This window comes from Streptomyces tsukubensis (assembly GCF_003932715.1).
Taxonomy (GTDB): Bacteria; Actinomycetota; Actinomycetes; order Streptomycetales; family Streptomycetaceae; genus Streptomyces; species Streptomyces tsukubensis.
Window position 1 is genome coordinate 6899402 of the sequence record NZ_CP020700.1, and the last position, 230686, is coordinate 7130087.

Consider the following 230686-nt stretch of genomic DNA (forward strand, 5'->3'; position numbering starts at 1 on the left):
CCAGCGGGTAGACATGGACGGGTCCGGCGGAGAACTCGCCGGTGGCGATGCGGTCGAGATAGTGCTGGAGCACTTCGGGCGGCAGTTCGGCCGTCGCTCCGCCGTACGCGGACAGCCGCACCCCGCGGGGCAGATACTCGATGGGGTAGAAGTCCCGGACGGTCCACTGGTTGGAAAGCATGCCGGTGAAGCAGACGGTGCCCTGGTCGCGGGTGGCGGCCAGAGTGTCGGGGAGGGTGGGTGTGCCGACCAGTTCGAGCCCGGCGTCCACCCCTTCCGGGTAGATCTCGCGCACCAGCGGGGCGACTTCCCCGTTGTCGACCAGAGGATGGTCCACCCCGTGGTCTGCCAGTACCCGGACCCGGTCCGGGTTGCGGGTGGTCGCGGCGACGGTCGCCCCGATATCGCGGGCGAGCGCGGCCGTCGCCAGCCCGAGTGCGGAGGTCCCGCCGCGGATCAGCAGTGACTGACCCGCGCTCAGGGCGAGGCCGGTGGTCAGGGACCCGTAGGCGGTCTGCAGGGTCTCGGGCAGTGCACCCAGCGTCTCCCAGGGGAGCCGGGAGGTGAAGGGAATGACCTGGGAGCGGGGCACGACCGTGTACTCCGCATAGCCCCCGTCGAAGGTACGGCCCATGCCGCCCACCATGGTCATCACCTGCTGTCCCGGTGCCAGCACACCGTCCGGGTCGGCGTCGATCGTCCCGGTCGCCTCGATGCCCAGGACCCGGGGGAAGGTCACTCCCTCGGCGAGACCGAGACGGGTGTGCAGTTCGGACCGGTTGAGGCCGAACGCCTCCACTTTGATCCGGACCCAGCCCGGCTCCGCTTCGGGAACCGGGAGCGTCTTCAGTTTCAGATGGTCCACCGGCCCCGGCTCCTCCAGGACGACGGCACGCATGGTCTGGTCCACAGGGCCTCCTCACGAACGTCTGCCGGGGGCATCGTGGCCCGGCGCCGGGTGAACCGGCCGAAGCGACGTCACCACCGGCCCGGACAGGGCACCAATGGCGGAGCCGGCCACCGCTCCCGGCGGTCGGCGGCGGCTCGTACGCGGTACGGCCCGGGGGCGGGCGCGGCCCGCGCCGGAGCAGGCCTCCGACGAGAGCCCGTCCGGCGCGGTGACCGGCACCCCGGGGGCCCCGCCGGTCGGCAGGAGCCCCCGGGTCCGGCGGCGACGGCTGTCGCTGCGGTACGTCCCCGAGGCAGCGCGCGGCGGTCAGCGCCCGGCCCGCTCCGGGGTGCGGGCGGCGGCCCGTAACCTCAGCCCCGACGGGCCCAGGATCGCGCCCGACGTCGGGCGGACCGCCGCGGGGTCCACGGCCAGCAGGCGCCAGCGGGCCGCGATGTTCGTCAGGGCCAGGGTGATCTCGTTGATCGCGAAGGTCTCGCCCATGCAGCCACGGGCGCCGCCGCCGAAGGGGAGGATCTCGGGGAGGACGCCCCTGCGCACCGGCTCCAGGCCCTTGGTCTCCCAGCGCGACGGGTCGAAGCGCTCGGGGTCGGGGTGGAGTTCTCCGGAGCGGTGGACGAGATAGGGGCTGATCACCACATTCGTGCCGGCCGGAACGCGGTGGCCGCCCAGCTCGGTATCCGTGCTGACCTTGCGGGTGAACAGCCAGATCGGCGGATACAGGCGCAGGGTCTCGGTGATGATCCGCCGGGTGAGCACCAGACGTTCCAGATCGTCGTAGCCGGCCGCGGTCCGGCCGTCCAGGACGGTGTCCACCTCCGTATGGAAGGCCTCTTCGATCCGCCGGTCCGTGGAAATGCGGTGCAGGGCCCAGGAGATGGTGATGGCGATCGTGTCCGTGGCCCCGAAGAAGAAGGTGATCGCGGCGTCGTTGAGTTCCGTGTCGGTGAGACCCTCGCCGGTGGTGGCCAGCAGCATCGACAGCAGGTCGCCGTGGTCCTCCCCGGTGCGCCGGTACTCGGCTATGACGCCGCCGATGGTGCTGCGCAGCCGCGCTCTGCTGCGGTCGTAGCGTCTCTTGCCCGGGGTGGGTATCCGGTCGAGCGGTGCGGGGAGGAGCATGCGGCGGTAGACGCCGCGGCTGACGGTGGCCAGATCTTTCGGGGTTTTCGCGAGCGACGGCGAGGACAGATGCCCGGCGAAGAAGGCGGCCACACCGGTGCGGGCGGCGACGGTCGTCATATCGGCCAGGATGTCGATCTCCCGGCCGTCGGACCAGGTGTCCGTCACCCGGGCGGTCTGTTCGCACATGATCCGGGCGTAGGCCGCGTGCCGGGCCGGGCTGAAGGCCGGCTGGGCGACTCTCCGCAGACGGCGGTGTTCGCTGTACGGACAGGTGACCACTCCGTCGCCGAGGACCTCGCGGGTCCGCTCGTAGACCGGGCCGCCCTTGTCGAAGGTCCGGTCGTCCATCAGCACCTGATGGATGAGTTCGGGCGTGGTGACCACGACGGCCTTGAACGGGCCCATCCTGATGTCGACGAGGTCGCCGTGGGCGGGCAGTGCGGCGAAGAATCCGAGCGGGTCCTTGAGCATGCTCGCCGTGTGCCCGAGGAGCGGGAGCGCTCCGGGGGCCGGATTCCTTCCGGGCGTACGGGGGATTGCCGTGGACATGGTGCCTCCTGGAGGGTGATCGGCCACGCCGGGCCCGGGGACGCATCCGGATGCCCCGAGGGGGCCGGAGATCCCTGAGTACGGCGGGCGGGAAAGGGCGGCCGGGGTCGGCTGAGAAGAGCCGGTGCGGGCGGGGAAGAGCCGGTGGGCCGGTGGCAAGGAACCGGGGCCGGCGGGGAAGAGCCTGGGGCGGGCGCGGAGCCGTCGCGGTGCGGCGGCCGTCGGGCCGGGGGCGGAACGGGCTGCAGCCATGCCACCCCCAAGGGGTTTCAGGGTTCAGCGGAATCGAGCGCACGGTCCTGGCGCGTCGCGCCCCGGACAGCTCTTTCTCAGGGCGCGGGGCAACACCATAAGGACGCGCAGTTACCCGGTGGTATGGCGTGAACCTCACGTTTTTCACGGTGTATTCGGTGCGAACTGCCGCATCCATCGGCCGGTCGGCCACGGCGGACGGTTCTCCGTGGGGCTGGTGAGGCAACCGTTGACGGTGTGTCACGCATCTTTCTCATCGGCGCCCCGGAGCCCCCGGGGCGCCGACGCAGGAACGACGACGAGGAGACACCATCGTGAGACTGGTCTCACGCGCGCTGACGGCCACCGCCGTGGCCGTGGCGCTGGCGGCGGGTGCGCCGGGATGGGCGCAGGCGCAGCCGACCGGCGAATCCATACCCGGGGCGCCGCCGGGCGCCGCTCAGGACCGGCTGCCGGAAGGGTGGCGTATCTCGGCCGGGGAACTGGTCTGGAGTTCGCCCGTGCCCGTGGGCATGGGCGGTGCCCTGGTCGAGTTCCGCTCCGGGGAGCGGACTCTCGGCGTTCCGGAGGCCTCCCCCGATCACCGGACCTTCCGGCTCCGCGTCGATACGTCGGCCATCGGACCGGTGAACGAGCTCCAGGTGGTCGCCGGTTCGCGGCGGCTGGACGCCGCCGGGAAGGAACGATCCTCCGCCCGGCGGAGCGCGCCGGACGCCGTCAAGCCTCCCGCTCCGCTGCCCGTCAACTCGGTCGATCCGGGTGTTGCGGGCAAGTACCGCACCACCAGCGGCGAGTACACCCTGAAGTCGGTCAAGCTGCCGGGCTACGAGAAGCCCGTGGAGATGCGCGCCACGGTCGTCGGCCCGGCGAACGCGCCGGGCAAGCGCCCGCTGGCGCTCTTCCTCCACGGCCGGCACGCGTCCTGCTACGAGCCCGGTTCGGACTGGCCGAACCTCCAGTGGCCGTGCCCGCCGGGACAGAAGGAGATACCGAGCTACCGCGGCTATCAGCACGACCAGAAGCTCCTGGCGTCCCAGGGCTATGTGACGGTCTCCATTTCCGCGAACGGCATCAACGCGCAGGACGGCCCCAAGCCCGACAGCGGGGCCCAGGCCCGCTCCTCCCTGGTCCGGCAGCATCTGGCCCGCTGGGCCGAGTGGGGCGCGAATCCCGCGAAGGCGCCCGCTGCGGTCCGCGCGACCAAGGCCGCCGATCTTTCGAAGGTGCTCCTCGTCGGCCACTCCCGGGGCGGCGAGGGCGTCAACCGGGCGGCCTACGACAGCGTCTCCCCGCCGCCGCGCGCCGAGGACGGCTACCGGGGACCGGTGAGCTGGCGGATCCGCGGCACCGTGCTGATCGGCCCCACGATCTTCGGCCACAACCCGGCGCCCGATGTGCCCTCCATGACGATCCTGCCGGGCTGTGACGGCGATGTGTCCGATCTCCAGGGGCAGATGTACCTGGACGCCGCCCGTGGCATCGGCCGCGGTACGGCGCTGCACAGCGCGGTGTACATGGTCGGCGCCAACCACAACTACTTCAACACCGAGTGGACGCCCGGCCAGACCGAGGCACCGGCCAACGACGACTGGTTCGAGGACGAGGACCGGGTCTGCGGGCCGGGGGCGAAGACCCGGCTGAGCGCCGGGCAGCAGCAGACGGCGGGTACCACCTACATCGCCGCCGCAGCGCGGCTGTTCCTCGCCGGAGACGACCGGGTCCGCCCGCTCCTCGACGGGTCCGGCCGCCGCGCGCCCTCCGCCGGGCCCGCCCGGGTGCTGAGCCACGCCGTCGGCGGCAACCGCACCGCGGCGATCCTGCCCGACGCCCCGCTGTCGGTGGCCAACGGACGCGTATGCGACCAGATCACCTCGGACACCGCCCGAGCCTGTATGCAGCAGTCCGAGATCGGGGTGTCGCCGCACTTCGCACAGTGGGGGTTCGCCGCTGACGAGCCGGGCCGGAACGCGGTCAGGGCCGACTGGACCAAGCCGGGCACCCCGGTGAAGCTGACGCCGGGGCGCGTCTTCTCGCTGGCGGGCTCCGAAGCGCTCGCGCTGCGGGCCGCGGTGCCGCCGAACAGCTCGGGCACCCGGCTCGACGTCGCCGTCACCGATACCTCGGGGAAGCGCGTGCGCCTCGGCCGGGTCACCGTCGACGGCCTTCCCGGTAGCGGCGTCACCTCCTCGCACTGGGCGCGTGAGCTCCGTGTTCCGCTGAGGGCGGCCACCGCCGCCGGTGTCGACCTGAAGCGGATCCGGTCGGTGGAGCTCACTCCGCGCAGCACCTCCGGCAGCCTGTGGCTGGTGGACGCCTGGGGCTGGCGCCCCGGCACGCCCGCGGTGAACCCGGTACCGCTCCCGCGGCTGGACGTCAGCACGCAGACGGTCAAGGAAGGGGACTCCGGCACCCGTACCCACCAGGTGAACGTCCGGGCCACCGGCAAGGGCACCGGCGTGGTCAAGCTCGGCGTTCTCGACCCGAAGACCTACGAGACCGCGGTCCGCACCGTGAAGGTGAAAGCCGGCGCCCCCGTGACCGTGCCGGTCACGGTCAACGGCAACACCCGCTTCTCCGAGGACATCCACTACGAAGTCACCGCCAAGGCCGTGCGCGGCGCGGCGGTCGGCGGCGCCTTCGGCGGCCTCCTCGTCGAGAACGACGACGCCGAGCCGGAGGTCAGCGTGGCTCCGGTCGCCGACTCGGTCACCGAGGGCGGGAAGCTCACCTGGAAGGTCCAGCTGTCCGCGCCCGCCGACAGCGTTTTCTATGCCCGGTTCGTCTTCCTGCCGACGGGCGGCGGACCCGAGCTGTCCACGAAGGACGTCGACCCGCAGTGGCTGTCCGAACAGGGCCTGCTCCCCGACCCGGAGCAGTCCATGTCGGAGGCCGCCCCCTGGATCTGGGTCACCATTCCCGCGGGTGAGACCAGCGTCGAGATGTCCGTGCCCACGATCACCGACGCGCTGACCGAGCCGGAGGAGTCGGTACGGATGCAGCTGGGCCGCTACCGGATGAACGACGGCACCTGGACGGACGGCCCGATCGTCACGGGCAAGGTCACGGACGCGCGGCAGCGCTGACACCTCAGGCCTGTGCCGTAGCGGCACCGCCCGGACCGATGGCACCGTCCCCCGCCCGGGGGCCGGTGCCATCGGCATGAGGAGCGGCCGTACCCCTCCCCAGCAGCGCGAATATCATGATGTCATCGCACCATTTGTGAAGGGACGGATCACCCCATGGCGACCAGGAGCACCCCTCCCGTCGTACTCCTCCACGATGTCGACGCCGTCCGCGCCGACCTTGTCACCGCGCTGGAATCGGCCGATCCGTCGTTGCGGCCCGGGCTGGAGGAAGCGCTGCGCATCGCCGAACGCCACGGGGCGCTGACGGACGAGCAGCGGACGGGGGAGTGGGTACGGCGGACCCTGCGCGCCGCGGACACCGATCCGGCCGCCGACCATGTCCGCGCCGTCAAGGCACTGCGCGAAGCCGTGCCCGGACTCGGTCTCATCGCCGCGAACGGCCTCGTCAAGGCGGCGGGGCGGAGCTGAGGCACCCCGAGGGCCGTGACCGCCGCCCGGCCCGGGCTTCCGGGCGGCGCCGGAAAACCGGTGGAGCCGTGCCGCCGCGCTCCGTTACCGTGCTGCCGCACCAGTCATCCAGGTAAGGACGTGCCGTTGTACACCGTGTGAGACCTCCCGAGCGCTGATCGGTCGCGCGTCGCGCCCTGCGTGCCGCGCTGCTTTTTGCTGCGGAATTCTCACTGAAACCGGTGTACCTCTGTGCTCACCCATTGGGCCGTCGTGCCCACCTGCCTGCCGCTCGTCCGCCGCCGCTGCCACGTCTGCGCCTCCGAGCGCTTCCGGGCCGACGGCAAATTTCGCGTCAACGCCAACCACAAGCTCCTCGACGCCTGGCTCCTCGTGCTCTGCACCAGGTGCGGGGAGACCGCGAAACTCACGGTCCTGGAGCGGAAGAACGTCCGCTCCGTCCCGCCCGAGCTGCTGGACCGGCTCCACGCCAACGACCTCGGTCTGACGGCCGAACTGCTCCGGGATCCGGTCCTCCAGCGCCGTAACCGCATCGCCCTCGACTGGGACCGTGCCTGGCGCCTCGACACCGGCGGATCGGCACACCTGGACCGCGAGGTGATCGACGTCTCGGTCCGCTTCGCGGCCCGGATCCCGGTCCGGCCGGTGCGGCTGATCGCCGAAGGCTGCGGGCTGCCGCGGGCCGAGGTCGAGAGACTGATCACGGAAGGGAAAGCCGTTTCGTCGGTCCGGCTGACCGGCAAACGCTCCGGCGACTTCACCTTCCTGCTCAAACGCTGAGCCCTGACCCGGGGCCGGGGCCTGTCCGGCACGATCCGCCGGACAGGCCCCGGCCGTTCAGTCGCCGCCGCACGAGTACGCACCGGCATCATCGGCCCAGCTGCTCCCACCGTCCCCGGGAGCGCCGCGTTCCGCCGAGGGCGAGCCGCCCGGCCGGCGCGGGCTCGGTGGCGTCGGCCGGTACGCCCCCTTGTCCACCGCGGCACGGACGGGGTACGGCGGGCCCTCGCCCAGAGCGTCGGCCACCCGCTGCTCGCAGTACCGGTTGAAGCTCCGCCAGCGCCGGGAGAATTCGCTCGGCCACGCCGCGGCACAGAGCGACAGCACCGCCCAGATGGGAAACCACAGCAGGATCCACCAGCCGGGATCATTGCCCAGCGGCGGGAACGGCGTCTGTGAAACCACCCCGTGCAGGTTGATACCCACGCTCAGCACAAACGCGGCGGAGAGCGCGATCGCCCGGGTGCGTTCTGCATAGCGGCGCACATCCGGCACGTGCGATTCCAGTCGGTTCCGGTACGGGGCGAAATCGTCGTCGTCCAGGAACTCGTAGAGCCGAGCGCCCTCCGCGTCCCGCCGCCGGATGCCCTCGAAGAGCGCGGACAGCACCGGATCGGCCGGTTCCGGAGCGTCAGGTACGGCGGTGAGCACGCCCTCCTCCGAAACCTCCACCGCCCCCCGCAGATACAGCAGGTACACGGCCGTCCGCGCGGTCTGCCGCTCGTCACCCACCTGTCGGGCCGCCTCCACCGGCCCGATGCCCTCCCGCCTGATCCGGCGGATGGTGGCACGGTCGGCGCGCCCCCTGGCCCGGCTCCAGACGCCCAGCGCGATGTTGACCGCGACAAAGCCCAGCAGCCACCAGACCGCGAAGAACCTCTCGTCGATCACCCAGCCCATCGCGTTGTCCCCCTCACTCCCGACCGGCGTCCGGGCGTCCGCGGCATCAGTCGCCGCCCCCGCAGCCACCGCCCCCGCAGGTGTCCGCGCCGATCTCGTCGGCCCAGCCGCCCCCACCGGATTCCCGGGTCCGCGGCTTCGGCCGGGCCGGCTTCCGCTCCCGCCGCGGCCGGGGCGGGGTCGGCCGGAACGCCTTCTTCCCCAGCGCCTTCCGGGTCCGGGACGGAAGTCCTTCCAGTACGGCGTCGGCCTCTCGCCGGCAGTAGCGGTTGAAGCTCCGCCAGCGCCGGGTGTTCTCGTCCGGCCACGCCAGCGTGCAGAGCCAGAGCAGACCCCAGATCGGCCACCACAACACGACCCACAGCGCGGGGTCCCCGCCGAGGAAGGGGAGGCGCACCCCGGCACCCAGACCGTGCGCGGTCATACCGAAACTGATACCGCACGCGGCGAAGGCGACGACGGTCCGACCGGGCTCCGCATACCGCCGCACATCCGGGACGCGCGATTCCAGCCGGTCCCGGTACGTCGCGAAGCCGTCCACGTCCAGGATCTCGTACAGCCGAGCCCCCCTGGCGCCCTGCCGCCGGATGCCTTCGAAGAGCGCGGACAGCACCGGGTCGGCCGGTTCCGGAACATCGGGTACGGCCCTGACCACGCCCCCGTCCGAAACCTCCACCGCCCCCTGTTGTACGAGGAGCCCCACGGCGGTCCGCGCGGCCTTCCGCTCCTGGCCCACCTGCCACGCCGCCTCCACCGGCCCGATGCCCTCGCGCCTGATGCGCCGGATGGTCATCCGGTCGCCCCACCCCCGGATCAGGCACCAAAGGCCCAGCCCCGCATTGACCGCCGCAAACCCCACCAGCCACCAGACCGCAAAACGCCCCTCATCGGTCACCCACCCCATCACTGCGCCCCCGCTCTCGACTGGCGGCTATGTGCCCCGTACGGGACCGTCTCATGCCGCGTTGTGACACCGGGCTTCCCATGCCCGGGAGGCGCTGATTCTCGGCCGTCCCGGGCCCGGACGGGTGGGAACGGCAGTTTCCCTGGCGAGTGGCGAGGCGCCTTCCCTAGGCTGCCTCGGCATAGAGGGGCGGTCATCGGGGCCCGGCCCTGTGGTGATGGGTGCGGAGGAATGGCCGATGGACCGCAACAGCGGGTACGGCAAGTTGGTGCGGGACCGGATTCCGCAGATCATCCGTGAGGACGGGGCCGTGCCGGTCACCTGTACCGCGGGTCCGGAGGAGTACCGCGACCGGTTGCGGGACAAGCTTGGCGAGGAGGTCGCCGAGTTCCTGGAGGCCGACGATGCCAAGGCGCCGGAGGAACTCGCGGACATCCTGGAAGTCGTGCACGCGCTCGCCGCGGACCTGGGGATCGACGCGGATCAACTGAAGAAGATCCGTGAGGTCAAGGCGAGTGAGCGCGGCGGCTTCACCGAGCGGATCATCTGGTTCGGCAACCGCTGACAGCTCGGTTGCCCGGCCGCCCTAGGCGGTCGGCTTGGTCAGGACGGCATGGCATCCCCCGGGCAGCGGGAGCACCGGGACTCCCCGGGCGGGCACGAGTCCGGCCTGGCGGGCGATGGCGGTGATCTCGCAGGGGGCGATGCCGCGCTGGAAGGTTCCCTTGGACCGGCTGGACCAGAACCCGTCGTGGTGGACGCTCCAGTTGCCGTCGGCGGCGGCCTTGGCGATCTCCTCCGGGGAGCGGGTGACGACCACGACGTAACCGCCTGGGCGGGCGAAGGAGGCCGCGTCTTTGAGGGCCTGGATCCGCTGCCAGGGATCGGGCAGGACGTTGAGCACGAACACCGAGGTGACCAGGTCGAATCCGGTCTGCCGGGGGCGGGGCCAGCCGAAGCCGTCGTGCGGATCGAAGCCCTCGGCCCTCAGGCCCGCCGAACGATAGTGGGCGATGTCGGTGCCTCGGCCGCAGCCGTGGTCCAGGACGCTGCCGATGCCGAGTGGGCCGGTCAGATGTTCCGTCACCTCGCGGGAGGCCGGAGAGGGCGCCTGGCGGCTCATCGCCGTCTTATGAGGCTGATGTTCGTGCTGGGTCCGGACGGCGGGGGTACTGCCGTTCAGCTCGCTGAGTGCGAAGAGTACGTCGTCCGGCTCGGCAGGCCGCATGGAGAGAGGGAGGTCGATCAGCAGCGCGGAGTGGTCGGTGAACGCAGTTGGACCGCTTCGCACCGAGGAATCCGCAGTGATGGCGGTCACCGGTGTCAGATGGCTGCTGAGCAGGGCGAGATCACAGCGGAAACGGCTGGGTTTGCCGTGGGAGACCCGCTCGAAGGTGAAGACGGGCGCGTCGTCGGCGGTGGTGTCGGTCAGATCGGCGATCCGAGTCAACTGCTGCAGAGCCTGTCGTTCCGCTTTGGTGGTGAAGGCGCTGATCTCTTTGCCGAACAGGCCGTCTTCGGGGCGGGGCGCGAGATTGAAGTCCCCGCAGACCAGCAGAGGGCGGCCCTTCTCGGCGGCGGCCAGCGCGGCGAGTTCGACCAGCTGGGCGACCCGGAGGGAACCGGCTCCGGCGTCGAGATGTACCTGGAGGACCAGAAGCCACTCCAGCTCGATTCGTTGAACCCATGGGGTCGGTGCGGACACGGTCGGCGGGGCGAGGTCCTCGCTGACCCAGACAGCCAGATACCCGTCTCCGCCGGCGCATTGGAAGCCTCCCAAGGTTGGTGGCGTCCGGTCGGCGGGCTTGAACGGCTCCTGCGCAAGCAGAATCTGCACACCGCGCTCACGGAGCCAGGCGGCGAGCCGCGAGCGGGCGCCGGTGGCACCCAGACGCTTGTTGAGGTTGACCGAGGCCAGCAGCACAGGGCTCCTCCGGAGCAGGGAGTCACAGGGGCAGGGGCCTGCCGGAAGCGGCCTCGTCGCGGAATGCCTCCCACAGAATGTTCAGTGGATGAGAGGCATCATAGGTTTCGCGTTCTCCCTTGCGGGCGAAGACGCCGGAGACCAGCTGCAACATGGGGTCGAAGTCGTCGGCGAAGTCGATGAGCCGGAAGTCGTCGCTGGTGGGGAGGCGCCCGTCGACGGCGGCCTCGCCGAGGGAGCGGGCACACAGCATGCATCCGTAGGTCATACCGGACCGCAGCAGGGCGAGTCCGTAGTAGATGTCGTCGATCTCGGCGGCGATCCGGAGCCGCGAGCGGAAGTCGGGCCCGTACCAACGCTCGACGAAGTCGGTGATCACCCCGCGTGAGGGGACCACCAGCGGCAGGCTCCGCAGCCGTTCGAAACCGACGGACCTGGTGGCGAGTTCGCGCACCGGCAGGTTCGTCAGCAGGGCCAGGCCCTCGCGATGCCACTCCAGGAAGTCGTACTCGGAGGTGACCCGCTCGGCGGCGGCGTCGGCCGCGAGTCCGCCGCACAGCAGATCCACCTGGTTGGAGTCCAGTCGCTGCCAGAAGTCACGGGTCCGGACATGGACGACCTTCAGTTCCACCTCCCGCTCCAGTAGCTGCGGGGCCACCTGCTCCCACACCCGCCCCAGAAAGCCGAGGGTGAACTCCGTGGTCCCTACCGTCAGCGTCGAACCGAGGCGGCGACGCGAGTCCGCGATGCCCTGTAACCAGTAGGCGAAGGTCGCCTTCGCCCGCTCGACGACCTCCAGTCCGGTCGGAGTGAAAAGGAAGTCCCGGCCCCGGCCCTGCTTGACCACCAGCAACTCTCCTGTCAACGACTGAAAGTTGCGGTTGAGGATGTCGAGCTGCTTCTGCACGCTGGACTGTTCGCGGCCCAGGACCTTGGCCGCCGCCAGCGCTGTTCTCGACTCCCGGACGATGATCAGCGTCCGCAACTGATCCCAGGTGAGGTCCAGAAGGTCCGGAGAACACGAGATCAGATCGGCCCGGAACCCCTCCGGCCCCGGAACCCTCAACGGCCCGGAAGGCAACGACGGCGCCATCAAGCCTCCTCTCCGACGCGGCTTCGCTCAGCTCGTATTGTCCGTACGGTCAGCAGAACTGAACCTCTCCGCATCTCATCCCGAGAAAACCTGCAAATGTCCAATCGGACAGGAGGATATCGAAGGATATTCGGGGGAACATTTCAGCAGCCGCCTTCGATTCGAAAGGTGAGGGGTGTGGCGCGGTCCGAGCCCGGGGTGAGCCGTGCTCCCAGCCGAGTCGGCGGCCCGAGTTCTCCACCGACCTGATTCAGAGGTGACCGTGATGGACTGCCAGTTCTGCACCGAGTTCGCCGCGCGCGAGAACACGACCCTGATCATCACCGAGACCGCCGGCGGCTGGGTACTTCTGCCGACCATCGGAGCCTTCACCCCGGGCTACTGCCTGTTCATGCCGTTGCAGCACCTGGACGCCGCCGCCGATGCCGGCTCCGCCTGCCTCAGGCAGGTCGCTGAAGAGACCGAGGCCATGCGCACACTGGTCCAGGCCCGCTACGGGCCGACCATCGTCGCCGAACACGGCCCACGTGCATGCGACTCGGGTGCATCCTGCTGCAGCCACTGCCACCTGCACCTGATTCCTGTTCCCGAGCCGGACGCGATTACTGCCGCCTACGAGACGACCGGCGGGCCGGGCCTGCGGCTCCCTTCCCTGACCGGCCTTGCGGGAGTGGTGGACGGTTCCTACCTCTACCTCTCCCCGCGGCCCGGCGAGCACTACTACTGGCCCTCGGCGGGCTTCGCCCGGCAATTCGTCCGCCGGGTGTGTGCGGACCAGCTCGGTATCGGCGAATTCTACGACTGGCGCGATCATCCTTTCACCGCCCACCGCCGGCGCACCTTCGCCGAGCTGACCACCGACTTGCACCTCGCGGACGCTGCCTGAGCAGAGAGAAGGGGAACAGTGTGATGACCACGGCTCTGCCCCGACCGCTCCACATGCTTTCCGCCACCGAGCTGGCGGCCGCAGCCGGTGACCGCCGCTGGCCGAAGTGGCAGAGCATGGCACTGATGCACTCACTGAAACTGCCTGTACTCAACGCCTGCCTCATCCCACCCGGCCACAGCGCTGCCGCCGGCCTTCTGGCCGCCGCTACCGGAACTCGGACGCTGATGATCCGCTCGGACGGTGGGGTGGAGAAGAAGCAGTACTACCGAGGTGGTAATACCTTCGGAATCGAGGAGATCGGGCCAAGGGCCACCGGGCTGCTGGCGGACGGGCGAGCGGTGATACTCGCGGAGCCCACCAACCGCTTCACCAACCGCCTGACCGTCCTGCTCCGTATGGACCGGCCCGGCCTCGGCCGTCCCGGTTCACTGACCCTGGAAGCCCTGGGGCCCGGCTACGACGTCGCGGATCTGACCCGCGGGCAGATCCCGCCACAGGTCACCGCGCACTTGGATGATGTCGACTTCACCCGCTACGAGTCGCCCCGCTGGCAAGAGTGGAAGTTCACCGGGGATCAGTGCATCGGCGGTGAGGACGCCCGCCGCCTGCGCCGCCTTGAGCGGCTCGCCACCCAGACCCTCACCGATGGCGGCCACCTCGACGGCGAGGCAGGCGCCGAGCACGCCGAGGCCTGGCTCCGGCAGCGCGGCTACCTGCAGCTGTTCGGACCGCAGCCGACCCGCGAGGCCCTTGCCAAACGCGCCCGTGGACTCTTCGACGACGCCTTCGTCCTCGCCCTCGCACAACCGAACCGGAACTGGCACTGCCTGGCCACCGCGTTCTCCGTCTTCGCAGAACCCCGCGCCCTCTACTGGGACCTGGTCGACGGTGAACGCAAGTACGCCGCGACAACACCGGCCGCCGCCCGATACACGGGGCGGACCGCATGAGCACCACACCGATCTACCTGGACCACCAGGCCACCACCCCGCTCGACGGGCGCGTTCTGGAGGCCATGCTGCCGTTCCTCAGCCATGAGTACGGCAACCCCTCCAGCCCGCACGCTTTCGGGCACACCGCCGCCGAGGCCGTTCGCACCGCCCGCCGTCAGGTCGCCGCACTGGTTCGCGCGGAGAACGAACGGGAGGTCGTCTTCACCTCCGGCGCCACCGAGGCCAACCATCTCGCCATCGTCGGCGCTGCCCTGGCCGTCCGCCCCTCGGGCGGGCACCTCGTCACCACCGCAATCGAGCACAAGGCCGTACTCGCCGCTTGCCGACGGCTGGTCGACCACCACGGCTACACCCTCACCCGCGTCGCCGTCGACGGGTACGGCCGCGTCTGCCCGGCCGACATCGCCGCCGTACTCACCCGGAACACGGTGCTCGTCTCGGTGATGCACGGCAACAACGAGATCGGTACCCTGCAGCGGCTCGCGGACATCGCCGAGATCACCGCCTCGCGCCGAATCGTCCTGCACACCGATGCCGCCCAGAGCGCCGGCTACGACCTTCTGGACGTCGCCGAACTCGGTGTCGACCTGGCTTCTTTGTCCGGCCATAAAATCCATGGACCCAAGGGCATCGGCGCCCTCTACATACGCGGCGGCACCCCGGTCATCGGCCAGCAGACCGGCGGGGGACAGGAACGCGGACTACGGGCCGGTACCCCCAACGTTCCCGCCATTGTGGGCTTCGGTGCCGCCGCTCACCTCGTGACCACCGAGACCGTTCCGGCCCCGTCCCGCATCCGAGCCCTGCGCGACCGGCTCCAGGGCCGTCTCCTGGCTGCGATCCCCGGCGCCGCGGTCGATGGGCACCCGCACCGGCGGCTGCCCGGGAACCTCAGCCTCACCCTTCCGGGGGTGGAGGCCATCGACCTCCTCGACCGCCTCCCCGGAATCGCTGCCTCCACCGGATCGGCCTGCAACACCGGAAGCGCCGAACCCTCCCACGTACTCACCGCGATCGGCCTCACCCGCGGCCAGGCTCGCGCGACTCTCCGGCTCAGCGTAGGCCGCACCACCACGGACGCCGATATCAACCGGGCCGCCGATCTCATCATCCGCACCGCACACACCTTGATGCCGCCCTCCGGCAGGGCTTGCACAACAACGGTGACGTGAGTTGAAGCATGCACGGGCCGTTGTGCGCCGGGCGCGCGTGGGGCAGCGTGTGCCGTATGCCGAAGCAGCCGTGGACCGCGGACCGGGTCGCCGATCAGACCGGGCGGACAGCCGTCGTGACCGGGGCCAACAGCGGCCTGGGCCTGGAGACGGCGAGGGCGCTCGCCCACAAGGGCGCGGAGGTCGTCATCGCCGTACGGAACAAGGAGAAGGGGGAGCGCGCCCGCGCGGAGATCGCCGCCGGATTCTCCGCCGGACACCTGGACGGCCGGCTCCGCGTCCGTACGGTCGACCTCGCCGACCTCGACTCCGTCCGCGCCTTCGCGGACGGCCTGCACGGCGAATGCGACCGGATCGACCTGCTGATCAACAACGCGGGCGTGCTGGCACCACCCCGGACCCTCAGCCCCCAGGGCCACGAAACCCAGTTCGCCGTCAACTACCTCGGCCACTTCGCCCTGACCGGCCTGCTGTTCCCCCTGCTGACCGGCGACAACGCCCGGATCGTCACCGTCACGTCGATCGCGCACCGCGTCGGCCGCATCCACTGGAACGACCTCCACGGCCGGCGCTCCTACTCCGCCGCGGGCTTCTACTGCCAGTCGAAGCTGGCCAACGCGGTCTTCGGTACGGAGCTCCACCGCCGACTGGACAGCGCCGGGAGCCCGGTCCGGAGCGTCCTCGCCCACCCCGGCTACACGGCAACCAACCTGCTGATCGGAGGCCCGATCGGCCTGGCGAAGCTCGTCGGCAGGGTCGGGGCGCTCAGCCGGATCGGCCAGACCCCGGCGCAGGGCGCACTGCCCCAGCTGTACGCGGCCACCGAGCCCGGCATCCGCGGCGGCGAGTACATCGGCCCCGACGGCCTCCTCGAACTCCGCGGCACCCCCACCCGCGTCCGCCTGAAGAAGGCCGCGACGGCCCCGGAGACCGGCCGCCGCCTGTGGGAGCTGTCGGAGCGGCTGACGGAGGTACGGTTCCGGATCCCGGCCCGGGAGGAGAAACCGGACGCCCCCGGGGCATGACCCCGGGGGCGGGCGGAGAGCGGGTGGATCAGCCGCGCGAGGCGTAGCCGATGAACTGCGTCCAGGCGGCGTTGCCGACGGTGAAGTGCGGGCGGGTGATGTCCTTGGAGTCCCGGACATGCACGGCGGCGGTGGAGGCGCAGACTTCCACGCAGTTGTCGCCCTGCGCACTGCTGTGGCTGGACTTGGTCCATCCGACCTCGACGCAGCTATCGCCCTGCGCGCTGCTGTAGCTGGACTTGGACCAGGCAACCTCGACGCAGTCGTCGCCTTGTGCGCTGCTGTAGCTGGACTTGAACCAGGTCAGCTGGATGCTGTCGCTCATAGTGCTCCTCGGATGCGCTCCAGCAGGCCCACGGATTCGAGGGGGCTGAGGGCCTGTGAGCGGAGTCTTGCATACCGCTGGTACAGGATGGCGACCTGTTTCAGCTCTGAGATCAGCCGTCCGCTTTCCTGTCCCTCGCAGTAAGCAAGGCGTTTTCCTCCTGGGGTTTCCGCCAGACGAATGGGCCCGGCAAGACAGGCATGATGTTCGCTGTTGGCAGGCATGATCTGGATAGTGACGTTCCTGAGCTTGGACAATCGCAGGATGTGATCGAACAGGTCCCGGGTCACTTCCAGGCCACCCAGGCGGCGTATCAGCACCGACTCCTCGATGATGAAATCGAAAGTGGTGTTGGGGCGATCGGTCAGCAATCGTTGGCGTTCCAGACGTCGTTGAACCCGGGCTTCCAGCGCATCATCGGTCAAGGGCGGCATGTCGTTCTCGCAGAGAGCGCGCATGTAGCCCTCGGACTGGAGCATGCCCGGGATCAGCCTGCACTCATAGGTGCACAGGCTCGGGGCTGTACGCTCCAACCGCGCCCACTGGCGGAACCACGCCGCCAACCCCGGATCCCGCCTCGTCAGATGCTTCGCCCCCTCCCTCAGCGCCCCCGTGTTCCCCGTCGCGCCCTCCCCCCGCTCCACATACGCCTCGTCCGGCATCCTGCGGCCCCGTTCCACCGATTCCACCGTGTGTTTCGAGAAGCGCACGATCTCCGCGAACTCCGCCCGACTGAGGCCCGCGTGTTCCCTCAGGGCCTGGACCATCGCCCCGAAAGTGCGCAGACTGTCCGACGGGTCGGGTTCCCGCTCCCAGTCGTCGTCGTCCTCGTTCGCCGGAGTCTCGGCGGTGTTGGTCATTCGCGGCCACCTCCGTGGTGCGTGACGGCGCGGGACGGAATGAGCCGCGCTGAACTCACCCAGCGTGACCAGGAGTGCACCGTACCGTCCATCGAACAGCTCCGTACGGGGAATCGGCGTACGGAGGTAACCGCTGGTGGACACGCGCATATGCCCGTCACCGTAGCCACCATGAGCACTTCTGCCACTGAATTCCCGCTTACCGTACGTGTGTTCTCCCAGCGGCTGATCTGCTCGCCGCGCGGGGCGCGGCGGGCGCGGGTACTCACCCGGGACCATCTCCTCGGCTGGGAGGTTCCGTACGACCCGGCCGAGCGGGCGGAGCACGTTGTTGCCGAGCTGGCGTCCAACGCCGTGCGGCATGCCCGGGTGCCGGGGCGGGGATTCAAGCTGGGGCTGAGGCTGGACCGGGTGGCGGGGGTGGTACGGGTCGAGGTCACCGATGCGCGGGGGGAGCGGCTGCCGGAGGTGCCGCCCCCGCTTGTGGACGGTGAGGGGGAGAGCGGGCGCGGGCTGCTGCTGGTGATCGCGCTCGCCGACCGCTGGGGGTGGGAGCCGTACGCGCCCAGCGGCAAGACCGTCTGGGCCGAGATCGACCTGAAGGCGCCGCCAACAAGGGCATGACCGGCAATTTCGCCAGTCGTATGAAATCTCGGTACTGACCCTTTACCAGCATGCCCATGACAATCTACGGTGCTCCGCGTACCACCCCACCTCCGTTCAAAGGAGTCGGCGATGGCCGGACTGCTCAATGTCCTGACGGCGACGCAGAAACCGCGAGTCCACCCGTACATCCGGCAGCTCCTCGCCAAGGCGGAGGCGCTGCACGGGGTGGATTCGGGGGCGTACCGAGGCATTCACAACCAGTACTTCCGGATGCCCGCACAAGTGCCGGGTGCCGCGCTGAGTGAGCGGCACTACGACGCGCTGGGGGACTTACCCGTGGGGCTGGAGCGGTTATACCGGCGGGTCGTCGTGGTCGACCTGCTCTCCGCCTGCTCCAGCGAGTGCGTCTTCTGCATCCGCGGACTGTACGACCCGCACACCCGCAGCGGATCCGAACTCTCCGCCATCGTCGACTACCTGGCCGGTGACCCGCATCTCCGCGAGGTGCTGATCACCGGCGGTGACCCGCTGATCTCGCCGAAGAAGCTCGGTGAGCTGGTGGACGCGATCGCCGCCGAGGCGCCCGGTATCCAGGTGATCCGGATCGGCACCCGGCTGCCCGTCCAGCAGCCGGCCGCCTTCCGTGAGAACACCTACGACATCTTCCGCCGCCACGCGGACCGCTTCTCCTTCGATATCGCCGTCCAGATCAACCACCCCTTCGAGCTCCAGCCCGAGGCGGTCGACGTCCTGCGGAACCTGAGACGCTGCGGGGTCCGGCTCTACAGTCAGAACGTCCTGCTGAAGGGCGTCAACGATGACCTGGACACCCTGACGGAGCTGTACGACCAGCTCAGGACGCTCCGGGTGATACCGCACTACCTCTTCCACGCGGTGCCCATGGTGGGAACCGACGAATTCCGGACCTCCGTCGCCCGGGGGCTGGACCTGGCCCGGCAGCTCACCGCCAACGGCCGGGTCAGCGGGCTCGGAAAGCCGATGTTCGCGCTGATGACGGCGGTGGGGAAGGTCGTCCTCTACGAGGGCAGCATCCTCGACGACCGGGACGGCCTGCTGACCGTCCGCACCGAGTACCGGCTGGACGAGCGGCAGCGCTGGAATCCGGGCTACCGGCTGCCGGATGCGGCGACCGTCGGTCCCGGGGGGACGCTCGACGTGCGCTACGTCGACGGTGTCGGCTGAGTGCCCCCGTACCCGCAGGTGACGGGCTATCGGACCCTGCTGACGAACAGCCGGGTGGGCTGGTGGCTGGTCGCCACCGTCGGCACCCGGCTCGCCGTCTGCACGATTCCCCTCGGAGTCGTCTTCGCCGCCGAGGAGCACACCGGCTCCTACGCCTGGGGCGCCGTCATCGCCTGCGCCTTCGCGGGCGGTGAGGCGATCGGCGCGCCCCGGATGGGCGCGCGCTTCCAGCACCGGCCGCTCCGCAGGGAACTGGCGGGCGTCTCGGTGATCCATGCCGTCGCGCTGGCCTCCATGGTCGTCACGCTGTCCCTCGGGATGCCCCTCGCCGCCGCGGCCCTCGCGGCCGTCGGCGGCGCCGCGGCGAGCGGGACCTTCGGCGGACTGCGGACCCTGATCGTCCGTCTCGTCCCCGGCTCCCGGGAGAAGGCGCTGGCACTCGATGTGATCGTCAATCAGCTGTGCCAGATCGCGGGTCCCGCGCTGGCCGCCGCCGTGGCCGTGGCCTGGACCGCCGACGTACCGCTGCTGATCGTCTGCGGCGGTCTGCTGATCGCCGCCGCCTCGGCCGTCAAACTCCCCGACTCCCTCAGTGCAGGGGAGCACGGCGCCGGAGGGTCCGGGGGGCGGGCCCGGCCGCCGACCTCGGCCGTCATCCGGGCGATCTGGCCGTCCCTGGTCGTCGCCACGCTGGTGCTGATGCTCCAAGCCGTACTGGAGGTCGCCCTGCCCGGCATCATCGGGGATCGCGACGGACCGCCCGCCTGGGCCGGACTCGCCCTCTCCGGCCTCGCGGTCACCAGCATCGTCGGCAGTTTCCTCTACGGCCTCCGGCGCTGGCGCGGCCGCCCGCACCACCACACCCTGGTGCTGTCCGGGGTGTTCGCCCTGATCGTCACCGCCGTGGGGCTGACCGCCTCCCCGGTCATGACCGTCGTCCTGGTCACCGGCTGCGGGTTCTTCCACGCCGCCGCGACCACGTCACGGAGCCTCACGGTCACCGAGGTACTCCCCGCCGAGGACTGGCCCGTGGGCTTCTCCCTGCTCTACTCGTGGGGCGCGGTCGGCTTCACGGTGGCCAGCGGCATCAGCGCCCTGTTCCTCGCGGCAGGCAACGCGGACGTCCTGCTGATCGCCTTCGGCGTCATCGTTCTGGTGGGCTCCGCACTGACCTGGTGGTTCGAGCGCATCACCCTCACGGCCGGAGCCGGGCGGGAGAGTGCCGCCGAAGTCAGAACCTGATCCTGGCCAGCACCGGGAGATGGTCGCTGCCGGTCCGGTCCAGGGCGCGGATATGGGCGACCTTCGCGTTCCTGGCCAGGACCTGGTCGATCCGGGCCAGGGGCAGGGACGCCGGCCAGCTGAACGCCAGGGTGCCCGCCGGGGCGTTCAGCTGGGAGGTCACGGGTGCCAGACCGCGGTCCGCGACCGTGGAGTTCAGATCGCCCATCAGAAGGACGCGCTCCGTCTCCTCCGCTTCGATGGCCCGGCCCAGATAGCGGGCGCTCTCGTCCCGGCGGGCCGTGCCGAAGCCGGAGGCGGGGGACATCCGGACGGACGGGAGGTGGGCGACGTACACCGCGATCTCGCCCTTCGGGGTGTGCGCGGTGGCGCGCAGGCCGCGCCGCCAGTCCCGGGGGACGTCCTGGGGGCGGATGTCGACCGGGCGGATATCGGTGAGGGGGTGGCGGGACCAGAGGGCGACGGTGCCTTCGACGGCGAGATGCGGATAGCCGGGGGAGAGGATCTCGCGATAGGCGGGCAGGGCGGCGGGCACCACCTCCTCCAGGGCGATCAGATCCGCGCCCGCCCCGGCGAGTTGCCGGGCCGTGCCCGCCGGGTCCGGATTGACGTCGCTGACGTTGTGCTGGAGGGCGGTGAGGTCGTACGGGGTGTCCTCGTCCGCGAGCAGGGCGCCGCCGTGGGCGATCAGCCAGGCGGCGCCCGGCAGGGCGCAGGCGGCCAGGGCGAGTGCCGAACGGCGCCACAGGGCCACGGCGGCGAGCGGGAGGGCCGCGAGCGGCAGCCACGGCTGGAAGGTCTCCAGCAGACTGCCGAGGCGCGGACCGGCGTTGGGGACCGGGTCGGGATAGAGGGAGACCAGGGCCAGCAGGGGGGCGAGGACCAGGACGGCCCGGGCCCGGAGCCGCCGGCCGGAGTGGCGGGACCTGCGCTGCCGGGCGGCGGCTTCCGGGGCCGTACCGTCGGGTGTCATGCGCCGCTCCTGTCGGGGGACTGCGGAATCCCCGGGGACGACGTCATCGTACGAACGTGCGGTTCCCGGCGGTGCGGCCGGGGGCGGCGGTGGGCGGCGGGGTGCGGTGAGCGGCAGGCGGCGCGCGACGAGCGGCCCGCCTCGTCCGCTGAACGGACCCGGAGGCGCAGGGGTGCGGGGTCAGCCCACCCGGCCCCGGACCGCGGCGGCGTTCAGCCGACGTGGACCCGGGGGCGGCGGGCCGGGTCCGGTTCCGCGCGGCGCAGGACCTCGCGGACCACCGGGGCCGTCTCGCCCTCGCCGAAGACCAGGAACTTCAGCAGATGGCTCACCGGATGGCCCTCGGTCCAGGTGAAGTAGGCGTGGGGGATCCCCCCGGTCTCGTCCCGCAGCCGCATCAGGACCGCCGCGATCGTGTTCGGTACGGTCGGGCCCGCGACCCGCAGCCGCCGCACCCCGAACCGCTCCGAGCCGTGGACCACCAGATCCTCGGTGAAGTCCGACGAATCCCTGATGACGACCTCCAGGAAGAGCAGCGGCCGTTTGCCGGGGATATGGGTCTCCTCGCGTTTGCGGTACTCCTTCGCCCGGTACTCCGCCTTGGTGTGCTCGGTCGGATCGCTGGCGACGACCAGCAGCGGGCCCTTCGCCGCCGCCTCGTGGACCAGCCGCTCCGCCGTGCTGTCGAAGACGACGTCCGCCGCCCGCAGCTCGAACGCCCGGTGCACCCGGGAGGCGAAGGACGTCACCAGGATGGCGAGGATGAACAGCGCGGCGATCTTGATGCCGTCGGGGCGTTCGATGACATTGGTGACCGTGGTGTAGAGGAAGACGGCGGTGATGGTGCCGAAGCCGATCGCCGCCCGCCGGTCCCCGGCCTGATGGGCGAAGACGGTGACCGCCAGGGCGGCCGACAGCATCAGGACCAGCACCCCCGTGGCGTACGCCCCGCTCTGCTTGTCGACGTTCGCGTCGAAGTAGACCGTGATGCCGGTGGCGATCGCCATGAAGACCAGGACCAGCGGACGGACCGCCCTGGTCCATTCGGGTGCCATGCCGTAGCGGGGGAGGAAACGGGGCACCAGGTTCAGCAGCCCGGCGAGCGCCGAGGCACCGGCGAACCACAGGATGCAGATCGTCGAGACGTCGTACACCGTCCCGAAGACCTCGCCCAGCTCTTGGTGGGCGAGGTAGGCGAGGGCGCGGCCGTTCGCCGGGCCGCCGGACTCGAAGGCCGACTCGGGGATGAGCATCACCGTGCTCAGGCTGGACAGCAGCAGAAAGCTGCTCATGATCAGCGCGGCGGTGGTGAGCAGCTTGCGGGTGTCGCGGATCCGTCCGGCCGGATTCTCGTACGTATCGCCGGGAGCGCCTTTGATCTGCGGCATCACCGCGACCCCGGTCTCGAAGCCGGACATCCCGAGTGCCAGCTTCGGGAAGACGATCAGTGCCACCCCGACGGCGGCCAGGGGCGACGAGTGCTCGGCGAGCATCGCGTGCCACCAGTCGCCGACGACGACGGGCTCGGTCAGGATCCGGGCCGCCGATGCGACGACCACCACCAGATTGAGCAGCAGATAGACGGCCACCAGGGGGACGGCGACCCCGATGGCCTCGCGGAAGCCCTTCAGGAAGACGACGCCGAGGAGACCGATGAGGCCCAGGGTGATCCAGAGGTTCTCGCCGTGGAGGAAGGACGGGGCGTACGGGTTCTCCACGATATGCGCCGAGGCGTCGGCCGCCGACAGGGTGATGGTGATGATGAAGTCGGTGGCCGCGAACCCCAGCAGGACCAGGACCAGCAGCTTCCCCGTCCACCAGGGCAGCAGCCGCTCCAGCATGGCGATGGAGCCCTCGCCGTGCGGTGAGCGGCGGGCCACCCGGCGGTAGACGGGGAGGGCGCCGAAGAGGGTCAGGGCGATCAGCACCAGGGTCGCCAGCGGGGAGACCAGACCGGCGGCGAGGACCGCGATACCGGGGGCGTAGCCGAGGCTGGAGAAGTAGTCGACACCGGTCAGACACATCACCCGGTACCAGCGGTGGCCCCCGCCGTCGGGGCGCGGAGTGCCGTGCGGTCCCGGATGGCGGGCGGTCTGCTCGCTGAGCCCGCTGAGCAGCCAGGCACGGCAGCGGGCGGCAGCCGTTCCGCCTTCGCCGGGCGCCCCCGCGGGGGCGGAGGCCTCCGGTCCGCTCGTACCTGCTCCGCTCATCCGCGCTCCAGGATTCTCCGGCCGGATTGCGACGTTCCGCAGTCCGCCGTGTCGTTCCTGTCATCCTCGCCCGGCCCTGTGTTCCCGGCAGCCCGTACGGACTCCGTACAGGACGCGTCAAGAGCGGTCACCGCGCCGTAAGGGACGTGTCAACGAAGACCGCGAACCGTCCGAAACGGGGTTTCCTCGAACAGTCCGAAACCGAGCAGTTCGAGCAGAAAACAGGAGCTCACGATGGCCGACATGGCCTTCGTCACCACCACGATCGCGGTGTTCGCGCTGGTGGCCGTCATCGCCAAGGGGGTGGCGAAGCTATGACCACCGAGAACGTCGTCGGCCTGATCGTCGCCGTCGCCCTTCTGGGCTATCTCGTCCTCGCCCTCCTGTACCCGGAGAGGTTCTAGCCCCGACATGAGTTCCGTACTTGCCGGCGTGCTCCAGCTGCTGGCGCTGATCGCCGCGCTCGCGCTGGTGCACCGTCCCCTCGGCGACTACATGGCCCGGGTCTACTCCTCCGACAAGCATCTGCGGGTCGAGAAGTGGATCTACAAGGGCATAGGGGCCGACCCGAACACGGAGATGCGCTGGACCGCCTACCTCCGCGGGATCCTGGCCTTCTCCGCCGTATCGGTCCTCTTCCTCTACCTGCTCCAGCGGGTGCAGGGTTCGCTGCCCGGGTCCCTCGGCTTCCAGTCGATCGACCCGGACCAGGCGTTCAACACGGCCGCCTCCTTCGTCGCCAACACCAACTGGCAGTCCTACTACGGCGAGCAGGCCATGGGCCATGTCGTCCAGACGGGCGGCCTCGCGGTCCAGAACTTCGTCTCCGCAGCCGTCGGCATGGCGGTCGCGGTCGCCCTGGTCCGCGGCTTCGTCCGCAGCCGCACCGGTGAACTGGGCAACTTCTGGTCCGACCTGGTGCGCGGGGTGACCCGTATCCTGCTGCCGATCTCCGTGATCGGCGCGATCGTCCTGGTGGCCCTGGGCGCCATCCAGAACTTCTCCGGAATCCACGACGTCGGCCAGTTCATGGGCGGCAGCCAGCAGTGGAACGGCGGAGCGGTCGCCTCCCAGGAGGCCATCAAGGAGCTGGGCACCAACGGCGGCGGCTACTTCAACGCCAACTCCGCCCACCCCTTCGAGAACCCCAACCCGCTCTCCAACCTGCTGGAGATCTTCCTCATCCTGCTGATCCCGTTCTCCCTGACCCGGACCTTCGGGCGGATGACCGGAAGCGTCAAGCAGGGGTACGCGATCCTCGGCACGATGGCGCTGATCTGGGTCGGCTTCACCGCCCTGATGATGTGGACCGAGTTCGCCCACCCCGGCCCGGCATTCCAGGAGGCGGGCGGTGCCTTCGAGGGCAAGGAGGTCCGCTTCGGCGTCGGCGGCTCGGCGATCTTCGCCGTGGCCACCACCCTCACCTCCACCGGAGCGGTCAACAGCTTCCACTCCTCCTACACCGGCTTCGGCGGCGGCATCACGATGCTGGGCATGCAGCTCGGCGAGATCGCCCCCGGCGGCGTCGGCTCCGGACTCTACGGAATGCTGATCATGGCGATCATCGCGGTCTTCATCGCCGGACTGATGGTCGGCCGGACCCCCGAATACCTGGGCAAGAAGATCGGCACCCGCGAGATCAAATTCGCCGCCTGCTACATCCTCGTCACCCCGGTCCTGGTCCTCGGCTTCACCGCTCTCGCGATCGCCCTGCCGACCCCGCCGGACTCGATGACCAACACCGCCGCCAACGCGGTCGCGGGCTCGGGCGCCCACGGATTCTCCGAGATCCTGTACGCCTACACCTCGGGCGCCAACAACAACGGCTCGGCCTTCGCCGGACTCAACGCCGACACCGAATGGTTCAACACCACCATCGGCATCGCGATGCTGCTGGGCCGGTTCCTGCCGATGGTCCTCGTCCTCGCCCTGGCCGGCTCACTGGCCGAGCAGCGGCCCGTACCCGCCACCGCGGGCACCCTCCGCACCGAGAAGCCGCTCTTCACCGGGCTGCTGGTCGGCACGATCCTCATCCTCACCGGACTCACCTACTTCCCGGCCCTCGCGCTGGGCCCGCTCGCCGAAGGGCTTGCGTCATGAGCACGATAACTCCCTCCAGGGCGCCCCACTCGGACGTGCCCACCGGCCACCAGCCGCCCGCCGGCCGGGTCGGCGGCGGCCTCTTCGACCCCCGGCAGCTCCTCGTCTCCCTCCCCGTCGCGCTGCGCAAGCTCGACCCGCGGACCATGGTCAAGGCCCCGGTCATGTTCGTGGTGCTGATCGGCTCCGTACTGACCACCGGGCTCTCCCTGGCCGACCCCGGCGACTGGTTCGGCTGGGCGATCACCATCTGGCTCTGGCTCACGGTGATCTTCGCCAATCTCGCCGAGGCCGTCGCCGAAGGCCGCGGCAAGGCCCAGGCCGACACCCTGCGCAAGGCGAAGACCGACACCGTCGCGCGCCGGATCACCGGTACGGCGGAGGAGCAGGTGCCCGGCACCGAACTCCGCATCGGGGACCTGGTCGTCTGCGAGGCCGGGGACGTCATCCCCGGTGACGGCGATGTCGTCGAAGGCGTCGCCTCGGTCGACGAGTCCGCCATCACCGGCGAGTCCGCGCCCGTCATCCGGGAGTCCGGCGGCGACCGCAGCGCGGTCACCGGCGGCACCAAGGTCCTCTCCGACCGGATCGTCGTCAGGATCACCACCAAGCCGGGCGAGACCTTCATCGACCGGATGATCGGTCTCGTCGAAGGCGCCTCCCGGCAGAAGACGCCCAACGAGATCGCACTCAACATCCTGCTGGCCTCGCTGACCGTCGTCTTCCTGCTGGCCGTCGTCACCCTCAAGCCCTTCGCGGTCCACGCGGGCGCCGACGAGCAGACGTCGATGATCGTGCTCAGCGCGCTGCTGGTCTGCCTCATCCCGACCACCATCGGCGCCCTGCTCTCCGCCATCGGCATCGCGGGCATGGACCGGCTCGTCCAGCGGAACGTCCTCGCCATGTCCGGACGGGCCGTCGAGGCCGCGGGCGACGTATCGACCCTGCTCCTCGACAAGACCGGCACCATCACCCTGGGCAACCGGCAGGCCGCCGAATTCGTCCCGGTCCGCGGCTGCACCGCCGCCGAACTCGCCGACGCAGCCCAGCTCTCGTCCCTCGCCGACGAGACCCCCGAGGGCCGGTCGATCGTTGTCCTCGCCAAGGAGAAGTACGGACTGCGCGAGCGCCACCGCGGCGAACTCGACCACGCCGAGTGGATCGCCTTCACCGCACAGACCCGGATGTCCGGCGTCGACGTCGACGGCCGCAAGATCCGCAAGGGTGCCACCGGATCGGTGGTGAAGTGGGTGCAGGAACAGGGCGGCGAGGTCGCGGAGGACGCCGAACGGCTCACCGACGAGATCGCCGGCGCGGGCGGTACGCCGCTGCTGGTCGCCGTCGAGGACCGGGAAGGCGCCCGGATCCTGGGCGTCATCCACCTCAAGGACGTCGTCAAGGAAGGCATGCGCGACCGGTTCGAGGAACTGCGCCGCATGGGCATCAAAACCGTCATGATCACGGGCGACAACCCGCTGACGGCCAGGGCCATCGCCGAGGAGGCGGGCGTCGACGACTTCCTCGCCGAGGCCACCCCCGAGGACAAGATGGCCCTCATCAAACGGGAGCAGGCGGGCGGCAAGCTCGTCGCCATGACCGGCGACGGCACCAACGACGCCCCGGCACTCGCCCAGGCCGACGTCGGCGTCGCGATGAACACCGGAACCTCGGCCGCCAAGGAGGCCGGGAACATGGTGGACCTCGACTCCAACCCCACCAAACTCATCGAGATCGTCGAGATCGGCAAACAACTGCTGATCACCCGGGGCGCGCTGACCACCTTCTCCATCGCCAACGACGTCGCCAAGTACTTCGCGATCATCCCGGCGATCTTCACCGCCGCCTACCCCGGCCTCGACACCCTCAACATCATGCGGCTCGACTCGCCGGAGTCCGCGATCCTGGCGGCCGTCGTCTTCAACGCGCTGATCATCATCGCCCTGGTGCCCCTCGCCCTGCGCGGGGTGCGCTACCGGCCCACCAGCGCCGACAAGATGCTCCGCCGCAACCTCGGGATCTACGGGCTCGGCGGACTGATCGCCCCCTTCATCGGCATCAAACTCCTCGACCTCATCATCTCCGCTATCCCTGGCATCGGGTGACGACCATGAACACCTCCGTACGGAACACGGGACGGCTCCTCGCGGCCGGCCTGCGGGCCCTCCTCGTCCTGACCGTCGTCTGCGGCGTCCTCTACCCGCTCGCCGTCACCGGGGTCGCCCAGACCCTCTTCAAGGACCAGGCCAACGGCTCCGAAATCAAGGCCGACGGCAAGGTCGTCGGCTCCTCCCTGATCGGCCAGCAGTACCACCTGCCGAAGCAGAACCCCGACGACCCCGACGAGGCACCCCGCCCCGACCTGCGCTGGTTCCAGCCCCGCCCGGCCAACGGCCTCGGCAGCAACACCGTCAACACCCAGTACTCGCTGATCCTTTCGGGTGCCACCAACCGGGCCGGGAACAACACCGAGCTGCTCCAGTGGGTGAAGGACGCGAAGGCGGCGGTCATCGCGGACAACACCACGCCCGGCTACCGTCCGAAGCCCTCGGACATCCCGCCGGACGCCGTCACCTCCTCCGGCTCGGGACTCGACCCGCACATCTCTCCCGAGTACGCGGAACTCCAGGTCCAGCGGGTCGCGGAACGCAACAAGCTCGACGCCGGCCGGGTGGAGAAGCTGGTGAAGAAGCACACCGACGGCCGGATCCTCGGGTTCGTCGGGGAACCGAGGGTCAACGTCCTCGAACTCAACACGGCCCTGAAGGAGCTGACCGGGAAGGGCTGACAGCAGCCCCCGGCATGGTTGCGGGTGCTGCCCGGCAGCACCCGCAAGCTGTTTTGACGGGTTCTTGACAGCTGTGAAAACGAGTCGTGGCGAATCTCCCCGCCTCCTACTGTGCCCCCATGCGCATGCTCCGAGGAAAACGGTCCGGGGACGGCAGACGGAAGCCCGTGGCGGGGCTCGGTACGGGCGGGAGCCCGGGCCCCCGCGACCGCGAAGGACCCGTACGCTATCTGCGCTGGACCGCGGCCCGGCAGCCGCGGCGCATCGCCTCCGGAACCCTCTTCGCCACCCTCTGGCTCGGCGGACTGATCCTGATGCCGTATCTGATGTCCCGCGCCGTCGACGACGGACTGGAGAACGGTGACCGCGCCACCGCCGCCGCCTGGGTCGCCGCCCTCCTCGCCGCCGCCGCGCTCACCGCCCTCTTCGGCACCCTGCGCCACCGCACCATGTGCCGGGTCCGCCTCGACGCCGCCTTCCGGACCGTACGCGTCGTCGTCCGCCACTCCACCGCGCTCGGTGCGGCCCTGCAACGCCGCGTCGGCGCCGGGGAGATCGTCACCGTCGGCCTCGGCGACGCGGCCACCATCGGCAACACCCTCACCTTCCTCGGCCCCGGCATCGGCTGCCTCATCGCCCTGGGCATCGTCGCCTTCCTGCTGTTCGCCGCCTCCCCGCTGCTCGCCGCCGTCGTCCTGCTCGGCGTCCCGGTCATAGCGCTCTGCGTCGGCCCCCTCCTCGGCCGCCTCCAGAGCACCGAGGCCGTCTACCGCACCCGGCAGGGCGAACTCGCCTCCCGCTTCGGCGACATCGCGGGCGGGCTGCACGTCCTCAACGCCATCGGCGGCAAGGACGAATACGCCGCCCGCTACCGGCACGGCTCCCGGGCCCTGCGCGACGAGGGCTACCGCGTCGGAGCCGTCACCAGCTGGATCGGGGCCCTCGCGGTCGGGCTGCCCACCCTCTTCCTCGCCGTCATCACCTGGATCGCCGCCCGGATGACGGCCCAGGGCCAGCTCACCGTCGGTGAACTCGTCGCCGTCTACGGCTACACCGCCGTCCTCAACATCGCCGTCTCGTACCTCATCGAATGCGGCGACGACATCATCCGCGGGCTCGTCGCGGCCCGCCGCGTCCTCGGCTTCCTCGCACTCGAACCCGACACCCTCCACGGCGAACCCGGTCCCGCGCTGCCGCCGCCCGACGCGCCCGCGGCCCTCCACGATCCGGACTCCGGGGTCACCGTCACCCCCGGCGCCCTCACCGCACTCGTCTCGGACCGGCCCGCCGAAACGGCCCTGGTCGCGGACCGCATCGCCGGATTCACCGGCTCCGCCACCACCTGGGGCGGCACCCGGCTCGACCGGATCGGCATCGGCGCCGTACGCGAGCGGATCCTCGTCGCCGACAACGACGCGGCACTCTTCGCCGGACCCCTGCGCAAGGTGCTCTCCGGCCGCCACGACCGCGCCGAAGACCCGATCAGCCGGGCGCTGGAGGCCGCCTTCGCCCACGACATCGTCCGCGGGCTGCCCGGCGGACTGGACGCCCCGGTCCGGGCCGGCGGCCGGAACCTCTCGGGCGGCCAGCGCCAGCGCGTCCGCCTCGCCCGCGCCCTCCTCGCCGAACCCGACGTCCTGGTCGCCGTCGAACCCACCTCCGCGCTGGACGCCCACACCGAAGCCGCCGTGGCCACCGGCCTCGCCGCCGCCCGGCAGGGCCGTACCACCGTGGTCACCACCACCTCCCCGCTCGTCCTCGACCGGGCCGACACCGTGCACTACCTGGTCGACGGCACGGTCGCCGCCACCGGCAGCCACCGCGAACTCCTCACCCGCCACGCCGGATACCGGGCGCTCGTGGCCCGGGGAGCGGAAGAACCCGGCACAACCGGCCCGGGCCCCCGCGCGGCTACGGAGCGGACGGGGGCCGCCCGATGAGCACCCCCCTCCGGACCGCCGCCCCCGGGGGCTCGACCGCACTGCCCGTCGCCACCGGCGCCCAGGTCCTCCGCGCCGGGCTGCGCCTGATCCGGGCCGACCGGCGCGCCTTCGGCGTGGTGATGCTCCTGAACTTCCTGGCCGCCGCGACCGGACTCGCCGCCCCCTGGCTGGTCGGCCGGATCGTCGACGAGGTACGCGGCGGAGCCGGGGTCGCCACCGTCGACCGGCTGGCCTTCGCCATCGTCGCCTTCGCCGCCGCCCAGCTGCTGCTGGTCCGCTGGGCCCGGCTGGCCGGCCACCGCTTCGGCGAACGGAGCCTCGCCCGGGTCCGGGAGGAGTACGCGGAACGCGCCCTCGCCGCCCCCGCGTCCGTCGTCGAACGCGCCGGTACGGGCGATCTCACCAACCGCGGCACCACCGATATCGCGATCGTCGGCACCACCCTGCGCGACGCCGTCCCCGACGCCCTCGTCAACAGCGTCCAGTCGCTGTTCGTCATCGGCGCCGTCTTCGCCCTCGACCCCCTGCTGGGCGCCGTCGGACTGCTGAGCCTGCTCGGGGTCTGGACGGCCACCCGCTGGTATCTGCGCCGCGCCGGGACCGCCTACCACGAGGAGGGCACCGCGAACTCGGCACTCGCCGAGGAACTCGCCGTGACCGCGGCCGGATCCCGGACCGTCGAAGCCCTCGGGCTCCAGCGGGAACGCACCGAAGCCGCCGAGACCGCGGTCCGGCACTGTCTGCGCACCCGCTTCCGGACCCTCTACCTCCGCTGCGTCTTCTTCCCCGCCATCGACATCGCGTACCTCCTCCCGGTCGCGGTCGTCCTGCTGCTCGGCACCGTCCTCGTCGACGCGGGCACCGTCACCCTCGGCGCCGCCGTCGCCGCCACCCTCTATCTCCACCGGCTGGCCCAGCCACTGGACGCCGTCCTCATGAGGGTCGAACAGCTCCAGGGCGGCGGAGTGGCCTTCGCCCGGGTCGAAGGCCTCGGCCTGATCCCCCGGACCGACCGCGACGACGCGGCACCGGACCCAGAAGGGCAGCGGATCGTGGTGGCCGGAGCCCACTTCGCGTACGACGGCGGGGAAGACGTCGTACGGGGCGTCGAACTGACCGTACGGCCCGGTGAACACCTGGCCGTCGTCGGCCCGTCCGGCGCGGGGAAGACCACACTCGGACGGCTGCTCGCGGGCCTGGACGCCCCGCACCGCGGCTCGGTCACGGTCGGCGGGGTGCCGGTCTCCGCACTCGGCCCCGCACAGCTCCGCCGCCATATCGCGCTCGTCACCCAGGAACACCACATCTTCCTCGGCACCGTCCGCGACAATCTGCAGATCGCCGCCCCCGGCGCCGGGGACGACGAACTGCGGGCCGCCCTCGCCGCCGTGGGCGCGGCGGGCTGGGCCGACGCACTGCCCGAAGGCCTCGACACCGAACTCGGCCCCGGTGGACACACCCTCGACGGCGCCCGGTCCCAGCAACTGTCCCTGGCCCGGGTGGTGCTCGCCGACCCCCACACCCTGGTACTCGACGAGGCCACCGCCCTCCTCGACCCGCGGACCGCCCGCCATACCGAACGGGCGCTGGCCGCCGTCCTCGGCGGCCGTACCGTCATCGCCGTCGCCCACCGCCTGCAGACCGCCCACGACGCCGACCGGGTCGCGGTGATGGAGGACGGCCGGCTCACCGAACTCGGCACCCACGACGAACTCGTCGCGGCGGGCGGCGCCTACGCGGCCCTCTGGGAGACCTGGCACGGCGGCCCGGAGCAGTAGCCCCCGGTCCCGGACAGCCGAAGACCGCCGTCTCCGGCCGGAGACGGCGGTCTTCACCGGGGCACCGGCGGCTACGCCGGTTCGGTCGCTGACTTCGGGTCGGGACCGGACGCCGGGCCCGTCACCGGGTCCTCCGCGGCCACCGGGTGCGCATGCGGCTCCGCCACCGCGACCGGGACCTCCTTCACCACGGGCGGCGGGGTACCGGCGTCGGTGAACCGCAGCAGCAGCGGCTCGGTCCAGCGCGCGGCCAGCGGCCCGAGGATCACCAGGATCAGGACGTACGCCGTGGCGATCGGCCCGATCCTCGGCTCCGACGCCACCGCCAGCCCCGCGATCACGATGGAGAACTCCCCGCGCGCCACCAGAGCGCCGCCCGCCCGCAGCCGGCCCTTGGGGCCGATGCCCGCGCGCCGGGCCGCGTACCAGCCGGTCCCGATCTTGGTCGCCGCGGTGACGACCGCCAGCAGCAGGGCGGGCAGCAGCACCGGCGGGATCTCGGTCGGATCCGTCGACAGCCCGAAGAAGACGAAGAACACGGCCGCGAACAGGTCCCGCAGCGGCGTCAGCAGCTTGCGGGCGCCCTCCGCGACCTCCCCGGAGAGCGCGATACCGACCAGGAACGCGCCGACGGCCGCCGACACCTGCAGCTCCTGGGCGACACCCGCGACCAGCAGGGTCAGCCCGAGGACCACCAGCAGCAGCATCTCCGGATTGTCGGAGTTCACGGCCTTGCTGATGACCCGTCCGTGGCGCAGCGCCAGATACAGGACGATGCCGACCGTGCCCAGCGCGATGAGGAGGGTGACGCTGCCGCCCGCGAGACCGACGCCCGCCAGCAGCGCCGTCAGCAGCGGCAGATACACCGCCATCGCGAGATCCTCCATCACCAGGATCCCGAGGACGACCGGGGTCTCCCGATTGCCGAGGCGCTCCAGATCCGTGAGGACCTTCGCGATCACACCGGACGACGAGATCCAGGTGACACCTGCCAGCGCGACCGCCGCGACCGGGCCCCAGCCCAGCAGCAGCGCGGCCGCCGCGCCCGGCAGCGCGTTGAGGACGAAGTCCACCAGACCGGACGGGTACTGCGTTTTGAGGCTGCCGACCAGCTCGGAGGCGCTGTACTCCAGACCGAGCAGAAGCAGCAGCAGGATGACGCCGATCTCCGCGCCCACGGCGACGAAGTCCTCACTCGCGCTCATCGGCAGCAGTCCGCCGGTGCCGAAGGCGAGCCCCACCAGCAGATACAGCGGGATGGGGGAGAGGCCTATCCGGCCCGCGAAGCGGCCTATCAGCCCCAGCCCGAGGATGATCGCGCCGAGTTCGATCAGCAGGGTCGTGGTCTCGTGCACGATCAGCCTTCCGTGATGAGCTCGGCGAGGGCGTCCACGCCTTCACGGGTGCCGACGGCCACGAGCGTGTCCCCGAGCGCGAGCCGGAAGTCCGGCGCGGGCGACGGGTGGGCGCCGGTCCGCCGCAGCACGGCGACGACCGAAGCACCGGTCCGCGAGCGCGCCCGGGTCTCCCCGAGCAGACTTCCGATGTACGGGGAGCGGGTGCCGATCTGGATGTGCTCCGTCACCAGGTCGATGCCGTCGGTCCGGACGGCGTCGATCGGCTCGGGGTCGATGAGGTGGGCCAGCGCGGTGGCCTCCTCGGAGGAGAGGGGGACTTCCACCACACAGGCGTCGGGATCGTCCGACTTGTAGAAGCCCAGGAACCGGCGGCCGTCGTGGTGGACGACGACGGAGATGTGCCGACCCGCCTCGGTGGTGAAGTCGAATTGCGTACCGACTCCCGGCAATGGGGTCCGACGGGTGCCCATGGTCGCCTCCCGGGGCGTGACCGAGCCGCCCAACGGCCGGGGTGCCGATGAGCGGCGGAAAATTGTGCTGTACACCGGCATTTTACGGTGTACGTGACAAGCCACCACGGGCGCGGTGCGGCACGGGCCCCGGGAGGGCCCGCCCGCAGCCGCGTTGCGGAGGCCTTGGCCGTCAACTCCCCGTCGTCGTATGATGATCAATTCGGGTGTGCGCTGCACATTGTCGTAAGGTATGTCGCCGGTACGGCCGATGGCACCGGCCCGGGCGGCGAGCCCCGTCGTGCGCACCGGCCGTACGCAACCCTCCTTCACGCACCGGGCGCCGGATCACGCGCGCGTGAGGAGGCATCCATGGGGCGGCCGGTGACGGCCGGAGCTGAAGAAGGACTGGACACCGTGACCGCGTCGCCGCTCGTTCCCGTACCGATTCCCGACCGTGTCGCGGCGCTGATCGGTTCCTGTATGCCCGAACGGGTGCTGGTGGCCGAGATGGAGGCGGACAGCGCGGCCCGGGAGATGGGGATGCTGCTCAGCCCGCTCCGGGGCGAACAGGCGGCGGACCGGGAGCGGCTGCTGTCGGAGGTGGCCCGGGCGAACAAGGTGCTGGCGGCGTACAACCCCCGGCTGATGGTCCTGCCGGGCAGCGGCTACTGATCCCGGGCCGCCCCGCCACTACTCGATGAAGGTCCCGTCGACATAGACCCAGGCACCGTCCACCCGCCCGAAGGTGCTGCGCTCGTGCAGTTCGCCCCGCTGGCCCCGGTGGCGGTAGCGGGCCCGGAAGGTGACCGTGCCGCCGGTGTGGAAGGGGCTGCCGTCGGTGGTCGCGGTGATCTCCAGACCCTCCCAGACCATCAGCGGGTCGAGTTCCAGCTCCGGCGGCCGGGTGTCCGGATGCCAGGTCCGCAGCAGATACCCGGTGTCCCCGGCGACGAACGCGCTGTAGCGGGAGCGCATCAGCAGCTCCGCCGTGGGCGCCTGGGCCTCTCCGGAGTGGAACCGTCCGCAGCACGCGCCGTAGGCGGCGGGCAGCCCGCAGGGACAGGGCGTGTCGGCGGTGAGCGCGCCGGGGGCGGGGGCGCGCCGGGGGCGCGCGGGTCGTGGAGCCATGGGTCCATTGTCGGACGGAGGCGGGCGGGGGACTAATCGGTGGGGGAGGTCAGCAGGCGGTTCTCTTCGATGAAGCGTTCCGCGCGGATCCTGGCGGAGTCGGTATCGCCGTCCTCTGCCGGGGGCAGACGGTCGTCCAGCTTCTCGATCAGCACGTCGCGGAGCAGAGCACGGGCTCCCGGAGCATGGGGCTCCTCGCAGAAGTCCATCACGTACTCCCAGGGCAGGTGCAGCAGGCGCAGAAGAGCCTCGACCACTGCCGCCCGGTACCGGCGGTGTCGGCCATGGGCCTCCAGCCCGCGCAGCAGCACCCGTCGTTCCCTTTCCTCGCCCATGCCGATGTCGACGAGCCGGAGCACCGTCGACGCCGGTATCCGGGCCACGTCCTGCTCCAACTGGCGCAGGACAAGGATCCGGGCCGCTGTCCAGCTACCGCTCGTGAAGGAGAGCCCGGGGGCGGGTTCCAGGTATCGGGCGATCCGCCCGTACTCCTCCGCCAGCTCCTCGTCGCGTCCCTCCAGGCCACCGAGCAGCACCAGCCGGGTCAGCCGGTGGGCCAGCGAGGTCGCGGGTCCGTCGTCGGCGCCGATGAACGTGGTCACCGCCGCCGGGAGGATCTCGAAGTACGGATCGGCGGCATGGAGCACGATGGCGTCACTGGCGCCACCCGAGACCACCATCTTGTGCCGTATCTGACCGGGGCGGGAGCGGATGAACCCGAGGGCCTCCCCTTCCGCTTCGCGGGCGCTCCGGTTGAACAGCCAGTTCACGTCCACCGCCGACTGCTCCGGGCCGTCTCCGTACGCCGGTTCGATCTCCAGGTCCTGCCGGCCGTCGTGCCAGGTCTGCCGCAGCCGGAGCGCCATCGCGAAGTCCGTCCACTCGCCCTCCCGGAACGCGGCCCGCCAGAGCAGGGCCCTGCGGTGCCAGAGCGCCTCGGGCTTGTCCGCGCCGGGGAACAGTTCGTGGCCCTTCAGCCGGCCGGTGACATGGACCGTCAGCAGGACGATGTTCGCGGAGTAGAGGCCGTGCCGGGAGGAGGTGGCGCGGACCTCGGGACGGTAGTCGGCATAGCGGTGCTCGGTGCGGGTGCGGTGGTCGCTGAGGACGGTCAGCAGCAGTTCACCGAGGCGCTCCCGGTCCGGGCCCGGGATCAGGGCGATTCGGGAGGCGGCGAAGCGGACGACCTGGCGGGAGGCGAGGGTGGCGTACGAGAGGAGGACGTACACCAGGTCGTCGTCGACGCGGGTACGGCCGACGGCGAGCGCCGGGCGGTGGCCGAGGAGCCCCTCCAGGAGCTGTACGGCGAGCCGGGCGACGAGGTACTCGCCGAAGGTGGCGTGGAGGAATTCGTACGTTGCGAGCCGTTCCGCGTCGCGGTACGCCTGGGCGCGCTGGACGAAGAAGAACCGGCCGAGGGCGATCTCGCCCTGGTTCAGCGGCGCCTGGAAGTCGTCGCCCGCGGGCGCGATCCGGCCGAGGAGGGCGGCGAGATCGGCCTCCGCCTCCTGGGCCGTGAGCCACTGGCGGCGGCGGTTGAGCATGCCGAAGGAGATCAGGGAGAGCCGCTGCAGCTCCTGTTCGACCCGGTCCTCCAGGGCGCGCCCGCCGATCCCGGGGGCGGACTTGAGCACCTCGCGGGTGGCGAAGGAGGTCAGCAGCTCCTCGTAGAGCGCTGCCTCGTCGAAGGGGGCCGTTCCGTCGGTCGCCCGCTGGAGGGCGTTGTCGGTGCCGTCGTACAGCGCGAGCATCAGCAGGAGCAGCGGCTGGGAGGCCAGCTCCCCGTGCCGGACGGCGACCTCCGCGGGCAGCGGGCTCAGCCCCCGGGCCGCGAGATAGGCGGCGTTGATCCGGTTCCACCAGCCGAGCCAGAGTTCGACCTGTCCCGCGCTGAAGGGTTCGAGGCGGAGGGCGAGGGTGTTCTCCGGGTAGCGGGGGCGGTCGGCGACGGCGGTGCGGCTGGTGACCACCGCGTAGACCGGGCGGCCCTGATCGGCCTCGCGCTGCTGGAAGCGGGTGACGCGGGTGAGGAAGTCGGACTGGCTGACGCCGGTGGCCTGGAGGAGTTCGTCGTAGCCGTCGAAGAGGAGGACCGGCATGGCGTCCCCGGCGGCGCGCACCAGCTCCGGCCAGGTGACGCGTTCACCGGTGGCGGCGCGGATCGCGTATTCGATCTGGTCCTGGACGTCGACGTCGGTGGGCACCTCGCGCAGCAGGATCCTGACCGGCAGATATCCGGCGGACGGCAGCCGGGCGGCGAGGATCTTGACGAGGACGGATTTGCCCGCGCCGGGCTGTCCGAGGACCACCAGGGGGGTGCGGGTGTAGTCGGGCTGGGTGAGCAGCGCGGCCAGGCATTCGGTGAGATCGGAACGGACCGCGGTCCCGGACCACCAGTCCTCGTCCGCGGGTCCTGAGGGGCCGGGGGCGACCTCGCGGAGCCGGAACAGCGGGTCGATATAGCCCTCGGCCAGGCTGGGCAGGGTCACCCCGGCGGGGGCGTTGCCCTCGGAGAGGATGGGCCGGTCGAGGGCGGCCCGGTAGCCCGTGGTGAGGGCGGCGGCGGCATGGCGGGGAGCCGCGGCGGCGCTGAGCCCGGTGAGCGCGGACTCGATGCCGCTCAGCGACCGGCGGAGGGTGTCGCGGGTGGCCTGGTGGTCGATCTGTCCGGACCAGAAGCCGAATTCGGGTACGTCCTGGGCGAGCCGGGCGTACAACTCCTCGTAGCGGTCGGCGGCGCGGTCGACCAGCGATGCGTCGACCCTGGTCACCCGGTTTCTGGCGCCCTCGTCGAGGGCTTCGTAGAGCGCGAGGCCGCGGACGAAGTCACCGAGGGCGTTCGAGAACGCGGCGTAGCGGGCGCGGACCCGGAAGAGGTTCTCCTCGTACGGCAGATGGGGCGCGGGCGGGCGGACCGGGTAGTCCACCAGGGCACCGAAGAAGTCGAGGCCGGGGGTGCCGCCGTCGCCGGTGATCGCCACCTGCTCCCGTCCCGTCAGCTCCAGATCCTGGAGCCGGTACGGCAGTTCGGTCTCGCCCAGCGCCTCGAACCAGGCGGTGATGGTGATCACGGTGTGGGCGGCGATGATCCGGTCCGAACGGGTAGCCCGGTCGGCCTCGGTGAGTCCGCCGCGCAGACCGGTCGTAAGATCGCGGCCGAGCCGCAGGACGCGCCCCTGGGCGTCGAGGAGATTGAGCACGGCGTCACTGACGCCGCCCGTGGCGACCGAGAGCACGCCCCCGAGCGCCCGGTCCGCGGCGGCGAGACCGGCACTGTCCCCGGTCAGAATCGCCACCGCGTCACGGTAGTTGAGCTGCCGTCGTCCCCGCACGGATCCCCCGTTGATCTACCCGCCCCGTTGTCCGGGTCCGGTCTACCACGAGCCCGCGCGCTCCGCCGAACGTCTGCCCGGATTCGGCGCGGTCGCGTCACTGACGACCGGTGATAGCGGTGACGCGGGCGCGGGGTGGTCGGCGGGGCCTGCTGCCGGAGGTTCTCGGGTGGTCGTTCAGCCGGTCGACCAGGTCCTGAGGGCCGCGGTGGTCGGGAAGTTCGCCACATCGCGGTCGAGGCCGCCGGAGATGCTGTACTGGTGGAACACCCAGGAGTGCTGGATACGCGGCCGTCCGGCCGTGGTGACGTCCGCGATCCACAGCCCGTCGCCGCACCGGGACGTGGTGTCGCGGTGCAGCCAGAAATCGGTGTTGCAGTACAGCACGGTGCGGTGCCCCGGCCGCAGCCGCTCCACCTCGGCGAGGAAGGCGTCCTTCTCCGCACAGCTCGCCGCGGTGCCGTCGGCGGTCGTCTCCCAGTCGCACGCGAGGACGTCCCCGGGCCGGCTGTCGGCCTGTGCGACGAAGTACGCCGCCTGGGCGGCGATCTGCCCCGGCCACAGGAAGTGGTAGAAGCCGACGACGGCACCGGCGTCACGGGCCGTGGCGGCCTGCTTGGCCTGCACCGGACTGGTCCAGGTACGCCCCTCGGTGGCCTTGACGAACACAAAGCCCAGCCCGCTCGCGTCGTACGTCGGCTGATACGCCGACACGTCCACGCCCCTGACGGTCATGACCGCTCCTCTGCCCTGATCCGGTGTCCTGGTCCGCTGGGGAGTCCACGAAACCCGTACAGGGAAACGAGGGGACGGCCCGGCCGGTTCGGCCTGCCGCCCGGCGCACGGAGACCGGCGGAATCGTACGGACCGGTCCGCCCGGCACTCCGCGCCACCGGCGTACGCCACCGGGGGGCGCCGGGACGCCGGGCCCCGGTCATACCGCCTGCTACCGGCCGCCTCCGGGGGCGCCGAAGGCCACCGTGGCCGCCGATGCCACGAACTCGGGGTCCGAGCCCAGGGCGTGTTCCGCGACCTTCGACACCACGGCCGGGGGCAGCTCGTCGAGGCCGTAGGTCGTATGGGTGTCATGGGGCAGCACGACGCGCAGGCCGTGGTCCAGCGCGCCGCGGGCCGTCGCGGCGACACACATCTCGGACAGCACCCCGGCGATGACCACACTGCGCACCCCGTGCCCGTCCAGCAGCGCGCCCAGGCCGGTGCCGTCGAAGCCGTCGTCGCTCTCCTTCGACACCACCACCTCCCGGGCGGATGCGCGCACCGGGAGACGGAGCTCCCAGCCGGGCTTGCCCGGTTCGTCGGGCGCGCCCGTCTCACCGTCGTTCCGCAGATGGACCACGACGGCGCCCGCCGCCCGCGCCCGCTCCAGCAGCAGGCCCAGTCTCGCGGCCAGCCCCGGTGCGTCCGGCACGGCGTCCGGGCCGGTGAGGAAAGCGGTCTGCACGTCGACGAGGAGCAGGGCCTCGGCGGGGGCGGTCGGCACATCCCGCCGCGGAACGGAGTGCCACACCCCGTCCCGGACGAAGCCGCCCCCGGACGGCCCGGGTTGCGAGGGTCCCACCATGTCCGACACCACCTCGTGTTCGACGATCACCCCACCGTACGTGAACCCCCCGAGGGCGGTGCGGGCCTGTGGACAACCCCGGACCGGCCGCTCAGGCCCACTGGTCGAACGCCAGCCGCGCGACGAGCAGCAGCACCACCGTCAGCAGCACCCCGCGGACGAAGCCGTTGCCCTTGCTGAGGGCCATCCGGGCACCGACCGTGGCACCGAGGAGGTTGAACACCGCCAGGACCGCAGCGAGCTGCCAGATCACCGCGCCCTGGTAGGCGAACATCGCCAGCGCGCCCGCGTTGGTGCAGACGTTGACTACCTTGGCGGTCGCGGAGGCGCCCACCAGGTCGAGATGGAGCACGGCGGTCAGGGCCAGCACCAGGAAGGTTCCGGTGCCGGGCCCGATCAGACCGTCGTAGAATCCGATCCCGCCGCCGACCAGGACGATCGCGGCCACCGTCCGGGCCCGGGTCACCTCGGGCCGCGGCGCATCGGGAGCGCTGCCGAAGCGGGGGCGGAGCAGGACGAACGCGGCGACACCGAGCAGGACCACCATGATGACCGGGCGCAGCACGTCACTGCTGATCCCGGCGGCGAAGAAGGCCCCGGCCATCGACCCGGCGAGGGCGGCGATACCGATCCGTACGGCCGTCCGGACGTCGATCGTGGCCCGCCGCAGATAGGTCACGGCCGCGCCGGTCGTCCCCACGATGGCCACGGCCTTGTTGGTTCCGAGGACATGGGCGGCCGGGGTCTGCGGCAGTCCGAGGAGCAGCGCGGGCAGCAGCAGGAGTCCGCCGCCGCCCACCACCGCGTCGATCCAGCCGGCCGCGGCGGCGGCGAGAGCGAGCAGCACCAGTGTGGTCAGTGATATGTCGGGCACGGAGTGACCCTAAGAGATGCCTGCACCGGCCATCCGCTCCGCCCGGGGAGTGGACGTGCGTCCGGGGTGTTCATGCCCGGGACGACGAACGGCGTGCGGGGCTCTCGCCCGCACGCCGTTGTTCTGCCCCGTTCCGCAGGGGACTGTCTGTACTCTTCCGCTGCCGTCGCCGACGGCCCGCACCCGCTCAGGTCAGCAGGAAGTCCGCCTTCCCGGACTTGGCGCCCTGGATGAACGCGGCGATCTCCCCGGGTGTGTAGATCAACGCCGGACCGTCGGGATCCGCGGACTGCCGCACGGCCACCCGGCCGTCGGCCAGCTTCATCGTCTCGAAGCAGTTGCCGCCGTTCCCGCCGCTCCACGGCTTGTGCCAGCCCGCTTCGCCCAGCTCGGTGGCCGGCATGCCGTTGTATATGTGATCCATTCACAGCTCCTTGCGGAGATCGTTGAGGATCTCCTTCGTGCGTTGTGCAGTCGCGGCCTGGGCCGCCATGCGGTCCAGGACCTCAAGGTGCGAGGCGACCTCGGGGCGGGCGTCGAGATAGACGGCGCCGCTGAGGTACTCGCTGTACACCATGTCCGGGAGCTCGGGGACTGCGAACCGGAACAGCACGAACGGCCCGTAGGTGCCGGGGTGGTGTCCGGACGCGAACTCCGCAATCTGCAGGGTCACATGGGGCAGCTCGGCGCCTTCGAGCAGTTTGTCGATCTGCTCGCGCATGACACCGGGGCCGCCGACGGGCCTGCGGAACACCGTCTCGTCCATGATCACCCAGAGCCGGGGAGCATCGGGCTGCAGCAGCAGGGACTGCCGCTCCATCCGCAGCGCCACATGGCGCTCGATGTCCTCGGGGTCGGTCTGCCCGATGGCACCGCTGAGCATGATCGCCCGGGCGTAGTCCTCGGTCTGGAGCAGACCGGGGACGAAATGCGGCTCGTAGGCCCGGATGAGGCTGGCTGCCCCCTCCAGGCTCACGTACATGCTGAACCAGCCGGGCAGGACGTCGTGGAAGCGCTGCCACCAGCCGGGCTTGTTCGCCTCCTCGGCCAGTTCGATGAACCCGCGCGCCTCCTCCTCGCTGATGCCGTAGGCGTCCAGGAGCAGCTGGACGTACGGGATCTTCAGCGCGACCTCGGCGGTCTCCATGCGGCGAATGGTGCCCGCGGCGACGCGAAGGACCTTGGCGGCCTCCTCGCGCTTGAGCCCGGCGCGCTCGCGCAGATCCTGCAGGCGCTTGCCGAGAACGACCTGCCCCACCGTGGGGGCGGACCGCGGTTCACTCACTTCGAAGACCTCCCCACGTGCTGGTGCGAGCAGTGTGCCACGCACTCAGTGTCGCTGAATATGCCCACTCTGAAAAGTTCACAGTGACCCTTGCCAAAATGTCGATTGCAGCGCGACAGTGTTGGTGTGAACCACGACACGCGCCATGTCCCCCTCCTGGATCCGTGCTCGGAAGCCGACCACCATCGGTACGGCTTCGAGTTGCCGGCGCGCGTCGAGTACGTCTCCAGAGCCCGCAGGCTCACCCGTGACCGGCTCCGCTGCTGGGGTATCGGCGGCGATACGCACGACACCGCCATGCTGGTGATATCCGAGCTGGTGACCAACGCCGTGGTGCACAGCGGCAGCCATCTCGTCGCCTGCGAGCTGCTCAACGACGTCGAACATCTGCGGATCAGCGTGCGGGACCAGGGCTGCGCGCCCTCGGGCCCGCACGTCTGCCATGCCCGGGACGCGGAGGAGCGGGGGCGGGGACTGCTGCTCGTGGAGGCGGTCTCCCGCGCCTGGGGCGCGCACTCCGCACTGTACGGCTCGGGCCGGACCGTCTGGGCCGAGCTGGCGCATTCGAGCATCCCGTACGGGGTCTCCTTCCCGCGGGGTTCGGAGGCGCAGTGCTGAGGCATTCCGCGGCCTTCCGCACGGACGGCCACGGGAGCCTGCGCAGCAGGATCGTCGATCATGGCCACCATGATCCCCACGGCCCGGGACCGGCCCCGAGCCGGGGCACCGGCGGCCCGCGGACGCCCCGCCGGGGCGGCCCGGCCGGGCCGGTCGAGGGGGTGCGGGTCCGTCCCGTGGCCGCGTCCGCCATCACGCCGGTGATCGCCGCGGATCCGGCGACCGAGCCCCCGGCCGGGAGCCGGACGGATAGGCTTCCGCGCATGTCGGAAGCCAATTCGGCCCCGGAACGACAGGGGCTCACACCACGCCAGGCGCGCCGGGTCCGGATCGTCCTCTCCACCGTGATCATGGCCCTGGTGGGAGCGGTTCTGGCCCTGCGTCTCGGCAGCACGCACTCGGTACTGACGATGGGCTTCTACGGGGTCGCGCTGATCATGTCGGGCAGCGCGCTGGTACTCAGCAAGGCCGGACGGACCAGAGTCGCCACGGCTGTCCTCGGCGCCGGGGTTGCCCTGGTGCTCGCCGCGGAATGGGCCGTGGCTTCGCTGCGATGAACCGTCCCGGGCGACGACGGCGCCCGGGGGCACACGGTCATCCGCAGCGGACGGGGGGAACGGGGGAAATGGGGAAGGGGGAGAGGTCCAGGCCCCTGCTTGGGGAAGACGGGGGCCTGGACCTCGGAAATACGGCGGGAACCAAGCGCCCTGTCCACGCGGCGGACGCCGGACGGCACAGGGCCCCGGCGAGCACCGAAGGGTCCGCGTACGGGGCGAGCGCCCGGTGGACTCCGGTCCGGACCGCCCCGCCCGGCGGGCGCGCACCACTGCGGCGGGGGGCTGCTGAGGCATGCGGGTCATGTTCGCGGCAGGGCCCGGCCGTGACAAGGCCCGGACCCTGCGGAACGTCCAATTCCGGTTCGCCCCGGGCCGGGAGACGCCCCGTCAGGGCCGTAACCGCTCCCGTACACCTCGCGGAACATCCGGTCCGGCCGCTTCACCCGTTCCGGTGCACGCGCCCCTCCGCCGCCGGATCGGGGGGCGCGCCGGGCTCACCGGCGCGCCCCCCGATCCGGTCAAGCGCCCCCGACGGCCCGCAGATGGGGCCTGGTCGCCCTGCGCCGGGCCTCCGGAGCGCCGGGCGTCGGCGCCCGCTCCCCGCGCAGCACCATCGTCATCCGGGTGAAGCCGCAGTCCTCCAGCGTCGCCGGGGTCTCGTCCACGATCCGGCATTCGGCCCGTCCCCAGCGGGGGTCGGGGTGGTACACCGTCCGTACGGCACCGTCGTGGTGGACCGCGGCGGCACCGGTCGCCCGGACCCAGTGCGGCAGCCCGCACCGGTAGGCGGCGTCCATGATCGGGTCGTCCTCGATCTCCTGGCGAATGGCCTGAAGCACACTGTCGTCGGCGTACCGCTCCAGCGCCGTCTCCAACTGCGCGAGCAGCGGCAGGCACCAGCCGGTCTCCCGGTCGCCGAGGACGGCGCCCGCATCGGGGTGGAAGAGCACGAACCGCAGGAAGTTCTGGTCCGGCATGGCCGTCGGGTGGAGGCTCACATCGCGGAAGAGTTCCTGGTACGCCGGGTTGGCATGGGCCACGTCCCAGCGCCGGTCGAAGAGCACCGACGGCAGCGGCACCGCGTCCATCATGACCGCGTAATCCCGCAGATAGGCCTGGGTGGCGGGGTCGCTGGGCGGGGCGGGCGCCGCGGCCTTCGGCAGCGAGGTGGTGGACGGCGGGAAGGGCAGCAGCGGCCCGACCGGGGTCCGGCGCGGGAAGGCCGCACCCGAGGGCCGCGCGGGACCCAGCGGAAGGACGTCCTTCTTACGGGCCGGCGGTGCGTGCACCGGCGCCGGCATCTCACGGTCGACCGCGAGCCGGAACAGCCAGCCGCCCTGCTGGTCCGTCATCTCCAGCGCCTTCACCAGGGCATGGAGCCGCTCCTCGGACCATTCGTGGGCCGGGGTGCGCTCCCAGGAGCCGTACGTCCGGGTGCTGATCTCCAGCCGCGCCGCCACGTCGGCCACGCTGAGCCCGAGCTCCTCACGGCGTCCCCGCACCAGATCGGCGAATCTCCTCGCGCGGAGCGTGCCGCGGCCTCCGGCCGCCGTGCACCCCCGACGCCCGTGGACACCAGGACGGTCGGCTCCCGTCTCATGTGTCATCGAGAACGCCACCCTTCTCGAATTTCCCGCTGCGGCGGCGTCTGCTGATCTTCACCCCGCCCCGCGATCCTGCTCCTGCACGGCAGAGCATGTCAACTATCGTGGCATTCCGCGCCCCCGACCGCAGGATTCTCGCCACAGATGTGGCAAAAGCTGGTTGCCCGGCTCCGGAACCGTTAATCTCCGGGCAGCCAACTGTGTGCGGAGCCCTCTCGCGTGATCTAGGAGACCTACTGGTGACAGACGGCTTCTCGGTTCCGGGTCCGGCAGCCGCTGACACTCTGGCGGCGTCCGTGGCCCGGGTCGCCGAACTCGCGGACCGCCTGGGACTGAGCCACGGCGGGGTCTTCGACGTCCAGCAGCTCTCGGAGGCCTCCGGTGTCCCCGCCGAGGTGGTCGCCGCACTCCTCGACGGGCGCCCGGCCGGGGAGCCCGATCTCCAGGCGCGCTTTCTGCAACGCCTCGACCTGCTCCGCTCCACCCGGCTGAAGCCCAACGGCCGCCGCTACACCCAGCAGGAGATCGCGGACGGCGCCGGGATGTCACGGCAGCAGGCGGGCGCCCTCATCAACGGCGACCGCCGCCCGACGATGGAGCACTGCGACGCGATCCAGCGGTTCTTCGGCGTCCACGCGGGCTTTCTGACGGCCGAGGACGCCGAGGCGCTCAACGGCGCCCTGCTCCGCACCGAACAGAAGCTCCTCAAGGACTGGTCGGGCGACGGCGATCCGCTGGAACGGCTCCTTCTCGACCACGGTGTCCGCGGTATCGCCTGGCGCGCCGCCCAGTTGCCCACCGACAAGCACCGCGACAAGGTCACCGAATGGCTCGACATGCTCCTGGAGAGCGTCAAGCCCACCCGCGCGAGCGAATCGGCCGATTCCGGCGCTCCCGGCGGCGCGAACCAGACGGAAACGTGACTTCAGTCCCGGCCCCCTTCCGCGCGACGATAGGGAGTACGGAGCCGGTGGCGCGGCCGTGCGAAGACGGCCGTCGGCGACGGGAGCCGTCCGGGAGCGGAGGAGAACGGTGAGCATTGGCAAGCGGATGCGTCGGCTCTGCGGCGAGCTGGTCGGTGCGATCGACCTGCCCGCCCCCGCCGCCCGGCCCGACGACCTCTACGCCGCCCTCTGCAAGGCGATGAGCGCCCACCGCGGCCGCCCGGTCCGCTACCGTACGGCAGCCTTCCCCGCGGGTACGGCCAGCGGGCTCTGGCTCGACATGACCGACCAGGATCTGGTCGTGATCGAAGAGCGCACCGCCCCGGCGCACCAACTCGTCATCCTCGGCCACGAGCTGTGGCACATGGAAGCGGGCCACTGTACGCACCATGTCGACGGTGTCGGCGTCGGCGCCGCGGTCGCCGCACGTCTGCTGTCGGACGATGCGGACCTGCGGGACGCGGTCCTCGGGGTCGCCGCGCGCACCCGCTTCGACCAGGCCGAGGAGAACGAGGCGGAGAGCTTCGGCGTCCTCCTCGGCAGCCGCTGCCGCACCTGGCTGGCCGGTTCCGGGGCCGCGGGCCGCGGGCCGCAGCCGCGCGACGGTCTGGCCGGCCGCATCGAGGCGTCCCTCGGCTACCGCGGACCCCAGGGCTGACGCCGCATGGACGAAACCGCGCGCGCCGCGCGGGCCGATCGCGCCGAGCGTCCGGAGGAGCGTCCGGCGACCCCTCGGATCCCCGAGGCCGCTCAGACCGCTCCGGCCTCTCAGGCTGTTCCGACCGCTCAGGCCGCACCGGCGGCCCCGGGCACGGCCGGATGCTGCGGCGATCCCCTGTCCGCCGGGCCGCTCCGCCCGGCGGCGGTCACGGCGCCGCGCTCCGCCCCGGACCGCACCCATGCCGTCGACCCCTTCGAGGCGCCTCCCCGCCCCAGACCTCCCGCGGGGCGTCCGGCGGCCCGGCCCGGCCGCGATCCGCTGGAGCCGAAGGCGGGCCGTGACACCGTACGGCGCCACAATCTGAGCCTTGTGCTGCGCGCGGTGCGCGACGCAGGGGAGACGACCCGGGCCGGGATCTCCGCCCGGGTCGGCCTGACCCGGGCCGCCATCTCCTCCCTGGTCGAGCAGTTGCTGGAGGCCGGATTCCTCTCCGAGTCCGGGAAGACCTTCAGCGGTCACGCGGGCCGGCCGGGCACGGTCCTCAAGATGGCCAGGACCGGGGTCGCCGGACTCGGCGTCGAGATCAACGTCGACTATGTGTCCGTCTGCGTCGTCGACCTGGCCGGCACCGACCGCGTCCGGCTCGTGGAGCACCTCGACAACCGCGGTGGCGCGCCCTCCCGGGTGCTGGCCCGGGCCGCCCGGATCGCCGCCCGCGCGCTGGCCTCCGCCGACGAGCAGGAGCTGCGCCCGGTCGGCGCGGCGCTCGCCCTGCCCGGTCTGGTCTCCTCCGGTACGGTCCGCTCCGCCCCCAACCTCGGCTGGAGCCGGGTGCTCGCCGAGAGCCTGTTCGCCGAGGCCCTCACCGCCCAGCGCCCGCAGCGGCCCGCGCTCCCGGTGCGCGCCGAGAACGAGGCGAACCTCGCCGCCCTGGCCGAGCTGTGGTTCGGCGGTCTCGGGGACGCCCGGACGTTCCTCTACATCAGCGGGGAGATCGGGGTCGGCGGCGCGCTGGTGCTCGGCGGCGAACTGCTGCGCGGGGCACACGGTTTCGCCGGTGAGATCGGGCATGCCGTGGTGGCGCCGGACGGCCCCGAATGCCGTTGCGGCTCCCGGGGCTGTCTCGAACAGTACGCGGGCCAGGCAGCGCTGCTGCGGGCGGCGGGCCTCGACGAGTCCGACGGCGCGAACGCCGTGTCCGAACTGGCCCACCGGGCCCGGACGGGCGACGAAAGGTCCCTGCTGGCCCTGGCCAGGGGCGGCACGATGCTGGGCCGGGTGCTGTCAGGCGCGGTCAACCTCTTCGATCCGGACGCGGTCGTCCTCGGCGGGATCTACCGCCCGCTGAGCCCGTGGCTCGCGCCGCCCGCCTCGCGGGAACTGTCGGCCCGGGTCGTGTCCGGTCTCTGGCCCGCAGCGGCGTCCCGGCTGCGGGCGGCGTCCCCGGCGACGGACGCGGTCCGCGGCGCGGCGGCGATGGTCGTCCAGGACGTCCTGACGGATCCACTCGCCTACGGCACGCGGACATCTGCGGGCTGAGACGGGCGGAGGCGGCGGAGGCGGGCTGCGACGGGCGGAGGCGGGCCGAGGAGGGCGGAGGCGGGCCGGCGCGGGATCCGGAACCGCTCTTCCGGTTCGCCGGGCGGCGGGTCCCGGCGGCGGAGACCGGTCCGCCCGCCGCCCGGGTGCGGCCGTACGGTCGCCTACGCCGTGCCGAGGAGATGGTCCAGCGCCAGCTGGTCCAGCGCTTCGAAGGCCATACCGCGTTCCGCCGCCGCCTCCGCGTCGAACTCCTCGTACGCGGCCCGGTCCGCCAGCAGCCCGGCGAGGCCGTCCGGTGCCGTGGGGACGGCCAGTTCGTCGAGGCGGGCGGCGCGCAGCGCGTCCCGTACCCGCGGATCGGCGCGGAATGCCGCGGCCCGGGCCTTGAGGACGAGATAGTTCCGCATGCAGCCCGCGGCGGAGGCCCAGACCCCGGCCGGGTCCTCGGTGCGCGGCGGTTTGAAGTCGAAGTGGCGCGGGCCCTCGTAGCCCGCCGACTCCAGCAGGTCGACCAGCCAGAAGGCCGAGCGCAGATCGCCCGCGCCGAACCGGAGGTCCTGGTCGTACTTGATGCCGTTCTGCCCGTTGAGGTCGATGTGGAACAGCTTCTCCGCCCAGAGCGCCTGGGCGATTCCGTGCGGGAAGTTCAGCCCGGCCATCTGCTCGTGACCGACCTCGGGGTTGAGCCCGAACAGCTCCGGGCGTTCGAGGCGTTCGACGAAGGCGAGGGCGTGCCCGACGGTGGGCAGCAGCAGATCGCCGCGGGGCTCGTTGGGCTTGGGCTCGACGGCGAACCGCAGGGGATAGCCCTGTTCGGTGACGTAATCGCCGAGCAGGTCGAAGGCCTCCTTCAGCCGGTCGAGCGCGGTCCGGACGTCCTTGGCCGCGCCGGACTCGGCCCCCTCGCGCCCGCCCCAGGCGACATAGACCGTGGCGCCGAGGCGGGCCGCCAGGTCGATATTGCGGATCGTCTTGCGGAGCGCGTACCGCCGTATGTCCCGGTCGTTGGCGGTGAAGGCGCCGTCCTTGAACACGGGATGGGTGAAGAGGTTGGTGGTGGCCATGGGGACGACGAGTCCGGTCTCGTCCAGGGCGGTACGGAAGCGTTCGATCCGGCGCTCGCGCTCGGACTCGGGCGCGCCGAAGGGGATCAGATCGTCGTCGTGGAAGGTGACGCCGTACGCGCCGAGTCCGGCGAGGCGGTGCACGGTCTCGACCGGGTCGAGGGGCTGCCGGGTCGCGTCCCCGAAGGGATCGCGGCCCTGCCAGCCGACCGTCCAGAGGCCGAAGCTGAACCGGTCGTCGGGGGTGGGAGTGAACTCGGTCATGGCGCTGACCACCTCGGATCGCGGGCTGCCGGGTTTTGTTTGCACTGCTGACTAATGATGCCCATGACCATGAATTTGTTGAAGACCCTCAACATCTGTTGGTCGAACCGGGGTTGCCGTATTTTGTTTGCCGCAACTCCAAATCAGAAGCTGAGAGGTGGGGCGATGCCCGCTCAGGCCGTTGTCATCGGCGTGGACAGCTCGACCCAGTCGACGAAGGCGGTGCTGGCCGACGCCGCCACGGGCCGCACCCTCGCGGTCGGCCGGGCCGCCCACGAGGTCTCCGGCGAGGCCGGGGCCCGGGAGACCGATCCGGAACTCTGGTGGCGGGCGCTGTGCGACGCGGTCGCGCAGGCGCTGAAGGAGTCGGGGGTACGGCCATCGGCGGTCACCGGCATCGCGGTCGCAGGCCAGCAGCACGGGCTGGTCGTCCTCGATGCGCAAGGACGCCCGGTCCGGCCCGCGCTGCTGTGGAACGACACCCGCTCCGCTCCGCAGGCCGCAGCCCTGGCCCGGGAGCTGCCCGGCGGGGCGCGGGAGTGGGCGGAACGGACCGGTTCGGCGCCGGTCGCCGCGCTGACCGCGGCCAAGTGGCGGCTGCTGACCGAGCGCGAGCCGCGCGCCGCGGCGGCCGTGGCCGCGGTTCGCCTTCCCCACGACTACCTCACGGAGAAGCTGTCCGGGGTCGCGGCGACGGATCCGGGCGACGCCTCGGGCACCGGCTGGTACGCGACGGCGACCGGCGGCTACGACCCGGAGCTCCTCGGACTCCTCGGTCTCGACGCCCGCCTCCTGCCCGAGGTCGCGCCCACCGGCGGCACCCGGATCGGCTCCCTGCGCCCCGCCGCGGCCGAGGCCCTCGGCCTTCCCGCAGGGATCGCGGTCGCCGCGGGCACCGGCGACAACATGGCGGCGGCGGTGGGACTCGGACTCGGCGGTACGGGCCTGCTGGACCATCCCGTACTGAGCCTCGGCACCTCCGGCACGGTGTACGCGGCGACCCGCGCCCGGCCGGTGACCCCGGCGCTGTCCGGCTTCGCGGCCACGGACGGTACCTACCTCCCGCTGGCCTGCACCCTCAACTGCACACTCGCCGTGGACCGGATTGCGGCCCTGCTGGGCCTCGGCCGGGACGCCGCCGAGTCGGGCCGGGGCGTCGTGCTCCTTCCGTACCTCGACGGCGAACGCACCCCCGATCTGCCGGGTGCGGCCGGGCTGCTGACGGGCCTGCGGCATACGACGACCCGGCAGCAGATCCTGGGCGCCGCGTACGAGGGTGCGGTGGTGACCGTGCTGCGCGCCCTCGACGAGGTCCTCACCGCCTGCGGCCTCGACCCGGCCGCCCCGGGCCCGGCGTCCCTTCCGCTGCGTCTGATCGGCGGCGGCGCGCGGGGCCGCTACTGGGTGGAGACGGTACGCCGCCTCTCCGGCCGCCCCCTGGTGATCCCCGCCGACGCGGATCTGACGGCCCTGGGCGCGGCGGCCCTCGCGGCGGCGGCCGCCACCGGGGCGGACCCGGTCACGGTGGCCCGCACCTGGTCGACCGGATCCCCGCCCCCGGCGGAGCTGCCCGCACTGGACCGCGATACGGAGACCTGGGCCCGGGTCTCGTCGGAGATCGACACCCTGACCCGGGACGAGGGCACCACGGCCACGGGGTGACGCCCACCCCGCCCACCCACTTGCTCCGGAAGCGCTTCAGCCGGATCCCCCTTCCGACAGCACCTCCGACAGGTCGTAGCCGACCGGCTCCTCCAGCTGCGTGTAGGTGCAGTCGGAGGGGGAGCGGTCCGGCCGCCAGCGGCGGAACTGGGCCGTGTGCCGGAACCGGGTGCCCTCCATATGGTCGTACGCCACCTCCAGCACCCGCTCCGGGCGCAGCGCGGTCCACGACAGGTCCTTCTTCCCCGTCCAGCGGCTGACCGCCCCCGGCAGCCGGGACGACTCATGGGCGCTCGCGTCCGACCATGCGGCCCACGGATGGGCGTCGGCCGGGTCCATCCGCAGCGGTTCCAGCTCCCCGACCAGCTCCTCCCGCCGTTTCATCGGGAACGCGGCGCAGACGCCCACATGCTGGAGCGCCCCGGAGCCGTCGTACAGTCCGAGCAGCAGGGAACCCACCACGGGACCGCTCTTGTGGAAGCGGTAGCCCGCGACGACCACATCGGCCGTCCGCTCGTGTTTGATTTTGAACATCAGCCGGGCGTCGGGCCGGTACGGCAGGTCGAGGGGTTTGGCGACGATACCGTCGAGCCCGGCGCCCTCGTAGCGGTCGAACCAGACCTCCGCGAGCTCCCGGTCGGTGGTGGCGGGCGCCAGATGCACCGGCGGCCGGGCCGTCCGCAGCGCGTCGGCGAGCAGCGCCCGCCGCTCCGCGAGCGGGGTGTCCAGATGGGAATCGTCCCCGAGGGCGAGCAGGTCGAAGGCGACGAAACTCGCCGGGGTGCGCTCGGCCAGGGTCCGGACCCGGGATGCGGCGGGATGGATGCGTTCGCTGAGCAGGTCGAAGTCGAGCCTGCCGCCGTGCACGATCACGATCTCGCCGTCCACCACGCACCGCGGCGGCAGATTCTCCGCGAGCGCGGCCACCAGCTCCGGAAAGTAGCGGGTGAGCGGTTTGCCGGTGCGGGAGCCGATGACGATCTCGTCGCCGTCGCGGTGGACCACGGCCCGGAAACCGTCCCATTTGGCCTCGTACTGCATATCGGGCGGGATGGTCTTCACGGACTTGGCCAGCATCGGTTTCACGGGCGGCATCACCGGGAGGTCCATAGAGGGATTGTCCGGTATGCGGGGAAAGTCGGCTCGGCATACGCTGACGCACATGGCCGGCCGAGCGTTGGAACTGGAAGTGGGGGAGCGGACCGTCAAGGTCTCCAACCCCGACAAGGTCTACTTTCCCGAGCACGGGTACACCAAGCTGGACATGGTCCGCTACTACCTGGCCGTCGGCGACGGCATCACCCGCGCGCTGCGGGACCGGCCGACCACCCTGGAGCGTTACCCCGACGGAGTGACCGGCGAGTCCTTCTTCCAGAAGCGCGCACCCAAGTATCTGCCCGACTGGATTCCCACGGCGCACATCACCTTCCCCAGCGGCCGGTCCGCCGACGAACTGTGCCCCACCGAACCCGCCGCCGTGGTCTGGGCCGCCAATCTGGGCGCGGTCACCTTCCACCCGTGGCCGGTACGCCGGGCCGACACCGAGCACCCCGACGAACTCCGCATCGACCTCGACCCCCAGCCCGGCACCGACTACCAGGACGCGGTGCGCGCCGCCCACGAGCTGCGGGACGTCCTCGAAGGCGTCGGACTGCGGGGCTGGCCCAAGACCTCCGGCGGACGCGGGCTGCACGTCTTCGTCCCCATCACGCCCGACTGGACCTTCGTCCAGGTCCGGCGGGCCGCCATCGCCTGCGGCCGGCTGCTGGAGCGCAGGATGCCGGACCGGGTCACCATCAAATGGTGGAAGGAGGAGCGCGGGCAGCGGATCTTCGTCGACTACAACCAGACGGCCCGCGACCGGACCATCGCCTCCGCCTACTCCGTCCGGCCCCGGCCCCATGCACCGGTCTCCGCACCGCTGCGCTGGGAGGAGATCGACGATGCCCGGCCGGAGGACTTCGACATCATGACCATGCCCGGGCGGTACGCGGAAGTGGGCGACGTCCACGCCGATATGGACGACCACCGGTTCGGTCTGGAGGCGCTGCTGGAAGCGGCCCGGAAGGACGAGGCCGACCACGGGCTGGGAGATCTGCCGTATCCGCCGGAGTATCCGAAGATGCCAGGGGAACCGAAACGGGTCCAGCCGAGCCGGGCCAGGAAGAAGACGGCGGCGGACGGGACGGCGGGGGAGTAGCAGGAGCGCCGCTCCGGTGCGGGGAGCCCGCCCGGAACGGGCCGTGGGCCCCTCCCGGCGGGAGGGGCCCACGGCGGACGGAGCCGGGTGTCACAGCTCCTGGATCCGGATGTTGCGGTAGGAGACCACATCGGTCGTGCCATGGACCTGGAGCCCGAGATGGCCGATCGCATAGCGGCGCCCGTCGGTGCCGACGTCACCCGCGCGCGGCGGGGCGAAGCTCTGCCCTGCCGTGTTCTCGAACCGGTTGACCAGCGCGCCGTTGCGGTAGACCGAGTACGACTGCCCGACCACCCGGATCTCGTAGTCGTTCCAGGTGCCCTTCGGCGTCACACCCGCCCCGGCCAGCCCGACGCGGTCGAAGCCGTACACCGACCCGGTCTTGTACATATCGCCGTCCGGCCGGTCCAGGACCTGCACCTCGTGGCCGTACTTGATGGCGACCCACTCCGGGCGCGGCTCCTCCGGATTGTCGTGGACGTACGGGAAGCGGACGAAGACCCCGCTGTTGGCGTTGCCCGTGCCCGGGGCGTCGTCGCGCCACTGGAGCTTCAGCGAGAAGTCCCCGAACTGGGCCGCCGGGAACCAGAGCATGCCCAGACCGCCCCTGGTGGTGCCGCTGGTCATCGACCCGTCGTCGTTGAGGGCGAAGGAGCCGCCGCCCACGTGCTGCCAGCGGTCGAAGGACTTCTTCGTCCCGTCGAAGAGGTCGCGGTAGCCGGTGTTCTGGCCGGGCTTCCCGATCCCGGACTGTTTGGCGGCCGCATAGACCTTCCGGTGCTCGCGGACGTCGATCACCCCGTCCTCCAGCAGCCCGTCGAGCACCTTGTCGACGTGCTTGAGGAAGAGCGCCTGCGAGGACCACGCCTTCTCGTCCTCGATCAGTTCGTTGACGGTGCAGCGGGATCGGGTCATCCGGTTGGGCACCCCGGTGTCGACCGTGCCGACGATCACGGTGAGCCGCTCGTCCCACTCGGGGCAGTTCGGGGCCGGAACCCCGCCGCCCTCCGCGAGCGTGAACGTCACCTTCAGCGCGGCCGAGGTGTTGCCCGCCTTGTCCGTCGCCCGGTAGTGGACGGTGTGGTAGCCGGTCCGGTCGACGACGACCGGTGCGGTGTAGGCGAGATAGGGGCCGCCGTCGAGGGAGTACTCGACGCGCTCCACGCCCGAGCCGCCGTGGTCGGTGGCGCTCACGGTCACCGTGGCCCGGTTCAGATACGCACCGTCGGAGTTCCGCTGCCCCGTGACCTCCGCGCCCGTCACGGGCGGTGTGGTGTCCGGGGACGGCGGGGTGACGACGGTGAACTCGACCGACTTCACGGCGGCCGCGTTGCCCGCCCGGTCGGTGGCCCGGTAGCGGACGGTGTGCGTGCCGACCCGGTGGACCATCACGGGGGCGGTGTACGGCTGCCAGGCGCCGTCCGCGCCGAGCGCGTACTCGACGGTGTTGACGCCGGAGCCGGTGTCGGACGCGGTGACGGTCACGGTCGCCATATCGAGATAGCGGCCCTGTCCGTCCTGTTCACCGGAGACCGTCGCCGAGGTCTCCGGCGGGGTCCGGTCGTCCGTCGGCGGGGCCACGACCTTGAAGGAGACGGACTTCTCGGCGGCCGTGTTCCCCGCCCGGTCGGTGGCCCGGTAGCGGATCCGGTGCTCGCCGACCGTGTTCACCACGACGGGCGCGGTGTACGCCTGCCAGGGGCCGTCGGCGCCGGTCGCGTACTCGATGCGCTCCACACCGGAAGCGTCGTCCGTCGCCGTCACCGCGACCGTGGCGACTCCGACGTACGCGCCGTCGGCGTTCCGGTCGCCCGTCACCTTCGCCTCGGTGACCGGTGCGGTGGTGTCCTCCCCGGCGGGGTCGGAGACGGTGAGGATGCCCTGCATCGTGCCGTGGCCCGGGATCGTACAGAAGAAGCGGTAGCGGCCGGGGGTCAGGGTGACCTCGGTGGTGTGCTTGCCGCCCCGGTCGTCGTTGGGATTGGCCAGGATGTTCAGCGGGACGTCGTTGTTGTACTCGGGGTCCGATACGTCGAACGTGAGGGTGTGCGGCATCCCGGTGGTGTTGCCCGAGGCCCGGCTGTTCTCGAAGACGATCGTCGTCCGGCCCGCCACCGCGGTGGTGGGGAAGCTGAGATAGCGGTCGATCGGATCGCCCGCCGTCCAGGTCAGGGTCTGCGCCGCGGCGGGCGCCTCGGCCGCCTTCGCCGCGCCGCCGGCCGGGGTGCCGTCCGCGGTCCGTACCGCCGCAGTGCCGCTGCCGGCCGCCGCGCCGGCACGGGCCGGTCCGCCCTGGCCGTACGCGACCGCCGACAGCAGTCCGACGACCATCGCGAACGAGGCCACCAGGGCCGTCCACAACCCGGCCGTGCCGCGTCTTCCCTTGGTGTTCCGCAGGATTCTCACCGTGCCGCCTTCCGTGCCAGCCGGTCCGCGGGCGGGGTCGCCTCGCCGCCCTTGTAGGTGATCTGCCAGAGCGCCGAGCGCGCGTCGGAGGTGAAGAAGCCGCGCCCGTAGTCGAGGACGTACAGCGAACCGTCCGGTGCGAACTTCCAGTCCATGAGGTTGCGGATGCCGTTCGCCCCGACCGGGACGATCTTCTTCAGGGATTCGGCGTGCACCGGGATCCCGCCCCGGCCCACGGTCTTCGGGTCGGTCAGAACGGCGTGCCGCGGCTGGTCGCCGTCGTAGAAGTCGCCGACGAACCACTTGCCGTCCCAGTACGAAGGCCACTTCACCGCGGAGCCGCTCGCCGCGTCGTAGCGGTAGACCGGGCCCGTCATGGTCGCCTGGGCGCCGCCCTTGAGCCACGGCATCAGCAGCTTCTGCTCTTCGAGCTTGTAGCTGGGCACCCCGTTCGCGTCCCTCGGGAAGTCCGGTCCGCCGCCCTGCGGCGCGTACCAGATGGTGTTCGGGGTGACCGGCGGCAGATTCACCAGACCGTCGTTGTTCGGGGACTCGTTCTTCGGGGCCGCACAGTCGTACCAGCCGAGCGGTTTCGCCGGATCGACGGGCCCGCGGTCGCGGTAGGGCTGGTTGTTGCCCATGCAGAACGGCCAGCCGTGGTTGCCCGCCTTGGTGATCGCGGCGAAGGTGTCGTACTTCGCCGGGCCCCAGGTCGTGGACGGCGCTCCGGCGTCCGGGCCGACCCAGCCCGCGTACAGGACGTCCGTCTTCCGGTCGACGAAGATCCGCGACGGGTTGCGGACGCCCATCACATAGATCTCGCCGCGGGTCTTTCCGCCGCCCTCGGCCGTCTCGTCACCGGTGAAGAGATTGCCCGCGGGGACCGTGTACGTGCCGTCGGGCTTCGGTTTGATCCGCAGGATCTTGCCGTTGAGGTTGTTGGTGTTGCCGGAGGTGCGGCGCGCGTCCGCGAAGGAGACGCCCTTGTAGTTCGGCTGCGGGTTGTTCCCCGAGTAGCCGTCGCTGAACCGCGAGGAGTTGTTGTCCCCGGTGGCGATGTAGAGGTTGCCCTTCGAGTCCCAGGCCATCCCGCCGCCCGAGTGGCAGCAGCTGTGGATCTGGACGGGCCACTCCAGCAGCACCTTCTCACTGGCGAGGTCCAGTCGGCGGGTGGTGGAGTCGTAGACGAAGCGGGAGACCCGGCGGTCCGCCATCCGCGTTTCGCGGTTGATGTCGGAGTGGGGCGTGTAGTGCAGATACACCCAGCCGTTGGACGAGAACCGCGGGTCCAGCTCGATACCGAGCAGCCCCTCCTCGTTCTTGATCAGCTCGTCGCCGCCGCCCTTGTTGCCGAAGACGCTCAGCGCACCGGCCAGGGTGGTCTGCCGGGTCCTCGGGTCGTAGACGTGGATCTCGCCGTTGCCCTTGCCGATGTCCGGGTTGTTCCAGTCGGTCACCACCGGCCGGGTGCTGTCGGCGCCGCCGCGGCCGATGTAGAACACCGTGCCGTCGGGGGCGGTGACCAGGCCGTGGGGCTCGCCGATCTGGTCGTTCTGCCCGGGCTGGTTGGGCTTGGTGACCCGCTCGGCCGTGTAGTTGGCAGTGATGGTGGCCTTGCAGTCGGCGCGGGAGAGGCGGGACGTCCAGGCCAGGGCGCCGCGCAGATGGTCGCGGAAGTCGGTCTCGGAGAAGCTGTCGACCGTACCGCCCATCCCGGTGTAGAAGGACCGGCCGCCGTCGTAGTCGCGGCACCAGGAGACCGGATGGTCCCAGCCGTTGGGCTTCGCGGCCGGGGTGATCGAACTCTCCTTGAGCCGGGCCACGGTGTGCACACTGCCCGAGGGGTTGACCGACCAGTTGAACCACTTGTCCGGCCGCTTCCACTCCAGCGGCAGGGACGCGGTCGCCGGATGCTGCCGGTCGCCCACCTCGACCACGGCCCGCTGCACGGAGCTGGGCGCACCGGTGGGCCGGGCCCCGATCAGCCCGGTGAACCAGTCGGAGTACGGTTCCGTACGCGCCGCGTCATGGACGCCGAGGAAACCGCCCCCGGCCTCCATGAACGTCTCCAGGCCCGCTTCCTGCTCCGGGTCCAGGACATCGCCGCCGCCGGTCAGGAACACGACCGCGTTGAACTTCCCGAGCCGGGCGGCATCGGTGAACACGGCGGGTTCGTCGGTGGCCTCGGTGGCGAACCGGCCCGCCGCCGGACCGGTGAGACCGATCGTCTCCACCGCCCGGATGCCGGCGTCGACGAGCGGGGACTCCGCGGACGCCGAACCGTGGAAGACCAGGACCCGGACGTTCTTGCCGCCCGGTGGTGAAGGGAGGGACATCGTTGTCGCCCGGGGTTCCGGCGGAGTGCCGGCGGAGGCGGTGTCCACCCCGGTGAGCAGGGACGCGGTGAGGGCGCCGACCCCGAGGGCCGCCGCGAGGGCGCCCCGGAAGGCGCCGGTTCGGGATCTTGACCGGTGATGTGGTGCGCGCTGCATGGGGTCACCCACTCCTCTGTGGTCATGACAACAGCCGACAGCAGCCGACGACAGCAAAGGAAGCTAGACCTCTTTTCGCGGTTCGCCAATAGGTATGACCGCGAAAGAACGAACTTTGTCCTGAGTGTGGATAAACAAAGATCCTCGGGCTACCGTATGGCCGTCCCCCGGCGATGCCGTGCGCCCCGTTCGGGCATCCCACCGGTCCCCTCACGGCGTTTCCCGGCTGTTCCCGGTGTTCCCGGGCGTCCTGGGTGTCCCAGGCGCCCCGGCGTCCCCAGTGTTCCCAGGCGTTCCCCGGCAGAGCGGAGAGTGCGGCATGGACAGACGGAGCTTCAACCGACGAGTACTGGCCGGCAGTGCGGCCGCGGCCGGGGTCACCGCGGTCCCCCTCGCCACGGGCGGCACCCCGGCCCAGGCCCGGCCGCTGGCCGCGCTCCCGCCCCGGACCGCCCCCGCCGGGGGCAAGGTGCGCCATATGAAGCTCTACGCCGAGAAACTGGCAGACGGTCAGCTGGGGTACGGCCTGGAGAAGGGCAAGGCCACCATCCCCGGTCCGATGATCGAACTGAACGAGGGCGACACCCTCCACATCGAGTTCGAGAACCTCATGGACATCCCCGTCAGCCTCCATGTCCACGGCGTCGACTACGACATCAACAACGACGGCACCCGGCTCAGCCGCAGCCATGTGGAGCCCGGTGCCACCCGCACGTACACCTGGCGCACCCATGCCCCGGGCCGCCGCGCCGACGGCACCTGGCGCGAGGGCAGCGCCGGCTACTGGCACTACCACGACCACGTCGTCGGTACGGACCACGGCACCGGCGGCATCCGCAAGGGGCTCTACGGGCCCGTCGTCGTCCGGCGCAAGGGCGACATCCTGCCCGACAAGCAGTTCACCGTGGTCTTCAACGATATGACCATCAACAACAAGCCGGGCCACACCGGCCCGGACTTCCGGGCGACCGTGGGCGACCGGGTGGAGATCGTCATGATCACCCACGGCGAGTACTACCACACGTTCCATATCCACGGTCATCGCTGGGCGGACAACCGCACCGGCCTGCTGACCGGGGCGAACGACCCCAGCCGGATCGTCGACAACAAGATCACCGGCCCCGCGGACTCCTTCGGCCTCCAGATCATCGCGGGGGAGGGAGTGGGCGCGGGCGCCTGGATGTACCACTGCCATGTCCAGAGCCACTCGGACATGGGCATGGCGGGCCTGCTGCTCATCGCCAAACCCGACGGCACGATCCCCGGCTACGACCCACCGCACCACTGATCCTCCCGCCCGCCGGTGTGCTCCGGAGGCGGGCGGCACCGGATGCGGGGGCCCGGGAGCGGCGGGAGACTGGGGACGTGGGGGACCGTCCGACGCGCGGAAGGCGGAGCACCATGCTCAGCACGGATTACGTCCCCGGTTCACCCGTGTGGCTGGACCTCGGCACCCCCGATATCGACGCCGCCGCCCGGTTCTACGGCACCGTCTTCGGCTGGGCCTTCCAGCCGGGCGGACCGGAGGTCGGCGGTTACGGGCTCTTCCAGTCCGGCGGGAAGACCGTCGCCGGAGGCATGACCATCGCGCCCGAACAGGGCCCCACCGCCTGGAACATCTACTTCCAGACCCCCGACGCCAATGCCACGGCCGCCGTGGTCCGCGACGGCGGCGGCACCGTGCTCGCGGAGCCGATGGACGTGATGGAGCTGGGCCGGATGGCGCTCTTCACCGATCCGCAGGACGCCCCCTTCGCCGTCTGGCAGCCCGGCACCAACAAGGGACTGGACACGGTCAACGCCCCCAACACCCTGTTCTGGGTGGAGCTGAACACCTCGGACGTGCCCGGCGCGCTCGGCTTCTACTCGGAGGTCTTCGGCTGGGGAACCACGTCGATGCCGATGCCCGGCGGCGACGGCGCCGCGTACACGATGATCCATCCCGCCCGGAAGACGCCCGACGACATGTTCGGCGGGATCGCCCCGCTCGGCGACGAAGGGGTCCTGGACCGGCCGTGCTGGCAGCCGTACTTCTTCACCGAGGACTGCGATGCCACCGCGGCCAAGGCGACCGAAGCGGGCGGTACGGTACGGCTGGCGCCCGCCGATATGGAGGGCATCGGGCGCTTCGCCAATATCGCCGACCCGGCGGGCGCACAGTTCTTCGTGATGACGCCGTCGCCCCGGGAGTGACCGCCCTCCCCGGGCCGACCCCTCCGACCAGGCACTTTGCCGCCGGTGGCGCCTGTTGATGCGTCGTTGATCAGGCGTTTATCGCGATACGCGACGGTGGTCGGCATGCAGAACACCACCATCGCCGTCGTCGAGGACCTCTCCTGGCAGGAGACGGCCCTCTGCGCCCAGACCGGCCCCGAGTTCTTCTTCCCGGCCCCCGGCTCCTCGACCCGTGAGGCCAAGCAGCTCTGCCGCGCGTGCCCCGGGCGGGTCGCCTGTCTGGAGTACGCGCTGGAGCACGACGAGAAGTTCGGGGTCTGGGGCGGGCTCTCCGAGCAGGAGCGGCACCGGCTGAAGTCGGGGCGGGCGGCCTGATCCGCAAGAAACTCCCTCGCCGCCCGCCCCGGGTGTCCGGCGGGGCGGGTCAGCCGGCGGCGCGGGCCGCCAGCCGGGCGCGGCGCGCGGCGAGCTTCTCGTCGAACTTCGTCGCCTCCGCGTTCAGCCCGCCCATGTAGAGACCCAGCTCCTCCTGGGCCTTCAGCCCGTCCGGACCCAGGTCGCCGATCTCCAGCACCCTCAGGAAGCGCAGCACCGGCGCCAGTACGTCGTCGTGGTGGATCCGCAGGTTGTAGATCCCGCCGATCGCCATCTGGGCGGCGGCCCGCTCGAAGCCGGGGATGCCGTGGCCGGGCATCCGGAAGTCGACCACCACGTCGCGTACGGCCTGCATGGTCAGGTCCGGCGCCAGCTCGAACGCCGCGCTGAGCAGATTCCGGTAGAAGACCATGTGGAGGTTCTCGTCGGTGGCGATCCGGGCGAGCATCCGGTCGCAGACGGGGTCGCCCGACTGATGGCCGGTATTGCGGTGGGAGACCCGGGTGGCCAGCTCCTGGAAGGCGACGTACGCCACGGAGTGCAGCATCGAGTGGCGGTTGTCGGACTCGAAGCCCTCCGACATATGCGACATCCGGAAGGCTTCCAGCTTGTCCGGGTCGACGGCGCGGGACGTGAGCAGGTAGTCGCGCATCACGATGCCGTGCCGGCCCTCCTCCGCGGTCCAGCGGTGCACCCAGGTGCCCCAGGCGCCGTCGCGGCCGAAGAGGCTGGCGATCTCATGGTGGTAGCTGGGGAGGTTGTCCTCGGTGAGCAGGTTCACCACCAGCGCGATCCGGCCTATGTCGGTGACCTTCGACTGCTCGGGCTCCCAGGCCACACCGTCCTCGAAGAGGCCCGGGAAGTTGCGGCCGTCGCCGAACGGCACATACTCGTGGGGCATCCAGTCCTTGGCGGCCTTCAGATGGCGGTTCAGCTCCTTCTCGACCACCTCTTCGAGCGCGAACAGCAGCCGGGCGTCGGTCCACGCTTCCGAACTGCCGAGGTGGGGAGAGGTGATGGTCACGGGTGCTCCAGGGGACGGGAGAGAAGCCTGTGCGGGCAGACGATACCTACGGATTCGTAGGTTACGAGACCGTAGGTTAAGGGTGGGGTAAGCCTTCCACCAAGCCCGCTCCGGACCAAGCCGCTCACGTTCGGTGATATCCGCAGGTAAAAGGGGTTGTAACAGGGTTTCTCCGGGGGAACCGGAGAGCCATGTCACGTATCTCACGGGCGTGGCGGACCCTCCGGAAGGGCCGGGAGGCCCTCCGGACAGGCCCCGCCGCCACCCCGCCCGGGGGGCTGGCCGATCCCCGGATCCCGGCGGAGGAACTCGGCCGTGAACGACTTCGGATGGGCCAGCAGTTGGGCCGGGGTCCCCTCGAAGACCAGCTCCCCGCCGTGCTTCCCGCCGTCCGGCCCGAGGTCCACGACCCAGTCCGCCCGCTTGACCACATCGGTGTTGTGCTCCACGCAGATCACCGTGTTCCCGGCGTCGACCAGCCGGTCCAGCAGGGTGACGAGGGTGCCGACATCCGCCATGTGCAGTCCCGTCGTCGGCTCGTCCAGGACGTACACACTGCCCGTCCGGTGCAGTTGAGTGGCGAGTTTCAGCCGCTGCCGCTCGCCGCCGGAGAGCGTGCTCAGCGGCTGTCCCAGGGCGAGGTAGCCCAGCCCCACCTCGTCGAGCGCGGCGAGCCTGGGCAGCATCTGCGCCTCGCCCTCGAAGAACGCCGAGGCCTCCGCCGCCGTCATCCCGAGGACGTCGACGATCGACCGGCCGCGCACCCGGTGGGCCAGGACGTGGTTCTGGAACCGCCTGCCGCCGCACGTCCGGCATACGGTGGTCACCGGGTCCATGAACGCCAGATCGGTCTGGATGACGCCCCGGCCCGAACACTCCCGGCACGCGCCCGACGAGTTGAAGCTGAACAGGCCGGGATCCACCCCGTTCTCCCGGGCGAAGATCCTGCGGACGCTGTCCATGAGCCCCAGGTAGGACGCGGGTGTGGAGCGTACGGAAGCGGTGATCGCCCCCTGGTCGATCACGACGGCCTCGGGGTGGGCGGCGGTGAACACCTCCGACACCAGGGTCGACTTGCCCGAACCGGCGACGCCGGTGACGGCCGTCAGCACCCCGGCCGGGAACCCTACGTCGATGCCCTTGAGGTTGTGGCGGTCGGCCGCCGTCACCGCAAGCCGGCCCGTGGGCGTCCGGAACGTCTCCTTCAGGGGGGTGCGGCGGCGCAGACAACGCCCGGTGAGGGTGTCGGCCCGCCGCAGCCCATCGAACGGGCCTTCGTAGACCACCCGCCCGCCCTCGGTGCCCGCACCCGGGCCCATATCGACGATATGGTCCGCGATCGCCATCACATCGGGGTCGTGCTCCACCACCAGGACCGTGTTGCCGCGGTCGCGCAGCCGGACGAGCAGATCGTTGAGCCGGCCCACGTCACGGGGGTGCAGTCCCACGCTCGGTTCGTCGAAGACGAAGGTCAGCCCGGTGAGGGAGCTGCCGAGATGGCGCACCATCTTCAGCCGCTGGCCCTCCCCGCCGGAGAGGGTGGTGGTCTCGCGGTCCAGGGAGAGATAGCCGAGGCCGATCCCCACCAGCCGCTCCAGCTTCTCCCGGGCCGCGGCCGCCACCGGCGCGGCCACCGGATCGTCGATCCGGCGCAGCACCCCGATCAGATCGGCCACCTCCATCCGGGTCCAGTCGGTGATGGTCAGACCGTCGATCCGGGACGCCCGCGCCGCCGCGTTCAGCCGGGCGCCCCCGCATTCCGGGCAGGGCCGCTTGACGGTGAACCGGTCGGCCGCCTCCCGCCGCTTCTCGGACAGGGTCCCCGTATCGCGTTTGAGGAAGAGCCGGGTGAAGCGGTTGACGATCCCCTCGAACTTCATGTCGGCGGAGCCCGTCTTCAACTCCAGCCGCACGGAGAAACCGCTGCCGTGGAGGAGCAGCTCGCGCTCTTCGGGGGTGTACGCGTCCAGGGGTTTCGCGGTGTCGAAGCGGCCGGACTCCGCATACAGCTTCCACTCCCAGGAACCCACGGAGAGCCCGGGCAGCAGCAGGGCGCCCTCGTCCAGCGACTTCGTCCAGTCGACCGCCCGCTCGACGTCCAGCGCGACCGTCCGGCCGAGCCCGTCGCAGACCGGGCACATTCCGGTGGGGTCGTTGAAGGAGTACGCGGTCGCCGGACCGGCGGCCGGGGTGCTGTGGCGGGAGAACAGCACCCGGAGGACGGAGTAGATGTCCGTCATCGTGCCGACGGTGGAACGGGCGTTGCCGCCCAGCGGTTTCTGGTCCACCACGATCGCCACGGACAGCTCGTCCATCCCGTCGGCGAGCGGCCGCTCGTACTTGGGCAGCCGGTTGCGGACGAAGGAGCTGAACGTCTCGTTGAGCTGGCGCTGCGACTCCACCGCGATGGTGTCGAAGACGACCGAGGACTTTCCGGAGCCCGAGACGCCGGTGAAGACGGTGATCTTGTTCTTGGGCAGGGTGAGGGAGACGTCGCGGAGGTTGTTCTCGCGGGCGCCGGTGATGACGATCGCGCCGCCGCCGGACCCGGGGGACGCGGGCGTACGGGTTTCGGGCGCAGGGAACTCAGGCGTACGGATCTCAGGCATACGGCCGACGCTAGACACCAATCCGGACAGTTTCCGTCGGGATTTCCGTCGGGATTTCCGGCGCGGCTCCCGGGCAGTGCCGTCCCACCGGCGCGCGAGAAACCCGGGCGGGCAGCCGGAAGGCCGCCCGCCCGGAAGCCGCGCCGGGCGCCCTACTCCCGGGGCTGCGGTGCCCGCAGCTCGCCGCTGCGCACATCCTCCGGATCGACGTCGTACAGCCCGCCGTCCAGCAGCAGCCAGCGGGTGATCCCGATCGACTCCAGGAACGGTACGTCGTGACCGGCGACGATCAGCGCCCCCTCGTACGCCTCCAGCGCCGCCGTCAGCTTCCGGACGCTCACCATGTCCAGATTGTTCGTCGGCTCGTCGAGCAGCAGCAACTGCGGTGCCGGCTCGGCCAGCAGCAGCGAGGCCAGCGCCGCCCGGAACCGCTCCCCGCCCGACAGGGTCCCCACCGGCTGGTCCGCCCGCGCCCCCTTGAAGAGGAAGCGGGCGAGCCGGGCCCTGATCCGGTTGACGGTCGCGGAGGGCGCCACCCGGGCCACGTTCTCGACGATGCTCAGCCCGTCGTCGAGCACATCCAGCGTCTGCGGCAGGAACCGCAGCGGAACCAGGGTCTCCGCCTCGCCTTCGACCGGGGCCAGTTCGCCCGCGATCGTCCGCAGCAGGGTCGTCTTTCCCGCACCGTTCCGCCCCACCAGGGCGATCCGCTCCGGCCCCCGGATGTCGAACTCGCCGCGCACCTCGGCGCCGTACCGCAGCCGCAGCTCCTTCAGCCGCAGCACCTCACGGCCCGGATGGACCGTGGTGTACGGCAGCTCGATGCGGATCTCGTCGTCGTCGCGGACCGCCTCCAGTGCCTCGTCCAGCCGCTCCCTGGCCCCGGCGAGCCGTTCGGCGTGCACCGCCCGGTGCTTTCCGGCGGACTGCTGGGCCGCGCCCTTGAGCGTGTTCGCCACGACCTTCGGCACCCGCTTCTCCACCTGCGCCTTGTGCGCGTACCGGCGCCGCTTCGCCAGCTTCGACTGCGCGTCGATCAGCTCGCGCTTCTGCCGCCGGACATCCGCCTCGGCGACCCGGACCATCCGCTCGGCCGCCTCCTGCTCGGCGGCGACGGCCTCCTCGTACGCCGTGTAGTTCCCGCCGTACCAGGCGACCTCGCCGTCGCGCAGATCCGCGATTTGGTCGACCAGCTCCAGCAGCTCCCGGTCATGGCTGACCACGACCATCACCCCGGACCAGCCGGCGACCGCGTCGTACAGCCGCCGTCTGGCGTACCGGTCGAGGTTGTTCGTCGGCTCGTCGAGCAGCAGGACGTCGGGCCCGGCCAGCAGCAGGGCGGCGAGCTTCAGCAGGACGCCCTCGCCGCCGGAGACCTCACCGATCGTGCGGTCGAGCCCGATCCGGCCCAGTCCGAGCCGGTCCAGCGCCGCCCGGGCCCGCTCCTCGACGTCCCAGTCGTCGCCGACCGCGGCGAAGTGCCGTTCGTCGGTGTCGCCGCTTTCGATGGCGTGCAGCGCGGCACGGGGGGCGGCGATGCCCAGCACCTCGTCCACCCGCAGCCCGGTGTCGAGGGTCAGATTCTGCGGCAGCCGGCCGATTTCACCGACCGCGCGGACGGTGCCGCTCGCGGGGGTCAGCTCGCCGGACAGCAGCTTCAGCAGGGTGGACTTCCCGGAGCCGTTGAGCCCGATCAGCCCGGTGCGGCCGGGGCCGACCGCGAGCTGGAAGCCGTCGAACACCGGAGTGCCGTCCGGCCAGGAGAACGCGAGGTCGGTGCAGCTGAGATGGGTGGAAGCAGTAGTCATGGGGTCTCCTGTCGCAGAGGGTGCAAGCGGGCAACGGGAGAGACACCGGGTACGACGAAGGGGGAACGCGCCGGAAGAAAGGGCGGGATCATCCGCGGGCGCGCCGCAGCAGCGGTCGCGGAAGGCCCGCAGGAGGGAGGGAGAAGGGTCCCGGCCCGGAAGAACGGCTCGAACGCCGAGGTCGCACGCGGAACGCCCGGCGTCGTGGACGACGGGGGCGGACGGTGTCTCGGACCTCAGACCTTCAACGTTCTACTCCGATCGGTGGCGACAGGGACAGTACGACCGTAGCTCCGGGCGCGGCGGTCGGTCAACGGATTAAAACGGCGGGCGGGAAGCCCGCGGCCGGCCGCGCCGGGTCAGCGGGCGTCGCGCAGCAGCCGGACCAGATCGTCGTCCAGGTCCAGATAGCGGGACTCCTGCCCGGACGGCACCACCCCCTGGACCCGGTCGAGGAACCGCCGCACCTCCGCGGTGCGGACATGGACGACGGCCACGCCCTCGGGCGCATGGAACTCGACGACCGTGCGGTCGTAGCCGTACGGCCGGATCCGGACGTCACCGTCCCCCGCGGGCCGGTCCAGACCCGCGGTCAGCAGCTCCCGCGCGAACGCCCAGGCCAGATCGGTCCCCTCCAGCGTCGCATCGGCCGGGAACGCCATCCGTACGGCGTACGGATCGCCGGTCTCGTAGCGCAGCAGCGCCCGCACGGGCTCCGCCCGGGGCGCCGACGCCACGATCCTGGCGTCGACGGGCTGCTCGATGACGGTGGCTGTGGACATGGTCCCCCCTGCTCCTGCACGCGCGGCCCGCGGACGCCCTCTGACACCCGGAAGGACGTGGGGACCGGTGCTCCGGGTGCACTGCCGGGGTGCGTGACCTGCATCACTGCCGACGGGGGGAGGCGGGAGGGAAGCGGAACCGGAGCCGGACCGTCAGTTCAGCGGCTGCTGCCGGTAGGGCGCCAGTTCCGGAGCCGTACGCGTGGCGGTGAACTCGGTGATCCGGTACGCGCACACGCCACCGGCCGTGAACGGATCGGCCGCCACCAGCTCCTCCATCCGGGCCCGGTCGTCGCCCACGGCCAGGATGATCCCGCCGTCCCGGGGGTTCTTCCGCCCGGACGCGATGAACACGCCCTCATCGAAGAGCCGGTCCACCCAGGCGATATGGGCGTCCATCAGCGCGTCGGCCCGCTCCAGCGGTGCGGTGTAGGTCAGCTCCAGTACGAACATGGCCGCCAGGCTACGACACCCGCGGCACGCCTCCCCGGGCGGCGGGAGCCGGTCGCCCGTGGACGACGTGTTCCGCCCGGCCCGATCCGGCCGCGGGGACGCGAAAGGTCCACTGCGCCGGGCGCGCGGTACCGGATCCGGCCGTCCCGGCCGCCGTCCGGCGGCCGGGACGAGCCGCCGGGGCCTCGGATACGGATGTGGTGTGCGCGGGCCACCGGTTACGGCCGATGCCGCCCGGAGTCCGGGGGCGGTCCTCCGGACGACCCGTCCTCCCGCAGGCGTCCCGCTGCGTAGGGTGGGCCGGCATGATGCTGATCGACATCCCCGACGGCTGGCCGCGCGACGAAGCGGGGGCCCGCGCCGTGCAGGACGGGCTCCGCGGCCGTGTGATCGCCGGTGAACCCGGCCCGCCCGTCGGCACGGGCCGGGTGACCGGGGTGGACGTGGCCTACGACGACGAGCGCGACCTCGTCGCCGCCGCGGCCGTCACCCTCGACGCCGCCACGCTCGACGTCGTGGCCCGGGCGACCGCAGTGGGGCGCGTCGCCTTCCCGTACGTCCCCGGGCTGCTCGCCTTCCGTGAACTCCCCGCGGTCCTCGCCGCGCTGGAGGATCTGGGCACCCCGCCCGGCCTCGTCGTCTGCGACGGCTACGGACTGGCCCATCCGCGGCGCTTCGGGCTCGCCAGCCATCTGGGCGTCCTCACCGGACTCCGGACGATCGGCGTCGCCAAGAACCCGTTCGTGTTCCGCCACGACGACCCCGGACCGCAGCGGGGCGCGACCGCGCCGCTGACGGACGGCGACGGCGAGGAGGTCGGCCGCGCCCTGCGGACCCGGACGGACGTGAAACCCGTGTACGTCTCCGTGGGCCACCGCACCGGGCTCGACGCGGCCTGCGCCCACACCCTCCACCTCACCCCGCGCTACCGCGTCCCCGAGACGACCCGCCTCGCGGACCGCCTCTGCCGCGACGCCCTGGCGGCGGCCGTACGGTCCCTCTGACACTGCCGGACCGCGTACCCCGCACCGGCTCCGCGCGCGGGCGCGTCGACCGGCCCGGTGAATCCTCCCGGCCGCTCCGGACAAACCCTTGTCCGGGGTGGAACACGTTCTTACCATCACTGGTGTTACATCAGTTGTGTCACATCAATGCTGGGAGTCCGATGACACCGCCGCCGATTCCGACGCCGACACCGGACACCGGCCCGGAAACCGGCCCGCACACCGGTCCGTCCACCGGGCCGCTCGCCGGGGTACGCGTCGTCGAACTCGCCGGTATCGGCCCCGGCCCGTTCGCCGCCATGGTCCTCGCGGACCTCGGCGCCGACGTCGTCAGGGTCGACCGGCCCGGCGGTGCCGGGCTCGCCATCGACCCCGCGTACGACCTCACCAACCGCAACAAGCGCTCCGTGCTGATCGACCTCAAGGCGGACGGCGGCGCCGGGGCCGTACTCGACCTGGTCGAACGGGCCGACGTGCTCATCGAGGGCTACCGGCCCGGAGTCGCCGAGCGGCTCGGGGTCGGCCCCGACGCCTGTCTGGCCCGCAACCCCCGGCTGGTGTACGGGCGGATGACCGGCTGGGGCCAGGACGGGCCGCTTGCCGACCGGGCGGGCCACGACATCGGCTACATCGCCGTCACCGGCACCCTCGGCATGATCGGCCGCGCCGAGGAGGCGCCCGCCGTCCCGGCCAACCTCGTCGGTGACTACGCGGGCGGTTCCCTCTACCTCGTCATCGGCGTCCTCGCGGCCCTCCAGCACGCCCGCGCCGAGGGCGGCCGCGGCCAAGTCGTCGACGCGGCCGTCGTCGACGGCGCGGCCCATCTGGCCACGATGATCCACGGCATGATGGCCGCGGGCGGCTGGCAGGACCGCCGCGGCGCCAACCTCCTCGACGGCGGCTGCCCCTTCTACGGCTGCTACGAGACCGCCGACGGGCAGTACATGGCCGTCGGCGCCCTGGAACAGCGTTTCTACAACGAGTTCGTCCGGCTCCTCGGACTCCCCGACGACGCCCCCGCCCGGAAGGAGTTCGACCGCTGGGACGAGCTGCGGGCCGCCGTCGCCGCCCGCTTCAAACAGCGGACCCGCGCCGAATGGACGGAGGTCTTCGAAGGCAGCGACGCCTGCGTCGCCCCGGTGCTCTCGCTGCGCGAGGCCCCCGCGCACCCCCAGCTCGCCGCCCGCGGCACCTTCGTGGAGCATGCCGGGATCACCCAGCCGGCCCCCGCGCCCCGTTTCTCCGCGACCCCCGGCGCGGTACGGAGCGGACCGGCGCTGCCGGGCGCCGACACGGAGTCCGTGGCCCGGGACTGGGGCCTGCCCGCCCACTCCGTACCGGCAGCCGGGCCGGAAGCACCCGAAGCGCCAGGACCCACCACGGGCTGAGCACCCCGCAGCCGTACGGTACGACCGTCCCCGCCCGCCCCACCGGCGCGAGAGCGCGCCGACCGCCCGGGACACCGGCCACCGGCGTCCCGCCGCTTCCGAAAGGCAGTCGTCTTGAGCACCGAAGCGTATGTGTACGACGCGATCCGCACCCCGCGCGGGCGCGGCAAGGCCAACGGCGCCCTGCACGGCACCAAGCCGATCGACCTCGTCACCGGCCTGATCGGGGCCCTGCGCGACCGCCATCCGGAGCTCGACCCGGCCGCCGTCGACGACATCGTGCTCGGCGTCGTCGGCCCGGTCGGTGACCAGGGCTCCGACATCGCCCGGATCGCGGCGATCGCGGCCGGGCTGCCGGACACCGTCGCCGGGGTCCAGGAGAACCGCTTCTGCGCCTCCGGTCTGGAAGCCGTCAACATGGCCGCGGCGAAGATCCGTTCGGGCTGGGAGGATCTGGTGCTCGCCGGGGGCGTCGAGTCCATGTCCCGGGTCCCGATGGCCTCCGACGGCGGCGCCTGGTTCGCCGACCCGATGACCAACCACACCGTCGGCTTCGTCCCGCAGGGCATCGGCGCCGATCTCATCGCCACCATCGAGGGCTTCTCCCGCCGCGACGTCGACGAGTACGCGGCGCTCTCCCAGGAGCGGGCCGCCGCCGCGTGGAAGGACGGCCGCTTCGACCGCTCCGTGGTCCCCGTCCGCGACCGCAACGGACTGCTCGTCCTCGACCGGGACGAGCACATGCGCCCCGGCACCACCGCCGACTCCCTCGCCGCCCTCAAACCCGCCTTCGCGGGCATCGGAGACCTCGGCGGCTTCGACGCCGTCGCCCTCCAGAAGTACCACTGGGTCGAGAAGATCGACCATGTGCACCACGCGGGCAACTCCTCCGGCATCGTCGACGGCGCGGCACTCGTCGCCATCGGCACCCGGGAGATCGGTGAGCGGTACGGGCTGACGCCCCGCGCCCGGATCGTCTCCGCCGCGGTCTCCGGCTCCGAGCCGACCATCATGCTCACCGGACCCGCGCCCGCCACCCGCAAGGCCCTCGCCCGCGCCGGACTGACCATCGACGACATCGACCTCGTCGAGATCAACGAGGCCTTCGCGGGCGTCGTCCTGCGCTTCGCCCGGGACATGGACCTCTCCCTCGACCGGATCAACGTCAACGGCGGGGCGATCGCCATGGGGCATCCGCTGGGCGCCACCGGTGCGATGATCCTCGGCACCCTCGTCGACGAGCTGGAACGCCAGGACAAGCGGTACGGCCTGGTGACGCTCTGCGTCGGCGGCGGGATGGGCATCGCCACCGTCGTCGAACGCGTCACCGCCTGATCCGCCGCCCCTTCCGACTTCCGCCACCCGGAGACCGCAGCCATGACCACGAGCACATCCACCACCGGCCAGCCCCCGCTCCCCGACCCCCACCCGGCCCGGCCGTCGTCCGCCGTCATCCGCTGGGAGGCCGACGACACCGGCGTCGTCACCCTCGTCCTCGACGACCCCGGCCAGTCCGCCAACACCATGAACCAGGCGTTCCGCACGGCGATCACCGCGGTCGCCGAACGCGCCGAGGCCGAGCGGGACTCCATCCGCGGCATCATCGTCACCTCCGCGAAGAAGACCTTCTTCGCGGGCGGCGACCTCAAGGACATGATCCGGATCGGCCCCGGCGACGCCCGGCAGGCCTTCGACGCGGGCATGGCCGTCAAACACGCCCTCCGCCGGATCGAGACCCTCGGCAAACCCGTCGTCGCCGCGATCAACGGCACGGCGCTCGGCGGGGGGTACGAGATCGCCCTCGCCTGCCACCACCGCATCGCCCTCGACGCCCCCGGATCCCGGATCGGACTCCCCGAGGTCACCCTCGGGCTGCTGCCCGCGGCGGGCGGGGTGACCCGGACCGTACGCCTCCTCGGCATCGCCGACGCCCTGCTGAAGGTGCTCCTCCAGGGCACCCGCCACACACCGCGGCGGGCCCTGGAGAACGGCCTGGTCCACGAACTCGCCGCAACCCCCGAGGACATGCTCGCCAAGGCGCGGGCCTTCATCGACGCCCACCCGGAGTCGCGCCAGCCGTGGGACGAGAAGGGCTACCGCATCCCCGGCGGCACCCCCGCCACCCCCCGGTTCGCCGCCGATCTGCCCGCGTACCCGGCGAACCTGAAGAAGCAGACCGGCGGCGCGCCCTATCCGGCGCCCCGCAATATCCTCGCCGCGGCCGTCGAGGGCTCCCAGGTCGACTTCGAGACCGCGCAGACCATCGAGGCGCGCTACTTCACCGAACTGGTGACGGGGCAGACCGCGAAGAACATGATCCAGGCCTTCTTCTTCGACCTCCAGGCCGTGAACACGGGCGCGGGCAGGCCGCCGGAGTTCGAACGGCGCACGGTGGCGAAGGTCGCCGTGCTGGGCGCCGGGATGATGGGCGCGGGCATCGCGTACGCCTGTGCCCGGGCCGGAATCGACGTCGTCCTCAAGGACGTCTCGGCGGAGGCTGCCGGACGGGGCCGGGCGTACTCGGTGAAACTGCTCGACAAGGCGGTCGCCCGGGGCCGTACCACCGAGGCCGAACGGGACGCGGTCCTGGCCCGGATCACCCCCACCGCGGACCTCGACGACCTCGCGGGCTGCGATGCCGTCATCGAGGCGGTCTTCGAGGACACCGGGCTCAAGCACCGGGTGTTCCAGGAGGTCCAGGACGTCGTCGCCCCCGACGCCCTGCTCTGCTCCAACACCTCGACCCTGCCCATCGGCGCCCTCGCCGAGGGCGTCGCGCGCCCGGCCGACTTCATCGGGCTCCACTTCTTCTCACCGGTCGACAAGATGCCGCTGGTGGAGATCATCAGGGGGCGGGAGACCGGGGACGAGGCCTTGGCCCGCGCCTTCGACCTGGTCCGGCAGCTCAACAAGACGCCGATCGTGGTCAACGACTCCCGTGGCTTCTTCACCTCCCGGGTCATCGGCCGCTTCATCAACGAGGGCGTGGCGATGGTCGGGGAAGGCATCGACCCGGCGTCCGTCGAACAGGCCGCGGCACAGGCCGGCTATCCGGCGAAGGTGCTCTCCCTGATGGACGAGCTGACGCTCACCCTGCCGCGCCGGATCCGCGGCGAGGCGCGGCGCGCGACCGAGGAGGCGGGCGGCATCTGGGTGCCGCACCCGGCGGACGCCGTCGTCGACCGGATGGTGGACGAGTTCGGCCGCACCGGCCGCGCCGGAGGGGCGGGCTTCTACGACTACGGGGACGACGGGGCGCGCACCGGGCTGTGGCCGGGGCTGCGGGAGCACTTCACCCGGCCGGACGCGGACGTCCCGTTCGTGGACCTGCAGGAGCGGATGCTGTTCTCCGAGGCGCTGGACTCGGTGCGCTGTCTGGAGGAGAACGTGCTGACGTCGGTGGCCGAGGCGAACATCGGCTCCGTGATGGGCATCGGCTTCCCGGCCTGGACCGGGGGTGTGCTCCAGTACATCAACGGGTACGAGGGCGGGCTGCCGGGCTTCACGGCGCGGGCCCGGGAGCTGGCCGCACGGTACGGGGAGCGGTTCGAGCCCCCGGCGCTGCTGGTGGCGAAGGCGGAGCGCGGCGATCGCTTCACGGACGGGGAGGGGTAGCGGGACGGGCGGGGCCGGGGCGGGGAACCCGGCCCCGGCCGGTGTCCGGCCGGTCAGGGGCCGGAGTCCCCGGTCGCCGTACCGGCGGATCCGGCCGCTTCGGGGCCGAACGCGGCCCGCAACTCCTCCTTCAGCGACCGCTGGAAGGCGGTGACCAGGGCCTGGACGACCAGCGGCCGGATCGGCGCGGACAGGGTCCGCATCGCCTCGGCCCGCCCGTCCTGCCCGCCCCGCCCGGCACCGGCCGGTCCCGGACCGGCGGCCTGCGCTTCTTCCGCCGCTTCGGCCCCTTTCACCTCCCGGTCCCGGTACGGCTGCCACACCTCGTCCCGGAACAGCCGGGTCAGTTCGTGCGCCACGGAGCGGGTGTGCTCCAGCAGGACGGTGCGGGCCGCGAGGATGGTCTCGTACGCGATCGGAACGTCCAGCAACTGCGCGGCGAGCCGGAGCAGGCCCGGATCGACGCGGTACGTCCCCGGTTCGGGGCCGCGCCCCACGGCGCCCATGGCGTCCAGCCTGTCGATGTCGTCGTCCCCGAGCGCCCGGCCCAGCCTGCGCTCCAACTCCTCCCGCGCGACCACTTCGGCGGAGTCCGGCACCCAGGACGCGACCAGCGCACGGTGGATCGCCAGATCCTGCGCGCCGATGTCCGGCGGAAGCTGCTCCAGATAGCGTTCGACGGCCGCCAGGGTCATGCCCTGGCGCTGCAGCTCCTCGATGAGGGCGAGCCGGGACAGATGCGCCGGGCCGTAGTGGCCGACCCGGCGGGGGCCGATCACCGGCGGCGGCAGCAGTCCGCGGGTGCCGTAGAAACGGATCGTCCGGACCGTCACGCCCGCCCGGGCGGCCAGCTGGTCCACCGTCAGCGGCGGTTCGTCCGTGCCGCCGGGCCCGGGGACGGCGGTGGTGCCGGTAACCATGCTGTGCCTCACTCTCCCGGTCGTCGTCCACAGCCCGGGTGGAACAGTATTGCTGTCTCACCGCCGCTGTTGAAAGACGCTGACGGATGCAGAGATACACAGAAAGACACAGAAAGACACGAGAGAGGCACAGAAAGACACAGAAAGGGGCGGAGCCCCGCCCCCCTCGCGGTGGGGGCGGGGCTCCGCCGGGCGCGGCTCCGCGCGGCCGGGGTGGGCGCACACCCCGGCGGTGCGGTGCGGGGCCCTGGAGGAAGGTCCGTGGGGGGAAGAGGCTCCTCGGCCGGGCATCGGGGGTGATGCGTCCGTGTGTTCCATCGGGGAATTGCGGAGATTCTTCGAGCGGAAGTGCTTCGAGCGGAGGTGTATCCGGTGGAGGTGTTCCGAGCGGAGGTGATCGTCCGAGAAGGTTGTTCGTGCGGGAGGTTCCGGCCCGCCCGTGGGGTGGTGAGCCGAGTACGATCCTGTCCCCGTTCGTCGGCCGAAGACATCCCCTTTTGCTGGGAGAGCGGCCGACGGGCTCGTATGGTAGTCCGATGGCTTCGTTCCGTGAGATCGAGCGCCGGACCCTCGCGGCCATCGCCGAAATGGGCCGTGCCGGACTGCCCTTGGACGAGTTTTTCCTCCGGGTCCATGCCCTGCTGCGGCCCGTCCTCGGCTACGACGCCGGCTGCTGGCACGACGCCGACCCGGTCACGGGCTTTCTCACTTCGACGTGCTCCCAGGACCTGCCGCCCGTGGGCTTCGAGCACGCGGTCCATCTGGAGGCGTGGTCCGACGATCCCACCCGGTTCGCCAGCATCCGGGAGGCTGGCCGGCTGGCCGATTCGGTCCACCGGGCCACCGGAGGGCATCCCGAGCAGAGCATCCGCTACCGGGAACTCCTCCAGGACCTCGGCTTCACGGACGAGCTGCGGCTGAACCTGGACGCCCAGGGCGGGCGGTGGGGTGCGGCGGCGCTGATGCGGGGCCGGGGAGCCCGACCGTTCGGACCGCGGGAGATCCGCTTCGCGGAACGCGTCGCACGTACCGTGGCCGTGGTGCTGCGGGACGCCGCGACCGCAGCGCCGGGGCCCGAAGGACCGCCTTCCGTACCCGCCGTACTGCTCATCGGGCCCGGCGGGAAGCTGGTCAGCGCCGATCCGGGGGCGCAGAAGCTGCTCGCCGCCCTCGACGAGGAGATGACCCGCCCGGTCGGGGTGCCCACCGCCGTGGTGATGGTGGCCCAGTGGGCCCGGGCCGATGCGGGCGGGGGAGGCACCGCCCCCGGCGCCTGCGCCCGGCTCCGCGGACCGAAGGGCGAGTGGCTCTCGCTGCACGCCTCCCTGCTGGACGGCCGTGCCGACGGCCATGTGGCGGTGGTCGCCCAGCCCGCGTCCCCCACCGACGTCATGCCGCTGGCCCTGCTCGCCCACCGGCTGAGCGACCGGGAACAGCAGGTCGCGCTGCAAGCCGTCCGGGGCTGCAGCACGCGGGAGATCGCCCTGAACCTCTTCCTCACGCCCGCGACCGTGCAGGACCATCTGAAGTCGGTCTTCACCAAGACCGGGGTACGGAGCCGGCGCGAGCTGGTCGCCCTGCTGACGGCCCCGCACGCGGCCTCGCTGCGCCGCCCGCCGGAGGGCGCGACCCTCGGGGACCGGGCGCCCGCGGGATCTCCCTGATCCCGTCCGGTCCGCGCCGCGGTGACCGCTCGTCCGGCCCTGTGCACCAGCGGCGTGCCGCGCTCCGGGCCCGCGGTGCCGGGTTCGCCGGAGGCCGCCCCGGGGGCGGCGCGCGGACCCGCCGCCGGGCCGCGCGCCGCCCCCGGCGCCGATCAGTAGACGGTCACGCCGTAGACCGACAGGGCCTCCCGCACCGGCTGGTGGATCGCGGAGCCGGCGGTCCCGGAGCAGCCCGAGCTGCCCGAGTGGATGCCGAGCGCGGTGGAGCCCGAGAAGTGGGCGCCGCCGCTGTCGCCGCCCGCGGAGCAGGCGGTCGTCCGGACCATGTTGTAGACGGGCCCGTCGCTGTAGTTGACGGTCACGTTCACGGCCGTGACCGTGCCGCCGGTGACCTTCGTGGTCGAGCCGCTCTTCTGGATCGACTGGCCGACGATGGCATCGGCGGCCGACACGATGTCCTGGGATCCGCCGTTGTAGAGGTTGACCGTGCCGGGCGGTACGTCCGTACCGTCGTAACGGACGATCCCGTAGTCGTTCGTCGGGAAGCTGGTTCCCTCGCGCAGCCCGATCCGCGGACCGCCCGACACCGCCGACCAACTGCTCGCCACATTGGTGCAGTGGCCCGCGGTGAGGAAGTAGCGGACGTTGTTCCTGACCACGTTGAACGCGGCCGAGCAGCGGTAGCCGCCGCCGTAGATCGCGTCCCCGCCGTTCACCTCCTTGGTGAAGACACCGGGCACGCGCTCGATGCGGACGGCATCGCCCAGCGTGGCGGCCACGGTCCGCAGCCGCGCCAGGGAACGGACGCCCAGGGACTGGTCCGCCTCGACGACGACCTGGTTGGCCGAGGGGTCGATGCCCCACGACGTCCCCGGGATCTTCGCCCGGGTCTCCAGGACGCCCATCACGTCCTCCAGTTGCGCCGTGGACCGCTCGACCACCCGGGCCCGGGCGCCGGAGGCGCGGACCTCGTCGGCGGCCGCCGCGTCGGTGACGGCAACGGTCAGCTCTCCCGTACGGGTGTCGAGGTAGGAGCCCGCGCCGCGGTCGCCGAGCGTCCGCTCCAACTCGGCGTCGAGCGCGTAGGCGGTGGCGGACGCGGCGACGCCGGGCCCCGGCGCGGGGGCCGGGCCCGGTCCGGGAGCGGCGCCGGCGGTGCCCGCGCCGATGCCCGCCGCGGGCAGGGTCAGCAGAACGGAAAGGGCGATGCGCACACCGAACGTGCGTCTCATGGGGGTGGTCTCCTTCGCAGCGATCCTCGGGTGGATTGTGGGGGTTTGCGAAGAGCAGTGTGGACCGGACCCGGCCCGGGTCGCCGCATCAATGTGGCATGACCCTGTCAGTTCGACAAGGGCGTGTGGTGGTGCGCCCGGGGCTCGCGGGAGCCCCGGGCGCCGGGCGCCTGACGGCCCGTCGGAACCGGTCGGCGGCGGTCCGGCGGCGGGCGGCCGCGGTCAGGGCCCGGTGGAACCCCGGCCGCGGACCGCTCCCCGGCGGCCCGCCGGGGAGCCCGGGAGCGCGTTCCCGCCGTCGTCAGCGCCCGGAAGCGACCACCGGATGGTGGTCCGACAGATGGGTGTACGTGTACGTCCGCCCCCAGCTCGTCACGGTCCACGGCGCGCTCCGCGCCGCCATGGTCTCGTTCGTCCAGCCGGCCGGCCGGGCGTGTCCGGCCCGGTGGAGGACGTGGTCGAGATCCTCACTCGGCTCGTCCGGATAGCGTTCGGCCGCGATGGAGTTGCCCGTGGTGTCGAAGGAGTACGGATGCCCGGCCCGCCCGTCCGCGTCCACCAGCCCCGCACCGGCGAGCATCGCCGCGTACTCGGGCGCATGCCGGTCCACGTTCAGATCGCCCGCCACGATCACCTGCTCCGACGCCGGAATGCGCTTGGCGTCCAGGAACGCGTCCAGCTCACGGAACTGCCGGGCCCGGACGTCCGCGGCCGCCCCGGCCGCGCAGCCCGGGTCCGTCGACTGCGCGTGGGTGCCGACGATGTGCACCCGGGCCCCGTTCACATCCAGCACCGCGTACACGAAGCCCTTGTTGGACCACCAGTCGGAGCCGCAGGCGTCCGCGTAGACGTACTGCTCCTTGCGGACCACCGGCCACTTGCTGAGCACGGTCACCCCGCCGTCCTCGGGAGTGGCCGCGGAGTACGCCCCGCCGGTCGCGTCCCAGCCGGACCGGCTGCGGCCCAGGACCGGCGTCCGGTGCGGATACTCGCCCTCCGCCCGCCGCATCAGCAGCTCCGAAGAGGAGTTGTCGAACGCCTCCTGGAGTACGACCACGTCCTGGCCGCGGAAGAAGGGCGCGGCGGGTATCTCCCGGGCCCGGTGGTCCTGCCCCCAGTTGGGATAGAGGCTCTTGCTGAACAGGAAGGTGTTGTACGTCAGCACCCTCAGGGCCGGGGCGGTGCTCTCCGGCGCGGCGGCGGCCGGGGGAGCGGCGGCCGTCAGCGCGGCGGCGGCGAGCACCGCCGACACGGCCGCGGCGGCGGCCCGGCGGGGCAGGGGCAGGGGGGAACGAGGCACGGTGACTCCTGGACTCATCGGTCGGGGCTCACGGGCGAAGATCGTCAGGACCATCCAACCAGCTCCGGTTACCACCGGGTAATGACCGGGTGCCGGGTTGATTGCGGGCAACGGTAGGATTGACCCAGCCCGCCGTCGCGTCCCGCGCCCGCGCGGCCGCGCGGCATACTTCCACGGACACGGGAGGAATGGCGCGCCCCCGGCAGGCGACTGACCGGACAGCGACGGAACACCCCGGACACCTACGGACAAGGCAGGACGAGCCCTTGAACGACAAGCTTCTTCCCCTCGACATCGGTCCGCTCAACCCCACGGGCTGGGGCCTTGTCATCGGACTCGTGGCCTTCGCGCTCGTCTACGCCGTGCTCGCGGGCCGGCTGCTGCCGCGCGCCGCCGCCGTGATCGCCGAGCGCGAGGCGAAGACGCAGGGCGTCATGGACGCGGCCGACGAGGTTCGTGCCGAGGCCGAGGACATCCGCGCCCAGCGCGAGGCCATCCTGGCCGAGGCCCGCCACGAGGCGGCCCACACCCGCCAGCGCGCCCACGAGGAGGGCACCGCCCTGATCGCCGCGGCCCGTGAGGAGGGTCTGCGCGAGAAGGAGCGCATCGTCGCCGAGGGCGCCGCCGCCATCGAGGCCGAGCGGGTCGTCGCCGAGGCCGCGCTCCGCTCCGACGTGGACGCCTGGGCGCACTCCCTCGCCGAGCGCATCGTCGGCGAGCCGGTCCCGGGCCCCGAGGGCCGCGGCACCAAGAGCTGACACCCGGCCCCCCGGGCCGCCTCATCTCTCAACGCACGCCCGTGCGGGAACATCACGTTCCCCGCACGGGCGTCGTGCTTTCCCGGCCCGTCCACCGCGACCGCCCGCCCCGCCCGCCCGGTCCCGTCCGCCCCGCCCGCCCGGTCCCGTCCACCGCGCCCGCCCACCCTGACCGCCCGCCCCCGTCCGCCCGGTCCCGTCCGTCCCCCGAATCCCCGGCATCTCCCCCGGAATTCCCCCCGAACTCCACCCGAATCCCTCTCCAAACCACCCCGGAACCGCCACAGGAACCCCTTTCCGTCCCACCCACCCCCCTGACCTCATCGTCGCCCTCTGTTGCTCCGCGGTTCCCGGGAGTACGGTCCGCCCATGTCGACATATGCGCGGGGCACCCGCTTGACGACGTACAGATCACTCCTCGCGGCCTCGGTCGCCGCCCTGATGGCCATGACCCTCTCCCCGGCGGGCGCCGCCGCCGCGACCGGGCCTGCGACGGCCGCGACCGCGGCCCGGGAGAGCCGGCCCGTCTACTCCTACTCCGACGCCGTCCGGGAGTCCGTCTGGGTCGACACCCGGCTCGACGGCGACGGCGACGGCCGCACCGACCGGGTCGCCGTTGACATCATCCGGCCCCGGGAGGCCGCCGCCCAGGGCCGCCGCGTTCCGGTGATCATGGACGCCAGCCCTTACTACGCCTGCTGCGGCCGCGGCAACGAGGGCCAGCGCAAGACCTACGACGCCGACGGCAACCCGGTCCAGTTCCCCCTCTACTACGACAACTACTTCGTCCCCCGCGGCTACGCCTTCGTCGCCGTCGACCTCGCCGGGACCAGCCGCTCCGACGGCTGTGTGGACGTCGGCGGGCGCTCCGACGTCCTGTCCGCCAAGGCCGTGGTCGACTGGCTGAACGGCCGGGCCCGCGGCTACACCAGCCGTACCGGCACCGACCGCGCCCGAGCCGACTGGTCCACGGGCCGTACCGGAATGATCGGCAAGAGCTACGACGGCACCGTCGCCAACGGGGTCGCCGCCACCGGCGTCGAGGGGCTGGAGACCATCGTCCCCATCGGCGCCATCTCCTCCTGGTACGACTACTACTTCGCCCAGGGCGCCCCGCTCTTCGACTCCGGCCCCGACTGGCTGTCGAACTACGTCGAGAGCCCCGAGGCCCGTACCCGCTGCGGCGCCGTCCAGCAGCGCACCGTCGACGGAGCCCCGCGCTCCGGCGATCGGACCCGGTTCTGGGCCGAGCGGGACTACGTTTCCGCCGCGGACCGGGTGAAGGCCAGCGTCTTCGCCGTCCACGGCATGCAGGACCTGAACGTCCGCGGCAAGCACTTCGGGCAGTGGTGGGACGCCCTGGCGAAGGCCGGGGTCGAGCGGAAGGTGTGGCTCTCCCAGGTCGGCCACGTCGACCCCTTCGACTTCCGGCGGGCCGACTGGGTGCGGACCCTGCACCGCTGGTTCGACCACTACCTCCTCGGCTACGACAACGGCATCGACGACGAGCCCATGGCCGATGTCGAACGCGCCCCCGACCAGTGGTCCACGGACCGGGTCTGGCCCCCGTCCGGCACCCGCGCCACCACCCTGCGGCCCGGCAACGGCACCGAGCCCGGCGTCGGCACGCTCTCCCTGCGGCCCGCCCGCCCCGGTGCCGTCGAGACCTTCACCGACGCCCCGCAGCTCGACGAGATCGACTGGGCCACCGCGATCGACAGCTCCACCACCGCCAAGACCGGCTTCATCAGCAAGCCCCTCAGCCGCGACCTGCGGCTCTCCGGCTCCGGCAAGGTCACCGTGACCGCGACGCCCACCACCACGAGCGCCCATCTCTCGGCCGTCCTGGTCGATCTCGGCCCCGGCACCATCCGGGACTACGCGGGCGCGGGCGAAGGCATCACCACCCTCACCGACCGCACCTGCTGGGGCACGAGCGCCCCCGGCGACAGCGCCTGCTACAAGGAGACCAGGGCCGCCACCACCGACGTCGGTTTCACCGTCTTCAGCCGCGGCTGGGCCGACCTCGGCAACTACGCGTCCGACGCCGTCGGCCGCCCCCTGACCCCCGGCAAGAAGCACACCATCACCCTCGACCTGCACGCCACCGACCACGTCGTCCCGGCCGGCCACCGGCTCGCGCTGATCGTCGCCGGAACCGACCGCTATTTGATCGAACCCCCCGCGAGCACCCCCGGTCTCACCCTCGACCTGGCCCGCACCCGTGCCGATCTGCCCCTGGTGGGCGGCGCCGCCGCCTTCGCCCGGGCCACGTCCGGCACCCCCGCCGGCGACGCCGCCACGACGATCCCGCGCAAGACGGGCCCGGCCGACTCCGTCACCGGCCCGCGCCCGATCGACCCGATCCCCGGAGACCACCGCCGATGAACCCGCGTACCCGCGCCCTCGTGATCGGGGCGGCCGCCGCCGCACTCGCCGCCCCGCTGCTCACCACCCCCGCCCAGGCCACCCAGGCCGCCTACGACACAGCACCCCGCCCGCCGCGCACCGGCTTCGAGACCAGTGACGGCGCCCGCTGGACCGGCCAGCCGGAGGAACAGTCCTTCCTCGCCGCCGTCGACCGGGGCAGCGACCGGGTCTCGGTCGCCCGGATCGGCACGACGAAGCAGAACCGGCCCCTCCAGCTCGTCACGGTCGGAAACCGGTACGCCGACAGCACGGTGCTGCTGATCTGCTCCCAGCACGGCGACGAACCGGCGGGCCGGGAGGCCTGTCTCTCCACCGTCCGCGACCTCGGCTACGCCCGGGACCGCGAGACCCGGCGGCTGCTCGACCGCACCCGGATCCTGGTCGTCCCCACGGCCAACCCGGACGGCAGGGCCGCCGACACCCGCGGCAACGGCGACGGCATCGACATCAACCGCGACCATCTCGCCCTGAAGACCGCCGAGGCCCGGGCGGTCGCCGCCGTCCTGCGCGACCAGCGGCCCGATATCGTCTACGACCTGCACGAGTACGGCGCAACCCCCCGCTACTACGACAAGCAGCTCTTCGACCTCTGGCCCCGTAACCTCAACACCCACACCAAGGTCCACGAGGAGTCCCGGAAGCTCTCCGGGGAGTACGTCCGCCCGGCCGCGCACGCCGCGGGCTACCACACGGGCACGTACGGCATCTGGACCGACCCCGAGACCGGAGAACCGATCCGCCAGGTCGCGGGCGACGGACAGGAGCGGATCCTGCGGAACGCCACCGGGGTCAAGAACGCGATCGGGCTGCTCATCGAGAGCCGGGTCGACGCCGTGACACCGGAGGAACAGGCCGACGAATCGGTCAACAACCGGCGCCGGGTGGGAAGTCAGCTCGCCGCGCTCGACGGGCTGTTCTCGTACGCCGACAAGCGCCGCGGCCGGATCGACGCGGCCACGGCGGCGGCCCGTACCGCCGGATTCCGCGACCGCGGCCCGGTCTACCTCGGCGGCGCCGACAACGACCCGGCGACCCCGGAGGAGACCCTCGCCTCACCCCCCTGCGGCTACCGGCTCGACGCCGCCCAGTGGAACGACGTACGCGACGAACTCGCCCTGCACGGGGTCGCCGCGCTGCCCGGCCACGACGGCGGGGCCCTCGTACCCCTGCGGCAGTCGAAGCGTCAGCTCGTCCCCCTGCTGCTGGACGCGCGTGCGACCTATCACCTGACGAAGGGACAGCCCGTCACGAGTTGCTGAACCGGGCCCGTCGAACGGGCCTGTTGCACCCGGCGGCACGGGGCACCTGTGGTAGGGCATAACCGAGGCAAACGGAGTGAATCCGGTCATGTCTCGTCTACCGCATGAAAGGTGTACCTGTGTCGCACGGATCCACCCCCGACGACCGGGGGGCCCGGCCGGTCACCACCGAGCCCCCCGGACTGCCCCAGCCCCATGGGCGGCCCGCCACCGACCGGATCGTCTTCGGTGTCGCCGCCGTCCTCACCCTCGCGTTCGTCGTCTGGGGCTCGATCGCCACCGACGCCCTGGAGAAGGTCTCCAACACCCTCCTCGAATGGCTCATCACGAACGGCGGCTGGGCCTTCGTCCTCGCCGCCTCCGGATTCGTCGTCTTCGCCCTCTGGCTCGCCATCAGCCGGTACGGGAGGATCCCGCTGGGCGAGGAGGGCGCGGCACCCGAGTTCCGCACGGTCTCCTGGGTCGCGATGATGTTCAGTGCGGGTATGGGCATCGGCCTGATGTTCTACGGGGTGAGCGAACCCCTCGCGCACTTCCTCTCGCCCCCGCCCGGCACCTCCCCGGGCACCCCCGGCGAGGCCATGCAGATCGCCATGGCCACCACCCTCTTCCACTGGACCCTGCACCCCTGGGGGATCTACGCGGTCGTCGGACTCGCCATCGCCTACAGCACCTTCCGCCGCGGCCGCCGCCAGACCATCAGCGCCGTCTTCGAGCCCCTGATCGGAGCCCGCCGCTGCGCGGGCGGCACCGGTCGTGTCATCGACATCCTGGCGATCTTCGCCACCCTCTTCGGGTCCGCCGCCTCACTGGGGCTCGGCGCCCTCCAGATCGGCAGCGGCATCACCGAACTCGGCTGGCTGGACACCGTCGGCACCACCCTGCTGGTGAGCGTGATCGCGGTGCTCACCGCCGCCTTCGTGGTCTCGGCGGTCTCCGGTGTGGAGCGCGGCATCCAGTGGCTCTCCAACACCAATATGGTCCTCGCGCTGGTGCTGGCGCTCTTCGTCTTCATCGCCGGGCCCACCATCATCGTGCTCGACCTGCTGCCCACCTCCATCGCCGCCTACTTCGCCGAACTGCCCCAGCTGGCCGGACGTACCGAGGCGACCGGCGGCAAGGCCGTCGCCGACTGGCTGAGCAACTGGACGGTCTTCTACTGGGCCTGGTGGATCTCGTGGACGCCCTTCGTCGGCATGTTCATCGCCCGGATCAGCCGCGGCCGGACCATCCGCCAGTTCATCGGCGGGGTCATCCTCGTCCCCAGCACGGTCAGCCTGGTCTGGTTCGCCGTCTTCGGCGGTACCGCGATGAAGCTCGCCGAGCGCGAGAAGATCGGCGACGAAGCCACCCCCGAGGCCCAGCTCTTCGCCGTCCTCCAGCAGTATCCGATCCCCACCGCCACCAGCATTCTGGTGATGGTCCTGGTCGGGATCTTCTTCGTCTCGGGCGCCGACGCCGCGTCCGTCGTCATGGGCACCCTCTCCCAGTACGGCACCTTCGAACCGGCCAGACTGGTCGTGGTGTTCTGGGGCATCGTCACCGGCGCGGTCGCCGCGATCATGCTGCTGATCGGCAACGGGGAGGGCGATGCGCTCGCCGGACTCCAGAATCTGACCATCCTGGTCGCCGCACCGTTCGTCGTGGTGATGATCGGCATGTGCGTGGCCCTGATGCGCGATCTGCGGCACGACCCCCTGATCGTCCGCAACGAGGTCGGCACCGAAGCCATGGAGTCGGCCGTGATCGCGGGCCACGAGAAGTACGACGGCGACTTCGAGTTCCGGATCGGCCCGGGCCCCTCGGGCCCGCCCGGCGGCTGAGCCCGGGACCGTACCGGAATTCCGCGGCCGTATCAGTCCCCCGGCTTCTCCCAGACGGAGACATGGCCACGGCTCTCACCCGTGAACGGGGTGCGCGACCAGTCCTCCCAGCGGTCGCGCAGCACCATCCCGGCGAGCCGCGCCATCAGATCCAGCTCCGCGGGCCAGACATAGCGGAACGGGATCGCCCGGTACCGGATGCTGCCGTCCTCCTGCCGTAGGAAGTGGTGCGAGGTCATCGACTGGTCCGCCGGGTCGAGGGTGTCGAACCCCCAGCGGCGGGTGCCGATATGGAACGGCACCGCGGTCTGCCCCGGCGGCAGCAGCCGCAGTTCGGGCACGCCCACCTCGACCACGAAGGTCCCGCCGGGCCGCAGATGGGCGGCGGCGTTGCGGAAGCACTCCGCCTGGGCGTCCTGCGTCGTCAGATTGTTGATGGTGTTGTACACGAGGTACGCGACGGAGAACCGGCCCGCGCCGTCCGGCACCCTGGCCGTGGCGAAATCACCGATCGTCACCCCGACCGCGTCCCCGCCCGGCTTCTCCCGCAGCCGCCGCACCATGGCCCGGGACAGCTCGACCCCGTGCACCGGGACCCCGCGTGCGGCGAGCGGCAGCGCGATCCGGCCGGTCCCGACGCCGAACTCCAGGGCCGGTCCGTCCCCGGCGAGCCCGGCGAGCAGACCGGCCACGGGATCCACCGCCGCGGACCGGAACATCTCCGCCGAGCCCTCGTCGTAGTCCGCGGCGACGCTCTCTCCGAAGAACCCGTCCTCGACGGTGTTTTCGTCGGAGTGTTCGTCGGCGCCTTCGTCGTGGTCCGTGTTGATGTCCATTCGGGGAACGTATCCCCGCCGCCCTATCACCGCGCGGTCATTTCCGGCGCGACCGGCCGGGGCGGCCCCGCCCCTGTCCGGGCGCCGGGACGCGGGGTGCCCCGCCCGTGCGGGTGCGTGCGCCCGGCCGGGGGCACCGCGGGCCCCTGGGCCGTGTCCGCAAAGTCCCGTCTGGCCTGCGACGCCCGGCACGCACACTCTCCCCTGTGCCCTTCGGGCACGGGTGGGGGTCCCCCGGGCGGTAGCCCAGGGGGCGTACCCCCACCGCCTTGCGATTGCACGCACCTGAGGGTCCCCCCACCCGCAGGCCCCGCCCTCCGGGCGGACGATGCTATTTGCCAGGCACGGCCCAACTCAGCGGCGGCGGTCCTGGCCCGTCAGGCCCGCGCGGCGCAGCGCGTCCGCCATCGCGCTGTTCGCGGGCGGCTGAGCCTGACGGTCCCGGCCGCCGCCCCCGCCCTGCCCGCCCCCGCGGCCACCGCCCTGGCCACCGCCGCGGCGCTGCTGCGGCCGGCCCGTGCGGTCACCCTGCTCGGCCCGCTCACCCCGCGCACCCTGCTCGTTACGCGGTCCGCGCTCCCGCCCGCCGCCCTGCCGCGGGGCCTGCCCCGCCGCCTCGTCGTCCAGACGGAGTGTCAGCGAGATCCGCTTGCGCGGGATGTCGACGTCGAGCACTTTCACCTTCACCACGTCACCCGGCTTCACCACGTCCCGCGGATCCTTGACGAAGGTCTTCGACATTGCCGACACATGCACCAGACCGTCCTGGTGGACACCGACGTCCACGAACGCGCCGAACGCGGCCACGTTCGTCACCACACCCTCCAGGACCATCCCCGCCGCCAGATCGCCGATCTTCTCGACGCCCTCCTTGAAGGTGGCCGTCCGGAACGCCGGCCGCGGATCCCGCCCCGGCTTCTCCAGCTCGCGCAGGATGTCGGTGACCGTCGGCAGACCGAAGGTGTCGTCCACGAAGTCGCCCGCCCGCAGCGACCGCAGCACACCCGCGTTGCCGATCAGGGACGCCACCTCCCCGCCCGTCGTCTTCACCATCCGTCGGACCACCGGATACGTTTCCGGGTGCACGCTGGAGGCGTCCAGCGGATCGTCACCGCCGCGGATCCGCAGGAAGCCCGCGCACTGCTCGTACGCCTTCGGCCCGAGCCGCGCCACGTCCTTCAGCGCCCGGCGCGAGCGGAACGGGCCGTTCGAATCGCGGTGCGCCACGATGTTCTCGGCCAGCCCCGCGCCGATGCCCGACACCCGCGACAGGAGCGGCGCGGACGCCGTGTTGACGTCGACGCCGACACCGTTCACACAGTCCTCGACGACCGCGTCGAGGGAGCGCGACAGCTTCACCTCGGACAGATCGTGCTGGTACTGGCCGACACCGATCGACTTGGGGTCGATCTTCACCAGCTCCGCCAGCGGGTCCTGGAGCCGCCGGGCGATGGAGACCGCGCCGCGCAGCGACACGTCGAGACCGGGCAGCTCCTGGGAGGCGAACGCGGACGCCGAGTACACGGACGCGCCCGCCTCGGAGACCATCACCTTGGTCAGCTTCAGCTCCGGATGGCGGGTCAGCAGCTCCGCCGCCAGCCGGTCCGTCTCCCGGGAGGCCGTACCGTTGCCGATGGCGATCAGCTCGACCGCGTGCTCCCGGGCGAGCCGCGCCAGCGTCGCCAGCGATTCGTCCCAGCGGTTCGCGGGCACATGGGGGTGGATCGTGTCGGTGGCGACGACCTTGCCCGTCGCATCCACCACGGCCACCTTCACACCGGTGCGGAAACCGGGGTCCAGACCCAGCGTGGCCCGCGTCCCGGCGGGCGCGGCCAGCAGCAGATCCCGCAGATTGGCCGCGAAGACCCGGACCGCCTCGTCCTCGGCGGCCGTCCGCAGCCTCAGCCGCAGGTCGATCCCGAGGTGCACCAGGATCCGGGTGCGCCACGCCCAGCGGACCGTGTCCGCCAGCCAGCGGTCGCCCGGACGGCCCCGGTCGGCCACCCCGAAGCGCCGCGCGATCGCATTCTCGTACGGGGTCGGCCCCGGCTCGTCGGACGGCGCGTCCGGCTCCAGCGCCAGGTCGAGAACCTCCTCCTTCTCGCCCCTCAGCAGCGCCAGCACCCGGTGCGACGGCAGTTCGGTGAACGGCTCCGCGAAGTCGAAGTAGTCCGCGAACTTGGCCGCCGGACCCTGGGTCGCGTCGCCCTTGCCCTCCCGCACCTTCGAACCCAGACGCCCCCGCGTCCACATCCGCTCGCGCAGCTCCCCGATCAGGTCCGCGTCCTCCGAGAACCGCTCGGTGAGGATCGACCGGGCGCCCTCCAGCGCGGCGGCCGCATCGGCCACGCCCTTCTCCGCGTCCACGAACGCGGCGGCCGCGGCCGCCGGCTCCACGGACGGGTCCGTCAACAGCCCGTCGGCCAGCGGCTCAAGACCGGCCTCCCGCGCGATCTGCGCCTTCGTCCGCCGCTTGGGCTTGAAGGGCAGATAGATGTCCTCCAGCCGGGCCTTGGTGTCGGCGGCCAGGATCCGCGCCTCCAGCGCGTCGTCCAGCTTGCCCTGTTCCCGTACGGACTCCAGGACGGACTTCCGCCGGTCCTCCAGCTCCCGCAGATACCGCAGCCGCTCCTCCAGCGTCCGGAGCTGGGCGTCGTCCAGCATCTCGGTCGCCTCTTTGCGGTACCGGGCGATGAAGGGAACCGTCGACCCGCCGTCGAGCAGCCCCACGGCCGCCACGACCTGCCGCTCCCGTACGCCGAGTTCCTCGGCGATCCTGCCTTCGATGGACATCGTCACGGTTCCCCGACTCGCCTTCTGTACCGGCTGTGCTTGAGCCTGCATTCTGCCAAACGGTCCCCTCTCCCCGGGGTCCCACGCCCTGAGTCACCCACAGGCGGGGGCAGACTGCGTCCATGGGCGAACACCACAGGCAGCCGACGACACCCCCCTCCGACTACCGGGCCGACCGGGCCTCCCGGGCCGCCGACCCGGCGACCGCGTACGCCTGGGCCGGAATCGGCGGCGGAGAACCACCCGGACCCGTGACCGTCGTCCCGGCCCCCGGCGCGCTGCCCGCGAAACTGCCCGTACGGGAACTGGCCCGGGCCTGCGTCGGCGCCTGCTCCCTCGCCGCGGCGCAACTGCTCGCACGGCGCACCGGGGCCCCCGTACCCCCGGTCAGGATCGACGAGGCCGCGGTCGCCGCCGCCTTCGTCAGTGAACGCCTGCTCAGGATCGACGGCCGCTCCCTCACCCCCTTCGCCCCGCTCTCGGGCTTCCTGCGCACCGGCGACGGCTGGGTCCGCACCCACGCGAACTACCCCCACCACCGGGCCGCCCTGCTGCGGGCCCTCGGCCTCCACGACCCCGGTGACGGCGACGACAGGGCGCTCGCCCGGAACCTCGCCGCCGAACTCGCCTCCCGTACGGCCCACGAGGTACAGGAGACCGTGTACGCGGCGGGCGGACTCGCGGTGGCCGTCGCGGGCGCCCCCGGCCCGCCGCCCGCGGAAACCCCGCCGCTGACGGTCCGGAGCGCGCCGGGGGAGGGGCCCGCCCGTCCGCTGCCTCCCGCGGCCCTGCCCGCCGCCGGAGTCCGGGTCCTCGACCTGACCCGCGTCATCGCCGGGCCCGTCGCCACCCGCACCCTCGCCCTGCTCGGGGCCGACGTCCTGCGGATCGACCCGCCACGGCTCCCCGAGGACCCCGACGCCCACGCCGACACCGGCCCCGGCAAACGCTCCGCACTCCTCGACCTCGCCGCCCCCGGCGACCGGCGCATCTTCGACGAGCTCCTCGATACGGCCGACGTCCTCGTCCTCGGCTACCGGCCCGGCGCGCTCGACGCCCTCGGCCTGGACCCCGGCACCCTGGCCGCCCGCAGGCCGGGCCTGATCACGGCCCGGCTCGACGCCTGGGGCGATCCGAACCCCCTGGCCGGGCGCCGCGGCTTCGACAGCCTGGTGCAGGCCGCGACCGGCATCGCCGCCGTGGAAGCGGCGGAGGACGGCCGTCCCGGCGTCCTGCCCGCCCAGGCCCTGGACCACGGCACCGGCTATCTCCTCGCGGCCGCCGTCCTGCGCGCACTGACCGAACGACAGGAAACCGGCGGCGGCCGACTGCTCCGGCTCTCCCTCGCCGCCACCGCGTCCTGGCTGCTCCACGGCATCCGCCCGCCGCTGCCCGAACCGCCCCGGTCCCCCGCCCCGGACCCGGCGCCCTGGCTGACCACCACCGCATCCCCGTACGGCACCCTGCGCCACGCCCTGACCCCGGTCCACTACGAGGGCGCACCCCGCAGCTGGAGCCGCCCGCCCTCCCGGTGGGGCACGGACCGGCCCGTCTGGGCCTGACCCCGGGCCGCCCGCACCACCCGACGGCCATGGCAGGAAAGGTGGGTTGCTCGTCATTGCGGCCATCGGGCGGGCCGCCCAGGATGAAGGCATGCCCGAGCGAACCGTTCTCGTCGTCCTCTACGACGGCGTCCAGAGCCTCGATGTCACCGGACCTGTCGATGTGTTCGCCGGCGCCGGGTATGCGGTCGGCGACCCCTCGGCGTACCGGCTGAGCACCGCGTCTCCCGGCGGCCGCCCGGTCCGGACCGGCAGCGGGATGAGGCTGCTGCCCGATATCGACCTCGAATCCGCTCCCGTACCCCACACCCTCGTCGTGCCGGGCGGCGCCGACGGCAGCGACAGCTCCCCTGAGGTCGTCGACTGGCTGCGGGAGCACGGGCCGCGGGCCGAACGGCTGGTGTCCGTATGCACCGGATCCTTCCTGCTCGCCGCCGCCGGGCTGCTCGACGGACACCGGGCCACCACCCACTGGGCGTTCTGCGACGAGTTCGCCCGGGAGTACCCGGAGATCGACGTCGACCCGGAGCCGATCTTCGTACGGGACGGCCGGATCTCCACCTCCGCCGGGGTGACCACGGGCATCGACCTCGCCCTCGCACTCGTCGAGGAGGACCACGGACGGGAAGCCGCGCTCGTCGTCGCCCGCCATCTCGTGGTCTTCCTCCGGCGGCCGGGGAACCAGGCCCAGTTCAGCGCCCCGCTGGCCGCCCAGACCGCCCATCGCGAGCCGCTGCGCGACGTCCAGCGCTGGATCGCGGAGAACCCGGACCGGGATCTCTCCGTCGCCTCCCTCGCCGCCCGCGCCAGGCTCTCGCCGCGCCACTTCGCCCGCGCCTTCCACGCCGAGACCGGCGTCACGCCCGGGCGGTACGTGGAACGGATCCGCCTCGAACACGCCCGCCGGCTCCTGGAGGAGACCACCCGAGGCGTCGAGGAGGTCTCACGCGCCTGCGGCTACGGCACACCGGAGGCGATGCGCCGGGCCTTCCTCCGCAATCTGGACACGGCCCCGCTGGAGTACCGCAGGCGCTTCCACGCCCCCCTGACCCCTTCCTAGCACTTTCCCAGCACTCACCCGACATCACCGAACGAAAGGGTTTTCCCATGCAGATCGCCGTACTCCTCTACGACCGTTTCACCACCCTCGACGCCGTCGGCCCCTACGAACTCCTCGGGCGCCTGCCGGGCGCCGAGACCGTCTTCGTCGGCAAGGAGCGGGGGCCCGTCTACGGCGACCAGGGATCGCTGGCCCTGGTCGCCGAAAAGACCCTGGCCGAGGTGACGAACCCCGACATCGTGCTGGTCCCCGGCGGGCCGGGCGACCAGGACGCCATGGCGGACGAGGAGATCCTCGCCTGGCTGCGTACCGTCGACGCGGGCACCACCTGGACCACCTCCGTCTGCACGGGCTCCCTCCTGCTGGGCGCGGCCGGACTCCTGCAGGGGCGCCGGGCCACCAGCCACTGGCTGGCCTACGAGGAACTCGCGACGCTGGGCGCCGAGCCCACCGGGGAACGGGTGGTCTTCGACGGCAAGTACGTCACCGCCGCCGGGGTGTCCTCCGGTATCGACATGGCGCTTCATCTCCTGGGCCGGATCGGCGGCGACGAACTCGCCCAGTCCGTGCAGCTGCTCACCGAGTACGACCCGCAGCCCCCGTACGACGCGGGCTCGCCCGACAAGGCGCCCGCACACCTCGTCGAACAGTGGCGGGACACCGCGGCGCTCCCCGCCTGAGACGGCGCGAGCGGACCGCACCGGGCCGGGCCCTCCCTTTCGGCCCTCCCCCTGCGTCCTGCGGGCACAGGGGGAGGGCGTCGGCCCGGGTCGAGGTCTCCCGGGCGTCGAGCCGGACGACTGGGAAAACAACGGGGGAACGATTCATGAGCGACGACAGGAGTTCGGTTGTCACGGAACGGCGGGAGACCCAGCGGCTCCAGACGGAGCTGCTCGGGTACGCGCGTCCGGGCCGCGACGGAAACGCACGCGAAATACGCAGACTGATCGACTGGCTGGGCACAGCGGTCGGGGGGTCGGCCGTGTTGCGGGACGCGGGGGCCGAAGGCGGCGGACCGTTGGTGCGCGATGTGGCCGCGGGCCGCCCACGCTCCGCGTCGGTCGTGGAGAACGGCCGCGGGCTTCGTCTTCTCGCCCTGGGAACCACGAGCCCCCACCCGGTGCTCGTCGTGGCCCGGAGCGCTCCCTTCGACCCGGAATCGGCGGAACTCGTCGGCCGCGCCGCCATGGTCCTGGAGCTCCTGCTCCGTGCGGCGGAAGCGGATACGGCCCACCGCAGGGCGCACGAGGTCACCGGCCATCTGCAGGCGGCGGTCTGGCAGTTCCTCATGAGGGGCGACGTAGAGCCGGCCCGGCGGGCCGTGGCGGGGGTGAGACCGGGGTTGCTGGACACCCCGTGGGTGACCGTCCTGGTCCTGGAGGCGCCCGCCGGTGAACGGGCTGCGACGGCACGGGAGTGCGCGGCCCTGGTGGCCGGGCATGCTCTTGTGCTGCCTTGCCCACGCCACCCCGGCCGGGTGATCGTCCTCGCCCCGTTCGTCACCGGCCCGGAGGCGGGACAGGTGAAGCACACGGTCTCCGCCTACGCCGCCGGCCGCCGGACCGTCCGGCTGGGCAGCAGCAACCGGCATCCGCCGGCTCGTACCGCCGAGGCGTACGAGAACGCCTGCCGGAACCTCGCCGCGGCCCGGCTCTCCCTCTGCCGGCCCGCCGGCCGCTCCCCCCGCGTGCAGCTGCCCGATCTCCTCGAACCGGACCGGGCGGGCTTATGGGCGAAGCACCTGCTGCATCCGCTGTACACCGTGCCGCTGCGGGAGCGCACCCGGATGATGACCACGATGTGCCTGGGACTGCGCTACACGGCGGTCAGTTCCGCGAAGATCCTCGGAGTGAGCCGGAACACCGTACGGGCGCGTATGGCGCGCGCCGCGGGCATCCTCGGCATCGACCTGGACGACGTACGCGCGCGCACCGCACTGCATATCGCGCTGCACTTCAAGGATCTGGAGATTGCTGCCGGACCGGGTGACGCCGACCGGCTCCGGCTGGAGCAGATCCTGGCCGCGCGCGGTGTCCGCGAGTGGGCGGAGCACCTCGTCGCTCCGCTGGCGGGCGACGACCGCGACCTCCGCCGGACGCTGTGCGTATGGATCGGGGAGAACTGCGGTGTCGAGCCCACCGCCCGGCGTCTCGGCCTGCACCCCCAGACCGTCCGCGACCGTCTCCGCAGCGCGGAGACGCTCCTGGACAAGCGGCTGATCGCCGGTGGCAGCGACCTCTACGAGCTGATCGCGGCCTTCACCGCTCTGGACGGACGGTGCCCACCGGCACGGAAGAACGCCTCCGGCCCCCTCGTCTGACAGGGACCGTGCACCGGTGAAGGACCCCCGTCGCACAAGCGTGCACCACTGAGATACCGGCCCCACCGGCCCCGTACCTACCGTTCATCACAGCCGATCCGGGGCCCGTATCCGGGACCCCGGAAGAAGAATGAGGAGAAGTCCGTGAACGGAAAAGACGTGTTGAAGAAGCTCGCCCGTCCGGTCGCCGTGGCCACCGCCGCGGTCACCCTGGGACTGGGCGTCGCGGCATCGCCGGCCAGTGCGGCCGAGGCGGTCTGCGAGAGCTGGGGCGGAACGTGCATCAGTGGCACCGTGCCGTCCAACAGCAAGAACGAGGTGTGTTTCTCGGGGACGCACAAGGCACTGGCCCACTGGGGCCGTGCGGAACTCTGGGACGCCGACACCGGCGTGATGGTCGCCTCGTTCGCCTCCAACCCCAGGGAGACGAAGACACGCTGCATCGGCGGTCTGTACGGGGCGCGCTACTACGAGCGCGGCACCGGCGGTTACTTCTACGGGAAGGTATGGAGCTGACCCGGAGCACGGTGCCACGACCCCTGCCGTCGCCCGCGTGCCCCGTGCGCCGATCCGGTCCGCTCCGGCGGAGACTTCCTAGACCGACCAGGTGAAGCGGGGCGTCCGGCGCTCCAGGAAGGCGGCGACACCCTCCGCGGTGTCGCCGCCCGGGCGGGCCTGCTCGGCCGCCAGCCGCTCCCAGTGCTCCGCCCGGTCGGTCCGGCCCGTGGCGAACTCCTTCGCGGCGACCTGCGTCAACTGGGAGCGCTCGGTGAGTATCCGGGCGAAACCGGCGACCCGGACATCGAGCTCCGACTCCGGCAGCACCTCGTCCACCAGACCGGTGCGCAGCGCCCGACCGCTGTCGATCAGCTCGCCGGAGAACAACAGGTACTTGGCGGCCGACGGGCCGACCAGCTCCACCAGCCGACGGGTCGCCGTGGCGGGATAGACCACGCCGAGCCTCGCCGGAGTCACCCCGAACAGTGCGCCGTCCGAGGCGAACCGCAGATCGCAGGCGACGGCGAGCTGACAACCGCCGCCGACGCAGTGGCCGCGGACGGCGGCCAGCGTCGGCTTGGGAAAGGCGGCCAGAGCCTCCTCCGCCAGAACGGCGAGCGCCTGCGGGGTCTCGTCCGCACCGCCCGTTCCGGCGGTCGTACCGGACCCGTCCGCACCGCCTGAACCACGCGATCCGTCCGATCCGCCCGATCCGTCGGTACACCCGGGCTCCTGGGAGGTGTCCGCACCCCGCAGCGATGCGATGTCCGCCCCCGCGCAGAAGGTCGGCCCCTCGCCCGTCAGCACCAGCACCCGGACGGCGGGATCGACCGCCAGCCGGGCCAGCAGCTCCGGGACGGCCCGCCACATCGCCTTCGTCATGGCGTTGCGTTTGGCGGGATTGTCGATGACGACCTTCGCGACCCCGTCGGTGACGGTGCACACGATGCGGGGCTCCGGGCCGGAGCGGGCTGACTCCATGCGCCGGATGCTATCCGCCGCGGGTGGACCTACGATCAGGAAGGGGTGCGAGGAGGCGGAAAGCCATGGCCGGTACCACCCGCTCCGCCGGGCCGGCGGAGCCCCGCAAGCTGAAGCGCAGCTTCAGCGTGCTGACCGTGCTCGGCGCGATCCTGGTGATCGCGGGGATCGTCGGGCTCGTCTACACCGGGTTTGCGACCCTGACCTCGATGCTCCTGTTCGGCTGGCTGCTGCTGATCGGCGGGCTCGTCGGTCTGGTGCAGGCCGTCTCGTCCCGGGGCAGCGACTACTTCTGGCTGGCCGTGATCGTCGCGGCGCTGAACATCGCCGCGGGCATCGTGGTGATCCGGCATCCCACCGGCTCGGCCGAGACACTGACCCTCTTCGCCGCCCTGCTCTTCCTGACCGGCGGACTGTTCCGGCTGGTCGGCAGCCTGGTGGTACGGGGCCCGCAGTTCGGCTGGACGCTGTTCCAGGGCGCCGTACTGCTGGTGCTGGGCATCCTCGTCCTGGGGAACTGGCCGGAGAGCAGCCGATACGTCCTCGGGCTCTTCTTCTCGCTGGCGCTGCTCTTCGACGGTCTGGGGCTGATCGCCATCGGGGTCGGAGGCCGGCGGATCGTCCGCATGGTGACGGAACCGGATCCGACCGGTGCGCCGGACGACCGGCCCGGGAACGGTCAGGGGCGGCCGCTCGGCTGACGGGGGCGTACGGAGCCGGTCAAAAGCCGTCGATTGCCGGTTGATTCCGTTCAGTACGGCGGGGGGTGGCCGTACCCCGCAACACTTATTACCCCGGAGTCAGCCGACATCGGTGGGCAGCGGACGTTGTGGCGGATGCGCCATGGGTGGGGGTCGGACTGATGGAGAGCCGCGGAAGCGTCCCGGCCTGGCCTGCGGCGCCGTACGGAGGCCCGGGAGGTACGGCGGAGGGCCCCGGCCCCGTACCGCCCCGGCCACCGGTGGGCGAGGGCGTCTGGCGGTTCACGGCGCCGACCGCCGAGTCCTCCGTACCCCGGGCCCGGTACGCGGTCCGGGAGCTGCTGGAACAGCAGGGCGTACCGGCCGGGGGAGCGGTCGGCGAGACGGTCCAGGGTCTGCTGCTGATCGTCTCCGAGCTGGTCACCAACGTCGTCAAGCACGCCGCGGTGCTCTCCCCGGAGCTCGCCGTCGAGGTGGCCCTGTCGGCGGGCCGGGTCCGGGTGTCCGTCGAGGACAACCACCCCTACCGGCCGGCGGCCCTGGAGACCGACTGGGCCCAGACCGGCGGCCGCGGTCTGCTGCTGGTACGGGAGATCACCCGGGAGGCCGGGGGGCACTACGACGTCGAGCACACCCCGAGCGGCGGCAAGATCATCTGGGCCGAGCTGCCCCTGCATCCCTAGACCGCGCCCCGCACCCCTGGGCAGTGCCCGGAAACGGCGGCGGCACCCGGGCCCCTCACGGGCCGGGTGCCGCCGCCGTGCGGGTCACCAGCCGCCGGCCGGCCCCGTCAGCTCCCTGATCGCCGGGCGCGCCGCGTCCAGCACGGTCATGAACCATGCCGAGAACGGTGCCGCGGCATGCCGCTCGGCCAGCTCGGCGGGGGTGACGAAGGCGGTCTCGCCGATCTCCTCGGGGTCCGGGTCCGGAGCGCCCTGCACCATGCCGACGAAGAGGTGGTTGTACTCCTGCTCCACCAGCCCGGACTCCGGGTCCGGGTGGTTGTAGCGCACCGTCCCGGCCTCGGCCAGCAGGGACGGGGAGACCCCCAGCTCCTCGTGGGTCCGCCGGGCGGCGGCCGCGAACGGCGCCTCGCCGGGGTAGGGGTGCCCGCAGCAGGTATTGGACCAGACCCCGGGGGAGTGGTACTTGCCGAGCGCCCTGCGCTGGATCAGCAGCCGCCCGCGCTCGTCGAAGAGGAACACGGAGAACGCCCGGTGCAGCTGCCCCGGCGGCTGGTGCGCGGCGAGCTTCTCCGCCGTACCGATGGTGGTGCCGTGCTCGTCCACCAGCTCAAGCATGATCGCTGGCGGGGCGCCGTTCGACGCGCTGTGAGAGGCGGTGACTGGTGAGGTCGGCATAACCATCCTTCGCATCGGTGCTCGGCCCTGGGGGCCCCGCCCAGTCTGCCGCACAAAAGCGGCTTGTCCGCACTTCGGCCGACCGGGCATGTCCCTGCCGGGACCGTCGCGGCGTGCGGGCGCACGGCGCGGACGGGCCCGCCCGGGGACGTTCCGGGGCTCCCGGTACCGGATCGTGCCCCGGCCCGGCGGGCCGGAACCCCCGGAACCCCGCGTACGACATTCGAACTGTTGATCCGATCATCGCCCGGTGGGCTCCGGCCGGCTCCGGTGGCGTCAGTGGCAGAGTCTCGGCTCGTGCTCCGCGTGGCCCACCGGCTCCAGCTGGAAGGTGCAGTGCTCCACGTCGAAGTGGTCCCCCAGGCAGCCCTGGAGATCGTGCAGCATCCGCTCGTGCCCCACCGCGTCCAGGACGTCCTGGGCGACGACGACGTGCGCGGAGAGCACCGGCATTCCGGAAGTGATGGTCCAGGCGTGCAGATCGTGGACGTCCTCCACTCCGGGCAGCGCCACTATGTGCCGCCGCACCTCGGCCATGTCGACGTCCTTGGGCGCCGCCTCCAGCAGGACGTTCAGGGTCTCCCGGAGCAGCTTCACCGTCCGCGGCACGATCATCAGACCGATCAGTAGCGAGGCGATCGGGTCGGCGGCCTGCCAGCCCGTCAGCAGGATGATCACCGCCGAGACCAGGACCGCGACGGAGCCGAGCGCGTCGTTGAGCACCTCCAGATAGGCGCCGCGGACATTGAGGCTGTCCTTCTGCCCGCGCATCAGCAGCGCGAGGGAGACCACATTGGCCACCAGACCGACCAGCGCGAAGACGATGGTGAGCCCGCTCTTGGTCTCGGCGGGCGTGATGAACCGCTCGACCGCCTCGAAGAGGAGGTAGGCGCCCACGCCGAGAAGCAGCAGACAGTTGGCGAGCGCGGCCAGGATCTCGGCCCGCGCCAGTCCGAAGGTGCGGTTGGTGCTGGGCGGCCGGTTGGCGAAGTGGATCGCGAGCAGCGCCATGCCCAGCCCGATGCCGTCGGTCGCCATATGGGCGGCGTCCGCCACCAGGGCGAGCGACCCCGTGACGACACCGCCGACGATCTCCAGCACCATCACGCTGAGTGTGATCGTCAGTGCGACGCGCAACCGTCCCTGGTACGCGGCGGCGGCGGTCCCGGTCGGCGGCGGTCCGCCGTGTGTATGCCCGTGGTCGTGCCCAGCCCCCATGAAACGGCCTCCAGATCGTCGGGAGAGATCGCCCTGCCGAGCCCCAGTGAACTACGGGTGGGGGGTATGTGGCAACACGGCATTGAACACCGTTGTCATCCCCTTGACCTGCGGAAACGATCCGCAGGTCAGAGGAGTGGAGATCGCGGCCGACCCCGGTTCGGCGGAGGCCGTACGGCATCGGCCCGGCCCGCGCGGGACAGCGGTCGGCCCCGTCCGGGACCACCCGCGCGGGACAGCAGTCGGCCCCGGCCGGGAATCACCCGGGCGGGGCCGAAATGAGAGCGCCGTGGGAGGCACGGGCCGGAACGTCCGCGCCGCCGGAGGGCGCGGCGGGGCGGCTAACACGCCTCGGGACGGCGGAGCCGCCAGCCCTGCCACGCGGACTCGACCATCTCGCGCACCCCGTGGCGCGCGGTCCAGCCCAGCTCCCGGGTGATCAGGTCCACCGCGGCCACGGCGCGGGCCGCGTCCCCGGGGCGGCGCGGACGGACCACCGGCTCCCCGTCGAACCCGGTGACCTCGGCCACCAGCTCCGCCAGCTCCCGTACGGAGACTCCGACACCGCGTCCGATGTTCACCGTGAGGTCCCCCGCGCCCTGCTCGCGGGCCAGCCTGCGGGCCACGGCCAGATGCGCGTCGGCGAGGTCCGCGACATGGATGTAGTCGCGGATGCAGGTGCCGTCCGGCGTCGGATAGTCGTCACCGAAGATCCGGGGAGCCTCGCCGCGGGTGATCCGGTCGAAGAACATCGGGATGATGTTGAAGACCCCGGTGTCCGACAGTTCGGGGCTCGCCGTGCCCGCGACGTTGAAGTAGCGCAGACAGGCCGTCTCGATGCCGTGCGCCCGCCCGGCCGCCCGGACCAGCCACTCCCCGGCGAGCTTGGTCTCGCCGTACGGATTGATGGGCACGCACGGCGCGGTCTCCGCGATCAGTTCCTGGTCCGGGATCCCGTACACCGCCGCCGACGAGGAGAAGAGGAAGCGCCGCACCCCGGCGTCGACGACCGCCTCCAGGAGCACGGTCAGCCCGTGCACGTTCTCCCGGTAGTAGCGCAGCGGCTGCTCGACGGACTCCCCGACCTGCTTCTTCGCCGCGAGATGGACGACACCGGTCACCGCGTGGTCGCGGAGGGTGTCCGCCAGCAGCGTGCGGTCCGAGATGCTGCCGCGCACCAGCGGAACCTCGGCGGGCAGCCGTTCGGCGATCCCCGAGGACACGTCGTCGAGGACGACCGTCTTCTCTCCGGCGTCGGCCATCGCCCGCACCACATGCGCGCCGATATAGCCCGCCCCACCCGTGATCAGCCATGTCATACCACCCACCCTATGGCCTGCTCCCGCGCGCCCCGGAGCGCGGCCGTCCCCGGGGCGCGCGGGCCGTCCGGACCCGGACGCCCGCGCTTCGGCGGCCGGCCCGGCCCGGGGCCGCCGGGGCGCGGTTTGGCGCAGGGGCGAGGATCGACAATGATGATCTCCGGACGGGGCCTCGCCGGGCCCGGGGGGCCGTGCCGGGGCGTTCGCGGCCGGTGAACTCCCGTTCCCGTGCATCCGATAGCCTCTGCCGACGAGTCGCCGCCCGTGCGCCACGGGCCGGGCCGCCGCGCATCCACACCTCGGTTCCAAGGAGTGAGTTCGTCTGTCGACCGCCATCCTCACCGGTCCGCCCGTACCCGGATCGTCACTCGATGGCGATCTGCGGTCGCTGGGCTTCGACGTCCTGATCGCCCCCGACTCCGATGACCCCGGGGCGACCGCCGCACTGCTCGCCGACGTTCCCGCCGCAGAGCGGGTCGCGGTCGTCGACGCACGTTTCGTCGGACATGTGCACGCGCTCCGGCTCGCGCTCACCGACCCCCGCTTCCCCGCCGCCGCCGTACCGGGCGCGCTGACGGCGCAGCCCGGGGCCCGTGCCGCGCTGACCCGGGCCCTGACGGCCGACGGCGCACCCGCCGCCACCGGGACGGAGGCTGGGGCCGTACCGTCCTCGCAGCGGACCGCCGAGCGGACGGAACCGCTGCCCGACGCCCTCGCGGCCGCGCTGGAGGACGGCGGCACCGCCGTCCACAGGCCCGAGCTGGGATCGCTGGTGGCGACCGTCCCCGACGATCCGCAGGCCCGCAACGAGGCCCGGCAGGCCGTCGCCGCCGTCGACGACGAGGCCGTACGGCTGCGCTCCGCGGTCAAGGCCCGCGACGGCTTCTTCACGACCTACGCGATCAGCCCGTACTCGCGCTACCTCGCCCGCTGGTGCGCCCGCCGCGGCTACACACCCAACCAGGTCACCACCGCCTCCCTGATCACCGCGCTGATCGCGGCCGGGGCCGCGGCCACCGGCACCCGCGGCGGCTTCGTCGCCGCCGGACTGCTGCTGCTCTTCTCCTTCGTCCTGGACTGCACGGACGGGCAGCTCGCCCGCTACTCGCTGCAGTACTCGACGATGGGCGCCTGGCTGGACGCCACCTTCGACCGGGCCAAGGAGTACGCGTACTACGCGGGCCTCGCCCTCGGCGCCGCCCGCGGCGGCGACGACGTATGGGCCCTGGCGCTGGCCGCGATGGTCCTCCAGACCTGCCGCCACGTCGTGGACTTCTCCTTCAACGAGGCCAACCACGACGCCGTCTCCAACACCAGCCCCACCGCCGCACTCTCCGACCGCCTCGACAGCGTCGGCTGGACGGTGTGGGTACGCCGGATGATCGTGCTGCCGATCGGTGAGCGCTGGGCCATGATCGCCGTGCTGACCGCGGTGACCACCCCCCGGATCGTCTTCTACGCCCTGCTCGCCGGCTGTGCCTTCGCCGCCTGCTACACCACCGCGGGACGGCTGCTGCGCTCCCTGACCCGCAAGGCCCGCAGGACCGACCGGGCCGCCCTGGCCCTGGCCGACCTCGCCGACTCCGGCCCGCTCGCCGAGGCCGTCGCCCGCGCCGGGCGCGGTGTCGCGGCCCGGCTGCCTGAGCTCGCCGTGCCGGTCCTCGCCCTGCTCGGCGGCGCCGCCGTGGTCACCACCGCGGCCCTGGCGCCCTACGGCTCCTGGGCGCCCGTGGCCGCCGCCGCGGTCTACGTCCTCACCTCGGGCCTGGCCGTCGCCCGGCCCCTCAAGGGCGCCCTCGACTGGCTGGTCCCGCCGATTTTCCGGGCCGCCGAGTACGGCACGGTCCTGGCCCTGGCCGCCCGCGCGGACGTCCCCGGGGCGCTGCCCGCGGCCTTCGGCCTGGTCGCGGCGGTCGCCTACCATCACTACGACACGGTGTACCGCATCCGTGGCGGCTCCGGCGCGCCCCCGCGCCTGCTGGTCAGGCTGACCGGCGGACACGAGGGCCGGACGCTGGCCGTCGCCCTGCTGGCCGCCCTGCTGACGGGCGCCGGCTTCACCATCGCGCTGACGGTGCTCGCGGTCGCCGTCGCCCTCGTGGTGCTGGTGGAGAGCATCCGCTTCTGGGTGTCCTCCGCCGCCCCCGCAGTACACGACGAAGGAGAAACCGCATGATCGGCCTCGTACTGGCAGCCGGTGCCGGACGGCGTCTTCGCCCCTACACCGACACGCTTCCGAAGGCCCTCGTGCCGGTCGACGGCGAGCGGACGGTCCTCGACCTGACCCTCGCGAACTTCGCCGAGATCGGCCTCACCGAGGTCGCGATCGTGGTCGGCTACCGCAAGGAGGCCGTCTACGAGCGCAAGGAGGCCCTGGAGGCGAAGTACGGGCTGAAGCTCACCCTCGTCGAGAACGACAAGGCGGAGGAGTGGAACAACGCCTACTCCCTGTGGTGCGCCCGTGAGGAGCTGAAGCGGGGCGTGATCCTCGCCAACGGCGACACCGTCCACCCCGTCTCCGTCGAGCGCACCCTGCTCGCCGCCCGCGGCAACGGACAGAAGATCATCCTCGCCCTCGACACGGTGAAGAACCTCGCCGACGAGGAGATGAAGGTGGTCGCCGAGGACGGCCCCGGGGTGCGCCGGATCACCAAGCTGATGGACCCGGCCGACGCCACCGGCGAGTACATCGGCGTCACCCTCATCGAGCCCGAGGCGGCCGAGGAGCTGGCCGACGCGCTGAAGACCACGTTCGAGCGCGACCCCGACCTCTACTACGAGGACGGCTACCAGGAGCTGGTGAACCGCGGCTTCACCGTCGACACCGCCCCCATCGGGGATGTGAAGTGGGTCGAGATCGACAACCACGACGACCTCGCGAAGGGCCGTGAGATCGCGTGCCAGTACTGACCCGGCTGATCCCCTCGCCGGTCGTCGTCGACATCCGCCCCGGCGCCCTGGACGACCTCGCGGTCATCCTCGCCGACCAGCGGATCTCGTCCTCCGGCACGCTCGCCGTCGCCATCAGCGGCGGCTCGGGCCGGGCCCTGCGCGAGCGGCTGGAGCCGGCCCTGCCGGGCGCCCACTGGTACGAGGTCGCGGGCGGCACCATCGACGAGGCCGTGAAGCTGGCCGACGCCATCAAGGGCAAGCGGTACGACGCGGTCGTCGGCCTCGGCGGCGGCAAGATCCTCGACGTCGCCAAGTACGCGGCGGCCCGGGTCGGCCTGCCGATGGTCGCGGTCGCCACCAATCTGGCCCACGACGGCATCTGCTCCCCGGTCGCCACCCTGGACAACGACAACGGCCGGGGCTCGTACGGACTGCCGACCCCGATCGCCACCGTCATCGACCTGGACGTGATCCGCTCCGCCCCGGCCCGCTACATCAGCTCCGGCATCGGCGACACCATCTCCAATCTGTCCGCCATCGCGGACTGGGAGCTGTCGCAGCGGATCAACGGCGAGAAGGTCGACGGCCTGGCCGCGGCGATGGCCCGGACGGCGGGCGAGTCGGTGCTCCGCCACCCCGGCGGCATCGGTGACGACGCGTTCCTCACGGTCCTCGCCGAAGCCCTGGTGCTGACCGGCATCGCCATCTCCATCAGCGGCGACACCCGCCCCTCATCGGGCGCCTGCCACGAGATCAGCCACGCCTTCGACCTGCTGTATCCGCAGCGGGCCGCCAGCCACGGCGAACAGGTCGGCCTCGGTGCCGCCTTCGCCATGCATCTGCGCGGCGACCAGGAGCGGTCCGGCCTCTTCGCCGAGGTGCTGCGCCGCCACGGGCTTCCGGTGCTCCCCGAGGAGATCGGGTTCAGCGCGGAGGAGTTCGTCGAGGCGGTGGCGTACGCGCCGCAGACCCGCCCCGGACGTTTCACCATCCTGGAACACCTCGACCTCACCACCGACCAGATCAGGGACGCGTACGCCGACTATGCCAAGACCATCCGTAGCTGAACTCCGCCCGGTCGTTCACCCGGAGGGTGTGAAGGACCGGCGCAGCGGCGAGCACTGGGCCGGGCGCCTGTACATGCGGGAGATCTCCCTCCGTGTCGACCGCTATGTGGTCAACACCCGTATCACCCCGAACCAACTGACCTATCTGATGGTCGTGGTCGGGGTGATAGGCGGCGCCGCGCTGCTGATCCCCGGGCTGACCGGGGCGATCCTGGCGGCGGTGCTGTTCCAGATCTACCTGCTGCTCGACTGTGTCGACGGCGAGGTGGCCCGCTGGCGCAAGCAGACCTCGGTCACCGGTGTCTACCTGGACCGGATCGGCCACTACCTCTGCGAGGCGGCCCTGCTGGTCGGCTTCGGCATCCGGGGCGCCGACGTCCTCGGCGACGGCCGCGCGGAGTGGCTGTGGGCGTTCCTCGGCACCGTCGCCGCCCTGGGCGCGATCCTCATCAAGGCCGAGACCGACCTCGTCGACGTGGCCCGCCAGCGCAGCGGACTGGCCGCGGTCAAGGACGAGGCGTCGGTGCCGCGCTCCTCCGGTCTGGCCCTGGCCCGCCGGGCGGCGGCCGCGCTGAAGTTCCACCGTCTCGTCGGCGGGATCGAGGCCAGCCTCTTCATCCTGGCCGCCGCGGTGCTGGACACGGTCCAGGGGGATCTGTTCTTCACCCGCCTCGGGATCGCGATCCTCGCCGGGATCGCCGTGCTCCAGACGCTGCTGCACCTGGTGTCTATCCTGGCCTCCAGCCGCCTGAAGTGATCCCCGGCCCCGGGGACGGAGCGGAGGAGTCCCCCCTCCGCCCGCCTCCCGGGGCCCTTGGCGCAGATACCGGCTCTAAGAGAGAGTTCCCGTGAGTGAGACAACCCCCGGCGGCGCGACGGCGCCCGCCCGTCCGTCCGTGGACGATCAACTGACCTCGGCGCAGCTCGCCGCCAAGTACGGTCTCTCGGTCAGCGGTGCGCGGCCGAGCCTGTTCCAGTACATCCGGCAGTTGTGGGGCCGGCGGCACTTCATCCTGGCGTTCTCGCAGGCCAAGCTGACCGCGCAGTACAGTCAGGCGAAGCTCGGGCAGTTGTGGCAGGTGGTGACCCCGCTGCTGAACGCGGCGGTGTACTACTTCATCTTCGGGCTGATCCTCAACGCCGACCGGGGCATGAGCCAGGAGGTCTTCATTCCCTTCCTGGTCACGGGCGTGTTCGTGTTCACCTTCACCCAGAGTTCGGTGATGGCGGGCGTGAAGTCGATCTCCGGCAATCTGGGTCTGGTGCGGGCGCTGCACTTCCCCCGGGCCTCGCTGCCGATCTCCCTGGCGCTCCAGCAGCTCCAGCAGCTCATGTTCTCGATGGCGGTCCTCGTGGTGATCGCCGTCTCCTTCGGCAGTTTCCCGTCCCTGTCGTGGCTGCTGATCCTGCCCGCGCTCGTGCTCCAGTTCGGGTTCAACACCGGCCTGGCGCTGATCATGGCCCGGCTGGGCAGCAAGACCCCCGACCTGGCGCAGCTGATGCCCTTCATCATGCGGACGTGGATGTACGCGTCCGGTGTGATGTTCTCCATCCCGGTGATGCTGGCGGACAAGCCGGCGTGGATCGCCGACGTCCTCCAGTGGAACCCGGCCGCGATCTACATGGACCTGATCCGGTTCGCGCTGATCGACGGCTACGGCTCCGAGAACCTGCCGCCGCACGTGTGGGCGTTCGCGGTGGGCTGGGCGGTGCTCTTCGGCGCCGCCGGGTTCGTGTACTTCTGGAAGGCGGAGGAGCGCTACGGCCGCGGCTGATGCCGGGGCATGCGGTGAGCGGAAGACCCGGGGCCGGACCCTTGTCCGGCCCGAGACTCCGGGACCGGAATCGACGTCCGGCCCGGCCAAGGCCCCCGCGGTGACATCCGGACGGGGGCCTTGTCGCGTCCTTGTCCCTACGGGCCGTACCGGCTCCCCTCGGGCCGGGGAGCCGCGCCCCGGTGGCCGGACGGCCGTGCGGGGTCGGAACCAAAACGCCAAAACGTCATGCTGAGAGGATGGTTGACCACCGGTGCAGTGCGATGGCGGTGACCACGGGGCCCGGGCGTATCGCCCGGCGCCGTACGACGTAAGCTGGACCGGTGCCGATTCACGGCAAGTGGGGCGATCCGTCCCGGGCGACTCATCGGGAGGACGGTCCCCACGCGGGAGCGACCACCGGCGGCGTGTCCGAAATAGGATGGATTGGATCGGCAGTGTAGAACGGGGGATGTGACGGCAATGATCGACAATCTCCAGCCCCGTGAGGCTTTGGCCGTCCCCGCACCAGGCAGTTTCGTATGAGCGGACACCAGCAGCCCCGTGTGCCCCGTCCGGCGGACCCGGCCCGGGCGACCCTCGACAAGGCCGCGGCCGAGAACTTCCCCGTGGCCCCCTTCTTCCTGCCGTCCGCCTGGCGCGACGACCTGATGGCGCTGTACGGCTTCGCCCGGCTGGTCGACGACATCGGTGACGGCGACCTCGACCCCGGCGGGGCGGATCTGCGCGCCCTCGGGCTCGCACCCGGTGCCGCCGGTGACCGGCTCGCCGCGCTCGACGCCTTCGAGACCGATCTGCGGCGCGCCTTCGCCGCCGCGGGCCGTTCCGTGCCCGCCGGCGACCCGGGCGCGGCGGATCCCGACGGGCCGCCCCGCCATCCGCTGCTGCGCGGTCTGGTGCCCGCCGTACGCCGCCACGCCCTCACCCCCGAGCCCTTCCTCGGCCTGATCGCGGCCAACCGGCAGGACCAGCGGGTACGGCGGTACGCGGACTACGGCGAACTCGTCGCCTACTGCGAACTCTCCGCGAACCCCGTCGGAAACCTGGTCCTCCAGGTCAGCGGCACCCTGACCCCGGAGCGGCTGCGCCGCTCCGACGCGGTCTGCACCGGCCTCCAGATCGTCGAGCACCTCCAGGACGTGCGCGAGGACCTCGGCCGCGACCGCATCTATCTGCCCGCCGACGATCTGCGGCGGTTCCATGTCACCGAGGCCGATCTGGCAGCCCCGTCCGCGTCCGCCTCCGTACGCAGCCTGATCGCGTACCAGGCCGACCGCGCCCGGAAGCTGCTGCTCGAAGGAGTTCCGCTGGTGGGGAGCGTGCGGGGGCGGCTGAGGCTGCTGCTCGCCGGTTTCGTGGGCGGTGGACTCGCCGCGGTCGACGCGATCGCGTCCGCCGGATTCGACGTACTGCCCGGGCCGCCCAAGCCCGCCAGGACACAGTTGCTGCGCTCCGTGGGGGCCGTGATGCAGCGAGCGCGTAGAGAGGGGTGAGCCGGAGGATGGACGGACCGGCCAGCGTGTCGGCGGCGGTGCAGGCCGCGTACAGCTACTGCGAGACGGTCACGGGAGCACAGGCCCGTAACTTCGCCTACGGGATCAGACTCCTGCCGACCGACAAGCGGCAGGCGATGTCCGCGCTGTACGCGTTCTCCCGCCGGGTGGACGACATCGGCGACGGACCCCTCGGCGGGGCCGAGAAGAGGGAGCGTCTGGAAGGGACCCGGGAGGTGCTCGACCGGGTGCGCAGAGGAGCCGTGTCCGAGGACGACACCGACCCCGTCGCGGTCGCCCTCGCGGACGCCGCCGCGCGTTTCCCGATCCCGCTCGAAGGACTCGACGAGCTGATCGACGGCGTTCTGATGGACGTACACGGTGAGACGTACGAGACCTGGGACGATCTGCGCGCGTACTGCCGCTGCGTCGCGGGCGCCATCGGACGGCTCTCGCTGGGCGTCTTCGGCACCCAGCCCGGGGTACCGGGCGCCGAACGGGCCGCCGAGTACGCCGACACCCTGGGACTCGCCCTGCAACTCACCAACATCCTGCGGGACGTTCGCGAGGACGCCGCCAACGGACGGGTCTATCTCCCGGCCGACGATCTGGCCAAGTTCGGCTGCTCGGCGGGCTTCCACACCGAGACCCCGCCACCGGGCGCCGACTTCACCGGCCTGGTCCACTTCGAGGTGCGCCGCGCCCGTGCCCTTTTCGCCGAGGGCTACCGGCTGCTGCCGATGCTGGACCGCCGCAGCGGTGCCTGCGTCGCCGCGATGGCCGGGATCTACCGGCGGCTGCTGGACCGGATCGCCGCCGATCCCGAAGCCGTGCTCCGCGGCCGGGTCTCCCTGCCCGGACACGAGAAGGCGTACGTCGCGATCCGCGGACTCTCCGGAATCGACACCCGGCACATCAGCCGCCAGAGCCTCAGGGGGCGTGCCTGATGCCCCGCCGCCACCGGCACCGCACCGCCGCGCCACGGGCAACCGTGCGCGGCGGGGACGCGTCCCTGCACTCGACGGCCCGAGGGGAGGTCGTATGACGGACCGGACCGGTAACCCGCCGACCATGGCCGCGGTCGTGGTCGGCGGCGGTCTCGCCGGGGTGACCGCGGCCCTGCGGCTCGCCGAGGCCGGACTCGGCGTGACCCTGCTGGAGGGCCGCCCCCGGCTGGGCGGCCTCGCCTTCTCCTTCCGCCGCGGCGACCTCGTCGTCGACAACGGCCAGCATGTGTATCTGCGCTGCTGCACCGCCTACCGCTGGTTCCTCGACCGGATCGGCGGTACGGCGCTGGCGCCCGTACAGGACCGGCTCGACGTGCCCGTAGTGGACGCCGACCGGCCCGCCGGGTCCCGGCTCGGCAGACTGCGGCGCACGGCACTGCCGGTCCCGCTGCACCTGGCCGCGAGCCTGGCCACGTACCCCCATCTCTCCCTCGCGGAACGGGCCTCCGTGGGACGGGCCGCGCTGGCGCTCCGCGGCCTCGACCCCGCCGACCCGGCACTCGACGGCATCGACTTCGCCTCCTGGCTGCACCGCCACGGGCAGTCGCCGCGCACCGTCGAGGCGCTCTGGGACCTCGTCGGAGTGGCCACCCTCAACGCCCGGGCCGCCGACGCCTCCCTGGGCCTGGCCGCCATGGTCTTCAAGACCGGGCTGCTGTCCGAGCCCGGCGCCGCCGACATCGGCTGGGCCCGGGTGCCCCTGGGCGACCTCCACGACACCCTCGCCCGTACGGCGCTCGAAGCCGCCGGAGTCCGCGTGGTGACCGGCACCCGGGTCAAGGACGTCGCCCGCGACGGCCACGGCCGCTGGCTGGTGCAGACCGACGAGGAACTGCTCGACACGGACACCGTCGTCCTCGCCACCGCCCAGCGCGAAACCCACGCCCTGCTGCCCGAGGGCGCGCTCGACGCCCCCGACCGGCTGCTCGACATCGGGACCGCGCCGATCCTCAACGTCCATGTCGTCTACGACCGCCCGGTCCTGCGCCGGCCCTTCTTCGCCGCCCTGGGCTCGCCCGTGCAGTGGGTGTTCGACCGTACGGACGCCTCCGGGCTGAACGACGGCGGTCAGTATCTGGCCCTGTCCCAGTCCGCCGTCCAGGACGAGATCGACGCACCCGTCGCGGAGTTGCGCGCCCGCTATCTGCCGGAGCTGGAGCGGCTGCTGCCGCCCACCCGTACCGCGGTCGTCCGCGACTTCTTCGTCACCCGGGAACGCACTGCGACCTTCGCGCCCGCGCCCGGCGTCGGACGGCTGCGCCCCGGGGCCCTCACCCGGGCGCCCGGCCTCTACCTCGCCGGGGCGTGGACCGCCACCGGCTGGCCCGCGACCATGGAGGGCGCCGTGCGCAGCGGACTGACCGCCGCGGGCGCCGCCCTCGCCGCCCTGGGCCGCCCCCACGAACATCCGCTCAAGGAGGCGGCGTGAGCCTGCGCACCGGACCCACCGTGACCAGCGAAGCAATCGACATCAGGAGAGAGACCGTGCCGACAGTGCCCTCGGCGAACCCGGCGGAACACACCGCGCCCGGCATCGAGCGCGCGGACGGCGCGGCCGGGGTCGACATCGCGGCGCTCCTGGAGCGTGCCAGGGAGATGTCCGCACCGGTCCTGCGGGCTGCCGTCGACCGGCTGGCCCCTCCGATGGACACCGTCGCCGCCTACCACTTCGGGTGGATCGACGCCCAGGGGCGGCCCGCCGACGGCGACGGCGGGAAGGCCGTGCGCCCGGCGCTCGCCCTGCTCTCCGCCGAGGCCGCGGGCGCCCCGCCCCAGGCGGGTGTCCCGGGTGCCGTCGCCGTCGAACTGGTCCACAACTTCTCCCTGCTGCACGACGACCTGATGGACGGCGACGAGCAGCGCCGCCACCGCGACACGGTGTGGAAGGTCCACGGCCCCGCCCAGGCCATCCTGGTCGGCGACGCGCTGTTCGCGCTCGCCAACGAGGTGCTGCTGGAGCTGGGCACGGTGGAGGCGGGGCGGGCGACGCGCCGGCTGACCACCGCGACCCGGAAGCTGATCGACGGCCAGGCGCAGGACATCTCCTACGAGCACCGCGAGCGCGTCAGCGTCGAGGAGTGCCTGGAGATGGAGGGCAACAAGACCGGTGCGCTGCTGGCCTGCGCCGTGTCCATCGGCGCCGTACTCGGCGGTGCCGACGACCGGACCGCCGACGCCCTGGAGCGCTACGGCTACCACCTCGGCCTCGCCTTCCAGGCGGTGGACGACATCCTCGGCATCTGGGGCGACCCGGACGCCACCGGCAAGCAGACCTGGAGCGATCTGCGCCAGCGGAAGAAGTCGCTGCCCGTGGTGGCGGCGCTCGCCGAGGGCGGGGAGGCGTCCCGGCGGCTCGGGGAGCTGCTCGCCGCCGATGCCAAGAGCAGCGACTTCGACTCCTTCTCGGAGGAGGAGTTCGCCACCCGGGCCGCGCTGATCGAGGCGGCGGGCGGCCGCGAGTGGACCTCCCAGGAGGCGCGCCGCCAGCACACGATCGCCATCGAGGCACTCGACGCCGTCGAGATGCCCGGCCGGGTGCGGGAGCAGCTGATCGCCCTCGCCGACTTCGTCGTCGTCCGCAAGCGCTGACCGGGCCCGGTCCCGCTCCGGGGCCGGCCCTGTCCGGGAGACGGATGGCCCGTCCATCCGGCCGATCCCTCGACAAAGCGCCCCTCGGGCAACTATGACGGAATCCTTCACGGAAGAGATGATCCTCATCACCTATACGCCGATACGCATCGCAGTCGCCGGCAGGTGACCGGACAACCGTTTCACCCGCCGACGGCATACCCCCAGTACAGCGCAGCACGACCACTGCACCGAAGGGGAAGCCATGACAGCGACGACCGACGGAAGCGGCGGGCCCGTGCGGGCCCGCGCCGCCGCGGACAGTGAGACAGCGAGTGCCCCGGCTCCCGCGGGCCGCCCCGGGGAGCGGACCGCGGGTGACGAGCGGACCGGATCGGCCCGGCGGGCCGTCAACCGGGCCGTGGACCATCTGCTGGCCCGGCAGGACGCCGAGGGCTGGTGGAAGGGCGACCTCGAAACCAATGTGACGATGGACGCCGAGGACCTGCTGCTCCGTCAGTTCCTCGGCATCGGTGACCGGGCCGTCACCGAGGCCTCGGCCCGTTTCATCCGCGGCCGGCAGCGCGCCGACGGCACCTGGGCCACCTTCTACGGCGGTCCCGGCGAACTCTCCGCCACCGTCGAGGCGTACGTCGCCCTCCGTCTCGCCGGGGACCTGCCGGGGGACCCCCATATGGCCCGGGCCGCCGCCTGGGTCAGGGAACAGGGCGGAATCGCCGCGACCCGCGTGTTCACCCGGATCTGGCTGGCGCTCTTCGGCTGGTGGCGGTGGGAGGACCTGCCGGTCGTCCCCCCCGAGCTGATCTTCCTGCCGAAGTGGTTCCCGCTGAACATCTACGACTTCGGCTGCTGGGCCCGGCAGACCATCGTGCCGCTGACGGTGGTCTCGGCCCGGCGCCCGGTGCGTCCGGCGCCCTTCGCCCTGGACGAGCTGCACACCGACCCCCTGCTGCCGAACCCTCCCCGCCCGCTGGCGCCCGCGAACAGCTGGGAGGGCTTCTTCCAGCGCGCGGACCGGGCCCTGCACCGCTACCACCGGGTGGCGCCGCGCAGGGTACGGGAGTCCGCGATCGCCGCCGCGTCCCGCTGGATCGTGGAGCGGCAGGAGAACGACGGCTGCTGGGGCGGCATCCAGCCGCCCGCCGTGTACTCCCTGATCGCGCTCCATCTCCTCGGCTACGACCTGGGACATCCCGTGATGCGGGCCGGAATCGAGTCCCTCGACCGCTTCGCGATCTGGGAGAAGACCGAGACCGGCGCCCCGGTCCGGATGATCGAAGCCTGCCAGTCCCCGGTCTGGGACACCTGTCTGGCCACCGTCGCCCTCGCCGACGCCGGTCTCGCCCCCGACCATCCCGCGCTGGTGCGGGCCGCCGACTGGATGCTGGGGGAGGAGATCGTCCGCCCCGGTGACTGGGCGGTGCGCCGCCCCGGACTGGCCCCCGGCGGCTGGGCCTTCGAATTCCACAACGACAACTACCCGGACATCGACGACACCGCCGAGGTGGTGCTGGCCCTGCGCCGGGTGGCCCATCCCGATCCGGCGCGGGTCGACGCTGCGGTGGCCCGTGCCGGACGGTGGACCCTCGGGATGCAGTCGCGCGACGGCGGCTGGGGGGCGTTCGACGCCGACAACACCAGCCCGTTCCCCAACCGGCTGCCGTTCTGCGATTTCGGGGAGGTGATCGACCCGCCGTCGGCGGACGTCACCGCGCATGTCCTGGAGATGCTGGCGTACGAGGGCCGGGCCCACACCCCCCGGGCCCGGCGCGCCGTCGACTGGCTGCTCGCCCACCAGGAGCCGGGCGGCGCCTGGTTCGGCCGCTGGGGCGTCAACTACGTCTACGGTACGGGGTCGGTGGTCCCGGCCCTGGTCGCGGCCGGCATCCCGGCCGCCCACCCGGCCCTGCGGCGCGCCGTCGACTGGCTGCGCTCGGTGCAGAATCCCGACGGCGGCTGGGGCGAGGACCTGCGCTCGTACGACCACGGCGCCTGGGCCGGGCAGGGTTCCTCCACCCCCTCCCAGACCGCCTGGGCGCTGCTGGCGCTGCTGGCGGCGGGGGAGCGGGATTCCGAGTCCGCCGAACGCGGGGTGCGGTGGCTGGTCGAGGCGCAGCGGGACGACGGCGGCTGGGACGAGCCGTACTTCACCGGCACCGGTTTCCCCTGGGACTTCTCCATCAACTACCACCTCTACCGGCAGGTGTTCCCGCTGACCGCGCTCGGACGCTATGTGCACGGCGAGCCGCCCGTGGGCGGCGTACCGCGGGCCGGGACGCCGCGCGCCGTCGCCGTCACCGCCCGTAAGGGAAGCTGATGGCCGGCGCCGGCCCGGCGGGCCCCCCGGCCGCCCCGGCCCCCCCTGACGCCACAGCGCCGCTGCTGATCGCCTGTGCGCTCGGCATCGAGCGGCTGGCCCTGCGCGGGGGCGACCACAGCGGTGCCCGGGGACCGGTGACGGTGCTGCGCACCCGGATGGGGCCGGTGAACGCGGAGCGCGCGGTCCGGGCGGCGCTCACCGGCGATGCGCTGCGGCACGCGGCAGTGGTCGCCTCCGGCTTCTGCGCCGGACTGGCCCCCGGGATGCACCCCGGCGATGTCGTCGTTGCGGGGGAGACCCGGGGCGGCGACGGCTCCCCCGTGGTCTGCACGGACACCGGGCGGCTCGCGGACGCCGTCGCCCGGGCCCTGCCCGGCCACCGGGTGCACCGCGGACCGCTGACCGGATCGGACCATGTCGTACGCGGCCCGGAGCGGGCCGAACTGCTGGCCACCGGCGCGATCGCGGCCGATATGGAGTCGGCGGCCACACTCCGTACCGCACTGGCCGCCGGACCCCGCGCGGTTGCCGCCGTCCGGGTGGTCGTGGACGCCCCGGAGCATGAACTCGTCCGAATCGGCACGGTACGCGGTGGAATATCAGCCTTCCGTGTTCTCCGTGCCGTGCTTCCCGCTCTTCATGAATGGCACCGTTCTTTGCTGCTCCCCAGGAGGTGAGCCAGATGGCCATGCCACTCCGTCAGACCATCCGGGTAGGAACGTATCTCTTCGAACAGAAGCTCCGCAGGCGGGAGAAGTTTCCGCTGATCGTCGAGTTGGAACCGCTGTACGCCTGCAATCTGAAATGCGAGGGCTGCGGAAAGATCCAGCATCCGGCGGGAGTGCTCAAGCAGCGGATGCCGGTGGCCCAGGCCGTGGGGGCGGTGCTGGAGTCCGGGGCGCCGATGGTCTCCATCGCGGGCGGCGAACCCCTGATGCACCCCCAGATCGACGAGATCGTGCGGCAGCTCGTCGCCCGGCGGAAGTACGTCTTCCTCTGCACCAACGCCGTACTGCTCCGCAAGAAACTGGAGAAGTTCACCCCCTCCTCGTACTTCGCCTTCGCCGTGCACATCGACGGACTGCGCGAGCGGCACGACGAGTCCGTCGCCAAGGAAGGGGTGTTCGACGAGGCGGTCGAGGCCATCAAGGAGGCCAAGCGGCGCGGCTTCCGGGTCACCACCAACTCGACCTTCTTCAACACCGACACCCCGCAGACCGTCGTCGAGGTCCTCAACTACCTCAACGACGACCTCCGGGTCGACGAGATGATGATCTCCCCCGCCTACGCCTACGAGAAGGCACCCGACCAGGAGCACTTCCTGGGCGTCGAACAGACCAGGGAACTCTTCCGCAAAGCCTTCGCCGGCGGCAACCGCAAGCGCTGGCGGCTCAACCACTCCCCGCTCTTCCTGGACTTCCTGGAGGGCAAGGCGGACTTCCCCTGCACCGCCTGGGCGATCCCGAACTACTCCCTCTTCGGCTGGCAGCGCCCCTGCTATCTGATGAGCGACGGCTACGTCCCGAGCTACCGGGAGCTGGTGGAGGAGACCGACTGGGAGAAGTACGGGCGCGGCAAGGACCCCCGCTGCGCCAACTGCATGGCGCACTGCGGCTACGAACCGACCGCGGTCCTGGCCACCATGGGCTCCCTGAAGGAATCCCTCAGGGCCGCCCGCGAAAGCGTGTCGGGCAGCCGGAGCTGACCCGGAGCCCGCCCGGGCCCGGCCCGCGGCGGAGCAGGAAGTGGCGGCGGGCCGCGGCCCGCCGCCACTGCGAGCGGAGCACGCAGACCGAGAGGGACAGCCGGCCGTGCCGTCTCACCCCGGTGGAGACCGCCGGCCGGATCAGCGCCGTACTGGCAGCCAAGGAGAACCCCGCTCCATGACCCCGACCCCGACCCCGTCACCGGAACCGACGCCGCCCGGGGCCGCCGCTCCGGCCGGGAGCTTCGACCTCGCCGGACTGCTGGCCGAACGCGGCGGCGAGCGGTACGCCCTGCACGCCCGCCACCTCAACCCCCAGCTGCCGCGGATGCTGCGCACCATCGGCTTCGACCGCACCTATGTACGAGCCGAGGGCGCCTACTTCTGGGACGCCGAAGGCAACGACTATCTGGACATGCTCGCGGGCTTCGGGGTGATGGGCCTGGGCCGCCACCATCCCGTGGTCCGCAAGGCGCTGCACGACGTCGTCGACGCCTCCCTCCCCGATCTCACCCGCTTCGACTGCCCGCCGCTGCCCGGACTCCTCGCCGAGCGGCTGCTGGCGTACAGCCCGCATCTGGAGCGGGTGTTCTTCTCCAACAGCGGTACGGAGGCGGTGGAGACCGCGCTGAAGTTCGCCCGGTACGCCACCGGACGGCCCAGGGTCCTCTACTGCCACCATGCCTTCCACGGGCTGACCACCGGCTCCCTCTCGGTCAACGGCGAGTCCGGTTTCCGCGACGGCTTCGCCCCGCTGCTGCCCGACACCGCCGTCGCCCTGGGCGATGTGCCCGCCCTGGAGCGCGAGCTGGCCCGGGGCGATGTGGCGGCCCTGGTGGTGGAGCCCATCCAGGGCAAGGGGGTGTACGCGTCCCCGCCCGGCTATCTCGCCGCCGCCCAGGAACTCCTCCACCGGCACAAGGCGCTGCTGATCGCGGACGAGGTGCAGACCGGTCTCGGCCGGACCGGCGACTTCTACGCCTACCAGCACGAGCCGGGGGTGGAGCCGGATCTCGTCTGCGTCGCCAAGGCGCTCTCCGGCGGCTATGTGCCGGTCGGTGCCACCCTCGGCAAGGGGTGGATCTTCGAGAAGGTCTACTCGTCGATGGACCGGGTGCTGGTGCACTCCGCCAGCTTCGGCTCCAACGCCCAGGCGATGGCCGCCGGGCTCGCCGTCCTCGCGGTCATCGAGGACGAAGGGCTGGTCGCCCGCGCCCGCGCCACCGGCGATCTGCTCCGCGGCCGTCTGGGTGCGCTGGTCGACCGGTACGAATTCCTCCACGAGGTCCGCGGCCGGGGTCTGATGACCGGCATCGAGTTCGGCCGCCCCCGCTCGCTGGCCCTGCGCAGCCGGTGGGCGATGCTCCAGGCGGCCCGCAAGGGACTCTTCGCCCAGATCGTGGTCGCTCCGCTGCTGCAGAAGCACCGGATCCTCACCCAGGTCTCCGGCGACCACCAGGAGGTGATCAAGCTGATCCCGCCGCTGACCATCGGGGAGCCGGAGGTCGACCGCTTCGTGACCGCCTTCACGGCGGTCATGGACGAGGCCCACGCCGGGGGCGGACTGCTCTGGGACTTTGGAAAGACGCTGGTCAAGCAGGCGGTGGCCCAGCGCTGAGATCATACGATCGGGAAATTTTTGCCTCCGGGGCAAGAAACTTGCCTCGGAGGCATTTTCCTGGCGCAATGGAGTCATGCAGAGTCCTCCCGGGGGCCACCCCCCGGACCTCCGATCCACGGCGCCCGGCGGCCCCGCCGCCGGGGAGGCGCCCGACGCCCTGCCGGACGTGGCACCCAGGCTGCGCGATCTGCGCCGCAGGCGCGGGCTCACCCTGGAGGCCGCCGCCCACCGCGCCGGACTGTCGCCCGCGCATCTGTCCCGGCTGGAGACCGGCCGCAGGCAGCCCTCGCTGCCGATGCTGCTCGGCCTCGCCAGGATCTACGGTACGACAGTCGCCGAGCTGCTCGGCGAGTCGGCACCCGAGCACGACCCCGTGATCCGGGCCGGCAGCCGGGAACCCTCCCAGGCCGACGGCTGGACCTACCACCAGGTCGGCAGCCCGGGCCGGGCCATGCAGACGCTCCGCCTCATCGTGCCGTACGGCGCCCAGGGCGAGCTGGTCCGCCAGCATCCCGGCGAGGAGTGGCTCTACGTCCTCGACGGCCGGGTCCGGCTCGGTCTCGGTGACACCGTCCACGAACTGGGCCCCGGCGACAGCGCGCACTACGACTCGCTGACCCCGCACCGGATCGCCGCCGCCACCCGCGACGGAGCCGAGATGATCTTCGTCCACACCCTGCTGCAGAGCCCCGACATCTTCCATCCGCACTTCTAGGTCCCCTCTCCGGTCTTCCGGTCTTCCGGATCTTGCCGATCCGGCCCGGTCCGGGAGAAGGGCCCGGGCCGCCCGACGGTCCGCACCGTCCCGCCCGTGCAGATGCGATCCGGCCCCGCGCCGGAGGAACCCGGCCGTCGCGCCGGAGAAAGCAGAGGCCGTCATGGTCGAGAACCCCGCCGCTTCCGAAGGCGCCCAGGCCGCCGGTACCACCCCCCGTGCGAAGAACGAGGAGGGCAAGTTCCCGAAGGGGATCTGGATCCGGCTCTTCGCCTATCTGGTCGCCGGACACGTCTTCGCCGGCTTCCTCTACCTGCTCTTCGAGGTCGGGGCCAAGTAGACCGCCCGGACCCCGGGGCCGAACCAGGGGCAGCCCGCCCGGCCGGCGGCTGAGGGCCGCACCGCGATCCGCCCGGCACCGGCCCGGCGCCCGGCGCGACGCTCTGCGGCCGGGCAGGGGCCCCGCTCGCACCGCAGAGCCGAGCCCGCTCCGGACGCCCGGGGCCCGCTCAGTCCGTGCCGAGCAGCCTCTCCCGCAGCCGCTCCCGGGTCGCGGAAGAGAGGCCGAGCCCCTCGGAGAGATAGCGCGGCGTACCGCCCCATACCGAGTCGACGGCGTCGAAGGCCGCGTGCAGATACGCCGCGCGGGCGTCGAACAGCGGGCTCAGCAGCTCCATCACCTCCGGCGACATGCCCTCCGGGGCGTCCTCCGCCCGGCGCACCCGGTAGCGCCGGTGCGGGTCGTTCGACTTGAGATAGTCCGCCTCGACGGCCTCCCGCTCCACACCCACCGCGAGCAGGGTCACCGCGACCGACAGCCCCGCCCGGTCCTTGCCCGCCGCGCAGTGCATCAGCGCGGGGACGCTGTCCTCGGCCAGCGCGTGCAGCACCCGGCTGTGCTCGGCCGTCCGCCCGGTGATGATCGTCCGGTACGCGTCCACCATCCGCTGCGCCGCCCGGCCGTCTGCCAGCAGGGACCGCAGCTGTGACAGATCACCCCGCCGCACCACCTGCCAGAACTCGGCGCCGTCCGCCGGGTCGCTCAGCGGGAGGTTGAGATTCCGGACCCCGGGCAGGGTCACGTCCGGGCCCTCGATGCGGATATCGGCGGCATTGCGGAAGTCGAAGACCGTGTGCAGTCCGAGACCGGCGAGAAAAGCGGCGTCGCTCGCGGTGGCATGGGCCAGATGGCCGCTGCGGTAGAGCCGTCCGAAGCGCACTGCACGGCCGTCGGTCGACGGCAGTCCGCCGACGTCGCGGAAGTTGCGGATCCCGGCCAGCTCCGGCTCGGTCGACGGGACCTGCGGCACCTGCTGCGTCACAACGGCTCCCTGGGCAGTCACGGCCGTCGGCGCCGGTCGCCGACGGTGGCATGACCTTGACGATACGACATTGATTCCTCAGGCAATCATTCCATCGGATGGTCATGAACTGCACGGTGAATGCATGGTGGGCGCTCGGCGCCCGGACGTGCCACCGACTGTCGAATGAACAGCTTCTGTCCCCTATGTCCGTCATGGTCTCTTCGTTGGAACATGCCCTGTCTCGTTGGGAGATGGGGAGCGGCTCATGAGCAGGATCACAATCGTGACGGTGTGTGGCGGTGGCCCGGGAGGGGCATACGGACGCCCGGCGGGAGTTGACGGGGTGACGCCCACGGAGGGTCACCGCGGTCGGCCCGTCCTCAAGATCGGCTCCGCCCGTCGCCGGGTGAGTGGCTTGTTCCTGCTCTTATGGCCGGTCTACGGTCACCGCACTCCGGTCGGACCGCCGAATCCTGCCGCCGTCCGGAACCCTTCACCCGAAGCACGTGGCAGGAGCGGGGGACCCAGGTAGTCCGCCGGACGGGAAACCGTCCGGCTCGGGGTGAAGTCGCGCCGTGCGCGACCGGGCACCTCCCGCCCGAACCCGACAGCTCACCTCGCAGGCGCCGGAGAGGAAACGCGCCATGCCCGGAAAGGGTAAGCACCGCCGTCCCAAGTCGACGGTCATCACTCGTGGAATCGTCGCTGCCGGTACCGGCGGTGCCGCCATCGCCCTGCCCCTGATCGGGGCCACCGGCGCCCATGCCGCCGAACAGGCCGCCCCCGCCGCCCCGACCGCCGCCGTCGCCCCGGCGGCCGCCCCCGCCGCCGCTGCCGAGAAGTCCGCCGGATCAGCCACGTACATCGTGGTCGCCGGGGACCATCTGTCCAAGATCGCCTCCGAGCGGGACGTCGAGGGCGGCTGGCAGGCGCTGTACGCCGACAACCGCGCCGCGGTCGGCGACGACCCGTCCCTGATCCACCCGGGTCTGAAGCTGGTGCTCGACGGCAAGGGCGCCGAGCGCGCCCCCGAGGCCCCGGCCGCCAAGAAGGCCGAGGCGGCCGAGCCCGCGCAGACGGTTGAGAAGGGTGAGCGGGCCTCGCGCGACGGTGCCCGTCCCGCCGCCCCCGCCCCGGCCGCCGCCGAGCCCGCCGCCCCGGCGCGGCAGGAGACCGCCCCGGCGCCCGCGCCGGAGCCCGCCCCCGAGGCCGCCTCCGGCTCCTGGGCCGCCCCGCTCGCCGGTGCCCAGGTCAGCACCCCGTACCGGGCCTCCGGTGCCATGTGGTCCAGCGGCTACCACACCGGTGTCGACTTCGCGGTCCCGACGGGCACCTCCGTCCGGTCCATCGGCCCCGGCACGGTCGTCTCCGCGGGCTGGGCCGGCGCGTACGGCAACGAGGTCGTCGTCCAGCACACCGACGGCACCTACTCCCAGTACGCCCACCTCTCCTCCCTCTCCGTCTCGGCGGGCCAGTCCGTCGACGGCGGACAGCAGATCGGCCTCTCCGGCTCGACCGGCAACTCCAGCGGCCCGCACCTGCACCTGGAGGTCCGCACCGGACCGGCCTACGGCTCCGACATCGACCCGGTCGCCCATCTCCGCGGCCACGGCGTCTCCCTCTGAGACGCCGCAGCTCCGGCCCTGGGCCCCGCCGCCCCGGCGCCCGGCGAATCCCCCGCGACACCCCGTGTCGCGGGGGATTCCCCGTATTCCCACCACCCCGGGTGATCACGGTGGGATAGATCACGGCCCGTCAACCCCTCCCTACGGTCGCGTAGGTCACATCCGCGGAGAGAGGATGGCCTCCGTGGGAGACGATTCGAGAACTTATGACCAGTCCGGAATCGGGTCGTACGCGGCGATCGGGGACAGTTTCACCGAGGGCGTGGGGGACCCGGGGCCCGGGGGGACCTACCTCGGCTGGGCGGACCGCTTCGCGGGACTGCTCGCCGACCGCAGACCGGAACACACCTTCCGGTACGCCAATCTCGCCGTACGCGGCAGACTTCTCGACCAGATCGTGGAGGAGCAGGTCCCCAGGGCGAAGGAACTCGCCCCGGACCTGGTGTCGTTCTGCGCCGGGGGCAACGACATCATCCGTCCCGGCACCGACCCCGACGATGTGGCGGAGCGTTTCGAACGTGCCGTCGCCGAACTGACCGGCGCCGTCGGCACGGTCATGGTGACCACCGGGTTCGACACCCGGAACGTGCCCGTCCTGCGCCATCTGCGCGGCAGGATCGCCACGTACACGGCCCATGTCCGGGCCATCGCCGACCGCTACGACTGCCCGGTGCTCGACCTGTGGTCGCTCCGGTCCGTACAGGACCGCAGGGCCTGGGACCCCGACCGGCTGCACCTGTCGCCGGAAGGGCACACCCGGGTCGCGCTGCGGGCCGCCCAGGTCCTCGGCCTGGAGGTGTCCGCCGACCCGGACCGGGCGTGGCCGCCCGTACCGGTGCGGGGCACCCTCGAAGTCCGGCGCGACGACATCCAGTGGGCGCGGGAGTACCTCGGGCCGTGGATCGGACGGCGGCTGCGAGGCGAGAGCTCCGGCGACCACGTGGAGGCCAAGCGGCCCGATCTGCTGCCGCTGTGACCCCTTCCGGCGGTCAGGGACCGGCCGGGCCGCCGGAAGGGAGCACCCCCGGAGCCGGTATGCGCTCCAGCACCCCGCCCGCGAAGACGTCGTACAGCGGCAGGGATTCGAGGTGGACGTACCCGATGTGGCAGTCGCAGACCGCCAGCGGACAGGCCCGCGGCCGCAGCGCAGCGCGGTAGGAGCCGTCGTAGAGGTTGCCCAGCGGGGCGGGGACGAAATGGCAGCGGCGGACCGTCCCGTCGCCGTCAACCGAGACCACCGACTCTCCCGTACGGCACGGCAGCCCGGCCGAAGCGTGCGGATGGCGGCTGTACGCGAACAGCGGGTCGATCGCGGCCCATCCGGCGGCCTCGGCATCGGTGTAGGTGTGCCCCTCGGCCGCGTTCACCCAGAGGTAGACGTGTTCCGGCAGTTCGGCGCGGAGCCGCAGCGCGGGCTCGCGGTGCTCAGGCAGACCGACGATCCCGACGCTGAAGCGGATCCCCAGGGCGGCCAGCTCCCGGGTCTTGCCGAGGAAGCGGTCGTACGGCGTCTGACCCGGATGGTACGTGCACCAGAGCGCCACCTTCTCCGGATCGGCGTCGGCCAGCCAGCCGGTGCGGCAGCTCAGGTTGGTCTGCACGGCCACCCGCCCGACCTGGGGCAGTCCGGACAGCTCCACCAGGGCCCGCCGGTACCAGGAGCGGACCAGAGCTTCGCCCCAGGGGGTGAAGAGCACCGAGAAACGGCCCCCGGCGGGCGCCGTCGGCTGGTCGGCCACCCATCCGCAGAATCGTTCCAGCGCGGCGCGGTCGGCGCGCAGGGTCTCCGGACTGTCCCGCCGCTTGGCGAACGGGCAGTAGGGACAGTCGTAGTCGCAGGAGGCCAGCGGCCCCCGGTAGAGCATCGTCAGATCCACGGCGCCGCCCTCACTTCGGCTCGTAGGCGGCCATCCCGGCACGCACGGCGGGAGAGAACAGCTCGGGACCCAGCGCGTCCGAGTGCGCGAGCCCCTCGGGGCCGAGCCGGAGGAGACCGGCGGGCGCGTCCCGGTCCAGCCAGCCCAGCGCGGCGAACCGCGCCAGCTCCGGGCCGAAGTCGTCCTCGGGCGCGCTGCCGAAACGGTCCCGGTACTCCTCCGCCGCCAGCCCCCTGGCCTGGAGCAGCGACTGGAGCAGATGGCGCCGCCGGGACTCCGTACCGTCCATGGCGAAACCGACCTCGGCCCGCCCGAAGTCCTCGGTACGGGTGTAGTCGTCGATGATGCCCCGCACTTCGGACGCGCCCACCGCGTAGTCGAACGAATAGTGCAGCCGGGAGGTGTACGAGCGGGCACCGCAGCCCAGTCCGATCATGCCGTCGGTCTGGCAGGCGTAGTCGTCGGGGCCCCGCGCCTCGCCCGCCCCGGGCGCGTCCGTCCGGCGGAACATCCGCATCGACACCTGCTCGTACCCCCGGGCCAGGAGGTGGTCCCGGCCCCGGCGGTACAGCGCGAGGCGCCGGGCGTCCCACTCCAGGTCGCTCTCCCTGACCCGCCGGTCCAGACCGGTCAGCGGCCGGACGTACAGCGGGTAGAGATACAGCTCCTCCGGACGCCAGCCGAGCGCGGCGTCCAGGGAGTAGCGCCAGGTCCGCTCGGTCTGGCCGTCGATTCCGTAGATCAGGTCGATGTTCAGGACGGGGACGCCGCTGTCCCGGATGCGGCCGAGCGCGGCCTCGACGTCGGCCCCGCGCTGGGGGCGGACGGCGGCCCTCGCCTCCTCGGCGACGAAGCTCTGGACCCCGATGCTCAGCCGGGTCGCGCCCCGGGCGGCCAGGACCGCGAGCCGGTCGGCGGTGGCGGTCGAGGGGGAGGTCTCCACGGAGAGCGGTACGGCCGCCAGCTCGGCGCCCATCCGCTTCTCGGCGATATCGCAGAGCCGGTCCAGCTCACCGGCGGTGAGGAAGGTGGGGGTGCCGCCGCCGAAGGCCGCCGCGGCGAACCGTACCGGACCTTCGTCGCCCAGCGCGTCCCGGACCGCCTCGGCCTGGCGGTCCAGGGCGTCGAGGTAGCGGGTCGTCAGCTCGCCGGGCGCGCCGATACGGGTGAACAGATTGCAGAAACCGCAGCGGACCTCGCAGAACGGTATGTGGAGGTAGAGGGAGAGCGCGTCCTTCCGCTCGCCCGCCCACAGCTCGCGCAGCCGGGGGCGCCGCTCCCCGAGGGGGCGGTAGGCGGTCTTGTGCGGATAGGCGTACACATAGCTCTGGTACGGCCGGGGGGCCGGTGCGGTGGTCATACGGCGGCCTCCGGCCGGACACCGGGGGTCCCGGGCGGCGGGTCGAGGAAGAAGTGGGCGTACGGCACCGTCCAGACGGCCTCGTGGCCCAGGCGGTGGCCGGTGTAGCCGTCGTCGCCGTAGGTGGTTCCGTGGTCGGAGCAGACGATCGTGAAGCAGCGGCGGCGGCTCGCGGCGGCCGCGAAGAGCCGTCCGATGTACCGGTCGACGTACTCCAGGGCGGCGGCGTGGGTGGCGCGCGAGTCGCCCGCCGCCCGGGTGGCGCCCTCCAGATGGAACCAGTTCGGCTGGTGCAGGGACGGGACGTTGACGAAGAGGAAGAGCCGCTGCTCCCGCGGGAGACCGGCGGTGATCTCCTCCACCCGCTCGGCCTGGGACGCGAAGGAGGTGGGCGAGGCCACGCCGAACTCCGGCTCCCAGTGGCTCTCCTGGAACATCCCGGGCAGGACCGAGCCCAGCGGCCCCTGCCGGTTGAAGAATCCGACTCCGCCCACGCACACCGTGCGGTACCCGGCGGCGGCGAGACCGGACACCAGATCGGGGGTGTCGAAGACCCAGGTGCGGCCGGCGGTGGTCTCGCTGCCCGCGAAACGCGCGGCGAAGAGCCGCGGATGCGGGCCCGGCGCGGCCGGGGTGGGCAGGAAACCGGCGAACATCGCCTGGTGGGAGGCGTAGGTGAAACTGCCCGGCGCATGCCGCCGCTGCCAGGCGCCGCCCGGCAGGTGCCGGGCCAGGTTCGGGATGCGGCCGGCCGCCGCCAGCTCCTGCGCGACGTCGTACCGCAGGGTGTCCAGGGTGACGAACAGCAGATCGTCCCGGCCGACGACCTCGTTCATGTCCGGGTCCCCGGAGCCCTCGGGGCCGGGGGACCGGAGGTCCGGCGGGCGGACCCCGGTGGTGGTGTCAGACGTCGGCACGTTCGTTCCCTGCTCTCGGTGCGGTGCTGCTCGGTGATGCGGTGCTGTCGTGCGCTGCTGTGTGCTGCCGTGATCCCCCGGCCGCGGCGGCTAACGGGGGTCCGGCAGCGCGGTGTTCCGCGGTACGGCCACGGGCGGTACGGCAGCCGAGGGCGCCGCACCCGGGGGTATGGTCCGCCCGGCCCGTAACGCCGCTCCTGTCGGCGTACCGCCGGATACCGGGCTACCGGTCCGGTCGGAAGGGCGCGCCACGGCCGCCGCCCGCCGCCGGATCGCGGCGATCTGCGCCCCGTAGGTGTCGAGCCCCGCGGCGGGCCCCTCCGCCGGCCCGGTGAGACCGGGCAGCAGATCGCCGAAGGCATTGACCTCCCCGACGGCGAACGCCCGCCAGTTCCGCAGCGGCAGCAGGTCGACCCCGACGCGCAGCGCCCCCGGGAAACGGTCCGCGGCCCGCTCGCAGATCTCCAGCGCCTCCGCCCAGTCGCCCCCGGAGCGGGCGATCGACTCCCGGGCCGCGGCCAGATCTCCGCGGGCGCCCCCGAGGTGGAGGTTGGTCATGGGGGAGCGGCTGGTGCGCACCACGGCATGGGTGGCGCGGCCGTCCGTGACGACGATCCGCAGATCGGCGCTGCGGCCGTCCTGGGACGCCTTCGGCAGCCAGCGTTCGATGTGCAGCCCGTCGGGGGCGAGTGCGTCCACGATCGCGGCGATCTCCGTCTCCCGGGTGTAGCTCCGCACCCGCAGGGAGTTGAAGAGCCTGCCCCGCTCGTCGCGCTCCACGGACGTCGTGGCCCGGATCCGGCCGCCGCTCGCGGTCTCCACGGCGAGCACCCCGGACGCCGACGAGCCGTGGGCGAGCTTGACGAACATCCGGTGCAGCCCGGCGTCCCGGGCCAGGGCCCGGACATCGTCCCAGCCCCGGACGGGCGGGGCCCCGCTGCCCGAAGTCGGCGAATCGGGCACCGGCACCCCCGCCTCCCGGAGCACGCCGTGACAGAGCCGCTTGTCGAAGAGGACGGCCAGGTGGCCGGGGTCGTCCAGGGCGACGGCACCGGCGGCCGTCACGGCGGCCGACACCTCGGCGGCCGCGGCGACGAACCGCGCGTACCAGCGGCCGCTGCCCTCCACCCGGGTCGGGTCGCCGCCGCGCAGGATCGCGTCGGCGGCCGGGTCCTCGCCGGGGGATTCGATCCGCACCCACTCGCCGGGCCGGAATCCGGCCCCGCCGTGCAGGACGTCGGCCCAGGGCACCACGCGCACCGGGGGCAGCCCGGCGGACCGGGCGGCCTCCCGGAAGAGGGTGACCCGGCGGCCCGCCGGATCGCCGACCACCGCGATCCGGAGGTCCGGGTGCGGTGCTGCGGCTGACGTCGTCGCGGTCATGGCGTCATTCGCCCACGGCGACGTAGCGGTTGTCCCAGTCGCTCTCCTGCTCCCACTCGTCGAACATGCTCTCGTCGAGGTTCACCTCGACCCCGGCGGCCCCGAGGGTGGTGCGCAGCCGCTCCTCCATGGCCTCGGTCAGATAGTGGTGGCCGAGGTCGAGCTTCTTCAGATGGGTCAGCGGCTGCCCCTCCAGCAGGGCCTGGGCGCCCTCGTCGCTGAGGGTGCCCATGGAGAGGTCGAGGACCTCCAGACGGGCCACCACGGGTGCGCCCGCGAGCGCCTGCGCCACGGCGTCCTGCATTTCGCTGTTGTGCAGGGCCAGATGGCGCAGCTTCGGCAGCCGGGCGCCGGTCAGGAACGGCTGGAGGTCCTCCGGCACGGCCGTCGCGCCGTACTCGGAGGTGCCCAGCCAGAGGTCGAGGATCTCCAGCTCGGGGAAGTCGGAGGCGGCGATGTCCCGTACCACCTCGGCAGCGAGCCCGCCGGTCTCGACGGTCAGGGAGCGCAGGCGTTCGTGGCGGACCGGCTTCAGCTCCAGCTCCATACCGCCGCGGACGCCGAACTCCTCCAGCAGCGGGAAGGCCTCCAGCAGCGGGGTGACCGGGCCCTGGTTGATCCACGAGATCTCGCACTCGTCGGACGAGACGTCGGCGAAGAACAGGGAGCGCAGTGCGGGGAACCGTTCCGCGGCGTCGACCAGCGCCTTGACGATCGGCTCGGGGGAGGTGTCGTACGCCTCCGACCAGACGCCGACGACGAACGCCCGGACCTCGGTGGTCTCGACCTGGGTCAGGAAGCGGGCGAACACGTCCTCCCAGGGCTCCTCGCTGTCGTAGGCGTCGACCGCGATCCGCCAGGCGACCGTCCCCGCCTCGGGCAGCGGGGTCTCCTTCGCCTTCTTCCTGCCCTTGGCGGGGAAGTCGAAGACGGGCAGGCCGAACAACTCCTGCAAATCGCTCATGGAAGAACTCCAGACACCGAGGGTGGTCGATCAACTGATCGGTTCGATGGGCAGAAGTTGTACCAAGCCGCACTGACATGTGCTGCTTCCGGGGTCCCCGGAGCCGGTTCCCCGGCCGGGGGCGACCCGGGCACCCGTTTCCGCCCGTCCCGCCTGCACCGCCCGGGAGCTGCGGAGTTAATGTATTGAACGCGTTCAAATAAGGTGGGCGCCGGGCACTTGGGAGCATGGGGATGAGAACGAAGACCCTTCGAGCGGTGGCCCTGGCCGCCCTGCTGGCCCTGACGTCCGTCGCCTGCGACGAGGGCCTCCACTCCGCGTCGGTCGACGCCCGGGGCCTCGGCGGCGACTGGGCGAACGAAGCGGGTACCCGCTTCGTCTTCCGGGCGGACGGCCGGACAGACGGGACCGGACTGCGCCACAGCCTGCCGGGGGACAGCGGCTGTCCCGACGCATGGAGCGGCACCTGGCAGTTCCTGGGAGTGTCCGGCGAAGCGGATACGGAACCCGCCGAGAACCCCGACGGAACACTCGCCCGGGGCGACAGCATCGACCTCATGGCGGACGCCGCCGAAGCGGACGGCTGCTCGGTCCTCATCCAGGTCGGCAGGGACGGCCGGGGCCTCGCCCTCTGTCTCGTGGAGGACCCCGGCATCGACTGCACCGACCGCGAACTCCTCCGCGGCCCGGACCGCACCGGACCGGAATCACCGCTGGTGAAAAGGTAGTTCGGAGTCGCTTCCGAGGCCGTTGTCAGACCCTCCCCTTAGCGTTTTCACCAGTTCGGCGCACTCGGTGCCGAGCGTCGAGGGGAGAGCTATGTACCGCCAGGGAGACGTGCTGATCGTGCCCGTCGCCGAGGAGAGCGTTCCGGCGCACGTCGCCGACGCCCCGGCCGAATCGCGCGACACCCGGGGACGGCTGGTGCTCGCCCTGGGCGAGGTCACCGGACACGCCCACGCGGTGCTGGGCGCCGGCTGGCTGGTGCGCGAGCCGGGCCCCTTCGGGCCCCTGGTGCTGCATCTGCCCACGGGCGGGAAGGTCGTCCACGAGGAGCACGCCGCCATCGACCTCCCCCGCGGCTGGTACCGGGTGATACGCCAGCGCGAGTACCTGCCGGGCGCGGTCCGCATCGTGGCCGACTGACCGCACTCCGCGCCCCCGCGCTCATCGGGGGGCGCATCCGCCGGACGGCGGGTCCCGCCGGTGCCGGACCGGGACAGCAGCAGCACAGCAACAGCGGAACGACGACGAACCCGGCCGGTGCCGGGTGTACAAGGGGACGGGGAGTCCGATGCGACAGGTCGAGGACATCGACACGATGGGCAAGTGGCGGGCCGTGGCGGCGGCCACGGGACCGGCGGACCGGGCCGTGGCCGAGGAGGGCGTCCGGCGGGCCTACCGCGACGCGGGGCTGCCCGAGCCGGAGCGGATCCTCTGGGCGGGTTCGCCGCTGGAGGCGATCGGCATCGTCCGGGCCCTCGGGGACGAGAAGGGACCCTCCGCCAGAGACCGGGTGCGCACCAAGCCGTGGGCCGACGAACGGCGCCGGGTCCATGACGCGCTGGGCCCCGGAGGCTGGACGGAGCTGTGGAACGACACCGGCGCCCGGCTCTGGGACACCACCCGCGCCCTGGCCGACCGGATCAGGGCCGGGATCCTGGAGCGCCTGACCGAGGCCGCGGGGATCGACGAAGCGTCCGACGACGCGCCGGAACTGCGGCTGGCCGTGGAGACCGAGACCCGGCAGCTGCTGCTCGATGCGGTCCTCGGCCAGCACGACGCGGCGTGGCTCGCCGCCTTCGACGGACGGAGCGAGCGGCTCGAACCACTGGTGCGGATAGCGACCGCCGCCGGCTGGTGGTGGCCGTACGAGAAGGCCGTGGTCATCTGCGAACGCCCCACCGAACTCCACCGCGACGAAGCGGGCCGCCTCGACCACGGCTCGGGCCCCGCGCTGAGCTTCCCCGACGGGTTCGCCCTCCACGCCTGGCGCGGTATGCCGGTCCCCGCCGGCTTCCTCGCCGAACTCTCCTCCCTGACCCCCGCCCGGATACGGGAAGAGGAGAACGCCGAACTGCGCCGCGTGATGCTGGAGTTCTACGGGTACGACCGCTACCTCGCAGAATCCGACGCCCGGCCGGTGCACCAGGACGAGTCCGGAATCCTCTGGCGGATCCCGATGAACGGCGACGAGGACGTGGTGATGGTGGAGGTGGTCAACTCCACTCCGGAGCCCGACGGTACGTACCGTACGTACTGGCTGCGGGTACCCCCGTCGACCGGCACCGCGAAGGAGGGTGTGGCCTGGACCTTCGGCCTGGACGAGAAGGGGTACGAGCCGCTGCGCCAGACCTGATGCGGAACAGGGCCGCCGCCGGAGGGTGCGCGGCGCGTCCGGGACGGACGGCGGGCGGACCGCCTTCCCGGTACGGCAGAGAGCGGGCACCCACCGCTCTCCGGAAGCCGCCGGGCGGGCACGGCACCCGCTGCCCTGCCCCGGGCCGCTGCCCCGGCCCCGGGAGCGGTCAGCCCGCGGTGTGCCGCTGGATGCGGTGCCGGACGGCCCGCCGGCTCAGCGGCCCCAGCCCGTCGAGTACGGTGGCCAGCTCCGCGAGCCGCTCCAGCGCGTCGAGGGCCCGCTCCGCCCCCTCCGGATCCACACCCTCGTACAGCTCCAGACCCACGAAGGAGGCCGAGACGGCACGGGCGAGCCCGGCGGGATCGGCGAACTCGCCCAGCGGACTGTCCGCCAGCACCCGTACCAGCACGGTCTCGATTTCGGTGATCCACAGGTCGAGACCGGCCGCGGTCGCGGGCCCGAGCCGGGGCTGGGTCTGCGCCCCCGCGAGCAGCTGGGCCAGCGCCGCCACGCTGCCGTGGTCCCGCTCCTCCTGGTGCATCTCCCGGCCGAAGGCCAGGAGTTCCCCGAGCGTGGAGACCTCCGCGAGCCGCTCGCGGTAGCGCTCGACCCGCTGCCGGGCGCCGTGCCGGCAGGACTCGGCCAGCAGTTCGTCCACTGAACCGAAGTGGTAGAAGACCAGTGCCTGGTTGACCCCCGCCGTGGTGGCGATCGCCCGGGCCGACGCCTTGGCGATGCCCTGCTCCCGAACGGTGCGCAGGGCCCCCTCCAGCAGCTTCAGCCTGGTCTCCTGGCTCACGCCCTGATCTCCTCCCGCACCGGGCGCAGCCCGGCGCGCACCCCGCACGAGCCTACGTCGTGGTACGCGACGGTGAACGACCCCTCGTATCCGAACAGCGGCCCGAAGCGGCGGTTGGTCACCCGGACCCGGATCCGGAACCGCCCCGTCGTCTCGTCGTACGCCTCCCGGACCTCGGCGTCCCCGCCGATCAGCTCCGGTACGCGGACGTCGACCGGCCCCTCGCGGAACCGGTGGATCCCCGAGCGGATCAGCAGCGAGCCGTCCGCTTCGGCCGTGGGACGGAGCTCGCTGGCGAGGTGCTGATGGGTCCCCAGATAGTCGAGGATCCGGTCTCCGCGCGGGTCGAGGACCATCGTCGCGTCGAACCTCCGGGGCCCGTCCGGGAAGGCGAAGGTGCGGACGAAGGTGACGGTCTCCCGTCCGAAGGAGTCCCGGTACGGCACGTTCTCAATGGTGAAGGGAATCGCCCGGCCGGTGCGGGGCACGAGGATGTTGCGGGTCGCGCCGAGGGTGAGGAAGGGCTTCAGGAAGGGCGTGACCACGAGGGAGCCGCCGTGCCACACCCGGTCCATCACCCCCCGTCCCGTGCAGGCCTCCCCGCTGTCGAGCCCGACGGAGAACCGGCGCTGCAGCCGGGGGTGCAGCCGCTCGAAGTCGTCGCCCATGACGGTGCGGAAGAGTGCGGTGGGGGCCGTAGTCATCGGAGTTCTCCAACGCGGTGAGCAGGGCCGGCGTACGGACGGGTGAGGGAGGGGTCCGCAGACAGCGGCGGGCCGCGGGGGTGCCGGGGGCCGGCGGCAGCAGCAGTACGGCGACGACCGCGGCCGGTACCGCCACGGGCCCCACGACCAGGGCCGCGACCACGACGGCCAGCAGCCGGCCGAGCACCTCGGCGGCCGCCCGCAGCAGGGCCCGCTCGGGGCTGATGCCCCGTTCGCACCAAATCCTGAGCCGGTCGAAGGACCAGGCGGTGGCCCAGCCCATCAGCGGACGGAACACCAGACGGTCCACGACCCCGCCGAACCGCCCCCAGCGGGGCCGGTAGTCGTAGCCGGTGAGGAAGCGGATGCCGTCGGGGGTGGGCACATAGCGCCAGTAGCCGCTGCCCCGCCGGATCGGGGAGAGCGGATCCGGGGACGCGAAACGCAGTGCCGACACCCGTCCGCCGTCGGACCGGTGCCGTTCACCGGCGCTGATCCCGGTCCCGGCCACCGTGAGGAACGGCAGCACCCGGGTCGCGTATCGGAACCGCAGGACCCCGTTCCCGGTGTCCGGCAGAGGTGCGATCTCGGTGAAGCGTGCGTCCCACCGCCGGTGCGACTCCGGTTCCTGGGTGCGGTTCCACAGGGTGTCGAGGTCGGTGCGGACGAGCGTCTCGATATAGAGGCCCAAGGCCGGTCCCCCTTGTCACGGCGAGTTTGAGCGACTGCTCAAACGGACCGTATCGAGTTTTGAGCGACCGCTCAAGCAGGGATTCTCAAAGTCATGAGCGGGACATGACAAGCTTGTGGATCTTCAGCCCTGCCACGGGTGTGCGGTCCCGTCAGCGCAGTGCCGTGGCCAGTTCCGCCCGCTCCAGGCCCAGTTCGCGGGCGAGCGCCTCGTCGGTCCACTCCAGCATCGCGGCGCGGGACAGCGATCCGGCGTACGAGGTCATCTGGACGGCGAGTCCGTCCAGGAAGGCCGTCAGCCGCCAGGCGGCCGCGGCCGGGTCGGGGCAGGGGAACTCCCCGGCGGCCGCACCCTCCGCGATGACCTCGGTGAGCGCGGCCTTCCACTGCTGGTCCAGATCGCGGGCGACCTCGCGCAGGGCGGGTTCGCGCAGCGACGCCGCCCAGCCTTCGATCCACAGCCGCCAGCCCTTGGCCGCTCCGGTCGGCGCGTACCAGCGGACCGCCGCGCGCAGTCTCCGTACCGCCGAAGTCCGCCGACCCAGCAGCTTGCGCAGATGGGCGAGATCGGCGTCCGCGGCATGCGCGAACGCGGCCGCCACCAGTTGTTCCTTGGTCGAGAAGTGGTAGAGCACCAGGGCGTTGCTGACCCCCAGGGACGCGGCGACGTCGGCGATCCGTACATGTGCGACACCGCGCAGCTGGATCTGCTCGACGGCGGCACCGAGGAGTTCCTCGCGCCGCTGTGCCACGCTCAACCGGACTCTTGCCACGGTCCTCACCCTACACAGCGGATCTTCGGGACCGCCCCGGCCGGACGGGCCCCGGAGCCCTTTCCGGACAGGGCGGCCGGGACCGTCCCGCGGCGTGGCGGACCGTCAGACGGGATCCCCGAACCGCTCCGTGATCACGGGCAGGCGCTCGGCCACGATCGCGTGCGCCGCGGCCCGCGGAGTCGTGCCGTCCGCCTCGGCCCGGGCCAGCATCGAGCCGACCAGCCCGCGCATCGACCCGCGGATACGGGCGAAGGCCTCGTCCGCGTCCGCCCCGATGTCCCCGAACAGGGTCCACCACCACCAGGCGTTCGTGCCGGAGTTGACCACCACATCGGGCAGGACGGTCACCCCGCGCCGGGCCAGCACCGCCTCCGCCTCCGGCAGTACCGGCATATTGGCGGCCTCGACGACCCAGCGGGCCCCGATCCGCGCCGCGTCGGCGGCGCCGATCGCGTACGAAACCGCCGCCGGTACGAGCACCTCGGCGTCCACCGACAACCAGGCGTCGCCCGGCAGTTCGAGGTCACCGGGCCGCAGAGCCGAGCGGTCCACCGTGCCGTAGGCGTCCCGGGCCGCGAGCAGCGCCTCCACGTCGAGCCCCTCCGGATGGGCGACGGTGCCCTTCAGATCGGCGACCGCGACGATCCGCAGCCCCGCCCGGGACAGGAAGCGGGCGGTCGCGCCGCCCATGGTGCCCAGCCCCTGGAGGGACACCCGGGTGCCCTGATACGGAACGCCCGCGCGGTCCAGCGCGGCCAGCACCGACTCCGCCACCCCGCAGCCCCCGGCGAGTTCGTCGAGCCCGATGCCGTCGACCTCCACCGCGAAGGCGTCCGCGAGCCGGCGCCGGGCCGCCGTCTCGTCGTCCAGCAGCCGGTAGACGGCCTGGACCGACGAGACCAGACCCGCCTCGCGCACGGCGCGGTCCACGACGTCCTGGGTCAGACCGAGATCCTCGCCGGTGGCCCACACCGTCTCCAGATACGGGCGCACGGCACGCAGATAGCGGACCAGGACGCCGTACGCCTCCGGATCGCGGGGATCGCAGTCCAGCCCGCCCTTCGCCCCGCCCAGCGGCAGATACTTCCCGGCCGGGCCCTCGGGGTCGTAGTGCAGCGCCTCCTTCATCGTCATCCCACGGGCCAGGCCCGCCACCTCCTCCAGCGTGCAGCCCGCCCGCATCCGCAGTCCGCCGCTCGCCACCCCGCGGACGAGACGGTCGACGACGAGATGGCCCTGCCGGCCGGTGACCGGATCGGTCCAGGTGAGGGAGAGCAGAGGGCGGTCGGTCATGGCGGTGCTCCGGAAGCAGGGCCGCGGCCGCGTCCGGCCCCCGGGGCGACCGGCGTGCGGGTCCCCGGCGGTCGGGTCGGGCTCCCCGCTCCCGCTGCGGCCCGGCCTCGACCGGGCCGGTCCGGCCCCGGAACGGCCCGGCGTGCGGGCTCCCCGAGGGCGGCGCGAAGGGGAAAACCGGGTGGCCGCACAGACACCCGGCTGAATCACCGTTCAGTATCAGAACCCGGACCGTCCGGTGTCAATGTGATCGTCAATCGGCCGTCGGAGTGACATGGCGGCGGGTGGAAGCGCGGAAGGGGCGCGCGCCGGGCGGGACGCCGGGGCCGGTCACCGGCTCACGGTGCGCGACCAGGAACATCCGTACCGGCACGGACGTTGAGGGGGCACGGCGGAACCGACCCGGGGCGACCGGCCCCGGCCACCCCGGCGGGCCGCCCGTGCGGGTGATTCCGCCCCCGCACTGTCGTATGCCGCGCACATAATGAGAAGACCCGACACAGGAGGTGCCGTGACCGGAGCCGGCTCACCCCGCACACTGCGATCCCGGCTGCGCGCCCTGCGCTCCGAGGCATTCGGCGCCGACCCCTCCGGGGCGCGGCTGGAGCGGATCCTGAGCTCGCCGAATTTCGAGGACGGGTCGTTCCGGAATCCGGTGGGGGCCAGGACCAGGCCGTCCGGTGCGTCGATGGCCGAGTTCGCCAAGATCTACTTCCACAAGGAGGCGAGGGCCCGCAGATCCCCCGCCGGGCGGATCCCGGTCCACCCCACCACCGCCGCCGATCTGGCGCGGCCGCCCGTGACCGGGCTCCGGCTCACCTGGATGGGGCATTCCACCGTCCTCGCCGAGATCGAAGGCCGCCGCGTCCTCTTCGACCCGGTCTGGGGCGACCGCTGCTCCCCCTTCTCCTTCGCCGGACCCAAACGGCTCCACCCCGCCCCGCTGCCCCTCGCCGCGATCGGCCCGGTCGACGCCGTGGTGATCTCCCACGACCACTACGACCATCTCGACCTCCCCACGATCAAGGCCCTCGTCTCGTCGGAGACGGTCTTCGCCGTCCCCCTCGGCGTCGGCGCCCATCTGGAGCGCTGGGGCGTTCCGCCCGGCCGGCTCCGCGAACTCGACTGGAACGAATCCGCCGACATCGCAGGACTGCGGTTCACCGCCACCCCCGCGCGGCACTTCTGCGGCCGCGGTCTGCGCAACCAGCAGCACACCCTCTGGGCCTCCTGGGTCGTCGCCGGGTCCGACCACCGCGTCTACCACAGCGGGGACACCGGCTACTTCCCCGGCTTCCGGGAGATCGGCGCGGCCCACGGCCCCTTCGACGCCACCATGATCCAGATCGGCGCCTACAGCGAGTACTGGCCCGATATCCACATGACCCCGGAGGAGGGCATGCGCGCCCATCTCGACCTCCAGCAGACCGAGCCCACCGGAGTGATGCTCCCCATCCACTGGGGCACCTTCAATCTCGCCCCGCACCCCTGGGCGGAGCCCGGCGAGGGCACCGTCGCCGCAGCCGCCCCCGTCGGCGCCCGGCTCGCCCTGCCGGTCCCGGGCCGGCCCTTCGAACCGACCACCGGGGACGTCCCGCAGGACCAGTGGTGGCGTGCCGTCGCCACGGCACCCGTCGGCGGCTGGCCCGCCCCGTCCGACACCACCCGGGCCCCGGCCGCCCCGGCCCCGGACGAACCGTCGCCCGGCACGGACGGCCGGAAAGTGGCCCCCTCCGCCTGAGCCCGCCCCCGCCCGCCGCCTTCCGGATCACCCGCCCGGGTGAGTGACGCTCCGTGTCGGGTGCCCGGCGGCGGGCGATTCCCTTACGCCCCCGACCCGGAGCGCCGCGATTCCCCGGCCGGTACGGGACGGGGCGAGCGCCCCCGCGCGCGGCCGGAGCCCCCGAGGACACCCAGGGCACCCCGCCCGCCCTGCCCGCCCCGTCCGGCCGACGGCGACCGAAGGGCCGGGCGGGAGCGCCGTACCCGCCGCTCCCGCCGAGGATCCGGCGCGGACCGCCCCGGCACCGTGGCGACCGGCCCGCCCCCGGGACGGATTCGCGCTGGGGTGCGAGCCCTCATACCAGAGCGGGACGAACGGCGGTCAACTTCGGCAACTGCCCTCCGCGCCCCACCCCGGCGCGACTACCGTGTGTTGCCGGTGATCAACAACGTGTGTCATCTCGGAGGCCGTGAAACGCCGTGAGCCGACCAGCGGGACCCGGTCACCGTGCCCATCACCCAGTACGCGGTACGCCGAGGCCTGGGGAACCACGCACCGAGGACACGGATGTCTCAACAACGCCCACCCGACCCCCGGACCGGCGGCCGTGACGGCGGCGGACGGCACGGCAGGCAGACCGCCCGGCCCGGGCCGCGGGCGGACGGACCCCGGCCCGCGCGGACCCGCCCCCCGTACCCGGCCCCCGGTCTGCGCCCGCAGCTGCTGCGCACGGCGGTCCTCCCGACGCTCGCCGCCGCACTGAGCGGCGCCACGGCCGTGGCGTTCACCGTCCAGACCACCGGTGCCCAACCCTCCGCCGGCCTCTGGGCCACCCTGGCCGCCTCCGCCCTCCTCGCCATGGCCTCCGTCGCCGCCGCCGCGATCGGCGCCGACCGGCTGGCGACCGCCGTGCTGTCCCACGCCGCCGCTCTGCGCCGTACCGCCGAACGCGACCAGACCGAGCTGGCGGCCGTCGTCGAGAGCATCCGCCGCGGCGAGGGGCCCCCTCCGGCCCGCACCCCCGCCCCCGAGGCCTCCGGCGACGACGAATTCGACCTGCTCGCGCGGGAGCTGGGCCGGCTCGGCCGGACCGCCGTCGCCGCCGTCGTCCAGGCGTCCCGGCTCTCCACCAGCGTCGGCAACGAACAGAAGGTCGAGGTCTTCGTCAATCTGGCCCGACGGCTCCAGTCGCTGGTCCACCGGGAGATCCAGCTCCTCGACGATCTGGAGAACGAGGTCGAGGACCCGGAACTCCTCAAGGGCCTCTTCCACGTCGACCACCTCGCCACCCGCATCCGCCGCCACGCCGAGAACCTCGCGGTCCTCGGCGGGGCCGTATCACGCCGGCAGTGGTCCAACCCCGTCACCATGACCGAGGTCCTGCGGTCCGCCATCGCCGAGGTCGAGCAGTACCCCCGGGTCAAACTCGTCCCGCCGATCGACGGCACCCTCCGCGGCCACGCCGTCGCCGACGTCATCCACCTCCTCGCCGAACTGGTCGAGAACGCCACCCTCTTCTCCGCCCCCCACACCCAGGTACTGCTCCGCGCCCAGTACGTCACGGCCGGGCTCGCCGTCGAGGTCGAGGACCGCGGCCTCGGCATGCCCTCCGACGAACAGGCCAGGATGAACGCCCTCCTCGCCGACCCCGACCAGGTGAACGTCGCCCATCTCCTCCAGGACGGGCGCATCGGACTCTTCGTCGTCTCCGCCCTCGCCCGCCGACACGGAATCGCCGTACGGCTCCGGACCAACATCTACGGTGGCGTGCAGGCCGTCCTCGTCCTGCCGCAGGGGCTCCTCGGCACCGACCCGGAGGGACTGCGGACGGGCAGCAGCCTCGCGGCGTCCCCCTCGGGCCGCACCCGCCGGTCCCGTACCCGCCCTGACGCACCGCTCCCCGTACCCGCAACCGTCCCGGCACCGGCCGGCGAGGGCGGGACGGGACTCCGGCCCGCGCCGCACCCCGTACCCCGGCCCGCCGGGCCGCTGCCCGTCCGCACCGAGAACCCCGCCCGCCGCAACCCGGCCACCGCCGCACTCACGGGCGCCCCGCAACGCCCGCTCCGCACCCTCGCCGAGCAGGACTTCCCCCGCTACGAACCGGTCTACGAACCCCGCCACGCCGCCCCGGCCGGGCCCGGGGAACCCGAGCGGCCCCGGCTGCCCCGGCGGCGCATCCAGGAACACATCGTTCCGCAGCTGCGGACACCCCCGCCGCCCCGGCGGCCCGACGAGAACGCCGTCCACGACCCCGGACTGATGGCCGCCTTCCAGCGCGGCATCACCCTGGCCGAAGCCGCGGACGCCGAACACCGCCAGGAGCGGCAGCACCCGTCCCCGCCGCCCCTCGAAACCCCGACCGCCTCGCACGCCCCCCCGACCGCGCCCGGCGATCCGCGGCGCAACGACCCCACCACCAAGGAGTAGATGCACGATGGCGAGCGACGTGCCGAACGGCCCCGTGCCGGATCTCGACTGGCTGCTCAGCGGCCTCGTCCAGCGTGTGCCGTACACCCGGAACGCAGTCCTGCTCTCCTCCGACGGACTCGTGAAGTCGGTCCACGGCCTCGACCAGGACGCCGCCGACCATATGGCGGCCCTCGCCTCCGGCCTCTACTCCCTGGGCCGCAGCGCCGGTGCCCGCTTCGGCGACGGGGGCGAGGTCCGCCAGGTGGTCGTCGAACTGGACTCCACCCTGCTGTTCGTCTCCACCGCGGGCTCCGGCACCTGTCTCGCGGTGCTCGCGGGCCGCGAGGCCGATGCAGCCGTCCTCGGCTACGAGATGGCGATGCTGGTGAAGAGCGTACGGCCGTATCTGATCACCCCGGCCCGCCAGCAGGCCGGACCCGTCGGCGTCCCGGGGCACTGAGGCCGGTGCCGCTTCCCCTCGACCGCCCGTTGCTCGACGACGCGGCGGGCAAACTGATCCGTCCGTACACCGTCAGCGGCGGCCGTACCCGCCCCACCGCCGCACTGGACCTGCTCAGCCTGGTCCTGGCGACCGGAGCCGCCCCCGGCGCACAGACCGGCCCCGAACACCTCCAGGCGCTCGCCCTGTGCCGCGGCGCCCTCACGGTCGCCGAACTCTCGGCCCATCTGAAACTGCCCGTCGCCGTCACCAAGGTCCTCGTCTCCGACCTCGTCGACGGGGGAGCGATCACCGTGCGGCCACCGCACCACCACGACCACCCCACCGACCGTTCTCTGCTGGAGGCAGTGCTCGATGGCCTACGACGACGGCTGTGAACCGGACGGCCCACCGATCCGGACCCCGGTCCCGCCCGCGGGCCGGGGGACCGAAAACGCCCGGTACGGCTCCGCGGCGCCGTACCCCGCCGCTCCGGACCCGGCCCGCGGCCCCGCCGGAGGCCGCCCGCGGCCCGCCGGGGGCCGTGACTCCTTCCCCGCCGCGCTGAAGATCCTCGTCGCGGGCGGGTTCGGCGTCGGCAAGACCACGTTCGTGGGCGCCGTGAGTGAAATCGACCCCCTGAGCACCGAGGAACTGCTCAGCCAGGCCGGTGTCACCACCGATCACCTCGACGGAATCGAATCCAAGACCACCACGACCGTCGCCATGGACTTCGGCCGGATCACCCTCGACGACCGCCATGTCCTCTACCTCTTCGGCACCCCCGGCCAGGAACGCTTCTGGTTCATGTGGGACGAACTGTCCGAGGGCGCGCTCGGCGCGGTCGTCCTCGCCGACACCCGGCGGCTGGCGGACGCCTTCTCCGCGGTCGACTTCTTCGAGGCCCGCGGCATCGGTTTCGCCGTCGCCGTCAACGAATTCGACGGTTCCTACCGCTACGACGCCGAGGAGGTGCGCACGGCGATGGACCTCAAGCCCGATGTGCCGATCGTGCTGTGCGACGCCCGGATCGCCAGCTCCGGTATCGGCACCCTGGTCACCCTGGTCCAGTACCTGCTGACGGCCGCCGCGGTCCCGGCCTCCGCCCGGACCTGGGGGGTGACCTCGTGATCTACGACCCGACCAGCAGCCTGCTGCTCACCCCGGTCGACCGCGAGGCACCGGAGCGGACCAGACGGCTGCGGACCCTGGGCCTCGGCGACCGTCCGGACGCCTGCTTCGACGCCTTCGCCCACCGGCTGGCCGACGTCTTCGCCGCCCCGTACTCCATCGTGAACTTCATCGACGAGAACCGTCAGTTCTTCGCCGGGCTGCACACCCCCGCGGACACCCACCGCGGCAGCGACCTCACGGCGACGGCCGCGGCCGCCGCGGGCTCGTCCGGCGGCGTCGGCCGGGTCATGGCCCGCGACCACGGCTACTGCCCCCATGTGGTGGTCCGCCGCAAGGCCCTGGTCCTGGAGGACGTCTGCGACTACCCCCGGTTCGCGGGCAACCCCGTCGTCGACGAGATCGGCGTCCGCTCCTATCTCGGCGCCCCGCTGATCGACCGTACGGGTATGACGCTCGGCACCGTCTGCGTCGTCGACACCGAGCCCCGGCCGTGGGGCCGGGCGGGCCTGGAGAACATCAAGGCCATGGCCGGAGAGCTGGTGGAGGAGATCCACCGCCGCGAGGAGGGCCTGATCTGATCCGTACGGTACGGGCTCCCGCCCCGCCGTTCCCGGGAGCGGGTGTCGGTGCCGCGTCGTACCGTCGTGCCATGGCCACCGCCGACGACGTACGCCGTATCGCACTCTCCCTGCCCGGTGCCCTGGAGAAGCTCGCCTGGGGCCTGCCGACCTTCCGGCTGGCCGACCGCGGCCGGGTCTTCGCCGCCCTCGACGAGGACGACCGCTCGATGGGGGTGAAGTGCCCCAAGGACGAGCGGGCCGAGCTGATCGCCGCCGAACCGGACAAGTTCTTCCTGCGCCCCGGCCACGACGACAACTACGCCTGGATGCGGGTCCGCCTGGCGGCCCTGGACGACGACGCCGAGCTGTACGCGATCCTGCTGGACTCCTGGCGCCAGGCAGCCCCCCGCACCCTCCTCACGGCCCACCCCGACCTCGCGGCCCCACCCGTCCCCTGAGCCTCGTGCACCGCGACTGACCGTGACCGCCCGATCGTGCCGTGTCACGCCCGGTAAGCCGTTCGTGACCACGGCTCGGAGTGCGGTATTGTTCTCATGCGCGTTCGGCCCGGGGGAAACCCCAGGTCAGACGGGTAACGGGACGTGGCGCAGCTTGGTAGCGCACTTGACTGGGGGTCAAGGGGTCGCAGGTTCAAATCCTGTCGTCCCGACTTGTGTTTTCGCAGGTCGCAGGCGGTATCGGAGTAATCCGGTGCCGCCTTTCCGCCGTTCTTGGGGACCAGTTGGGGACCACATGGTCTAGCGGCGCCTTCCGGGGGCTGGTTGGACGGCGAGGCTGAGGGGTGCGCGTACGGGGTTGAGGTGGGCGGTGAGGGCTGTTCCGGCGCCGGTGATCTGGGACATGTCGGGGTGGAGGTAGCGCTGGGTGGTGAGGAGGGATCCGTGTCCGGCGATTTTGCGCAGCACGTGGGCGGGGACGCCGGCGTCGGCGAACCAGGTGAGTCCGGTGTGGCGTAGATCGTGGCGCCGCAGATGTTCGAGGCCGAGTGAGGTGACGACTTCGTCCCAGTGGGTGGCGTCGCGCAGGACGGCGGTGGAGATGGGCCCGCCACGAGGCCCGGTGAAGAGCCGCGCGTCGGGGTCGGGGCCTGCGGCGACGAGCGGCCGGATCTCTTCCACGATGGGGATATGGCGGGCGCGCTTGCCTTTGGTGTTCTTGTCGACGAGTCCGCCGGGTGCGGGAGTGGTCTGCCGACGGACGGTCCATATCCAGTTGGTGGTGTCGATGTCGCACACGCGGACGCCGGAGACCTCACCGATGCGGGCCGCGGTCGCGGCGGCGAAGACGACGACCTCCCCCCACCCCTGGTAGTGGCCGTGGGAACGCTCCACGAGCGCCCGGGCGAGGCGGAGGAGGGTGGGCCAGTCGGGCAGGGCGAGGGCGCGGGGGTTGTCGAGTTCGTCCTCGGCCTGTTTGTACTCGCGCTGCCAGCCGGTGACTCGGGCCGGGTTGACCGTGATCAGCCCGTCCCGGACCGCCTGTTCCATGACACGGACCAGAACGGCCAGGCTGTTCTTCACGGTCGAGCGGCTCTGCTCGTCGGCAATCCAGCCGTGAACGGTGCGGTCGACGGCACCGTTGGTGATCAGCCGGACGGGGAAGTGCCCGAGGGCGGGGACCACCCGGCGGCGCCAGCCCGCGAGATACGGGTCGCGGGTTTTCAGCTCCAGGCCGCGCAGCGCCAAATCCATGGTGGCCGTGCCGTATTCGGCCAGGGACATGGTGGCCACGTTCGGGGCGATCCCGGCTTCCGCGGCTTTGAGGATGCCGGATATCCACTCCTCGGCTTGGTCGTGGGTGTCCTTTCCTTCGGAAAGCGATCGGCGGCGCTTGGTTGCGGGGTCGAACCAGCGGACCCGGGCACGGTAGGGCGAGGGGCGGTCGGGGCGGTGCTCGATGTCGCCGGCCACCCGCACCCCGAGCGGGACAGACTCGGTGTAAGCCATCAGCTCACCGCACCGGGCGTGACACGGCGTTCAACGAGCCAGGCCTCCACATCGCGGGCGCTGTAGAGGACGACACGCCCGGTCACCGGGACGTACGGGGGGCCTTGCCGGGGATGCGCGGTTCGCCATCGCCGGAGAGTCGACGGATCGACACGCAGGAGGCAGGCGAGCTCCGCGGTCGAGTACCAGGCACCGGACAGCTGTCCGTCCGGCACAGTGTGGGGGGGGGATATGTCGGATGGAGTCGAACGGGAATGTGTGGAGTCCTGAGAAGAGGGTCGGCCGGATAGCAGTGAGCGGGTGGACGAAGGGTGCGTGTGCGGGTAGTTCACCCTTCAAATCTCCGTAAGATCCCCGATTACGGAAACCGGCGATCACCTGCTATAAGGCCACCCACAGGCGTCAGGAAGGCCAATATCCAACGGACGCAGAGGCGAACGTGCAGGGCTTCGTCGAGGCGCATATGGAGATCATGCTCGGGGTGTGGTTCCTGGCGAACGAGTACAGCACGGGGGCGGTTCACGGCGGACGGATCGACTCGCTGGATTTGGACGAGAACGGCGCGCCGGTGATCGTGGAGTGCGAGCGGGCGACGGATGCCAGGGTGATCCACCAGGGCCTGACGTGCGCGGACGACGTCGGGCTCGGGAACGCGCGGCTCCAGTGGGCTGGCGGTGCGCCCTGAGCGCTCGGTGGTAGCGTCCGGCGAGATGCGCAGGCGGGGGTAGCTGCGGGATCCGGCAACCCATCGAAGGGGCCGCCCCTTGGCCACCTTGCCGGCCGCAAGCCGTATGGCGGCTTGGGCATTCCCCAGTCGGACGATCGTGGATTCGGGTCCCACTACCGCGATCGGATTTCCTCCATGGCCTTCTTCAGTTCGGCCGCCGCGTCGCGGTAGACCGACAACAGGTCGAGGTCGTCCGACGGATAGTTGGCGATCTTCACCTGTGTCGCCCCGGAGTCGGGCAGGACCGTGCCGGTCGACATGTGGGCGTTGTCCAGGACGAGCGCGGGCTTCATCGCCGACAGCTCCGAGAGCCGGCCCGGAGTCACTGCCTCGGGGCCGTACATGTCGGCGGTGGTGGCGCCGGCCAACTCCGCCGCCCACGTGGTGAAGACGTGGCTAACGACGGCCGGGCTCCTGCTGCCGGGCCAGGCCGCCCGGAGGTCCTTGTTCAGCTTGGCGTACTCGGCGTCGAAACCCTTCTTCCACTGCGCGGCGATGTCTTCGGTGCCGAAGAGCCCGGCCAGTCGGGCGACTTCGGCGCTCAGCTTCTCCGGGTCGTTGTCGAGGTCCACCTCAGCCACGGCATTCACCCGCCCGTGCCGGCAGACCACCTCACGCATCCGTATGTCCGCCCCGCCCATCGCATGTCCCCCGATCCCTCCGTGGCGCAGCGGCTCCAGCCGCGTTTCAGCCCGGTCATCGAGGTAGTCGGACGACGGGAGTGTCGGGTTCCCCGGTGATTTCCCGTGATGTCCGGGGCGAGCCCATCGGCGGGTGGTGCCGGAGCCGTTCCTTCTGATCGCTCGGCTGACTGCCTGACTGACGAAGCGCGACGTCGATGCCCCGGGCCGGAGCCTGGGGCATCAGCGTCGTGAACTGGACTGTGAGAGAAGGGGCGGGGCGTGGTTTCAGCGCAGTAGGTCCGTGGTGGAGAAGTCCTGGCCGGCCTTGACCATGGCGGCGAAGGTGGCGTTCCCGTTCAGCCTTCCGGTTCCTGCGTAGAACTGGAGGGTTCCCGCGTTGTCCCTGGCGAGGAGGTCCGGTTTTCCGTCCCCGTTGACGTCGCCGGGGGCGAACACGGTGTTGTAGACCTGCCAGCCGTGGCCGATCTGGGTTCGGGCCTCCAGCGTGCCCGTCCCGGTTCCGGGGAACACGAACAGGGCTCCGGCGGTGTCTCGCGCGACGACATCGGCCTTGCCGTCACCGGTGACGTCACCGGGGGTGAGCACCGTGTCGTACACGCCCCAGCCCTGCCCGATGCGGATCTTGGCATCGACCGTGCCGTCACCGTTGCCCGGGACGAGGTACAGGTCGCCGTTGTCGAAGGCGACAAGCAGGTCGGCGAGGCCGTCCCCGTCCATGTCGGGTGTGGAGTTCAGCGCTGTCGCGGCCGACCATCCCCAGCCGACCTTCCGGGGTGTGGAGAAGAACAGTTCGGTCGTGTGGCCGGGGTGGAAGTGGAGATCACCGGCGTGGTCGATCGAGTACAGGTCCTCGCCACCGCCGTTGTGGTCGGTGCCGCGGCCGATCAGACGGAGGTCGCTCATCCCGGCGCCCACTTTGCAGGGGACGGGGGCGAGTACGCCGTTGGGGCGTCCGAAGTGCCGCCAGAGGTCGCCTGACGCGTCGCGACGCAGCATGTCCGCCAGGCCGTCGTCGCGGTTGTTGCAGAAGGACCAGGTGGCGGCGCCCCGGTAGGCGTGGTGGTCGGAGACCGAGGAGGACAGCGCCTGGACGTCCCCGGCCACGTTCTTGAAGTGGTCCTTGCTGAGGAAGATGTAGTCGAGTTTGGCCGCCGGGTCCGGGGCTTTCGCCACCAGCGTGGGGGCGCCGGAGCGGCAGTGGCCCGAGGGAGGGCTGAGGGCGGTGCACCCCGCGGTGAAGCGGCTCGCGTCCGTCTCGTCGGCCTCGAGGAACCGGCCCGCACCACCGGAGTGGCTGTAGAAGGAGTCGAGGACCGGCGAGAGTGGCGCGTCGGCCTGGCCGCCGCTGTACCGGGGGTTGAAGTCACCGCCCAGAACGACCGGCATGCCCTTGTCGATCCAGGTGTTCGCCACGGTCGCGAGCTTCACGGCCTGCTGCTTCGCGACGGTCGTGCTGTCGGAGTACAGGTGCACCGAGCAGCTCCGGGTGGTGATTCCCTGGAGCGGCGCGTCGACGCAGAGGGTCGTCCAGCGCTCCGTGCCCCCCTCCAGCCCTGTGGCCAGATCGACGACCTGGGGGTTGGCGGCGGGTCCCTTGGTGAAGACGGCGAGGCCGTAGTCGCCCTCCACGGGGTTCGCAGCGGTGTCGTCCTTGCAGAGGTCCTGGGAGTTGTCCCTGGCGGGGGTCTGGGTCTCCGTGAAGGAACCGGAGTACCCGAGCGTCCCCAGCCTGGCCTCCAACGCGTTGAACTGCGAGCGGCAGACCTCCTGGAGAAGGACGACGTCCGACTTCCAGCTCACGGTCTCGTCGTACACCTTCTGGACGCGGGGGGCGACCTCGTCGGGGGTGGAGCTGCACTTCTCCCAGTTGCCGCAGATGTTGTAGCTGAGGAAGCGCAGCACGGGTGCGGATGCCGGGCTGACCGTGTCGGCCTGGGCGGGGAAGGAGAGCGGTGCGATCAGGCCCGCCAGCGCGAAGATGCCGGCGACCGCGGCTCGACGAATGTGCATGGCGGTCCTCAGGCGTAGATGTTGTAGCCGAAGCCGATCTTGGTGGGGCCGGTGAACGTGCCGTCACCGATGCCCATGTGGCTCCAGAGGTCGCCGTTGGCGTCCCGGGCGATGAGGTCGGCGACACCGGTCTTGTTGATGTCACCGGGGCCGGTGAGGGCGTTGTACTTGTTCCAGCCACCGCCCAGGTCAGTGCGACCGGTGAACGTGCCGTCGCCCTTGCCCATGTACGAGTACAGACGGCCGTCGGTGCCGCGGGCCAGGAGGTCGGGGTTGCCGGTCTTGTTGATGTCCCCGACGCCGACGATCGTGTCGTACTGGTCCCAGCCGAAGCCGATCTTGGTGGGGCCGGTGAAGGTACCGTCGCCGACACCCATGTGGGCCCACAGATCACCGTTGGCGTCACGGGCCACGATGTCCGCGACACCGGTGTTGTTGATGTCGCCCGCGCCCACGATCAGGTTGTACTTGTTCCAGCCACCGCCCAGGTCAGTGCGGCCGGTGAACGTGCCGTCGCCCTTGCCCATGTACGAGTACAGACGGCCGTCGGTGCCGCGGGCCAGCACGTCGGGGTTGCCCGTCTTGTTGATGTCCCCGACACCGATAATCACGTCGTACTGGTTCCAGCCACCGCCCAGGTCAGTGCGGCCGGTGAACGTGCCGTCGCCCTTGCCCATGTACGAGTACAGACGACCCGCGGTATCACGGGCGAGATAATCCCCGACCCCGTTGTTGTTGATGTCACCCACTCCGATCACCGGAGGCACCCCCGCGGCCATCGGAGGCTTTGTCTCGCCGCAGTTCTTGCTGACGAACTCCTGTGTCCCGCCGTTGTACGCGACTCCGTCGAAGGTGACGGCCTGGCCCACACCGTTGAGGGTCTCCTCGAAGTGCAGATGTGCGCCCTGGGAGTTGCCGGTGTTGCCGACCTTGCCGACGGTCTGGCCAGCCGCGACCGTCGCGCCCGCGCTGACGTCGACCGCGGACAGGTGCGCGTAGTGAGTGGTCCAGCCGCCGCCGTGGTTGATGCGGACGTGTATGCCCGCCCAGCCTCCGCTGTCTCCGGCGACCTCGACCGTTCCTGCGGCACTGGCCGACACGGGCAGCCCCGTGTCGTCGCCGGGGTACCGGTTGAGGTCGACGGAGTTGCTCGGGTTGTGGCCCGGGTAGGTACTGGCGGTCCACGTCTCCCCGCAGGGGGCCGGGAGCTGGAAGTCGGGGCGTCCGGCGGCGTGGGAGCCGGAGGTGCCGAGGGTGAGCGTTCCCGCTGAGATCGCCACGACGAGGGCGGCGTTGAGGAATCGGCGCACAGGCATGGGAATTCCTTCGCTGAGAGAGTCTGGGGACTGGTGGATCAGTGGGGCGCGGCGGAGGTCCGGAGCGGACCGTGTGGCCGCCGCTCGTGTCGCTGGGTGGAGCTGTGTTCTCGACGGCCGTGGAGCCGGAAGTCAGCTGTAGATGTCGTACCCGTAGCCGATCTTGGTGGAGCCGGTGAAAGTGCCGTCATCTGTGGCCATGTGGCCCCGAGGTCACCGTTGGCGGTACGGGCGATGGGGCAGGGGGCGGACCCCGGCACGGGAGGAAGGCTCGAAGTGCTCCGGGCGGCCGGCGACCGAGCCGGGGGGCCGGTGTTCCGTGCAGTCAGCTCGGCCTTGTCGTCTACCGTCACTCGCCCTTCGGGCAGGCGCTGCTGCGTTCCGGACGGCACGGGGCGTGTCGTTGGCGCGGTGCGCGGTGAAGTCGTGCGTGCGCCGGGCGTCGCCGTGGTGGTGTGAGCCGCGGCCGCGTGCCGGAGCTGACGGACTTCATGAGCGGGTTCCTCCGCGTGGTGCGGCGTCGGTGAGGCTTGGGCACAGGCCCGGTGACTATCCCCAGATCATGTTGTCGTTGGGCTTGGCGTCGGACACAGTGTCGGAGGGAGGACCGTTACCGGCCTGGGCCGACGAGAGGTGGACGGCCGAGGCGGCGAGGGAGAGAGTCGCCGCCGCGACGGCCCTGACGAGAACGGTGCGAAGCATGGCTGTGGTCCTTGGCGCGTGAAGTGATGGGTGGTCCGGTGACCGCGTCCCGCGGTGACGCTTTTTCCGGTGGTGTGATCCAGCGCGGTGTTCCTGGTTGGCAGATTCAGCTTCTTCACAGTTCAGGCTGGGTGGAAGAGCAATCAGGTGGACGGAATGGGCCGTGGACGGTTCTGTCCAGCGAGGCCGGGGGAGGACAGCAGACGTTCGTAGAGGGGAGTCATCAAGGGGACCGTGGCGCTTACGAGTTCCCATGCAGTGAGGGATGGTTCCGTCGTGAGGACGCGGCGGAGGAACGCCTCTGCGCGTGACTCCGCCTCGTCCAGCGAGTCCGCGAGGAGGAAGACGCCGATCACGGGATGCGGCCGGGCGTGGGGGTGCGTGACCACATGCTCGACACGCTCGTCGGGCCGGGCGGCGGAGAGGAACAGCTCGCTCGGATGTGCAGGGAGAACCGCGTCCGGCACGAGCGGCCGGAACGCGGCGTGGATCAGATGCATGGCAGCGAGGTTCCCAAATCACCCAACGGGTTCACAGAGCGCCGCTGATAGCGTTTCCGGCCGTGGCCGCAACCGTCCACCGCCAGGACCTGCGGTTCTTCCACAGATTCGTACCATGATCAGCATCTGATAAGAGGGGGGAACTGTATGCTCAGCGCACTCGGCCTCGATGCCATGTCGGAAGCCGTGTACCGCGGCATGCTCGCTCATCCACAAGAAGGAGTGGCCTCCCTGGCCGAGCGTCTCGCAACCACCGAGACTGCCGTCCGTCAGGCCCTGGACACCCTGAGCGAGCTGTCGCTGCTGCGTCAGTCCGGAGAACAGGAAGGAAGACTGCGAGCCGTCTCCCCAGACATCGGGATGGAGATCCTGATGGCACGACAGCAGGCCGAGCTCGCCTCCCAGCAGATGCGGATCGAAGCCTCCCGCGCCGCAGCGGCCCAGCTCATCGCCGAGTACGCCGATCTACGCCCCGCCAGCACGAACCCGGGTGTCGAACAACTCATCGGCATCGACCAGATCCGCGACTGCCTGGCACGGTTGACCCGCGAGGTCCAGGAAGAGGTCATGACCTTCGCACCAGCCGGTGCGCAGAAGCTCGAACACATCGAGGCGGCTCAGCCCCTCGACCGCGACCTGCTGGAGCGCGGCATCCGGATGCGCACCGTCTACCTGGACAGCATTCGCAACAGCCCCCACACCGTCACTTACGTGAACTGGCTCGCTGAACTCGGGGGGCAGGTCCGCACCGTCCCCTCACTGCCCACCCGCATGATCGTGGTCGACCGTACCACCGCCGTGATCCCTGTGAGCAGCGACGACACCGCGGCAGCCGCCGTCGTTCTGACCGGCCAGGGCACGCTCACGGCACTCTGCGCGCTGTTCGAGCACATCTGGGACGCGGCCCGGCCCCTGGGCAACAAGGCCGGTACCAACGACCTGGGGCTGAGCCCGCAGGAGCAGAGCGTCATAGACCTCCTCGCCAAGGGCTGCACTGACGAAGCCATCGCCAACCGCCTCGGCGTGTCCCCCCGGACTGCCCGCCGCCTGGCCAGCGACCTCATGGAACGCCTCGGTGCACGAAGCCGTTTCGAGGCCGGCGTCCGCTCGGTCCAGCAGGGCTGGCTCCCCGCCCACTGACCTGAGGCCACCCTCGCCACACCGACCTCACCGCAACAAACCAGCGCCCAGACGCCACACCGGCGGTCCGCGCCCCTGCTCGTCGCAGGTTTCAGCGTCCACCTCGACCTCGCGCTGAACACGCTGTGCTGGCCGGACGGCGACCGCCGGGCCGCCCACGGGTATCTCGGCCGGCTCACCGAGAACGCCGCCAGCGCGACGTGTGACCGCGACGGAGCAGACGTTCGACCGAGACGTCCCCCCGGCGAGGGCCTGCTGCCCCGTCTCACCGTCGACAAGTGCAGGATGGTAGGTCGCGTTCATCGCTTTTGTGCGCAGGTGTGAGGGGTGACCGGCGGGCAAGAGGGATGAATGCAGGATGGGGTTCAAACGGCTAGGTGTGTTGTTCGGGGAGGTTGGTGCCCTGTCGGTACGGGAGACTCAGGTCATGGAGGGGATCTTTCGACTGCGGCGCCAGACCAACCGCTGGGCGCGTTTCGCTGAGGTCAGCGTGCGCCTGGTCCCGGCGGCGAGTGCCGGGGTCGTGGTTCGTGCGGACGTACTTCGCTGGAGTCACCCGTCAGCTGCCGTTGGCAGTGCCGAGGCGGAAGCGCGAGAGGGCGCCTGGTACGCGTTGAGGGGACTGCCCGCCGGTGTCCGCAGCCTGCTGGTGGAGGTCACAGAGATTGCAATCGCTCCTGCGGATACCGGTCCGGGCGACGTGAAGTTCGCTGCTGCCCATGCCGTCTGGCAAGCGTTGGGGTACCTGCCGCCCCGTCCGCCGTTCACGGGCGAGGACGGAAACCCGGTGTTTCCGGTGGCGGAAACTCCTGAGCAGGGTCTGTGATGATCTTGGCGTGGGACGTGGAGACCTGACGGACGAGCAGTGGGCTCGGCTGGAGCCGTTGCTGCCGGTGGGCAAGAAGCCAGGGAGGCCTCGGGTCTGGCCTCGGCGGCGGTTGATCGACGGCATACGGTGGCGAACCCGCACTGGGGCTCCGTGGCGTGACCTGCCTGAACGCTTCGGCCCTTGGGACCGGGTCTATGACCCATCGTCGGGAACGACCCACCTACGGAGAGGGACGGGTGTGCATACGGCCCGGATGTCGTTCTCGGTCGTGACCGTATCCATCTGATGGTGACGTTCGTGCTGGTGATGTGCGGGGCGGTCGGCGGATCCGTGTGCGCGATGTGCGCCCGCTCCCCCGCGGGGCTGCCGGGGAGTGCTCGCCGCTGGTGAACGAGGCGAGCAGAGGGCGTTCGCCGTCCGGGCGGCATGGGTGGTGTGGGTTTCATCCGGCGGAGGGGTCGGCTTCGCGTACAAGGGCGGAGGTTTTGCGTCAACTCGCTTGTTCTGCACCCGAGTTAATGTGCGACGAACTTATGTTCAAGGGGTTCACAGCGGACTCACAGCCGATGTCGGCGCTTCACCGTTCCCTTTCCGCTCCCGCGGTCTGCCCAGGAGGTCCGATTGCAGCCCAGACGTATCTCCGCTCTCCCCCGAGCGTTACGCCGTTCCCCTCTGCTCATCGCCTTTGCCCTCGGCTCGTTGCTCGTCGGGGCCACGCCATGGCTCGGCGTGGCGAGTACCGGGCCGGGCGGCGGCCCCGACGGGGCAGCGCTCCGGCCGGCGTCCGCACCAGTCGGCCAGCAGGCGGCGAAGGCGTCGCCGCACCATGCCGTGGCCCCGGCGAACGCCATGGAGCCCGCGGCTCCGCTACTCGACCGGACCGGATGGACCGTCACGGCGAGCGATGAGGAGACCGCCGCCGAGAACGGCCGCGCGGCCAACGTCCTCGACGGCAATGCGGCCACCATCTGGCACAGCAGGTATGCCGGCACCTCGGCCCCGCTGCCGCACAGCATCACCATCGACATGAATCGCACGGCGGTCGTCTCCGGCCTCGTCTACCTGCCCCGCAACGACGGCCCCAACGGGCGCGTCGGCGAGTACAGCATCAGCATGAGCGCGGACGGGCAGAACTGGGGCAGTCCCGTCGCCACCGGCACCCTCGCGGACGACGCCGCCGCCAAGACCCTCGGATTCGCCCCGACGGGCGCCCGGTTCGTCCGCCTCACCGCCGTCACCGAGGCCGGCAACCGCGGCCCCTGGACCACCGCCGCCGAGCTCAACCTGCTCGGCGACCCGGGAACCCCGGCCGCCACCGTCGACCTGCCCCGCACCGGATGGACGGCCACGGCGAGCGATGAGGAGACCGCCGCCGAGAACGGCCGCGCGGCCAACGTCCTCGACGGCAATGCGGCCACCATCTGGCACAGCAGGTATGCCGGCACCTCGGCCCCGCTGCCGCACAGCATCACCATCGACATGAACCGCACCACGGCCGTCTCCGCCCTCGTCTACCAGCCCCGCAACGACGGCCCCAACGGGCGCGCGGGCGCGTACACCGTTACCACCAGCACCGATGGGACCACCTTCGGCACCCCGGTCGCGGCGGGTACCTGGCGCGACGACGACACCGTCAAGACCGCCACCTTCACCCGCACCGCGACCGCCCGCTACGTACGCCTGACCGCGACCGGCGAGGCCGGCAACCGCGGGCCCTGGACCACGGCCGCCGAGATACGCCTGAGCGGACCGGCCAACCCGGCCACGCACGGCGCCTGGGGCCGGATCACCGGATTCCCCCTCGTACCGGTGGCCACCGCCGTCCTGCCCGGCGACAAGCTCCTGGCCTGGTCGGCGTACTCGGTCGACCGCTTCGGCGGCAGCAACGGCTACACCCAGACCGCGATCCTCGACCTGAAGACGGGCAAGGTCACCCAGCGCCGCGTCGACAACACCGGCCACGACATGTTCTGCCCGGGCATCGCGATGCTCGCCGACGGCCGGGTCCTGGTCACCGGCGGCAGCAACGCGGAGAAGGCCAGCATCTACAACCCGGCCACCGACACCTGGTCCGCGACCAGCAACATGAACATCGCCCGCGGCTACCAGTCGATGACCCTGCTCTCCACCGGCGAGGCCTTCGTCCTCGGCGGGTCCTGGAGCGGAGCCCCGGGTGACAAGGCCGGCGAGGTCTGGTCCCCGAACACCTCCACCTGGCGCAAGCTCCCCGGCGTCCCGGCCACTTCGACCATGACCGCCGACCCAGCCGGACCCTACCGCGCCGACAACCACATGTGGCTGTACGCCACTTCGGGCGGCAAGGTGCTCCAACTCGGCCCGAGTAAGCAGATGAACTGGATCACCACCGCCGGGAACGGCAGCATCACCCCGGCCGGCCCCCGCGCCGACAGCCAGGACGCCATGACCGGCAACGCCGTCGCGTACGACATCGACAAACTGCTCACCCTGGGCGGCTCGCCCGCGTACGACAACGTGCCCGCCACCCGGCGCGCGTACACCGTGAGCGTCAACGGCGGCCAGGTCCAGGCCGCGCGTACGGGCGACATGGACCAGGCCCGCGCCTTCGCCAACAGCGTCGTCATGCCCGACGGCAAGGTCGCCGTCTTCGGCGGCCAGTCGTACCCCGTGCCGTTCAGCGACGCCACCTCCGTACTGACCCCCGAACTGTGGGACCCGGCGACCGGCAGCTTCACCCCGCTCGCCACCATGGCCATCCCGCGGAACTACCACAGCGTGGCAAACCTGCTGCCCGACGGCCGGATCTTCTCCGGCGGCGGCGGCCTCTGCGGCGACTGCGCCACCAACCACGCCGACGGAGCCGTGTTCACCCCGCCGTACCTGCTCAACGCGGACGGCTCACCCAAACCGCGTCCCGCCATCACCGGCGGCGTACCGTCCCAGGCCGCCGCGGGCACCTCGCTCACGGTCACCACCGGCGGCCCGGTGGCCTCCTTCGTGCTGATGCGGGCGGCGGCCGCGACCCACTCCACCGACAACGACCAGCGGCGCGTCCCCCTGACCTCCACCCCCGCGGGCGCCAACACCCATACGGTCTCCATCCCGGCCGACAGGGGCGTCGTCCTCCCCGGCACCTACATGCTCTTCGCCCTCAACGCCCAAGGAGTCCCCAGCACCGCCCGCTTCATCACCATCCCCTGACCCCCACCATTCCCGACCACCACCTGAAACCCCCTCGCCCCGCCCCGTCATCGGGGCGGGGCGAGGGCGAACCCACCCCCGCGTGAGCGGGGGCCATGGTCCGGGTCGTGACCACGCCGAGGTGATCAGGGGGACCATCCCCGCCGGCGCGCGGGGGTGCGTGCCGTGCAGGGAATCCCGTCGCCCGTCGCGCCCGTTCTCCCGTACGACCGGGATCAGGGCGAGCGTACCGGCGGGATTCCTCAGGCGCCGGTGGCGGATTCGGTGGAGGTGCCGGCATCGCGCTGGGCGGGCAGGCTGTCGGCGGATGCGGAGACCTCGACCAGAACGGCCCGGAGACTGAGCACCACGCGAGGGCGCCCTTCAGCGGTGGGTCGCCTGGCCTGTATCTGATCTGACGGAAGGACATGAGATGCGTTTCGGAGTCTTCATGGCACCGTTTCACACTGCTCGGGGACAGAACCCCCTCACTGCTTTCGCACGGGACGTGGCCACCCTTCAGCAACTCGACGAGCTCGGCTACGACGAAGCCTGGATCGGCGAACACCACTCCGGCGGATCGGAGTTGATCGCCAGCCCAGAGATCTTCATTGCGCACGTCGCAGCCCAGACCAAACACATGAAGCTGGGAACCGGCGTGCTCTCTCTGCCGTATCACAACCCACTGTGGGTGGCGGACCGTGCGATCCTGCTCGATCACCTCACCCGGGGCCGATTCATGCTCGGCCTCGGCCCCGGCTCCCTCCCGACGGACGCGACGATGATCGGCATCGACCCGGTCTCACAGAGGTCTGCGCTGGAAGAGGACACCGAGGTCCTCATCCAGTTGCTCACCCAGGATGAACCCGTTACCAAGAAGACCGCCCGCTACAACCTCGTCGAAGCCAGATGTCAGTTACGCCCGTACACCACACCCTGCTTTGAAGTCGGCATCGCGGCGATCGCCTCGCCGTCCGGCCCACGGATCGCAGGCAAGCATGGGTTGGCGCTGCTGTCCATCGGCGCGACCATGATCGGCGACCTGGACATGCTCACCGCGCACTGGAGCGTGATGGAAGAACGATCCCATCAGTTCGGCACCATTATTGAACGCGCCGCATGGCGACTGGTCGGACCGATGCACATCGCCGAAACGAAAGAACAGGCCTACAAGGACGTCGCGTACGGACTCGACGACTGGTGCCGCTATTTGCAGTATGAAGCTGCGGTACCGCACTTCGAGCCCGGCGGCTCGACGCTGAAGGAACGCATCGACTGGATCAACGAATCCGGCGTTGGCGTCATCGGCACACCGGACGACGCGATCCGGCACATCCGACTGCTGCAAGAGCAGTCCCACGGCTTCGGCTGCTACCTCATGATGGCGCACGAATGGGCGAGGGCAGACGCGACCCGTCAGCACTTCGAACTGTTCGCGCAGCAGGTCGCCCCGCACTTTCAAGGCAGTCTCGAACGTCTCGACGCCGCACGAGCCCTCGCGGTCAGGCGCAGGGAGGCGCTGTACAGCCGCATGGGCGACGCGCTTGACGAGGCGAAGACCCGACATGCCGCCGAGCAGGCGGCCAGGGCTGACGGTCTGCAGCGACCCGGCCCCGACTTCGGAGAACACACCTCGGAGACACCTGAGCCCTGACGGTCCGCGAGAACAGAACTCCGGCGCCGGCCGTTGACCCGGCCCGGCCCGGTGGTCGCTCCGCCCGGGTTGCCGAACTGGCTCCGGCTCGCCCCGATCCGCGGTCATTCGCCCTGCCGTGAACCCGTCCGCCACCGCCAGGACGCGCCTCGCGTACCGCGGCGCCAGGGCCGGTTCCTCCACGGGAGTCTGACCGCGCGTCCCACCGGGGAGCCCCCCCCATGAACCATCGGCACGGACGGTTCGGCCGGGTGACGGGCCGGGACCCGCGCCTTCGGCCACCCGCCCCAGCCGATCGGATCCGCGACGACCGGGCGACCCTCAGCAGGGCCGGGGCACCCAGGTGCGGCTGCCGCGTTCGTAGTGGGAGGCGGAGCCGGGGAGGATCGCGTCCAGCGACAGCCACTCACCCGATTCGTCGAGAAGGTCCTGCTCGGCGGGCGGGTTCAGGTCCATCGGGCTGGGGGCCAGTCCAGGAGGACCAGGCTGTCGGTGACCTCGGTCACCCAGCCGAGGAACTCGCGGCCGTCATGCAGGGTGAAGCCGACCCGGTCGCATCTCTCGCAGCGTTCGACGAGGTATTCCTGGAGGGAGAGCGGATCCGGCATGCCCGCAGCATAGGTGGACCGCCTCGCAGGAGGACAGGCACGGGACGCAGGACACAGAGCGCAAAGCACACAGCGCAGGTCAGGAGAACGGGAGTCGGCGGGCGGAGCGGGCCCGTTCCGGGTAGGCACCGGCGCCTATCCGGGCGGAGGACGGGCGTGGGGCACCGCCCCGAGAAGCACCGATGCCGAGGTGGACCAGGACGACGACGGCCTGCCGCCCGGCCCGCCCCGGACCCACGCTCCGGTGAAGCGGACCTGATCGACTGGCCCCGCTCGATCCCCAGGGGGTGAACGCGACTGCGCGGCCGGGATGCCCGGCTCATGGCTGTGCTGGCGCGGACGGGACTGCCCGGGACTGCTGCGTGGTGAGATCGACCCGGTCGAGTTCCTGTTCGCCGAGGTCGTCCGCCGCCCGGCGACACGTAGCCCAGGGCGTTTCAATCGTCCCCTGCACGGTGCTTCAGCTGTTCTTCATCGCGGTCATTGTCCTCGCTGGCCTCTCACCCGTCCTCACCTGAGGCGTTTCTCAGGCCGGCCGCTTGGCCGGCCGCTGCGCGTGCCGGAGGTCGGGGCCGGCACCGGCTGACTGATCGCCGCCGTCCCGCTCGGCCCGTTGGAGGGAGCACTGGTCACGGCTCATTCAGCCAGAGGCAAGAACACCAAGCTGCACTCCTCGGTGAGCTGTACCCAACTGCGCTCACGCGATGTGGTGACGATGAGGGTTCCGCTGGACGCGGCGATGGTCAACCGCATGTGCACTCGCTGTGCGGAACGGGGTTTCCGGGCTCGGCCGACGACCGGGCTCGGCGTCTTTCTGGAGTCGCTCGGTGGACTTGGGCTCCTCTATCAGCTGCAGTCCTACACGGCACCCGAGAGGACGAGAGATGGAATGGCCATGAGGTAAAGGCCGCAGCTGATTTCCTGCGTTCGTGCCCCGAGGAATCGGATGAGGACGGGGAAGCTGCCCCCGACGCGCGGGAGGCCCGTGAGGATGCCGCACGGCTTCGGGATCTGGTGTTCTCCGCGTGGCGCGGGGCGGCGACAAGCTTGCACCGGGCGCAGGCGACTGCGGCGGAGTTTCCGTGGTTGGAGGAGTGGGCGAAGCCGAAGTTGGCCTTGAAGGAGCAGTACCTGGAGACGCTGCGGACGCAGGCGACGCAGTTCGTCTGCACGGACGGGCTTCTGACCGCCGCTGCGGTGGCCTGCATGGATGATCCGGAACTCCCGGTAGACGATGATGCGTTCGCGGTGCTCGGAAAGAGTCAGGAGATCACCAGTGGGCTGAAGTCGCTGTGGCGGCAGTGGCGCAGCAAAGCAGAGGACGGCTGGGGTCGTGCCGGCGAACGCTCGTACATTGCCTACAGCCTTGTGTACGGAATCCGGAGTAATCGGAAGGGGCGTGATCACGCCCTTGCCGGCGCTCGGGCCCTCATCGAGTCCTGGGAGGAACAGGCCCGAGCCGCCGCGTCGTTGCAGTCCGCCCCCGTCCGCCTGGTGACTGTCGGCCTGCCGGGGATCCGAGACGAAGGCAGCCACCGCGGCGGTGGGGGCTTCCTCGACGCACTGGATCCATGGACCATCGGCGTCCTGGTCACCTGTCTCACTGCTGCCGACTGGGGACGCCGTGTTGTCACTCTCCGAGTGCCCGCCGTCATCGCAGACCGGCTGACCGATCATGGAGCTCTCGTCGATGTTGAGGCGCATGCCGAAGGGGGCGGCCGGTCGGAGGCTCGTGAAGAGAACAGCCAGAGCCGTATCCGACCCGGAATTTTCGACGACACGCCAGTCTTCGACCGAATCCCCGTCACTGAGGACCACCTGCGTGTACTCCATACGGCTGTGTCTTACGCAGACCAGTTCTACGTCGTCTTCTCGCCGAGAGGGAGTCGAGACTCTGCCACACGCGGTCCTGCGGAAGCGGCTGGCCCAAGGCCGGCAGGGAGCCATCGTCGCCGGCCCATCGGACCTTCCCGCCGGTGTGATCGAGCCATGGGTGGCGGAGGTCGGGCCGAAGCCCGAATCGGGAGGAAGCTACTGGCCCCAGGACGTCCATGATGCACAGGACGCCCGGTTCGGCGAGGAACTGGGGCTCGCCGCAGGGGCACAGAAGGCCGCATGGCTGGCCTATGACGACCGCGACAGGGAACGCAACCTGCGCCTTCTCGCCATGGCCCGTGGCGTTCCCGACCTGCGGACCCTCGATGGTGGCCATGACCAGGACGGACATGCCCGCACTCTTCCCCGCGCGGTGTGGCGGGGGCTGCTCACCGACAGTCAGCTGGACCTTGAACCATGTGAACAGCCCAACGAGGACCGGTGGCGCGGCGGTAGCGGAGTTCCTCTGAGTGTCCTGGCCGGTGTCCAGGTCGTCGTTCTTGGAGACCAGGTGGGGACCGCACCGTCCAGCTGTCGGAGGTCATGACGTTGGTTACGCCGTCCCTCAATGGTGAGGGGTGCGTTCTTGTGCGTCACGCGGCGGAACCGGGCGCGGAGGCTCGCCGTGACCGGTCCCGCCCGGCGATGGCCTGGGCGACCTCTTGGACGGCGCCACGAAGAAGGTCACCGTAGGGACCCTGAGGAAGGCTGGGGGTGTGTGCTCTGGCCGCGTTGATGTGCTCGGTGGCGGCTTCGAAGGAGCCGAGCCGACGGTAGTTGTCGGCGAGGTTGAGGTGCAGGGAGGGGTAGAAGCCGGCGATGTGAAGGCCGGCGTGATGCTCCTGGACTCGCTGCTCGGTCACGGCATCGGCAGCGTCCAGGGCCCGGATGTCCCAGGCGAGGGCCTGGGCGGGATCTTCGTAGAGATCTGCCAGGTAGTGAGCGAGAGAGCAGCGGTGCAGCGGGTCACCGGTGACACCGATCGCGGACCACAGGCCCAGCAGTTTCCGGCGGGCGGAGGCGCCGTCACCGGATCTGCCCTCGGCGACGGCGTGGCCTATGGCCTCCATGGTCGGGTCGGAGCTGGTGGGTGCGGTGGTCATGGGCTGTTCCTCGGTGTCTCTCAGGCGGATTTCTCAGGCGGAGTGGTCGGACTTGATGGGCATGGCCAGGGTGGTGAGATCCCCGCGGTCGGCGGAGCGGATCGTGACGGGAAGGTCGTGTCCCCGCAGGTCGAGCAAGACGTCGGGGCCGATCGCGGTGCTCACGGCGGGATAGAACGTGGTGACCTCGAACCAGATCTGGAGGGCCTGGCCCGTCACCGTGGCCGGGAGCCAGATGTCCGAGTTTTCATCGGTTTCGTCATCCGCTGACCGGACGTGCATTCCGTGGTCGGAAACGTGCAGTGTGATGCGCTCCCCGGGCTGGTCTTCCAAGGCTCGCAGGAGCAGCTCCTTCGGCACCGTCACACGGGTAGTGACGTCGCCCAGTGGAGCGAGCATCAGCTGGTAGTCGGGGAATTCCTCGGGCAGCAACCGGCAGTGCCGGTCCTCCCGGCCGGCCACGCGGAGCCAGAGTCCGTGCGGCACCGCTTCCAGTCGCACCAGCGGACTGCGGCGGATCTCGGCAACCGCGACCCGCAGCTCGTTGCCGTTGACCGTGCCGGCCCACGTCTGCCCCGGTGCTTCAGCCGGCACCAGAGTTCGAGTGGAGAGCCGGTATCGGTCCGTCGCGGTCAGGGTGACCGCCTCATAGCTTGCCTCGATGCGCAGACCGGCGAGTGCCGGTATCCCGTGCTCATACGCGGTCGCGGTCAGGACCTGCTCGACCGCGTCCGCCAGCACAGGGCCCTTTACCGCTGCAATGGGCAGGCCTGGCACGTTGCCGAGCGCGGACTTGATGACAGCAGCCTTCTGCTGCGCGGCCGCCGCATTCCCAACGACCTTTGCGACATGCTCATCGAGTAGCCGGGATGCCTCATCAGCACCGGAACCAAGTACAGCCTCGACAGCGGTGAGGGGTATAGCGAGCTCGCGGAGCTGACGCAGCACGGTCGCCTGCACCACCTGGTCGGCGCTGTAGTAGCGGTAGCCCGAGACGGGGTCGACTTCGACAGGGCGCAGCAGCCCGGAGTCGGCATAGAACCGCAACGCACTGGAGGTCAGACCACTGCGTTGGGCGAAGGCCCCGATCGGCATCAGCTCATCATTTGGCACCGCGCCATCATCGAGCTTCAACCAACTCGAAGGTCAACACGAGCAGTGACACCAACCTCATGGCCAGCACCAGTAGCGCCCTCGCGGGTCCGGCCGCAGGGTGGAGGGGCGCAGGATAGCCCCTGATGAGTCGCCGTTCGCCGCGATCATCTACATCCTGGTCTCCGGCTGCGCCCGGCGGTCGCTGCCGCCCTGCTTCGGGATAGCGAAGCAGGCCACCCGTCGCCGGTTCCTGATCCGGTCCCGGGCCGGCGTCTGTCCGAAAGGCTGCCGGGTGCCGAAATCGCCGTGCCGTCGCCGCGCTGGTCCGGCACCCGGTTCCGCTGCATCCAGGTCGACTGCCCGATGGCGCGCATCAGCCGGAATTCCGGAAATGTGACCACCAACACATGAGATGCTTTAAAGCTATCAAAGGTGACATGGTGGGAGTGTGTTGGACGATACGGACCGCAGGATCGTGCGCGTACTCACCCGGGACGGCCGAACGCCCTATACGGCCCTCGCCCGCGACCTGGGCGTTTCCGAGGGGACCGTACGCCAGCGGGTGGCCAGGCTCCAGGAGAGCGGTGTGCTGCGTATCGTGGCGCTCTGCGATCCGCTGCGACTGGGGCACCAGTCGGTACGGCTGATGATCCGCGTCCGCGATCTCACCCCGAGAGCGGTGGCCAAAACGCTCTCCGGAATGCCGATGATCAACCATGTCGCGCTCTGCGCCGGAAGCCAGGACATCTTCCTGGAAGGCACCTGCCGCGACCAGGCCCAGCTCGTCCAGTTGCTGGACGACATCCGGATGCTGCCGGGGGTCTCCCGGGTCCAGGTCCTGCTGTTGCTGGAACTCTTCAAGGACTACACCTGGAGCGGACTGGCGAGCGCCGTGGGCCAGGGCGTCTCGGAGGAGTAGCCGGGACGGGTTCCGGGCGCCGCCGTCCGTGCCGTACGGGCTCCGGGCGCCCCCGCCGTACGGCCCCGGCCGCATCCCGCACCCGTACGGGCGCGGGCGCACCCCGCGCCCCGCTCAGCCGGGGATGATCCGCTTCCCCGGCCGGACCGGGACCTCCCGGAACCCCTCCCACAGATACGAGTCCTTGATGACCTCCAGCACGGTGAGTGCCTCGGCGTGGGCGACCCCGTTGACCCGGCGGACCCGTTCCGTGAGCAGCTCCGCGAGATGTTCGAGATCGCGGCAGCGGACGTCCACGATCAGGTCGTAGGGGCCGACGCAGGAGGCGACGTACCGCACCTCCGGCATCCGGGACAGCTCATGGGCGGCCAGGGCGACCGGGATGTGATGGACCCGTACCGCGAGATGGACCTCCATCTCGCCCATGCGTACCGCGTCGGTCATCCCCACCACCTGGAGGACGCCCTTGCGCTGGAGCCGCTGGTAGCGGGCGCGTACCGACGCTTCCGAGAGGCCGACCGTCCGGCCGATCTCGGCGAAGGAGCTGCGGCCGTCGACCCTGAGCTGGTCGATGATCCGGCGGTCCAGGTCGTCGATCACCGGGGACCTCCAATCGGGTGCGGGAGCGGACTCTGTCAGCACCATCATGAACCTTCTCTACTGACCCTCCAATGTCGCCCGTCACATCCCGGGCTGCGAGATGCGCGGAAATCGGGCGGTCTTTCCACGGGATTCGTTTCGGTTTCATCTTTCCGGCGGGGGGTCCGTTAACCGACGCTTTCCCCAACCGATACCCCCGCCTCCGCCGGCCCGGTCAGGGCCGCCGAACGGGCTCCGGGCTCCCTTACCGCCTCTCGGCCGCCGCACCCCGCGACGAGCCCGGCGGCGACCGGCCCGGACCGGAACCGCCCCCGGACAAGGAGTTCAGCGCCATGCAGACCCCCCTTCCCCCCGACCGGCCGTCCCGCCGGGCCCCGCGGTGACGGTCGCGGCGGCCGGCACCGGCGCGACGCCCCGGCGGCCGGGGGAGCCCCCCGCCCCGCCGGCGCGGGAGCCACGGGCCCGCCGGGCCGCGGTGACGACCCTGCTCCTCGCCCCGGCCGGGATCACCGTCGCCGGCCTGGTGCTGGTGCCACTGCTCCTGGTGGTACGGAACAGCTTCGCCTCGGCCGACGCCTACGGCGGCATCCGGGGCGGCTGGACCCTGGCGAACTACCAGGACCTGATGGACCCCGTCTATCTCAAGGTCTTCTCCTACAGCCTGGGCATGGCCGCCCTGAACACCGCGGTCTGCCTGGTGCTCGGCTACGTCGTCTCGTACTACCTGTCGAGCCGGTCCCCGCAGCGCCAGATGCTGCTGCTCCTGCTGATCATCGTGCCGTTCTGGACCGACTTCCTGGTCCGCACCTTCGCGTGGATCAATCTGCTCAGCCCAGGTGGCCCGGTGAACAGCCTCACCGACGCGATCGGGTTCACCGACGGCGCCACCCAGTGGATCCCCAGCCAGGGCGCGTCCTTCGTCGGTCTGGTGTACGCCTTCCTGCCGACCGCGATCTTCCCGATCTACGCGGCCCTGCGCAGCGTCGACCATTCGCTCGGCGAGGCCGCCCGGGACCTCGGCTGCGGCTGGTGGCGGGTGCACACCCGGGTCCTGCTGCCGATCGCCCGGCCCGGGATGCTGGCGGCGGCACTGCTCACCTTCATCCCGACCCTCGGTGTTTTCGTGATCCCCGTGCTGCTCGGCGGCGGACGCGACCAGTTGGTCGGCAATCTCATCGTCACGCTCTACACCGAGTTCCGTAACCAGCCGATGGGCGCCGCCGCGTCCGTGGTGCTGCTGCTTCTGATGGTGGCCTCGATGGCGGTATTCGGACTCGCCGCCCGGCGGCTGAGGAGGAAGTCGGCATGAAGCACACTCTCGACACCGTGACCGCATGGCTCGCCCGCGGCGTGATCGCCTTCCTCTACATCCCCATCGTCGTCGTGGTCGTACTCTCCTTCAACGACTCCGAGGTCACCTACAAGTGGGCCGGGTTCAGCACCCGTTGGTACGGAGAGCTGTCGCGGAACACCGAACTGCTGGCCGCCCTGCGGGTCAGTGCCGAGACGGCGCTGATCTCCGCCACCCTGGCCACCCTCTGCGGACTGCTCGCCGCGATGGGCATGGCCCGGCTGCGGTCCCGGGGCAAGGCGGTCTTCTCGGGCGGGCTCTTCCTGCCGCTGATCGTCCCGGAGATCGTGCTGGGCGTCGCCCTGCTCTCGGTCTTCGGCGCGATGAGCGCCGACCTCGGGACGCAGACCTTGGTCCTGGGCCATCTGGTGGTGACCCTCCCGTACGCGGCGCTGATCGTCCTCGGCGCCTACAACGCGCTCGATCCGGCGCTGGAGGAGGCCGCGACCGACCTCGGGTGCAACGCCTGGCAGGCGTTCCGCCGGGTCACCCTGCCGCTGCTCCGGCAGCCGCTGCTGGCCGCGTGGCTGCTCAGCTTCACCATCTCCTTCGGCAACATCGTGATGTCGACCTTCACCAACGGCGTCGGCAGCACCACCCTGCCGCTGCGGGTCTACTCGATGCTCAAGGGCGGCCTCACCCCCGAGATCAACGCCCTGGGCACCATCCTCGTGCTCTTCACTCTGCTGATCATCCTCGGAGTCGGACTGCGGCAGATGCGCCGGGTCCTGCTCGGCGCGGGCCGCTCCTGACCCCCCTGCTTTCGGCCCCGGTTCCTCCCCCTGCGGTCCGTCCGCCCCGTACGAAAGGCACCACCATGCGCGTAAGAAGCGTCTCCAGAGGCGTCCTCACGGTCGCCGTAGCCACGGTCACCGCGCTCGTCGCCACCGGCTGCGGCGGCTCGGAATCCTCATCCGGCGGCGGCGGGAAGAAGCTCAACGTCTACGCCTGGGCCGGGGAGATCCCCGACACCGTGGTGAAGAAGTTCGAGCAGGAGACCGGGATCGACGTCACCCTCGACACCTTCGACAGCAACGAGACCATGACCGCCAAGCTCAGCTCGGGCTCGGCCGGATACGACCTGGTGGAGCCCAGCCAGTACAGCGTGCAGCAGCTCGTAGGACAGAAGCTGATCCAGCCCCTGGACCACTCCCGTATCAAGGGCCTCGACAACATCGCGGACAAGTTCCGCGACCCGTCGTACGACCCCGGGAACAAGTACTCCGTCCCGTGGATCTGGGGCACCACCGGCTTCGCGTACAACAAGAAGTGCATCCCGTCGGCGACGAGCTGGAAGACGCTCTTCGACGAGAAGCACAAGGGCAAGGTCTACATGCTGGACAACATGCTGGCGGCGTACATCGCGGGCCTCCAGGTCACCGGCTCCCGGGCCACCAGCACCGACGAGGGCGAGATCAAGGACGCCACCGAGGCGCTGACCGACCAGAAGAAGATGCTCGCGGGCTACAACTCCACCAACTACCCGCAGTTGCTGTCCTCCGGGCAGGCGTGCGCGGCCCAGGCGTGGAGCGGTACGGCAATGGCGAAAGTCGTCGCCGCCAACCCGGACGTCGAGTACGTACTCCCCGAGGAGGGCGGCTCCCTCTGGACCGACGGCCTCGCCATTCCCCAGGGCGCCAAGAACACCGACGCCGCCTACCAGTTCATCAACTTCCTGCTCCGCCCCGAGATCGCGGCCATGGCCACCGACGACGGCGGCAGCGCCAGCGCCAACGCCAAGGCGCGGGAGTTCGTGAAGGACAAGAAGGCGCTGGAGAACCCGGCGGTCTACGCCCCCGACGCAGCCGTCGCCAAGGCGGACTTCCTGCTCGACCCGGGAGCCGCGATGAAGCACTTCCAGCAGGGCTGGACCAAGGTGAAGGCGTCCTGATCATGACCACCGACACGAAGACCGCCCCCGGGGCGGCAGCCCGGGACCACGGCGTCCCGGCCGTACGGCTCACCGGCGTGGGCAAGACCTTCGGCGACACCCCGGCCGTGCGGGACGTCACCCTCGACATCCGGCGCAACGAGTTCTTCTCCATCCTCGGGCCCTCCGGCTGCGGCAAGACGACCCTGATGCGGATGATCACCGGCTTCGAGACCCCCACCGAGGGCACCGTCGAACTCGGCGGCGTCCCCGCCACGGCCGTCCCGCCCCACAAACGCGACCTGAACATGCTCTTCCAGAGCTATGCCCTCTTCCCCCATCTCTCGGTCGCGGACAACGTCGCCTTCGAGTTGAAGGTCCGCAGGTCCCGCCCCCGGGCGGAGATCGGCGACGCGGTCCGCGAAGCCCTCGCCCTGGTCCGCCTCGAAGGCTACGGCGACCGGTCGATCGCCCAGCTCTCCGGCGGCCAACGGCAGCGCGTCGCGATCGCCCGCGCCCTCATCGGACGGCCGTCCCTGCTGCTGCTGGACGAGCCACTGGGCGCCCTCGACCAGAAGCTCCGGGCCGAGATGCAGTTGGAGCTGAAGAAGATTCAGCGCGAGGTCGGGGTGACCTTCGTAACCGTCACCCACGACCAGGAGGAGGCCCTGACCATGTCCGACCGCATCGCGGTCATGGACGGCGGCCGGGTGCTCCAGGTCGACAGCCCGGAGGCGATCTACGAACGCCCCGCGACCCGGTTCGTCGCCGACTTCATCGGCACCTCCACCTTCCTCACCGGCACCGTGGACACCACCGCGATCGGCGTCCCCGGCCTCGGCAGGATCCCCGTACCCGAGGGCCACGGACTCCCCGACGGCACCGAGGCCCATCTCGCCCTGCGGCCCGAGAACATCCGGCTCGCCCCCGCAGGGGAACGCCCGCCCGGCTGCAACGCCGTCCTCGACGGCACCCTCCGGCAGACCGTCTACCTCGGCAACGCCACCCGCTACCACCTCACCCTCGCCGACGGGACGTCCCTGGTAGCCGAGGCGGGCGGCGCGGACCGCGGCGGCCTCGCCGCCGGTGACCCCGTCACCGCCGGCTGGGACTCCGCCCGCGCCCGGCTGCTCGCCGAATGACCACCGCCGCCCGGCCCACCCGGCCCGACCAGGGTCAGGACCGCCCCCATCACCCCCGCAAGGAGATCCGGCCGTGAAGGTCGCCGCAGCACAGTTCGCCCCCACCGCAGACGCGGCGGCCAACCTCGCGGTCATCGAGGAGATGACCGCCGAAGCCGCCGCCGCGGGCGCCGAGCTCGTCGTCTTCCCCGAGGAGTCGATGCTCCCGTCCGAAGCCTCCGACGAGACCGGGATCCCGCTCCGGGACCTCGCCACCGCCCACTGGGAGCCCTTCGTCGACGGGCTCTCCCGCACCGCACGGACCCACGGCGTCGCGATGGTCGCCGCGGGCTTCGAGGACAGCGGCACGGCCCTCCCGTACAACACCATGGCCGCCGTGGACGCCACCGGTGAGGTCATCGGCCTCTACCGCAAGATGCACCTCTACGACGCCTTCGACTACAAGGAGTCGCGGCATATCCAGCGCGGCGACACCGGCCCCGTCGTGGTCCGCATCGGCGACTTCAACGTCGGACTCGTCAACTGCTACGACGTGCGCTTCCCCGAATTCACCCGGTCCCTGGTGGAGATGGGTGCCGATCTCCTCGCCGTGTCCGCGGCCTGGGTGAAGGGCCCCCTCAAGGAAGACCACTGGCAGACCCTGGTACGCACCCGGGCCATCGAGAACACCTGCTGGGTCGTCGCCTCGTCGCTCACCACCCCCGACTGCATCGGTATGTCGATGGCCGTCGACCCCCTCGGAGTGGTGCGCGCCGCACTCGGCGAGGAGGAGCGGTCGCTGCTCGTCGTCGACGCCGACAAGGACCGGATCGACCGGGCCCGTACCATCCTGCCCGTCCTCCGCAACCGCCGCATCATCATCGGACCGAGGTGACCCGCAGCCATGCCGCTTTCCATCCGTGACCTGCCCGCCCCGCTCGACACCGCACTCGCAGAACGGCTGCGGACGGTCGACTTCCCCACCCTCGGCCACTACTTGGAGGAAGGTTTCTGCGACGCCGCCCTCCAGCGGGTCGCGGGCACCGGCAAACTGGTCGGCCGGGCCGTGACCGTCCGTACCACCGCCACCGACTCGACCCTGCTCCACCACGCCGCGGGACTCGTCGGCCCCGGCGACGTCGTCGTCGTGGACACCGGCGGCGACCGCCGGCACGCCCCGCTGGGCGAGGTCGTCGTCAACGCCCTCGCCGCACGCGGCGCCGCCGGGGCGGTCGTCGACGGGCTCTGTACCGACATCGACGCGCTGCGGGCCGTGGGACTGCCGGTGTACGCGTACGGCCGCACCCCCCTGACCACGAAGCTGCACGGCCTCGCGGACGGCTCCCTCTGCGCCCCCGTCACCTGCGGCGGGGTCCCCGTCCACGCCGGTGACATCGTGCTAGGCGACGCCAACGGGCTGATCATCGCCCCGGCGGGCCGGCTCGCCGACGTCCTCGACGAGGCACTCGTCGACGACGCGGAGGAACCCGCCCTGATCGCCGAGTTGTGGGCGGGCGCCCCGCTCGGCGCCCTCACCGGCGCCACCGAGACCCTGCGGCGGCTCACCGCCTCCCGCTGACCCGGCCGTCCCCCCTCATCCCCGAAAGGACCAACGTGTTTCTGAAAGCCGCCGTCAACGGCGGGCGCACCCCGACCGAGTGCCCCACCGTCCCGGTCACCGCCGAGCAGATCGCAGCCGATACCCGGGCGGTGCTCGCCGCCGGAGCGGACGTCGTCCACTTCCACGTCCGCACCCCGGACGGCGGCCAGAGCATCCGCCCCGACCTGCTCGCCGAGGTGCTCCGGGCGATCCGTGCCACCGCCCCCGACGCCGTGGTCGGCACCACCACGGGACTGTGGACCTGCTCGGGCCCCGAGGAGCGGTACAAGCTGGTCGAGGCGTGGGATCCGATGCCCGACTTCGCATCGGTCGCCTTCTGCGAAGAGGGCGCGGCCGAGACCGCCGAACTCGTCGTGGCGCGAGGCATGGTGCTGGAGAGCGCCGTCTGGACCATGGACGACGTCCCCGCCCTCCTCGCCTCGCCGACCCTCCACCGCAATGTCCGGATCCTGATCGAACCGGTCGAGGAGGACCCGGAGGAGGCGGTCGCCGCGGCCCGCGCGATGGCCGGACGTATCGTCGCCGCCGGAGTGACCTGCCCGATCCTCTACCACGGCGAAGGCGCCACGGTCTGGCCCCTGGTCCGCGCGGCCCAGGAGGACGGCCACCAGGCCCGCATCGGATACGAGGACGGTACCGACCTTCCCGACGGCACCCCGGCCCCCGACAACGCGGCCCTGGTCCGCGCGGTCCGCGCCCTCACGGCCACCGGCTGAGACCCCTCGGCCGAGGACCCCTTTTCACCGCCCCCGCCCGTCATCGGACGTGCGGGGGCGTCCGGCCGGCACTCCGCCGACGGCCGTACCGCATCCCACGAGGCGATGGTGGCCGTCGCCGATGACCTTCTCGCCCTGCACGATCCGCCGCTGATTCCCCGGGCCCTGGTCGAAGGCGGCCTTGAATCCCTCGGGTAACCCGGGCCTCCTCGGGTTCGGCCCGGAGGGGGCCGTGAGGGAGTGTCCCGCCGATCCTCCGCAGCATGCATGCGATCACGACTACGTTGGGTGCCGGCACGTCCGGCGCGGCACTCCGCTCGGGAGGAGACACATGGGTGATCGGGTACGGGACGAGGAACTGTCCGACGACTACTACGACCTCGGTACGCACACCCGGCGGGTGAGCACGACATCCCCCGATGCGCAGCGCTGGTTCGACCGCGGGCTGGTCTGGACATACGCCTTCCATCATGAGGAAGCGGTCCGCTGCTTCGAGAAGGCGGCCGAGGCCGACCCCGACTGCGCCATGGCGTACTGGGGGATCGCCTACGCACTCGGACCCAATTACAACAAGCCGTGGGAGTTTTTCGACGCTCGGGACCTGGCCATGACCGTCGAGCGTACCCATGCGGCGGCCGGGCGCGCGCAGGAGAAGGCCGCGGGTGCCACAACTGTCGAGCGGGCTCTGATCGGGGCGTTGCGCTCCCGGTATCCGCAGGCGCGCCCGGTCGAGGACTGCTCCGTCTGGAACGAGCCGTATGCCGAGAGCATGCGCGCCGCCTATGTGCAGGCCCCCGACGATCTCGACGTCGCCGCCCTCTACGCCGATGCGCTGATGAATCTCACGCCGTGGCAGTTGTGGGATCTGCGGACCGGCGAGCCTGCGGCGGGCGCCAGGACCGCCGAGGCGAAGGCGGTCCTGGAGCGGGCTCTCGCCACCTCCGGCGGGCGGGATCACCCGGGGGTGGTGCACCTCTACATCCATCTGATGGAGATGTCTCCGTATCCGGAGCGAGCGCTGCGCGTCGCCGACCGGCTGCGCGGAATGGTGCCCGACGCCGGGCACCTCGCGCACATGCCCTCGCATCTGGAGGTGCTGTGCGGGGACTACAGGCGGGTCGTGTCGGACAGCAATGCCGCCATCGCCGTCGACGCGAAGGCCCTTGAGCGGTCCGGCGCGATGAACTTCTACACCCTCTACCGGTGCCACAACATTCATTTCAAGATCTACGGTGCGATGTTCCTCGGACAGTCCGAAGTGGCTCTGGAGGCGGCCGACCAGCTGGAGGCGGCCGTTCCGGAGGAGTTGCTACGGGTGGAGAGCCCGCCGATGGCCGACTGGCTGGAGGCCTTCCTCGCCATGCGGGTCCATGTGCTGATCCGGTTCGGTCGCTGGTCCGACATCCTGGAGCTTCCTCTCCCTCATGACCAGGAGCTGTACAGCACCTCCACGGCGATGTTGCACTACGCCCGTGGTGTCGCCTTCTCCGCGACCGGCCGGGTGGGCGAGGCCGAGACGGCGCGGGAGCTGTTCCGCGAGGCGACCGGCAGGGTCCAGGAGACGCGCATGTTGTTCAACAACACCTGTGCCGACATCCTCGCCGTCGCCGCCGCCATGCTCGACGGCGAGCTGGAGTACCGCAGGGGCAGCACCGATATCGCGTTCGCCGCCCTGCAGCGGTCGGTGGAACTGACCGACAACCTGCCGTACGACGAACCCTGGGGCTGGATGCAGCCGCCCCGGCACGCCTACGGTGCCCTGCTGCTGGAGCAGGGCCGCATCACCGAAGCCGAGGCCGTCTACCGCGCGGATCTGGGCCTCGACGAGACCCTCCCCCGGGCCTGTCGGCACCCGGGAAACGTATGGTCCCTGCACGGCCTTCACGAGTGTCTGGTACGGCTCGGGCGTTCGGCCGAAGCGCTGATCGTCGCGGAGCAGTTGAAGACGGCCGCGGCCCTGGCGGACGTGCCGGTCGAGGCATCGTGCTTCTGCCGGACGGAAGGAACCGCGTCCCAAAGTGGCGGCCGCTGCTGCTGAGGGGCCCCGTAGCGGGCCGGGCAGCTTCACGGGGCGTTGGACCAGGATCCGGGCCGTTCGGGGTCCAGGGCGTTGTGGCGCAGGAGGGCCGGGGAGGAAGCACTACGAGACTTCCCCGAGTGGCGAAGTACGCGTGGAGGTGCGGTCACCAGACCGGTCCGCGAGCCTCCACCACCTGGCCCACCGACCACGGGCCTGTCCTCTACCAGAAGGCGCCGCCCGGCCGCGGCCGGAACAGGAGATCGCCGCACCACCGGTGCGGGCGGCGGCGAGCGTCGCGCGACGTGGACGGTGTCCCCGGGCCGGGCGTAGCCGAGGAGCGCGCGGAACTTCGGGCGCTGGAGGGGTGGAGGCGGCTGGAGGTGCCGGGGTCCTCCTCGAAGACGAACGGGTCCTCGATCCCGGCCTCGTCCAGGACGAGGTCCTGGCGGGCGGTCGACTGCTGGTCGGTCGAGACCCGCTTGTAGACCAGGTTCGCCACCGAGAGGCCTGACCTGTCGCAGTGAAGGTTGAGCGATTCTCAGCGAAGGTTGAGCGAGTGGTCCTGGCTGATGTGCCAGGCCATGATTGTCGGCACCACTCTCGCTCATCTGTGCCAGGATTCGCGGGGTGGAGATCACTGACGTCATGCGTGCGATCGCGGCTGCGACTTCGGTCGCCGCATCGCTCGGCCTGCCGGCCGACGACGCGATCGTTCTCCACAACTCGAACAAGCTGGCACTGCGGCTGACTCCATGCGACGTCTTTGCCCGGGTCGCCCCTGTGGGACAAGAGGTTGCACGGTTCGAAGTCGAGCTCGCTCAGCGGCTCACCGAGGTCGGAAGTCCGATGTGCCCCTTGGAGCCTCGGGCGGACCCGCGTGTGTACACGTTCGATGGTTTCGCAGTGACACTGTGGACCTACTACGAGCCCGTGGCACCTCACTTCTCCCCGGTCGACTATGCCGAGGCGCTGGAGCAGCTGCACGCAGGCATGCGCAACGTCGATGTACCGAGCCCGAGGTTCACGGACCGGATCACGGAGGCGGAAGAAGTTGTCGCCGACCCGGACCGCTCGCCGGAGCTCGCCGACGCAGACCGCGTCTTCCTCAGCGGCAGGCTGGCCGGCCTGCGACACGCGATCGAGGAGCGCGGCGCCGTGGAGCAGCTGCTCCACGGCGAGCCGCATCCAGGCAATGTCCTCAGCACGAGGATCGGCCCGTTGTTCATCGACCTTGAGACGTGCTGCCGTGGACCCGTCGAGTTCGACCTCGCCCATGTTCCCGAGGCGGTCTGCGAGCACTACCCGAACGTTGACCAAGGGCTTCTGGACGAGTGCCGACAGCTCGTTCTCGCGATGGTCGCCGCGTGGCGTTGGGAGCTTGGCGACCAGTTTCCGAACGGGAGGCGCTTCGGAGAAGAGCTCCTGCGCGCACTGCGCGGCGGTCCTCCCTGGCCGACACTCGACACGATGAACACGCGACTGGGCGGCCTGTAGAGATCGCCGAGTCGAGCATTCCCCGGCAGGTCTGTTGTCAGAGGGTGTGTCAGAGACTGCGCATGCTGGAGATCGTGGTGCAGACGGAGAACGGGGAGCGGCACGTTCGTGTTTCCGCGGAGGAGCTGGAGCGTGTCGCGGAGCAGACCACGGGGACCACACGCTACGCACGGTGGTGCACGATGCATGCTTCCACGCACAACTTGCGCCCGGAATAAGTCTGCTATGTCTGGAAAGTGCCTTTGACTTGCATTGAGAGTCAAGGGGGCGCAGGTTCAAATCCTGTCGTCCCGACCAGCTCTTTGGCCGGTCGGAAGCCGTTCTCTCAGCCATGAGAGGACGGCATTTCGTGTGTTTGGGGCCATGGTGGTTGCACGGGAAGGGGTGGCCAGGCCCGGCTCTTCGCACAGCTCAGTGCGGCGGGACACCATCTCGCCGGCCGGGATGCGGCCTCTCACAGGTGGGCGTCCAGGAACTCCCCGAGCGCGGCCCGGGCCATCGGGCCGCTCCCGGCCGCAGTCGCCTCGCCCCGTTCGATCAGCACGAAGGAGGGCGCGCCGGTGACGCCGTACCGCCGTACCGGGCCGGGGCACCTGGCGATGTCGGCCCGCACGACGATCAGCCGCCCCTGGTAGGCGTCGGCCACCTCCCGCACCAGGGGCTCCATTTCCTTGCATGCTGCCACGGCCTTGGGCCACGTACCGTGGAAGTACGCGAGTACCGGGACGTCCGCCCTCGCCAGGATGAACTCGAACTCGGCGTCCTCCTGGGGTTGATGGACCCTGCCTGCCATCGGCACTCCTTGACGCTCCACTCGACGTGAGGCAGTGGGTGCCTCCTTGTGTCTGCTGACCGCGGCGGCGCGCACCGCCCGTCAGCGGGCCTTGCGCACACGGCCGGCCTTGCGGGCCTCCGCCATCATGCGCGCCTCCGCGGCCTTCCGGGATTCCTTCGGCGGGCGGCCCGCATGGGTGCCCAGACCCCGGAACGCCGCGTTGCCGGTCTTTGCCCGGTCCTGCACCGGCGGGCGCTTCGCGCCGGTAATCGTGGTCAGCCGCTCCTCGCCGGAGCGAACCTGGGTGACCGTGGGCCGGATGCCGGCATCCGACATCATCCGGTTCACGTCCCGGCGCTGGCCGGGCGTGACCAGGGTGACCACGCTGCCGGACTCGCCGGCACGCGCGGTGCGCCCGCCGCGGTGGAGGTAGTCCTTGGGTTCGGAGGGCGGATCCACGTTGACGACGAGGTCCAGGTGCTCGACGTGGATGCCACGGGCAGCGACGTTGGTGGCCACCAGCACCGTGATCGCGCCGTCCTTGAACTGGGCCAGCGTGTGCGTTCGCTGCGGCTGCGACTTCCCGCTGTGCAGAGCACCTGCCTTGATGCCGCTGCTCCGCAGATGGCGGGTGAACTGATCCACAGCGTGCTTGGTGTCCAGGAACATCAGCACCCGCCCGTCCCGGGCCGCGATCTCGGTGGCCGTCGCGTATTTGTCGGCCGGATGGACGTTCAGCACGTGGTGCTCCATCGTCGCGACCGAACCCTCCGCCCGGTCGACCGTGGCGAGCACCGGCTCACTCAGATAGTGCCTGACCAGTTCATCCACGTTCCGGTCGAGCGTCGCCGAGAACAGCATCCGCTGCCCGCCGGGGGGCACCTGGTCCAGGGTCTGCGAGACCTGCGGCAGGAAGCCCATGTCGCACATCTGGTCCGCCTCGTCCAGCACCGCGATCCGTACCCGGTCCAGGTGGCAGTCCCGCCGGGCAACGAGATCGGCCAGCCGTCCCGGTGTCGCCACCACGACCTCGGCACCCGCCCGGAGCGCCGCCGCCTGCCGGTTGATCGCCAGCCCGCCGACTACGGTCACCGACCGTAGTCCGAGCGCCTCCGCATAGGGCGCCAGCACCTCGCTCACCTGCTGCGCGAGTTCCCTCGTCGGCACCAGGACCAGCGCGAGAGGGCGTTTCGGTTCGGCGCGACGGCCCGCCGTACGGGCGAGGAGCGCCAGCCCGAAGGCGAGGGTCTTCCCCGATCCGGTCCGCGCGCGGCCCAGGACGTCCCGGCCGGCCAGCGCACTGGGCAGGATGGCCGCCTGGATCGGGAAGGGATCCCGTACTCCGAGCTCCGCCAGCACCCTTACCAGCTCGACCGGCAGTTCCAGTTCCGCGAAGGACACGGCCGGCGGAAGCCCGGGGGCCGACGTCCCCGGCACGGAGAGCTCGCCCTGCGGGGCCCTCTCCTGATCAGACCTGCCCGGTCCGGAGCGGCCGAAGGACGGCTGCTTCGCCTTCATGGGGTCCTTCCTCATTTCGGTGCTCTGAACGGGACGGGGCCCGTGCCTTGTCCGGCACGGGCCCCGGTTGTCTGCGAGCGTGCCCCCGACCTTACCAGCGCCGGACTCACGTCGGCCGTCGCGCCGCCCGGCCGGTGACGGACTCGTTCTCGCGCGGATCTCGGCGCCGACCCCATCACCACCCGGCGAATGTCTCACCACCCAGGACCACCGAAGCCTGGCATTGTCGGTGAGTTGCGGTGCTGGTCCACTTCTTGTGGCCGCGTACGCAGCGTGACGGCTGATCGTCATTCGGCGGCGGTCCGCATCGCCCGGAAATCGACCTGCCAGGGGGCGGTCTTACGGGAGGCCGGCTCCTTCCTGCTGCACGTCGAAGCCTTTGCGGGCGTGTTCGATGGCGGGCATGTTCTGTGAGGCCCAGGCCAGCAGCACGTCGACGGGGTGCCGGAGGGTCTTGCCGAGGGGGGTGATCCGGTACCTGACGGCCACGGGGCGGGTGGAGACGACTTCGCGCTCGATCACGCCGTTGCGTTCGAGTCGCCGGAGCGTCGCGGTCAGCGACTTCTGTGTGACCTGGGGGATGGCCCGGCGCAGTTCGTTGAAGCGGCAGGGGCGTTCGCAGAGCTCGTTGAGGACGCTGAGCGACCACTTGTCGAGGATCTGGTCGAGCAGTTCGCGGTGTGGGGCGTCGATGCGGAACTCGTCGTCGGTATCCATGGCGAAACCTGGTCTCGTTGAAGTGTCTTCCTGCTACTAGGTAGCTTACAGATACCTACTTCGGAGGAGAGCCACCATGACCGTTCAGCACTTCACCCCGGAAGGCATGCTGCAGCCGGCCCCGTACCACCACGTTGCCGTGGGCACCGGGACGAGGCACGTCCACGTCAGCGGCCAGGTCGCCCGCCGGGCTGACGGGTCCCGGGTCGCGCCCGGCGATCTGGCCGGGCAGGTCGCCCAGGCGCTGCGCAACACCGCCATCGGGCTGGCGGGCGCGGGGGCGTCGTTCACGGATGTATTGCGTCTGACGTTCTACGTGACCCGGTGGAGCCCGGAGAAGATCGGTGACTTCATGACGGGCGTGGAGGCCGTCGCCGACGAGATCGGTCTCCGGCTTCCCATGCCTCCGGCCTCCCTCATTGGCGTCGAGTACCTCTTCGAGCCGGACGTTCTCGTCGAGGTCGAGACGACCGCGCTCCTGGACTGATCCCTTCGGGCGCGTGCCACCCGGACTCGCCTCCCCACGGCCGGGTGAAGGGATGACGGCAGGCCGGATGGATCGGGCACCTCCGCGATCGCGATCCGTCCGGTGCCGCCACGGCTTCGGGGGGCGGGTCGGGCCGCATGGGGACGGGCTCTGGCCATGGGGAGTTTCGTGCGCGAGGCGGAGCCCGGCCGCACCGGCAACCGGCAGCCGGCCCGGGCCGAAGCGGCTGGGTCGCTCAAGACGAAGACGTCGTCCGGTGCGGTGGCTCGTCGACGGGGTGCACGGCGATGGCGATCTTGCCGCGGGGGCGTTTGCGGCCTGCGCCGGTGAAGCCGCCTTCCAGCAGTGCGTGGGCCTGTGCAATGTCGGCCAGCGGGAGCACGGTGCCGATCACCGGCCGGAGTCTGCCCTGGTCGACCAGGCGGCCGAGGGCTTCGAGTTTGGCCCGGCCGGGGCTGACGAAGAGGAAGTGGTAGGTCGCGTTGACGCCCCACGCGGCGAGCAGGTTCTGCGGTTCGGGGGTGTCCACGATGGACACCACGCGGCCTCGGTCGGCGAGGACCTCCGGGCTGCGGGTGAGGGTGTCCCCGCCGACCGTGTCCAGTACGACGTCCACCCCGCCCAGCGCGCGGACCCGCGGCACGTAGTCACCGGTCGAGAAGTCGATCGCGTGGTCGGCTCCCAGTCCGGTGACGAACTTGTGATCCTTCGACCGTGCGGTAGTCACCACCTCGGCCCCGAGCGCGCCGGCGAGCTGGACGGCGGCGGAGCCGACCCCGCCCGCTCCGCCGTGCACCAGGACCCGTTCCCCGACCCGTACCGCGGCGCGTTCGACCAGCGCCTCCCACACGGTCACGCCCACGAGGGCGAGACCGGCGGCCTCGACGTGCGACAGCCGCGCGGGCTTGCGGGCGACCAGGGCCTGGTCGACCACGTGAAACTCGGCGTACGTTCCCTGCCCGGCGAAGATCGGCGCCAGGTACCAGACCTCGTCGCCCGGCTGGAAGTCGCCCGCTCCGGGGCCGGTCTCGACCACGACGCCGGACACGTCGTTGCCGATCACCGCGGGCAGCGCTACCTGGTCGCGGTAGTCGCCGCGCCGGGTCTGCAGGTCGAGGGGGTTCACGGACGTGGCCAGCACGCGCACCAGCACCTGGCCGGGTCCGGGGGTGGGTCTGGGCCGCTCCCGGACGGCGAACGCGGTGTCCGCGCCACCGAAGCGGACGAGTTCCATCACACGCATCGAAGTCGACATGCGGCCACCATAGATTGACATATTCCAAATCGTCAATATGTAACTGGGCTAGGATGAGCCCGTGTTTTCGGAGGCGGAGTTGCTGGCTGTGTTCCGGGCCCTGTCCAATCCGGCCCGCCGCCAGATGCTGGTGTGGCTCAAGGAGCCGATGAGTTTCCCCGGCCAGGAGCCCGACGACGTCGAGATCGGCGTCTGCGTGACCGATATCCAGCAGCGTGCGGGTCTGAGTCAGCCAACGACCTCGCAGTACCTCACGATGCTGCGGCAAGCGGGGCTGGTGGTCGCCACCCGGCGGGGCAAGTGGACCTACTACCGCCGCGACGAAGCGAACATCGCCCGCCTCCTGAAAACCCTGCGCGACGTCTTCTAGGCCTTCTTCGAAAGTCGATCTTGAGCTGTGGATGATCACAGTCCATGGTCGAGGCCGTGCGTGGGGCCGCAGCCCTTTCGGCCGGTGAGGTGCGGGACGGTTGCTGCCGCGTCACGGCGAAGGCCGTCAGGCCCGCCGCTCCGGTGCGGGTGCCCCCGGACGTCCGAGATGAACCATCGCAGTGTGCGGTCGGCACCGTTGGTCAGCGGGCCTGACGGCAAGCCGGACGATCCGTTTCCGCTCGCGCCGGGCTCGGGTCAGCGGGTGCGCTCATAGTGGCGGCGCGCCTTCTCGCGGTTGCCGCAGGCGGCCATCGAGCACCAGCGGGCGCGGTTGGCGCGGCTGCGGTCGAGCAGGAACAACCGGCACTCGGTATTGGCGCAGGGGCGCAATCGGCCGGGCATCCGCTCCTCGGTGGCGGCCCAGGCGAGAACCGTCTCGACGGCCAGCCGGGCGTGCGGGGGAGTCCTGACCGTCCACTGAAGGCCGTCCGAAGTGATCTCCGGGGTCTGGTGGACCCCTTCGAGCAGCGGGCCCAGCGCGGCGGGTGCGCTCTCTCCGCACACTACGTCCCGCAGGACGTCCCGCGCCTCGCGCAGCAGTGCCAGTTCCGCGAGGCTGCCGTCACCGCCGTGCTCCCGCGCCCAGCGCCTGCCGTCGGCCGGGTCGCCGAGTGCGTCCCGTTCCTCGCCGCCGACGAGTGGCCTGCTGTTGAGCAGGTCCAGCAGCGCATCCATCGAGCACCCCTCTCTAACCGGATTGAGTTGCTTGACAGGTTAGCCCATCCGTGCTTGCATGGCGAATGGCTAACCAGATCAGGCATGTAAAGGGGTTAGATATGAGCTCGGTGCACCACCGGACCGCCACCGTCGGCGGCCATCAGATCTTCTACCGCGAGGCCGGCCCCGCCGGCGCCCCCGCGATCGTCCTGCTGCACGGCTACCCGACCAGCTCGTTCATGTTCCGCGAACTCATCCCGCTACTGGCCGACGACTACCGCGTCATCGCGCCGGACCACCTCGGCTTCGGCCACTCCGACGCCCCTCTCGCAGACGAGTTCACCTACACCTTCGACGCCCTCGCCGACATCACCTCCCAGCTCCTCGACCAACTGGGCCTGGACCGCTACGCCCTCTACGTCCAGGACTACGGCGCCCCCATCGGATGGCGCCTCGCGCTCAAGCACCCCGAACGGATCTCCGCCGTCGTCACCCAGAACGGCAACGGCTACGAGGACGGATTCGTCGAGTCGTTCTGGAACGACCTCTGGGTCTACGGGGCGAACCCCGGCCCCGACACCGAACCCGCCGTCCGCGCCGCGCTGAGCCTCGACGCCATCCGCTGGCAGTACCTGCACGGCGTGCCCGACCCCAGCCTGGTCAGCCCGGACACCTGGGAGCACGACGTCACCCTCGTCTCCCGTGAAGGCAACGACGAGGTCCAGCTCGCACTGTTCCGCGACTACCAGAACAACCGCCCGCTCTACCCGCTGCTCCACGAATTCCTGCGCACCAGCGAGGTCCCGGTGCTGGCCGTCTGGGGCCGCAACGACGAGATCTTCGGCCCGGAAGGCGCTCGCGCCTTCGCCCGCGACGCCAAGGATGCGGAGGTGCACCTGATCAACGGCGGCCACTTCCTCCTGGAGAGCCACCTGGACGTCGTCGCCGGCTACCTCCGCGGCTTCCTCGGACGGGTGTTGCGATAGGCGGAGGCCAGGTGCTGGAACCGGAGCCTCCGCAGGCCGCCGTGCCAGTCCCCGACCCGGCTCGGCCGTACGTTGCTCCCACCCCGGGCGCGGGTTGGGGGGAGTGACGGCCCCGCCCGGCGTTCAGCTGTGGCGCACCTGCAGGCAGGAATGCTGCGGTTCAGGTGGATTCAGCGACATGGGCGGTGTCGATGCCGGGAAGCAGGCGCGCCAGGTGAGCGCGTCGGTGGCGGTGACGAGGTGGACGGTACGGCGCATGAGGTGGGTGAGCTGCAGGCCGGCCTGTTCGGCGTGGGGGATCAGCTGCTCGACGGCGTCGAGCCTGCGGGGATCGGTCGGGTGCCCGGGGACCCGGCGCATGCGGGCGTTGCTGCTCGGGGCGTCCATGCGGGTGCATGCGTTGTGATCCGGGTTGCCGTTCGGGCCGAACATCATGGCGCCCAGGCAGTAGGCGCTGACTTCGATGCCGGTCCGGCCGAGCTGGCGCATGCGTATGCGCACGACAGAGTCCGCTTCCCAGTGGGCCGACTGCCGTCGGCGTGCTGATGGCGAAGACGGGCGGGGCGGGCACCCGTTGCGGGTGCCCGCCCCGGAGTGGTCAGCCGTTGTAGGGGGCGGTGACGTCCAGGACCCAGGTCACGCCGAAGCGGTCGGTCAGCATGCCGTACAGCGGGGCCCATGCCGCAGGCTCCAGCGGGCGCAGCACGTTCGAGCCGTCGGCCAGTCGCTGCCACAGGGTGGTGATCTCGTCCGCGTCCTCGCCGCGCACGGACACGAAGAACGGGTTGGCGCCCTGCTCGTACGGCATCGCCGAGGGCACGTCGTAGGCCATGACGTGGAAGCCGTTGTCGGCGAGGACCTGGCCCCACATCACCCAGTCCGCCTCGTTCTCGTTCTGAACGTTGCCGGCGTCCTTGTAGGTCACCGCGACGGTGTGCCCACCGAAGACGGACTGGTAGAAGTCCAGCGCCTCACGGGCCGAGCCGCGGAAGTTCAGATGCGTGGTGGTGGTGACGGACATGGTCTGCTCCTACCTTGAATGCGCCGGATGAGACGCATGCGGTTGACGGGCGAAATGCCCCTCTCTGGGATCTGTGATGGAGCATGCCACCCATACAGGACAGGTTGTGTCCTGTACTTGGCGCATGATGGAGGCATGCAGAAAACGTCCTCGCGGCTCCTGGCCCTGCTCTCCCTGCTCCAGGCACGACCGGAGTGGAGCGGAGACGACCTGGCCGAGCGACTGGAGGTCACCGTGCGCACCGTGCGCCGTGACATCGACCGTCTTCGCGCGCTGGGCTACCCGGTCGCCACGGACAAGGGCCCGGGCGGCGGATACCGTCTGCGTCCCGGATCGCAGATGCCACCGCTGCTCTTCGACGACGAGCAGGTCATCGCTCTGGCCGTCGCGCTGCAGAGCACCGCCCACCCCGCGATCGCGGAGGACGCCGACCGGGCGCTCGCGACGATCCGGAACGTCCTCCCTCCGCGCCTGCGGCAGCGCATGGACGCACTCCACGTCACCACCGTGCGCCCACCTGATCCCGGCGCCCCACCGGCCCGGGCCCTGGATCTGCTCACCACCGTGAGCACCGCGATCCAGCGCCGCGAAGTACTGCGCCTGGACTACACACCACATCAGGAGGCCCCACCACAGCGACGCTGCGTGGAGCCCCATCACCTCGTGGCCCGGCGCACCCACTGGTACCTGCTGGCCTGGGACCTCGACCGCGACGACTGGCGTACTTTCCGCACCGACCGCATGACCCTACGCACGCCGACCGGTCCGCGCTTCACCGTACGTGAGCTGCCCGGCGGGGACGTCTCCACGTTCGTCACCAGCCGGTTCCGGGGCTCCGACGGAACTGAAGCCGCCTGGCCCTGCCAGGGCGAGGCCATCCTGGATCTCCCCGCCTCGGAAGTCCTCCCCCACACCGCCGACGGCATCGTGGAACCGCTCGGGCCCACACGGTGCCGCGTGATCACGGGATCCTGGTCCTGGGCCGCCCTTGCTGCAGGCCTTGGCCGATTTGACGCGAACCTGCACGTCATCGGCCCGCCGGCGCTCCACGAAGCCTGCGCCGCACTCGCCCGCCGCTACGCCGCCGCCACGGCCACCGAGCCCGGCCGACTGGACGAACCCAACAGGTGACGGGCCGGACAGGGTGCCGCCGGACCCGCGATCCCGGGCTGTGCCGACGCCGACCTCCGCCGCCCGGTCCCGGACGACCGGCGTCGTGTCGAGGACATCGCGAGTGCCCCACCCGGTGGAGAACCGGGCAGCAAGCGCACGATCGAGCCGGCGGGGCGGCCCGGCGGCGGCCCCGAGTGACACGGACCGCCGGAAGCCCCCGGCTCGGGGGCGTCAGGGGCGGTGTCCGGGTGACACCTGCTCGGCCCTGCTGATGCCCATCGCCTGTTCCACCATCTCGTCGCTGAGACTCGGGGTCACCAATGGAGGATCGTCGGGGCGCCGGCGAAGGCCGTTGAGGAGGATTTCGAGGTAGCGGCGCCAGGTGTCCGGCTGCTGGCCGTGGGTGAACCGGGCGGCGGCGTACACCATGTGCTGGATGACGGGGATGTCGGCGGGAGTCACCTCGGGACGGAGATCCCCGCTTTCCCGGGCCCGGTGGATCAGGGCCTGGAGCAGGGGCAGCATGCCGTCGCGTGCCGAGTCGATGGGGGCGGATGTGTGCGCGCCCAGCATGAGCACTTCGTACAGGCCGCGGTTCTCGGCGAGGTCGGCCGCCATCTCCACCAGGAAGTCGACCAGCCCCTGCCAGGGGTCGGGGTGGGCGAGGGCTCTGTCGGCCGCTTCCTGGCGCATCCGGACATCCTCGGCGAACAGGGCCTGGATCAGGACTTCCTTGGTGGGGAAGCGCCGATAGACGGTCCCGACGCCGACTCCCGCGTGGCGGGCCACGCCGTCGAGCGTGACCCCGAGCCCCTGTTGGCCGAAGACCTCGCGTGCCGCGCGGAGGATGCGCTCGCGGTTGAGGGCGGCGTCTCGGCGCAGGGGGCGACCGCCCTCTGTCGGGTCGCTCTGCCGGGAACTCTCCGTCATGCGGCACAGGATAGTCCCGCCGATCAGGTGCGGTTCGCGACGGCCCCGCCGTGGTGGATCCCGGCCCGGTGCGGCTCAGCGTTCCCGGAACGACGCCTTCAACGCCGTTGCTTCGGCGGCGGGTTGCTGGCACTCCGGACCCGGCGGTGCTACGGTCGCTAAATGGAGATACCTTCTCCACTTACTGGAGGGGCCGCTATGGCTGCATATCGCAGGTTAGGCGTGATCGCCGGAATCGCACTTCTCGGCCTGGGGGTGACGGCGTACTCGTCCGCCGGGCCCGTGACCTCCACCGAGGCTCTGAAGATCGCGGCCGTGACGAAGACGGCCGAATGCCCGAAGTCCCCCACCGCCCCCGGCGGGCCGCCCGGAGGCAGCGTTCCGATCGCGAAGACGGTCAAGCCGACCAGTACGCGATCCAGCACGGTCATCGTTCCGGACGGTCCGCAGATCCATTGCGGGACGGTTCAGGTGACGATGCATCAGAACATCGTGTACGCGTCGCCCACCGTCGCAGGCGTGCGGCACGACCTGAAGCTGGATCTGCAGATCCCGCGGACGAAGGGCCCGAAGCCCCTCGTCGTCTACATCACCGGCGGCGGATTCGTGATGGCGGACAAGACGAACAACCTCAACCAGCGCACCTTTGTGGCCGAGCAGGGTTACGCCGTGGCGAGCATCGAGTACCGCACCACGAGGACCGGCTCCACCTACCGGGACGGCGTCGCGGATGTGAAGTCGGCGATCCGCTATCTGCGGGCCCATGCCGACACTCTGGGCATCAGCACCGACAAGGTGGCTGTCTGGGGCCAGTCGGCCGGCGGCTATCTGGCGGCCATGGCCGGCGCGACCAACGGCAGGGAACAGTTCGAGCAGGGCGACCACCTCGACCGGAGCAGCGACGTCCAGGCCGTGGTCGACCAGTTCGGCACCCATGACCTTGCCAGGACCGCCGACGACTTCGACGCGGAGACCAAGGCCCTGATCATGGCCCCCAACAGCTCCATCAACGCCTATGTCTTCGGACCGAACTCGGACAGGACGGTCCTGACGGACCGCGCCGCGAACCGGGCGGCCAACCCCGCCACCTACCTCAGCCCGTCATCGGCACCCTTCGCCCTGCTCCACGGCGACAGCGACCGCATCATCTCGCCCAGCCAGTCACTGATCATGCTCGACGCCCTCAAGGCGAAGCGCGTGCCGGGCACGCGCTATGTCATCAAGGGGGCCGACCACGGCGACCTGGCCTTCCTCGGTGATCCCGAGGCAGGAAAGAAGTGGACCACACAGAAGGTGATGGGCACGATCACCCGATTCCTGGACAAGGAGCTCCGGGACCGACGGTGAGCCACCGCTCCCGGGCGTGCAGAACGGCGACTTTCGGTCGCACCTGCTCGGAACACGCCATTGTTCGGGCGAGAGGCAGCCTCCGGTGCTTTTCTCCTGAGGGCATGAGAAGCCCTCAGGCCCGAAAGCATCCGGCAGGAAAGGGTTTTCTTTGAGACACGCCGACAGAACGACCACGGCTCCGGGCCGTCCGCTGCGCCCGGGACGGCAGGAACCGGTCCTCCGCGTGGTGGTGCACACGCTGGTGGCGGCACTCGTCGCGGGGCTGCTGAGCGCGGGCGCGCTGCTCGCCGGCGCCGGCACCGCCGCCGCGGCCCCGGGCGGTCCGCCCGGCGCCTACTACATCCAGAACGTCAAGCACGGCTTCGCCCTCTCGGCGGCCGAGAACAACGTCGACGCCCGTCCCCCGAAGGGCGACGAAGACCACCAGCAGTGGGAGTTCGTCGCACGGCCGGACGGCTCGCACTGGATCAGGAGTACGAGCCGGAGCGGGCAGTGCCTCGGGCGAAGCGCGGCGAACACCTCGCCGCGTCTCGTCGGGTGCGGTGACGCCACGGGCGGCTGGTGGCTCCACAGCGTCGGCGGCGAGAGGTACGCGCTGCTCACCGGCCCAGGCGGCACCGAACGGCTCACCAGCGGACCGGCCACCGACGACAACGTGGCGTGGCCCTTCTTCAGCACCGTCACCGACGAGACCACCGAGTGGTACGTCACGCCGGTCAATCCGACGAAGACTCCGCTGACCGGAGAGGACCTCGCGGACCCCACCTTCGATCAGCTCACCTTCCTCACCACGCACAACGCCTACCAGAACACGGAGGACATCCCGGGGGTCATGGGCCCCGCTCAGCCGCATTCGATCGTCACGCAGCTCAACCACGGCGTACGCGGCCTGATGATCGACGTCCACAACCATCACGGGCTGATCGGCGTCTGCCACAAGCCCTGCTCGTCCCTCGAAATACGGCCGCTGGAGAACGTTCTGGCGGACATCACCCAATGGCTCAACAGACCTGAGAGCCGGAACGAGATCGTCACCCTTTTCATCGAGGACCGTGTCACCGCGGCCGAGATGAAGACTGCCTTCGATCATCCGTCCGTCCAGAGCGCGCTCAGCAGCCTCGTCTACAACCCCCGTACGGAAAAGGTCGACGAAAGGGGGTGGCCCCGGCGCTCCGAGATGATCAACGACAACAAGCGGTTGCTCATCTTCTCCGACAAGTCGGAGGGCGATGCGGGGTCTCGCGAAGCCTTCGGAGTGATGTCCGGCAAGGACTGGACCGTGGAGAACTACTGGTCCATGGGGGCCGGGCTGGGCAACTCCAACTGGCGGTGCTTCAGCAGGTGGAGCGACATTCCCCTGACCAAGGAGGAGCCGAAGTTCCGCCGTCTCTTCGTGATGAACCATTTCCGTGACGCTCCGCTGTCCCCGACCTACACCATCGACAACGGAAAGCTCCAGAACCGGGCCGAACGCTTCTGCATGCCCGCCGCCCGGAAGAAGCCCAACTTCCTCGCCGTCGACCAGTACAAGGACGGCGACCCGAGCCCGCTGACCACCGTCAACGCCCTCAACGCCTATACGTACCACGGTGACACCCCGGGTATGGGCGGTACCCAGCCGGTCTGGCAGGTCCCACGGCTGACGGTGATGCCGCTCGGTGACTCCATCACCCAAGGTGTGGGCAGTAGTCACGGGAACGGATACCGGGACTACCTGCGGAACCATCTTCAGGGGCGTGCGGGCGTTCTCGACTTCGTCGGCTCCCTCGCGCACGGCAACGGGCCCGACTCGCAGCACGAGGGCCATTCGGGCTTCCTGATCGAACAGGTCGCCGCGGACGTCGAATCGTGGCTGTACGCGGCCAAGCCCAATGTGGTCACGCTTCACCTCGGCAGCAACGACATCAACCGGAACCACGAGGTCGCCACCGCCCCCGCGCGTCTGGGCGCCCTGATGGACCGGATCCTGGCCGCAGCTCCCGATGTGACGATCCTCGTCGCCGGCATCGTGCCCAACTACCGCCCGGGAGTGTCCGCCCGGGTGGAAGCCTTCAACAGCGCGCTGCCGGGGCTGGTCGCCGCGCGCCAGGCGCAGGGCCGCAAGGTGTTCCAGGTGAACATCCCGACGTTGAAGACGCACGACCTCCCCGACGGGCTCCATCCCAACGACAACGGCTACAAGAAGATGGCACGGGCCTTCTCCGAGACCCTGGCCAGGGCCGAGGTACGGGGCGGGATCACCGAGAACGTCACGGTCGCGCCGCCCTCGCCGGGAGCTGCCCTCAGCCTCGGCGACGGGGATGTGGACTTCGATGCGGACGGTCGCACGGACTATCTCGTCGTCGGTGCGAATGGGAGTGTGCGTGTCCTGCTGAATCGCGGCGGCGATGGCCAGGGTGGCTGGGAAGACCTCGGACAGGTCGCCTCCGGCTCGTCGCTCTGGACCGGCGGCCAGGTCAGATTCGCGGACTTCGACGCGGACGGCCGCACGGACTATCTCGTGGTCGCTGCGAACGGGAGTGTGCGTGTGCTGTTGAACCGCGGCGGTGACGGCCGGGGTGGCTGGGAAGACCTCGGACAGGTCGCCTCCGGGTCCTCGCAGTGGACGTCCGACCAGCTCCGGTTCGCGGACTTCGACGCGGACGGTCGCACGGACTATCTCGTGGTCGCTGCGAACGGGAGTGTGCGTGTCCTGCTGAATCGTGGTGGTGACGGCCGGGGCGGCTGGGAGAGTCTCGGTTACGTCGCGTCCGGCTCGTCGCTCTGGACCGGCAGCCAGGTCAGATTCGCGGATTTCGACGCCGACAACAGGGCCGACTATCTGATCATCGACGCGAACGGGAGTGTGCGTGTCCTGCTGAATCGTGGTGGTGACGGCCGGGGCGGCTGGGAGAATCTCGGCTACGTCGCCTCCGGCTCCTCGCACTGGACCGGCAGTCAGGTCAGATTCGGTGACTACAACGCCGACAACAGGGCCGACTACCTCGTCATCGGCGCCAACGGCAGCCTGCGGACCATCCTGAACCGCGGCGGTGACAACCGGGGCGGCTGGGAGCACCGCGGCTATGTCGCGTCCGGCTCCGCGCAGTGGACCGGCGCACAAGTCCGCATCTGAGCCCTACGGCTCCCGACCCTTCGGGTCACGTCTCCGGCCCGACCCACGGCCGGGCCGGAGACGCTCCCGGCGCCGGGAGAACGGGGCGTACGACGCCTCATGATCGTTCCTGGTGACGTCCAGCGTCCCCGCCGTGGGCAGGCAGATGTTGATGCGATGGGGACCAGTTGGGGACCATGCGGTCCAGGCGCTCCGCATGAGCCTCTGCCCCCGCGCGCCGTGCCGTGCGACTGTCGGCCACTGCCGGGCACGGGTAGATCTGGACTTCCTCGACCGTAGGGCCGAACCGGCCCGCACCCATCAGGAGAATGTCATGAGCCTGACCTTAAGATCACGCTGGGCGGCGACACTCGCCACCGCCGCACTGACCGCCCTGGGCGTCACCGCCCCCGGTGCCGCCGCCCAGCCCCAGTCGGGCAAGTCGATGGATGTGCAGTGGGCGAACGCCGACCCCGCGGTGCATCCTTCGATCTTCGGCACTCTCACCATCGGCGGTATCTACACCTGTACCGAACCGGCCGGTACCACCGTGCCGGTCAGCTTCAGCGCTCTCCAGCTGATGCCGATAGCCATGCCGTCCGGCGCGGGCCATCTGCCGTGCGGCCCCGGAGTGGTCGACGCGCCCTGGAGCCTCACCAGCTTTCCCACGACGGATGTGCACTGCGGATATGTTTCCGTGCTGACCACCTTCGACGGAGTACTGCTGCCCGTCGACGAGTTCACCGTCTGACCCGGAAGGGCCGTCCTCGCTTCGATGACCGCCCATCGCCGCGGTCGTACGGGTCGGCATCCGCGTACGCATCGTGCACCCCAGCAGCCCCAGCAGCCCCACCGACACGGTGCCCGGTGGCGGTCGCAGACGGCAGCGCGGCGGTCGCCCATCCCCCGAGGTGGCGACCGCCGCACTTGGCTGAAGTTCTCCTCCCGCAAGTCACTCGAACTCGACTCACGGGTTCAACAGTTCATTTCTGCACCTTCCTTCGATGCCCCGGTCCGAAGCATGCCTCTTCCCGCACGGCTAGATCCGTCGGCCCCCGTCCGCTACCTGGTCCGGGTTGGTGAGAATCTTCTCGATCTCCGCGAACATCATTTCGACGTCCCTCTTCGTGACCTGCGGGAGGTCCCCACGGGAAAGCCCGAGCCGTTGAGAGTTGAGCGCCTTCACGCAGTCCGCGAGGCGTTCTTCGGTAGAAACAAGTCCAGCTCCCGAGCTGAATTTATTCTCCGCCTTCAGGATTTCGAGGTAGTCCTTCGCGTCCTCGTCTCCCGAATCGGCGGCCCTCTGCCACCAGTAATTGGCATAGGACTGCTCGTTGAGAAGTTCCCACAGCTCTGCCGCACGTCGCTGTTCGGCGGCGCAGACACCCTCGTCGTCCGAACGCTTCAGGAGTTCCGCAAGTTCGCGGAAATGATTGAACGTGGACGTCGGGAAAGAGTCCTGGATCAGGAGGTACGCTTCCCCGGCCGGGGGCCGGCCCGAAGGCCGCCCCCCCGCACGGTCCGACAGTTCTCCCAGCCGACGGTCGTCGCACAGAGCCTGCTGGAAGAGCTCCAGCAGGACCAGCCTGGCGAGGGCGTCACGCTCCCTCAGGGAAAACCAAATGCTCATGCTGACACCCCCTCCTCCGGCGACGCCGTCATAACCTTCTCCAAACGTGTGAGCGCTGCTCGCAGATACCGTTTTACGGTCTCCTCGCTAACGCCCATGTTCACTGCGACCACCGAGGGATGCACATCCTTGAGCACGCAGGATTCAACAACTTCTCGCTGGCGCTCGGGCAGCTTCGCTACAACATCATCAATGCCTGCCCGAAATTCCTTATAAGCCTCCTCCGGAAGTCCTATGGATGAGATGCCATCAGGAAGGGCTTCCGGAGAGACCGGGATCAGGGCCACCTTGGAATTCTTGCGATATTCATCAATAAGGACTCTTCTGAGGACCGTTCGGCTGTAGGCCTCAAGCCGGTCCGGGCTGACATGCGCCAACTCGGGGAAGAACTTCTTGAACACCTTCTCCATCGTGGTCTGGACGGCGTCCTCCGCCAGATGACGGTCGCCGCTGCTCTGCGCATACGCTGCGCGAAGCAGAGGTTGTCTCAGTTTCGCAAAGCGACTCTGTGGGTCGCTGTTGTGCAGGTCGGGGCACATTTCTTCAGTCACGTGCCCCTCCCCTCGACGAGGGGAAGGACGCCGTGGATCGGGCGCCCAGTGGACAGGACGGGGGACCAGTGCTCCCGTCTCCTGCCATCGCGGGCCAAGCCATCGGCTCAGCCTCCCTTCCGGAGAACTTCAGCGGTTGAAGGACACGCCTTCACCCCCTAAGACGTCCCGACGCCCCGGATCCGGATGCCTGCGCCGGACTTTCTCAAGATGTTCTTCCGCCGCCGGGCACAGCGACCGGACCGTCTTCGGGGCTCGGTCCCGCGCCGCACCGAACCCCGACCGGACAAACCGGCGCACGCGCATCCGGATCCGGGCCCTCCCGAACGTGTAGGGGGTGACGGACGCGAAAGCCGGGACAACTCCCGGCGCTCCGCGACCGTCACCGTCGCGCGACCAGGGCGACGGACCCTCCCGAAGGAGAGACATGCCCGCCGACCGAGACCGCACAGCGATTGCCCTCCTGGGGGCTGCCCTGGCCGGAATCATCGCCGTCCTGCGCCCGGACCTCATCCCCGCCCTGACGCTCGCCGTGGCCGCCTGGGTCGCCCTTGCCCTGTACCTCAAGCTGTGAACAGCAGGCCGCGGCTGCCGCGAACACCTCGTCGACCGAGCCGCCCACACCGGCATCGCCCTCGGAGCCGACGCCGCACCCCCGGCGCACGCGGCGGGTTCAGGGGAGGTCCGGGGGCAGGAAGTGCACTCCGACGGTCCCGTCCCGGTTCCCCGCGGCCAGCAGGGTGCTGCCGGGGGAGCAGAGGAGGGAGACGACGGGGGCCGTACAGTGCGTCAACGGCTCGCCGAGGGCCGCACCGGTTGCCGTGTGCCACACCCGTACCGTGCGGTCCGTGGTGCCGGCGGTCACCAGCAGCCGCCCGTCCGGGGTGAACACGGCGTGGCCGACGGGCCCGGTGTGGCCGGTCAGCGGACCTGCGGCCGGCCGTCCGGTGGCCGGGTTCCGGAGCAGTACGGTCCCGTCGTGTCCGGTGGTGGCGAGGGTCCGGCCGTCGGGGGAGACCACTGCCTGGGTGACGGGGCCGGTATGACCGGTCAGCGGCTTGCCCACGGGCCGGCCGGTGCCGGTGCTCCAGCGGCGCACCGTGCCGTCGCGGCCCCCGGTCACCAGCATCCGGCCGTCGTGCGAGAACGCCAGCGCGTCCGGGCCCGCCGCATCAGCCGGTATCGGGCCCGTGAGCGGCTGTCCGGTGACGGGGTGGTGGAGCCGTACGGTCCGGTCCTCCCCGGTGGTGGCGAGGGCACGGCCGTCGCGGGAGAAGAGAAGCCGGGTGACAGGGCCGGTATGACCCGGCAGCGGTGCACCGACCGGACGGCGGGTCGAGACGTTCCAGCGACGGACGGTTCCGTCGTTGCCCCCCGTCACCAGCATCCGGCCGTCGCGCGAGTACGCCAGGCACCGCACCCTGCCGTCATGGCCCGTCAGAGGGGAGCCCGCGGGCTCCCCGGACACGGGATCCCAGAACCGCACCGTAGGGTCCCATCCGGCGCTGACGAGCAGGGAGCCCGACGGGGCGAAGGCGAGGGCGGATACCGGACCCGTATGCCCCTGGAGCGGGGGTGTGACGGCCCGTCCGGTGCCGGGATCCCAGAGGCGTACGACCGGGTCCCAGCCGGCGGTCGCAAGCAGGGAGCCGGACGGTGTGAAGGCGAGGGAGCCGACGGCCCCGGAGTGCCTTCCGAACGACAGGGCGTACCAATGGGGTTCCCGTACGGAACCGACGGCGGCGGCCTTCGACGCGGGGAGGGTCCGGCAGGCGGCGCGCCACGGCCGGAGCGCGGGATCGTCGGCGGGCAGCAGTTCCCGGTGCCCGCCGCCGTGGAGCATCAGGGCCCGGACCAGGTCGACGACGAGTTCGGCGTCCAGGGCCCGCCGCCCGGTGAAGGCGTTGTCGAGAACGTTCGGGGTGAGGGTGTGGAGCCCGTGCCGGTGCGCTGCGCGCAGGACGGCCCGCGGCGGCGGCGAGCCCCGCTCGGCGCGCAAAGCTCTCAGCGCGGCGGCGAGTGCGGACAGAGGCTCGCCGGTGCCGTCGGCCGATCCCATGTGGTCCCCCGGTGCCGGTGCGTTCGGCCACCTTAGAACCTCGAAGGGGCCGGATCACCCACCGGTGCCGGTGGAGTCCGTACGAGGCTCGGCCTCCGCACCGTTCCCCGTCCCGGCCCCCGGTCTCCCGGCCGCGGCTCTCGGAGACCGGGCCGGTGCCATGGCCGGAAGAGAGCTATTGACACCGGTCCGCTCATGGGACGGTGGGTCCCGTACGGGAACGCGGTTCGGCGTCCTCGTACCGGCGCGTGCCCCTGTGCCGCGCCACGCCCCTCAGCACGTTGCGAACTCCGCGTTCTGATCGCTCAGTACTTCCTGATGCTTCTCGTCCTCACGGCTGGAGAACCTCATGGCACATGAGCGCACGCATCCCCGCAGACGGAGACCCGGACGGTGGCGGCTGTTCGCCGCGGTGACGGGGCTGTTGGCCGGGACGGTCCTCTTCGGTCCTGAGGCCGTGGCCCGCGACGGCTCCCCGACCGTGTTCAGCACCGCCCAGCTGACCTCGGCGGGCAGGGCCCTGGACGGGTCCGGGGTCACCGGCATCGCCTGGGCGGTCGACCGGAAGGCCGGCGTGGTGCAGGTGCTGGCGGACGACACCGTACGGGCGGCTCAGCTGGCGCAGCTCCGGAGTGCCGCCGGGCCGCTCGCGGACGCTCTGCGGGTGGAGCGCGCCCCGGGCCGGCTGGCCGAGCGCGGCCCGCTCGGCGGGGACGGGTTCCGGAGCAGTCTGGGGCCGTGCACCTTCGCGTTCAATGTCCGTATCGGCAGCGGCTGGTACGTGATCACGGCCGGGCACTGCATCCTCCGCGTCCAGTACATCTACGAACGGCGGGTGCCCTGGCCTCCGCCCGAGCCGCCGCTCGGCCAGGTCGTCCGTGTGGACTATCCGGGCAACGACTTCGGGCTCATCCGCTATCTCCAGCCTCCGCAGGACGCCCTGGGCAGCGTCAATCTCCACAACGGCACCGTCCAGGACATCACCACCGCGGGCGATCCGGCGCTCGGCCAGCCGGTCTGCTTCAGCGGCAGCACCAGCGGCCGGGGCTGCGGGCAGGTCACCGGTCTGAACTGGACGGTGAGCCTTGCCGGGGGTTCCGTCCACGGTCTGATCAGGACCAATATCTGTTCGGCCGCGGGCGACAGCGGAGGGCCGCTGTTCGCCGGGACCACCGGTCTGGGCATGGCCTCGGTCGGCAGCGGCTCCTGCGCCACGGGCGGGGTCACCTTCTTCCAGCCGCTCGGGGAGGCGCTCGCCACCTACGGCGCGACGGTCTACTGACCGGGAAGGCCGCCGGGTAACCGGTGGAGACGGCCGTCGTCCGGCACCGGCTGATGCGGCACCGGACGACGGCCCTTCCGTGGTCGGGGGCGGCTTCGGTCGGAAGCAGGGGGTGTTGCCCCAGGAGACAACTCCCCAGATGTAGACCCTGGCGTAAGCGCACCGCCTCTGCTTGATCGCCTGTGCTGCGTTTCGGGAGGCGTGATAGAGCATGCCGGCGAGAATCCGGCTGAAGGGAGGGGGAACGTTGTGGAGCACGACGCCGATGGCCGGTCTGAGCAGCAAGAGGGCCCGGGTGGCGTCCCTGTCGAAGCGTACGCCGATGCCGTGCCATTTCTTGCAGCAGAGCTTGATCCGGAACAGCCCCGTGGTGTCCGTATTGGTCACCGGGTTCTGGTCCGCGTAGTCATAGGCGTTCGCGCTGCCGTACAGGACCGGATCCGTCTGGAGGAAACGGCCCGCGGACGGCTGGTAGAGCCGTACACCCATCAGCAGTTGGCCGGTGGGGGTCTCCGAGGAGCGCAGTCGGGCGCCGTGCCAGCCGTAGCGGGTGGCGGAGCCCGCCGTGGCCGTACCGAATTCGTCGTACTCCCGCACCTCCGGCGCGGCCGTCCCGCTCAGCGGGAGCGCGACCGTGATGTCGCCGTGCAGATCGGAGAGGGTCAGCACGGTGTTGCCGGAGCCCGTGGTGAGGGCGCCGAGTTCACCGCTCGGGGCCGTGACATTGCGCAGTACGGCTCCGGTTGCCGTGTTCTCCACGGTCCAGCGCGGGTTGTCGCTGTCGTCGCCGTGGTGGTTGATCCGGGATCCGGAGCGCCGGACACGTTCGTGGCCGCCCGGCGGAGAGGTTCCCCGAGGCGGTACGGACGTGCCCGGCGCCCTCCTGAAGCAGCCGCAGCGGTGCGGTCACCATGGCCTACTGCCTCCCGCAGGTCGTTGGCAACGAGCGCACACTTCCCGGGCATTCAGCGCACGCACCGGGTCCGGTCGTGCAGCGGTGCCCGTCAGACGTACGGCAGGAGTCCCCGGTCGATCCGTTCCCACGCGGCCCTCAGCTCCGTCAGCAGCTCAGGCCGTACGGAGGCCTTGTCGGCCTGCTCGCGGACGTCCTCCGACAGACGGTAGAGGCGGTCCCTGCCGTCCTTGCCCCGGTAGTACTTCCACTCGCCCCGCCGCAGTGCCCGCTCGCCGCGGACCCGCCAGAACAGATCCCGCGCGGGCACCTCGGCGCCGTGCAGCAGATAGCCCTTGAGGCTGACGCCGTCGAGGGGGTACGCCGGATGGGGCCGCGCCCCGCCCACGTCCAGGAGGGTCGCCGTCCAGTCGGGGGAGTACACCGGAACCCCGCTGACCTGCCCGCCTTCGATCCGCGCGGGCCAGCGCAGTATCGACGGCACCCGGATTCCGCCGTCCAGGAGCGACCCCTTGTTGCCGCTGAGCGGCCAGTTGTACGAGAAGCGTTCGCCGCCGTTGTCGCTGGCGAAGAACACCAGGGTGTCCTCCTCCTGCCCGGACCGTTTCAGGGCGGCGAGCACCTTGCCGACCGAGCGGTCGAGATCCTCGACGAGCTGCCGGTACTTCGCGAGCGATCCCCCGTCCTGGTGCCACAGCGCCCGCCGGTCGCCCGCCTTGATCCGGCGGACGATCTCGGCACTGGTCTCCTCGTCTCCGTCCGCGATCCACGGCCAGTGCGGGGTGGTGAAGTTGAGGTTGAGGAGCCACGGGGTGCGGCCGTGGTCACGGCCCACGTACTCGACCGCCCGCTCGGTCAGGATGCGGGTGTAGTAGCGCAGGTCACGGTATTCGGCATCGCCTTCGTAGAGGTCGTACTCACCGCCGGAGCTCAGTTTGGAGTAGTACTCCAGCGCCCCGCCGAAGTTGCCGAAGAACTCCTCCCAGCCGGACCGGGTGGGGCTGTAGTCGGGCAGGTAGCCGCAGTGCCATTTGCCGATCAGCGCGGTCCGGTAGCCCGCGTCGCGCAGCAGGGAGGCAAGGGTGGGATGGGTGGGTTCGAGCCCCACCGAACGGTCCGCGATCGGCTCGGCGAGCCCGCCCTTCGTACGACCCGGATAGCGGCCGGTGTAGAGGCTGAAGCGGGTGGGCGAGCAGGTCGCGGAGCCGCTGTACGCGTCGGTGAACCGCACGCCCTGCCGGGCGAGCCGGTCCAGGTTCGGCGTACGGATCTCGGGGGCTCCGTAGGAGGACAGATCCGCCCAGCCCAGGTCGTCGCCCAGGATGAACAGGACGTTGGGGCGGCGGGCGCCCCGGCCGCGTGCCGGGGCGGCGCGGAACGGGCGCTCGGCGGGCAGGGTTCCGGCGCCGGCGGGCGAGGCGGCCGAGGCGTCCGTGGCGGACAGGCCGAGGGCCGCGACGGCCCCGGCGGCGGTACCGCCGAAGGCGCGCCGGGACGGAGAGGGGTCGAAAGAGGTCACGGGGGTGCTCCAGGGCAGGAGTGAAGGGCTCCGCGCGATGCGCGAAACACCGCACGCGGAGACGGAGAACCGGGGTTGCCGGGAGGGATGCGATCCGGGGCGTGCCGGATCAACCGGAAGGCCGCCGAGGCCTCAGGGCGCGGCGGGGTGCGTCAGACGCGACGACAGATGGCGCTCGCGACACGGACCAGGTCGACGTGGCGGCGCTCCACAAGACGGACCCGCAGGTCACCCAGTGGCTGCATGCCCGCAGACCCTTCCCGATGCGTCTCCTCCTGTCAACGCCCCGCCCACCACTCGGAACCCGGAGGCACCGTCCGGGCCGGTCCGTCCCTACCGGAGCCGTTTCCCCTTCCGCGGGCGGAGACGGACGGCCACGAGGTGCCCGAGGCCGGGCCGATGGTGCCGCGGCCGCCCGAGGCGTCCTGGACGGACTTCCTGACCTCCGGGACAATGGCCCCCATATACCCACCACCGGGGTCGGACCGCGGCACCCCGGTGCTCCCCGAACGGCCACCCGCACCGTCGCGACCTGCTGCGTCGTCGACCGACGGTGCCGCCTCCGTGGTGGAACCCTGCCGGCCACCGCGGACGGCAGCCCCCGGCCCCACCGTACGCAGACAGGGCATCGCGTGACCCCCGAAGCCCTCGGGCCGTTCACTCGGCGCAGTACGGCAGCCGGGCCCTTCACCGGCCCACACCCCCACATCCCCACACCCCCTCGCGTCCGGGAGAACCCTCATGACCGACGACTCGTCCCTGCACCACACCGCCCTGTCGTCCCCCGACAGCGGCCGACTGCCCGACGAAACGGCCGGGATCGCGGACGGCGCGACCGCCGACGGGAACATCCACGTCGGCTACTGGGACGGCGCCGCGGACGACCGCACGCTGGACCAGGCCACCGACCGGCTCACCGACCTCGTGGCCGGGCGGCTGGCCGCCGCACCCGGCAGGCATCTGCTGGACGTCGGCTGCGGAACCGGCCGGCCCGCTCTGCGGATCGCCCGGGCCACCGGCGCCCGGGTGTCGGGAATCTCCGTCAGCCACGAGGACATCGACCTCGCCCGCATCCGGGCGGACGCCGACGCGCTCGGCGACCGGGTGGACTTCCGGTACGCGGACGCCTGCGCACTGCCCTTCGAAGCCGCGTCCTTCGACGGTGCCTGGGCCATCGAGTCCATGATGCACATCCCCGACCGGGTCGCCGCCCTCTCCGAAATCGCCCGGACCCTGCGGCCCGGCAGCCCGCTGGTCGTCACCGATGTGCTGCTCCGGTCGCCGGTGACCGGGGACGCCGCGGACCTGGTCCGCCGGACGTGCCGGGCGTTCCGGTCCCCGTCCCTGCCCGAACCGGCAGAGCTCCGCAGTGCCCTCGACCGCGCCGGTCTGGAGCTGGTGGAGTTCAACGACATCGGAGAGCAGGTCCGGCGGACCTACCAGGCGTTCGCCGATGCCTTCGGGGACATCGCCCCCTCCGCCGACGAACGCCATCACGAGTTCTTCACCTTCACCCGCTCCCTGCCCCGGTTCGGCGCCCTCCCGCAGATCGGCTATGTCTTCCTGGTCGCCCGCCGTCCGTGAAAGAAAGACCCGGGGAGACTCTCCGGACACCAGGCGGGGAGACCCCCGCCGATCCGGCCAGCGTCAACGACCGCGACAGGGCCGGTAGTGGCAGGAAAGCGACCGTTTGGGGAGAGCACGATGAGGAGACTTCCCGTCCGCGGCGCGGGCATACCGGGACAGCAATGGCCTCCCCGTCCGTGCGGACTGCCCGAATACCCGCGCCCCTCCGCATCCACGGCACCCCACCGGCCTTCATTCATGACCATATGAATAAATGCCGGATCGGGGAGAAGTCGAGACGGCCGAAGTCCTACGCGAACCGGTGTTCACCCACGATGGCGGATGGTATTCCGGGCGAAAACGCGGGTACCTTGAACATCGCGGGCCGGTGATAATTCGGACCGCTTCCCTGCTGCCGTTCGAGATGTGCAGCCATGTCTGCATCTTGTATCCGGTGTGCGGTGCATTGAGTCTGTGTGCAGGTGAAATGAGGAAAAGAATGTCCCGCATGCGTCGACCGGACGCGGTGAACGGCTGATATGGCCGGGACGAGCGAACCCCGACTGGTGGTGGGCGCGCTGATCCGCGACCCGTACGACCGGATATTCGTCCAGCGCCGCGCGGCCGGCCGACGGCTCTTCCCCCACTGCTGGGACGTCGTCGGCGGAGCCGTGGAGGCGGGGGAGTCCCTTCTGGACGCACTCCACCGCGAGATAGCGGAGGAGACCGGATGGCGGCTGCGCCGCGTCCTCGCCCGGGTGGCGCACGAGGAGTGGACGGCGGACGGATTACGGCATATCGAGACGGACTACGTCGTCGAGGTGGACGGGGACCTCTCGTCACCCGCACTCGAACGGGACAAGCACACCGAGTTCGCCTGGATAGCCGCGGCAGACGTCTCACTGCTCGACGAGAACACGCGGCGCAGCGGGAGCACCTTCATCAAAGACACCGTGACCGCGGCGCACAACTGGCTCGCCGATGCCTCGGGGAAGAGAAACGGAACTCTCTGAACCGTCTGCGGCCAAGGACCGGCCGGGCCCCGCGCACCTCTCCCGGCCGCCTGCTCCATCCTCGAACGATGTTCTGTGAGGGGCCATTCCGGATGCCCGGTGACACATCGAAGAACAGTCGTCCCCGATCCCGAGTACTCGTGATCGGATTTGCCGGACATCAAGGGAAGGAGTATCTCCCGCTCCTTCGGGAGACCGCGGACGTCGTCGGCGGAGTCGACCCCGCCCCGACGGCCCCCGCAGTCGCCGCCGCATGGGGATTCCCCCATTATCGGACCCTCGGTGAGGCGCTCGAAAAGGCCGACTTCGACGCCGCATTGGTCACTGTGCCGCACAGCGAACACTTCCCTGTCTGTACGAAACTCCTGACGCACGGCATACATGTCATCAAGGAGAAGCCGTTCGCCGTCACGGAACAGGAAGCCCGGCAGCTGATACACCTGGCGCAACGGGCCGACCGCAGCGTCTTCACCCTGCTGCAACGGAACTTCAACCCGGTGTTCCGGTTCGCCCGGGAGAACCTCGCCCGGATCGGGGAGCCCTACTGGTTCTCCTACGACTACCACTTCAACCTGGCCCGCCCGACCGCGGGCTGGCGCGCCTCCAGAGAACAGGCCATGGGCGGTGTCCTCCTCGACATGGGCTACCACCTCATGGACGTGCTGAGCGGAATGTTCCCCGAACCCGCCCGCGTGCACTCCGCCTTCGTGCACCACTACCAGGAGATGCGGGATCGCCGGCTGGAGGATCTCGTCAGCCTCATGTGCAGCTACCCCTCCACGGGACTGGTGGGCTCACTGCGCATTTCACGCCACCACTACGAGAAGACCGAGCACCTCTGCGTACTCGGTACGGAGGGTGCGCTGAACGTCGCCCCCGGGGCCGCGGTCCTGCACTCCGTCGGCGGCCCGCCGCTGGAGCGCCACACCTGGGAAGGCCCCAAGACCGACACCGTACGTTCCATGATCACCCACCATCTGGGGCATCTGGACGACCGCGCCTACCGCCAGGACCACTTCCGGCGCCAACTCGCCGTCGTACGCACTATCGACCGGATCTACCGGGACCGGTCACGCGAGCGGAACGAACTCGCAGACCGCTGCGCCTGACCCCGAGCCCACCCGCGACCGCAGGAAGGACCTATGGCGACCGCCGAACGACTCGCCCTCCTCGGGGGCGCACCCGCCGTCGACCAGCCACTGCCGCACGAGATCTGGCCGCCCCCCGCCGACGAAGCGGAACTGGCCGAAATCGCCGGACAGCGGAACACCGACATCTCCATCAAGGGCAACAGCGGCCCCATCGGACGGCTGGAGACCGACTTCCTCGCCTTCCTCGACGGCGGAGCACGCTACGCCGTCACCTTCAACTCCGGTACCAGCGCCCTCCTCGCCGCCTACTTCGCACTCGGCGTACGCGACGGCGTGGACGTCGTCGGACCGGCGCTCACCTACCACGCGGCGCTGAGCCCCGTCTTCGCGCTCCGCGGTGACGTGGTCCTGGCCGATATCGACCCCGACACCCGGGGACTGGACCCCAAGGCCCTTCAAGCCGCGCTCACCGAACGCACCAAGGTCATCACCGTCGTCCACCAGTGGGGCCACCCCTGCGACATGGACGCGATCTCGCGGATCGCCGAACGGCACGGGCTGCGCGTTCTGGAGGACTGCTCCCACGCCCACGGCAGCCGCTACAAGGGCAAACCGGTCGGCACCTTCGGCGACGCCGCCGTCTTCTCCCTCCAGGCCAACAAGGCCGTCTACGCGGGGGAGGGCGGCATCCTCGTCACGAGCGACCCCCAGGTGCACGACCGCGCCACACTCCTCGGGCACTACCGGGACCGCTCCCGGGACACCGTCCTCGACGAGGACCTGCGCGCGCACTGGGTCACCGGCTTCGGCCTCAAACTCCGGATGTCGCCGTTCAACGCCATCGTCGCCCGGCACGCGCTCGCGGCCTTCCCGGCCCGCAAGGAGGCCCGGCACCGCTGTCTGCGCCACTTCGGGGACCAACTCGGTGACGTGCCCTATCTGGAGCCGGTGCAGGTCGCGGCCCATGTCGACATGGGCGCCTGGTACGGCTACAAGCCGCTCTACCGCCCCGAGGCACTGGGCGGCGTCCCCCGCTCCGTACTCGTCGAGGCGCTGCGCGCCGAAGGCCTGGAGGTGGGCGCCCCCTCCGGCCCCCGGCTGTCGACCCTGCCGCTCTACGCCCGCCCGGAGAACCCCCTCTTCCCCGGAGTGCCGAAGCGGGGCACCGCACCGGAGTCCGGCTCGCACGCCGCGTACGTCGAACAGCACGCGCTGTCGCTGCCCACCTTCACCGACTGGCCGAAGGACAGGGCCCTCATCGACCAGTACGCCGAGGCCTTCCGCAAGATCGGCCGCCACCGCGAAGCGCTCGTACGCTACGCGGCCGGCCCGTCCCGATGAGCCACACCACGAAAGAGGCGGAGACCATGACCTTCGAGGAGTCCCCCGAGACCGTGGCGCAAGCCCTGCAGCACGCCCTTCTGGGCGACGACCTGCCGGACTCCTTCACCCTGCTCGGACGGGAATGGGACCTGCACCGGGGCGTCTTCCCCGGCACCCTGAGCGCCGCCACGGAGGTCATGGCCTCCACCGTCCCCTATCCGAAGGGCGGCTCGTTCCTGGAGGTCGGCTGCGGTACGGGCGTCATCTCCGTGACCGCCGCGCTCCACGGCTGCGCCTCCGTGACCGCACTGGACATCAACGACAAGGCCGTGGCCAACACGATCGCCAACGCCGAGCGGCACGGTGTCGCCGACCGGGTACGCGTCCTCCACAGCGATATGTACACGGCGCTCGGTCCCGGCGACCGCTTCGACACCATCTTCTGGAACGTGCCCTGGACCTATGTGGAGGACGACTTCTCCCTCTCCACCGATCTGCACACCGCCGTCTTCGACCCCGGCTACCAGGGCCAGGCCAGATACATCACCGGCGCCCCCGAGCATCTGGCCGACGGCGGCAGACTCCTGCTGGGCACGGCCGACCTCGGGGACCGCGAACGGCTCGACGCCCTCGCCGACGGAGCCGGAATGCGGTGCGAACTGCTGCACCGTGTGCGCCGGATCGAAGAGGTACGCGTCATGGAGTACCACATCCTCGAACTGCACCCGAAGTGACGGGCCCGCCATGCCACCGCACGCCGATCTCGAACTGGCCCTGCAACTGGCCGATACCGCCGACAGCATCACCACCCGGCGTTTCCAAGCCCGTGACCTGCGGATCCGGGAGAAGCCCGACCGTACGCCGGTGACCGATGCGGACACCGCAGTCGAAGCAGCAGTACGCGAGGCACTGAGATCCGCCCGCCCGGACGACGCCTTCGCCGGAGAGGAGACCGGCGGGACCGTCACCGCAGGGCGCACCTGGATGGTCGACCCCATCGACGGCACCAAGAACTTCCTGCGCGGGATCCCGGTCTGGGCCACCCTGATCGCCCTGCTGGAGGACGGCCGGCCCACCGTCGGGGTGATCAGCGCCCCCGCCCTGCACAGCCGCTGGTGGGCGGCGGCCGGAAGCGGCGCCCGGCTGCGGCGCGGGCCCGCCGACAGCACCCCCCTGCCCCTGCGGGTCTCCGGCGCCACCCGCCTCGACCACGCCTATCTGTCCACCACCAGCACCCGCACCTGGGACGTCTTCCACTCGTCCGCCGCCTATCTGCGCCTGGCCGCAGCGTGCTGGGAGGACCGTGCCTTCGGGGACTTCCTCCAGCACTGCATGGTGGCCGAGGGCACCCTCGACATCGCGGCCGAACCGGTCGTGAACCCCTGGGACATCACCGCCGTCCAGATCCTCGTCGAGGAAGCGGGCGGAGTCTGCACCGATCTCCTGGGCGCCCCGCCCCGAAGCGGCACCGGCGCCCTCTCCGCCAACCCGCTGCTGCACCGGCTCGCCCTGCAAGAACTGTCGGACCGGCAATCCACAGACCGGCAATCCACAGAGAAACGGAGAAACGGACCACCATGCTGATTCTCTCCCTCAAGGAAGGCCATGACGGGGCGATAGCGGCCGTCGACGACGGAAGGCTGCTGTTCTCCCTGGAAGCGGAGAAGGACTCGTTCATCCGCTACAGCGGCCTGACCGCCGAGGTGTTCGCCGTGGCGGCGGAGCGGCTGGACCGGCAACCCGACGTCATCGCGATGAGCGGCTGGATCAAGGGCACCCAGGCCACCGACCAACCCGCGCGCGCCGGGTACTACGGTGTGGGCGGTTCCGCGATCTCGGACGAGGCCGGCCGGTTCTTCGGGAAGAACGTGCGCGTCTTCTCCTCCACCCATGAGCGTTCCCACATCATGACGTCCTACGGAATGTCGGCATTCCGGCGGGACCAGCCCTTCTACAGCCTGGTGTGGGAGGGGAACATCGGCTCGTTCTACCGTATCGACGAGCACGGGGAGGTGACCCATCTCAAGGAGGTGCTCAACCACCCGGGCAACAAGTACTCCTACGGCTTCGCCCTCGCCGACCCCGGCTACAGTCCCCACGAGGAGTTCGTCCGCTTCCAGGACGCGGGCAAGCAGATGGCCCTGGCGGGCTTCGCCGGAAGGGGACCGGCGACCCCGGAGGAGCAGAAGGCCGTCGACTTCATCCTCGGCCAGAGAACGGTCATCACCGGCGGGCTGAAGAACCGGATGACCGATTCCCCGTTCCACAACATCGGCGTGGAATCGGAGGCGTACAAGAGTCTCGCCGCCCGTCTGTCGGACGCCATCTTCGACCGGTTCCACGCCTACGCCCGGGAGCAGCTGACGGAGGGCCTCCCGCTGCTGATCTCGGGAGGCTGCGGACTCAACTGCGAGTGGAACCGCCGCTGGCGGGAGTGCGGGCTCTTCCCCGCGGTGTTCGTCCCGCCGTGCCCCAACGACAGCGGCTCCGCGATCGGGACCGCCATCGACGCCCAGCACTTCTACACCGGATCGGCGGACCTGGACTGGGACGTCTACGCGGGCGGCGCATTCGTCGAGGACATGGAGTTCGACCCGCAGCGCTACGACGTCCGGCCGCTGGCCCACGGCGAGGTCGCCCGCTACCTCCGTGACGGGAACATCATCGGCTGGGCGCAGGGCCGCTGGGAGATCGGCCCCCGTGCGCTCGGGAACCGGTCGATCCTGGCCGCCCCCTTCACCGAGGAGACGACGGTCAGGCTCAACAGGATCAAACAGCGCGAGAGCTACCGCCCCATCGCCCCGATCTGTCTGGAACAGGACGCGGGCCGATGGTTCGGCGGCGGCGTCCCCGACCCCTACATGCTGTACTTCAGCGAGGTCCGGTCAGGCGATCTGCGGGCGGTGACCCACGTCGACGGTACGGCCCGCACCCAGACCGTCGACCCGGCGGCGAACCCGGGAGTGGCCCGGCTGCTCACCGCCTTCGGCGAGCTGACCGGATTCAGCGTCCTCTGCAACACCTCCCTCAACTACTCGGGGCGCGGGTTCATCAACCGCACCAGCGATCTGATCGCGTACGGCGAACTCCATGGCCTGGATGGTTATGTCGTCAATGACACGTTCGTCACCCTGCGGCGGTAAGGTGCCCGCCGCAGGGACGGCGTTCGGGGCGGCGTTCGGGACGGAAGGAGGATCGGCGCGGGCGCCCTCGGGGGCGCCCGGCCCGCGGCCGTGTCGCCCGGCCGTCGTCGCGCGGCTGTGGTCAGTCGCGCGAGATACGCCAGTAGGACTCGGTCACCCGGTCGCCCGGTTCCCATACGTACGGGATGCGGCGGTCGCTGTCCTTCTCGTACGTGCTGGCGTAGAGGTAGCCGCCGTAGTGGGTGTTGTACAGCCCGATCTGGTCCCGGTCGGAGAGCACCCCGTAGTTGTTGATCTTTATGTCCTTGGTGACGTACAGACGCTCGTGGATGGTCACATCGCACTCCGCGAGCACTTCGACGTTGCTGTTGAGGGAGATTTTCTCGCCGTACGGGCCCCGCAGCTCCCGGATCCGCACGTAGTGGTCGCTGCTCACCGCCTCGACCTGTCCGTAGGCGTTCAGGCTGTCACGGGCGTTGAGGACTCCGTTGGCGTTCAGGGTGCCGGCGACGTCCAGACCGCCTTCCACCTCGACACTGTTCCGCGCGGTCAGACGGCCGCCCACCGTGAGACTGCTCCTTGCCTCGGTGGAGCCGCTGACCGTCAGGGCGTTCCCGATCCCGGCCGAGCCGTCGACGGTGAGGGAGGACTTCAGCGACGCGTCCCCGTGGACCTCCAGGGTGGAGAGGGCGTCGACGTCGCCCCGGACGGTCAGCGCGGCGAGGGTCGGGTCCGGCACGGTGAGGGTGAGGGTGGCGTACTGGTACACCGGGTCGAAACCGCTTCCGCCCGCGCTCGACGCCATGGACCCCTCCAGCGTGAAGGTGGTGTCCAGGGTGAGGGAGCCCGGCGCGAGGGTGAAGAACGTTTCGGGGCCGTCGTGGACCAGGTTGCCGTCCCCGTCGAAGAGCCGGAAGTCGGAGCCGTTGCTCTCCCAGGAGAGATAGACGCTGCTTCCGGCGCGGAACCGCGTCTTCGGAGCGCTCGCACTCGCGTCGTCGCGGGCCAGGAAGGTGTGCAGATAGAACACGGGCGGGGTGACGGGCAGGGGGAGGACCTGCCGCCTCGTGAGGTAGTCCTCGGGGTCGGACGAGGTGTCGGAGTGCTCCGCGAGGTGGTAGTCGAGCATGCCGGTGGCGGAGCTGAGCGGCCCGCTGAGGCCGAAGTGCACGGTGCCGTCGATCGGAGCGCTGTCGTCGCCCGCGTAACGGAAGATGGCCCGGTAGAAGAGGGCGTCAGTGGCGAGACCGATGTGCTTCCCGGACACCTGGACCATCGAGCCGAGGGCCCACTCGCTGCTGTCCGTGGAGAACTTCGGCCCTTCGGTGAAGTACGCGCCCCCGCTCTGCGCGTCGCCCGGCACCGCGATCTGGATCCAGTCGCAGTAGACGTCGTCCCGGTCCGCCGTGACGGCGACGTTGATACGGCCCTGGGTCGCGGTCTCCGGGGTGCTCGCCTGGAGCGGGGTCGGACTGGTGGAGAGACGGTAGCTGAGCAGGGGGAGCTGATCGGACATGGCGTGCCTCCTGATACGTCTGCTGGAGGGGTGGTTACTGCTGCTCGGTGCCGGGTTCGGGTTCGGGCTCGGGTTCAGGAGCGGGTTCGGCTTCGGCTTCGGGTTCGGTGAGGAGACGGAGCAGACCGTCTTCGAGTACGGGGGGACGGTCCGGGAACGCCGCGTTCGGTGGCGCGGGGGCCAGGTCGTACGGCGTCCAGGAGCCGCCCGGCGGCGGGGGCGGGCGCAGCCATGACCAGGTGCCGTGCCGGGTACTGGGCTGCGGGAACGTCAGTGCGCCGCCCTCACCGCCGCCCCCGAGGACCGGGCCGAAGCGGAAGACGGCCCCGAGCCGCCGGAGCGCGCCGTCGACGTGCTGCTGCGGGACGGTGACGGAGACCGCCGGGGTGATACCGCTGACGGCGTGGACGCTCGCGCGCGGGTCCATGAGCAGGAGCAGCCCGGTGGGCTCGGCGTCACCGAAAGTCAGGGCCACGTAGTTCGGTGTCGGGGCGTTCGATGTCGGGGCGTTCGATGTCCGGGCGTTGGGGGGCCGCGCCGGGTCGGGCGCGCCGGGCGGGCCGATGCGGACGACGAGGTTCTGGTCTGCGTCGGGAGCGGTGACGCTGTCGAACCGTTCGTAGTCGTAACCCCCGCCGGACGCGGTCCGGTAGTAGCCGATGAGTCCGTCGTCGCGGGCGGCCTGGTCACCGAGCCGTACCGCGAACGTGTCGGCGGTGAACGCGGACGGCGGTGGCCGGAGGGTCGCCGCCCAGCCGGTGTCGGACCGGGGCGGGCCGTCGAGAGACAGCCGCAGCCGGGCCCGGACCAGGGCCAGCGGCCGTCCGACGAGGACGGACAGGGTCTGGTCCGTACGGTCGCCGAGGGGGTCGGTCGTCCACAGCGTCGAGTCGATGACGTCCAGGAACGCGCTGAGGTTGGCCTCGTCGGAGAGGGCGCGGGAGCGCAGCAGACCGGCGACGGTCGGGGCGAGCGCCTCGACCTGCGCAAGGGAGGTGACCGTGCCGTCGGGCGGGGGCTCCCACTGGCCGGTGCGGGTGCCGGTGGCGTTGGTGAGGAGCCGGTACGTGCCGAGGAAGCGGCCGGTCGGGCCGTACAGCAGCAGACTGCGGTCGAGGTGGTCGGGGAGCAGCCAGCCGGTGACGGGGTCGGGGTCGGCGGCCGTCTCCACCACCCGGGTGCCGGTGGCTGCGTCGAGGAGGTCGAAGTCGAGCCGGGCGGGCTGGAGGGGGCGCGGGGGCAGTTGGGCGACGGCGGCGACGGTCGGGGCGAGTGAGGACTCGGTGGTGAGGGCGGTGTCGACGATCAGCGGGAAGTTGCGGTAGTCGTGCAGGCCGCCGGTCGCCAGATCGGAGCTGACGACATCGAGGACGCGGCCGAACTTGTCGTAGAGGAAGAGCTCTTCGAGGTGGATCTGGCCCTGCCGGGTCTCGTGGAACGTTCCGCTCTCCCCGCCGGGGAGGTACGGGACGCTGGTGACCCGGCCCCGGTAGCGTTCGGGCAGGGCGTCGTCGCCTGCCGCGTCGGGGTAGCCGGCGAGGCCCGCGACCTCGGGAAAGTGCCGGTCCTGGGCGGTGGGGCGGCGGAAGGCGCGGGTGTCACGGGCCGCGAGGCGGTCGTTGAACCCGGTGAGTTCCTGGGCGAGGATCCCCCAGTCGCCGACGGCCGACAGCCAGGCGGGGAGCCGGTCGCGCTGGTCGGCGGAGCCGTGCCGGGAGACGAACTCCTTCAGCCGGGCGGCGAACAGCGCGCGGGGGTGCGGGCCGAGTTCGGAGACGCCCTTGACGACGACCGGTTTCGGGGTGGGTGCCGTACCCGGGACATAGCGGTAGTCGGTGCCGTCGAAGGCCCAGCAGCTCTGTCCGCCGGTGGTGTGCGGGATGTGGTGGTAGACGGTCTTCCACTCCATGAACAGCGGCTCCCAGGGCTGGACCCAGGGGGCCGTGCCCAGCGCGGGCAGGGTGCCGGTGAAGTCGCCCGGCCGGTGTGCGGCGAGGACGGCGAGGACGTCGGCCTCCGGCAGTCCGCAGACGGCGGCGAGGGCGGTGGCGTTGCCGGGGTCGAGCAGAAAGTACTCGGTGAGCAGCCCGGCGATTTCGCCCGGCAGTGAGCCGGGGCCGGGGAGTGCGGGCATCGGCCCCTGCCCGGGTGAGGCGGTGACGGTCCTGCCGTCGACCGTGACGGCGCCGACGAGCGGGGTCGGGGTGTCGTCGGTGAGCGGCCGGACGGGTACGGGCGTGTCGGTGACGGTGGTGTCGGCCGGGGGCAGGATCCCGGACACGCTGACCACGGGGTTGACGCCGTGCCAGTACGAAGGCCGGGGAACGGCCTTGAGGACGGCGCCGTCCGGCAGCCCCCTGGCCCGGCCGAAGGCGCTGATCCCGGCGAGGAGCGCGTCATGGGCGCCGGTGTGCGGTGCGGACCGGTCCGGCTGGGGGACCAGGCCGGTGAGGGCGCGGGCGGCGGCGGTCCTCGCCCGTACGGTATGTGCGAGGGAGCCCTCGCGGGTGGGGTCGAGTTCCGCCTGGATGTCGTCCTGGTCGGGCGCGTGGGCGGGCGGCGGGTCCAGGATGCCGAGCAGACCGTTCTTCAGCCAGAGGGAGTTGAGCCGCCACTGCAGTGCGTGCACCTCGCCGAGCAGGCCGTCCAGCCGGTGCTGGTCGTCGTTGAGGGTGGTCAGCCAGCCGGGTGGGGTGAAGGGCTCGGGTGGCCTTCCCCCGGCCGTTCCCTCGGCCGCAGGGTCGGCGGGCGGCGGTGTCACCGTCCAGCGGTAGCCGCCCGCCGACGCGCCGAACGACGCGGCGTGCACGGCCCTGCGTACCCGCTCGTCGCCGCCCTTCTCGTCGGCGACGGGCAGCAGGTCGTGCAGGAAGGCGCGCAGGAGTTGCAGATCGGTGGCGGTCGGCCGGGCGCCGGTGGCCTGGAGCGCGTGCCCGGCGAGGGCGGTGAAGGCGTCCTCGGTGGTGGTGCCGATGGCGACATTGAGCGCGCCGCTGTCCCTGACGGTGTGGAGCGGGTCGGGGGAGGGGGCGCCGGTGGCCGCCGGGTCCCACGGGACGGACAGGGCCAGGCCCTGGTAGAGGCTGCGGACCGTGGGGGCGAGGTCGGCGTCGAGGACGGGATTGCCGGTGAGGCGCGGATCCCGCCAGCCGAGCCGGTCGAGCTGGTCGGCGTAGGAGCTGCCGGGTGGCAGGGCGGCGAGGACGTCGGCGGCGGGGTCGGAGTACCAGCCGACGACCTGGTATCCGAGGGTGTCGGGACCGGGGACGTCGGACAGGTCGTCGAGGAACGAGAAGACATTGGTGTTGTGCGGGACGTACGTGGTGAAGTGCGGGTCGCCCGCGTCCATGGCGGTGAGGAACAGCGGGTCCCGGGGGGCCCGTTCCGTCCAGGGCGTGTCGTCGCCGTGCGGAAAGGCCAGTCCGATGGCCGCCTGGTGGGCCTTGGAGGTCCTGGCGTTGCGGTACGGGTCGGGGCTCGCCGACCAGGCGCCGAGGGTGTCGCCGGTGACCAGATAGGGGCTGGAGTGCTCCAGGGGGTGGCCCTGCTGCCGGGCGTACGGGGTGTGGGGGCAGTCGCTTTCGACGACCCAGGCCCTGACCCGGCGGGTGCCGGTGCCGCTGAAGCGGGTGACGAGCCACCGGTTGGGTACGAGCGGATAGTCGACCTCGCCGGTAGCCGGGTCCTCCACGCCGTGGCGCAGGCCCCGGGGAAGCGTCCAGTGCAGATGCACCCCGGTGTGGCTGAAGAGGGGGTCGTCGGTCTGCCGGTCCCCCTCGTCGGGTTCGGGGCTCATGTAGTCGTTGAGGGCGAGGTAGTTCCGGCGCCAGGAACGGAAGCCGTCCCGGCGCAGTACGGCCGGTGACACCACGAGGGCGTCGAGGGCGACCGGTACGACGAGGGCGGGGCGCGTACTCATCCCCGGTCTCCTTCCCGGGCTTCTTGGGCTGCTCGGGCTGCTCGGGCTTCCCGGGCGGGGAACCGGTCGCCGTCCGGGCCGTCGAACCGGATCGCCTCGGGCACCTTGACCAGCTGGAGGGCGAGGTCGGCGGGGCCGAACGGCCCGAGCGCGGTGCCGTGCGCGGTGTTCAGCGCGGCGGACAGCGCGGGCACGAGCGAACCGAGGTCCAGAACCCGGACGGCGGGGTCGGCGGACGGGCGGAGATGGTCCAGGACCCTGAAGGTGAGGTCCGGGCCGAGCTGCTCACCGAGCGGCAGCCGCGGACCGGTGTCCGGCGCCGTCATGCTGCGCAGCGGGATCAGACCGTCGTCCTCGACTCCGAAGCGGAAGCCTTCCTGGGGCGCGGCGAGTTCGAGGGTGGCGGGCACCCCGTTGAACAGGCAGAGCAGCACGGTGGGGGAGAGGTGGTCCATCCGCAGCACCGGCAGCGGCCGGCCGTCGGCGCCGACGGCGCGCACGGCGAGGTTGGGCCAACCGGAGACCAAGGCCGAGCGCAGCAGCAGACCGCCGACGGGACCGAGGACGGCGGGCGTATCGTCCGGGGGACCGGCCCGTACCCCGCGGTCGACGTCCCGTCGGGCCGCCGCCGACTCCGCCGCCTTCCTCCGTACGACATCGGCCACCACCTGGTCCTGGAGGGTGTCCCGGCTCGACTGGGCGCCGATTCCCAGCGCCCCGCCCACCAGGGCGGCCGTCCAGTTCGGGTCGGTGTGGAAGAAGCGGAGCGACTCCGGCGGCAGCATGCGCCCGTCGGGTACGAGATGGCCGAACGGCACCGCCCCGAGCAGCACGAGACCTCCCAGCCAGTCCACCACCGGGGCCAGACGCTCCTTGAGGCCCTCGTCCTCGTCCAGGGCCCGGGTGACGGCCGCGCGGGCGGCGTCGGACCGCAGGAAGGCGTCCAGGTCCCCGCTCGGATCGTCCGGCGCGGGCTCCGGCGCGGGCGGCGACCAGGCGCCTGCGGGGCGGGCCGGGGTCGCGCCCAGGGTGGTGAGCAACGGCCCGTCGAGGAGTGCCGCGAAGGCCGCACGGGCGGTGTGCGGCCGCTCCTCGTCGCCGTCCGGCGGCAGATGGCCGCTGGTGGCCCGGTGGTAGAGGGTGTCGGCCAGCCCGTGGGCGGCGCGTTTGAAGGCGGTGAGCTGCCGGACGTACGCGGAGTCGGCGAGCGCGAGCGCCCGGCCCGTCTCGAACGCTGTCGCGAGCGACACGTCGAAGCTGCCCCAGGCGGGGTCGTAGCCGAGCAGGGAATCGGCGGTGCCGGCGGAGGCCACCCGGTCGACCGCCGCGGGCAGTACGGGCGTCAGCGGCCCCCGGTACCAGCCGAAGGTGCGCTCGCCCGACCGGATCCGGTACGGCAGCGGCACATAGCCGGCGCCGATCCGCCGGGCCACCTGCCGCCGGGCCTCCGGGGTGCCGTCGGTGTCCCGGTACGGGGACGGCAGCCGCAGCCACATCTCGTCCCGGGTCGCCGCCCGCGAACGGTCCGGGCTGCGGGTGAGCCCTTCGGCGAGGTCACGGAAGTGCGCCCCGGCGTCGGGGTGGGCCCAGAACGTCCAGCGGCACAGGGACAGCAGCGCGACCGACGTACGGCCCCGGAAGTCCGGGTCCGGTCTCAGGAGCGGTTCGTGGCCCTCCAGGGAGACCAGATGGACGATGTTCTTGGTACGCGCCTCCGGGGGTGATCCGGGCGGTGCGGCGGCCGGGAAGCGGCCCGCGACGACGACGGAGAACAGTCCGTCCTCCTCGATGCCGAGGATCGGCCGGTCCCCGGTGTTGGCGCCCCGGCAGTGCGCCAGATACCGCAGTTCGTCCAGCCGGGGAACCACCTGGCGGAAGACGGCGGTGGGGATCCGGACCGTCTCGCACGGATCGTCCGGCCCGATGTCCGCCTCCGGGGACAGCGCGGGCTTGAGCACGTCCGGGTCGGCGGCGAGGAACCCGCCCACCGTGGTCGGCTCGGAGCGGGCCGGGGTGGTCGTGCCCCCGGCGATCTGGTCGTCGGTGAGGACCAGCAGCGCCAGCCACGGAGTGGTGCGGTCCGCTCCGCGCAGCGGGCGCTCCCACGGCAGCAGCGGGTCGCCGAGCACGACGTGCGGCAGCACTTCGGCGAACCGGCCGTCGGCGGAGTCCGGCGGCTGCCGGGCGAGCACCGCCGAGGCGTCGACGGCCACTTGGGGGGCGCGTACCGTGAACCGCTGTACGGCCCGGAACGGACCGCCGACGGTTCCCGCGCCCCCGTCGGGGCCGGTGCGCAGGGTGTGGGTGGCCTCGATCCGGTAGTCGCCCGCGGGCAGGGCGGGCAGATAGTGGTCGTGCAGTTCGACGTCCCCGACGGGGATGGTGTCGCGGGCGGGGTGCTGCGGGCTCGGGCTCACGTAAAGCTCCCTCGGTCCTGGGGCGGGGTCGGGCGCGGCGGCCTGGGACCGGAGATCAGTCCCGGGGCGGGTTCCGGACCAGCGGGGCCCGGCTGTAGAGGTGGGCGGCCCCCGCGGCCAGCCCGGCCAGCGTGTCCGCCGGGCCGCTGAACAGACCGGCGTCGGTGAGCGCCGCGCACAGCTGATCGCGCCCGGTGCGGGCCGTACCCCGGTCGATGCCCCCGATCCGGTCCACGGAGGAGTCGTCGGGTACGCAGAGGTGGCCGCGGTCGGGAACGGGCGACGAGGGCAGCGGGGCGAGGCCGGGCGGGATCTCGTCCTCGGTGTACTCGCCGAGCGGGAAGACCCCGCGCGAGGCGGCCAGTACGGGCCGGGGCGCCCGGAGGTCGTAGCCGACGGGCCGGCCGGGGAGCACCTCGGCGCCGGGCGCGTCCGGGGTGTGGCTGAAAGGACTCGGCGGGGCACCCCACAGGGCGGCGGGAACGTTGTGGGTGCGGGCGGTCGCCGTCCAGCCGTCCAGTGCCGCAGGCGCGCCCTCGTAGTACAGCTCCAGACGGTGCTCCCCGACCAGGCCGGTGTGGTCCATGGGCCTGATGTCGACCGCGGGCCCGTCCTCGGGGCCGGGCGGCGACAGTGGGGCGTCGCCCAGGCGGAGATGGCTGGCGGGCACCGCGGACTGGGTGAAGAACCGCAGGTCACGGGCGCGGGCGTACCAGACCTTACCGCTGCTGCCGGGCTCCCCGGCGGTGTCTGTGGTGGCAGCGGTGTCCGGGGTGGTGTTGTCCACGCCGTTCACCGGGGCGATGCTGACGACGTCCGCCGGTTCCGGCAGCATGTCCGCGAACTCGTCCCAGCCGAGCGGCTCGGTGTCCGCTCCGGAGGGCCCGGGGCCGAAGCTGATCGTCTTGGAGAAGGTCAGGAAGTGCGCGGTCACCGAACCGCCGGTCGGCGGCCCCCACAGCTCCAGATCGGCGCCGACGGTCACGCTGATGGTCTTGTGCAGGATCCCGATGTTGACCTGGTAGGAGGCGCCGATGCTCACCGAGACCCGGGCGGTGAAGAAGAAGGGCCGCCAGGACAGCAGGACATCCGCCTGCGCGGTGAACCACGCCCGGAAGTCCCCCGCGTGGAAGACGATGCTCAGCCGTCCTCCGGCCATCGCGCACGACGGGGTCACGGCGAGATACGTCTGTGCGGTGATCGTCAGGTTGTCGCTGACGGCCCAGTCGATGCCGAGGCGCGGTACGTCGGGGTAGTCGGCGGGGCGCCGGAACGACGGATGGTAGCCGCCGAGGGTGACCACGAACTGTCCCGCGTTCGGATGGTCGCCGAACCAGACCGAGGCGGCGAAACCGCCGGTGAGATGGCAGGCGGGAGTCAGGACGTACGACACCGGGGCCAGCTGTGCGGCCAGTTCGAAGCTCCCGGTGAGGGGCCGGACGACCGCTTCGAGCCCCAGCTCGGCGTAGACGTACGTACGGGTGGCGGACTCGGCGGGCATCGGCAGCTGGAGGGTCGCGATCCCCAGCACGGCGAGCGCCGTCTCCCGCCCGAACTCGGCGGCCAGCAGCACCTTGGCGTTCACCACCTCGGCGACGGTGAACTCGACGCCCAGGGCCAGCCAGTACGAGCCCTGGCGCGGGGCGATCCACTCCCGCAGCGGTCCTCCGGGCACCGCGGCCCGGCGCCCCTCCAGAACGTCGAGGACGGCGGACGGCCGGGGATCGGCGTCCGGTCCCTGCTTGTTCAGCACCAGCAGCGGGAAGCCGGACACCTCCCGGGCGCTCGGCAGGACGAGTTCCCGGTTGAAGCCGAACCCGGCCATCAGACCGGTGACCAGGATCGGCGGCGCCGCCACCAGGGGCGCTTCGAGCTGGGCGAAGACGAACAGCGACGGCTGTCCGGAGGTCAGCTGGGCGTACGAGCCGACGGCCGCCAGGGAGAAGTCCGGTACGGCGATGGTCGCGGTGCCGTCGAACTGGAACGCCACTCCCTTCTCCAGCCGGTCGTCGGGGAGGTGCAGCAGCGCGCCTGCGATCTCGACCGGAGGAGAGACATAGCCGACGCCGAGGCCGTCGAGACGGAAGACGGGGGCGAATCGTTCCAGCGACGAGCCGACGGCAAGCCCGTCCAGCGAGAGCGCCAGCGGTCCGAGCTGCACCCCGGCGTCGAGGCCGAAGAGCAGCACATTGTGCTGGTACATCACCCCGATGCGGTTGATCTGGAGGACCCCGAGCTGCTTCTGGACGTCGAACCAGACACCGCTGGAGGCCGGGGTGCCCGGCGTGGCGGGCGTGCTGGAGGCGGCGGGCGTATCCGGCGCGGTGGGCGCGGAGCGGCCGGAGGCGGCCGGGCCTGCGGGCAGACCGAGGGCGACGGGTGTCCGCTCCGTGCCGATGCGGAGGTCGGCCAGGGCGGCCGGTCCGGCCTTCAGCCCGCCCCCGGGTAACTCCACCACCCCGGCCTGCGCGAGCAGCGCATTGGCGGCTCCGGCCGCGGCGGTGTCGAACACCCCGGACGCGTAGAGGACCTGGAGGTTGTCGACGGCGAGTTCGCCGCCCGCCCCGGCGAGGAATCCGCCGACGAGCGGAAGCCCGCTCAGATCGACCGACGCCGACAGATCGACCCCGACGCAGAACACGGCCGGGCCGTTCGCCGGTGCGACCCGTACGAACTTGGCCTCCTGGAGCCCGATGCGCAGGCTCTCCGGGACATCGGAGGCGAGGTCGGCGGAGAAATGCGCGACCAGGTCCCGCAGCGCGACCCGGGCGTCGCCGTCGGCGGAGTGAAAGGTGGCGACGAGGAGACCGGTGCCGGTCCTCTCCTCGTCGAAGACGACGTCGAAGGAGAGGTCGCCGACGGCCAGCCGGCCGCCGTAGTGGATCGCGGCGTCGTCCCGGGTGACGGTCAGCGCGAGGGAGGCGGTGATCCCGTCCGCGATCGCGATCCGCCCCCGGCAGAGGAAGTCGAAGACCTTGGTGCCGGTGGTGTGGGAGAGCCGGAGTGCGGTGAGTTCCAGAGAGCGGAGGGGGCCGGGGACATCGGGCAGCCGCAGGGCGTCGATCACCTCGCCCACGCCGATCTCCCCGGCCGCGAGCCCGCCGCTGAAGGCCCAGCCGCCCTGCGCGCCGCCGGTCTGCGAGGCGGACAGTTCGATGTCGATGGAGTGGCCGATCGACACCGTGCCGCCGATCCGGGCGACGAACTTGCGGGCGGGATCGTAGTACAGGGCCACGGAGAGGGCGGTGAGCGCGAACGGGCCGATGCCCCAGTCACCGGTGGCCTTCATCCGGACCAGGAACGCCCTGCCGAGACTCGCGGTGAACGACAGTTCGCTGACGGCCGGGGCCGCGGGCACCTCGCCCACGGGCAGCCCGAACGACTCCAGCAGGGTCCGGACGCCGAGCGGCTCGCCGTCCCGCAGCCGGCCGGTGACCCGCAGATCGGGCAGCCACACCGAGATCTCCAGCGCGAGGGCCTTGATGTCGAGCGCGGCGACGACCGCCATGGACGTCACTTCGCGGCCGGCCGGTACGGCACCGTCCTTCGGGGCCAGCCGGAAGTCGAATCCGGCGACGTCGCGGGCGGCGAAGTCGAGCGCGCGCAGCCCCTGCCGGGCGCTCTCCCACACCGACGCGTCGCTGAGCCTTTCCCCCAGTTCGTCCAGCGCGTCCGCGAAGGCCCCCCGCTGCCGTGGGCGTACGGCGGCGGTGAGGCGACCGTCCTCTCCCTCGGCCACGGTGCACACCACCGCGACGGAGTCGAACGCCCCGCTGAGCACCAGGGCGACGGAGCCGTCCGCCGCCACGGTCACCGTCACGCCGGTCACCGCGAGCGTCACCCGCCCGCCGACGGGCCAGACGGTGGACGCGCAGCTCAGGCCGAAGGTCAGCGTGGTGTGCCCCGGGTCGGTCCGCGGCACCTGCGAACCGGCCGTGCCCCGGCAGACACCGTCCGGGAAGGTGCCCAGCATGTCGGTGAGTTGCGGGGGCAGCACGGTGTCCGTGGTGCGCAGTACGGGAGACTCCCCCAGGCTCGTCAGGTGCGCTTCCAGGGCATCGAGATCCATCGGAACCCTCCCGTCGTCGGCTACTGGTGCAGAGCGCCGTTCCCCATGATCTGTCCGGCTTCGGCCGGCCCCACCTCGCGTCCGGCGTACTGAAGGCCGGGTTTCGTCCCGCGGACCACGGCCGAGAGGTCGTCCCACTTCTTGACCGCTTCGTTGAAGTACATGGTCTCCGTGCCGTCCGGCCTCGGCAGCCGGGTGTACTGGGACCAGAGTTCCGGCCATGCGGTGAGGAAGCTCTCGCAGAAACCGCCGAACCGGGCCATCTCCGCCGTCATGATGATGAGCCGGTGAAACGCCTCCTCGGCCTTTCCGGGTGCTCCCGATCCGGTCCTCACCACTTTGTCCACATGGTTGTAGAGGGTTTCCAGGTCGGTGATCAGATGGAACCCTCCGATATCGAAGTCCGGGGCGGCCTCGGAGTAATTCGATGAAACACGCTGATCCGTCCGGACGGGCACCGGTTGCTCGGGTGCGACCTGACTTCCGCGGGCGGCGAGATACCGTTCCGCGGTGCCGACGTGCCCGATCGACCAGCCCTGGACGTACAGATTCCGCTTCAGGACGTAGACCCGGACCGCCTTGGCCCCGTAGTCCAGTTCGAAATCGACCCGGACGAACCGCGCATCGGGATTCGGTGGGGTTCCGATGTTCGGGTTGAAGTGGTCGCGCAGAAACCGAATCATCGCGCGAAATGCGGCGGCATCCGATTCATAAGTCGCCGCATAGGCATGAGTGTCCCCGTTCGCCATGACCATTCAGCGGCCCCCCGCCGGATTCCCCATTGCCGTGGACCGCCACAGTCTCGCTGCTGCCCGGAGGGATGCGCAACCCTGCGACGGGCCGGTCGGCGGCGGAATTCCCCACGGCTGATCCGGAAGTCGAGACGTGTGCCGAAGGAGTCTTATGAGACCTGATGGGCCGGGGCGAATTCAGTTGAGTCGCGGTGCGGGTGGCGTCTATGCTGCGGCACCCGCAGGCCGCCGCCCCGACCGGCGGCGGTGCCGGGCGCGCGTGGTGAACGGGCCCGGCGACGGCCGGGGGCAGCGCGAGGTCCGGAGGGATTCCCGCTCAGAGGAAGGGCGTATCGGGTTCGAGCCCCGACAGCACCCTGCCGTACAGCTCCAGATTGGCCGCTGGGTTGACGAACGAATGCAGGTTCAGAGCGTTGAGATCCCGCACCATCCGCTGGACCGGCACCTCCCGGTGCAGGGACGAGGCGCCCGAAGCGGACCCGACCAGATCGCCGGCCTCCTTGCACAGCCGCGCCGCATACCCGCACTGCGCCCTGATCCGCGCCCGCTCCGCCGTCGTGTACGGCTCTCCCGCAGCCGCCCGGGATTCGATCACCTGCACCAGATCGCCGGAGAGCAGCTCCGCGGCGGAAACCTTCATCTCGGCCTCGGCGAACTGCAGATGCGTCACCGGAGCCTCGTGCTGGTGCTGGTAGAAGGTGTAGGTGATGCCCCGCTGCTGGATGCGCTCCCCGAACTCCGCCAGGGCCCCGCGTGCCAGCCCGACGGCGCTCGCGGCCGTCCAGGCACAGAACATCAGTATCACCGGCATCCGGTAGAAGGGGTCGGCGCTGTTCCGCTGTGACGGGCACTCCCCCTCCAGCAGTGGCCCCACCCGCAGGGCGCGATGGGCGGGCACCTGCACGTCCCGGGCCACGACCGTATTGCTGCCGCTCCCGGTCAGTCCGGAGAAGTCCCAGTCGTCCAGGATCGCGAGCTCGGTCATGGGGATCGCCAGCCACAGCAGCTCCGGCGGGCCTTCCCCGGTGTCGTCCAGCGCGGTCAGGAGATGCCAGTCGGCGTCCTGGCATCCGCTCGCGAACGGCGACTTCCCGTTCACCGTGTAACCGCCGTCCACCGGAACGGCCTTCGAGCCCGGGACGAGCGTGCTGCTGATCCGGACATCGGGACCGGTGAAGATCTCGTCCTGGACCTCGTCGGGGAACAGTGCCGCGATAAAGGCGGACCCGGCTTGGCTCAGCGCCAGGTACCCGGCGGAACCGCAGGCCGCGGAGATCTCGCTCAGCACGTCGACCTGCGTGCGCAACGAGGACTGATAACCCCCGTAGTGCCGGGGGACGTTCATCCGCAGGATTCCGGCGTCCCCGAGAGCCTCGACGACTTCGCGCGTCACCCGCCGCTGCCGCTCGGCGCTTGCCGTGTGCGAGCGGATGAGCGGGTGCAACGCGCGTACGCGGTCCAGGAGGTCGGTTTCTGTACGAGATGCTGATGAACCGGCCAAGGGGGAACCTCCGGCTTCGGGTCACAGGCGAACCCTCACCGTGGCGCCGATCCCGGCGACTGTCAATGCGGACTCGTCCGGGCCCGGCTCAATCCGGACGGCCGGGCCGGGTCCATGTCGTGAAAGGCGCAGTTGACCGTGAACTCCCGAACGGATCCCGGAACTACCGCCCCTGCCGGGTCAGCCGTTCGTGTTCCTCGTCGGACACCGGCTCACCGGATGCCGGGCGCAGCTGCGGAACGCGGTTCATGATGGGGTAGAGACGTCTCAGACGGGGGTTGTACAGCGCGTCACCGGAACCGCTCGACGGGACGGTGGCGGAGGAGCTGACCAGATGCAGCGGGCCCTTGTCCAGCGGGCAGACGAGGATGTCCAGCAGCGGGTCATCGGCGTTCATGAGCGGTGAACTCCTTGGCGGATGTCTTCAGGGGCGGGGGGTCGGTCGGGTCGCGGGATGCGGGCGGCTCCGGCGGGTCGTGCTTCGGCATCGCGAGGAGCACCAGCACCGCCAGCAGGGTGCCCGTGACCCGCAGCGCCAGCCGTACCGGATCGCCCGGCAGCGCCTCGCCGAAGGCGAACGTACCCAGTACGGCGGTGAACACGCTCGTCACCGTCGTGCACACCGGCACGATCAGCGAGACCCGGCACCGCTGCAGGGCCGCCTGCGACATCACCAGCCCGAACGCGCCGGTGAACAGGAGAAGGTACGGGTACGGGGAGCCCAGTACGCCGAACAGCGCGGCGGAGGGCCGGTCGAGCAGCCCGGCCGATTCGACCGACACCCCTTTGACCGCCAGCGAGCTCACCCCGTACAGCAGTCCCAGGGCGACCCCGTACTCGACGCCCGTCGCGGGCTTCCGGTGCTGCCGCCGGGCCCGGCGCTCGGCGGCCGCGTACCACCAGATCCCCGCTGCCAGCGACGGCACACAGACCAGCAGGATCACCGGCACCGGCGCCCCGGCGCCGACGGTGTCGGTGTCCGGGGACAGGGAGAGGACCACCATCACGAGCGCGACGAGGATCGCCCCGACCGCCAGCCGCTCCCGCCCCGGGATCCGTTCGCCGAGCAGCCGTGCCGACAGCACCAGGAGCAGCACCAGACCGGAGACGAAGATGCCCTGCGCGGCGGCGATCGGCAGCGTCCGGTAGACGACGAGCTGCGCCCCGAACCCGGCGGCCAGCGCCAGCGCGCCCGCGATCCACAGCGGGCTGCCGAGGACCCGCAGCAGCAGCCGGACCGGCTCCCGCACCGATACGGCGGGCATACTTCCGAGCGCCCTCTTCTGCAGGACGAATCCGGCGCTGTAGAGCACGTTCGCCAGCAGTGCGGCGGCCACCCCCCACCACACGGCCTACGTCTTCCGCGCGTGCAGCAGCAGGATCGACGACAGCGAAGGCGCCGCGCACGCCAGCCGGTCCAGGGGCCGCAACGGGCGCGGCACCCCGTGGAAAGGAGCGCCCGCCAGCCGGACCACCTCGAAGCCGGACGCGGCCACGAACTCCCGCAGCGCGCGGGCCGTGTAGAGCCTGAGGTGTCCGACGACCTCACTGCCGGGGCGGCCGTGGATGGCACGCAGGCTGACCTCGGAGAAGACGGGCTGGACACCGGCGAGCAGCAGGGCCCGGTTGTACCAGGCGGCGAGGTTCGGGGTCGACAGCATCAGATGGCCGCCGGGGCGCAGCACGCGCCGCAGCTCGTCCAGGGCACTGTCCGGGTCGACGAGATGCTCGACGACCTCGCTGAAGAGTACGGCGTCGGCCGCGCCCGACCTGAACGGCAGCCTTCCGTCGCTCAGTTCACCGCGCACCACGTCGGTGAGCCGGGTGCGGGCCCGGCGCAGGGCGTCCTGCGACCAGTCGACGCCGATGACGCGGTGCCCGGCGAGCAGCGGCGCGGCGGTGGCCGCCGCCGTACCGTCACCGCAGCCGACGTCGAGGACGACGGCGGGCCTGACCGAGGCAGGGCCGAGCACGGCGGCGAGCATCCGGGCCTGCCGCAGGCTGCGGGCGTCCCCGGAGGCGACGGGCACGGCGGGGTTCTCGTAGAACTCACGAAGCCCTCGGGGTGCGGTACCGGCGTCCGGTTTCGTGTTCGTCCCGGACCGGGCCGGTGTCGTCATCGCGAGTCTCCTTCCGTCGCCCCGCCGTACCCGGTCGTGGCGTTCTCCGTCGCATCCAGGTGCCGCTCGAACAGCTCCAGCAGTCTGGCCCCGTCCTCCCGGCCGAGCAGCGCCTTCGACCAGCGCAGCGCCAGATGCAGCCGCCCGGCGCTGGACGCCGTCGTCACGCTCAGGCCCCGGGGCATCCGGGTGGGTGCCGAGAACCACACGGCGTCCGCGCGGCCCGCGTCGCCGAAGTCCAGGGCGTACGGCACCCGGCCGATGTTGCTCAGCAGCGCCGTGGACGTCCACGGGCCCGCTGCCGTCCGCAGGGCACGGGCCGCGACCGCACGCCACGCCACCGGCACCACCGGGGCCGCCAACAGCCCGACCCCGTAGCCGAGTTGCGGACGGGGTACGGCTTTGAGGGCACGGGTGCGGGCGGCGGTCCGGTACAGCAGCTCATCCACCGCGCCGCGCCCTGCGGACGCCAGCTCGGCCGCGGTGAAGGGGACCTGGACGAGCCGGGTGCCGTTCCCCATCGGCATATCGGCGCCGCGCGGCCGGTCGTCGACCGGCATCGTGATCCGCATCGGGCCCGGTGGGGCGCCGTGCGCCCGGTTCCAGTCCGCGATCATCAGCGCGGTGGCGACCAGGAGCCGGTCGTTCACGGTGTACGCGGCACCCGGCGGGCGCCGCGGTACGGCCAGGTCGGCCACCAGCACGCCGTTGCCAGGACCGCCGGACGGGCTGCCCTGCGCCACCCGGGCGGGGCGCGCCCACGGGGACGGGCCCGGCGCCCCCGCGGCCCCTTCCCCGGGAGCGGTACGGGTCGGGGGCGCGGCCGGGGCGCTGCTCCGGCCGCCGTACAGCTCGGCGGCCGTCGCCAGGAGCCGCAGCGACGCGGGACCGTCCAGCGCAGTGTGGTTGACGGTGAGGAACAGCGCCGTACCGCCGGGCCGTTCGGGGTCGTCGACCAGCTCCAGCCGGACCGGCGGGGACACCGCCAGCGGGGGAGCCGAGGCCAGCGAGCGTTCCCTGGCCCGCTCCAGCGCCCCGGGCTCCGGCGCCGGAACCGTCACCACGTCCACCCCGGGATCGGGCTCCCCGGTCAGCTCCCAGAAGTAGCGGCGCCGGTACCAGGGGCCCGGCGCCTGGCGCACCAGCGCGCGCGGATGCCGGCGGAGGGCCCCGGTGAACGCCTGCCGCAGCCGCACCGGATCGGGCCGCCCCGGCAGCCGGAGCTCGATATGGATGGACTCGGGCTCCTCCGCGCGGAGGCAGTGCCGTTCGACCTCGTCGACGACGGGGAAAGGGACGAGGACGGGCCGCGCGCCCCCGAGGGAACGCGCGGCACCGCCCACAGCTGTCAACGGACGTCACCTCCGGGAGCGCCCGGGGCGCCGGACGGGCCGGGAGCGCCGGGGGCCGGCGCATCCGGACGGCCCGCATCCGGCAGGCCCTGCGGTCCCGCGACGGTGTCCGGACCGGGCTCCGGGTCCGTACCGAATCCGGAGCGGAGGCCGGTGCCCGGGCCGGGTTCGGCCCCGGCCACCTGCCCGAACCGTCCCAGTCCGCCGACGGTCACCAGGGCCGCGAAGAGGGCGGTGAACGCCAGGACCTGGGCCGCGTACCCGAAGGCACCCTCCCCGGCGGCCGGGGACTCACCGGCTCCGGTGGCCGCCACGATCCCGGCGCCCGCCATCGCGGCGAACGCGATCGGTGCCAGCAGCGCGTGACGGCGTAGGGCGACCAGCGCGAGCGCCGGTACCAGCAGGGCGAACCAGCCGGCGACCACCACGCCCACCAGGGTGAGCGCCACCAGACCGAGGGCCGTGCCCGGCCCGTCCGGCACCGGCGCCGGTACGGTTCCCGCCGTGTGCTCGGGGTTCTCCTCACGCCTGCGGTACAGCACCAGACCCGCCAGGGCGAGCAGGGCGAAGGCACCGGCGAACAGCCCGATCCCGTACACCGTGGACGGTCCGTACTCCAGCTCGACCTTGCCGCCCTCGCCCTCCGGGATCGCGAAGCCCTGCTGCCAGCCGTCGAGCCGGAGCGGCTTGAGCTCCTTGCCGTTGAGGGTGGCCTTCCAGCCCTCGTTGAAGTTCTCGTACGTCGTCAGATACGAGGCGGCGCCCGCGCCGACCGACACCTCGCGGCGGTCGTCCTTCCAGTCGCCGACGGTGAGCTGCCGGCCGGTCGTCGCCGGTGCGGCGGCCTCGCCCCGGGTGAAGGTCACCCCGGTGATCGCGAGCGGCCCCGCGTCCCCGGCTTCGACCTGGTGCTCACCCGAAGCGAGATCCAGCTTCGGCTGCTGCTGCCCCTCCTGGCAGAGCGTCACCTCGATGGGGCGCCGCTCCACGAGGTCCTTCACGGTGCCCGTCGCGGCGGTCGCGTGGAGGGTTCCGTCGATCGCCAGGTCCGGACCCTCGCCGCAGGCCAGGGTGAACGGCCGGTCGGCGGGGGGCTGCGCGGTGCGTCCCGCGGCGAGCGCCGGGACATGCAGCTCGGTGAGGCCGACGGGGAGCTGGAGATCGTCGTCGGCGATCGGGTTGTGCAGGGTCACCGGCGCGGTCCTGGTGACCGTGATGTCGAGCTCGTTGGTCTTGATGGGGTCGAAGCGGGCCCAGCCGTTGTCGTCGACGTTCGCGACGGCCGCACCGTCGGGGGAGCTGATCTCTATCTTGGTGGGCCGGGCCGAAAGACCGCCCGCGCCGGCCAGCACCAGCGAGTCGACCTCCACCTTGTCGCCGGACCACTTCAGACGGATCACCGGCTTGCTGCCGGCGATCCACGCGGTCGTCAGATCGCCGTCGGTCAGGTTCCGCGCCGACAGGCCCGTGCCGAGCCGGGCGGTGGAGTCGGCGGTCGCGACGATCTGCCGCGACTGCCCGGGCGCCACCTTGTACAGCAGCTTGTCGAGCTCCTCGCCGGGCACCGGCACCGCGCTGGCCTTGACGTCGTGTGCGCCGGACGCGCCGGTGGCGAAGGTGCGGTGCAGCCCCGGCTCCGTACCGGAGGGGGAGAGCCCGCCCGGGTCGGAGAGCCGGTTCAGCGATACCGTCTCGGCCGCCGCTTCCGAGCCCGCGCCGTCCGTGGGCAGCTTCAGCATGCGCGTCACGGTGACACCGGGGATGCCGATCTCGGAGAACCCGGCACCGGTCAGCCCCGGCCGCCCGGTCTCCGCCTCCAGCACGGTGATCTTCAGCCAGCGGGTCTCGCCTTCCTCGACGGCGACGCGCTGGGTCCTGCCGTTGGTCTCCAGCGGGCTGACCTTGCTGCCCCGCTCGGTCTCCACCTTCACCCGCGTCGCGGCGGACCGCACCCCGTCCTGGGGCAGCGGGGTCACCTCCAGCTCCTTCGGCAGCTCCTTCTTCTCGTCGAACGCGATGCGCAGCCACTGGTCCTTCGAGCTGCCGGACGAACCGTCGGCCCACGCCGTGTCCGGGTTGCCGTCGAAGGCGTTGACCGGGTCGTACTGCGGCAGATGGAACAGCCAGTTGCCGCTGGAGGACGCCGTCACCTCGCGCGCCCCGCGCAGCTCCGCCACCGTCTGCCGCTTGATGCCCTTCGTCGGCAGGATCTGATGGGGTGCGTCCCCCGGGTCCTGCACGCTGTCGGGGTGATTGCGCTCGTCCTCGGTGTACGTGTACGAGGTGTTGGTGTTCACCAGACCGAACCGGGTGTCGGCGCGCCGCAGCCCGTCGGCGGTGACCTGGAGCGCCGGCTTGTCGACGCCGGGGTGCTTGTCACCGGTGAGCACGGTGGGCCGGTTGCGCAGCGACGGGTCGGCGGAGAGCGGCAGCAGCGACTCCGGTCCGCCGGACACCACGGCCGTGTCGGCGGCGGCGTAGATCCCGGCCCTGCCGGGCTCCCGCGGGCCCCCGGCGGGCGCATAGATCTCCACGGCCCGCTGCCGCGGGAACAGCCCCTCGACCTGGAGCGGGGTGTCGTTCGCGATCCGGCCGCCGGTCATCTCCGGGCCGAGACCCTTGACCCGCTCGTAGCCGGACTGCTCCAGCGCCCGCTTCACGGTCGCCGTCGGCACATAGCCGATCTGGTCCGGGTCCAGGTCGTTGCGGACCACCACATGGTGCAGTCCGGCCCGGTTCAGATAGTCCCGCAGCCCCGGTATCGCGGCCCCGGTGAGCAGGGCCTGCTCCACGGCGTCCATGGCGCGCCGGTTGCCCGGCGTACCGAACGGCACATAGTCGCGCTGGGCCCAGGGGGAGTCGGCGAGCACATCGAGGGGCTGGTCGATGGGGGAGCCCCAGGTGTAGATGCCGTGCGCGGTCGCCGGAACGACCAGGGCCCGGTTCTGCGGGGAGTTCTTCTTCAGCCAGCCCGCCGTGTCCTCCCAGTAGGTCGGCAGCTTCTGGAACGAACCCGGCTGCAGGATCGACCCGTTGACGTACGGCAGGGCAAGCCCGGGCAGCACCAGCAGGGCCACGATCGGCGGGGCGTAACGCCGTCCCCACCGCACCCCGTGCACCGGCCGCGCCCCGCGCTCCCGCACCGCGACGGCGGTGAGGTGGACGAGCCCGAGGACCAGGGCGAGCGCCAGACCCGGCTGGAACTTGTAGATGTTCCGGAACGGTGCCAGCGCCCCGTCCAGCAGATCCTGTACGGGCCCCGCGAACGGCGCCCCGTACTTCCCCGCGTACCCGGAGAGGGTGAGCAGCGCGACCGTCAGCACGGTCAGCACCAGCCAGCGGCGCTCCGGCAGATCCCGCCGGGCGAGCCCCGCGAGCCCCAGCGCGGCGGCCAGCGCCGAACACACGACGACCGGAACCGACGCGGCGACGCTCCATCCGGCGGGCAGCCAGGCCTCACCGAAGTTCAGGTACGCCACCCAGTTGCCCGCGCCCCGCAGGGTCTCCGTCGCCGCCATGGTGTCCGTGGTGATCTGCGACGTCTCGATGTACGGGAGGAAGTTTTCCCCGTACGCGCCGAGGAGCAGCAGCGGGATCACCCACCACAGCGTCGCCAGGAGGACGCCCGCCGCCCACCACAGAATGAGCTTCAGCTTCCGCGGACCGTTGGGCCGGGACAGCAGATACAGCCCCACCGGCAGCAGCGACGCAAGGGTCGATGCCGCGTTGACGCCGCCCATGAGCGGGATCAGCAGTGCGGAGCGCAGCGCCGCGACCCGCGCGCTGTAGCGGTCGTCGACGAGCGGCAGCAGTACCCACGGCAGCAGCGCGCCGGGCAGCGCGGCGGCCGACGTGGACCCGACGACGATGGTGAACGTCGGCCACAGCGCGTACACCGCGGCGCCGAGGAGCCGGGTGGAACGGGTGCCGACGCCGAGGCGTTCGGCCAGCCGCAGCGCTCCCCAGAAGGCCGTGGTCACCACCAGCGACAGCCACAGCCGCTCCGCCAGCCACACGGGCAGCTGCAGCAGATCGGCGAGGCCGTAGTAGGGGAGCATCGGGAACGCGTACCCGATGTACTGGTCGGTGAGCCCGCCGAAGCCGCCGCGGGAGTGCCACAGCTGTCCGAGGTCCGCCATGAACTGCCAGGGGTCGGTGGCGACTCCCAGCTTGGTCTCGAACGTCATGCGTCCCGGGGACACCGCGAGGAAGAGCGCGAACACCACGGCCCAGAAACCCAGCAGCCACCGCCGCGACCGGGGCCCTTCGGGAGGGTCCTGGGTCGCACCGGTCGTCCGGACGGCCGCCGGAGGGGGAAGCTGGGCCGCTGGGGCCGTACTGGTCATGGACACCGCCGAAGAATGAGGAGGAGATTCCAGGTAGCGAACTCACGCAGGCCCGGCACCCGGGTTACCGCTCCGGCCAGGAACGGCCAGTACCGGGAGCGGGCGGAGACCACCGTGACATCGGTCCTGGCCCGTACCTGGCGCAGGGTGGGACCGATGTGCACGGCGAACAGGTTCTCGCCGAGGACGTGCTTGGCGGGGCGTCCGGTGCGCCGCTCGTAGCGGGCCCGTGCCCGTGCGGCGCCCAGATAGTGCCAGGGCGCCCCTTCATGACCGCCCCAGGGGGACAGCCAGTTGGTGAACGAGACGTAGATCAGCCCGCCGGGGCGGGTCACGCGGATCATCTCGCTGAGGAAGGTCTGCGGATCGTCCACGTGTTCCAGGACATTGGAGGAGAAGGACACATCGGCCGAACCGTCCGCGAGCGGCAGCAGATAGCCGTCCGCGGCGACCGCTCCTTCGGGGGGCTCGGGCCCCAGCTCCCGGAGATCCGGTTCGAAGAGGAAGCCGCGGGCGCCGCGCCGGCGGAACTCGTCGGTGAAGTACCCGCCCCCGCCGCCGATATCGACGACCGTCTTCCCGGCGACGGGCCCGTCGTACGCCTCGACCTGGTCGGCGGCGTCCCGTGCGAGCAGCCGGTAGCAGGTCGCGGGGTCGTCCTGTTCGTGCATGAAGGCCCGGAACAGGGCCAGTGAACGTCCGAACGAGGGGTCTTTCGGTGAGGTGCCGCGGCCGCCCGTCGGCGGGACACCGGGGGTGTCCGCGGCGGCGCGGACTCTGGGACCAGGGGCCGGCATGGGTCCTCACTTCCGGCGGGTGCGCACGGCGGCCCGCGGAGCGATCCGTGTGCGGTGCGGGTTGTTCTGGGGTTCGGCCCGCCGGCCGCCGGGCCGGACGGATTCGCCGGTGATGTGGCCGGCGGGCTCACGGTCGGTGTCACGACCGGTGTCGCGGCCGGTGTCGCGGCCGGAGTGGTGGCCGGTCCGGCGGCCGTGCGGAAGAGCGTCCTGCGGGCTGTCCGCCGCGGGGGGAGGAGGCGGCGCGGCGGTCAGGGGCGGAGTGTCCGGGCGGGGCCCGTCGGACAGGCCGACCGGGCCCCGGCCCTGATGCCGGCTCGGTTCCCGGACCCGGCCCCGGGCGGCGGCCTCCACGGCGACGTCGCGGAACGCCCGTACCGTACGGGCCCAGGTGTATCCGGCCGCCAGCTCGCGTGCGGCCCGGCCCATGACCGTCCGCCGCTCGTGGCTGAGCGCCAGCGAGCACCAGGCGGCGGCGAACGCGCTCTCCCCCCGGGCCAGCACCCCGCTCACCCCGTCGTCGACCGAGTCCCGCAGCCCCGGCACGTCGAAGCCGACCGTCGGGGTCGACCGGATCGCGGCCTCCGTGACCACCAGACCCCACCCCTCCACGGCCGACGGGTGCAGCAGCAGCCAGGCCGAGCAGAGCAGCCGGTGCTTCTCCGCCTCCGTGATATGGCCGGTGAACTCCACTCCGGGGCCCGCGAGCCTCATCAGCCGGTCCCGCTCCGGACCGTCTCCGACGATGACGAGCCGCCCGCCGGTCACCGGCCTGACCCGCTCCCACAGCCGCAGCAGCAGGTCGATCCGCTTGTACTCCACGAGCCGGCCCACCGCCAGGAACAGCGGCTCCGGCGAGCGCGGCTCCTGCGGCCCGGGCTCCTCGACGCCGTTGTGCACCACGCGTATCCGGTCCTGCTCGACGCCGATCGCGCGCAGTTCCCCGGCGGTCGACGGGGACACCGCGACCATCAGGTTCCGCCGCTGGGCCTCCTTGAGGGCCCAGTGCTCCAGCCGCCGCCCGAGCCGGCCCGCGGGCGCGAGGGCACGGCCGCCGAAGCGCATGTCCCACAGATCGGTGTGGACGTGGTTGACCAGACACAGGGTGGGGCCGCGATGCCACAGCGGCGCCAGATACGGCATGCCGTTGCAGACCTCGACCAGCAGATCGCACGCACCGACCTGCCGGGCCAGGGTCCTGCGGGCCCGCAGGAAGTGACCGAGGTCGCCGCCTGCCGAGACCACGCGGTAGTCGCGGTCGGCCGCCGGGCCGCCGCAGACGAGGGTGACCTGATGGCCGAGGCGGCCGAGGCCTTCGGCCAGCCGGTCGACCAGGATCTCGGAACCGCCGGCGGCGGGATGGCCGAGGTCCCGGTGTGCGAGGAACACGATGCGGCGCGGCTCGGAGGGCGGCTCCGCGGGGGGCTGAGCGGGCCGGGGAGCGGCCGTGCGCAGCGAAGCGGGCACGTGCTGGGGCATTGGTGCTCCGACTCGGTCTGAGGGTGCGGGAACCGTGCGGTGGGCGTGGTGCGGGTTCACGTCCGGCACGGGAGGGTGGACGGATGAAAGGGTCGGGGACGCAACGGTGCTACGGGGTACGGGAGTTGAGTACCGCGGCCTTACGAGGCAGTGCGAGGAACACGCCAGGTCGTACGAGGTGATGCAAGGTGATACCAGGTGATACGGGGTAGCGCGAGATGGTGCGGGGCAGTACGGGGTAGTACGGGATGGGGCGGTACCGGGGAGGTGCACGGTGGTACGGGTCCGGGCGGGGCCGGGGGCCGGATCCGGGACCGTGCCGGGGAGCAACTGGTGCTGTGCGCGGTCCCGGTGCTGTTCCGGTGGGTTCCGGTCCGGGGTGAGACCGCCCCGGAGGGTGCCGGGGCGGCTCGGACGTGCCGGGGGTTTTGCACGGATGATGTGTTCGGGTGGGTGGGATGGACAGTTTTCGCCCAGTGGTTCGCTGCGGCTACTCACCGAGGTGATAAATTGCCGACCTGTTACCCGCCGTACCTCATCACGGAGTGACGGATTCCGGGGTCGGAGCGGCAGCCGGGACCACAGTGGGGTCCTCAGGGCGCCCCCGGAACACCAGAACCGAGCCCACCACGGCCAGCAGCAGGCCCAGCCCACCCGCCCCCGCGGGTGCCGTGACGCCCACCAGCCGGAGCTTCCGGTTGTCGGCCTTCGCCAGCTCGACCTGCTTCTTCTGGGTCTCCTCGGTGAACGCGATGCCCGTGCTGCTCTCCAGCAGCACCACCTCGCCCTCGTCGGTGGTGGCGCCCGGCGCCCGCAGCGTCTTCTTCGGCTTGATCGAGGCGTACAGGATCCGCCCGGTCTTCCGGTCCGCCACCAGCTCGATGCCCGTGTTGGCGTACCACTCCTCGGCGAGGACCTGGCCGCGCTCCTTCTGGCCGACGAGCACCCCGGGCACCTGCCGCGTCCCGGTCTTCACCGGCGCGACCTCGCCGGTGAACAGGTATCCCTCGTGGCCCTGGACCTTCTTGGTGTCCTTGAAGGCGAGTTCCACGGTGCCGCCCAGGGTGCTGTCCCACCAGCGGTACGCCCGCTGCTCCACGTTGAACGGGAACTTCAGATACGCCTCGCCTTCGAAACGCGGGGTCTCGCCGCAGCAGTGCACGGGGGCGTTGGTCTTCCGGTCGGTCACCCAGCGTTCCACGGTCCACAGGAACGAGTCATGGGTATCGGACGCGGGCAGGGTGTCGTCGGTGTCGACGCTCGTCGACACGTCCCAGATCGCCCGGCCGCTGTCCTCGCTGTCGGCCACATCGCCCCGGACCTTCCGGGTGATGGTGAGGTTTGTCTCATCGACGGTCTCGACCTTCTTGGCGTCGAAATAGCTCCCCCGACCGGTGAAGACCGTGGTCACATCGGTGTCGATCGGGGTGCGCTGGGCGCGCGGCTCGACATACCAGGCGAGCATCGCGGCCAGCACCAGCAGAAAGGTGCCGATGCCCAGCAGAACGAGCGAAAGGGGTGAGGTGGTACGTCGCATCCGGGCACTCCAGAAGAGTTCGAGACGGCTCGAAACGGTGTCGGAAAACCGAGGTCACATGGTGACGGAACGTGTGCGCGCGGGTGGGAAAAGTGCAGGCGCGGTATGGGCCGGGAACCGTAGGCGCCCCCTTGACTAGGTGTCAATACATTGTTGACACTGGCCCCAGCCGGTCGGGGCCGGCGCGCACCACCACGGGTAAGGCACGGCCGGGGACCCGTGACCACCCACGACCGGGGTTCGTGGGCACTGGCACGGATCGTGTGGATCATCCAGGGTGGGGACGACCTTTCGACCGGAAAGGCTGGACCCCCAGCATGCCCAGACTGCTCGCCGCCGCACTGACCGCCGTGGCCGCCGCGGCCCTCGCCGTCGGTGCCGCCGTCGGTATCGTGGCCCTGCTCAACGCCACGCCCGAACAGCCCAACACCCCGCTCGTCACCTACGAGACGGCCTCTCGGGAGCGCTGACCCGTGCCCTCCTCGACCTCAGCCCTCGGCCCCCCGGGTGCCTCGGCGCCCTCCGTCGCGACGGGGGACCGCACCGTGCCGCCACCCGGGGCCCGTTCGGCCTGGCACGACGTACCGCGCAGCCAGGTGCGCCGATTCGCGGCACTCGCCATGGCCGAGGCACCGGCGCTGGCCGAGGAGATCCTGCGGGAGATCCGCCGTGAGTACCCGCACGTCCCGGTGGTCCTCGACGATTCGGGGGAACCCAAGTCACTCATCGGCATCCGGCGCGCCATCGAGATCTTCGTGATGCATCTGGAGACGGCGGAGGACCGGCCCCGCGTCCATCCCGAGGTCTTCCAGGACTTCGGCCGGGGCGAGGGGATCGGCGGCCGCAGCCTCGACTCCCTCCAGGCCATCTACCGTCTCGGTGTCCGTCTGACCTGGCGGCGTCTCGCGGAGATCGGCCAGCGGGTGGATATCCCGCCGCGGGCCATGTACGAACTGGTCGACGCGGGTTACGAGTATCTCGACGGCCTCGTCGACCAGTCGGTACGCGGCTATGCGGAGGCCGCCGCCCGGCAGGCCGGTGAACGCCTCCGGCTTCAGCGCGAGCTCATGGACCTGCTGCTTGCCGAGCACGGCACCCGCCCGGCCGCCGGCCCGCACGAGATCGTCGCCGCCCTGACGGAGCGGGCCGCCAGGATCGGCTGGGCGCTGCCGGCCAAGGTCGCCGCCGGGGTGCTGCTGCGCCCCGCCCGGCAGGCCGTCGCCCCCGCCGTCGTCCAGGGGGTCCTCCTGGACATGGAGGCCGAGCAGCCGCGGATGGTCGTGCCCGATCCGGATGCGGCGGGCCGCCCCGAACTGCTGCGGCGCGCCATGACCGGCTGGGCCGGGGCGATCGGGCCGCCGGTGCCGCTGGTCGACGCGGCGAAGTCGCTGCGCTGGGCGGAGGCGACCGTACGCCTCATGGAACGCGGGCTGCTTCCGGCGGGGGAGGTGCTGTACTCCACCGAGCACACCCAGGCCCTGGTGCTCCTCCAGCCCGAGGAGCTGATCGACGATCTGGCCCGCCGCACCCTCGCGCCGCTCGCCGACTGCGGCCGGACCCATGCGCGCCGGCTCGCCGAGACCCTGCTCGCGTGGCTGGAGACCCGGGGCGGTGCTCCCGAGGTCGCGGGCCGTCTCGGGGTCCATCCGCAGACCGTCCGCTACCGGCTGCGTCAGATCCGGGAGCTGTGGGGGGACGAGATCGACGACCCCGACCGCCGTTTCGAACTCGAACTGGTCCTCCGCGCCCAGCGACTGCGCGGGGACCTGGGCCGCCTCATCCTCTGACCCGCGCAGGACCGGGGCCGCGGACCGGCGCGCCCCGCTCCGGGAGCGGCTCAGCGGTGGATGGAACACTCCGCCACCGTCAGCGGGCGGACGTCCCCCGCCGCCCTGGCGCACAAGGGGCGGGGGACGGGCGTTCCGTCCGGGCCGCCGCGGACCCTGTTGAGCACGATGCTGTGGCCCGAACGGGGCTGCCGCGGCCGGGATCCGGTGAAGTCGATGGTCCCCGTCGCCATATTGGGCAGCACGACCGTCCGCAGGTTCACCCAGGTCGCGGCCCGGCTCTGGGCCTGGTCCCCGACGCCCGCGGCCTCGTGCAGGGCCCGGGTGGCATCGTGTGCAAGGGCGGTCTGACCGCTCGCCAGTACGGCCGCACCGGGCCCGGCCCAGTCCCGCCGGCCGTCCGGACCGGGCAGATGGTTCTCCGCGTCCTGGTAGAAACTCGTGGCGCCCTGCGCCGCCAGCCGGGCCAGACCCGCGTGGTAGAGCGTGACATTGGCAGGCATCCCCTCGCCCCCCTGCGGAGTGAAGTCGGCCTTCGACAGATCGTCCCCGGTGAGGACGGAGATGTTCCGGCGGGCGCAGCCCTGTTCCGTGTTGAGCTGACTCATCAACGGGCCGACGTCCTCCACCCGGCCCGCGAAGTAGATCACCGACGGGACCCGGGAACCCTGGCAGATCTCCTCGGTCTGCGCCTCCAGCTCGGCCCGGCCCGACCGGACGGCGTACCGGCGCTCGGGCAGGACCCGGTAGCCCTCCCGGCGCAGCATCAGGTTGCTGTACGCGGCCTGTTCGTTGGTGTACTGGTCGTCGGAGTTCATGGTGTCGCGGGCGAGGACCAGCGCGTACTGGGGGGCCTTCGGGGTGCGCAGCTGCCGGGCGATCAGACCGAGCTGTTCGATCTGCCAGTCGTCGGGGGCCGCCAGACTGAACCAGTTGGCGCGCTGCCGGGGCAGGAAGCTCGCGGAGTTGGTGCCGGAGACCACCGGCAGCTCGGCGTTCGCCAGGATGATCGCGGTCTCCGTGCTGGTGGTGAGATCCCGCCCGGCACCGATGACCCCGACGAGCGTGGGATCCCGCCGGGCGTACCGGGCGATGGACTCGGCCATCGCCTTCTGATGCCGCATGTCCACACCGCCGTTGGCGATCAGCACCCGGAGCCCCGTCGACCTCCTCTTGTTGATCACGGCCTGGGCGAGATGGACGCCCGCCAGCTCCTCGATGCCCTTCACCGGGGAGGTGCGCTCACGGGGCGAGGTGCTCAAGGGCCCCGCGTACACGACGGTGACGTAGTTGTCCGGGTTGTCCCGGAGGACCTCGGCGTTCGCCTTGCGGATGCGCTCCTCCAGCTGCTCCAGGGTCCACGGGAGCCGGTCGGGTCCGGGCGCCTGCTCGCCGCCCTTCAGCCAGTCGGAGAAGCGGACGTCCCCGGCGGCGATGCCGATGCACTCCGGCTCGGAGGCACCGGGCGCTCTCAGCCGTACGGTGTCGCGATTGGCCGAGAGCAGGGAGCTGGAGCAGTACCGGTCCGCCAGCTCCCCGGCGTGCAGGGCGACCCCGGTGGCGATCAGCGCGGTCACCAGGACCAGGGTGTGGACCGACCAGACCAGCCGGGCGGCGGTGGGGCGGGCCGTCGCCCGGACGCACTGCCGCCGCGCTTCTTCGGACACCACCAGACGGTCCGCACGGAGCGGCACTTTGATCACCCAGGGCAGTTCGGCCAGGGCCCGGCTGGGTGACTGCCCGGCGCGCAGATTGCGCCCCCACTCCTGGTACCAGGTCCAGGGAGCGGTGCCGGCGTCCTGGACGGAACTGCGCTGCAGCCGGTCCACATCGGCGGCCCGGACCGAGGCGACGAGCAGCAGCGGGTCGAGTTCGCTGCGCCGGCTGCGGACATCGCTGACCGCCTTGATCAGCTCGATGCCGCCGTTGTCGGCGCTCGCCCGGGGCACGAAGAGCACCGGCGGGCGGGGCCGTTTGAAACCGCGGAGGTCCCAGCTCCAGCGCCGGTGGTTGTCGCGCAGATCCTCGCAGAGCGCCAGCACGTACAACTGGAGCTGGAAGTCGTCCCCCGACTTCAGCGCCTCCGCGACCTCGTGGGCCCGGGCGGCGATGGCGTTCCAGGAACGGACCGGGCGCACCAGGGAGACATCGGTCGGGCGGCCGGGCGAGGCGGCCCGGAGGAAGGTCGTGGTCAGGAACCAGCGGCTCTCCCGGCGCAGCCAGAGGAAGAGCGGCGCCCGGCCGGGCAGCACATTGTCGAGCAGGACCAGCAGCAGCAGGAAACCCACGCCGAAGGTGAGCGCGATGAACCAGTCGGCGCGGGCGGCCAGGGCCCCGAGCACGGCCACCAGGCTGACCGGCAGGATATGCGCCATGTCGAACAGGTGCAGCCGGTCGCTCCAGCGGGAGGAGCCCCGGGGCCGCCACCGCTGCCGGGCCAGCTGGTCGAGCAGGCTCTGCGCGGGGTCGGGCAGCTCGTGGGAGAAGCCCGTGGACGCGGGCGACCGGGGCCAGTCCGGGTCCAGTTCGCGGACGGCGTCCTCGATGGCACCGACGAGCCGGACCCGCGGAAAGGAGTAGCGGCGGTAGCCGGCCCGCCGGCTGTTCCACCGCAAGGGGTCGCCGAGGTGGCGCACCAGACCGGCGGCGCGCCGGACCTCGGTCGTCCCCTCCCGCACGGTGGGCGCGACGGCGCAGCGCGACCCGTGCGCGTCATGGCCCGCGTACAGCTCCTCCACCAGATGGACGACTTGTTCCTCCGGGTCCGTACCCGT

At 71.4% G+C, this 230686-nt stretch carries 193 protein-coding genes, 1 tRNA gene, 7 pseudogenes and 1 riboswitch (2 of these 202 cut by a window edge); of the genes and pseudogenes, 108 read left to right on the top strand and 93 right to left on the bottom strand.

Annotation, left to right across the window (positions count from 1 at the left end; genetic code table 11):
• On the bottom strand, nt 1-898 hold the 5' portion of the coding sequence (locus B7R87_RS28700; protein WP_040913331.1) for a zinc-binding dehydrogenase. 71 nt of this gene lie to the left of the window's left edge; only the first 898 of its 969 coding nucleotides appear in the window; its start codon is at nt 896-898; its stop codon lies beyond the left edge, outside the window.
• A 318-nt stretch (nt 899-1216) separates the two neighbouring features.
• Nucleotides 1217-2584, bottom strand: coding sequence for a cytochrome P450 (locus B7R87_RS28705; protein ID WP_045852775.1), 1368 nt, complete (start codon nt 2582-2584; stop codon nt 1217-1219).
• A 566-nt stretch (nt 2585-3150) separates the two neighbouring features.
• Between B7R87_RS28705 and B7R87_RS28710 the strand changes: the two genes are divergently transcribed.
• The 3 genes from B7R87_RS28710 to B7R87_RS28720 all read left to right on the top strand — a co-directional run bounded on the left by B7R87_RS28710 (nt 3151) and on the right by B7R87_RS28720 (nt 7170).
• Nucleotides 3151-5919 (top strand): alpha/beta hydrolase, encoded by a 2769-nt coding sequence (locus B7R87_RS28710; RefSeq protein WP_006345514.1) that lies wholly within the window; start codon nt 3151-3153, stop codon nt 5917-5919.
• A gap of 156 nt (nt 5920-6075) precedes the next feature.
• Nucleotides 6076-6390: a hypothetical protein gene (locus B7R87_RS28715; protein WP_006345513.1), complete on the top strand. Its 315-nt coding sequence runs from the start codon at nt 6076-6078 to the stop codon at nt 6388-6390.
• A 231-nt stretch (nt 6391-6621) separates the two neighbouring features.
• Nucleotides 6622-7170, top strand: a complete 549-nt coding sequence (locus tag B7R87_RS28720; RefSeq protein WP_006345512.1) for a DUF1062 domain-containing protein — start codon at nt 6622-6624, stop codon at nt 7168-7170.
• Between the two features lie 57 nt (nt 7171-7227).
• Here B7R87_RS28720 and B7R87_RS28725 read toward each other — a convergent pair whose 3' ends face one another.
• Entirely contained in the window at nt 7228-8070 is an 843-nt protein-coding gene (locus B7R87_RS28725) for a DUF2207 domain-containing protein (RefSeq protein WP_006345511.1), read from the bottom strand.
• A 46-nt stretch (nt 8071-8116) separates the two neighbouring features.
• Nucleotides 8117-8974, bottom strand: coding sequence for a DUF2207 domain-containing protein (locus B7R87_RS28730; protein WP_078902046.1), 858 nt, complete (start codon nt 8972-8974; stop codon nt 8117-8119).
• Nucleotides 8975-9212: 238 nt separating this feature from the next.
• On the opposite strand from B7R87_RS28730, the gene B7R87_RS28735 reads away from it, so the two are divergent.
• Nucleotides 9213-9539 (top strand): nucleoside triphosphate pyrophosphohydrolase, encoded by a 327-nt coding sequence (locus B7R87_RS28735; RefSeq protein WP_006345509.1) that lies wholly within the window; start codon nt 9213-9215, stop codon nt 9537-9539.
• 21 nt (nt 9540-9560) lie between these two features.
• Here B7R87_RS28735 and B7R87_RS28740 read toward each other — a convergent pair whose 3' ends face one another.
• Together B7R87_RS28740 and B7R87_RS28745 are read right to left on the bottom strand one after the other, a co-directional pair.
• Nucleotides 9561-10898 (bottom strand): methyltransferase domain-containing protein, encoded by a 1338-nt coding sequence (locus tag B7R87_RS28740; RefSeq protein ID WP_006345508.1) that lies wholly within the window; start codon nt 10896-10898, stop codon nt 9561-9563.
• 22 nt (nt 10899-10920) lie between these two features.
• On the bottom strand, nt 10921-11991 hold the full coding sequence (locus B7R87_RS28745; RefSeq protein WP_045852774.1) for a LysR family transcriptional regulator: 1071 nt from the start codon (nt 11989-11991) through the stop codon (nt 10921-10923).
• Nucleotides 11992-12247: 256 nt separating this feature from the next.
• Here B7R87_RS28745 and B7R87_RS28750 point away from each other — a divergent pair, with 256 nt between their 5' ends.
• From B7R87_RS28750 to B7R87_RS28765, 4 genes are read left to right on the top strand one after another with little or no spacing between them, the layout of a single operon-like run.
• The gene (locus B7R87_RS28750) at nt 12248-12877 is read left to right on the top strand and encodes a hypothetical protein (RefSeq protein WP_006345506.1); all 630 of its coding nucleotides are present in this window, start codon (nt 12248-12250) and stop codon (nt 12875-12877) included.
• A gap of 23 nt (nt 12878-12900) precedes the next feature.
• Nucleotides 12901-13830: a hypothetical protein gene (locus B7R87_RS28755; RefSeq protein ID WP_006345505.1), complete on the top strand. Its 930-nt coding sequence runs from the start codon at nt 12901-12903 to the stop codon at nt 13828-13830.
• Nucleotides 13827-15005 carry a cysteine desulfurase family protein gene (locus tag B7R87_RS28760; protein ID WP_006345504.1) on the top strand — a complete coding sequence of 393 codons (1179 nt, stop codon included), beginning with the start codon at nt 13827-13829 and terminating at the stop codon, nt 15003-15005. The genes B7R87_RS28755 and B7R87_RS28760 overlap by 4 nt, the downstream gene beginning before the upstream one ends.
• 56 nt (nt 15006-15061) lie before the next feature.
• Nucleotides 15062-16030: an oxidoreductase gene (locus B7R87_RS28765; protein WP_006345503.1), complete on the top strand. Its 969-nt coding sequence runs from the start codon at nt 15062-15064 to the stop codon at nt 16028-16030.
• A gap of 28 nt (nt 16031-16058) precedes the next feature.
• On the opposite strand, the gene B7R87_RS28770 is transcribed toward B7R87_RS28765, so the two are convergent.
• Together B7R87_RS28770 and B7R87_RS28775 are read right to left on the bottom strand one after the other, a co-directional pair.
• Nucleotides 16059-16355: a DUF397 domain-containing protein gene (locus tag B7R87_RS28770; RefSeq protein ID WP_006345502.1), complete on the bottom strand. Its 297-nt coding sequence runs from the start codon at nt 16353-16355 to the stop codon at nt 16059-16061.
• Nucleotides 16352-17215: a helix-turn-helix domain-containing protein gene (locus tag B7R87_RS28775; RefSeq protein WP_006345501.1), complete on the bottom strand. Its 864-nt coding sequence runs from the start codon at nt 17213-17215 to the stop codon at nt 16352-16354. Before B7R87_RS28775 ends, B7R87_RS28770 begins: the two co-directional genes overlap by 4 nt.
• 171 nt (nt 17216-17386) lie before the next feature.
• Here B7R87_RS28775 and B7R87_RS28780 point away from each other — a divergent pair, with 171 nt between their 5' ends.
• The 3 genes from B7R87_RS28780 to B7R87_RS28790 all read left to right on the top strand — a co-directional run bounded on the left by B7R87_RS28780 (nt 17387) and on the right by B7R87_RS28790 (nt 20266).
• Entirely contained in the window at nt 17387-17839 is a 453-nt protein-coding gene (locus B7R87_RS28780; RefSeq protein ID WP_040913322.1) for an ATP-binding protein, read from the top strand.
• Between the two features lie 111 nt (nt 17840-17950).
• Nucleotides 17951-19024: a radical SAM protein gene (locus B7R87_RS28785; protein ID WP_006345499.1), complete on the top strand. Its 1074-nt coding sequence runs from the start codon at nt 17951-17953 to the stop codon at nt 19022-19024.
• Nucleotides 19025-20266 carry an MFS transporter gene (locus B7R87_RS28790; RefSeq protein WP_006345498.1) on the top strand — a complete coding sequence of 414 codons (1242 nt, stop codon included), beginning with the start codon at nt 19025-19027 and terminating at the stop codon, nt 20264-20266.
• On the opposite strand, the gene B7R87_RS28795 is transcribed toward B7R87_RS28790, so the two are convergent.
• The 3 genes from B7R87_RS28795 to B7R87_RS28805 all read right to left on the bottom strand — a co-directional run bounded on the left by B7R87_RS28795 (nt 20256) and on the right by B7R87_RS28805 (nt 23742).
• Nucleotides 20256-21239 (bottom strand): endonuclease/exonuclease/phosphatase family protein, encoded by a 984-nt coding sequence (locus tag B7R87_RS28795; protein ID WP_130584728.1) that lies wholly within the window; start codon nt 21237-21239, stop codon nt 20256-20258. The genes B7R87_RS28790 and B7R87_RS28795 overlap by 11 nt on opposite strands.
• A gap of 212 nt (nt 21240-21451) precedes the next feature.
• Entirely contained in the window at nt 21452-23449 is a 1998-nt protein-coding gene (locus tag B7R87_RS28800; RefSeq protein ID WP_187144522.1) for an APC family permease, read from the bottom strand.
• Between the two features lie 149 nt (nt 23450-23598).
• Nucleotides 23599-23742 carry a hypothetical protein gene (locus tag B7R87_RS28805; protein ID WP_157997812.1) on the bottom strand — a complete coding sequence of 48 codons (144 nt, stop codon included), beginning with the start codon at nt 23740-23742 and terminating at the stop codon, nt 23599-23601.
• A gap of 21 nt (nt 23743-23763) precedes the next feature.
• Here B7R87_RS28805 and kdpF point away from each other — a divergent pair, with 21 nt between their 5' ends.
• The 6 genes from kdpF to B7R87_RS28835 all read left to right on the top strand — a co-directional run bounded on the left by kdpF (nt 23764) and on the right by B7R87_RS28835 (nt 32055).
• The gene (kdpF, locus tag B7R87_RS28810) at nt 23764-23853 is read left to right on the top strand and encodes a K(+)-transporting ATPase subunit F (protein ID WP_006345495.1); all 90 of its coding nucleotides are present in this window, start codon (nt 23764-23766) and stop codon (nt 23851-23853) included.
• A gap of 7 nt (nt 23854-23860) precedes the next feature.
• On the top strand, nt 23861-25549 hold the full coding sequence (gene kdpA / locus B7R87_RS28815) for a potassium-transporting ATPase subunit KdpA (RefSeq protein ID WP_006345494.1): 1689 nt from the start codon (nt 23861-23863) through the stop codon (nt 25547-25549).
• Entirely contained in the window at nt 25546-27651 is a 2106-nt protein-coding gene (gene kdpB, locus B7R87_RS28820; protein WP_040913303.1) for a potassium-transporting ATPase subunit KdpB, read from the top strand. Before kdpA ends, kdpB begins: the two co-directional genes overlap by 4 nt.
• 5 nt (nt 27652-27656) lie before the next feature.
• Nucleotides 27657-28334, top strand: a complete 678-nt coding sequence (locus tag B7R87_RS28825) for a potassium-transporting ATPase subunit C (protein ID WP_006345492.1) — start codon at nt 27657-27659, stop codon at nt 28332-28334.
• 125 nt (nt 28335-28459) lie between these two features.
• Nucleotides 28460-30274, top strand: a complete 1815-nt coding sequence (locus B7R87_RS28830) for an ABC transporter transmembrane domain-containing protein (protein ID WP_078902045.1) — start codon at nt 28460-28462, stop codon at nt 30272-30274.
• On the top strand, nt 30271-32055 hold the full coding sequence (locus B7R87_RS28835; protein ID WP_006345490.1) for an ABC transporter ATP-binding protein: 1785 nt from the start codon (nt 30271-30273) through the stop codon (nt 32053-32055). The genes B7R87_RS28830 and B7R87_RS28835 overlap by 4 nt, the downstream gene beginning before the upstream one ends.
• Nucleotides 32056-32126: 71 nt before the next feature.
• On the opposite strand, the gene B7R87_RS28840 is transcribed toward B7R87_RS28835, so the two are convergent.
• Together B7R87_RS28840 and B7R87_RS28845 are read right to left on the bottom strand one after the other, a co-directional pair.
• Nucleotides 32127-33410 carry a cation:proton antiporter gene (locus B7R87_RS28840; protein ID WP_006345489.1) on the bottom strand — a complete coding sequence of 428 codons (1284 nt, stop codon included), beginning with the start codon at nt 33408-33410 and terminating at the stop codon, nt 32127-32129.
• Nucleotides 33411-33412: 2 nt separating this feature from the next.
• Nucleotides 33413-33883: a cation:proton antiporter regulatory subunit gene (locus tag B7R87_RS28845; protein ID WP_040913302.1), complete on the bottom strand. Its 471-nt coding sequence runs from the start codon at nt 33881-33883 to the stop codon at nt 33413-33415.
• Nucleotides 33884-34279: 396 nt separating this feature from the next.
• Here B7R87_RS28845 and B7R87_RS28850 point away from each other — a divergent pair, with 396 nt between their 5' ends.
• Complete coding sequence (locus B7R87_RS28850) at nt 34280-34537, top strand: hypothetical protein (protein ID WP_040913306.1); 258 nt, start codon at nt 34280-34282, stop codon at nt 34535-34537.
• 18 nt (nt 34538-34555) lie between these two features.
• Here B7R87_RS28850 and B7R87_RS28855 read toward each other — a convergent pair whose 3' ends face one another.
• The 7 genes from B7R87_RS28855 to B7R87_RS28885 all read right to left on the bottom strand — a co-directional run bounded on the left by B7R87_RS28855 (nt 34556) and on the right by B7R87_RS28885 (nt 42066).
• Nucleotides 34556-34993: a YchJ family protein gene (locus B7R87_RS28855; protein WP_006345486.1), complete on the bottom strand. Its 438-nt coding sequence runs from the start codon at nt 34991-34993 to the stop codon at nt 34556-34558.
• A gap of 32 nt (nt 34994-35025) precedes the next feature.
• Nucleotides 35026-38289, bottom strand: a complete 3264-nt coding sequence (locus B7R87_RS28860; protein ID WP_130584729.1) for an NACHT domain-containing protein — start codon at nt 38287-38289, stop codon at nt 35026-35028.
• A 213-nt stretch (nt 38290-38502) separates the two neighbouring features.
• Nucleotides 38503-39060 carry a glycoside hydrolase family 25 protein gene (locus tag B7R87_RS28865; RefSeq protein WP_006345484.1) on the bottom strand — a complete coding sequence of 186 codons (558 nt, stop codon included), beginning with the start codon at nt 39058-39060 and terminating at the stop codon, nt 38503-38505.
• A 211-nt stretch (nt 39061-39271) separates the two neighbouring features.
• Nucleotides 39272-39937: an isochorismatase family protein gene (locus tag B7R87_RS28870; RefSeq protein WP_006345483.1), complete on the bottom strand. Its 666-nt coding sequence runs from the start codon at nt 39935-39937 to the stop codon at nt 39272-39274.
• A 61-nt stretch (nt 39938-39998) separates the two neighbouring features.
• On the bottom strand, nt 39999-40781 hold the full coding sequence (locus B7R87_RS28875; protein ID WP_040913300.1) for a sulfite exporter TauE/SafE family protein: 783 nt from the start codon (nt 40779-40781) through the stop codon (nt 39999-40001).
• A 187-nt stretch (nt 40782-40968) separates the two neighbouring features.
• Nucleotides 40969-41205, bottom strand: a complete 237-nt coding sequence (locus B7R87_RS28880; protein WP_006345481.1) for a DUF397 domain-containing protein — start codon at nt 41203-41205, stop codon at nt 40969-40971.
• Complete coding sequence (locus B7R87_RS28885) at nt 41206-42066, bottom strand: helix-turn-helix domain-containing protein (RefSeq protein WP_006345480.1); 861 nt, start codon at nt 42064-42066, stop codon at nt 41206-41208.
• Nucleotides 42067-42192: 126 nt separating this feature from the next.
• Here B7R87_RS28885 and B7R87_RS28890 point away from each other — a divergent pair, with 126 nt between their 5' ends.
• Both B7R87_RS28890 and B7R87_RS28895 read left to right on the top strand, forming a co-directional pair.
• A complete protein-coding gene (locus B7R87_RS28890) occupies nt 42193-42684 on the top strand; it encodes an ATP-binding protein (protein ID WP_006345479.1) in 492 nt (163 codons plus the stop codon).
• Nucleotides 42685-42947: 263 nt separating this feature from the next.
• Nucleotides 42948-43241 carry a hypothetical protein gene (locus B7R87_RS28895; RefSeq protein WP_130584730.1) on the top strand — a complete coding sequence of 98 codons (294 nt, stop codon included), beginning with the start codon at nt 42948-42950 and terminating at the stop codon, nt 43239-43241.
• Between the two features lie 518 nt (nt 43242-43759).
• On the opposite strand, the gene B7R87_RS28900 is transcribed toward B7R87_RS28895, so the two are convergent.
• Nucleotides 43760-44743 carry an MmyB family transcriptional regulator gene (locus B7R87_RS28900; protein WP_233168955.1) on the bottom strand — a complete coding sequence of 328 codons (984 nt, stop codon included), beginning with the start codon at nt 44741-44743 and terminating at the stop codon, nt 43760-43762.
• Between the two features lie 341 nt (nt 44744-45084).
• Between B7R87_RS28900 and B7R87_RS28905 the strand changes: the two genes are divergently transcribed.
• The 3 genes from B7R87_RS28905 to B7R87_RS28915 all read left to right on the top strand — a co-directional run bounded on the left by B7R87_RS28905 (nt 45085) and on the right by B7R87_RS28915 (nt 47989).
• The gene (locus tag B7R87_RS28905; RefSeq protein ID WP_006345477.1) at nt 45085-45768 is read left to right on the top strand and encodes a helix-turn-helix domain-containing protein; all 684 of its coding nucleotides are present in this window, start codon (nt 45085-45087) and stop codon (nt 45766-45768) included.
• Nucleotides 45769-45895: 127 nt separating this feature from the next.
• The gene (locus B7R87_RS28910) at nt 45896-46447 is read left to right on the top strand and encodes a toxin-antitoxin system, toxin component (RefSeq protein WP_130584812.1); all 552 of its coding nucleotides are present in this window, start codon (nt 45896-45898) and stop codon (nt 46445-46447) included.
• A 372-nt stretch (nt 46448-46819) separates the two neighbouring features.
• Nucleotides 46820-47989: an ROK family protein gene (locus B7R87_RS28915; RefSeq protein WP_006345475.1), complete on the top strand. Its 1170-nt coding sequence runs from the start codon at nt 46820-46822 to the stop codon at nt 47987-47989.
• A gap of 164 nt (nt 47990-48153) precedes the next feature.
• Here the strand turns inward: B7R87_RS28915 and xylA are convergent, their stop codons facing one another.
• On the bottom strand, nt 48154-49320 hold the full coding sequence (gene xylA / locus B7R87_RS28920) for a xylose isomerase (RefSeq protein WP_006345474.1): 1167 nt from the start codon (nt 49318-49320) through the stop codon (nt 48154-48156).
• A 165-nt stretch (nt 49321-49485) separates the two neighbouring features.
• Between xylA and xylB the strand changes: the two genes are divergently transcribed.
• Nucleotides 49486-50982 (top strand): xylulokinase, encoded by a 1497-nt coding sequence (xylB, locus tag B7R87_RS28925; RefSeq protein ID WP_130584733.1) that lies wholly within the window; start codon nt 49486-49488, stop codon nt 50980-50982.
• Nucleotides 50983-51018: 36 nt separating this feature from the next.
• Here the strand turns inward: xylB and B7R87_RS28930 are convergent, their stop codons facing one another.
• Nucleotides 51019-52092: an ATP-dependent DNA ligase gene (locus tag B7R87_RS28930; RefSeq protein WP_006345471.1), complete on the bottom strand. Its 1074-nt coding sequence runs from the start codon at nt 52090-52092 to the stop codon at nt 51019-51021.
• A 52-nt stretch (nt 52093-52144) separates the two neighbouring features.
• On the opposite strand from B7R87_RS28930, the gene ligD reads away from it, so the two are divergent.
• Entirely contained in the window at nt 52145-53182 is a 1038-nt protein-coding gene (gene ligD, locus B7R87_RS28935; protein ID WP_040913283.1) for a non-homologous end-joining DNA ligase, read from the top strand.
• Nucleotides 53183-53272: 90 nt separating this feature from the next.
• Here ligD and B7R87_RS28940 read toward each other — a convergent pair whose 3' ends face one another.
• Nucleotides 53273-55513, bottom strand: coding sequence for an OmpL47-type beta-barrel domain-containing protein (locus tag B7R87_RS28940; RefSeq protein WP_130584813.1), 2241 nt, complete (start codon nt 55511-55513; stop codon nt 53273-53275).
• A 71-nt stretch (nt 55514-55584) separates the two neighbouring features.
• Nucleotides 55585-58080, bottom strand: a complete 2496-nt coding sequence (locus tag B7R87_RS28945) for a ThuA domain-containing protein (protein ID WP_006345468.1) — start codon at nt 58078-58080, stop codon at nt 55585-55587.
• Nucleotides 58081-58399: 319 nt separating this feature from the next.
• Here B7R87_RS28945 and B7R87_RS28950 point away from each other — a divergent pair, with 319 nt between their 5' ends.
• The 3 genes from B7R87_RS28950 (at nt 58400) to B7R87_RS28960 (ending at nt 60630) form a co-directional block, all read left to right on the top strand.
• Nucleotides 58400-59368, top strand: a complete 969-nt coding sequence (locus B7R87_RS28950) for a multicopper oxidase domain-containing protein (protein ID WP_130584734.1) — start codon at nt 58400-58402, stop codon at nt 59366-59368.
• A gap of 113 nt (nt 59369-59481) precedes the next feature.
• Nucleotides 59482-60273, top strand: coding sequence for a VOC family protein (locus B7R87_RS28955; RefSeq protein WP_006345466.1), 792 nt, complete (start codon nt 59482-59484; stop codon nt 60271-60273).
• 105 nt (nt 60274-60378) lie between these two features.
• Nucleotides 60379-60630 (top strand): WhiB family transcriptional regulator, encoded by a 252-nt coding sequence (locus B7R87_RS28960; RefSeq protein ID WP_006345465.1) that lies wholly within the window; start codon nt 60379-60381, stop codon nt 60628-60630.
• Between the two features lie 49 nt (nt 60631-60679).
• Here B7R87_RS28960 and B7R87_RS28965 read toward each other — a convergent pair whose 3' ends face one another.
• From B7R87_RS28965 to B7R87_RS28985, 5 genes are all read right to left on the bottom strand, one after another.
• A complete protein-coding gene (locus B7R87_RS28965; RefSeq protein ID WP_130584735.1) occupies nt 60680-61654 on the bottom strand; it encodes an acyl-ACP desaturase in 975 nt (324 codons plus the stop codon).
• 203 nt (nt 61655-61857) lie between these two features.
• The gene (locus tag B7R87_RS28970; protein ID WP_006345463.1) at nt 61858-64263 is read right to left on the bottom strand and encodes an ATP-binding cassette domain-containing protein; all 2406 of its coding nucleotides are present in this window, start codon (nt 64261-64263) and stop codon (nt 61858-61860) included.
• A 152-nt stretch (nt 64264-64415) separates the two neighbouring features.
• On the bottom strand, nt 64416-66071 hold the full coding sequence (locus B7R87_RS28975; RefSeq protein ID WP_006345462.1) for an ABC-F family ATP-binding cassette domain-containing protein: 1656 nt from the start codon (nt 66069-66071) through the stop codon (nt 64416-64418).
• A 359-nt stretch (nt 66072-66430) separates the two neighbouring features.
• Nucleotides 66431-66853: a spore wall synthesis regulator SsgD gene (ssgD, locus tag B7R87_RS28980; RefSeq protein ID WP_006345461.1), complete on the bottom strand. Its 423-nt coding sequence runs from the start codon at nt 66851-66853 to the stop codon at nt 66431-66433.
• A 153-nt stretch (nt 66854-67006) separates the two neighbouring features.
• Complete coding sequence (locus B7R87_RS28985) at nt 67007-67306, bottom strand: YciI family protein (protein WP_006345459.1); 300 nt, start codon at nt 67304-67306, stop codon at nt 67007-67009.
• Nucleotides 67307-67611: 305 nt separating this feature from the next.
• On the opposite strand from B7R87_RS28985, the gene B7R87_RS28990 reads away from it, so the two are divergent.
• From B7R87_RS28990 to B7R87_RS29005, 4 genes are all read left to right on the top strand, one after another.
• Nucleotides 67612-68310 (top strand): endonuclease V, encoded by a 699-nt coding sequence (locus tag B7R87_RS28990; protein WP_006345458.1) that lies wholly within the window; start codon nt 67612-67614, stop codon nt 68308-68310.
• Nucleotides 68311-68471: 161 nt separating this feature from the next.
• On the top strand, nt 68472-69698 hold the full coding sequence (locus B7R87_RS28995) for a CaiB/BaiF CoA transferase family protein (RefSeq protein ID WP_006345457.1): 1227 nt from the start codon (nt 68472-68474) through the stop codon (nt 69696-69698).
• Nucleotides 69699-69812: 114 nt separating this feature from the next.
• On the top strand, nt 69813-71033 hold the full coding sequence (locus B7R87_RS29000) for an acetyl-CoA C-acetyltransferase (RefSeq protein ID WP_006345456.1): 1221 nt from the start codon (nt 69813-69815) through the stop codon (nt 71031-71033).
• Between the two features lie 42 nt (nt 71034-71075).
• On the top strand, nt 71076-73313 hold the full coding sequence (locus B7R87_RS29005; protein ID WP_006345455.1) for a 3-hydroxyacyl-CoA dehydrogenase NAD-binding domain-containing protein: 2238 nt from the start codon (nt 71076-71078) through the stop codon (nt 73311-73313).
• Between the two features lie 53 nt (nt 73314-73366).
• Here the strand turns inward: B7R87_RS29005 and B7R87_RS29010 are convergent, their stop codons facing one another.
• Nucleotides 73367-74233 (bottom strand): MerR family transcriptional regulator, encoded by an 867-nt coding sequence (locus B7R87_RS29010; RefSeq protein WP_006345454.1) that lies wholly within the window; start codon nt 74231-74233, stop codon nt 73367-73369.
• Between the two features lie 536 nt (nt 74234-74769).
• Here B7R87_RS29010 and B7R87_RS29015 point away from each other — a divergent pair.
• Nucleotides 74770-75897 carry a helix-turn-helix transcriptional regulator gene (locus tag B7R87_RS29015; protein WP_006345453.1) on the top strand — a complete coding sequence of 376 codons (1128 nt, stop codon included), beginning with the start codon at nt 74770-74772 and terminating at the stop codon, nt 75895-75897.
• Between the two features lie 152 nt (nt 75898-76049).
• Here the strand turns inward: B7R87_RS29015 and B7R87_RS29020 are convergent, their stop codons facing one another.
• Together B7R87_RS29020 and sph are read right to left on the bottom strand one after the other, a co-directional pair.
• Nucleotides 76050-77129 carry a S1 family peptidase gene (locus tag B7R87_RS29020; protein WP_006345452.1) on the bottom strand — a complete coding sequence of 360 codons (1080 nt, stop codon included), beginning with the start codon at nt 77127-77129 and terminating at the stop codon, nt 76050-76052.
• A gap of 301 nt (nt 77130-77430) precedes the next feature.
• Complete coding sequence (sph, locus tag B7R87_RS29025; RefSeq protein WP_006345451.1) at nt 77431-78429, bottom strand: sphingomyelin phosphodiesterase; 999 nt, start codon at nt 78427-78429, stop codon at nt 77431-77433.
• Nucleotides 78430-78695: 266 nt separating this feature from the next.
• Between sph and B7R87_RS29030 the strand changes: the two genes are divergently transcribed.
• From B7R87_RS29030 to B7R87_RS29045, 4 genes are all read left to right on the top strand, one after another.
• Complete coding sequence (locus B7R87_RS29030) at nt 78696-79187, top strand: F0F1 ATP synthase subunit B family protein (RefSeq protein WP_006345450.1); 492 nt, start codon at nt 78696-78698, stop codon at nt 79185-79187.
• A 369-nt stretch (nt 79188-79556) separates the two neighbouring features.
• Nucleotides 79557-81575 carry a Xaa-Pro dipeptidyl-peptidase gene (locus B7R87_RS29035; RefSeq protein WP_040913252.1) on the top strand — a complete coding sequence of 673 codons (2019 nt, stop codon included), beginning with the start codon at nt 79557-79559 and terminating at the stop codon, nt 81573-81575.
• Nucleotides 81572-82876: a M14 family metallopeptidase gene (locus B7R87_RS29040; RefSeq protein WP_006345448.1), complete on the top strand. Its 1305-nt coding sequence runs from the start codon at nt 81572-81574 to the stop codon at nt 82874-82876. Before B7R87_RS29035 ends, B7R87_RS29040 begins: the two co-directional genes overlap by 4 nt.
• Nucleotides 82877-82980: 104 nt before the next feature.
• On the top strand, nt 82981-84699 hold the full coding sequence (locus tag B7R87_RS29045; RefSeq protein WP_078902039.1) for a BCCT family transporter: 1719 nt from the start codon (nt 82981-82983) through the stop codon (nt 84697-84699).
• Between the two features lie 32 nt (nt 84700-84731).
• On the opposite strand, the gene B7R87_RS29050 is transcribed toward B7R87_RS29045, so the two are convergent.
• Complete coding sequence (locus tag B7R87_RS29050; RefSeq protein ID WP_006345446.1) at nt 84732-85535, bottom strand: class I SAM-dependent DNA methyltransferase; 804 nt, start codon at nt 85533-85535, stop codon at nt 84732-84734.
• Between the two features lie 354 nt (nt 85536-85889).
• On the bottom strand, nt 85890-88334 hold the full coding sequence (locus B7R87_RS29055; RefSeq protein ID WP_130584736.1) for a Tex family protein: 2445 nt from the start codon (nt 88332-88334) through the stop codon (nt 85890-85892).
• A 116-nt stretch (nt 88335-88450) separates the two neighbouring features.
• Between B7R87_RS29055 and B7R87_RS29060 the strand changes: the two genes are divergently transcribed.
• The 5 genes from B7R87_RS29060 to B7R87_RS29080 all read left to right on the top strand — a co-directional run bounded on the left by B7R87_RS29060 (nt 88451) and on the right by B7R87_RS29080 (nt 93786).
• Nucleotides 88451-89890 carry a CoA transferase gene (locus B7R87_RS29060; protein ID WP_130584737.1) on the top strand — a complete coding sequence of 480 codons (1440 nt, stop codon included), beginning with the start codon at nt 88451-88453 and terminating at the stop codon, nt 89888-89890.
• Nucleotides 89891-89981: 91 nt separating this feature from the next.
• Nucleotides 89982-90950, top strand: a complete 969-nt coding sequence (locus tag B7R87_RS29065) for a GlxA family transcriptional regulator (protein WP_006345442.1) — start codon at nt 89982-89984, stop codon at nt 90948-90950.
• A 47-nt stretch (nt 90951-90997) separates the two neighbouring features.
• Nucleotides 90998-91630, top strand: coding sequence for a DJ-1/PfpI family protein (locus B7R87_RS29070; RefSeq protein WP_006345441.1), 633 nt, complete (start codon nt 90998-91000; stop codon nt 91628-91630).
• Nucleotides 91631-91776: 146 nt separating this feature from the next.
• Nucleotides 91777-93270 (top strand): helix-turn-helix domain-containing protein, encoded by a 1494-nt coding sequence (locus B7R87_RS29075; RefSeq protein WP_006345440.1) that lies wholly within the window; start codon nt 91777-91779, stop codon nt 93268-93270.
• A gap of 144 nt (nt 93271-93414) precedes the next feature.
• On the top strand, nt 93415-93786 hold the full coding sequence (locus B7R87_RS29080) for a hypothetical protein (RefSeq protein ID WP_006345439.1): 372 nt from the start codon (nt 93415-93417) through the stop codon (nt 93784-93786).
• Between the two features lie 78 nt (nt 93787-93864).
• Here the strand turns inward: B7R87_RS29080 and B7R87_RS29085 are convergent, their stop codons facing one another.
• Nucleotides 93865-94749 carry an enoyl-CoA hydratase/isomerase family protein gene (locus B7R87_RS29085; RefSeq protein WP_006345438.1) on the bottom strand — a complete coding sequence of 295 codons (885 nt, stop codon included), beginning with the start codon at nt 94747-94749 and terminating at the stop codon, nt 93865-93867.
• Between the two features lie 65 nt (nt 94750-94814).
• Between B7R87_RS29085 and B7R87_RS29090 the strand changes: the two genes are divergently transcribed.
• Together B7R87_RS29090 and B7R87_RS29095 are read left to right on the top strand one after the other, a co-directional pair.
• On the top strand, nt 94815-95450 hold the full coding sequence (locus B7R87_RS29090; protein ID WP_006345437.1) for an HdeD family acid-resistance protein: 636 nt from the start codon (nt 94815-94817) through the stop codon (nt 95448-95450).
• A gap of 161 nt (nt 95451-95611) precedes the next feature.
• On the top strand, nt 95612-96133 hold the full coding sequence (locus tag B7R87_RS29095) for an ATP-binding protein (protein WP_078902038.1): 522 nt from the start codon (nt 95612-95614) through the stop codon (nt 96131-96133).
• An 84-nt stretch (nt 96134-96217) separates the two neighbouring features.
• On the opposite strand, the gene idi is transcribed toward B7R87_RS29095, so the two are convergent.
• The 3 genes from idi to galE form a co-directional block, all read right to left on the bottom strand.
• Nucleotides 96218-96811, bottom strand: coding sequence for an isopentenyl-diphosphate Delta-isomerase (gene idi, locus B7R87_RS29100; protein ID WP_040913230.1), 594 nt, complete (start codon nt 96809-96811; stop codon nt 96218-96220).
• 276 nt (nt 96812-97087) lie between these two features.
• The gene (locus tag B7R87_RS29105) at nt 97088-98029 is read right to left on the bottom strand and encodes a cation diffusion facilitator family transporter (RefSeq protein ID WP_040913228.1); all 942 of its coding nucleotides are present in this window, start codon (nt 98027-98029) and stop codon (nt 97088-97090) included.
• 341 nt (nt 98030-98370) lie between these two features.
• On the bottom strand, nt 98371-99348 hold the full coding sequence (gene galE / locus B7R87_RS29110) for a UDP-glucose 4-epimerase GalE (protein ID WP_006345433.1): 978 nt from the start codon (nt 99346-99348) through the stop codon (nt 98371-98373).
• Nucleotides 99349-99670: 322 nt separating this feature from the next.
• On the opposite strand from galE, the gene B7R87_RS29115 reads away from it, so the two are divergent.
• The 15 genes from B7R87_RS29115 (at nt 99671) to B7R87_RS33865 (ending at nt 116872) form a co-directional block, all read left to right on the top strand.
• Nucleotides 99671-101524: a DUF5941 domain-containing protein gene (locus B7R87_RS29115; RefSeq protein ID WP_130584738.1), complete on the top strand. Its 1854-nt coding sequence runs from the start codon at nt 99671-99673 to the stop codon at nt 101522-101524.
• Entirely contained in the window at nt 101521-102258 is a 738-nt protein-coding gene (locus B7R87_RS29120; RefSeq protein WP_006345431.1) for a phosphocholine cytidylyltransferase family protein, read from the top strand. The genes B7R87_RS29115 and B7R87_RS29120 overlap by 4 nt, the downstream gene beginning before the upstream one ends.
• The gene (locus B7R87_RS29125; protein ID WP_006345430.1) at nt 102246-103307 is read left to right on the top strand and encodes an iron-containing alcohol dehydrogenase family protein; all 1062 of its coding nucleotides are present in this window, start codon (nt 102246-102248) and stop codon (nt 103305-103307) included. The genes B7R87_RS29120 and B7R87_RS29125 overlap by 13 nt, the downstream gene beginning before the upstream one ends.
• Nucleotides 103285-104064: a CDP-alcohol phosphatidyltransferase family protein gene (locus B7R87_RS29130; RefSeq protein ID WP_078902037.1), complete on the top strand. Its 780-nt coding sequence runs from the start codon at nt 103285-103287 to the stop codon at nt 104062-104064. The genes B7R87_RS29125 and B7R87_RS29130 overlap by 23 nt, the downstream gene beginning before the upstream one ends.
• 91 nt (nt 104065-104155) lie before the next feature.
• Nucleotides 104156-105082: an ABC transporter permease gene (locus tag B7R87_RS29135; RefSeq protein ID WP_040913222.1), complete on the top strand. Its 927-nt coding sequence runs from the start codon at nt 104156-104158 to the stop codon at nt 105080-105082.
• 521 nt (nt 105083-105603) lie between these two features.
• A complete protein-coding gene (gene hpnC, locus B7R87_RS29140) occupies nt 105604-106575 on the top strand; it encodes a squalene synthase HpnC (protein ID WP_006345427.1) in 972 nt (323 codons plus the stop codon).
• Nucleotides 106576-106583: 8 nt separating this feature from the next.
• The gene (gene hpnD / locus B7R87_RS29145) at nt 106584-107522 is read left to right on the top strand and encodes a presqualene diphosphate synthase HpnD (protein WP_006345426.1); all 939 of its coding nucleotides are present in this window, start codon (nt 106584-106586) and stop codon (nt 107520-107522) included.
• 94 nt (nt 107523-107616) lie between these two features.
• Nucleotides 107617-109011, top strand: a complete 1395-nt coding sequence (hpnE, locus tag B7R87_RS29150; RefSeq protein WP_187144520.1) for a hydroxysqualene dehydroxylase HpnE — start codon at nt 107617-107619, stop codon at nt 109009-109011.
• Nucleotides 109012-109076: 65 nt separating this feature from the next.
• Nucleotides 109077-110171 (top strand): polyprenyl synthetase family protein, encoded by a 1095-nt coding sequence (locus B7R87_RS29155; RefSeq protein ID WP_006345424.1) that lies wholly within the window; start codon nt 109077-109079, stop codon nt 110169-110171.
• Nucleotides 110172-110415: 244 nt separating this feature from the next.
• Entirely contained in the window at nt 110416-112488 is a 2073-nt protein-coding gene (shc, locus tag B7R87_RS29160) for a squalene--hopene cyclase (protein WP_040913218.1), read from the top strand.
• The gene (locus B7R87_RS29165) at nt 112488-113168 is read left to right on the top strand and encodes a phosphorylase family protein (RefSeq protein WP_130584739.1); all 681 of its coding nucleotides are present in this window, start codon (nt 112488-112490) and stop codon (nt 113166-113168) included. Before shc ends, B7R87_RS29165 begins: the two co-directional genes overlap by 1 nt.
• Before the next feature lie 5 nt (nt 113169-113173).
• A complete protein-coding gene (gene hpnH / locus B7R87_RS29170; protein ID WP_006345421.1) occupies nt 113174-114196 on the top strand; it encodes an adenosyl-hopene transferase HpnH in 1023 nt (340 codons plus the stop codon).
• 178 nt (nt 114197-114374) lie between these two features.
• Nucleotides 114375-115814 carry an aspartate aminotransferase family protein gene (locus tag B7R87_RS29175; protein ID WP_006345420.1) on the top strand — a complete coding sequence of 480 codons (1440 nt, stop codon included), beginning with the start codon at nt 114375-114377 and terminating at the stop codon, nt 115812-115814.
• A gap of 76 nt (nt 115815-115890) precedes the next feature.
• Nucleotides 115891-116532 (top strand): XRE family transcriptional regulator, encoded by a 642-nt coding sequence (locus B7R87_RS29180; protein ID WP_006345419.1) that lies wholly within the window; start codon nt 115891-115893, stop codon nt 116530-116532.
• Between the two features lie 163 nt (nt 116533-116695).
• Nucleotides 116696-116872, top strand: coding sequence for a DUF6126 family protein (locus B7R87_RS33865; RefSeq protein ID WP_006345418.1), 177 nt, complete (start codon nt 116696-116698; stop codon nt 116870-116872).
• 169 nt (nt 116873-117041) lie between these two features.
• Here the strand turns inward: B7R87_RS33865 and B7R87_RS29190 are convergent, their stop codons facing one another.
• Nucleotides 117042-117854, bottom strand: a complete 813-nt coding sequence (locus tag B7R87_RS29190) for a tyrosine-protein phosphatase (RefSeq protein WP_006345417.1) — start codon at nt 117852-117854, stop codon at nt 117042-117044.
• Between the two features lie 469 nt (nt 117855-118323).
• Nucleotides 118324-118475: riboswitch (cyclic di-AMP (ydaO/yuaA leader) on the top strand.
• Nucleotides 118476-118480: 5 nt separating this feature from the next.
• Between B7R87_RS29190 and B7R87_RS29195 the strand changes: the two genes are divergently transcribed.
• Both B7R87_RS29195 and B7R87_RS29200 read left to right on the top strand, forming a co-directional pair.
• Nucleotides 118481-119461: a M23 family metallopeptidase gene (locus tag B7R87_RS29195; protein WP_130584740.1), complete on the top strand. Its 981-nt coding sequence runs from the start codon at nt 118481-118483 to the stop codon at nt 119459-119461.
• Between the two features lie 175 nt (nt 119462-119636).
• Nucleotides 119637-120437 carry an SGNH/GDSL hydrolase family protein gene (locus B7R87_RS29200; protein ID WP_006345414.1) on the top strand — a complete coding sequence of 267 codons (801 nt, stop codon included), beginning with the start codon at nt 119637-119639 and terminating at the stop codon, nt 120435-120437.
• A gap of 13 nt (nt 120438-120450) precedes the next feature.
• Here the strand turns inward: B7R87_RS29200 and B7R87_RS29205 are convergent, their stop codons facing one another.
• From B7R87_RS29205 to B7R87_RS29225, 5 genes are all read right to left on the bottom strand, one after another.
• Complete coding sequence (locus tag B7R87_RS29205; protein ID WP_006345413.1) at nt 120451-121338, bottom strand: STM4011 family radical SAM protein; 888 nt, start codon at nt 121336-121338, stop codon at nt 120451-120453.
• A 10-nt stretch (nt 121339-121348) separates the two neighbouring features.
• Nucleotides 121349-122698, bottom strand: a complete 1350-nt coding sequence (locus tag B7R87_RS29210) for an STM4012 family radical SAM protein (protein WP_006345412.1) — start codon at nt 122696-122698, stop codon at nt 121349-121351.
• Nucleotides 122695-123534, bottom strand: a complete 840-nt coding sequence (locus B7R87_RS29215; protein ID WP_040913206.1) for an STM4013/SEN3800 family hydrolase — start codon at nt 123532-123534, stop codon at nt 122695-122697. The genes B7R87_RS29210 and B7R87_RS29215 overlap by 4 nt, the downstream gene beginning before the upstream one ends.
• A 171-nt stretch (nt 123535-123705) precedes the next feature.
• Entirely contained in the window at nt 123706-124998 is a 1293-nt protein-coding gene (locus B7R87_RS29220; RefSeq protein ID WP_006345410.1) for an STM4014 family protein, read from the bottom strand.
• 4 nt (nt 124999-125002) lie between these two features.
• Nucleotides 125003-125962, bottom strand: coding sequence for an STM4015 family protein (locus tag B7R87_RS29225; protein WP_040913201.1), 960 nt, complete (start codon nt 125960-125962; stop codon nt 125003-125005).
• A 233-nt stretch (nt 125963-126195) separates the two neighbouring features.
• Here B7R87_RS29225 and B7R87_RS29230 point away from each other — a divergent pair, with 233 nt between their 5' ends.
• From B7R87_RS29230 to B7R87_RS29240, 3 genes are all read left to right on the top strand, one after another.
• Entirely contained in the window at nt 126196-126690 is a 495-nt protein-coding gene (locus B7R87_RS29230; RefSeq protein WP_130584741.1) for a hypothetical protein, read from the top strand.
• Nucleotides 126691-126781: 91 nt separating this feature from the next.
• Nucleotides 126782-127108, top strand: a complete 327-nt coding sequence (locus tag B7R87_RS29235; RefSeq protein WP_006345407.1) for a hypothetical protein — start codon at nt 126782-126784, stop codon at nt 127106-127108.
• A 166-nt stretch (nt 127109-127274) separates the two neighbouring features.
• Nucleotides 127275-128321, top strand: coding sequence for a DUF6745 domain-containing protein (locus B7R87_RS29240; RefSeq protein WP_391117036.1), 1047 nt, complete (start codon nt 127275-127277; stop codon nt 128319-128321).
• A 169-nt stretch (nt 128322-128490) separates the two neighbouring features.
• On the opposite strand, the gene B7R87_RS29245 is transcribed toward B7R87_RS29240, so the two are convergent.
• From B7R87_RS29245 to B7R87_RS29265, 5 genes and pseudogenes are all read right to left on the bottom strand, one after another.
• On the bottom strand, nt 128491-129123 hold the full coding sequence (locus B7R87_RS29245) for a TetR/AcrR family transcriptional regulator (protein WP_006345405.1): 633 nt from the start codon (nt 129121-129123) through the stop codon (nt 128491-128493).
• Complete coding sequence (locus B7R87_RS29250) at nt 129120-129827, bottom strand: DUF4166 domain-containing protein (protein WP_006345404.1); 708 nt, start codon at nt 129825-129827, stop codon at nt 129120-129122. The genes B7R87_RS29245 and B7R87_RS29250 overlap by 4 nt, the downstream gene beginning before the upstream one ends.
• 7 nt (nt 129828-129834) lie before the next feature.
• Nucleotides 129835-130518, bottom strand: a pseudogene (locus B7R87_RS29255) (hypothetical protein); the annotation flags it as partial.
• Nucleotides 130519-130669: 151 nt separating this feature from the next.
• On the bottom strand, nt 130670-131290 hold the full coding sequence (locus B7R87_RS29260) for a TetR family transcriptional regulator C-terminal domain-containing protein (RefSeq protein ID WP_078902036.1): 621 nt from the start codon (nt 131288-131290) through the stop codon (nt 130670-130672).
• 105 nt (nt 131291-131395) lie between these two features.
• Nucleotides 131396-132586, bottom strand: a complete 1191-nt coding sequence (locus tag B7R87_RS29265) for a glutamate dehydrogenase (protein WP_006345401.1) — start codon at nt 132584-132586, stop codon at nt 131396-131398.
• A 511-nt stretch (nt 132587-133097) separates the two neighbouring features.
• Between B7R87_RS29265 and B7R87_RS29270 the strand changes: the two genes are divergently transcribed.
• The 8 genes from B7R87_RS29270 (at nt 133098) to B7R87_RS29305 (ending at nt 139524) form a co-directional block, all read left to right on the top strand.
• Nucleotides 133098-134327 carry an MBL fold metallo-hydrolase gene (locus B7R87_RS29270; RefSeq protein ID WP_130584742.1) on the top strand — a complete coding sequence of 410 codons (1230 nt, stop codon included), beginning with the start codon at nt 133098-133100 and terminating at the stop codon, nt 134325-134327.
• A 549-nt stretch (nt 134328-134876) separates the two neighbouring features.
• Nucleotides 134877-136739: an ATP-binding protein gene (locus B7R87_RS29275; protein WP_130584743.1), complete on the top strand. Its 1863-nt coding sequence runs from the start codon at nt 134877-134879 to the stop codon at nt 136737-136739.
• Nucleotides 136740-136746: 7 nt separating this feature from the next.
• Nucleotides 136747-137181 carry a roadblock/LC7 domain-containing protein gene (locus B7R87_RS29280; protein ID WP_006345396.1) on the top strand — a complete coding sequence of 145 codons (435 nt, stop codon included), beginning with the start codon at nt 136747-136749 and terminating at the stop codon, nt 137179-137181.
• A gap of 5 nt (nt 137182-137186) precedes the next feature.
• On the top strand, nt 137187-137558 hold the full coding sequence (locus tag B7R87_RS29285; protein WP_006345395.1) for a DUF742 domain-containing protein: 372 nt from the start codon (nt 137187-137189) through the stop codon (nt 137556-137558).
• On the top strand, nt 137536-138291 hold the full coding sequence (locus tag B7R87_RS29290; protein ID WP_130584744.1) for a GTP-binding protein: 756 nt from the start codon (nt 137536-137538) through the stop codon (nt 138289-138291). Before B7R87_RS29285 ends, B7R87_RS29290 begins: the two co-directional genes overlap by 23 nt.
• Nucleotides 138288-138872 carry a GAF domain-containing protein gene (locus tag B7R87_RS29295; RefSeq protein ID WP_006345393.1) on the top strand — a complete coding sequence of 195 codons (585 nt, stop codon included), beginning with the start codon at nt 138288-138290 and terminating at the stop codon, nt 138870-138872. The genes B7R87_RS29290 and B7R87_RS29295 overlap by 4 nt, the downstream gene beginning before the upstream one ends.
• 71 nt (nt 138873-138943) lie before the next feature.
• Entirely contained in the window at nt 138944-139312 is a 369-nt protein-coding gene (locus B7R87_RS29300; protein WP_006345392.1) for an MmcQ/YjbR family DNA-binding protein, read from the top strand.
• 138 nt (nt 139313-139450) lie between these two features.
• Nucleotides 139451-139524: transfer RNA gene (locus tag B7R87_RS29305), tRNA-Pro, on the top strand.
• 88 nt (nt 139525-139612) lie between these two features.
• On the opposite strand, the gene B7R87_RS29310 is transcribed toward B7R87_RS29305, so the two are convergent.
• Nucleotides 139613-140821, bottom strand: a complete 1209-nt coding sequence (locus tag B7R87_RS29310; RefSeq protein ID WP_006345391.1) for a tyrosine-type recombinase/integrase — start codon at nt 140819-140821, stop codon at nt 139613-139615.
• Nucleotides 140821-141153: a helix-turn-helix domain-containing protein gene (locus B7R87_RS34310; protein WP_332903362.1), complete on the bottom strand. Its 333-nt coding sequence runs from the start codon at nt 141151-141153 to the stop codon at nt 140821-140823. The genes B7R87_RS29310 and B7R87_RS34310 overlap by 1 nt, the downstream gene beginning before the upstream one ends.
• 41 nt (nt 141154-141194) lie before the next feature.
• On the opposite strand from B7R87_RS34310, the pseudogene B7R87_RS29320 reads away from it, so the two are divergent.
• Nucleotides 141195-141443, top strand: a pseudogene (locus B7R87_RS29320) (hypothetical protein); the annotation flags it as partial.
• 218 nt (nt 141444-141661) lie between these two features.
• On the opposite strand, the gene B7R87_RS29325 reads toward B7R87_RS29320, so the two are convergent.
• From B7R87_RS29325 to B7R87_RS29345, 5 genes are all read right to left on the bottom strand, one after another.
• The gene (locus tag B7R87_RS29325; protein WP_187144651.1) at nt 141662-142129 is read right to left on the bottom strand and encodes a hypothetical protein; all 468 of its coding nucleotides are present in this window, start codon (nt 142127-142129) and stop codon (nt 141662-141664) included.
• A 327-nt stretch (nt 142130-142456) separates the two neighbouring features.
• Nucleotides 142457-144202, bottom strand: coding sequence for an FG-GAP-like repeat-containing protein (locus B7R87_RS29330; protein ID WP_006345387.1), 1746 nt, complete (start codon nt 144200-144202; stop codon nt 142457-142459).
• An 8-nt stretch (nt 144203-144210) separates the two neighbouring features.
• The gene (locus B7R87_RS29335; RefSeq protein WP_040913177.1) at nt 144211-145518 is read right to left on the bottom strand and encodes a peptidoglycan DD-metalloendopeptidase family protein; all 1308 of its coding nucleotides are present in this window, start codon (nt 145516-145518) and stop codon (nt 144211-144213) included.
• 549 nt (nt 145519-146067) lie between these two features.
• The gene (locus B7R87_RS29340) at nt 146068-146220 is read right to left on the bottom strand and encodes a hypothetical protein (protein ID WP_157997813.1); all 153 of its coding nucleotides are present in this window, start codon (nt 146218-146220) and stop codon (nt 146068-146070) included.
• Nucleotides 146221-146363: 143 nt separating this feature from the next.
• Nucleotides 146364-146720, bottom strand: coding sequence for a hypothetical protein (locus tag B7R87_RS29345; RefSeq protein ID WP_006345385.1), 357 nt, complete (start codon nt 146718-146720; stop codon nt 146364-146366).
• A gap of 147 nt (nt 146721-146867) precedes the next feature.
• Between B7R87_RS29345 and B7R87_RS29350 the strand changes: the two genes are divergently transcribed.
• The 5 genes and pseudogenes from B7R87_RS29350 (at nt 146868) to B7R87_RS29370 (ending at nt 153502) form a co-directional block, all read left to right on the top strand.
• Nucleotides 146868-147860, top strand: a complete 993-nt coding sequence (locus B7R87_RS29350; protein ID WP_006345384.1) for a LuxR C-terminal-related transcriptional regulator — start codon at nt 146868-146870, stop codon at nt 147858-147860.
• Nucleotides 147861-148287: 427 nt separating this feature from the next.
• A complete protein-coding gene (locus B7R87_RS29355; protein ID WP_130584745.1) occupies nt 148288-148686 on the top strand; it encodes a hypothetical protein in 399 nt (132 codons plus the stop codon).
• A gap of 10 nt (nt 148687-148696) precedes the next feature.
• Nucleotides 148697-148885, top strand: a pseudogene (locus tag B7R87_RS29360) (transposase); the annotation flags it as partial.
• A gap of 635 nt (nt 148886-149520) precedes the next feature.
• Nucleotides 149521-151869, top strand: a complete 2349-nt coding sequence (locus B7R87_RS29365) for a discoidin domain-containing protein (RefSeq protein WP_006345381.1) — start codon at nt 149521-149523, stop codon at nt 151867-151869.
• A gap of 412 nt (nt 151870-152281) precedes the next feature.
• Nucleotides 152282-153502 carry an LLM class flavin-dependent oxidoreductase gene (locus B7R87_RS29370; protein ID WP_006345380.1) on the top strand — a complete coding sequence of 407 codons (1221 nt, stop codon included), beginning with the start codon at nt 152282-152284 and terminating at the stop codon, nt 153500-153502.
• Between the two features lie 321 nt (nt 153503-153823).
• Here B7R87_RS29370 and B7R87_RS34195 read toward each other — a convergent pair whose 3' ends face one another.
• The 3 genes from B7R87_RS34195 to B7R87_RS29380 form a co-directional block, all read right to left on the bottom strand.
• Entirely contained in the window at nt 153824-153958 is a 135-nt protein-coding gene (locus B7R87_RS34195) for a hypothetical protein (protein ID WP_269847469.1), read from the bottom strand.
• Complete coding sequence (locus B7R87_RS29375; RefSeq protein ID WP_157997814.1) at nt 153949-154110, bottom strand: hypothetical protein; 162 nt, start codon at nt 154108-154110, stop codon at nt 153949-153951. The genes B7R87_RS34195 and B7R87_RS29375 overlap by 10 nt, the downstream gene beginning before the upstream one ends.
• Before the next feature lie 858 nt (nt 154111-154968).
• Nucleotides 154969-155943: a hypothetical protein gene (locus tag B7R87_RS29380; protein ID WP_006345379.1), complete on the bottom strand. Its 975-nt coding sequence runs from the start codon at nt 155941-155943 to the stop codon at nt 154969-154971.
• 145 nt (nt 155944-156088) lie between these two features.
• On the opposite strand from B7R87_RS29380, the gene B7R87_RS29385 reads away from it, so the two are divergent.
• The gene (locus tag B7R87_RS29385) at nt 156089-156532 is read left to right on the top strand and encodes a hypothetical protein (protein ID WP_130584747.1); all 444 of its coding nucleotides are present in this window, start codon (nt 156089-156091) and stop codon (nt 156530-156532) included.
• A gap of 46 nt (nt 156533-156578) precedes the next feature.
• On the opposite strand, the gene B7R87_RS29390 is transcribed toward B7R87_RS29385, so the two are convergent.
• Both B7R87_RS29390 and B7R87_RS29395 read right to left on the bottom strand, forming a co-directional pair.
• Nucleotides 156579-157088, bottom strand: a complete 510-nt coding sequence (locus tag B7R87_RS29390; RefSeq protein WP_006345378.1) for a hypothetical protein — start codon at nt 157086-157088, stop codon at nt 156579-156581.
• A 33-nt stretch (nt 157089-157121) separates the two neighbouring features.
• Nucleotides 157122-158201 carry a DNA polymerase III subunit beta family protein gene (locus tag B7R87_RS29395; protein WP_040913176.1) on the bottom strand — a complete coding sequence of 360 codons (1080 nt, stop codon included), beginning with the start codon at nt 158199-158201 and terminating at the stop codon, nt 157122-157124.
• A 72-nt stretch (nt 158202-158273) separates the two neighbouring features.
• On the opposite strand from B7R87_RS29395, the pseudogene B7R87_RS33250 reads away from it, so the two are divergent.
• Both B7R87_RS33250 and B7R87_RS29400 read left to right on the top strand, forming a co-directional pair.
• Nucleotides 158274-158457 (top strand): annotated as a pseudogene (locus B7R87_RS33250) (IS5/IS1182 family transposase); the annotation flags it as partial.
• Between the two features lie 174 nt (nt 158458-158631).
• Nucleotides 158632-159102: an Lrp/AsnC family transcriptional regulator gene (locus B7R87_RS29400; protein WP_040913174.1), complete on the top strand. Its 471-nt coding sequence runs from the start codon at nt 158632-158634 to the stop codon at nt 159100-159102.
• A gap of 114 nt (nt 159103-159216) precedes the next feature.
• On the opposite strand, the gene B7R87_RS29405 is transcribed toward B7R87_RS29400, so the two are convergent.
• Nucleotides 159217-159750: an Lrp/AsnC family transcriptional regulator gene (locus B7R87_RS29405; protein WP_198965081.1), complete on the bottom strand. Its 534-nt coding sequence runs from the start codon at nt 159748-159750 to the stop codon at nt 159217-159219.
• 427 nt (nt 159751-160177) lie between these two features.
• Here B7R87_RS29405 and B7R87_RS29410 point away from each other — a divergent pair, with 427 nt between their 5' ends.
• The 8 genes from B7R87_RS29410 (at nt 160178) to B7R87_RS29445 (ending at nt 168419) form a co-directional block, all read left to right on the top strand.
• Nucleotides 160178-161011, top strand: coding sequence for an ABC transporter permease (locus tag B7R87_RS29410; RefSeq protein WP_006345374.1), 834 nt, complete (start codon nt 160178-160180; stop codon nt 161009-161011).
• The gene (locus B7R87_RS29415) at nt 161008-161805 is read left to right on the top strand and encodes an ABC transporter permease (RefSeq protein WP_006345373.1); all 798 of its coding nucleotides are present in this window, start codon (nt 161008-161010) and stop codon (nt 161803-161805) included. Before B7R87_RS29410 ends, B7R87_RS29415 begins: the two co-directional genes overlap by 4 nt.
• A gap of 65 nt (nt 161806-161870) precedes the next feature.
• Complete coding sequence (locus B7R87_RS29420) at nt 161871-162944, top strand: ABC transporter substrate-binding protein (protein WP_006345372.1); 1074 nt, start codon at nt 161871-161873, stop codon at nt 162942-162944.
• 2 nt (nt 162945-162946) lie between these two features.
• Nucleotides 162947-164065, top strand: a complete 1119-nt coding sequence (locus B7R87_RS29425) for an ABC transporter ATP-binding protein (protein ID WP_006345371.1) — start codon at nt 162947-162949, stop codon at nt 164063-164065.
• Between the two features lie 73 nt (nt 164066-164138).
• Complete coding sequence (locus B7R87_RS29430; protein ID WP_006345370.1) at nt 164139-164939, top strand: carbon-nitrogen hydrolase family protein; 801 nt, start codon at nt 164139-164141, stop codon at nt 164937-164939.
• Between the two features lie 9 nt (nt 164940-164948).
• Nucleotides 164949-165623 carry an RraA family protein gene (locus B7R87_RS29435; RefSeq protein ID WP_006345369.1) on the top strand — a complete coding sequence of 225 codons (675 nt, stop codon included), beginning with the start codon at nt 164949-164951 and terminating at the stop codon, nt 165621-165623.
• 35 nt (nt 165624-165658) lie between these two features.
• The gene (locus B7R87_RS29440) at nt 165659-166381 is read left to right on the top strand and encodes a 3-keto-5-aminohexanoate cleavage protein (RefSeq protein ID WP_006345368.1); all 723 of its coding nucleotides are present in this window, start codon (nt 165659-165661) and stop codon (nt 166379-166381) included.
• Nucleotides 166382-166712: 331 nt separating this feature from the next.
• Nucleotides 166713-168419, top strand: a complete 1707-nt coding sequence (locus B7R87_RS29445; protein WP_006345367.1) for a hypothetical protein — start codon at nt 166713-166715, stop codon at nt 168417-168419.
• A 202-nt stretch (nt 168420-168621) separates the two neighbouring features.
• Here B7R87_RS29445 and B7R87_RS29450 read toward each other — a convergent pair whose 3' ends face one another.
• Entirely contained in the window at nt 168622-168900 is a 279-nt protein-coding gene (locus tag B7R87_RS29450; protein ID WP_006345366.1) for a hypothetical protein, read from the bottom strand.
• Between the two features lie 128 nt (nt 168901-169028).
• Here B7R87_RS29450 and B7R87_RS29455 point away from each other — a divergent pair, with 128 nt between their 5' ends.
• Nucleotides 169029-169895, top strand: coding sequence for a phosphotransferase family protein (locus B7R87_RS29455; RefSeq protein WP_006345365.1), 867 nt, complete (start codon nt 169029-169031; stop codon nt 169893-169895).
• Nucleotides 169896-170349: 454 nt separating this feature from the next.
• On the opposite strand, the gene B7R87_RS29465 is transcribed toward B7R87_RS29455, so the two are convergent.
• From B7R87_RS29465 to B7R87_RS29475, 3 genes are all read right to left on the bottom strand, one after another.
• Nucleotides 170350-170688, bottom strand: a complete 339-nt coding sequence (locus tag B7R87_RS29465) for a thioredoxin family protein (protein WP_006345364.1) — start codon at nt 170686-170688, stop codon at nt 170350-170352.
• Between the two features lie 81 nt (nt 170689-170769).
• Nucleotides 170770-172188, bottom strand: coding sequence for a DEAD/DEAH box helicase (locus tag B7R87_RS29470; RefSeq protein ID WP_006345363.1), 1419 nt, complete (start codon nt 172186-172188; stop codon nt 170770-170772).
• Nucleotides 172189-172527: 339 nt separating this feature from the next.
• Nucleotides 172528-172905 carry a winged helix-turn-helix transcriptional regulator gene (locus B7R87_RS29475; protein WP_006345362.1) on the bottom strand — a complete coding sequence of 126 codons (378 nt, stop codon included), beginning with the start codon at nt 172903-172905 and terminating at the stop codon, nt 172528-172530.
• 76 nt (nt 172906-172981) lie between these two features.
• Here B7R87_RS29475 and B7R87_RS29480 point away from each other — a divergent pair, with 76 nt between their 5' ends.
• Nucleotides 172982-173392 carry a RidA family protein gene (locus tag B7R87_RS29480; RefSeq protein ID WP_006345361.1) on the top strand — a complete coding sequence of 137 codons (411 nt, stop codon included), beginning with the start codon at nt 172982-172984 and terminating at the stop codon, nt 173390-173392.
• Nucleotides 173393-173627: 235 nt separating this feature from the next.
• Here B7R87_RS29480 and B7R87_RS29485 read toward each other — a convergent pair whose 3' ends face one another.
• Nucleotides 173628-174647 (bottom strand): zinc-binding dehydrogenase, encoded by a 1020-nt coding sequence (locus tag B7R87_RS29485; RefSeq protein WP_040913168.1) that lies wholly within the window; start codon nt 174645-174647, stop codon nt 173628-173630.
• 61 nt (nt 174648-174708) lie between these two features.
• Between B7R87_RS29485 and B7R87_RS29490 the strand changes: the two genes are divergently transcribed.
• Complete coding sequence (locus tag B7R87_RS29490) at nt 174709-175017, top strand: ArsR/SmtB family transcription factor (protein ID WP_006345359.1); 309 nt, start codon at nt 174709-174711, stop codon at nt 175015-175017.
• Between the two features lie 257 nt (nt 175018-175274).
• Here B7R87_RS29490 and B7R87_RS29495 read toward each other — a convergent pair whose 3' ends face one another.
• On the bottom strand, nt 175275-175754 hold the full coding sequence (locus B7R87_RS29495; protein ID WP_006345358.1) for a CGNR zinc finger domain-containing protein: 480 nt from the start codon (nt 175752-175754) through the stop codon (nt 175275-175277).
• 101 nt (nt 175755-175855) lie between these two features.
• Here B7R87_RS29495 and B7R87_RS29500 point away from each other — a divergent pair, with 101 nt between their 5' ends.
• Nucleotides 175856-176722 carry an alpha/beta fold hydrolase gene (locus tag B7R87_RS29500; RefSeq protein WP_006345357.1) on the top strand — a complete coding sequence of 289 codons (867 nt, stop codon included), beginning with the start codon at nt 175856-175858 and terminating at the stop codon, nt 176720-176722.
• 384 nt (nt 176723-177106) lie between these two features.
• Here the strand turns inward: B7R87_RS29500 and B7R87_RS34445 are convergent.
• A pseudogene (locus B7R87_RS34445) lies at nt 177107-177211 on the bottom strand (aldo/keto reductase); the annotation flags it as partial.
• Between the two features lie 109 nt (nt 177212-177320).
• Nucleotides 177321-177743, bottom strand: a complete 423-nt coding sequence (locus B7R87_RS29510) for a VOC family protein (RefSeq protein WP_006345355.1) — start codon at nt 177741-177743, stop codon at nt 177321-177323.
• A 135-nt stretch (nt 177744-177878) separates the two neighbouring features.
• On the opposite strand from B7R87_RS29510, the gene B7R87_RS29515 reads away from it, so the two are divergent.
• Nucleotides 177879-178874 (top strand): helix-turn-helix transcriptional regulator, encoded by a 996-nt coding sequence (locus B7R87_RS29515; protein ID WP_006345354.1) that lies wholly within the window; start codon nt 177879-177881, stop codon nt 178872-178874.
• Nucleotides 178875-179087: 213 nt separating this feature from the next.
• On the opposite strand, the gene B7R87_RS29520 is transcribed toward B7R87_RS29515, so the two are convergent.
• Nucleotides 179088-179786, bottom strand: coding sequence for a TetR/AcrR family transcriptional regulator (locus tag B7R87_RS29520; protein WP_006345353.1), 699 nt, complete (start codon nt 179784-179786; stop codon nt 179088-179090).
• 222 nt (nt 179787-180008) lie between these two features.
• On the opposite strand from B7R87_RS29520, the gene B7R87_RS29525 reads away from it, so the two are divergent.
• The 3 genes from B7R87_RS29525 to B7R87_RS29535 all read left to right on the top strand — a co-directional run bounded on the left by B7R87_RS29525 (nt 180009) and on the right by B7R87_RS29535 (nt 184981).
• Nucleotides 180009-181133 carry an alpha/beta hydrolase gene (locus B7R87_RS29525; protein ID WP_006345352.1) on the top strand — a complete coding sequence of 375 codons (1125 nt, stop codon included), beginning with the start codon at nt 180009-180011 and terminating at the stop codon, nt 181131-181133.
• A gap of 226 nt (nt 181134-181359) precedes the next feature.
• Nucleotides 181360-184251 carry an FG-GAP-like repeat-containing protein gene (locus tag B7R87_RS29530; protein ID WP_233168958.1) on the top strand — a complete coding sequence of 964 codons (2892 nt, stop codon included), beginning with the start codon at nt 181360-181362 and terminating at the stop codon, nt 184249-184251.
• A 313-nt stretch (nt 184252-184564) separates the two neighbouring features.
• Entirely contained in the window at nt 184565-184981 is a 417-nt protein-coding gene (locus B7R87_RS29535) for a hypothetical protein (protein WP_006345349.1), read from the top strand.
• 288 nt (nt 184982-185269) lie between these two features.
• Here the strand turns inward: B7R87_RS29535 and B7R87_RS29540 are convergent, their stop codons facing one another.
• Together B7R87_RS29540 and B7R87_RS29545 are read right to left on the bottom strand one after the other, a co-directional pair.
• Nucleotides 185270-185860: a hypothetical protein gene (locus tag B7R87_RS29540; protein ID WP_006345348.1), complete on the bottom strand. Its 591-nt coding sequence runs from the start codon at nt 185858-185860 to the stop codon at nt 185270-185272.
• Nucleotides 185857-186411: an RNA polymerase sigma factor gene (locus B7R87_RS29545; protein WP_130584749.1), complete on the bottom strand. Its 555-nt coding sequence runs from the start codon at nt 186409-186411 to the stop codon at nt 185857-185859. Before B7R87_RS29545 ends, B7R87_RS29540 begins: the two co-directional genes overlap by 4 nt.
• Before the next feature lie 427 nt (nt 186412-186838).
• On the opposite strand from B7R87_RS29545, the gene B7R87_RS29550 reads away from it, so the two are divergent.
• Nucleotides 186839-186985 (top strand): hypothetical protein, encoded by a 147-nt coding sequence (locus tag B7R87_RS29550; protein ID WP_157997816.1) that lies wholly within the window; start codon nt 186839-186841, stop codon nt 186983-186985.
• A gap of 99 nt (nt 186986-187084) precedes the next feature.
• Here B7R87_RS29550 and B7R87_RS29555 read toward each other — a convergent pair whose 3' ends face one another.
• The gene (locus tag B7R87_RS29555) at nt 187085-188470 is read right to left on the bottom strand and encodes a WD40 repeat domain-containing protein (protein ID WP_006345346.1); all 1386 of its coding nucleotides are present in this window, start codon (nt 188468-188470) and stop codon (nt 187085-187087) included.
• Between the two features lie 349 nt (nt 188471-188819).
• On the opposite strand from B7R87_RS29555, the gene B7R87_RS29560 reads away from it, so the two are divergent.
• Nucleotides 188820-189752: a S1 family peptidase gene (locus B7R87_RS29560; protein WP_040913166.1), complete on the top strand. Its 933-nt coding sequence runs from the start codon at nt 188820-188822 to the stop codon at nt 189750-189752.
• A gap of 372 nt (nt 189753-190124) precedes the next feature.
• Here the strand turns inward: B7R87_RS29560 and B7R87_RS34450 are convergent.
• From B7R87_RS34450 to B7R87_RS34315, 3 genes and pseudogenes are all read right to left on the bottom strand, one after another.
• Nucleotides 190125-190511 (bottom strand): annotated as a pseudogene (locus B7R87_RS34450) (RHS repeat-associated core domain-containing protein); the annotation flags it as partial.
• A 245-nt stretch (nt 190512-190756) separates the two neighbouring features.
• Nucleotides 190757-192184, bottom strand: a complete 1428-nt coding sequence (locus B7R87_RS29570) for a sulfatase family protein (protein ID WP_130584750.1) — start codon at nt 192182-192184, stop codon at nt 190757-190759.
• Nucleotides 192185-192336: 152 nt separating this feature from the next.
• Nucleotides 192337-192429 (bottom strand): putative leader peptide, encoded by a 93-nt coding sequence (locus B7R87_RS34315; RefSeq protein WP_332903363.1) that lies wholly within the window; start codon nt 192427-192429, stop codon nt 192337-192339.
• A gap of 496 nt (nt 192430-192925) precedes the next feature.
• Here B7R87_RS34315 and B7R87_RS29575 point away from each other — a divergent pair, with 496 nt between their 5' ends.
• From B7R87_RS29575 to B7R87_RS29605, 7 genes are all read left to right on the top strand, one after another.
• Nucleotides 192926-193768: an SAM-dependent methyltransferase gene (locus B7R87_RS29575; protein ID WP_006345343.1), complete on the top strand. Its 843-nt coding sequence runs from the start codon at nt 192926-192928 to the stop codon at nt 193766-193768.
• A gap of 521 nt (nt 193769-194289) precedes the next feature.
• Complete coding sequence (locus B7R87_RS29580; RefSeq protein ID WP_006345342.1) at nt 194290-194763, top strand: NUDIX hydrolase; 474 nt, start codon at nt 194290-194292, stop codon at nt 194761-194763.
• A 140-nt stretch (nt 194764-194903) separates the two neighbouring features.
• Nucleotides 194904-195872: a Gfo/Idh/MocA family protein gene (locus tag B7R87_RS29585; protein ID WP_006345341.1), complete on the top strand. Its 969-nt coding sequence runs from the start codon at nt 194904-194906 to the stop codon at nt 195870-195872.
• A 33-nt stretch (nt 195873-195905) separates the two neighbouring features.
• The gene (locus tag B7R87_RS29590) at nt 195906-197195 is read left to right on the top strand and encodes a DegT/DnrJ/EryC1/StrS aminotransferase family protein (RefSeq protein WP_006345340.1); all 1290 of its coding nucleotides are present in this window, start codon (nt 195906-195908) and stop codon (nt 197193-197195) included.
• Nucleotides 197192-197911 (top strand): methyltransferase, encoded by a 720-nt coding sequence (locus B7R87_RS29595; protein ID WP_040913163.1) that lies wholly within the window; start codon nt 197192-197194, stop codon nt 197909-197911. The genes B7R87_RS29590 and B7R87_RS29595 overlap by 4 nt, the downstream gene beginning before the upstream one ends.
• A 10-nt stretch (nt 197912-197921) precedes the next feature.
• Complete coding sequence (gene hisN / locus B7R87_RS29600; RefSeq protein ID WP_006345338.1) at nt 197922-198761, top strand: histidinol-phosphatase; 840 nt, start codon at nt 197922-197924, stop codon at nt 198759-198761.
• The gene (locus tag B7R87_RS29605; RefSeq protein ID WP_006345337.1) at nt 198755-200320 is read left to right on the top strand and encodes a carbamoyltransferase C-terminal domain-containing protein; all 1566 of its coding nucleotides are present in this window, start codon (nt 198755-198757) and stop codon (nt 200318-200320) included. The genes hisN and B7R87_RS29605 overlap by 7 nt, the downstream gene beginning before the upstream one ends.
• Nucleotides 200321-200441: 121 nt before the next feature.
• Here the strand turns inward: B7R87_RS29605 and B7R87_RS29610 are convergent, their stop codons facing one another.
• From B7R87_RS29610 to B7R87_RS29675, 14 genes and pseudogenes are all read right to left on the bottom strand, one after another.
• Nucleotides 200442-201836 carry a hypothetical protein gene (locus B7R87_RS29610; RefSeq protein WP_006345336.1) on the bottom strand — a complete coding sequence of 465 codons (1395 nt, stop codon included), beginning with the start codon at nt 201834-201836 and terminating at the stop codon, nt 200442-200444.
• Nucleotides 201837-201870: 34 nt separating this feature from the next.
• On the bottom strand, nt 201871-205755 hold the full coding sequence (locus B7R87_RS29615) for a hypothetical protein (protein ID WP_006345335.1): 3885 nt from the start codon (nt 205753-205755) through the stop codon (nt 201871-201873).
• On the bottom strand, nt 205752-208172 hold the full coding sequence (locus B7R87_RS29620) for a hypothetical protein (RefSeq protein WP_006345334.1): 2421 nt from the start codon (nt 208170-208172) through the stop codon (nt 205752-205754). The genes B7R87_RS29615 and B7R87_RS29620 overlap by 4 nt, the downstream gene beginning before the upstream one ends.
• Before the next feature lie 55 nt (nt 208173-208227).
• A complete protein-coding gene (locus tag B7R87_RS29625) occupies nt 208228-212241 on the bottom strand; it encodes a DUF6603 domain-containing protein (RefSeq protein WP_006345333.1) in 4014 nt (1337 codons plus the stop codon).
• Nucleotides 212242-212261: 20 nt separating this feature from the next.
• Nucleotides 212262-212924 (bottom strand): ribosome-inactivating family protein, encoded by a 663-nt coding sequence (locus tag B7R87_RS29630; protein ID WP_006345332.1) that lies wholly within the window; start codon nt 212922-212924, stop codon nt 212262-212264.
• Between the two features lie 385 nt (nt 212925-213309).
• Nucleotides 213310-214494 (bottom strand): acyl-CoA dehydrogenase family protein, encoded by a 1185-nt coding sequence (locus B7R87_RS29635; protein WP_040913162.1) that lies wholly within the window; start codon nt 214492-214494, stop codon nt 213310-213312.
• A gap of 163 nt (nt 214495-214657) precedes the next feature.
• Entirely contained in the window at nt 214658-214891 is a 234-nt protein-coding gene (locus tag B7R87_RS29640; protein WP_006345330.1) for a Trm112 family protein, read from the bottom strand.
• Nucleotides 214878-215831, bottom strand: a complete 954-nt coding sequence (locus B7R87_RS29645; RefSeq protein WP_006345329.1) for a hypothetical protein — start codon at nt 215829-215831, stop codon at nt 214878-214880. The genes B7R87_RS29640 and B7R87_RS29645 overlap by 14 nt, the downstream gene beginning before the upstream one ends.
• Before the next feature lie 15 nt (nt 215832-215846).
• On the bottom strand, nt 215847-216614 hold the full coding sequence (locus B7R87_RS29650) for a class I SAM-dependent methyltransferase (RefSeq protein WP_006345328.1): 768 nt from the start codon (nt 216612-216614) through the stop codon (nt 215847-215849).
• Nucleotides 216611-217966 carry a condensation protein gene (locus B7R87_RS29655; protein ID WP_130584751.1) on the bottom strand — a complete coding sequence of 452 codons (1356 nt, stop codon included), beginning with the start codon at nt 217964-217966 and terminating at the stop codon, nt 216611-216613. Before B7R87_RS29655 ends, B7R87_RS29650 begins: the two co-directional genes overlap by 4 nt.
• The gene (locus B7R87_RS29660; RefSeq protein ID WP_006345325.1) at nt 217963-222312 is read right to left on the bottom strand and encodes an alpha-(1->3)-arabinofuranosyltransferase domain-containing protein; all 4350 of its coding nucleotides are present in this window, start codon (nt 222310-222312) and stop codon (nt 217963-217965) included. The genes B7R87_RS29655 and B7R87_RS29660 overlap by 4 nt, the downstream gene beginning before the upstream one ends.
• On the bottom strand, nt 222309-223109 hold the full coding sequence (locus B7R87_RS29665; protein WP_006345324.1) for a class I SAM-dependent methyltransferase: 801 nt from the start codon (nt 223107-223109) through the stop codon (nt 222309-222311). Before B7R87_RS29665 ends, B7R87_RS29660 begins: the two co-directional genes overlap by 4 nt.
• Before the next feature lie 345 nt (nt 223110-223454).
• Nucleotides 223455-224588 (bottom strand): annotated as a pseudogene (locus B7R87_RS29670) (glycosyltransferase family 4 protein); the annotation flags it as partial.
• A gap of 538 nt (nt 224589-225126) precedes the next feature.
• Nucleotides 225127-226125 carry a DUF3068 domain-containing protein gene (locus B7R87_RS29675; protein WP_006345322.1) on the bottom strand — a complete coding sequence of 333 codons (999 nt, stop codon included), beginning with the start codon at nt 226123-226125 and terminating at the stop codon, nt 225127-225129.
• Between the two features lie 317 nt (nt 226126-226442).
• Between B7R87_RS29675 and B7R87_RS33260 the strand changes: the two genes are divergently transcribed.
• On the top strand, nt 226443-226595 hold the full coding sequence (locus tag B7R87_RS33260) for a hypothetical protein (RefSeq protein ID WP_006345321.1): 153 nt from the start codon (nt 226443-226445) through the stop codon (nt 226593-226595).
• A gap of 75 nt (nt 226596-226670) precedes the next feature.
• On the top strand, nt 226671-227912 hold the full coding sequence (locus B7R87_RS29680) for a helix-turn-helix domain-containing protein (protein WP_040913159.1): 1242 nt from the start codon (nt 226671-226673) through the stop codon (nt 227910-227912).
• A 50-nt stretch (nt 227913-227962) separates the two neighbouring features.
• Here B7R87_RS29680 and B7R87_RS29685 read toward each other — a convergent pair whose 3' ends face one another.
• Nucleotides 227963-230686, bottom strand: partial view of an ABC transporter substrate-binding protein gene (locus tag B7R87_RS29685; RefSeq protein ID WP_006345319.1) — the 3' portion only. The gene runs 222 nt beyond the window's last position; 2724 of the gene's 2946 nt are visible here — the last part of the coding sequence; its start codon lies beyond the right edge, outside the window — the gene reads right to left on this strand; it ends in the stop codon at nt 227963-227965.

What these genes read in the sequence shown, in the direction of transcription:
- B7R87_RS28705 (WP_045852775.1), bottom strand. Translation starts at nt 2,584, where the DNA reads ATGTCCACGGCAATCCCCCGTACGCCCGGAAGGAATCCGGCCCCCGGA.
- B7R87_RS28715 (WP_006345513.1), top strand. Translation starts at nt 6,076, where the DNA reads ATGGCGACCAGGAGCACCCCTCCCGTCGTACTCCTCCACGATGTCGAC.
- B7R87_RS28725 (WP_006345511.1), bottom strand. Translation starts at nt 8,070, where the DNA reads ATGGGCTGGGTGATCGACGAGAGGTTCTTCGCGGTCTGGTGGCTGCTG.
- B7R87_RS28730 (WP_078902046.1), bottom strand. Translation starts at nt 8,974, where the DNA reads ATGGGGTGGGTGACCGATGAGGGGCGTTTTGCGGTCTGGTGGCTGGTG.
- B7R87_RS28735 (WP_006345509.1), top strand. Translation starts at nt 9,213, where the DNA reads ATGGACCGCAACAGCGGGTACGGCAAGTTGGTGCGGGACCGGATTCCG.
- B7R87_RS28745 (WP_045852774.1), bottom strand. Translation starts at nt 11,991, where the DNA reads ATGGCGCCGTCGTTGCCTTCCGGGCCGTTGAGGGTTCCGGGGCCGGAG.
- B7R87_RS28755 (WP_006345505.1), top strand. Translation starts at nt 12,901, where the DNA reads ATGACCACGGCTCTGCCCCGACCGCTCCACATGCTTTCCGCCACCGAG.
- B7R87_RS28760 (WP_006345504.1), top strand. Translation starts at nt 13,827, where the DNA reads ATGAGCACCACACCGATCTACCTGGACCACCAGGCCACCACCCCGCTC.
- B7R87_RS28765 (WP_006345503.1), top strand. Translation starts at nt 15,062, where the DNA reads ATGCCGAAGCAGCCGTGGACCGCGGACCGGGTCGCCGATCAGACCGGG.
- B7R87_RS28770 (WP_006345502.1), bottom strand. Translation starts at nt 16,355, where the DNA reads ATGAGCGACAGCATCCAGCTGACCTGGTTCAAGTCCAGCTACAGCAGC.
- B7R87_RS28775 (WP_006345501.1), bottom strand. Translation starts at nt 17,215, where the DNA reads ATGACCAACACCGCCGAGACTCCGGCGAACGAGGACGACGACGACTGG.
- B7R87_RS28780 (WP_040913322.1), top strand. Translation starts at nt 17,387, where the DNA reads ATGAGCACTTCTGCCACTGAATTCCCGCTTACCGTACGTGTGTTCTCC.
- B7R87_RS28785 (WP_006345499.1), top strand. Translation starts at nt 17,951, where the DNA reads ATGGCCGGACTGCTCAATGTCCTGACGGCGACGCAGAAACCGCGAGTC.
- B7R87_RS28795 (WP_130584728.1), bottom strand. Translation starts at nt 21,239, where the DNA reads ATGACACCCGACGGTACGGCCCCGGAAGCCGCCGCCCGGCAGCGCAGG.
- B7R87_RS28800 (WP_187144522.1), bottom strand. Translation starts at nt 23,449, where the DNA reads ATGAGCGGAGCAGGTACGAGCGGACCGGAGGCCTCCGCCCCCGCGGGG.
- B7R87_RS28805 (WP_157997812.1), bottom strand. Translation starts at nt 23,742, where the DNA reads ATGACGGCCACCAGCGCGAACACCGCGATCGTGGTGGTGACGAAGGCC.
- kdpF (WP_006345495.1), top strand. Translation starts at nt 23,764, where the DNA reads ATGACCACCGAGAACGTCGTCGGCCTGATCGTCGCCGTCGCCCTTCTG.
- kdpA (WP_006345494.1), top strand. Translation starts at nt 23,861, where the DNA reads ATGAGTTCCGTACTTGCCGGCGTGCTCCAGCTGCTGGCGCTGATCGCC.
- kdpB (WP_040913303.1), top strand. Translation starts at nt 25,546, where the DNA reads ATGAGCACGATAACTCCCTCCAGGGCGCCCCACTCGGACGTGCCCACC.
- B7R87_RS28825 (WP_006345492.1), top strand. Translation starts at nt 27,657, where the DNA reads ATGAACACCTCCGTACGGAACACGGGACGGCTCCTCGCGGCCGGCCTG.
- B7R87_RS28830 (WP_078902045.1), top strand. Translation starts at nt 28,460, where the DNA reads ATGCTCCGAGGAAAACGGTCCGGGGACGGCAGACGGAAGCCCGTGGCG.
- B7R87_RS28835 (WP_006345490.1), top strand. Translation starts at nt 30,271, where the DNA reads ATGAGCACCCCCCTCCGGACCGCCGCCCCCGGGGGCTCGACCGCACTG.
- B7R87_RS28845 (WP_040913302.1), bottom strand. Translation starts at nt 33,883, where the DNA reads ATGGGCACCCGTCGGACCCCATTGCCGGGAGTCGGTACGCAATTCGAC.
- B7R87_RS28855 (WP_006345486.1), bottom strand. Translation starts at nt 34,993, where the DNA reads ATGGCTCCACGACCCGCGCGCCCCCGGCGCGCCCCCGCCCCCGGCGCG.
- B7R87_RS28865 (WP_006345484.1), bottom strand. Translation starts at nt 39,060, where the DNA reads ATGACCGTCAGGGGCGTGGACGTGTCGGCGTATCAGCCGACGTACGAC.
- B7R87_RS28880 (WP_006345481.1), bottom strand. Translation starts at nt 41,205, where the DNA reads ATGGATCACATATACAACGGCATGCCGGCCACCGAGCTGGGCGAAGCG.
- B7R87_RS28895 (WP_130584730.1), top strand. Translation starts at nt 42,948, where the DNA reads ATGTCGGAAGCCAATTCGGCCCCGGAACGACAGGGGCTCACACCACGC.
- B7R87_RS28910 (WP_130584812.1), top strand. Translation starts at nt 45,896, where the DNA reads ATGCGTCGGCTCTGCGGCGAGCTGGTCGGTGCGATCGACCTGCCCGCC.
- xylA (WP_006345474.1), bottom strand. Translation starts at nt 49,320, where the DNA reads ATGACCGAGTTCACTCCCACCCCCGACGACCGGTTCAGCTTCGGCCTC.
- xylB (WP_130584733.1), top strand. Translation starts at nt 49,486, where the DNA reads ATGCCCGCTCAGGCCGTTGTCATCGGCGTGGACAGCTCGACCCAGTCG.
- B7R87_RS28930 (WP_006345471.1), bottom strand. Translation starts at nt 52,092, where the DNA reads ATGGACCTCCCGGTGATGCCGCCCGTGAAACCGATGCTGGCCAAGTCC.
- ligD (WP_040913283.1), top strand. Translation starts at nt 52,145, where the DNA reads ATGGCCGGCCGAGCGTTGGAACTGGAAGTGGGGGAGCGGACCGTCAAG.
- B7R87_RS28940 (WP_130584813.1), bottom strand. Translation starts at nt 55,513, where the DNA reads ATGGTCGTCGGACTGCTGTCGGCGGTCGCGTACGGCCAGGGCGGACCG.
- B7R87_RS28945 (WP_006345468.1), bottom strand. Translation starts at nt 58,080, where the DNA reads ATGCAGCGCGCACCACATCACCGGTCAAGATCCCGAACCGGCGCCTTC.
- B7R87_RS28950 (WP_130584734.1), top strand. Translation starts at nt 58,400, where the DNA reads ATGGACAGACGGAGCTTCAACCGACGAGTACTGGCCGGCAGTGCGGCC.
- B7R87_RS28955 (WP_006345466.1), top strand. Translation starts at nt 59,482, where the DNA reads ATGCTCAGCACGGATTACGTCCCCGGTTCACCCGTGTGGCTGGACCTC.
- B7R87_RS28960 (WP_006345465.1), top strand. Translation starts at nt 60,379, where the DNA reads ATGCAGAACACCACCATCGCCGTCGTCGAGGACCTCTCCTGGCAGGAG.
- B7R87_RS28970 (WP_006345463.1), bottom strand. Translation starts at nt 64,263, where the DNA reads ATGCCTGAGATCCGTACGCCTGAGTTCCCTGCGCCCGAAACCCGTACG.
- B7R87_RS28975 (WP_006345462.1), bottom strand. Translation starts at nt 66,071, where the DNA reads ATGACTACTGCTTCCACCCATCTCAGCTGCACCGACCTCGCGTTCTCC.
- ssgD (WP_006345461.1), bottom strand. Translation starts at nt 66,853, where the DNA reads ATGTCCACAGCCACCGTCATCGAGCAGCCCGTCGACGCCAGGATCGTG.
- B7R87_RS28985 (WP_006345459.1), bottom strand. Translation starts at nt 67,306, where the DNA reads ATGTTCGTACTGGAGCTGACCTACACCGCACCGCTGGAGCGGGCCGAC.
- B7R87_RS28990 (WP_006345458.1), top strand. Translation starts at nt 67,612, where the DNA reads ATGATGCTGATCGACATCCCCGACGGCTGGCCGCGCGACGAAGCGGGG.
- B7R87_RS28995 (WP_006345457.1), top strand. Translation starts at nt 68,472, where the DNA reads ATGACACCGCCGCCGATTCCGACGCCGACACCGGACACCGGCCCGGAA.
- B7R87_RS29005 (WP_006345455.1), top strand. Translation starts at nt 71,076, where the DNA reads ATGACCACGAGCACATCCACCACCGGCCAGCCCCCGCTCCCCGACCCC.
- B7R87_RS29010 (WP_006345454.1), bottom strand. Translation starts at nt 74,233, where the DNA reads ATGGTTACCGGCACCACCGCCGTCCCCGGGCCCGGCGGCACGGACGAA.
- B7R87_RS29015 (WP_006345453.1), top strand. Translation starts at nt 74,770, where the DNA reads ATGGCTTCGTTCCGTGAGATCGAGCGCCGGACCCTCGCGGCCATCGCC.
- B7R87_RS29020 (WP_006345452.1), bottom strand. Translation starts at nt 77,129, where the DNA reads ATGAGACGCACGTTCGGTGTGCGCATCGCCCTTTCCGTTCTGCTGACC.
- B7R87_RS29035 (WP_040913252.1), top strand. Translation starts at nt 79,557, where the DNA reads ATGTCGACATATGCGCGGGGCACCCGCTTGACGACGTACAGATCACTC.
- B7R87_RS29040 (WP_006345448.1), top strand. Translation starts at nt 81,572, where the DNA reads ATGAACCCGCGTACCCGCGCCCTCGTGATCGGGGCGGCCGCCGCCGCA.
- B7R87_RS29045 (WP_078902039.1), top strand. Translation starts at nt 82,981, where the DNA reads ATGAAAGGTGTACCTGTGTCGCACGGATCCACCCCCGACGACCGGGGG.
- B7R87_RS29050 (WP_006345446.1), bottom strand. Translation starts at nt 85,535, where the DNA reads ATGGACATCAACACGGACCACGACGAAGGCGCCGACGAACACTCCGAC.
- B7R87_RS29060 (WP_130584737.1), top strand. Translation starts at nt 88,451, where the DNA reads ATGGGCGAACACCACAGGCAGCCGACGACACCCCCCTCCGACTACCGG.
- B7R87_RS29065 (WP_006345442.1), top strand. Translation starts at nt 89,982, where the DNA reads ATGCCCGAGCGAACCGTTCTCGTCGTCCTCTACGACGGCGTCCAGAGC.
- B7R87_RS29070 (WP_006345441.1), top strand. Translation starts at nt 90,998, where the DNA reads ATGCAGATCGCCGTACTCCTCTACGACCGTTTCACCACCCTCGACGCC.
- B7R87_RS29075 (WP_006345440.1), top strand. Translation starts at nt 91,777, where the DNA reads ATGAGCGACGACAGGAGTTCGGTTGTCACGGAACGGCGGGAGACCCAG.
- B7R87_RS29085 (WP_006345438.1), bottom strand. Translation starts at nt 94,749, where the DNA reads ATGGAGTCAGCCCGCTCCGGCCCGGAGCCCCGCATCGTGTGCACCGTC.
- B7R87_RS29090 (WP_006345437.1), top strand. Translation starts at nt 94,815, where the DNA reads ATGGCCGGTACCACCCGCTCCGCCGGGCCGGCGGAGCCCCGCAAGCTG.
- B7R87_RS29095 (WP_078902038.1), top strand. Translation starts at nt 95,612, where the DNA reads ATGGAGAGCCGCGGAAGCGTCCCGGCCTGGCCTGCGGCGCCGTACGGA.
- idi (WP_040913230.1), bottom strand. Translation starts at nt 96,811, where the DNA reads ATGCCGACCTCACCAGTCACCGCCTCTCACAGCGCGTCGAACGGCGCC.
- B7R87_RS29105 (WP_040913228.1), bottom strand. Translation starts at nt 98,029, where the DNA reads ATGGGGGCTGGGCACGACCACGGGCATACACACGGCGGACCGCCGCCG.
- galE (WP_006345433.1), bottom strand. Translation starts at nt 99,348, where the DNA reads ATGACATGGCTGATCACGGGTGGGGCGGGCTATATCGGCGCGCATGTG.
- B7R87_RS29120 (WP_006345431.1), top strand. Translation starts at nt 101,521, where the DNA reads ATGATCGGCCTCGTACTGGCAGCCGGTGCCGGACGGCGTCTTCGCCCC.
- B7R87_RS29130 (WP_078902037.1), top strand. Translation starts at nt 103,285, where the DNA reads ATGCCAAGACCATCCGTAGCTGAACTCCGCCCGGTCGTTCACCCGGAG.
- hpnC (WP_006345427.1), top strand. Translation starts at nt 105,604, where the DNA reads ATGAGCGGACACCAGCAGCCCCGTGTGCCCCGTCCGGCGGACCCGGCC.
- hpnD (WP_006345426.1), top strand. Translation starts at nt 106,584, where the DNA reads ATGGACGGACCGGCCAGCGTGTCGGCGGCGGTGCAGGCCGCGTACAGC.
- hpnE (WP_187144520.1), top strand. Translation starts at nt 107,617, where the DNA reads ATGACGGACCGGACCGGTAACCCGCCGACCATGGCCGCGGTCGTGGTC.
- shc (WP_040913218.1), top strand. Translation starts at nt 110,416, where the DNA reads ATGACAGCGACGACCGACGGAAGCGGCGGGCCCGTGCGGGCCCGCGCC.
- B7R87_RS29165 (WP_130584739.1), top strand. Translation starts at nt 112,488, where the DNA reads ATGGCCGGCGCCGGCCCGGCGGGCCCCCCGGCCGCCCCGGCCCCCCCT.
- hpnH (WP_006345421.1), top strand. Translation starts at nt 113,174, where the DNA reads ATGGCCATGCCACTCCGTCAGACCATCCGGGTAGGAACGTATCTCTTC.
- B7R87_RS29175 (WP_006345420.1), top strand. Translation starts at nt 114,375, where the DNA reads ATGACCCCGACCCCGACCCCGTCACCGGAACCGACGCCGCCCGGGGCC.
- B7R87_RS29180 (WP_006345419.1), top strand. Translation starts at nt 115,891, where the DNA reads ATGCAGAGTCCTCCCGGGGGCCACCCCCCGGACCTCCGATCCACGGCG.
- B7R87_RS33865 (WP_006345418.1), top strand. Translation starts at nt 116,696, where the DNA reads ATGGTCGAGAACCCCGCCGCTTCCGAAGGCGCCCAGGCCGCCGGTACC.
- B7R87_RS29195 (WP_130584740.1), top strand. Translation starts at nt 118,481, where the DNA reads ATGCCCGGAAAGGGTAAGCACCGCCGTCCCAAGTCGACGGTCATCACT.
- B7R87_RS29200 (WP_006345414.1), top strand. Translation starts at nt 119,637, where the DNA reads ATGGCCTCCGTGGGAGACGATTCGAGAACTTATGACCAGTCCGGAATC.
- B7R87_RS29210 (WP_006345412.1), bottom strand. Translation starts at nt 122,698, where the DNA reads ATGACCACCGCACCGGCCCCCCGGCCGTACCAGAGCTATGTGTACGCC.
- B7R87_RS29215 (WP_040913206.1), bottom strand. Translation starts at nt 123,534, where the DNA reads ATGAACGAGGTCGTCGGCCGGGACGATCTGCTGTTCGTCACCCTGGAC.
- B7R87_RS29220 (WP_006345410.1), bottom strand. Translation starts at nt 124,998, where the DNA reads ATGACCGCGACGACGTCAGCCGCAGCACCGCACCCGGACCTCCGGATC.
- B7R87_RS29225 (WP_040913201.1), bottom strand. Translation starts at nt 125,962, where the DNA reads ATGAGCGATTTGCAGGAGTTGTTCGGCCTGCCCGTCTTCGACTTCCCC.
- B7R87_RS29230 (WP_130584741.1), top strand. Translation starts at nt 126,196, where the DNA reads ATGAGAACGAAGACCCTTCGAGCGGTGGCCCTGGCCGCCCTGCTGGCC.
- B7R87_RS29235 (WP_006345407.1), top strand. Translation starts at nt 126,782, where the DNA reads ATGTACCGCCAGGGAGACGTGCTGATCGTGCCCGTCGCCGAGGAGAGC.
- B7R87_RS29250 (WP_006345404.1), bottom strand. Translation starts at nt 129,827, where the DNA reads ATGACTACGGCCCCCACCGCACTCTTCCGCACCGTCATGGGCGACGAC.
- B7R87_RS29265 (WP_006345401.1), bottom strand. Translation starts at nt 132,586, where the DNA reads ATGACCGACCGCCCTCTGCTCTCCCTCACCTGGACCGATCCGGTCACC.
- B7R87_RS29275 (WP_130584743.1), top strand. Translation starts at nt 134,877, where the DNA reads ATGTCTCAACAACGCCCACCCGACCCCCGGACCGGCGGCCGTGACGGC.
- B7R87_RS29280 (WP_006345396.1), top strand. Translation starts at nt 136,747, where the DNA reads ATGGCGAGCGACGTGCCGAACGGCCCCGTGCCGGATCTCGACTGGCTG.
- B7R87_RS29290 (WP_130584744.1), top strand. Translation starts at nt 137,536, where the DNA reads ATGGCCTACGACGACGGCTGTGAACCGGACGGCCCACCGATCCGGACC.
- B7R87_RS29300 (WP_006345392.1), top strand. Translation starts at nt 138,944, where the DNA reads ATGGCCACCGCCGACGACGTACGCCGTATCGCACTCTCCCTGCCCGGT.
- B7R87_RS29310 (WP_006345391.1), bottom strand. Translation starts at nt 140,821, where the DNA reads ATGGCTTACACCGAGTCTGTCCCGCTCGGGGTGCGGGTGGCCGGCGAC.
- B7R87_RS29330 (WP_006345387.1), bottom strand. Translation starts at nt 144,202, where the DNA reads ATGCACATTCGTCGAGCCGCGGTCGCCGGCATCTTCGCGCTGGCGGGC.
- B7R87_RS29335 (WP_040913177.1), bottom strand. Translation starts at nt 145,518, where the DNA reads ATGCCTGTGCGCCGATTCCTCAACGCCGCCCTCGTCGTGGCGATCTCA.
- B7R87_RS29340 (WP_157997813.1), bottom strand. Translation starts at nt 146,220, where the DNA reads ATGCTTCGCACCGTTCTCGTCAGGGCCGTCGCGGCGGCGACTCTCTCC.
- B7R87_RS29345 (WP_006345385.1), bottom strand. Translation starts at nt 146,720, where the DNA reads ATGCATCTGATCCACGCCGCGTTCCGGCCGCTCGTGCCGGACGCGGTT.
- B7R87_RS29350 (WP_006345384.1), top strand. Translation starts at nt 146,868, where the DNA reads ATGCTCAGCGCACTCGGCCTCGATGCCATGTCGGAAGCCGTGTACCGC.
- B7R87_RS29355 (WP_130584745.1), top strand. Translation starts at nt 148,288, where the DNA reads ATGGAGGGGATCTTTCGACTGCGGCGCCAGACCAACCGCTGGGCGCGT.
- B7R87_RS29370 (WP_006345380.1), top strand. Translation starts at nt 152,282, where the DNA reads ATGCGTTTCGGAGTCTTCATGGCACCGTTTCACACTGCTCGGGGACAG.
- B7R87_RS34195 (WP_269847469.1), bottom strand. Translation starts at nt 153,958, where the DNA reads ATGGACCTGAACCCGCCCGCCGAGCAGGACCTTCTCGACGAATCGGGT.
- B7R87_RS29375 (WP_157997814.1), bottom strand. Translation starts at nt 154,110, where the DNA reads ATGCCGGATCCGCTCTCCCTCCAGGAATACCTCGTCGAACGCTGCGAG.
- B7R87_RS29380 (WP_006345379.1), bottom strand. Translation starts at nt 155,943, where the DNA reads ATGGAGTACACGCAGGTGGTCCTCAGTGACGGGGATTCGGTCGAAGAC.
- B7R87_RS29390 (WP_006345378.1), bottom strand. Translation starts at nt 157,088, where the DNA reads ATGACCACCGCACCCACCAGCTCCGACCCGACCATGGAGGCCATAGGC.
- B7R87_RS29405 (WP_198965081.1), bottom strand. Translation starts at nt 159,750, where the DNA reads ATGATGGTGCTGACAGAGTCCGCTCCCGCACCCGATTGGAGGTCCCCG.
- B7R87_RS29415 (WP_006345373.1), top strand. Translation starts at nt 161,008, where the DNA reads ATGAAGCACACTCTCGACACCGTGACCGCATGGCTCGCCCGCGGCGTG.
- B7R87_RS29420 (WP_006345372.1), top strand. Translation starts at nt 161,871, where the DNA reads ATGCGCGTAAGAAGCGTCTCCAGAGGCGTCCTCACGGTCGCCGTAGCC.
- B7R87_RS29425 (WP_006345371.1), top strand. Translation starts at nt 162,947, where the DNA reads ATGACCACCGACACGAAGACCGCCCCCGGGGCGGCAGCCCGGGACCAC.
- B7R87_RS29435 (WP_006345369.1), top strand. Translation starts at nt 164,949, where the DNA reads ATGCCGCTTTCCATCCGTGACCTGCCCGCCCCGCTCGACACCGCACTC.
- B7R87_RS29445 (WP_006345367.1), top strand. Translation starts at nt 166,713, where the DNA reads ATGGGTGATCGGGTACGGGACGAGGAACTGTCCGACGACTACTACGAC.
- B7R87_RS29465 (WP_006345364.1), bottom strand. Translation starts at nt 170,688, where the DNA reads ATGGCAGGCAGGGTCCATCAACCCCAGGAGGACGCCGAGTTCGAGTTC.
- B7R87_RS29470 (WP_006345363.1), bottom strand. Translation starts at nt 172,188, where the DNA reads ATGAAGGCGAAGCAGCCGTCCTTCGGCCGCTCCGGACCGGGCAGGTCT.
- B7R87_RS29475 (WP_006345362.1), bottom strand. Translation starts at nt 172,905, where the DNA reads ATGGATACCGACGACGAGTTCCGCATCGACGCCCCACACCGCGAACTG.
- B7R87_RS29480 (WP_006345361.1), top strand. Translation starts at nt 172,982, where the DNA reads ATGACCGTTCAGCACTTCACCCCGGAAGGCATGCTGCAGCCGGCCCCG.
- B7R87_RS29485 (WP_040913168.1), bottom strand. Translation starts at nt 174,647, where the DNA reads ATGTCGACTTCGATGCGTGTGATGGAACTCGTCCGCTTCGGTGGCGCG.
- B7R87_RS29495 (WP_006345358.1), bottom strand. Translation starts at nt 175,754, where the DNA reads ATGGATGCGCTGCTGGACCTGCTCAACAGCAGGCCACTCGTCGGCGGC.
- B7R87_RS29500 (WP_006345357.1), top strand. Translation starts at nt 175,856, where the DNA reads ATGAGCTCGGTGCACCACCGGACCGCCACCGTCGGCGGCCATCAGATC.
- B7R87_RS29510 (WP_006345355.1), bottom strand. Translation starts at nt 177,743, where the DNA reads ATGTCCGTCACCACCACCACGCATCTGAACTTCCGCGGCTCGGCCCGT.
- B7R87_RS29515 (WP_006345354.1), top strand. Translation starts at nt 177,879, where the DNA reads ATGCAGAAAACGTCCTCGCGGCTCCTGGCCCTGCTCTCCCTGCTCCAG.
- B7R87_RS29520 (WP_006345353.1), bottom strand. Translation starts at nt 179,786, where the DNA reads ATGACGGAGAGTTCCCGGCAGAGCGACCCGACAGAGGGCGGTCGCCCC.
- B7R87_RS29535 (WP_006345349.1), top strand. Translation starts at nt 184,565, where the DNA reads ATGAGCCTGACCTTAAGATCACGCTGGGCGGCGACACTCGCCACCGCC.
- B7R87_RS29540 (WP_006345348.1), bottom strand. Translation starts at nt 185,860, where the DNA reads ATGAGCATTTGGTTTTCCCTGAGGGAGCGTGACGCCCTCGCCAGGCTG.
- B7R87_RS29550 (WP_157997816.1), top strand. Translation starts at nt 186,839, where the DNA reads ATGCCCGCCGACCGAGACCGCACAGCGATTGCCCTCCTGGGGGCTGCC.
- B7R87_RS29555 (WP_006345346.1), bottom strand. Translation starts at nt 188,470, where the DNA reads ATGGGATCGGCCGACGGCACCGGCGAGCCTCTGTCCGCACTCGCCGCC.
- B7R87_RS29560 (WP_040913166.1), top strand. Translation starts at nt 188,820, where the DNA reads ATGGCACATGAGCGCACGCATCCCCGCAGACGGAGACCCGGACGGTGG.
- B7R87_RS34315 (WP_332903363.1), bottom strand. Translation starts at nt 192,429, where the DNA reads ATGCAGCCACTGGGTGACCTGCGGGTCCGTCTTGTGGAGCGCCGCCAC.
- B7R87_RS29575 (WP_006345343.1), top strand. Translation starts at nt 192,926, where the DNA reads ATGACCGACGACTCGTCCCTGCACCACACCGCCCTGTCGTCCCCCGAC.
- B7R87_RS29580 (WP_006345342.1), top strand. Translation starts at nt 194,290, where the DNA reads ATGGCCGGGACGAGCGAACCCCGACTGGTGGTGGGCGCGCTGATCCGC.
- B7R87_RS29590 (WP_006345340.1), top strand. Translation starts at nt 195,906, where the DNA reads ATGGCGACCGCCGAACGACTCGCCCTCCTCGGGGGCGCACCCGCCGTC.
- B7R87_RS29595 (WP_040913163.1), top strand. Translation starts at nt 197,192, where the DNA reads ATGAGCCACACCACGAAAGAGGCGGAGACCATGACCTTCGAGGAGTCC.
- hisN (WP_006345338.1), top strand. Translation starts at nt 197,922, where the DNA reads ATGCCACCGCACGCCGATCTCGAACTGGCCCTGCAACTGGCCGATACC.
- B7R87_RS29605 (WP_006345337.1), top strand. Translation starts at nt 198,755, where the DNA reads ATGCTGATTCTCTCCCTCAAGGAAGGCCATGACGGGGCGATAGCGGCC.
- B7R87_RS29610 (WP_006345336.1), bottom strand. Translation starts at nt 201,836, where the DNA reads ATGTCCGATCAGCTCCCCCTGCTCAGCTACCGTCTCTCCACCAGTCCG.
- B7R87_RS29615 (WP_006345335.1), bottom strand. Translation starts at nt 205,755, where the DNA reads ATGAGTACGCGCCCCGCCCTCGTCGTACCGGTCGCCCTCGACGCCCTC.
- B7R87_RS29625 (WP_006345333.1), bottom strand. Translation starts at nt 212,241, where the DNA reads ATGGATCTCGATGCCCTGGAAGCGCACCTGACGAGCCTGGGGGAGTCT.
- B7R87_RS29630 (WP_006345332.1), bottom strand. Translation starts at nt 212,924, where the DNA reads ATGATTCGGTTTCTGCGCGACCACTTCAACCCGAACATCGGAACCCCA.
- B7R87_RS29640 (WP_006345330.1), bottom strand. Translation starts at nt 214,891, where the DNA reads ATGAACGCCGATGACCCGCTGCTGGACATCCTCGTCTGCCCGCTGGAC.
- B7R87_RS29650 (WP_006345328.1), bottom strand. Translation starts at nt 216,614, where the DNA reads ATGACGACACCGGCCCGGTCCGGGACGAACACGAAACCGGACGCCGGT.
- B7R87_RS29660 (WP_006345325.1), bottom strand. Translation starts at nt 222,312, where the DNA reads ATGACCAGTACGGCCCCAGCGGCCCAGCTTCCCCCTCCGGCGGCCGTC.
- B7R87_RS29665 (WP_006345324.1), bottom strand. Translation starts at nt 223,109, where the DNA reads ATGCCGGCCCCTGGTCCCAGAGTCCGCGCCGCCGCGGACACCCCCGGT.
- B7R87_RS29675 (WP_006345322.1), bottom strand. Translation starts at nt 226,125, where the DNA reads ATGCGACGTACCACCTCACCCCTTTCGCTCGTTCTGCTGGGCATCGGC.
- B7R87_RS33260 (WP_006345321.1), top strand. Translation starts at nt 226,443, where the DNA reads ATGCCCAGACTGCTCGCCGCCGCACTGACCGCCGTGGCCGCCGCGGCC.